Source organism: Hafnia alvei (assembly GCF_034424155.1).
Taxonomy (GTDB): domain Bacteria; phylum Pseudomonadota; class Gammaproteobacteria; order Enterobacterales; family Enterobacteriaceae; genus Hafnia; species Hafnia alvei.
Genome location: NZ_CP139992.1, coordinates 3,454,229 through 3,684,914 on the forward strand (window position 1 = coordinate 3,454,229; position 230,686 = coordinate 3,684,914).

Genomic DNA, 230,686 nt, shown 5'->3' on the forward strand with positions numbered 1-230,686 from the left:
AGCATCAACGGCAACGACCGTTAGCGCGGGTACATAGGTTGGGAAGAATGATTTATAAATTACACTTACAGCGTCAGCATCTTTGATATTTGTAACGAATATCGTGATGCGAACCACATCACTCATCACATGTTTGATGCTTTCTACAACGGATTTAATATTTTTAAAGCACTGCTCGGCCTGCTCATTTATACCACCAGCGACCAATTCACCTGATTTTGGATCAATCGGTAACTGAACTGAAAAATTATTATAATGAGAAAATGCGACAGTTTGTGAATAGAGTCCAATATCGCTTGGTGCATTCTGCGTGTTTCTTGCTAAGACCTCATTGTAACCGCTCATAGTAATGTTCACCGTTAAAGATTAGAGTTTAGTGGGTTATGTGGCAAACACAGACTCTGCAGCGCTGTCGTTCATTGCTGCGGTTGTATCCACGTAACAAACATAAAGGCCTCATAAAAAATGAAGCCTTTATTTCAAGCAAGATAAATGCCATACGTTGAAGCTCATGATATTTATCTTTTATTTTGGCAACACTGCATATAATGTTCCTCGATGATACTGAGGTTGCTTCTAATAAATATCGGTGAACACTATTAGTTTCAGATGACGTGGGTAAAATTATGTTAGGCAGCAGAATAAGTTAATGTAAAAATTTCCACTCGCACTATGGCAGCGTAGGAGATTCCACTAAAAGGGGAAGAAATTACAGAATGAGGTATGGATTACAGCCGTATGCACAAAAGGGATTTGAGTAACTCATAGGGCGGGCTAGAAAAGATTATCGCATAGCTTTTACGCCCTGCGATAATCTCTGAGGATGCATCAACCAAATAGCGCTATCGGCCAATGATGACCAATAGCATAGATAATCACCGCAGAGAGAACACCCGCCACGATATCATCCACCATGATACCCATGCCGCCATGAACATTACGATCGAACCAGCGAATTGGCCACGGCTTCCACATATCTAGCACACGAAAGACAAGAAAACCACCTAGCACCCATTGCCAACTATTGACTGGCAGGGCCATCAGCGTGATCCACATGCCAACAAATTCGTCCCACACAATGCTGCCATGATCGTGAGTTTTCATGTCCTTAGCCGTGCGATGACAGATATAAACCCCGATACAAATGCTAAACATCACTACCAGCGAGTAAAGCTGCCACGGTAGCTGAATCAATAATAGCCAAAACGGGATTGAGGCTAGAGACCCCATAGTGCCGGGCATAATCGGACTCAAACCACTGCCGAATCCCGTAGCCAGCAGATGCCACGGGTTGCTCATGCGCAGGCGCGCTTTCGCTGCCTGGCTGTCATACTTGCTAATCTTTGCCAAAATGGTCAAATCCTTGAAGATCTAATTCCACCTGAGCGTTACCACGCCAGAACCGCATACCATCAGCTGCAGGGGCAATTTGTCCAATGCAGGTAAAATCAGCACCCAGCAGGCCTAGTGCGACATCTAATGCACCACGATGCAGCTCAGGAACGGTGAAACACAGCTCATAATCTTCGCCGCCGGATAACGCCCAACGCAGCGCCTGTTCAGGCGTTGTGTTATTCGTTAGGCTCGCTGACATTGGCAGGTCGTCTAAATAGAGATTAGCACCACAATCGCTGGCCTTCAGAATATGCCCCAAGTCTGAGACAACACCATCAGAAATATCAATCGCTGAACTGGCGAGATCTCTCAGCGCTTGCCCTTGTAACACGCGCGGATGTGGGCGCAGATGGCGATGAATTAGCGCGCTGCGTTCTTCATCATTTTCGACTGAAAGCCGATTCTGCAAAATAGCCAATCCAGCAGCGCTGTCTCCCAATGTACCGGTAACATAAATCCAATCACCGATACGTGCACCGCTGCGCAATAATGCACGCCCAGCAGGCACGAGGCCATTAATGGTATAGGTGATGCTTAACGGGCCACGGGTGGTGTCACCGCCAATTAACTGCATACCGTAATAATCAAGCTGTTCGAATAAACTGTCGCTAAAACGTGCAAGCCATGGCTCATTGATTTCAGGGAGCGTCAGAGCCAAAGAAACCCAAGCAGGATCAGCGCCCATAGCGGCTAAATCGCTTAGGTTTACAGCTAAAGATTTATAGCCTAAATCGGCGGGATCGATATCAGGTAAGAAATGGATGCCAGATACGAGGGTATCAGTGCTGATTGCAATCAGCTGTTTTTCAGAAATAGAAAGCAGAGCACAATCATCCCCAATACCCTGCTGTACATCCCGACGAGCCGTCCGATGACGGTTAAAGTAGCGGGCAATAACATCAAATTCGCCGCATGCCATAACACATTTCCTGATTGGTTTAATGGGACCACTCTTCTGCGTCTACCTAATTTTACCCAACAAAAAGGCCGGAAAACCGGCCTTTTTGGGTGAACGAAATGGCCCGAGGGCTTCCGTCAGGTAAACCTGAACAGCAATCTTATCTTTTCGATTTGCGAATCGTTGGAGCAACTTTATCCAGTACACCGTTGACAAACTTATGGCTATCTTCAGCGCCAAAAGTTTTTGCCAGCTCAATACCTTCGTTAATTGCAACTTTGTAAGGGACGTCTTCGCGCTTGCTCAGTTCAAACAGAGAAATACGCAGAACCGCTCTCTCAACCTGACCCAATTCTTCCAACTGACGAGATAATACTGGCGCCATCAGGCCATCCAAGTATTCTGCGTTAGTGGCGACGCCAGATAACAGCTCACGGAAGTAGCTAATATCGACATCTTTGACGTCCTGCTCTGACAAGAACTGATATTCAACATCAGCAATGTCGTTCTTGGATATCTGCCAAGAATAAAGTGCTTGAACAGCACATTCACGGGCGCGGCGACGAGCAGCAGGTTTCACGGAATTCCCCTTACTAAAAATCAGGCTTTAATTGCTTTAAGAACATTGATCATTTCGAGAGCGGTCAGGGCAGCTTCTGCACCTTTATTACCCGCTTTAGTCCCAGCACGTTCAATGGCTTGTTCGATACTTTCGGTAGTCAGTACACCAAATGCGACAGGTACAACGCTGTTCATAGCTACACTTGCCAGACCAGAGCTGCATTCTCCTGCAACAAATTCAAAGTGGGCAGTACCGCCACGGATTACGGTTCCCAAAGCGACAACCGCATCATAGCGGTTAGTGTCGGTCAGTGCGCGAACGGCCAATGGCAGTTCATAGGCGCCTGGAACCCAAACTACAGTGATATTGTCATCAGAAACCTGGCCAATACGTTTCAGGGCATCAATTGCGCCTTCCAGCAAGCTGTCGTTAATGAAATTGTTAAAACGCGCAATAGCGATAGCAACACGAGCCTGTGGAGCAGCAACAACGCCTTCAATCGTTTTCATACAGTTTCCTTAAAATCTTTATGTTCAATACCCCTATCTCTCTTCTAGAGCTAATAGGGGGGCGGATTCTACCACATTCTTTCGTCCCCTGCTCAGGTGCATTTCGCTAACTTGGTCAGGTGATGAGATGAAACAAAAATAAAGCAGCAAAAACAACGCTCAGAGCATGATTAGTACGCGTTACGTAACACTACACGTAAATCAGGGCCTACGGGCATCACTTCGCTAAATACAAACTGAGGCGCGTCTGCGAGCTCAGTCAAGCCGGGCAATACACATAAACCGCGGGCGCTGTCGCCCAGCAGTTTTGGTGCAATATAAACAATCAGCTCATCGACTAAACCAGCCTGCAACATAGCTCCCGCCAAGGATGCCCCCGCCTCCACCCATACGGAGTTAATCTGCTGTTTGCCCAGTTGCATCATTAACACAACCAGATCCAGCCCTTGGCCGTACTGTGGAATAGAAAGTTGTTTAACGCCTTCTGGCCACACCTGTTCATCAGGATGAATTCTTGCCAGCAACGTTTCGCCCGGCTGCGAGACAATTTTATGTGCTGGCGTAACGCGGTTTTGGCTATCAACAATAACGCGTAGCGGTTGGCGAAGACGTTCTTTCGGATAGGCCTGCTGGGTCGTTACATCTAATTCATCCCAGCGCACCGTGAGTGAAGGATCGTCAGCCAGTACCGTAGCGCTGGAACTCAATATTGCAGAACTTTGGGCGCGGTATCGCTGCACGTCCTGTCGTGCTTCAACTGACGTGATCCACTTGCTTTCGCCAGATGCCATCGCCGTTTTTCCATCTAATGATGCCGCCATCTTCAGTTGGACGAATGGGAACCCCGTACGCATGCGTTTGAGAAAACCACGATTGACAGCTTCAGCTTCATTCATCATCAGACCGTGACTGACATCAATACCGGCTTGTTGCAGCTTGAATAGACCGCGTCCTGCGACGTTGGGATTAGGGTCCTGCATTGCAGCAACCACTCGGCTAACGCCAGCAGCAACTAAAGCATCAGCACAAGGTGGTGTGCGTCCATGGTGGCTACAGGGTTCAAGGGTTACGTAGGCCGTTGCGCCACGTGCTTTATCTCCTGCCATACGTAGCGCATGAACCTCTGCGTGAGGCTCACCGGCGCGCAGGTGATAACCTTCCCCCACAATCTCATTGTTCAGAACGATAACGCAGCCGACATTGGGGTTTGGCGTGGTGGTAAAACGCCCACGGCGTGCTAGCTCAAAGGCTCTCGCCATGTAAAATTCATCGCCACGCTGCTGATCTTGCTGCATAAATATCGTCCAAAAATGAAATAAAACGCTAAGCTGGTACTTTCAGATACTGAGATAGCCTAGTCCTGTAGTTTCGCGATCTCTTCGCCAAACTCTCGGATGTCTTCAAAGCTACGGTATACGGAAGCAAAGCGAATGTAGGCGACTTTATCGAGTTTTTTCAGCGCATCCATAACGAGGTTACCCACCATTTTGGTAGGAACTTCGCGCTCACCGGTGGCACGTAACTGAGATTTAATATGACTGATCGCCATTTCAACGTCATCTGAGTTTACAGGGCGTTTTTCTAATGCTTTTAAGATGCCACTGCGTAACTTATCTTCGTTAAACGGTTCTCGAACGTCATTACTTTTGATGACGCGTGGCATCACCAGCTCAGCAACCTCAAAGGTCGTGAAACGTTCATTACAAACCAGACACTGGCGACGGCGGCGCACTTGAGTACCATCACCAACCAAGCGAGAATCAATGACTTTGGTATCAACGGCGGAACAAAATGGGCAATGCATAGCTCTTCCTGAAAGGCCTGAGATAGCACTAGTGTACCCCGAAGTGACATAACAACAAAAGGAAGTCAGTTTACCAATTATGCGGTAAATGACACATTTCCATTGAACATTGACCAATGAGAGCTATTTTCTGCGTTTTCTCCACGATTTACTTCAGCGCGCATCATTCTAGCGTTTCAAACAAGTGAATCCTGAGGCTCTTACTCAAGTAAGCGAGTGCGCCCAACAAAAATACAGCTTCAAGTATGATGGGTATATACTTATTGATATCGGAAACAAAGCAATTAGCATGTGACATTCAGAGCAAAGGCGATTAATCTTTTATCTATGTCCATAATAAATCGAGCGATCTATGTCTATATTCCGCCCTTTATTCGTGCTTGCCCCCTTGGCATTGATGCTAACGGCATGCGCTTCTGATCCTAAAACTGAAGCTCTTCAGTCTGAAGTTCAGGAGCTGACACAAAAAGTCCAGAAACTGAGCACTGAAGCTGAGTATTTGGAGCGTCAGAAAGCGATGAACGAAAATAACGAACAGCGTATTTACCTGATCCCTGCGGCCAATAGTGACGCATTGGGAATTACCAGTTTGGGTCAACTGCGCATCCTAATCAGCCACCTTGAACCTGAAGCGGACGGTAGCAAAGCCGTGCTGCAGATCAAAACGGCCAATGGTTCGATTTTGCCTAGTTTCACCGGTTCTCTGGAGTGGGGTACGTTAAATCAGGCCACGCTGGAACCTGACCAAAGCAGTATTCTGTCGCAAAATATAAGCTTCACAAGCCCTGCGACGCCGACCAATGTTACCAGCATGGAAGTCCGCTTTAGCGATATCGCACCGGAAAACCTTGGTTTCATTCGCTTGAGTGGCTTAGAACGTCAATAGTTTTACGCTGATAAGTAACCATAAAAAAAACCCCGCCGAAGCGGGGTTTTTTATCACTGTAACCAACGTTATTTCACGGTTATTACGGCAGAATTGACGGCTGATCCGCCCCTTCTTTTTCTACCTTCTGCTGCAACATGTGTTCACGCTTCATGCCAAGTTTCAGCGCCAGCGCGGATGCGACATAGATGGAAGAAGCCGTACCGATAGAAACACCAATCAGCATGGTCAGCGAGAAGCCCTTCAACATCGGTCCACCAAATAAATACAGCATCAGGATAACCATCAAGGTGGTGCCTGAAGTGATCAATGTACGATGCAACGTTTGTGTCAGAGACACGTTGAAGATTTCGTAAGGTGTTCCGCGGCGGATCTTACGGAAGTTCTCACGGATACGGTCGGAGACCACGATACTATCGTTAAGTGAGTAGCCGATAACCGACATCAGTGACGCGACGATGGTTAAATCGATCTCAATATGGAATAACGACAATACGCCCAAGGTGATGATCACATCATGCAGCAATGAAATAACCACCCCAGCAGCCAAACGCCATTCGAATCGAACGCCAACGTAAATCAAAATGGCCAGCAACGCGACTAACAGCGCCATCGCGCCGTGCTGTGCCAAATCTTCACCAACGCTCGGCCCAACAAACTCAATACGCTTTACCGCTGCATTCTGGCTAGTGGCCTCGTTAATCACGCCAATGACTTTGCTGCCTAACGCTTCACCGCTCGCTGCGCTTGACGTTGGAGGCATGCGCACCACGATGTCACGACTGCTACCAAAATTCTGTAACAGCGGATCAACGAAACCTGCTTTCTGCAGCGCATCACGCATCATGTCCATATCCGCTGGTTTTTCCAGCGAAACTTCGATGACGGTACCACCGGTAAAATCGAGCCCTAAGTTGAACTTATTCACGCAAATAATTGCGATAGAAAGGATCAACAGAAAGCCAGAAATACCGAACGCCCAGTAGTCCCAGCGCATAAAGTCATAGACTTTACGCCCGTAGTTTAATTGCTCAACACTATATTCCTGTGCCACAACGCACTCCTCAGATAGACAGCTTGTTGATGCGCTTGCCGCCGTACAGTAGGTTTACGATGGCACGAGTACCGATGATTGCGGTAAACATTGACGTCGCCACACCAATACCGGTCGTGATCGCAAAGCCTTTAATTGCCCCGGTGCCAACGGCATACAGGATGATGACCTTGATAAGCGTCGTAACGTTAGCATCAAAAATGGAGCTGAATGCGCCTTGATAACCTTCATTGATCGCCTGTTGTACTGAACGTCCGTTACTAAGCTCTTCTTTAATACGTTCGTTTATCAGTACGTTGGCATCGACTGCTACCGCAAGGGTTAACACAATCCCCGCAATACCCGGCATGGTCAGAGTCGCCCCCGGTAGCAGGGACATAATCCCTACGATGAGCACGAGGTTAGCCAGCAGCGCCGAAGTCGCAATCAGACCAAACTTCTTATAGAAGAACAGCATGAACAGGATTGAGACAATCAAGCCAGCCAAGCACGCTTCCAGACCCTGAGTGATATTCTGAGCCCCCAGAGTCGGACCAATCGTACGTTCTTCAACAATCTGAATTGGCGCAATCAACGCACCCGCACGCAGCAGCAACGAAAGCTGGCGAGCTTCATTCGGGTTATCGATGCCGGTAATACGGAAGCTATTACCCAAACGAGACTGAATGGTCGCAACGTTAATCACTTCTTCTTGCTTAGCCAGAATTGATTTGCCGCCCGCATCTTTCTTACCGCTGTCTTTGTATTCAACGAACAGGGTTGCCATCGGTTTACCGATGTTATCCTTCGTGAAGTTAGACATTGCGCTACCACCGGCGCTGTCGAGCGAGATATTAACCTGAGGGCGGTTAAATTCGTCTTGGCTCGAGGTAGAATCGGTAATATGGTCGCCGGTCAGGATGACGCGCTTATACATCACGATAGGACGCCCATCTCGTGTGTATTTAACTTCAGAATCGCCCGGTACACGTCCATTGGCAGCAGCGGTGCTGTCAGCATTCGAGTTCACCAAACGGAACTCCAAGGTCGCAGTTGCCCCCAGAATTTCTTTTGCACGTGCCGTATCTTGGATACCCGGCAACTCAACCACAATGCGATCTGAACCTTGGCGCTGAACAAGTGGCTCGGCAACACCTAGCTGGTTTACACGGTTACGTAGGATATTGATGTTCTGCTGAACAGCATATTCACGCGCTTCTTGCAGACGCTGATCGGTCATTACCGCTTTCAGACCATTATCGCCAACCTTGCTAAAGACGAGATTATTAAGGTAACGAGGCGATAGATAGCTGCTCGCTTTATCACGAGTTTCAGCATCACGGAATGTAATCAGAACACCATAGGAGGAGCCGTCAGTTTTACGGATCGTTGAGTATGGAATGCCCTTTTCACGCAAATCACTGCGCAGCATATCCATACTTTGCTCTTGCAATTTGCTCAGAGCAGTTTCCATATCAACCTGCATCAGGAAATGCACACCGCCGCGCAGATCCAGACCTAATTTCATCGGTTCTGCGCCAATGGCTTCTAACCATCTCGGCGTTGCCGGAGCAAGGTTCAATGCAATAACGTATTTGTCGCCCAGCATATCCATCAGCACTTCACGTGCCCGAAGCTGAACGTCAGTATCTTTGAAGCGTGCCAAAATGGCACCATTTTCCAGCGCAATAGACTTGCTGGCGATGTGCTGTTTTTCAAGCTCATCACGGACTTGGACCAGTGTTGTTTCACTGGCGGCGACACCGCGCGCGCCAGTGATCTGAACAGCCGGATCCTCGCCATAAAGGTTAGGAAGTGCGTAAAGCAGACCAACGGCAAGCGCCACGATCAGCATGATGTACTTCCACAAAGGATAACGGTTTAACACGGCAGTTCCCTTAGGGAAAATCAAAAATTACAGCGCTTTCATCGTACCTTTCGGCAGAACAGCGGTCACGAAATCACGTTTGATGATAACTTCGGTGGTATCGTTCAGAGCAATAGCAATGTAACCCGTCTCAGCAACTTTCGTTACGCGACCGATCAAACCACCGTTGGTCAGAACTTCATCACCCTTGCTGATGGCATCCATCAGTTTTTTATGTTCTTTTGCACGTTTCTGCTGTGGACGCAGGATCATGAAATAGAAAATCAGGCCGAACACTACCAGCATGATAACCAAAGAGTACGGGCTGCCCTGAGCCGGTGCCCCAGCAGATGCCACAGCGTCGGAAATGAATAAACTCATCTAAATATCCCTCATTATTAACTACAGATTGAATGCAACTACAAACAGCCAGAAACAAGCCATTCTAAAAGCCGGTAGGTATCACTCCTACCGGCCTAAATTTACTTAGCGCCCACTGGCGGAACAGGCTTACCCTGTCGGCCATAAAAATCGGCCACGAACTCGTCTAATTTACCGTCTTCAATGGCCTGACGTAAACCAGCCATCAAACGCTGATAATAGCGCAAGTTGTGGATCGTGTTTAAGCGAGCACCCAGAATTTCATTACAACGATCAAGATGATGCAAATAAGCACGGCTATAGTTGCGGCAGGTGTAGCAATCACACTCTGCATCCAGCGTTGTGACGTCATCTTTATATTGGGCGTTACGGATTTTTACAATACCGTTGGTCACAAACAAATGACCATTACGCGCATTTCGTGTTGGCATCACGCAGTCGAACATATCGATTCCACGGCGCACACCCTCCACCAAATCTTCCGGTTTACCTACGCCCATCAGGTAGCGAGGCTTATCTTCCGGAATTTGCGGGCAAACATGTTCCAGAATACGGTGCATGTCTTCCTTTGGCTCGCCCACGGCCAAGCCGCCCACAGCGTAACCATCAAAGCCGATATCTACCAGCCCTTTTAGTGATACATCTCGTAAATCTTCGTAAACACCGCCCTGAATAATCCCGAACAGAGAGTTTTTATTGCCCAGTTCATCAAAGCGTTGACGGCTGCGTTTTGCCCAGCGCAGAGACATCTCCATTGAGCTCTTGGCGTAGTCCCAATCAGCAGGGTACGGTGTACACTCATCAAAGATCATAACGATATCAGAACCCAGATCGTACTGAATTTCCATCGATTTTTCAGGACTTAAGAAAATCGGTGAACCGTTGATCGGATGACGGAAGTGAACGCCTTCCTCTTTGATTTTACGCATTTTGCCTAGGCTAAATACCTGAAAACCACCTGAGTCGGTTAGGATAGGGCCTTTCCACTGCATGAAATCATGCAAATCACCGTGCAGTTTCATAATTTCCTGCCCAGGGCGTAGCCACAGGTGGAAAGTATTACCCAGCAGAATTTGTGCGCCAGTTTCTTTCACTTCTTCTGGCGTCATTCCTTTAACGGTACCGTAGGTTCCAACAGGCATAAACGCAGGTGTTTCAACCACGCCGCGATCGAAAATCAAACGACCACGACGAGCGCGACCATCTGTAGTATCTAATTCGTACTTCACTCAAAACCTCCAGCATCAGAAAAACAGTCTGATGTTGCATTCCTAATGGAAAGAAGCCCTATTCAACATACCCGTCAGAGCGGGAAGCCAAACATTATATGGGCAAAAATTGGCCCGTGCGCTGCGTCATATCAACAGCTGCACGGGCCACGAAATCACTCAGCAGAGACTTTTTCTTGCTCTGCCTGCTCACTACGGGTGATGAACATGGCATCCCCATAGCTGAAGAACCGATATTCCTTCGCCACCGCTTCGTGGTACGCATGCATAGTATTTTGATAACCCGCAAAGGCAGACACCAGCATGATCAGCGTAGATTCAGGCAAATGGAAGTTGGTTATCAGAGCATCAATCACCTGATAGTGATAGCCCGGATAGATAAAGATTTGCGTGTCATCAAAAAATGGCGCGATGAGTGCGTCTTTTGCCGCCGCTGCCGCACTTTCGATCGAGCGAACCGACGTTGTTCCTACCGCAATAACACGATTACCACGAGCTTTGCACGCCAGTACAGCATCAACCACATCCTGCGGCACTTCGGCATACTCAGAATGCATGGTGTGGTTTTCGATGGTATCAACACGCACTGGCTGGAAAGTTCCCGCGCCAACATGCAGTGTCACAAAGGCCATCTCAACGCCTTTGGCACGTAACTTTTCCAGCAATGGCTCATCAAAGTGCAGACCCGCAGTCGGCGCAGCAACTGCACCAGGACGGGAGCTATAGACCGTTTGATACAGTTCACGGTCAGCATCTTCGTCAGGACGGTCGATATAAGGCGGTAATGGCATATGACCCGCCGCATTCAGGATCGTCAATACATCACGACCGTCGTCAAAGCGCAGTTCAAATAACGTGTCATGGCGTGCAACCATGGTGACGCGAATATCTTCGTTATCACCCAGCAACAGCTCAGCCCCCGGCTTAGGTGATTTCGAAGCGCGCACATGCGCTAATACGCGGGTATCATCCAACACGCGCTCAACCAACACTTCTAGCTTGCCACCGCTGGCTTTACGGCCAAACAGACGAGCGGGAATAACGCGAGTGTTATTGAAAATCAGCAGATCGCCTGCTTCGATTTTATCCAAAACATCAGTGAAAACGCCGTGCTCTAATTTTCCCGTTGGCCCGTCCAGCGATAACAAACGGCATGCGCTGCGCTCGGCTTGTGGATAGCGAGCAATAAGGTTATCGGGAAGTTCAAACGAAAAATCAGAAACACGCATGGTTAGTATTCACTCTATATATAGCAGACGTAGGAGCACGCAAAAAACAGGCCGCTTAGTCTAGAGCCGCAAGCGTTCGGCTGCAACTGTTAAGCGGTTAAGGATGTTATTAGTCTTCGTTAATAGGAATTAGTGACCATACAAAAAGCATGGATTAAACATCTACATTCTCATTTATAATGATTAAATGAACTTTCTCGCACACCTCCATCTTGCCTCATTAGCCAACAGTTCACTGTATGGCAATATTCTGGCCGACTTTGTCCGCGGTAATCCGCAAGGAAATTATTCAGATAAGGTTATCGACGGCATATTCATGCATCGCAGAGTTGATGTCATGACCGATCGCCTCCCGCAAGTCTTGGAGGCAAAACGCTTCTTCCGTGAAGAGTTTCGCCGCGTTGCCCCCATTACCCTTGATGTTGTATGGGATCATTTTCTCGCGCTGCACTGGCAAGAACTGGAGCCTGCAATCTCTCTGCAAGCGTTCGTCAACCGCGCTCAAATTGAAATTGTGCCAATGCTGCCAGATTCCCCTGAGCGTTTTCAGAACCTCAATGCCTATATGTGGCAAGAACGCTGGCTAGAACGCTACGCTGAACTGCCATTTATTGCCAAAGTGTTACAAGGTATGGCAAATCGCAGGCCGAAACTCGGTGCGCTGGCGGGCTCTTTTATCGACATCGAAAATAACTACACGCTTCTTGAACAAACATTTTGGCAGTTTTATCCGCAAATGATCGCCCAAGCCAAGGCAAAGACCCTATAAACACTGACGCTGTTAACAGTTAGTGCGTTTCCCTATTGCCCTTTTTTACAAAAGCGCTATGTTATATACCAATCTTTACTTTTACCCTTTTGCATTATTGATAGGTAAAAGCTATCTTATCAATCGGCGCTTTACGCTTTATTCACCAACGTTTAATACGTATAGTGACTCCCGACCTAAGAATTTAATCATCCATCCAACATACAATTAACAGGAGTTAATATGGTCCTGGTTACTCGTCAAGCCCCTGACTTTACTGCCGCTGCCGTACTGGGCAACGGTGAAATCGTTGAAAACTTCAACTTCAAAGAATTTACTAAAGGCAAACCAGCGGTTGTCTTCTTCTGGCCAATGGACTTCACTTTCGTATGTCCTTCTGAGCTGATTGCTTTTGACCACCGTTACAAAGAATTCAAATCCCGTGGCGTTGAAGTTGTTGGCGTTTCAATGGACTCTGAATTCGTTCATAACGCATGGCGTAAAACCCCTGTCGACAATGGCGGCATCGGTGAAGTTCAGTACCCACTGGTTGCTGACATCAAACACGAAATCATGCAGGCATACGGCATTGAGCACCCAGAAGCAGGCGTTGCGCTGCGCGGTTCATTCCTGATCGACAAAGAAGGTGTGGTTCGCCACCAGGTTGTTAACGACCTGCCTCTGGGCCGTAACATCGATGAAATGCTGCGTATGGTTGATGCGCTGCAGTTCCATGAAGAGCACGGTGATGTTTGCCCAGCTCAGTGGGAAAAAGGCCAAGAAGGTATGGGCGCTTCTCCAGACGGCGTCGCTAAATACCTGTCTGAAAACGCTGCTAAACTGTAATTCAGTTAGCAATGTGAGAAAAGCGGCCAATTGGCCGCTTTTTTATTACCTAAAGATTGTATTAGGCTGCCGCCCATCGCCACACGGTTGCACTTTCGGGAGGCAAAGCCAGTTCGATATAATCGGCCTCTCGAACCAATTTCCCCTCACCGTTGGCTTTTTCCCAACTGCCAGCCGGAATGATTGGCGAATGAGGTAAAACACAGAGTCCTTCCCCCTCTCGTTGCAGCGCAATGAGTAGTATTTCATCTTCATACTGACGAACAAATACCAGCGTATCAGCGCGTGCATGAACCACCATGCATCCACCGCGCCGTAATGCGCTGCTTTGGTGTCTTAAGGTGGTCATCCGCTGAGTTAACGCCAATAAATCACCGTCCCAGCGTGATTCATCCCATGGGAATGGTTTGCGACAAAACGGATCGTTGCCGCCATCAAGGCCAATTTCATCACCATAATAGAGACACGGCACGCCAATCCAAGTGAAAAGCCAAACCAGCGCCATACGCATACGCTGTGGCTTATCGGCCAATAACGTTAAAAAGCGTGCGGTATCATGGCTATCTAGTTGATTGAACATATCCAACTGTTGAGTGTGCGATAAGCCCGCTCGGTAGCCGTTCATCCACTCGGCACACTGCTGAGCATCAAGATGGATCGGCTGATAAGCCACATCTACACCGGCTAAAAACGAACGCACCGGCAGGGCAAACCCCATATAATTCATTGCGCCATCTTCCACACCGGCTTGCAGCCAACGCCGCGCATCACCAAAGTGCTCACCAAACACATAAGCCTGAGGGTTTTCATTTTTCACCGCACGATACATCCCAGCAAGATGATGTAAATTACCCCGTGCAGTCCCTCCTTCCCCCAGCATATGTACCACATCAAGCCTCCAACCATCGATTTGATATGGCTCTCTCAGCCAGTGCCGCAGCACACTATCGTCCGCCTGATACACGCTATCCACCACAGCCTGACTCGAAAAATCGAGCTTAGGTAAGGTTGAGTTTCCTTTCCAATCAAGCACACGCCCATCAGCGGTAAACGTGAAACGCAGACGATGGGGGGAGGCAGGATCGTAAAATGCGCCTTCCGTTCGTTGCTGATAACGATCAAACCACGGATGAGTGTCACCCGTGTGGTTAAACACGCCATCAAGGATCAGGCGCATGCCCAACTTTTGCGTTTCCTCACGTAGGCGCACTAAAGCGTCATTACCGCCAAGATAGGGATCGACCTGATAATAATCCTCAGTGTCATATTTATGGTTGCTGGGGGCGGTAAAGATCGGATTAAGATACAGAGCCGTAACGCCAATTCCCTGTAGATAAGGTAAACGTTCAACAATACCGTCCAAATCACCACCGTAAAAAGTGGAAGAGGCATTTTCTTCTGTTAACGGTTCGTCCCATTCTTTACGTATCACCTTGCGTTGCACCGCATAGTGATAGTAGCTGTCATTTTTTATCGTATGATCCTGCCCGCTTGCCGAGAAACGATCGGGGAAGATCTGATAAAAAACCTGATCGGCAACCCACTCCGGCGAATGAGTTGGGATCTCTATCGCAAATTGCTCCACCTGCGCAGGGGGAACGACGCTGAACCCCAGTGGCCCAAACCATTGCTGCCGGTCGTTCCAGAGAAATTTAAAACAGTAGCGACGCACGGCCTCACCAGCCAACAGCGTGAGATCCGCCTGATAGCAGGTAAAACTGCCCTGTTTTTCCGGCTGCATCGTCAGCAACCACTCCTCATTATCGGGCTCACATCTCAACATAACCTGCTGCGGTAGCTCATCGTCTCCCTGCACCAAAAGACGAATCTCAAGATGCTCTGCGTGATAACGTACATACGGTGGTACCGGTAGATGCCAGGCAAACAACATAAAATTCTCCCCCACGAATTATTAACGCTGAGCATGCCACGTTGCCGTTCTGTCTCACTCCTCTATAACTGTTTTTTGTAGGGATGAGCGGGGGGGAGGATAGCGATGATGATGTTTATATTGGTGCTTTGTTTCGCTTTTGGTTGACTGAAAACGCCAAGTCGTTAGCCTATGTCAGCTTATTGCGTCAAATTATTTGAAAGAAAAGGGAAGCTCAATGCACAACACACTGAGACGATGGCTTGAACAATATGGAATCGAGTTCACACATGTGACTTCGCTTATTCTTGTTATTGGCCTCATTATGGTGACCGCGGTCATCATTCATCTGCTTTTGCATCGGGTGCTACTTTCTCGCTTAGAAAAGCGCGGTCAACACAGCAAAATGCTATGGCTGAAAGTGATCACCCAGCATAAGCTTTTTCATCGCGTAGCCTTTACGTTACAAGGCGTTATCGTCAATATTCAAGCGGTGCTCTGGTTACATCCCGGCACTGACGCGGGCGATGCCCTGATTATCTGCGCACAAATGTGGGTGATGCTGTACGCACTGCTCTCATTCTTTTCACTGCTGGATACCCTGCTCGATCTCACGCGCAGCATGTCGATTGCAGAGCAATTGCCTTTACGCGGTATCTTCCAAAGCCTGAAACTTGTTGCAGCAATCATCATTGGTATTTTGATGATTTCACTGCTGATAGGACAGTCACCGCTGCTGCTAATTAGCGGCCTGGGTGCCATGGCTGCGGTGCTCATGCTCGTGTTTAAAGACCCAATTTTAGGTTTAGTTGCGGGCATTCAACTCTCAGCAAACAACATGCTTAAATTGGGTGACTGGCTGGAAATGGCCAAATATGGCGCGAACGGTACCGTTGTTGACGTTGGTCTGACGACGGTCAAAGTACGCAACTTTGACAATACCATCACCATGATCCCAACCTATGCGCTGGTCTCTGACTCTTTTATCAACTGGCGTGCCATGTCAGAGTCTGGTGGACGTCGAATCAAGCGCAGTTTGAATATTGATACCACCAGCGTTCACTTTATGTCAGATGAAGAGCATCAACGGCTGATGAAAAGTGCGCTGTTGGCACCTTATATCGATGCCAAAACCCAAGAGATCAAAACCTATAACAACGGGTTGCATGCCGATCTCAGCTCACCGCTAAACGGTCGACGGATGACAAATTTAGGCACCTTCCGCGCCTATTTGATTGCCTATTTGAATGCGCACCCGCAGATCCGCAAAGACATGACGCTCATGGTTCGCCAGCTTGCGCCAACGTCTGACGGTTTGCCTCTGGAAATCTACGCCTTCACCAATACAACGGTGTGGGCGCAGTATGAAAGCATTCAGGCCGATATTTTTGATCACACCTTCGCGATTATTTCCGAGTTCGGGCTGCGCGTGCATCAAACCCCGACCGGCAATGACATGCGAGCAATAGGCCATACGCAGCTAAACTAAGATTCACACATCCCTTACCTTCAGCTGACATTTCCTCACAGAATTGTTTCTGAAGGTAAGGGAACGATGTCAAACATGGCCAAAAATGTCTGCCCCCTTCCCTTCCAATCAAAACCTGTTATCAATAGCACTCCATTTATTCAAGTCAACGGAGGGGAAATTGTTCAGTACATTTTGCCTTAGCAAGCTAAGGGCACATCTGATGCCATTTTTGTCTGCGCTGATCCTGATGACCAGTCTGCACTCTGCCGATGTCGATATCAGTAAACTCGCCAGCCAAAATATTCAAAGCTACTCTCAACTCACTAGCGATTTACATGACGTTCGTGAAGCCCTAATTCTCAGCGTGCGCGAGTCTCGACGAGAAGAGCGCGATGAAGAGCACCATGAAGTCTCAGCACCAACAACAAATGCAGAATCAGGCAGAAATATCCGTTTAGGTTGATATGACTTCGACATCGGTTACGCCATAAAAAACGGAGCCATTTGGCTCCGTTTTTATTTAGGCAATATTCGGCTTAATTAGCGATGTGTTTTTCTTTGTCATGCGATGCTGCCTTAGCTGACTTCTTCACAAAACAATAGCCCGCCAGCAACACCACAACCCAAACCAGTCCGGCATAAAGCGATACGCGAGTATCTGGGAAATAGCCAATCAGACCAATAATAAACACGAGGAAAATAATACCGATAACCGAGGTGAATATTCCACCACGTAACGGGAACTCCAGCGCTTTAACCTGCTCTGCGCTTAGGCTGCGGCGGAACGCAATCTGAGAGAAAAGGATCATAATCCATACCCAGACGGTAGCAAACGTCGCCAGCGAAGCAATCACCAAGAAGACATTTTCAGGCATGATGTAGTTTAGATACACCGCAATCAGCAGGGCTAAAACCATCACCAATACCGTTACCCACGGAATACCACGACGTGAAACCTTAGAGAAAATCTTCGGAGCATGACCTTGCTGAGCCATACCATGCAGCATTCGCCCCACGCCAAACACATCGCTATTGATCGCGGACAGCGATGCTGTAATCACCACGAAGTTCAAAATCCCGGCTGCTACGGTGATCCCCAAATGCTGGAACGTCAGCACAAACGGACTTCCCTGCGTGCCCACCTGATTCCACGGGTAGATCGACATAATCACAAACAGCGTGCCCACATAGAACACAAGAATTCGCAGCGGCACCGAGTTGATGGCTTTAGGAATCGACACTTTTGGATTTTCAGCTTCACCCGCGGTGATACCGATAATTTCTATCCCGCCATAGGCAAACATCACCAACTGCAGTGAGAAGATCATCCCTATAAAGCCGTTACTGAAGAATCCGCCGTTGCTCCACAAGTTGTGGATCCCGGTAGGTTGGCCGCCGTTTCCAATTCCCCAGAAGATGATACCAATACCCGCTACAATCATGATGATGATAGTAGCGACCTTGAAGAAGGAGAACCAAAACTCAAGCTCGCCAAACACCTTCACGCTCATCAGATTAACCGCACCGATGATCAGCACAACGCTGAGCACCCAGATCCAATGCGGAACCGCGGGGAACCAGACGCTCATATAGATACCGAATGCGGTAACATCGGCAATCGCAACAATCAGAATTTCAAAGCAGTAGGTCCATCCGGTGATATAACCCGCCATTGGGCCCAGATAATCCTGCGCATAGCGAGAAAAAGAGCTGGCCTGAGGATTATTAACCGACATCTCACCAAGCGCACGCATGATGATAAAGGCGACAACGCCGCCGATCAGATAAGCCAGTAAAACACTCGGCCCCGCCATCTTGATGGCATCCGCGGAGCCATAAAACAGTCCAGTACCAATGGCAGAGCCTAACGCCATAAAGCGAATGTGACGCGTATTAAGCCCACGTTTCAGCTGGTTGGGTTGTTGTTGCATACAAAAATTACCCGTTAGTACCTGTCAAAAAAAACACGGGCGTTATACGCCCGTGCTGCAAATAAACTCATATTTTTTGATTATAAATGCACGGACTTCTGAATACACTATCTAAATATGTAATGAGTTCCGTCTGGAGCCATTTTTAGTTATGCACCGCGACGTTACGCGCGCCCATGGTGCGGTCATAAATGCCCATCACAACCAGAACCGCTAATGACGGTGGTAACCATGCGAGCCCTTGGCCTGCCAGCGGCAAATGCTCTGTCCATGCAGGCATATGGGAAGACAACGCAGAGCTTTTGAGCGCATCCAAGATACCAAACACCAAGCTAATCACCATTACCGGCGAGAATACGCGCGGAGCGGAATTCCACCAGCGCAGAGTGAAGCTCAACACCACCAGCACGATACACGGTGGGTAAATCGCGGTCAGAACTGGAATGGAGATTTGAATCAAATGGCTCAGGCCCAGATTCGATACCACCATAGAGAACAGACCCAGAATAAACACCAGCGTCCGGTAGCTAAATGGTAAATACTGCGCGAAGAATTCGGCGCACGCACAGGTCAGGCCAACCGCCGTTACCATACAAGCAATGAAGATCAGCGCGGCTAAGAACAGGCTACCGATACCACCAAAGGTATGCTGAACATAGGCGTGCAAAATCACCGCACCGTTTTGCGCATCTGGCACCAACTCACCGCTGCTCGAACCCAGTTTGAACAGGCTCAGGTAAACCAGCGTTAAGCCGATACCGGCGATCAGACCTGCCCAAATAGTATAACGCGTCAGCAAACGGCTATCGCTTACACCACGGGAACGCGCCGCGTTAACGATAACGATACCAAACACCATGGCACCAAGCGTATCCATTGTCAGATAGCCATTAACGAATCCGCTGGAAAATGGTACCTGCTGATAAATTTCAATCGCTGGAACATGAGAACCGGCAGGCCACAGAACAGCAGCGATACCCAGAACGGCCAGCGCAACAATTTTCAGCGGAGCGAGGATATGCCCAACGGTATCCAGCAATTTGCCCGGGTACAGAGAAATGCCGATCACTAAGGCAAAATACACCAAGCTATAAATCAGCAATGGCGCTGCGCCGTCACCGGTCAGAGGGGCAATACCCAGTTCGAAAGAAACGGTTGCCGTACGCGGAGTCGCAAACAACGGCCCCACGGCGAGGTAGCAAACAGTTGCCAGCAGCAAACCCGCCTTACGGCCAATTGGCGTACTCAGCGCATCGATACCACCGCCGACTTTCGCCAAAGCGACAACGGTGATAACAGGCAAACCTACTGCGGTGATAAGAAAACCGATAGCCGCAATCCAGACATGCTCGCCTGACTGCAACCCTACCATCGGAGGGAAGATGATATTACCTGCGCCAACAAACAGCGCGAAGGTCATGAATCCTAATGCCAGGATATCTTTGGAAGTTAAACGATGAGTCATAATGAGATGTCGTGCTGCCTTATAACAGTTTAAAGAGTTTCAATCGAATAGTGAGCCGCGGAGAAATATCCTTACAGATGAGAGGTATGCAGACAGAAGAAAATAGCGTTTTAGGACGATCGCTTTTTTCTACGTAACTTCATAATTCACATCAACACATAAACGTCGCTCTGCCTTGATTTCATAACCCTGACTTCCCCTGAGAAAAGCCATTGGTGTGGGTTACACCACCCGACAGATGATTACTGTATAAGTTATTAGCTGACGTTATATGGCGACTACATGGATAAGTAAACACGTTCTGGCAGGTAAAAGACAAGAGCTAAATTCACTTGCGGAATCATCATCCAGAGAAAGTTGGCAGACCAGTTAATGATTTGGCATTTTAAGAGTATCACCATACATAAATTGCCCCTTAGAGTGGTGTTCTCTGCGGATGATTGTTCAAAAAGTAATCCATGCAAAGAATTTTACACTACCAACACTGAACGCAAAAAAAGAATATATATGGCCATTAAACCGTTAAACTCAGACCAATAAAATTAATATAAATCAAAAAGTTAATTTTTTAAGAAACAAAAATGGCCGTCAGAAAACACTGACGGCCATAAAACGTAGATTTCGTTGAGTTATGGTTTAACTTAGAGAGAAGCGAGAGGTTGCGGCTTTCCTAGCAGATAACCCTGAATATAATCAACACCCAGTGCTTTTAACTGAAACTTCTGTGCTTCATCTTCGACGTACTCTGCAACCACTGAAAGCTTTTTCAGACGCGCAATCTGGCACATTGCCGAGACAATCTGCTGATCGATTGGGCTATCGATCAATTCACGGACAAAGCTACCGTCAATTTTTAAGATATCCGCTTCGATATTCTTTAAACGATCATAACTGGCAAAACCAGTGCCGAAATCATCGATAGCAATTCGACATCCCATCTGACGAAGCTGCGATAGCGTTTTTGCCGTGAGCTCTTTAGGCTGTGTAATATTACTTTCTGTTATTTCGAGGATAATCTGGTAGGCCTCAACCTGATGCTGAGCCAATAAGCGGGAAATATCCTGCACCAACGTTGGTCTAGCCAGCGTTGAAGGGGTAAGGTTGATCGAGAAGCACGCAGCTGGAAGACGCTCACGGTTCAAATTAATAAATTCAAGTGCATGAGCCAGCACCCAGAAATCAACATCGTAATTCAGGCCAAATTCGGCCACGACTGGGAAGAAATCGTTGGGCATGATGATATTGCCATCTTCATCGAGCAGGCGAAGCAAAATTTCGTGATAACGGTCACCGCGAAACCCTTCAATTGGCTGAGCCATCAGCATAAACCGGTCTTTATCCAGCCCTTGCTGAATATGATGCAGCATCGCTACTTTGCTATGAATACCTTGCTGCAAACTCTGCGCATTGAGGTGAGTGGATTCCGCATTCCCCGTAATCAAAGAACGCTCAGCCATAGAGCTTAATTCACCAATCACGTTATAGATATGAGCAAACGGCTGGCGAACCGTGCAATAGCCAATACCATAGTGCAAACGCAACGGTAAACCATTCCACAATAAACGGAATAATTTCATTGCATCATTGAGGCTTTTTAGTGTTTCAGCCGCATTCCGGTTATTAAGACGCAACACCAAATCATAGCTCGGGAGCTGGTATACATCTTCGTCGGACGCCAGCACCTTTTTAATCATGCAGGCTAGCCGTTGCTTATATTCAAGCTTAAGCTGCATTCCATACGTGCGACAAAGCGTGTCAAGATTCGCTATACGCAGAAAACAAACAACCGAGCGTTCATGCTGCTGCAAATCATATTGTAGGCAACGAAGGTTAGGCAATTGAATCACGGGATCGATCATTGATGCCCGCTGAGTCTTTTCATATAGCCGACGCTGGCGCGTATTCACTGCTGCCATCAGAATAATCGTCAGCGTAAACATCACCATCATTGACATGATCAACGCAAGGCTATGAACCAAATTATTCCATTGCACAAAACCGTCATAGTTTAAAAGTAACGTGATCACCGAGGCTGACCACACCAAACTGGTGAGCTGATACCCATAGCGCATCGCGCCAAAGAGCATTAATGGCAGCAATAGGGTTAACGTATAGTCAGTATAAAAAATACTACCATCATCAGTAGCAGGAATAACCAGCACGGTTATCATCGCCACCAGCAGCAACAACCAGATCTGAATCTCCCATGCAGTGACCCCTTTAGCGAGTTCCTTACGGCAGCGATTCACAATAACGCGCAGAAAACGCGGTTTAAAAACAACACGTAAAAGGTAATAGCACGCAGGAACACCAGCGAGACAGGCAAGTACCAATGCTTGGTAGCCAATCAGTGTTCTAATGGAAAACGGAGCTGATGCGGCCATTTTTTCAACGGGTTCAAAAATGCCGAGAGCAACAATAATCTGAATCAGCATCACGAAGATAAGCGGCAAAACAACCACCATCCAAAACAGCCGCGGCAGCATGGTTTGCATGCGGCCAAAGCCACACGACCAACGCCGCCCAACGTGTTTCAGGAAACCGTACCAGCTAATACCCAGAGAAAGTATAAGCGCGGTGGCAACCAGCGCCCCCGGTAAATAGCCTATTTTATGAATATAAAGGCCGAAGGAAACAACGGCTAATGCTGGCATCACACGCCAGCTAAAAATCATTAACAGCGAAAGTGAAATCGCCATGGGTAAGAATAAAAGATAAACGACGCCATCACCCGTTACGAGATGGGGAGATGCAGAAAGGCTAAAGGGTAATAATACAAGGGTAAAAAGCAGGGGAATTCCCCACCAATAATTCAAACGATGCAGTAGATGTTGTAATTGGCTCATGGATTAGACTTCAATAGGTCCCGAGGTCACTCCTTGCTACATGTTCTAACACGGTCATTAAAGCAATTTATAAAATAGAGACCGATGAAAAAACAATGATAATGAAAAGTGGCTTCCTAATCACTCTTTTGAACTCAACCTTTGGAGTTCAGAACGTCAACCCAAGCCCATTGTATGGAAATACATCTGAGAGCGGCCTGAAATATTATGTAACGGTGCATTCTACCTTTTGATAATGATCAAAAAACACTAAATTCAATCATAAATTATGCTTAATCCAGATTTATCCTGTAAAACGCACTCAGCATTCATGACACCTAAAGGTTAAATATTGAACCAATGTTAAACCATCATTTAAAAAGCGACTAAAATGCTAGACGCTTTCAACATCGAAAATTACCCTATCAAACGTTAAGCAGCGTGATGAGATAACTCATTAATAGTATGAATTTTTTTTACCACACGATATCCTATGATTGACGCACGAGCCCGACTATGCCTAAATCAGAGGCTGATATCTCTAAAACGAGATGATTAGACAGCGATGAATATTCATAAATTAAAACGACGCACTAACGTCCACATGACCAAAATTGTATTGCTAATCAGCTTCTTTATTTTGATTGGCCGCTTAGTTTATGCTTCCTTTGGCGCGATATCCCATCATCAGGATAAAAAAGAAAACGCGACGCCAGCGCCAACGGAACAGTCTCAGCCTCTGCAAATGAATACCCCAGAATCACCGTCAACGGATAAAAAAGGGACATAACCCTAGCCGGACAGCTACTATTTAAGAGTCCAGTTCCCACCTGCAGCTTAATAATTTATAAGAAAAAGGAATTACCTTTCCGATGCCCGTCATTGCAAAAAACAGTGTCAAACAGCGCGCAGAAGATCGCTTCCGCATCCTCCAGTTATTACTCAATAATAAATCGTTATCTGAAGGGATACTTGGCAAGCTTGAAGACCCCTCGCAGCTCAACAACCCCGAACTTCTCGACCAAACAGCTGAAATAAAATCGCTGGTGAATAAACTCCCTGCGCCCGACCTGGCGGATACGCTAGAAGCACTTCCCGCAGAAGAAAGACATGCATTATGGCGTTTGGTTGGAAAAGAAAAGCGCGGCAAAACGCTGGTTGAAGCCTCCGAAAGCGTCTGGGATAGCCTGATCGACGAAATGAGTGACAAAGAGTTACTCAAGGCCCTGCAATCACTCGATATTGATGAACAGGTTTATCTCGGACAATACCTCCCCCGCAATTTGATGGGGCGTCTCTTGACGTCCATGGAGCCTGAGCAACGCGCACAGGTTCGCGAAGTTATTCGCTACGGCAAGCATACCGTTGGCGCAATCATGGACTTCGAAATCATTACCGTGCGCCCTGATATTTCTCTCGCTACCGTGCAGCGCTTCTTACGTATGCGAGGAACCATTCCGCTTAACACGGATAAACTGTTTGTCACTGACCGCACTAATCGTCTGCTCGGTGAACTGTCTTTAACCACGGTCTTGCTGAATAAACCTGAGGCGCGGGTTGGTGAGGTCATGGACAAAGACCCTGCCACTTTTGATCCTGAAGATAATGACGAAGACGCAGCGCGTACCTTTGAGCGCGATGACTTACTCAGCGCTGCCGTTATTGATGGCAAAGGCAAGCTGATGGGACGCCTCACCATCGAAGATATCGTTGATGTGGTTTATGAAGAAAGCGACACTGACTTACGCCGTATGGGTGGTTTGAGCGCCGAAGAAGACGTTTTCGCTCCCGTAACAAAAGCGGTCAAAACCCGTTGGGCATGGCTGGCCATCAACCTATGTACGGCCTTTGTGGCTTCGCGCGTCATCGGCTTATTTGAGCACACTATTTCGCAGTTGGTGGCGCTTGCAGCGCTGATGCCAATAGTGGCGGGGATCGGCGGTAACACCGGAAATCAAACTATCACCATGATCGTTCGTGCCCTAGCCTTACAGCACATTCAAGCAGGGAATGTCTCATTCCTATTACTACGCGAGCTGGGTGTGGCGCTGATTAATGGTGTGGTTTGGGGCGGCATTATGGGCATTGTCACTTTTTTGCTTTACCACAATGCAGCGATGGGTGGCGTCATGACGCTGGCAATGGTGCTAAATTTACTCATGGCGGCGTTAATGGGTGTCATTATCCCGATGACCATGATGCGTTTTGGCCGTGATCCTGCCGTGGGTTCTAGTGTGCTTATTACCGCGATCACCGACACCGGCGGATTCTTTATTTTCCTTGGTTTGGCAACCCTATTCTTGCTTTAGCTTTTGTTTCAACATCTCGCCAGATTTTAAGCTAGCGCACACGTTATTCTGTTAACTTGTGTGCTACAGCTCAATACCGAATCAGAGATAAATCAAAATTCATTTGCTATGCTAATTAATGTTGCACAAGATGACATTTAGACTAATATTCGTGAAAATGTTAGCGCAAGAAATATCAGATAAATTAATATATTGAACGTGTCATTTACACGTCACTAAGGCAGGGGTATGGATGTCAGTTTAGATGTTGGCGATGAAAAAAAGCCCTACTTTATTGTGACCCTCACCATTTTCGCCGGTCTAATTTACCTGCTTGCCTGCTTCTGCATCACACTTACTCAGCACGACACCAATCTGGCTTCTCTGTGGTTCCCCACGGCGGCGACCATTGCCTTTTTATTCCACCATAGAAAGCATCAATGGCCTTTTATACTGATCGCGGCTCAGCTAGCGACCATGGCAGCCAACTGGACATTTTTCCCCATCAGTCTTTTTTCGATTCAGCTCGCTCTGATTAATCAGGTTCAAGCCGTGGTCTGCACCTTGCTGTTGAGCCGCTTCTTGAACCACAAATCGCCGATAAACGGCCTCTACACTTGGCTCCGATTCGTTATTTGCAGCGTGATACTTGCGCCGCTATTTAGCGCAACGTTAGCCGCCACCATTGTTTCGCTGCACGGGCTTGCGCCATTCAACCAGATCTTTGGCGTCTGGTTTATGTCAGAATCAATCAGCGTGATGGCACTCACGCCGGTGGGCCTTCTTTATTATCGTGGTTTTTGGCGTAAGAGCCTGAATGAGCGAACGCTGACAGAAAGCATCATGATCATAGCGATTGCGATGGTTTCCTGCTTTTATGCCATGCAGTACCTGCCCTTCCCCTTCACTTTCGCCATTATTCCCATGCTTTGGGCCGCGATTCGCTTACCGCTGCTACAGGCTTTCACCAGTTTTTTATGTGTGATTATCCTGCTGGCAATCATGATGGCCTATCACGTAGTCGATATACGTTCGGCCTACCCTTCAGTGAATGATGTACTGGTTTATACCCCGCTTCTCCTAGTGCTATTGCCCGTTAACTCGGTTGCTGTACTGATGCACGCATTCCGCTTAGAGCGCGACCACATCGAAGAAAGCGAAACTCGTTTTCGCAACGTTATTGAATTTTCAGCCATCGGTACCGCGTTGGTTGCTCTTGATGGCCGCTGGATCCAGGTAAACCCTGCGCTTTGCCAGATGCTGGGCTATCCTGCTCGCACGCTAACCGACATGACGTTTCAAGACATCACGCACCGTGACGATTTGGAGTCCGATCTCAGCCAGCTAAGCGCTTTAGTTGAAGGCAAAATCAGCAGCTACAGCATGGAAAAACGCTACTTACACAGTTCAGGCACCAGCATTTGGACTCTGCTCAGCGTCTCCTTAATTCGCGACCCGCAAGGCGAACCGCTGTATTTTGTATCGCAAATCAAAGACATCAGCGAAATAAAGAATAACGAAAGATACAAACAACAGCTTTTAGACAAACTGCATGAAGAAAAAGAGCGTCTGCATATCACCTTAACGTCGATCGGCGATGCGGTAATCAGCACCGATAGCTTGATGCGCGTGACGTTTATGAACCCTGTGGCAGAAAAGATGACCGGCTGGACACAAGAGGAAGCGCTCGGTTTGCCTATCGACAATATCGTACATTTATACGACGGCATTGATGGTGACAGCGTCTACCCGCTACGTACCGATGAGAATAGTCATACCAGACGTGCCGAAGATCGTCTGATCCTCAAAAATTTGCAAGGCGCACATTTCGATGTGCAGAGTAGGGTCTCCGAGCTCACATCCATTAACGGAAACTTAATGGGCTATGTGCTGGTGTTCCAAGATGTCAGCGAATCCCGAGAACTGCTACGCAAACTCTCTTATAGCGCATTGCATGACCCTCTTACAGGGCTCCCGAATCGAGTGAGCTTTGAACAGGCGCTTAAACGAGCCCTCCGTCAGGCCGTGGAGGAAGAACGCACCCATGCGCTGATATTCCTCGATCTTGATCGGTTTAAAGCCGTCAACGACAGCGCTGGCCATGCCGCGGGCGATGCCCTATTGCAAAAAATCAGCCAACTCATGCATTCAAATATCCGTACTCAGGATATATTGGCTCGTCTGGGCGGCGATGAATTTGCCTTTATCCTCATCGATTGCGAAGCAGACAAAGCCAAAGAGATCATTACACGCGTCATCAATCAGATAAATGACTACATCTTTGAATGGGAAGGAAAACTTCATCGCGTTGGGGCTAGCGCAGGCATGACGCTTATCAACATAGGCAATGCACTAGCTGTCGATTTGATGAATCAGGCCGATATTGCGTGTTACACCGCGAAGCACAGCGGACGTGGCAAATTGATGAGCTATGAACCCAAACACAAGCAGCACATAAACTATGGCAAAGGGTTGCTTGGCGCAGAAGAAATTGATGATATTTTGACTCAAAACCGCATCAACATTCAGGCCCAGGGGATTGCTCCGCCGAAAACGCCCCAGTCGATTGCTTTTTATAATCTCGAACTTATTCCTCATAGCACCGCGGGCATCAACATTTTACCTGAGCTATTTCAGGAGTCCTGCTTCCAAAACCATCGTAGAGAAGAGGTCGATCGCTGGATGCTGCGTGAAGTGCTTGAGAACCAAGCACAAGCATTAAAAAGCAAAGGAATCAGCATAGCTATCCCTGTTGCCACCAGCAGCCTGTGCAACCCAACATTTACCACACAAATGTTTGAGATGATTCAAGCTTCACAGCTTCCTCCTACTCGATTACTGATTAGAATACCTGAAAGCGCTCTCAACGAAGATTACGCACATGCACAACCAGCTCTCAATACGCTCACTGAGTTGGGCTGTCGCTTGATCGTTGAAGACTTTGGTCGCAATCTCAGCGTGACTGAACGTTTGCAGTCAGTCAAAATCGAATATGTCATGATCACACCAACGCTTATCACCAACGTACATTGCAACCAAATGGATGAAGTTCTGGTTTCGATCATCCACGGAAATGCATGGCGACACGGCGCACAGACTATCGCAGGACCTGCAGATATACAGGCCTCCTTGCTTACCCTCGATAGCATCAAAATCGACTTAACATTTGGCAATATGATTCAAGAAGTTAAACCGCTTTCGTCCGTTCTCCAAGGCGGATATTTCGGCATTAACTAAAGCGGAATATCGGCGCCCTCTCGCTTCAAAAGCCAGGCTTTCCTATCAATGCCGCCCGCATAACCGGTCAATTTCCCCGAAGATCCAATTACCCGATGGCACGGGATCACGACCGACCACGGATTATGACCGATCGCCTGAGCAACGGCCCGCACGCCCTTAGGGTTACCCACTTTCAGAGCCACGGCCATATAGGTACAGGTTTCGCCGCACGGAATCTCACTCAGCGCCTGCCATACAGCCTGTTGGAATGGCGTGCCACGCACCGCTAGCGGGAAATCAAAGCCATCGCTTTCACCGGAAAAATAAGCCTGTAGCTGCTGACGAGCACGTTCAAGCACGGGATGATTATTGAGTTCCTGATGCTGACGAAAATCAGGAAGATATTTTTGCCCGTCAAAATAGACGCCATGTACAAAGCTATCATCAAACAAGATAAACATCTGGCCCTGAGGCGTTTTAAACTGGCTGTAATTCATCAACATGTCTCCATTGTCCAAGCGTCGTTATGCCAAAGATGTAAATTGGCATAGGCCCGCCATGGCCGCCATCGTTCGGCATATTTCACAATTTTACTCGGCGTCATCTGCGGGAAACGCTGTTTAATCAGATAATCGCCCTGCAAGAAAGCATCTGGCCAGCTCCACGCGCGCATCGCAATATAGGTGGCGGTCCAACTGCCGATCCCCGGAATAGCTGTGATAGCAGCAATACTCCCTTCAATATCCAGAACATCTTCTAAGATCAGACGTCCCTCGCTCACCTCGTGCGCCAAACGCACAATACTAGCAGCACGTTTAAGCGGGATGCCGATGGTTTTCAGCTCTTCCGCAGAAAGCGCAGCCAACCGATTAGCATTAGGGAATATGGCATTCAAACCTTCTAACGGCGTTTCGACGAAATCCCCCCACCGCTCAGCAATCGCCGAAGCAAATTTCGCCGCCATTTTTACACTCACTACCTGCCCTAAAATAGCGCGTACCGACTGTTCAAACGCATTCATGCACCCCGGCAAACGCAACCCTGGATTGTGCATGGCAAGCTTGCCTAAGCCTTCAGCAATAGCCTGTGGGTCCGCATCTAAATCTAACAATTGACGAACTCGGCGCAGCACTTCTGGCGCATGGGCCGTTAAAGAACTCGAAATCTGTACGTTAACCCGACATCGCGACTCATCAGGATGCAAAGCAATCCATCCCGAATCCTGCCCCACGCGCAACGTGCGCTGATACTCTCCTTCCACCGTCACCTTATCTACACCCGCCACACAACGTGTCTGCAAAAACCCTAGCATCCAGCCCCAATCATAAGGAGGACGATAGCTGACCGACAGCATGAGACCTTCTTCTTGTTTCGCCTTGTTGGCGCGCAAAGAGCTGGGCGTCATTCGATACCTCGCACTAAATAGTTCATTGAAACGACGCAGGCTGCCAAACCCCGCGCTAAATGCGACTTCTTCTAGTGGCAACTGGCTATCCATTAAAAGCCGTTTAGCCTGTAGCAAGCGATAAGACTGTGCATACTCAATCGGGGAAGCACCAAAATGCTCGGCGAAAACCCGTCGTAGCTGGCGATCCGAAATACCGAGACGCGACGCTAACGCTTCACAACTGTGCTGCGTTAAATAGCCCTGCTCAATCAACTGAACCGCAACCTGTATGTAGCGATTAGAGAGATCGACGATAGATAGCCCAGGGGCAAGCTCTGGGCGACACTTTAAACAAGGACGATAACCATCACGTTCAGCTGCCGCCGCGCTCGGATAAAAATGACAGTTCTCCGCTTTCGGCGTGCGCGCCCCACATACCGTACGGCAATATATTTTTGTTGATGAAACGCCAACAAAAATACGCCCATCAAATTTGGGATCGCGTGCTTTTAATGCGGCATACCAGATTTCATGATTACCGTTCATATTTTCCCCCGCTTCTTCTGTATACAGCTTATCTTTAATTATCCGTTCTGACTCGCGGAAATCGGACATTGATATCACAACAAAATTGGCATCAGCATGCGCTTAAAAAGGAATGACGGGAGGAGTTCATTGATGAAAACGGCACAATAGAGTAAAGTCGCCGCCCTTCATGGCATGGGGAACGCAGGAGAACATATGTTTATTGGATTTGATTACGGTACCGCAAACTGCTCCGTCGCAGTCATGCAGGGTGACCAACCTGAATTACTACCGCTTGAGCAGGACTCTCCGTATCTGCCCTCAATGTTGTGTGCGCCCACGCGTGAAGCAGTAAGCGAATGCTTACATCGCCATTGGCAAGTGCCCACTGGCAGCGATGAAAATCAGCAATTGCTGCGCCGTGCAATAAATTTTAATCGGGAAGAGGATATTCCCGTCACCGCAGACAGCCTACAGTTTGGCTTAAAGGCGCTAAGCCTGTATGTAGAAGATCCTGAAGAGGTCTACTTCGTCAAATCACCAAAGTCATTCTTGGGTGCCAACGGCTTAAAACCTCAGCAAATCGCGATGTTTGAGGATTTGGTGTGCGCTATGATGTTCCACATCAAGCGTCAGGCAGAAAGCACGCTGAATCAATCAATTACCCAAGCGGTTATTGGACGCCCGGTCAACTTTCAAGGTACCGGCGGTGAAGACGCGAACGCGCAGGCGCAAGGTATTCTTGACCGTGCCGCACACCGCGCAGGTTTTCAGGATGTGACTTTTCAATTTGAGCCGGTTGCCGCGGGGCTAGATTTTGAAGCAACGCTGAATGAAGAGAAAAAAGTGCTGGTCGTTGATATCGGAGGGGGTACAACCGACTGCTCTGTGCTGCTGATGGGGCCACAGTGGCGCGATCGTACCGATCGTCATGAGAGCCTGCTTGGGCACAGTGGTTGCCGCGTGGGCGGTAACGACTTAGATATCATGCTGGCCTTTAAACAGCTAATGCCGCTGTTGGGCGCGGGCGGCGTCACCGAAAAAGGCACCGCACTACCGGCCTTACCTTACTGGAATGCGGTCGCCACCAACGACGTTCCCGCACAAAGCGATTTTTACAGCACAGCAAATGGCCGCATGTTACGCGATCTGATCCGTGATGCCGCTGAGCCTAACAAGGTTGAACTTCTGCTGAAAGTTTACCAGCAGCGTTTAAGCTACCGCTTAGTACGTAGCGCGGAAGAGAGCAAAATTGCGCTTTCTCAGCAGGATAGCATCAGCACGACGCTGGATTTCATCGCCAACGGTTTGGTACAGCACCTCAACGTTCATGAATTAGCCGAAGCTATCACTCAGCCTCTCGAACGCATTCAGGAACAGGTTAGCAGTGCCTTGACCGTCAGCAACATTACGCCTGATGTCATCTATCTAACCGGAGGAAGTGCTCGCTCACCTCTGATTCGTGATGCGTTGGCGCGTCAGCTACCGGGGATCCCTATCGTCGGCGGCAATGATTTCGGCTCGGTCACAGCCGGCCTAGCACGCTGGGCGCAGCGCATTTATCGCTAAGCGTAAGTAAATACCAACTTACCCATTAAATATGGCACCTATTGAACATCATCTGTAGGTGCCACGTTTTTTGTCTGCTGTGCAGCGGCGTCAAGGCGCTCAGTCAAACGGCGAATCGCTTCCGTGAGTGCCTGAATCTCTTTCTCTTTCAACAAATCGATTTTTTCATGCAACAACTCGATTTCTAGCTCAGCTTTCACGTTAATCTCAAAATCATTTTCCGCCCTTTTTCTATCCATATCACTTTGCCGCGTTTGGCTCATCATAATGGCGGGTGCCGTATAGGCTGCCTGAAATGAAAGCAGCAAATTCAAGAGGATAAATGGGTAGGGATCCCACGCATTATGGCCAAACCATGCATTACCAACCATCCAGCACGCCAGCAAAATACTTTGAATAATGATAAACCGCCACGAACCAATCACGCTGGTAACGCCATCGGCCATACGTTGGCCTAGCGTTAGAGTAGGCACCGATGCACCTGCTACATTCGCGACCTTTTTCTGATTCAGGAACTTCTCTCGACGTAAACGACGTGATTCACGCAGCTTTTGTAGTAATGAGTTATCGTTAATATTCATGGAGTTTCTCTGTATCAAACATCAGTAGCTTTCATCGTAGAGCAATTGAATCGACGACAGGATACTCCCACTTTGGCAACGACGTCTGAATTCGTCAAACATGCATCCGCAAAGTCGATAAAAAAAGACAAATCAGGCATCTATTCTCATTTGCGTTACATGATTCAAATCACGAATTAAGATTGAAATTTAGTTCTTCAGTGAATGATTAAGGGCAAAATCGGTTGTGAATTTGTTAGCTTTTTGGGCATGTTTTTTGCCGGAGCTAAATAAAACGAAAAAATAGCACGAAAAGCAAAAAAGAAAGGCCTCAAGTACGCTTAGACATCTTGTCAGATTGCCCCCCGTGGGGCAAAATACGCGCCCTGCAAATGGCCGATGTATAAAATGACATCGGTTATTTTTTTGCATCAGGTAATGAGTTTTATAACTGAGGCCGGCTTAAAACCGGACATGATAATCGCTATTAAGCGGCACATTTAGCCGCGCTACTACTGAGGAAACTTAGATGGGGCAATCATTCGCTTTCGCGCCGGGATTCACTGGCATGCGCTGCAGCAGCAGCGACTACGGGGCTGGAGCTTCTTTCTCCGCTCGTGCTTCTTTTACATCTCCCCTGTCCGAATATTATTCAATTTTTAGTAGTCTCTTCACACGAAGTTTTCCTGTGATCTCTCCGCTTTGCGCAACATCGAACCAAAAAGTCGAGAGCATGGGAGGACTGCGTCATGGCGATTAATACCGCACCTCAAAAACGTGTCGAACTCCGTAAAACATTGACGCTTGTACAAGTCGTCATGATGGGGTTGGCCTATCTGCAGCCGATGACCATTTTTGATACCTTTGGTATCGTTAGCGGTCTCACCGATGGCCACGTTGCTACATCTTATGCTATTGCTCTGATTGCAGTGCTGTTCACTGCGGTTAGTTACGGAAAGCTGGTTAAGCGCTTCCCGTCAGCTGGCTCAGCCTATACTTACGCGCAGAAGGCGATTAGCCCGCACGTTGGTTTTATGGTGGGTTGGTCTTCTCTGCTTGATTATCTGTTCATGCCGATGATCAACATTTTGCTGGCTAAAATTTACCTTGAAGCGATTTTCCCAGGCGTACCGTCTTGGATCTTTGTGGGTGGGTTAGTCACGCTGATGACTCTGTTTAACCTACGAGGCATTAACCTCGTTGCAAACTTGAACTCCATCATTGTGGTGATTCAGGTGGCTATCATGGTTATCTTCTTGGGTCTGGTTATCCACGGTATTTACGGTGGTGAAGGTGCCGGTACGCTTATCAGCAGCCGTCCATTTATCTCTGAAAACGCGCATGTGGTGCCAATGATAACCGGGGCGACGATACTCTGCTTCTCGTTCTTGGGCTTTGACGGTATCAGTTCATTGTCCGAAGAAACGCCAGATGCAGGGCGCGTTATCCCGAAAGCGATTTTCCTGACCGCGCTGATTGGCGGTGTGATCTTTATCGTGGTGTCGTACTTCTTGCAGTTGTACTTCCCAGATATTTCACGCTTCGCTAATCCAGATGCATCACAGCCAGAAATCATGCTGTTTGTCGCAGGCAAGTTCTTCCAGTCCATCATTCTGGTGTTCTCCTGCGTCACCGTGCTGGCTTCAGGTATGGCTGCACACGCCGGTGTTTCTCGCCTGATGTACGTTATGGGCCGCGATGGCGTGTTCCCTGAGCGTCTGTTCGGATACATTCATCCGAAATGGCGTACCCCAGCATTCAACGTGCTGTTGGTCGGTTGCATTGCCTTGTCAGCAGTATCGTTTGATCTGGTGACGGCTACGGCGCTGATTAACTTTGGTGCTCTGGTGGCGTTTACTTTCGTGAACCTGTCAGTTATCTCTCAGTTCTACATTCGTGAAAAACGTAATCGTACGCTGAAAGACAACATCAACTATCTGCTGCTGCCGGTATTAGGTGCCACAACCGTTGGTGTACTGTGGGTGAACTTGGAAGAGAGCTCTATGACGTTAGGCCTGATTTGGGGCGCTATCGGTCTAGGTTACTTAACCTTCCTGACTCGCCGCTTCCGTCAGCCGCCCCCGCAGTATGACGCTGAAATCGCTCAGTAAAAACTCAACCTGATAAGTAAAAATCCACCTCTTGAAGAGGTGGCTTTAAATGGGGCCCCCTAAAAGGGGGCCTTGTTCGTTTTAATCCTGTAATAACGCCATTTGCTGTTCGTATTCTTGGTCTTTCTTATCCTGATGCCTCACGTAGCGCCTGATAATTTCTTCGTTCACTCCAACTGTGTCGGCAAAATATCCCCTCGCCCAAAAATGATTACCCCACAGCTTCTTTCGTATATGCGGAAACTTGTTGTAGAGACGAATAGCTGTGCGCCCTTTCAGGACGCCCATCAGCGTTGAGATCGAGAGTTTCGGTGGGATCATCACGACAAGATGAACATGGTCTGGCTGAACATTCAGTTCAAGTACCTCACAATCTTTCATATTGCAAAGTATATAAACTGAGCGATAAAGCTCTTTACCTACCGCCCCTGCTAAAACCTTGTAGCGATACTTTGGCGTCCACACCAAGTGATATTTGCAACGCCAGAATACATGTGCTGAACTTCTATAACTGCTCATGTCAGTGATTTCCTTCTTACTTGTGGTGAGTAAGCTGGAATTTTCTGGCATGGGCTTCCTTCAGGCTATAGCCTCACAGGGACAATCACCACCTCCCGAGGAGGTGGTTTAAAGCTGACAACTAAAAAGCCCGTTCACTGAACGGGCTTTTTTATATCTCTCTGCCAACGAGTAAATACTCCTACAGACGCTTACTCATGCGCGCATTTTCAAGCTGCTGTCCGCCCACCTCAACGTTTTGGCGATAAACCATCTCAAAACCATAGCGCGTAAAGAAAGGCTGAGCCGTCAGACTGACATAGGCATAAATTTCAGGAAGATTGCGCGTCTGTGCTCGTTGTAGGATTTCATCCATCATCACTCGAGCGATGCCCTGATGCGCAAATGCAGCCGCCACATAGAAATGATCGATTAACCCATCTGGCTGCAAATCGAAATATCCAGCGATCTCACCGTCGACTAAGGTTACGGTTGGTTGGATACGTTCGAGCACCTGTAGCCAATATTTAGGATCCGCGCTAGCCTGAATCCATGCCGTACGCTGAGCGAGGTTATATTCACCCACGGTGAGTTGAGAAACCGCAGACTCATACACTAGCCGCAAAGAAAGCGCATCAGAATGATCAAACAGGCGAAATTGAATCTGCGGCATTAGACTAGGCCTTGGTAGCCAGTATAACGCTGGAGGCTTTAATCAATGCAATTACGCGACTGCCAGCGCTTAGCGCCATTTCCTCTGCGCTTTCGTTGGTAATAACGGAAGTCAATTCAATGCCCTGATCGGTTTTCACATGCACCGTTGAGTTCACCGCACCTTTAAGAAAAGCACTCACTTCACCGGCGAATTGGTTGCGAGCAGAAAATACTAAACCACAATCTTCTGAAGCTAAAATAACCCAAGGTGCTTTGATTAACGCGACGGCTTCTTTGCCTTTAGTTAGGCCCATAGCTTGTTTGCTCGCATGAGTAACAACCGCTACGATTTTCGCGCCACCGTTTAAGGTCAATTCAACCTCGTCATTAACGGCTCCATCCGCGACTGCTGAAATGACGCCACTTAATTGGTTGCGTGCTGAAACAGACATTTTGCTCTCCTTGATTAAACAAACTGCATTGAAGACATAATGGTTTAGACTCTATAAATTACGTAACATCAAGGAGCTAGGTCATGAGTTCACATTGATGTTGCTTGAAATAAACGAATCTACATCAGTCTTTAATACTAACAGAAGTTAATCGTAACAACAGAGACCAACCCGATCTATTCAGCCTGTCGCTTCAGCACCGAAGAAAACTTCGTCTGCGCGGCGTAAGCGTTCATAGCCGGAATAATAATATTCCTGTAAACCCCGATCTTCACTGCCGTGGAAAAAATCAGCAATAGCATCCCGCTCCAGCCCATAGTCACGCGCTAGCTCACCCGCTCGGCAAGCAGCCATGTAACGGTTATCCACCCGCTTGCCAAAGCTGTGCGCAAATCCACAAACAAAACCACGCCGATAATCGAAGCAGTGCTGGCTCATCTCATTGGCCGATTTAGGTTCATAAGCCCTTACTCCATCCATCACACCTTCGCCAAAATGATTTTTCACATCATCCTCCACGACTCTTTCACCATGAGAGATAACCTCAATAAATTGCTATTATTGAGCAAATAGCAATCGTTATATAAATTATTATACAACGATTATATAAATAAAAGGTATACCCTTCGCGAGGTAGGCTAAAGACAAGTCTGAGAATCAAATGGGGAGTAATTCAAGTGTATGACGATCATCGTTCAACCGAGTATAATCACGCGCTTGATTCGAGAACCGCATCATAACGCTATTCTGTAATCACAATATTCTGTTATTACTCAATTTTGTCACGACTATATAGGGGAAGAAAATGGCTGATGAGTTTGACAACGCCAGTGCACTGGAAGAATTAGAGCGTGACCTCGCTCTTGCGAACCGCCAAAAGACACAAATGCCATTTACTGGTATGTGCTATAACTGCCACGAAAAAATTGAAAGTGGCAACTTTTGTGACAAAGACTGCTGTGAAGACTGGCAGAAAGCGCAATGGGCTAAGTCACAACGCCAGCGTTAATATTTTGCTTTAATATCAAAAATATAACGTACAATTTTACTAAACTAACGGGAAGGTCAGAGATGTCATCAACGCCAGCCGAAGTGTGTTATCACGTCAATAAGGCGATCACTGTTGAACAGTTTTCACAATTGTTGTCAGAAACAACACTGGGCCCACGACGCCCGTTAGATAACCCAGAATGTTTGGCAGGGATGTTAGAACATTCAGATATCTTAGTCACTGCATGGGCTGGTGAGCGCCTGATTGGCATCGCTCGTTCAGTGACAGATTTCAACTACTGCTGCTACTTATCCGATCTCGCGGTATCAGAGTCGATTCAAAAGAGCGGCGTAGGTAAAGCATTAATACAGATGACGTGTCGCCAGCTTAAACCTAGCTGCAAAGTTATTCTGCTGGCAGCACCACTCGCACAGGAATATTACCCACGTTTGGGTTTTGATCAACATCCAAGTGCCTGGACCTGTACGGCCGAAAGTCTCATCTAATTTCCCGCCAAATCCTATTTCAATCACAAATTCATTATAAACATCTGCTCTGTGAATGATTTGTGATTGAAAACTGATCGCGCTCAATACTCGGTTTTTCCTGATTGTTAATCTATTATTTCGGATTTTTAATTGATTGACGCTTATGGAAAAGCATGATGCTTGAGCAATACCTGAATATTTTTTTTCGCGCTGTTTTTGTCGAAAACATGGCTCTAAATTTCTTTTTAGGCATGTGTACGTTTTTGGCTGTTTCAAAAAAAATCGAAACGGCATTTGGGCTTGGCCTCACCGTCACCGTATTATTAGCCGTTGCTACACCGCTAAATAATCTCATCTATAACTATCTACTCAAAGACGGCGCTTTAATTGAAGGCCTTGATTTAAGCTTCCTCGACTTTATTACCTTTATCGGCGTTCTTGCCGCACTGGTGCAAATATTAGAAATGATATTGGATCGTTTCTTACCTGCGCTACACCACTCGCTGGGTATGTTTCTACCGCTTTTAACCATTCACTGCGCAATTTTTGGCGCAACCATATTTATGGTTCAGCGTGAATATAACTTCACCGAATCATTTGTATATGGCACCGGGTGTGGGCTTGGTTGGCTACTTGCGATTGTCGCGATGGCAGGTCTACGAGAAAAAATGAAGTACTCAAATATCCCCGAAGGGATGCGCGGATTAGGCGCAGTGTTTTGCACTGCTGGCTTGATGTCACTGGGATTTATGTCTTTTGCCGGTATCAATCTTTAAGCTATCTGGAAACTCAATTAGCCATAAGTGCGAAATGACACATCAATTGTACAGGAATGCGTCATTTGTATGACTTATAGAGCATAATGTGAGCAGCATCACAATGAAACACCGTTTTGAAGTATAAAAAGGATCTATACCGATTCATATTTCAAGGCAAAGCTCATGACTACAACTGTAAAAAATTATATCTCAGACAATAAATCAACTATCGACACTCTTGTCCTACGCTTTTGCTGGGGCGTAGCAGCGCTCGGTGTTGTCGCCTGTGTGTTGCTAACCAAAATGTATTGGTAAATGAATTCCTAGATTTTACTCTTAGCCAAAAAAATCCCCAACTGAGGGGATTTTTTTGCTGCATTAAGCTAACAATATTTTCTGTAGCTCGTTTAACGAGCTTACTTGATAGCTTGGCGAAATACCGTCCGGCAAAGCTGCACCGGTCGTATTCAGCCAGCAGGTATCAATGCCTGCATTGATACCGCCCAAGATATCTGAGTGAGGGTTATCACCCACCATCAAAATTCGTTCTTTTGGCGGATAATTCATCTGTGAGAACGCATATTCAAAGATCCCAACGTCTGGCTTCGCAATCCCCACTTGCTCAGAGATCACCAGTGTAGAGAATGCATCCTTCATCCCAGTTCGCTCTAAGCGCACCGTTTGCAGTTGGGTAAAACCATTAGTAATAATCCCCATATTGGCCTTACCGCTCAGCGCATTCACTAGCTCTCTGGCACCTGGCAATACATCACAGATATCAGCCATCGCCTGTAAAAATGCGTTATTGATTTGGCATGCTGTTACGCCTAAGCGCTGAGCCCAAAGCTCGAAACGCGTGATCTGTAGCTGTTGTGCGTTAATACGGCCATCTTGATAATCCACCCACAGTGGCTGATTAACCGCCTGATACTCTGCATAATCCTGATCGGTAAAATCAACGTTAAAACGAGAGAACATCAGCTTTAAACCTTGAAAAGCATCAAACCGGAACAACGTCTCATCAGCATCAAAAAGAACCCAACTGTATTTCATGGTACTCGCCTCTCTCGTCATTTTTCTTTTCGCTCACTAAACACTGAAAATATCAGGCTTAAAATTCGGGGCTTAGAATAGCGTAAACCCCGAACATTCGCTTAATAAATGGTTCGGGGTTTAGTGTTTAATTAAACTAATTTATGGGTTAATTAGGCGTAGAGAGAAGTATCTCCAACAGGCCGTGTTTTAAATCGGCGATGCAGCCATAAATATTGTTCTGGCGCGCGCAAAATTTCTTTCTCAATCACGCTATTAATAAATTCAGCGGCTGCTTGTTCATTATCGTAAGGATAATCTTTCAGACCGGGCTGAATAATAAGGTGATAGCCGCTACCATCTGGCTTACGGATCAACACCGTTGTCAGCAGAATAGGCTTAGCGAGTTTAGCGATAGTAAAGGTGCCGTTTGTGGTTGCCGCTTTTTTGACAGCGAAGAATGGAGCAAACGAACTTCCCTTCGGTCCGAAATCTTGGTCTGGAGCAAACCACACAGCCTCACCGGCTTTAAGGGCATGAACCATACCGCGCAGGTTACGACGATCAATCATCGCTTTATTAGAGCGAGAACGCCCGCGGGTTTGAACATACTCCATCACTTTATTGTTGTGCTTGCGGTACATCGCCATCATAGGACGACACAGCCCCATCACGCGCCCGCCCAGCTCCAGCGACATAAAGTGCACGCCAATCACCATCACGCCGCGGTTTTCCGCTAGGGCCGCATTGAGGTTCTCAATCCCGCTCACATCAAACCACTTCTTGATACGCGCATCAGACCAAAACCATGCCATACCGGTTTCTAACAGCCCGATACCTAAAGACGTAAAATTATCCGTTACGCGAGCATCTAGCTCTTCAGGTGACAAATCAGGGAAGCACAGCTCGAGGTTACGTCGTGCAATTGTGACACGGCGTTTCAGGAAACGTTTGGAGATACGGCCCATCGCTCCGCCAAGACGGCGAATGACAGGGTAAGGTAATTGGACCAATAAATATAACAAGCCTAAACCGAACCACAGCGACCAATGGCGCGGGTGCAGTAAGCTTGTTGAAAAACCTGAGTGTTTCACAATAGACCTTCTTTCTTTATACATAGCAGTTTGCGTATCGCATAAAGAAGAATTTATCTATAGCGGTACATATAGTCTTTGACTCACTGCGTTTGATTAAGTTGCAGCAAAAATAAAACTTAATGAATTTTATTTTATTCGCACAGCAGATTTATCTTATCTGTCTTAATTTTCAGAATGATACTAGATTTACAAATATTAACGTTGAGAATACATAACCAGACAAAATAAAACGGGCCCTGAATAAACAGGACCCGTTCTAATTAAATGATTACCGGTTTAGCAATTTATGGTTGCCCAAAATCGCAAACTCTGGTGGTCACTTAAAAGCAATATTACAGAGCTACAACGTTAGCTGCTGAAGGACCTTTCTGGCCGTTTTCAACAGTGAACTCAACACGCTGGCCTTCGTCCAGAGTTTTGAATGCGGTGCTCTGGATTGCAGAGAAGTGAACGAAGATGTCTTTGCTGCCGTTGTCTGGAGTGATGAAGCCGAAACCTTTACCAGCGTCAAACCATTTTACTAAGCCAGTCATTTTATCAGACATGATATTTCCTAATATATTTAAAGTAGAGTCGCCGCTCTCGGGCGAAAAAGGTCTGTTCTATCAGAGGACGTACGGGAGCACTAAAGAAGGAAATTCATGAGCGAAGTGATACACATCGCTAAACAAAGAACTGCTTTACTAAAATGTCTTTCATACTGGTTCTGCATTACAAACCGAGAGCATTAACTCATGTTTGGTAGTTTTACGCAAGCACTATCACGAGACAATCTCGAGAATTTTCTCAAAAGAGAAAAAAGACAATAAAATCAAAGAAACAAAACCGCGTTTTTTTATTGAAAAATAATCATAACAATAGAAATAATTTCTGATGTGAGCATGTAGCAAAAAACAATCTGCTCTATTACGTAATCATCCTCAATCGCGATTAGGTGTCTCTAACAAGCAAAATGCATGCTGAGATCTTCAGCATGCATTCATTAGGTGACTTATTTTAAGAGCATAAATAGCTTTAATTATAAGATTCGATCAGCGCTATGTTTTCTTGGCTAAGCATTTTTTTATCGGAACGCATTATGCCCAGTGCGATATCAAATAAGCACAGCATAAACGGAAGTTCGTAAAGTTCCTCAAGTAAATCCTGATAATGACTATCTCTAATAAATATCGGTGCGAATAATCGATGATGTTCAATCGTATCTGAAATAAGAAAACACACCACCATCAATAATACGCTCCACAGTGGTATACTTTGATGTTTTATTCTTTCTACAATCTCTTTACGTAATGCAGGTAATAATAGCATTAATATTAAGGTACCAATTAAAATAACGGAAATTATTCTAAAATAAATTTTAGGTGTTTCGGGGAAAAAATCTCGGCCCCAGCTAATCCCACGACCAAACAACACGACCCACCATACTGTTGCCCAGCACCAGAAAGCCTTTGGACGTGGGGCAAGCGTTAAAGGCTTCATATAGAACCATGTAAAGATCGCCCCAAAAAGCAACCAGGCTGATTGTACATCTTCAATAACCTGCACCACCACACCGTGAGCTAAGGGAAGTTTAAACAACGCTAGGAAAGGAAAAGTGACGGCAATGATAGCGAGAACTGCCGTAGCAGGAGAAAGTGTTTTATTTATATTCATAGGAATATTCATGGCATATTAAGATCTATTTATTGTGCAGTCCTATCAATTTAACAATGCTTTGTCAGTGATATTTTTCAATTTGTGCTTAGGCATATATATTGACCAAGAAACATTATTTTTATTTATCGCAGTAAAAATTCAGCACAAATTGCTTATCTAAAATATGTCCAATAAACAACTCACTGAACCAATGCAGTTGATATTTTAGACATAGGAATAAAAATACGCACTTTATGTAAAGAATAAAATAAGTTCTTTTAACGCGACAATATATAGAGATTTTGATCTATTCCTCGCTCTCGCTTTGGCACAAAGCCGCATCACCTAATGCAATTAATTCATCCAGTAAACTCGTTAGTTGAACCATCTTCTCCGTTGAAAATGCCCTCTCAATCGCCTGATATCCTTCTTCAACCTGAGAACGCGCTTTCTCATAAAGGCTTTTGCCTTCAGGAGTGAGTGAAACATACAGTTTGCGCTGATCGCTTATCGGCTTTAAACGAAGAATAAGACCATCCCTTTCCATACGCGTCAAAATGCCGGTCAAGCTCGGGCGAACAATGCAGGTTTTACAAGAAAGCTCATGAAAATCAATTGAATTATCGACTGCTAACACTCGAATAATGCGCCATTGTTGTTCCGTGAGATTATGGCTTTTCAATATGGGACGAAAAAAACCCATCGCAGTTTCCCGCGCCTGTAGCAGGGCAATAGTCAAAGATTCATGCATAGATTCACACTCTCAAGAAAATCTAACCAAGGCCATCCCTCGGTACATTTTAGGCATTCTACATGTACTTATCATGAGTTCAAATTGAAACTCATTAATAACTAAATAATTATTTATCTAGACTAGATTTGTTTCATTAAAGTTTCAAATAAATAATATTAAAAATACACAAAAAGACTAACAATATGATTTTTAATACAATTAAAAACAATCATGTAAAAACATTGTTACTAAGATCACACTTCAGGCTGATTTTATTGCCTAAATGTTAAACAAGGATTAAAACATGATCATTAACATATTAATAAAAAACATTTCTCATACCGACACGACCATTTGCAAAGGAGTCGTTCATGAAAGGCACCATCTTTGCCGTTGCGCTCAATCACCGTAGCCAGACAGAAGCTTGGCTCGATGCATTTCAGCAACCGCCTTATCAAACACCACCCAAAACCCCAGTTTGGTTTATCAAACCTCGCAATACCGTTATCCACGGCGGCGATTCAATCCCAGTTCCACAGGGAGAAAGAGTACAAAGCGGAGCCACCATTGCGCTGGTCGTTGGAAAAACTGCCCGTAAAATCGCCATCGCTGACGCCGCAGACTACATTGCGGGCTATGCGCTGGCTAACGATGTGAGCTTGCCAGAAGAGTCCTTTTATCGCCCAGCCATTAAAGCTAAATGCCGCGACGGTTTCTGTCCGCTAGGCGAACTAGTCCCTCTGCCCCACGTTGATGCCGTCGATATCATCACCGAAATCAACGGCAAAGAAGCCAACCGCTGGACAACCGCCGACCTGAACCGCAGCGCCGCAGAACTCCTGTGTGCTCTGAGCGACTTCGCCACTCTACAACCGGGCGATGTCATTTTATTAGGAACTCCCCAGCAACGCGTTGATATCCAGCCAGGCGACAGCATCACCATTAAAGCGGCAGGCCTGCCAACGCTTGAAAACAGCGTATGCCTACAGTTCAAAAGGACGGGAGAAACCGCATGAAACACGCTCGCATTCGCCATCAAGGACAAGGTTTTAACGTCACTATCGACGAACAGCACCGCGTCTGTTTACCCAACGGCAGCAAAATTCCGGCTGATGAAGTGCAATGGTTACCCCCCGTTGAAGGCACGCTATTCGCGTTAGGTCTGAACTACGCCGATCACGCCGCTGAGTTGGCTTTTAAAGCCCCAGAGGAGCCCCTTATTTTTATCAAGGCGCCGAACTCTTTAACCGGCCACCAGCAAATATCAGTTCGCCCCGATAACGTTGAATATATGCACTACGAAGCCGAACTCGTGGTTGTTATTGGCAAGCGGGCATTTCAGGTCACGCCGGATGAAGCCATGGACTACGTTGCCGGTTATACCGTGTGTAACGATTACGCTATTCGTGATTATTTAGAAAACTACTACCGCCCTAACCTGCGCGTGAAAAGCCGCGACACACTAACGCCCATCGGGCCTTGGATCGTTGATAAAGCAGACATCCCCGATCCGCATAATTTAACGCTCAGCACCTATGTTAACGGCGAGCTACGCCAGCGCGGCACCACCGCCGACCTCGTTTTCGATATCCCATTCCTAATCGCTTATTTAAGTGAATTTATGACGCTACAACCGGGCGACATGATCGCCACCGGCACGCCAAAAGGTCTGTCTGATGTAGTGCCAGGCGATGAAGTTATCGTGGAGGTTGAAGGCGTTGGGCGCCTGATTAACCGCATTATTAGCCAAGCCGAATATGAGGAGAGCCTGCGATGAAAAAAATAAACCATTGGATCAACGGTAAAAACGTTGCCAGCAAACAGTATTTTGAAACCACGAATCCGGCTAATGGCGAAGTATTAGCGGAAGTGGCCTCTGGCAGCGAAGAAGAGATCAATCTCGCCGTGGCAGCCGCGAAAGAGGCGTTCCCTAAATGGGCCAATCTACCAATGAAAGAGCGGGCGCGTTTAATGCGTCGTTTAGGTGAATTGATTGACGAAAACGTCCCAGAAATTGCTGCCATGGAAACCGCGGATACGGGTCTGCCGATTCATCAAACTAAAAATGTGCTGATCCCGCGTGCTTCGCACAATTTTGAGTTTTTTTCTGAAATCTGTCAGCAGATGAACGGCAAAACCTATCCCGTCGACGACAAAATGCTCAACTACACCCTCGTTCAGCCCGTCGGTGTTTGCGCGCTCGTTTCGCCGTGGAACGTCCCGTTTATGACCGCAACATGGAAAGTCGCACCCTGCTTAGCACTTGGCAATACTGCGGTGTTGAAAATGTCTGAACTTTCCCCCCTGACCGCCGATCGCCTAGGCGAATTAGCGCTTGAGGCTGGAATTCCTGCGGGCGTGCTTAACGTCGTTCAAGGATATGGCGCCACGGCGGGTGATGCGTTGGTTCGCCATCACGACGTACGCGCTATCTCTTTCACCGGTGGTACTGCGACCGGCCGCAACATCATGAAAAATGCAGGCCTGAAAAAATACTCCATGGAGCTAGGCGGCAAATCACCTGTGCTGATTTTTGAAGATGCCGACATCGAACGCGCCTTAGATGCGGCTTTATTCACCATCTTCTCCATTAACGGCGAACGCTGTACCGCAGGCTCACGCATTTTCATTCAGCAGAGCATCTATCCCGAGTTTGTTAAACGCTTTGCCGAACGCGCTAACCGCCTACGCGTTGGCGATCCACAAGATCCCAATACCCAGGTTGGCGCGCTCATCAGCCGCCAGCATTGGGAAAAAGTATCCGGCTATATCCGCTTAGGCATTGAAGAAGGCGCCACGCTGCTTGCTGGCGGCCCAGATAAACCGAGCGATCTACCCGCCTCGCTTAAAAACGGCAATTTCTTACGCCCAACCGTATTGGCTGATGTTGATAACCGCATGCGCGTGGCACAGGAAGAAATATTTGGCCCCGTTGCCTGCCTGATGCCCTTCAAAGATGAAGCCGAAGGGCTGCGCTTGGCCAACGACGTGGAGTACGGATTGGCCTCCTACATCTGGACGCAGGACGTTAGCAAAGTACTGCGACTGGCGCGCAGCATCGAAGCGGGCATGGTGTTTGTTAACACGCAGAACGTACGCGATCTTCGCCAACCTTTCGGCGGCGTCAAAGCCTCTGGGACCGGACGCGAAGGTGGGGAATACAGCTTTGAAGTCTTTGCTGAAATGAAGAACGTCTGTATCTCAATGGGCGATCACCCCATCCCTAAATGGGGCGTATAGCACCACTTCCCCAGCGCTCACGCTGGGGCCTCCGCAATGTATTAAAACGAGAAGCGAGGAAATATGGGAAAGTTAGCCTTAGCCGCCAAAATTACACATGTTCCATCCATGTATCTGTCTGAGTTACCAGGTAAAAACCATGGTTGTCGTCAAGCCGCCATTGATGGTCATAAAGAGATTGGCAAGCGCTGTCGTGAAATGGGCGTAGACACCATTATCGTGTTCGACACTCACTGGTTAGTGAACAGCGCCTACCACATTAACTGCGCAGATCATTTTGCCGGTACTTACACCAGCCATGAACTGCCGCATTTCATTCGTGATATGACCTATGAATACAACGGCAATCCCGAACTAGGGCAGCTTATCGCCAAAGAAGCCTGCGCTATGGGCGTTCGCGCTCAGGCTCACAACATTCCTAGCCTAACGCTCGAATACGGCACGCTGGTTCCGATGCGTTATATGAACAGCGACCAACACTTCAAGGTGATCTCTATTTCGGCGTTTTGTACCGTCCACGCTTTTGAAGACAGCCGGAAGCTGGGAGAAGCCATTCTAAAAGCAATCGAACAATACGATGGCACCGTGGCGGTTCTCGCCAGCGGTTCACTTTCCCATCGCTTCATTGACGATCAGCGCGCCGAGCAAGGCATGAACAGCTACACCCGCGAGTTCGATCACCAAATGGATGAACGCGTGGTCAAGCTGTGGCGTGAAGGAAAATTCAAAGAGTTCTGCGACATGCTGCCGGAATACGCCGACTACTGCTACGGCGAGGGCAACATGCACGACACCGTCATGCTGCTCGGCATGCTCGGTTGGGACAAATACGACGGCAAAGTGGAGTTTATTACCGATCTTTTTGCCAGTTCAGGAACCGGGCAGGTCAACGCCGTTTTCCCTCTACCAGAACACGCATGAGGTCACGCCATGCCACATTTCTACGCTGAATGTACCGACAATATCCGTGAACAGGCTGACCTCCCCGCGTTATTTGCCAAGGTTAACGCCGCACTTGCCGCCACCGGTATTTTCCCTATCGGCGGGATCCGCAGCCGCGCCATCTGGTTAGACACATGGCAAATGGCGGATGGAAAACACGACTATGCCTTCGTGCACATGACGCTAAAGATTGGCTCAGGGCGCAGTTTAGAAAGCCGCCAACAGGTTGGTGAAATGCTGTTTGAGCTCATCCAAACGCACTTCGCCGCGCTGATGGAAAGCCGCTATCTGGCGCTCTCTTTCGAAATTGAAGAGCTCCACCCGCAGCTTAATTACAAACAAAACAACGTGCATGCCCTGTTCAAGTCTTAGCTAAACACCTCCCCTCTCTCATTCGACGAGAGGGGAAACATCAGCGGCCAACATCATAAAAATAACAAGGATCCATTATGGCATCGCCTTTCACCACACTCGCACCGCGTGAGCTGCTTCGTCATCAGGCTTACATTAATGGCCACTGGCAAAGCGCCACTGATGGCCGCACTTTTGCGGTCACTAATCCGGCAAACGGCGAGACCATTGCCGAAGTCAGCGATCTATCCGCGCATGAAACTGAAGCCGCCATTCGCGCAGCCGCCGACGCACTGCCAGCATGGCGTAAGCAAACGGTAAAACAACGCAGCCAAACGCTGCAACGCTGGTTCCAGTTGATTATGCTAAACCAGGCCGAACTAGCTGAATTGCTTAGCTTAGAGCAGGGCAAACCTCAGTCCGAGGCAATGGGTGAAATTGCCTACGGTGCCAGCTTTATCGAGTGGTTTGCCGAAGAGGGAAAACGCGTTTATGGCGAAACCATTCCTTCTCCTTTACCCGGTCGGCGCATCAGCACCATCAAGCAGCCCGTTGGCGTGGTTGCCGCTATCACGCCATGGAATTTCCCCAACGCGATGATCACCCGCAAAGTTGCACCTGCACTTGCCGCTGGCTGCACCGTGGTATTAAAACCCGCGCCAGAAACACCGCTATCGGCGCTGGCTCTTGCCGCTCTGGCACACGAAGCAGGGATCCCTGCCGGTGTGTTTAACATCGTTACCGGCACCGATGCGGCGGCGATTGGTCAGGTATTAACGCAAAGCTCAATCGTACGGAAGCTCTCATTTACCGGCTCTACGCGCATTGGCAAGCTACTGATGCAACAAAGCGCCGCCACGGTGAAAAAGCTCTCGCTAGAGCTCGGTGGCAACGCGCCGTTCATCGTTTTTGACGACGCAGACCTTGATGCGGCAGTCCAAGGTGCTTTAGCGGCGAAGTTTCGCAACAGCGGGCAAACCTGTGTGTGTGCCAACCGCATTCTGGTGCAAGACGGCATCTACGATGAATTTGCTCAGCGTTTGACTCGCGCCGTTAGCGAACTGCGCGTTGGCCCTGCGATTGAACCATCCTCCCAACAAGGTCCCTTAATTAATCAAGCGGCGATTGAAAAGGTACAGGCGCACATCAGCGACGCCGTTTCACACGGCGCACACATTCTTACCGGCGGGGAACAACACGCGCTGGGCGGCCTCTTTTTCCAGCCCACCGTTATCAGCCATGTCACTGAATCCATGCGCATTGCGCATGAAGAAACCTTCGGGCCTGTCGCTCCCCTCTTCCGTTTTCGCGATGAAGCAGAAGCTATTCGCTTAGCGAATCAAACTGAATCAGGCCTCGCCGCCTACTTCTATTCACGCGACATCGGGCGTATTTATCGCGTTGCCGAAGCGCTGGAAAGCGGAATGGTTGGCATCAATGAAGGGCTGATTTCAAACGAAGTCGCGCCGTTTGGCGGGATTAAACAATCGGGTTTGGGGCGCGAAGGTTCGTGCTACGGAATCGAAGATTATCTGGAAGTGAAATATCTCTGCTTTGGCGGAATTGAGAACAACTGAGGTGCCTATGACGGCAAATAACGCAATGTTAACGAAAGAAACAATAAGCCAGATCGCCCACCGCTTACATCAGGCCGAGCAAAGCCGTGAGCAGATCCGCCAGATATCGCTCGATCACCCACAGATCACCATTGAGGACGCCTATGCGATCCAGCGTCAATGGGTCGATCTCAAAATCAACGAGGGCCGCGTACTCAAAGGCCATAAGATTGGTTTGACGTCAAAAGCCATGCAGGCCAGCTCGCAGATCAGCGAGCCCGATTACGGCGCTCTGCTTGATGACATGTTTTTTCAAGACGGCAGCGATATTCCCATCGATAAATTTATCGTGCCGCGCATTGAGGTCGAGCTAGCCTTCGTTCTGGCGAAGCCACTACGTGGGCCAAACTGCACGCTGTTTGACGTGTATAACGCGACGGATTACGTGATCCCAGCCCTTGAGCTCATTGACGCGCGTTGCCACAACATCGATCCAGATAGCCAACGTCCACGCAAAGTGTTCGACACCATTTCCGATAACGCCGCCAATGCGGGCGTGATTTTAGGTGGTCGCCCCATCAAACCCGATGCATTAGATCTGCGTTGGATCAGCGCTCTGATGTATCGCAACGGCGTCATTGAAGAATCCGGCGTTGCCGCCGCCGTGCTCAATCATCCGGCCAACGGCGTCGCCTGGTTGGCCAATAAGCTTGCCGCTCACGATGTGCAACTTGAAGCCGGACAAATCATTCTCGGTGGCTCATTTACTCGTCCAGTCCCTGCCCGACGCGGCGACACCTTCCACGTGGATTACGGCAATATGGGCTGTATTAGCTGCCGCTTTGTATAAGGAAAACCTCATGCCCTCGACCCTACATAACAGCTTTAAGCAGGCCCTCAAAGAAGGGCGTCCACAGATTGGTTTATGGCTTGGTCTGTGCAGCAGCTACAGCGCAGAGCTGCTAGCCGGTGCCGGTTTTGACTGGCTTCTGATCGACGGCGAGCACGCGCCTAATAACATACAAACCGTGCTTACCCAGCTACAGGCTATTGCGCCTTATCCTAGCCAGCCCGTGGTACGTCCTTCATGGAATGACGCGGTACAAATTAAACAGCTACTCGACATCGGCGCACAAACCTTGCTAATCCCGATGGTACAGAATTCCGACGAAGCACTGGCAGCGGTACGCGCCACACGCTATCCGCCGCAGGGGATCCGCGGCGTTGGCAGCGCGCTCGCTCGCGCATCACGTTGGAATCGTATTCCAAACTATCTACAGCAGGCGAATGAACAGATGTGTGTTTTGGTGCAAATCGAAACCCGCGAAGCCCTACGCAATCTGCCCCATATTCTGGATATTGAAGGCATCGACGGCGTATTTATCGGCCCTGCCGATCTGAGCGCCGATATGGGATATGCGGGAAATCCTCAACACCCAGAGGTCAAAAGCGCCATTGAAAACGCGATTTTGCAGATTAAAGCCGCGGGCAAAGCGCCGGGGATCTTAATGGCATCGCCAGAGGTTGCCGAGCACTATCTCCAGCTCGGCGCATTGTTTGTTGCCGTCGGCGTTGATACCACCTTACTGGCACGCGCGGCTGAAAATTTGGCGGCACGTTTTGGCAAGGGCAACGAGCCACCGACCACCGCGGGCGTTTACTGAGTTCATTCTGAGGGGAAAGGCAAATGAGCGATTCAACATCAGCGGTATCAAACGAGGTCGAGCCAGCCCATCGGCATAAAAACCTTACAGAACAGCAGCAGCGGGTTATCAACAAACTCTTCCGCCGTCTGATCGTGTTTTTATTCGTACTGTTTGTATTTTCATTTCTCGATCGTATCAATATCGGTTTTGCCGGTTTAACGATGGGAAAAGATCTCGGCCTTAGCTCCACTATGTTTGGGCTCGCGACCACGCTGTTCTATGCCACCTATGTGATTTTCGGCATCCCCAGCAATATTATGCTGGGCATCGTCGGCGCACGTCGTTGGATCGCAACGATCATGGTGCTGTGGGGGCTGGCCTCAACGGCAACCATGTTCGCCACCGGGCCGCACAGTTTATATGTGCTGCGCATGATCGTAGGTATTACCGAAGCGGGCTTCCTGCCGGGTATCTTGGTTTATCTCACCTACTGGTTCCCAGCCTATTTCCGTGCCAGAGCCAATGCGCTGTTTATGATAGCTATGCCCGTTACCACCGCGCTCGGCTCGCTGGTTTCCGGCTATATTTTATCGCTCGACGGCATTTTGAGCCTCAAAGGCTGGCAATGGCTATTTCTGCTGGAGGGTTTCCCATCGGTGCTATTAGGCATCATCGTTTGGTACTACCTTGACGATAAGCCATCGAAAGCCAAATGGTTAACTCAGGAAGATAAAGACTGCCTGCAAGAGATGATGGACAGCGACAATTTGCAGCTGGTACAGCCTGAAGGCGCGCTTAGCCACAATGCCTTACAGCGGCCAAGCATGTGGCGTGAAATTTTCACTCCCATCGTGCTGATGTACACGCTGGCCTATTTCTGCCTCACGAATACGCTGAGCGCCATTAGTATCTGGACGCCCCAAATCATGCAGAGTTTTAACCAATCGAGCAGCAATATCACGATCGGTTTACTCGCTGCTATTCCGCAGTTTTGCACCATCGCGGGAATGATTTGGTGGAGCAAACACTCCGACCGCATGCAGGAACGTAAACACCATACTGCGCTGCCGTTTCTGTTTGCTGCCGTCGGTTGGCTACTGGCTTCCGCAACCGATCACAACATGATCCAGCTGTTGGGGATCATCATGGCCTCCACAGGCTCATTTAGCGCAATGGCGATCTTCTGGACAACGCCCGATCAGTCGATCAGCCTGCGAGCCAGAGCGGTTGGGATCGCGGTAATCAATGCCACCGGCAACATTGGTTCAGCGGTAAGCCCGCTGCTGATTGGCTGGCTTAAAGATCAAACCGGAAACTTCAATTCGGGGCTCTACTTTGTCGCAGGACTGCTGATCGTGGGCGCGATCATTATCTGGTTGATCCCGATGAAAGGCTCACGACCACGTGCAACGCCGTAGGATGTAAAGCTTTCACCCAAACTCCCCCTCTCCGTTCTGAACCAGAGGGAGAGGTTGGCCGAGACACGTGATTAAAATAAGTCTTCGTTATGCTCCCTCCCCTGCAAAGGGGAGGGCTGGGGTGGGGTTCTAGAGGTTAGCGTCACCGCAATCAAGGAATAGCCATGAGCCAAATAACCAATATCGACATCAGCAAAGACTACGACGAAACGCAAGGCTCTGATGATGTACATTACCAGTCATTCGCCCGCATGGCGGCATTCTTTGGGCGGGATATGAAGCCACACCGCCATGATAGTTTTTTCCAAATGCACTTTCTGAATACCGGCCAAATTGAGCTACAGCTCGACGACCACCGCTATTCGGTGCAGGCACCGCTGTTTGTTCTCACGCCGCCCTCGGTGCCACACGCATTTTTCACCGAACCAGACAGCGACGGCCATGTGCTCACCGTTCGCCAAGAGCTGATTTGGCCGCTGCTGGAGGTGCTTTATCCCGGCAAACGTGATGCTTTCGATCTGCCAGGTATTTGCCTATCACTGGCCGATAAGCCTCACGAATTAGCGGCGTTAGACCACTATTGGGCACTGATTGCCCGCGAGTCCACCAGCGAGCTAGGAGGACGCGAACATACGTTGGTACTTTTGGCGCAGGCGGTTTTCACCCTACTGCTACGAAATGTTCCGCTCGATGAACAATCCTCCAGCGGAATGCGTGGAGAAATGCGCGTTTTCCAGCGTCTTAACCAGCTTATCGACGAAAATTTCCGTCTGCATTGGTCTGTGCCGGAATATGCTAATAAGCTCGGGATTACGGAATCGAGGCTGACAGACATCTGCCGACGCTTCGCCAACCGTCCTCCCAAACGGTTGATTTTCGACCGCCAGCTACGCGAGGCCAAACGCCTGCTGCTATTTAGCGACAGTGCCGTGAGTGAAATTGCTTATCAGCTTGGATTTAAAGATCCCGCTTATTTTGCCCGTTTTTTTAATCGGTTAGTTGGCTGTTCACCCAGCGCCTACCGCGCTGAACAGATCGCCGTTTCACACTGAGCCAGCACAAAATTCGTGCTGGATCACATTCTTCCAACAAACCGCCACTCCCGCCTGAAAAGTACCAGTGATTACCTCAAAAGTATCTTCCCGAAACTCGGTTTAAACGCTTCAATTAAGAAACAAAAACAAAACAATAAATTAACAAACAGCCAGTGAACGCCTTTCAGAAGGTCGTTCTTGGATTCTGACCCTACTGTGAGGTAAACATGAAACCTGAAGATTTCCGTGCCGACGCCAAACGCCCGTTAACCGGTGAAGAGTACCTAAAAAGCCTGCAAGATGGCCGTGAGATCTACATCTACGGCGAGCGAGTCAAAGATGTCACCACACACCCCGCATTTCGCAACGCGGCGGCGTCGGTAGGACAACTTTATGACGCACTGCACAAGCCTGAGATGCAGGACAAACTGTGCTGGGGAACCGATACCGGCAGCGGCGGCTATACCCATAAATTCTTCCGCTTTGCGAAAAGCAGCGATGATTTACGCCAGCAGCGCGATGCTATCGCCGAATGGTCACGATTAAGCTACGGCTGGATGGGGCGTACTCCTGATTACAAGGCCGCATTTGGCAGCGCATTAGGCGCAAATCCCGCATTTTATGGGCAGTTTGAAGCCAATGCCCGTCACTGGTATCAGCGTATTCAGGAAACCGGGCTCTATTTCAACCATGCCATCGTCAACCCGCCTATCGATCGCCATAAGCCCGCTGACGAAGTGAAAGACGTCTACATCAAACTCGAAAAAGAAACGGATGCCGGCATTATCGTCAGCGGTGCCAAAGTGGTGGCAACCAACTCAGCGCTCACTCACTACAACATGATCGGTTTTGGTTCTGCTCAGGTCATGGGTGAAAACCCGGATTTTGCGCTGATGTTTGTCGCGCCGATGCACGCCGACGGCGTCAAACTCATTTCACGCGCCTCTTACGAAATGGTCGCAGGCGCAACCGGCTCTCCTTACGACTATCCGCTCTCTAGCCGCTTCGACGAAAACGATGCGATTCTGGTAATGGATAAAGTCCTGATCCCGTGGGAGAACGTGCTGATCTATCGTGACTTCGACCGCTGTCGCCGCTGGACAATGGAAGGTGGCTTTGCGCGCATGTATCCCCTTCAAGCCTGTGTGCGCTTGGCGGTTAAACTCGACTTCATCACCGCGTTGTTGAAAAAGAGTCTGGAATGTACCGGAACTTCTGAGTTCCGCGGCGTACAGGCCGATCTCGGCGAAGTTGTCGCGTGGCGAAATATGTTTTGGGCGCTGAGCGATTCGATGTGTTCGGAAGCCACGCCGTGGGTGAACGGTGCTTATTTACCCGATCACGCCGCGCTACAAACCTACCGCGTCATGGCCCCAATGGCCTATGCCAAAATCAAAAACATTATCGAGCGCAACGTCACCAGCGGCCTGATTTATCTGCCGTCCAGCGCGCGCGATCTGAATAATCCAGAGATAGATAAATACCTCGCCCGCTATGTACGCGGCTCAAACGGCATGGATCACGTTGAACGCATCAAGATTTTAAAACTGATGTGGGACGCCATCGGCAGTGAGTTCGGCGGTCGTCATGAGCTTTATGAAATCAACTACTCAGGCAGCCAAGATGAAATCCGTCTGCAATGTCTGCGTCAGGCACAAACCTCCGGCAATATGGATCGCATGATGGCTATGGTTGATCGCTGTCTGTCGGAATATGACCAGCACGGTTGGACCGTTCCACACCTGCACAATAACAACGATATTAATATGTTAGACAAGCTGCTGAAATAATCAGTAGCGGGAGGCCAGTATGTCTTTAGAAAATGAACACCGTCTACGTTTTCGCGATGCCATGTCCAGCCTATCGGCAGCGGTCAACATCGTGACCACCGATGGCCCTGCGGGTCGCTGTGGGATAACCGCCACCGCCGTCTGCTCGGTAACGGATACACCGCCGTCGCTGATGGTATGCATCAACAGTAACAGCGCGATGAACCCTGTTTTTCAGGAGAACGGCAAACTCTGCGTCAACGTGCTTAGCCATGAGCAAGAACTGATGGCGCGACATTTTGCGGGGATGACGGGCACCAGCATGGAAGAACGCTTTAGCTGGGATATCTGGACCAAAGGCATTCTCGGTCAACCGATGCTGCGCGGAACCCTAGCCAGTCTCGAAGGTGAAATTGAACAGGTACAAACTATCGGTACACATCTGGTGTATTTGGTGCAGATCAAACAGATTACGCTGAGTGAAGCAGGACACGGACTGATTTACTTCAAGCGCCATTTTCATCCGGTGATGCTCGAAGCCGTTGCAGTATAAACTCACCCTAGGCTAATCACATATTGGGCCAAGCAACATCACGTTTGCTTGGCCTTTTTTGGCCGGTTATTTAGCCGTTTTATTCCCCCACTTCGGCTTGGTCGACAGCCAACAAATAATAGCGCCCGCTGTGACGGCGCAAACGCCTAGCCAGAACGTGGGCGGCAACAAAGAAGATAAAATTAGCGAGGCAAATAACGCGGAAAGGATAGGCGTGAAATAAGAGAGCGTCGCTAACAGATTAATATCCCCGCGAATCATACCGATATTCCACGCGGCATAACCAAAGCCCATCGCAGCACCGGCCATAGCGATATAAAACGCGCTGTGCAAAGAGAGAGTAAAACTCTCAGCTCCGCCTAATAACCATTTAATCCACAAACAGACGGCGGTGAGCGCGAAGAACAGCGCCGCTGCATTTTGTCCATTGGCATATTTATTCGTCACAACGCAATACACCGCCCACAGGATCGCGCCAACAAAGGCCAATACATAACTAACCGGATGAGCAACGATATTCTCAGCCATCCCAGAAAGTGAGGCTAATGAACCGCCGCTTATCACCACTGTTACGCCTAATAAAGACAGCAACACACCCAGTAGTAAACTGATTTTTAGCCGGCCACCGCTACACAAAAAAGAGAGCAGCACGGTAAAACTCGGCCATAAATAGTTAATCACGGAAACTTCAATCGACTGAGCTCGCGTGGTGGCATAACCCAGCGCCAAAGAGAGGCAGACTTCATAGCTGGCAAACAAAGCGCCCCCAGCTAACAAATAAACCGGTTTAAAGGCGCGCAGTTTGGGAGAACCCAACAGAATGAAAAGAAATATAGAACCCGCCGTATAGATCAACGCGGCACCTGCTACTGGCCCAACGCCTTCGCTAACGTTACGAATCAAGCCAACGATGGTGCTCCAAAGCAAGATGGCCAAGATGCCACAAGCGTTTGCTTTCGTTCTGCTACTGCTATCCATACTGCCTCGCAGTGAATAAAAGAGAGAGAAAAATTTATCCCAAAAAGATAGCGCTGATTGGGCAGCTCACGTTAAGCATTCTCACGTATTCAGATAGATAAATCCAACAACATCAGCATGGATATTATCTAAATAGCCATAAACAGTGGTGTAGTGGCACACATAAAATCAGCCGATTTATCGTCTAGCCTCAGGAAAAAAAGTATTAAGCACAATATGTTAAATTGAAAATTTATTTTCACCCAAAGAGAAAGCCACAAAAAGACAATATCCACACAATTTATATGACTTAGAAAAATAGATTTATGATCCAAAAGCATTAATTAACCTAAATTTATTCTTAATTCTAAAAATAATTACCCACCTAACTAAATGAGAATGATAATGAGTATCATTTGATCTAAATCTTTGCTAGCATCCTGTCCGCAATAAATGCAGTTCAATCCAATGAAAAAAATAAAACGGAGGCTCCGCATGGCATTAGCGGAAAACTTTTTGGCACAGTTCACCCTTTTTAACGGCAAGTTCAGCAGGATGCTAAAACAATCTCTGGCGCTATTCCTCAGCTTTGGTATAGCCGGATACGCAGGCGCAGACCCCCTTATTAGCGAGCAGGGAAGCAGCATTCAAAACGTTTCTACCGGTGGAATTTCATCGCTGGATCTTTCTATTTTCGGCATGTATCAGCAGGCTGATATTGTGGTGAAAAGCGTGATGATTGGATTAATCGTTATATCCGTTATCACATGGACCATCTTATTTGCCAAAAGTATTGCGCTACTGCGGGCTAAACAACAATTACGGCGCGAATATCGTTTACTGTTTCCATCTAATTCTTTATCCACGGCCTGTGAATTATCGCAGTCCTTCGCCGAGAACAGCATAAGCGCAGCCCTATTACGCGATGCTCAGGATGAAAAACAGCTTTCAACACACGCCTCCGATCTCAACGGTATTAAAGACCGAACCAATTTCCGCCTCGATCGTCGCGTTGCGGCCTATGGTCGCCAGCTTGCCAAAGGCAACGGCTATCTCGCCACCATTGGTGCCGTTGCACCGTTTATCGGCTTATTCGGTACCGTTTGGGGCATCATGAATAGCTTTATCGGCATTGCACATTCGCAAACGACCAATCTGGCCGTCGTTGCGCCGGGCATCGCCGAAGCATTACTCGCTACCGCCATGGGGCTGATTGCCGCGATCCCTGCCGTGGTGATTTACAACCTGTTCAGCCGCATGATTAACGAACATCGCGCACAGGTGGGAGATGCAGCCGCGCAAATTCTGTTGCTGCTGAGCCGCGATCTAGACCTTAACGCGCCCCAAAAGCAGGTGGGATAGCGGTATGGCACTGCACATTCATGATTATTCCGCTGGCGAATCCGCCGAAAGCCGTGAGATTCACGACATCAACGTCACGCCTTTTATCGACGTCATGCTGGTCTTGCTGATTATTTTTATGGTCGCCGCGCCACTGGCAACCGTCGATATTCGCGTGAACTTACCGGCATCCTCGGCCCAGCCGCAGCCACGCCCAGATAAGCCGGTCTATCTGACCATTAAAGCAGATAAACAGCTTTATCTCGGTGATGCGCTAACCACCAGCGATCGGCTCAGCGAGCAGCTCAATGAGCAAACCAAAGCAGACAAGGACACCACCATTTTTCTGCAAGCAGATAAAGCGGTGGACTACGCCACGCTAATGACGGTGATGGATACGCTACGCACGGCGGGTTATCTCAAGGTGGGATTAGTCAGTATGGAATCGGTCGCGCCCTAACCTGCGTTGAGCTAATCCCGACTCATTATTAAACATTTTATAATATAGCGGCCAAGCGGCCGCCTTTAGGCCAAAGACATGAGCACACTATTTAGCCTTAAGTCTCTGATTATATTAGCCACATTAGCACTCAGTGCATGCAGCCAACCAACATTGACTCGACCATCACGCGCATCCGCGTTGAACGATGTAAACACCTTGGGCACCATCATCGATTTGCACAACGGTGAAACCCTAACCAGCCAGGAGTTACTCACGCGTGTCGCGCCGCAGCCACGGCTTATCGTCGGAGAAAAACACGATAACGCGCAGCATCACCTGATTGAAATGTGGTTGATCAAAAATCTTCCGCAACAGCGCCCACAGGGCAGCGTACTGCTAGAAATGCTGACCATCGATCAACAGCCACGCGTCGATCAGCTCAAAAAATGGTTAAAAGACGATCCGATGGTGCGCGAAGGTCGTATTCAGACCTTGATAAACTGGCAACAAGGCTGGCCTTGGGAGATGTATCACGGCGTCGTGATGCAAACCTTGCGTGCCCCTTACCCTCTACTGGTAGCGAATCTCTCCCGCGAACAGGTGCAGTCTTTATATAAAAACCCACAGCTTCCCGCTGGAAAAATCTCCACCGCGCCACAGGTACAAAACGCGATTCGTGAAACCATCGTCACGATGCACGATGGGAAAATCGAACCCGCGCAGTTAAAAGCGATGCTCGCCATTCAACAGCAGCGCGATCGGTTTATGGCGCAGCAGCTTCTTGCAGCTCCAGCGCCAGCCATGCTGATTGCCGGTGGCTACCACGCAGCAAAAACCATGGGCGTTCCGCTGCATATGCAAGATCTCGCCCCCTCATCACGCCCGATCGTTTTGATGCTGGCAGAGACAGGTATGAATATTACCTTGGCGCAGGCTGATTACGTTTGGTACGTCCCTCAGCCAAAAACTGAGCAGTAAGTAAACCACTATGGATATTCTCTATAACGCACAGCCTAAATGGGGCCGCTGGTTTATCTTCGCGCTGGCGGTTCATGGCACACTTTTAGCGGCATTAGTTTGGCGTCCATCGGATGCCACTCCGCCCTATCAACCGCCTCCGGCGGTAATGCTGCAGTGGGCTGAAACCATCCAAGCGCCTGCTTCCCCTACGCCGTTGCCGATTGGCATTGCTCAACAGCAGTCAGCGGCGGCAGAGGAAAAACAACAGGTTAAGGATAAAGCGCAGCCAAAGCTGGTGGTAGCAAAAGAAGCCATCATAGAGGTGGCAAAGCAGAAAAAATCGGCTGACGGAGAAAAGAAAAAGCCGCGCCCGATAAATAAGATTAAAGATCAAACCAGCGATGCCAGCCATGCCGCCATAGCCAGCAACGCAGCACCTCAGGCAAATACGCTATCACCCAACATTGCGGCACCGTTCAACAGCGATGCCACCAAGCGTAATAGCGAAAAAGTTTCGTGGGAAAGCTTGGTTAAGGGTCATCTAAACCGATATAAAAAGTATCCCCTTGATGCCCGCCGACGCGCTCGTACTGGCCTCGCCGTGGTGACGTTCACCGTAAATGCGGCAGGTTTCGTGCAGGGTAATCAGCTCTATGCCTCATCCGGCACCATTTCGTTGGATCGTGAGGCGGTCGAAGTGTTAGAGCGAGCCCAGCCGCTGCCAAAACCACCGGCGGAAATATTAAACGGCGGACTTTATAGCGTAAGAATGCCGATCAACTTTGATTTAGCGGAATTAAAACAGCAGTAAGTCATCGCGGCTGGCACTAATAAATCACTTATTTTCATGCTGAAATTTTCTGGCAGGGCACTCTATCGCCCAAAAAACCAAAAGGACGCACCATGCGTGAATTGTGGCAAAAACTTTTGTTATTAATGACGCTCACGGCGATGTGCTCTTGGCACGTATCTGCCGCTGAATTATTTTCTCCTGAGCCACTGGCGGCCAATCTACAGCCGCCGCAGGCGAAGAAAATCCCCAAAACGATCATCGAACATGGCGATCGACGTATCGACAACTATTTTTGGCTGCGTGATGAGAGCCGCGCCAATCCAAACGTGTTACGCTATTTGCAAGATGAAAATCGTTATGCCAACGCGGTATTAGAACCGTATTCCGCACAGTACGACGCCTTATATCGCGAGATGGTCGGCCGCATGAGCCCTGAAGATCGCTCCGTGCCTTATCAACGTAACGGCTATCGCTATCAGGACGTGTATCTGTCAGGTAAAAATTTTGCCGTGACTCAGCGCCAGCCGCTGGCGGGCAGCACCGTGTGGCAAACGCTGATTGATGGAAATCTGCGTGCGGCAGGCCAAGCTTACTATCGCGTAGGTGGGCTGGAGATCAGCCAAGATAATCAGATGATGGCCGTTGCCGAAGATACCCAAGGCCGACGCCAATACCGTATTTCGCTGCGAAATTTACATAACGGACAGTGGCTCACCGACGTTATCGAAAACACATCAGGCAATATGCTTTGGTCAAATGATGGACTTACCCTATTTTATGTCCGCAATCATCCACAAACGCTGGTGCCGTATCAGGTTTACCACCACCGCGTCGGCACGCCGCTAACACAAGATCAACTGGTTTATCAGGAAAATGACGGCGGTTTTTATCTTAGCCTGTCACGCTCGGCATCTAACCGCTACTTGCTAATAACCCTAAGCGCCAGCACGTCGTCTGAAGTGCGTTTATTAGATGCTGACCAAGCGGATACGCCGCCCGTATTATTTACCGCACGCCAGCCAAACGTTGAATATTATCTGGATCACTTCAACGACACGTTTTATCTGCGCTCCAACCGTGAAAATGCCAATTTTGGTTTATACCAAACCAACGCGATGGGTCATTCATGGCAGCCGTTAGTTGCCCCACAACCCAATAAAATGATCGAAGGTTTTACCTTATTCAAAGATTGGCTAGTCGTAGCTGAACGCAGTGATGGCCTGAGCCAGATACGCAAAATCAACTGGAAATCTCACGCCGAAGACATCTTGCCCTTCGACGATGCCAGCTATATGGCGTGGTTAGGCTATAACCCTGAGCCACAGTCCGATCGTTTACGCTACGGCTATTCGTCGATGACGACGCCAACGAGCACCTACGAATGGGATTTAGCCAGCGGCAAACGCACGCTGCTTAAGCGTCAGGAAGTGAAAAATACCCAGCCACAGGACTATCACAGCGAGCGAATTTGGATCACCGCACGCGACGGCGTGAAAGTACCGGTATCCTTGGTTTACAACAAAAAAATGTTCAAGGCCAAACAAAGTCCGTTACTGGTTTATGGCTATGGCGCCTACGGTATGAGTATGGATCCCGCCTTCAGCGCGAATCGTCTTAGCCTACTGGATCGCGGTTTCGTTTTCGCCATGATTCACGTTCGCGGCGGCGGCGAGCTCGGTCAGCAATGGTATGAACAGGGAAAACTGGCGAATAAGCCCAACAGTTTCAATGACTTTATCGATGCAACACACGGCTTGGTGGAACACGGTTTTGGTCAGCCTGGTCGGCTGTATGCCATGGGCGGCAGCGCCGGAGGGCTATTGGTTGGCGCGGTCATGAATCAACAGCCGGAGCTATTTAACGCCATTGTTGCACAGGTTCCTTTTGTTGACGTCGTCACCACCCTGCTTGATGACACCCTCCCCCTCACGCTCGGTGAATATGATGAATGGGGAAATCCACATCGGCTGGCTGATTATCAGCAAATGAAGGCCTACAGCCCCTACGACAATATAAAGCCTATGCGCTATCCCAACTTATTAGTGACCACCGGCCTCAACGATTCGCAGGTGCAATATTGGGAACCTGCAAAATGGATTGCCAAACTGCGAGAGAATCAATTAGGAACCGGAAAAATATTATTACTGACCGATATGCAGGCTGGACACGGCGGTAAATCAGGTCGGCTCAAGCGAGTAGAAAATACCGCGCTGGAATATAACTTTATTCTGGCCGTAGATAATCAACGCTGAGACAACCGAGCAAAGAAAATAAAAATAGACTGACAGTACCTTTAAGGGGACATATGAAACTCAATAAAATAGCCGGCGTGATCGGCTCGGGCATGCTATTGCTCAGCGCAAGCAGTTACGCACAACAAGCCAGTGAAGAAAGCAGCGGAGAAAAAAAAGGCTCAGCGGTATTTTCTCCACTTAATGTCTCGGCCGGTAAAATAACCAGCGAGCAAGAAGCCTTGGAAAAAACAGGGGCCGTCAGCTCACGCGACACCAATAAAAACTTGGAATCTCTCGACGCAACGTTACGCAGCATGCCCGGGACCTATACCCAAATCGATCCCGGCCAAGGCTCGGTTAGCGTGAATATTCGTGGGATGAGCGGTTTTGGCCGCGTAAACACCATGGTCGATGGCATTACGCAAAGCTTTTACGGCACCTCGACCTCCGGCACCGCCGTGCACGGCTCTACCAACAGTCAGGCTGGCGTGCTTATCGACCCCAACTTCCTCGTTGGCGTTGACGTGACTCGCGGCGACAGCAGCGGTTCCTCTGGGGTAAACGCCCTAGCGGGCAGTGCCAATCTGCGCACGATTGGCGTTGATGACGTGGTGTTTGCTGGGAATCCTTTTGGCGTGCGCTCACGCTTTTCCGTCGGTAGCAACGGCATTGGCCGCAGCGGAATGATAGCCGCCGCAGGCAAAACCGATGCTTTTACGGATACCGGCAGTTTTGGTGCCATGGCCGCCATCAGCGGCAGCTCGGTCTATTCCAACTTTAACAACGGCGATGGAATTAATAGCGAAGAGTTCGGCTATGACGAATTCATGAAGCAGAATCCAAAGTCACAGCTGTATAAAATGGATATCAAACCGAATGAGTTTAATAGCTTTGAACTCTCCGCCCGAACTTATCAAAATAAGTTTTCACGCCGCGACATCACCAGCGACGATTATTACATCAAGTATCACTACACGCCGTTCTCTGAATTAATTGATTTCAACGTCACGGCCAGTACCAGCCGCAGCGACCAAAAATATCAAGACGGATCGTTGTACACGTTTTATAGCACGTCAGCGCGTAACCGTTCTAATGCGCTGGATGTGAATAACACCAGCCGCTTCACGCTCGGTAATAACGATCTGGCTTTTACCATCGGCAGCAAACTGATGCGTACCCGCTATGACAAACTGATCAAATCCAACGCGGGTGATCCACAGTCTTCGCAAGAATCAATTGAAAACAATCCTTTTGCCCCGTCGGGCGATCAAGATATTTCAGCGCTGTATACCGGGCTTGAAATCAAGCGCGGAATTTATCAAGCTAATTTTAATCTTAACTACACTCAGAATAAGATCAGCGGTTTCAAACCCGCCTGCGATCCGCGAGTTATCTGTGTTCCACAGGGGGAATACAATGTTGATCAAAAAGAGAGTGGTTATAATCCTTCAGTAGAACTCTCTGCACAGGTAACACCGTGGCTCCAGCCGTTCGTAAGCTACAGCAAATCAATGCGTGCACCCAATATTCAGGAGATGTTTTTCTCTAACTCCGGCGGTGCATCAATGAACCCGTTCTTAAAACCAGAAAGTGCCGAAACCTATCAGGCCGGTTTTAATATTAAGGCGCACAGCCTATTGGTTGATGAAGATTTACTGCGCTTAAAAGCCTTGGTCTATCGTAGCAAGATTAAAAACTACATATTCAGTGAGTCATATTTAGTCTGCACCAACGGTCGTAAATGCAATATGACTGAAGTTAACGGCAATGACTGGGCTGACGTTAGCGACTACACCGACAATATGTACATCTACGTGAACTCCCAATCACTGGTACGAGCTCACGGTTTTGAATTAGAAATGGATTACGACGCGGGCTACGCGTTTGCACGTTTGGCTTATAGCCAGCAACACACCGACCAACCAACGTCGATTGCCAGCACCTATTTTGGCGCGGGGGATATTACCGAGCTGCCAAGAAAATATATGACGCTCGATACTGGTGTCAGATTCCTAGACAATTCATTAACCGTTGGCAGCATTATTAAATACACCGGAAAATCACGTCGCTTATCACCTAATTTTGATTTTGACGAGAAAACCGGCGCGGTGGTGAAGGAAGACCTCCCACAGATCCCAACCATCATCGATCTCTACAGCACTTATGAGATCAACCGCAACGTGATGCTTAAACTCAGCGTACAAAACCTGATGAATAAAAACTATTCTGAAGCATTGAACAAGCTCAATATGATGCCAATACAGGGTGATGACAGCACGGCGGCCAATACGGCTCGAGGCAGAACTTATATTTTTGGTGGGGAAATTCGCTTCTAATCACCACGCCGTCATGCTGAATATTTCGGCATGACGGCATTAATATTGCCGGCTCCTCATTGATTACGAAGGCTGCAACACAATTACCGCCATACCTATCAGCGCAACGCAGGCACCAACCATATCCCAGCGGGTTAATTCAACACCGTCAACAAAGCGTAGCCAAAGCAACGCAACGCCAATGTATACTCCACCGTAGGCCGCATAGGTTCGACCCGCCGCAGTGGGATGTAGTGTCAGTAACCAAGCAAAAACAACCAAGCTCAACGCAGCTGGCAGCAATAACCATAGCGGCTTATGTTGCTTCAAAACTAAATAAGGCAAATAGCACCCAACGATCTCTGCGATCGCCGTCAGGCTAAATAATAAGAATGTTTTAACAATTAGCATTAGGGTATTTTTACCTAAAGGTCATGATACGTAGGCAGTTAACCCATTTTGCCCTGAAAAATATATTTTATCCACGTCTCATCTATTTACCCCTACTTATTAGCCGCACTATTACAAAGGCCTATAACGCATTAATTTGAAACAGGTATGCATTTTATGGCTATTTGTACCTATTTTTCGCAACGTGTTTCTTTTCGCCAAGGCCATTGCTATAACGTCATCACTGGAAGTGAATTTATTATAACAAACACCCCCTATTAATAATAAAGGAACAGCTATGTCTAGAATACGGCAACGTACTCTGGAGAGTATGCAAAAATTCTCTAGGGCGATGATCGGTGCAGTGCTGTTTTTGCCAGTCATAGGTTTAATTCTGGCATTAAGTTCAATTTTAACCAACCCAACGCTTATTTCTGAAACTAGCTTTCTTCATCAACTTGGTCAGCTATTAGGAGACACCTTCTGGCCACTGTTTGGTAATCTTGGTTTACTCTTTTGTGTCGGTATTAGCTATGGATTAGCAAAGGACAAAAAAACAGAAGTCGCCTTAGTTTCCGTTATGTGCTTCATTATGTTTTTAGGTGCCAACCACTCTTGGTTGGAGTATACCCACGGCATTGCCAATAAAATAAACGGTGAATATTACGGAACAGGACAAACTCAAATATTAGGGTTTGTGGTTGTTGATATGGGGATATTCCTCGGTATTATTCTTGGCTGCACCATTGCATGGGTACATAATAAAGTCTCGCAAATAGAGCTCCCTGGCGCGTTATCTATGTATGGCGGCGCAAAGCTAACGCTTATCGCCATGACGCCGGTTGTTATTATCTACGCCATGGCTTTCACTTGGTTCTGGCCATTTATGACTCACGGCATTGCGGCGTTAACCGGCTTTATGAAAAACGCAGGCGTTGCTGGAGTATTTGTTTATGGTTTCTTCGAGAAATTTTTAATCCCTACCGGCCTACACCATTTCGTGTGGTCGCCTTTCCAACTTACGCAAATCGGCGGTTCGCTGACGGTCGATGGGCAGACGGTTTCTGGCACTCAGGCCATCTTCCTTGCGTATATGCGCCATCCCGATTTAACACCGATGATGAACGATGCTCTGCGTTTCTCCCAGCAAGGTATGACCACTATTTTCGGCCTGTCTGGCGCTGCACTGGCGTTTTATCACACCGCGAAGCCAGAAAAGAAAATGCTCGCGAAAGCCGTTTTATTACCGGCTATTATTACCTCAATTCTGACCGGAATTACTGAGCCTATTGAGTTTACATTCCTATTTATCTCACCGCTTCTGTGGGTTATTCACGCCACATTAACCGCAGCATCACAGGCTATTTGCGATCTGCTACAGGTGAGGCCATGGGGAGCATCTGGCTTAATTGAGTTTTTAGCCTATAACCTACCACTACCCGTTTCGCTGACACGCTGGCCACTTTATATCGTGATTGGCATTGGACAGTTTATTGCTTATTACGTGATATTCCGCACCGTGGTCGTGAAATTAAAGCTTAAAACACCGGGTCGCGAAGACGATGATGATGTGAAGCTGTATAACAAAAAAGATTATCAAGAAAAAATTCAGCAGGAAAAGAAAAATACGGGCTCACAGGCCGATGAAATTATTAAAGGACTCGGTGGAAAACATAACATTATTTCTGTCGATAATTGCTTTACCCGTTTACGCGTTGCTATTCATGATTTAACTATCGTCGATGACGCTGCTTTAAAAGCAACCGGTGCGAATGGCGTGGTGCGTAATAGCAATGAAGTTCAAGTTATTTACGGTGTCAAAGTTGGACAAGTACGCTCGAAAGTTGATACCTGGCTGGCTAATAATTAAATTGGGAGTACATATGAAACTAACAGTATTAGGTGGCGGCGGAGTACGCTCCGCATTTCTGGCAAAATCTCTGGCTTATAATGCCCACCGTATCGGATTAAAACAGGTCGTCTTTCTGGATAATTCAGCTCAGAACTTAACCATCTTTGGCGAAATTGCGCGTTATATATTTAATACTATTCGCCCTGATATTGAATTTAGCTTAACCACCGAGCCTGTATCAGCCTTACAAGACGCCAACTATGTGATTACCACACTGCGCGTCGGTGGCGATGAAAGCCGTATACATGACGAACGTATTGCGCTGGACCACAATACCTTAGGGCAAGAAACCACCGGTGCAGGCGGCTTTGCCATGGCCATGCGCTCTATTCCCGCTATTTTGGACTACTGCAAATTAATCGAAGAACATGCGGCACCCGATGCCATCTTATTTAACTTTACCAATCCATCAGGCTTAGTCACCGAAGCGATTATCAAATCTGGCTTTAAACGCCGCGTTTACGGTATCTGCGATGCACCATCAGAGCTGATTCGTGAACTACCTGACATTCTTAACTGCGACGAAAGTGAACTGCAGGTTGAGTGCTATGGACTCAATCATTTCTCTTGGTTCACGCATTTTACCGTGGGCGGAGAGGATGTAACCGAACAATTGGTTAATTCGCCTGAGCTGTATAAAAAAACGGCCATGCAATACTTCTCACCAGAATTAGTTCGTCTGTGTGATAACCAGCTATTAAATGAATACTTATATTATTATTACTATAAAGAAGAGGCGCTAAAAGCTATTCAAGATTCAGGTGAAACACGAGGCGAACAAATCGCACGTATTAACCATGATATGCGTGAAGAGCTTAGCCGCATCGACGTTAAAGAAAATCCAGCCACCGCGTTTGATATTTGGATGAAGCATTATCTACGTCGTGAAAATAGCTACATGCAAAATGAATCTCAGCAGGAAAAATTCCACACCAGGGAACCTTTAACGCTGCAGCAATTCATCGAAGAGCCCGACAGCGGCGGCTACGCGGGCGTGGCATTAGATATTCTAGAAGCCGTCAACAGCAATACCACTAAGCGTATTGTGGTATCGCTTTCCAACAACGATACGCTGGATTTCCTGCATCCTGACGATGTTATTGAAATCAGCTGCGATCTCAGCAAAGAGGGATTAAAACCGGTTAAGCCTATCCATGTACCCGAGGCGCAGAAAAATATGATTTCCTGCGTGAAAGAGTATGAACGTCTCGCGGTGCAGGCAATTTTGACTCAGGATAGAACGCTCGCGGTTAAGGCATTGATGGCACATCCGTTGGTCGGATCATGGTCATTGGCTAGAAAGCTGGTTTCCGCCTATTTGCAGGGCCCTCAGTTTAAAAACTGGCACTAGAGCCTAGCATTGAAACTCTGGGGCGTCGCAGGACGCCCTTTCATTATTTCTTCTGCATAAACCACAGTTTCAGAAGATGTTCAAAGCCGAGAATACAGTAGCCAAAGAACGGATTAGACCAATAAATATCATCATCATATTTTTGTGGATCGTGAATAATAAATGACAGGTTAGCAGCCTGCGCTAACGGACTTTGATGGTCGCCGGTAAAACAAACAAGGTTGATATTTTTGTTCTCTAGTGCCTTTACCCAGCTTAATGCGGATGAACTCCGGCCCGATTTAGAGATTAGCCATATCGAATCAAACTTATTGGCGTTTTTTTGTTCCAGAATTTCATAGTCTGGCCATAGCGCTAAGCTGGCGTTGACGCCGGTGACTAAAAACTTATTATAAATATATTGAGCAATAAGCTGCGAGAAGCCGCTACCGTGGATCAGAATCCGTTCGTTTTGTAGTTTTTCTAGCAGAATATCCACTTTCTCCGGCGGCTGAATATTCATAAAATCAACATCGTTGGTAACATCGAGCTTCGGTAGCGTAATGTTAAACTTAATAAAGTAAACCATCTCAAGCCAGCCGCTAAACTCAAGCTTTTTGGCTAACCGAACCAAAGATGAGGGATTGCTACAGCACTTCTCCGCCACGCTGCGTATCCCTTGTTGAATACATAACTCAGGATTGGCCTGTATATATTGAAGCACACCGATCTCAATATTACTCAGTTTAATGTTACGAAATAGATTTTGAATATCCATGATAAACCCCTGTTAAGCAAATTTGAGATTAGCACAGGCATTTTTTAATAACTGAGTAATCAGTCAAAATTATTTCACTTCGTAATGGGAAATAGGGATATGAAAAAACATCTTACGACCGTTGGCGCAACATTCTTTTTATGGGGGTTAATAACGGCGTTCAACAGCACATTAATTTTATTTTTCTATCGCTACTTTCAGCTTTCATGGCCACAGGCAATGCTCGTGAATGTTATATTTTATATTGCTCCCTTTTTAACTTGCCTGCCCTGTTCTAAACTTATCGCGCTATATGGTTACCGCACCATGTTACGCAGCGCCTTGCTGCTTACGATGAGCGGCTGTGGGCTATTAAGCTTAGCACTGGGTTGTTATTCGATTATCGGTGCCCTGTTTGCCGTATTCGCGATTGCAACCGGCGTTGCTGCCATGCAAGTTGTCGCTAACCCTTATCTCACGCTGCTCAGCCAAGAGCATAAGCGTGTAGGTAACCTCACCTTGGCCTCTGCTATAAACTCGTTAGGCACAACGTTAGCACCACTGCTGATTGCCTTAGCATTACGCGCATCGCCTATTGATTATGTTAATCACAACGAGCCGATTAAATGGATTTGGTTTGTCTTGGCCCTCTTTTCTGTGGGATTATTTGCAATAACATTTTCAATCAAACTACCTGATATTATTCAAGATAAAAAAAATAAAACTCACTCACCGACCCTATGGGGTAATACCAAGTTTATTTATTCCGCAGCTGCCATATTTATCTATGTTGGCGTGGAGGTTTCATTAGGAACGAATACCATCAACTATTTATCGACCATTGGAAAATGGAATACAGAAATCGCGATATCATTAATTTCACTGTACTGGGGCGGTGCATTAATCGGGCGTTTTATCTTTGGCATATTTGCCGATCGAATCAGCCTAAAAATTGCATTTCTGTCCGTTACGCTCGTCTCTGCATCTTTCATATTGCTATCCATTCTATTAAACAACGCGGCGGGTGGTTATCTATTACTACTAATAGGTTTTGCTAATTCGATTATGTACCCTATTATTTTTAGCCAAAGCATGACAACGGTGCCTCACAGGGCAAACTTCGCGGCTGGCGTATTAATTATGGCTGGGATTGGAGGCGCGATTATTCCTTATATTCAAGCACTAATGATTGATAGCCTGACACTACGTTTTAGTTTTTTACTGCCGCTGGCGCTTTATATATTGTTAGCATGCTGGGGAGCAAAACACCTCAAGCCAGCCTCATCGCCTATTTCTGTTTTAGAGTAAATAGTAGCAATAGATCTTAGCCACAGGGTAAAGCCTGTGGCTAAGATAATAACGATTAGAAATCAGCTTTAAGCACCACGCGATAGCGGGCTTTGCCTTCACGCACATGTTTCAATGCTTGATTGATTTGCGACATCGGGTATAGCTCGGTTGTTGGTGCAACTTTAGTTCGTGCGGCAAACTTCATAAGCTTGCGCAGCTCATTTGGAGAGCCCGTTGCCGAACCAGAAATGCTCCGATCGCCGCCGATAAGCGTGAACGCTGGCACTTCTAACGGTTTCATCACCGCTCCCACCGTATGGAAATGGCCACCGTAGGTTAACGCTTCAAAGTACGGCAGCCAGTCTAGCGACACATTGACGGTATTGATAATCAAATCAAACTGTTTTGCCAGTGCGTTCAGCGCCTGAGGATCGCGGCTATTGACGACGCGATCGGCCCCCATGGCTAAAACTTCCTGCTCTTTTGCTGGATTTGAACTAAATGCCGTCACTTCACAGCCCATCGCGTGGAGCAATTTAATGGCGATATGACCCAAACCGCCGATGCCAATCACGCCAACTTTGCTGGTTGCGGTAATATGATGCATCAATAACGGTTTAAACACCGTAATGCCACCGCAAAGCATCGGTCCAGCCGTTGCCATATCAATATCATCCGGTAACGGAATAGCCCACTGCCAGTTACAGCGCAGCTTATCGGCAAAGCCACCTTTATTCATGATGGTCGGCACGCTACCGTTCTGACAGTTAATTTGATTTCCGCTGATACATGCATCGCAGTGCTGGCAGCTGTTTGCCGTCCAGCCCACGCCGACTCGCTGACCGACTTTTAGACCTTTGTTTTTGGCGGCATCCCCCAGCGCGTGGATATGCCCCACCACTTCATGACCTGCAATCAGAGGATAGTCAGAGAATCCCCACTCGTTATCGATCATCGATAAATCCGAATGACAGATACCGCAGTATTCGACTTTAACTTCAACGTCGTCTGGCTGTAGTGCACCAGCGTCATACTCATAAAGTTCCAGATCTGCCCCGGGTTTCAGCGCAGCATAGCTTTTGATTTTTGACATGTGATGACCTCTGAGAAAGTACCCATTCAAGACTACGCCACCCGCGTGAAAATCGATACATCACACAGACAGTTTTACGGTTGAAATTCTTCACCATACGCGTATTAGCTGGAGAATAAATATTCTTCTTTATTTCAGTCTGTTGCCTTCATCATCCGCGATTTGCTCACCATCTTCCTTAACGAACGAACCTTTTTGGGCCGCAGGAAGAATCCCCAGAACCACTTCGGAAGGACGACACAGCCGAGTTCCCAGCGGCGTTACCACAATCGGACGGTTAATTAGGATCGGATATTGCAACATAAAGTCGATGAGTTGATCGTCAGTAAATCTATCTTCTGCAAGCGCTAACGAGTCATACGGTTCCACGTTTTTCCGTAGCAAAGCCCGTACTGAAATGCCCATATCTGCGATGAGTTTGATCAACTCGTCGCGTGAAGGTGGATTCTCGAGGTAAAGAATAACGGTCGGCTCAGCACCGCTGTTGCGGATCATCTCCAGCGTGTTACGCGACGTGCCGCAAGCCGGGTTGTGATAAATCGTAATATTGTTCATATCAGTATCTCATTACGAAGTGAAAGAGAGACGTAGCGCCAGCGCGGCCAGCGTTACAAACAGCACAGGTAGAGTCATGATAATTCCGGTGCGGAAATAATATCCCCATGTGATGGTCATGTTCTTCTGCGAAAGCACATGCAGCCAGAGCAGCGTCGCTAAGCTGCCAATAGGAGTGATTTTTGGCCCTAAATCGCAGCCAATCACATTGGCATAAATCATCGCCTCTTTGATAACGCCTGTTGCGGTGCTGCCATCAATAGAGAGAGCACCAACCAGAACGGTCGGCATGTTGTTCATGATGGAAGAGAGAAAAGCCGTCAGGAATCCGGTGCCAAACGTCGCGGCCCAGAGGCCTTTATCTGCCAACACGTTCAACACGCCAGAGAGGTATTCGGTTAATCCAGCGTTGCGTAAACCATAGACCACCAGATACATCCCCAGCGAGAAGATGACGATCTGCCAAGGCGCACCGCGCAGCACTTTCCCCGTGTTAATAGCATTGCCTCGTTTCGCCACCGCAAACAGGATCACAGCCCCCGCCGCAGCAATAGCGCTAACGGGAATACCGAGCGGCTCCAGAACGAAAAAGCCAACCAGCAGAAGGATCAACACTATCCAACCAGTCCTGAACGTTGCCGGATCTTTGATTGCTTTTGCCGGCTCTTTAAGACGTTCAAGGTCATAGGTTGGCGGGATATCTTTGCGAAAGAACCAGTGCAGCATCACCAGCGTGGCAGCGATCGCTGCAATATCCACGGGCACCATTACCGATGCATATTCGGTAAATCCTAGATGGAAGAAATCCGCCGAAACGATATTCACCAGATTCGACACGATAAGCGGCAAGCTGGCGGTGTCGGCAATAAATCCCGCAGCCATCACGAATGCCAGCGTGGTACTTTTACTAAAGCCAAGCGCCAACAGCATAGCGATAACAATCGGCGTTAAAATAAGCGCTGCGCCATCGTTGGCGAACAGTGCCGCTACCGCCGCACCGAGCAAAACAATATAGGTAAACAGCAGGCGTCCTCGACCGTTTCCCCAACGAGAAACGTGCAGCGCTGCCCATTCGAAAAAGCTGGATTCATCCAGAAGCAGGCTGATGATGATAACGGCAATAAAGGTTGCGGTAGCATTCCAAACGATATTCCACACCACAGGAATATCACCTAAATGTACAACCCCAGAAATCAAAGCCAATACCGCGCCCAACGTCGCACTCCAGCCGATCCCTAATCCCCTCGGCTGCCAGATAACCAAAACGATGGTCAGGACAAAAATTGCGCCTGCCAGTAACATAATATCTTCCTCGTTATAATTTCACATACACAAAAACATATGTGTTTAGTTAAATTTTTTAGATACAGACAGCTTTACCGCCGCTAGAACAATTTGCCACGGACAACTTACGGGCGAGAGCTTTAATATCGTCCTGCTGACTTAACCAAGCCTGCTCAATAACCTGAGCCGCCCAAGAAGGCATATGCGGAGATAAACGATAGTAAACCCACTTCCCCTGCTTACGATCCAGCAGTAGACCGCTTTCACGTAGCATCGCCAGATGACGAGAGATTTTCGGCTGTGACTGTTCAAGCGCGGTGCACAAGTCGCACACGCATAGCTCTCCCATTTCCCTAAGCAATAACACAATGCCCAGACGGGTTTCATCAGATAGATTTTTGAAGAGTTGCAGACAAGCTAGCGGCATCGTTCCTCCTGAATATTTGGCAACAGGATACTCTGCGGGTTGATAAAATCAATGATATATTCGGTAAAACATATGTTTGATGACCGAGATTAGGTGAGGTGACAAATGTTGCTCGACAAGGGATTTAGCGATGAATTTAACGACTGAGCCTTTCGAGGCCCTGAGTTTACGGGCTGACATAGCGGTGAAGAAAAGTGATATTGGGTTCATTTTTCCATTGCGTACCCATATCCACTTCCCCGCAGGGAACGGCCTTATATGGTACGTAGGGAATATCGTTTCCCGAATGTACGCCATGACAGAGGATTTGTGAGTGCGGTTGGTTGGTTTTAGATGACACTAAATGCAAAAAGCATCGAGCTATTAATTTGGGGCCTTGAAAGAGGTTATTACAACATAGAAGTAATGCTCTTAGTTTAAAAAAACTTACATGTCTTTCTCAATCGATATACTTCGAAATTGTTATAGAAATATCCATGGTGCACTAATTTACTAAAGAAAAATGGGAAGCGAGTGCACTCACAATACATGCCTATGATCATCGTTGCGCCAAGGACAAACATGACAGTAAGTAATATAAACTTCACGACTTTATGCATTGTAGTAAATAGTTTCAATAAATCATGAAGCAATAAGTTACACCAGATACAGTAAACGTATTGTATATAAACTCATCATGAGCTCCACTTACGGCGGGATTCATCCCCTGCTTGCTTCTGCTGACTCCCTTTCTATCGTTTTTGGTATTGGATAAGTGGCTTTCTTATTGGGTGAACAAGGGGCATTAGCTGGAAGAAGCAAGAAAATGGCTTGAATTTTTATACCCAAGTTTCAGGCAAAAAAAATCCGACTTGATCAGGGATGCATGTTCAAGTCGGGAAAACTCATATTTCCGTATATGAAAAGGCAAAGTTCACATATAACTTCACTTCTTTGGCAGAAAAATATCATATCAGCTAATCCTTACTCATTTTGTGATTATGCCGAACGTTCATAAGATGTTGATATACCGTAACTAAACAACTTTTATCAATTAACGCATTACACGCAATGCATCTTATAGATATTCACTAAGTATGTGCTGAGTGCATGCCTTTAAGAGTCACCTGATCGATTTCCATATGATCATAAGCAGATAGTCTACGGGATGGGTTATGGAATCTTCAGCATTGGCGAGCAAATATGTGTCCACACAGAGTTTTAATTTGGCCCCTCACGTTAGGGGCTTTTTTCTCTACAAACTCAGGCAAAAAAAATCCCGACTTGATCAGGGGTGCATGTTCAAGTCGGGAAAACTCATATGTCCGTATATGACAAGTCAAAGTTCACTTCTAGGATGGACAGCAATCATATCAGCTAATCCTTACTTATTTTGTGCATATGCAGAACGTTCATAAAGCGTTGATATACCTCACCTAAACAAACTTATTCATCGCGCAACGTAGGCGTTTTGCGATGAAATCAATAAGACTGCCAGTACACGACACGTACAACCATTGATAAACATACATATTTTCTTGTTTCATCTTTATAAACACCCCTTTTTTGCTCACCTTGGTTTTCATACGGCTCGATGAGCTTTTCATCGAGTCGTTAATCTCATCAAATTCTTCACGTATCGCGGAAACAGTCTTCGATCTCCATCCCTTTACTGCCGTGTTCGGCTAAGAACAATATTACTAGCTTCCCGATAGGAAGAACGGTTCATTAATCCGCATGCTTTTCTGGCTTGAAGGATATCTTTCACGGTCAGATATGATGCTTGTTCCTGCGAGGTAAATCCTATGCGATCGATACATACTAACGCATACTTTCCACCAGAAAGTTAACGGAATTAGACAGGTTCTAGAGAAGCTGGAAATGAAAAAATCACGGATGCCGCAGCGCTTTCACTTCGCAGGAAAGGCCGAAAACTCTGGCTCACCGGGATCATTAATATCCGATGTCATTTCATGTGTTTTCTTATTTACATTAACGGTGAATAATCTATGTTGCACCTGCGGATCGCCAGGACAACCCCCGCCATGTTTTTCGATAACATCAACTGAATCTACATCTGGTTCAAAGTCTGGTGTGTTAATGTAATCCGTACACGTAGGGGAGCTGAGAAGTTTTTTCTGCTCAAGTGTATTTTTAACCAACTGAACTGCAAATGGTAACTGAACCGACATTACATTTGTAGTTAACAGCATCAAGCTTAAGAAAGTAACAGACCTATATTTTTTCATAATCAACCTATTAAACTGAAATAATGCATTGGATTGATATAGCACATCGAGAGAGTAGCGCTTGGGTTATCGTATTCCTCTATTCCAGTGCTGCGCATTACGTCTAACACTTTTTTTTCATAAAGAGGATCTGTTGCATACCCAGCTTTTGCCACTTCATGTAAAAATTTCTCCGGTTCATTTGGATAAGAAAATGCAGCTGAAAAACGTTTATTAACTGTAAGAAATCGACCAAAATCGTCCGCTGATTGCTCCAAAGAATCGTATGAGCGAAAGCTGTCTTTTATTTTTATTGACAAGCCACCATAATTTTCATGCGTCATAAAGTTTATAGACTTACCTTTGGGGGATTTTCCTTTCACTCCAAAATAAACATTCCCATTCGACTTAACACCCCAAGCAGATTCAATTGCCCCTTGGGCAATCGTTACAGCAATGGGCACACCCCAATTGCGTTTAACCATGATAGCAGCAGGTAACGATCTGTTAATCCACTCTGATTTCTTGGCTGATAACGGTAATGCTGCACGCTGAGCAAGTTGATTAATCGAATTACTGTCCGGTATGATCGCATCATGCTTATGAAGCTGTGAAACCTCATGCTGGGACGCACCAAATGTCCGACTTAACGCATTAAAAGTTGGCCCATGTAGATCCACTATTGAATCAGGATGTGCAAAATGGACATGGTTTCTCTGAAACATAACCAACCTTACGCAAGTTTTTGCTCCCCAGCTCCCGTCCTCTTTTAGCGTTTCGATATTATCGTCACGAATCGCTCTATTCAGTAAAATCTGAATATTTCTGACATCGCTTGGGAAATTTGGCTGACCTACCCCTACCGAATGGTGAATCCTCCACCTCATATAACCTCCTGTATATATTCAACCCTTTCCCCACTAAAAAGCCTCTCTTCCCATAAACTATTTGCACGGTTTCAAGCAGTACAGTGTTCCTGGGTAATACTTTCGTAGGTGAGAGTATTGGTTCTGCTAGCTTGTAGGCTTTCTCTCTGGGTTTAGCAGCGTCTGCCTGTCGCGCATTAAGCTTCTTTGGGGATATCTCCCTAGTTATGCCCCAACTGTGACTTGATTTCGGTTGAGTCCAGTTGGATATGGGCTAGAAACCACAATATGCGGGTTTTGAGTTTATTTCGGTAGACTTGGGAAGAGTTTGAAATGGTGCGATAATAGGAACATAACACAACCTATATACCCATTGATAAGTATAGATATTTCCTTGTTTCACCTTTATAAATGCCCCCTTTTGTGCCCCCACCTTGTTTTTCATGCGACTCGATGAGCCTTTCACCGAGTCGCCAATATCACCAACTTTTTCACAGACCGTGCAAATCTTCTCGGCTCTTGAAGTCTTTCTCACTACCGCGATCGGCTAAGAACAATATTACTTACTTCCCGATACGAACAACTGCTCATTAATCCGCATGCTCTCCTGGCATGAAAGATATCTGTCACAGTCAAATATGGCGTTCGTTCCTGTAAGGTAAATCCATTGCGATCGATACGAATTAACTCATTCTTTTCTACCAGAAAGTTAACGGCATTAGCCAGAGTGATACCGGCATCGATATGTTCCTGCATAACGGTTTCATCACAGAACGGCGTATCGTTCAGGGTCAGACCATAGTGTTTTTCCAGCAGACGACTAAGTAACATTTGCCAGATAGTCACGGGCGACAGGCGTGGCTTCTCCGCCCGCATATTTGTTGCAGTTAGAAATTTCATTTTTGCTCTCGCGAAAGTTATTAGCTTTGAGTGGGGTAAACGGCGATGTATACGTAGCCACAACTGCCAAGGGTGTCGGCTTCGCAGGTAAAACTGTTGTGGTACAGGGTGACGCAGTGGGCGTGACGAGGATTCATTTCACCGGTGGTCAACATGAATTCCATCTGGCTGATAAAGTGCGGGAATGTTTCATCCAGCTTCCGGCACTCGGCGTCACTGAACTTACCGGTGATGCTGGCCCGGTCAGCTAAATAATGCAGCCGGTTCCCCTCCTGCACCAGACGGGCTCCCAGGCGTGGCGTAATATCCCGCTGCAGGCCCCATGTGATGTTGCTCATTTATAACCTCCTTTATTATCAGTCTAGGATGATACTCATCAGGCAGGCATACGGTCCGTTGCGGTCCTGGCGGCGTTCGGCGTATACCGCCAGGACACCTGAGATATCCGGAATTTCCCTGCCGGTGTAATGACAAACGCTACCGTGCCACTGATATTTTCCGGTGCAGTAGCGAAAGATTCGGGACTCAGGATGCTGGCGGTATATCGTCATTGCCCGGCGTTTACTGATAATTTTCATGTAATACCTCACAGCAGACCGTGTTCAGCGAATGAATAGATTTGCCTGCCGCCGACAATCAGATGGTCAGGAACGCGGATATCCACCAGCTGAAGTACCTGTACCAGCCGCTGCGTGAGGGCTTTGTCAGCCTGGCTGGGCGTCGTCTCGCCGGAAGGATGGTTATGCGCCAGTATCACCGCCGCGGCATTGAAATACAGGGCGCGCTTAACCACTTCCCGGGGATGGACCTCGGTGCGGTTAATCGTGCCACTAAAGAGGGTCTCATGGGCGATAAGCTGGTTCTGATTATCCAGATACAGCACCCGAAACTCTTCCCGCTCAAGTGCGGCCATATGCAGTCGCAACCACTCCCGAACGGCATGTGTGGAGGTGAAGGCTACCCCAGGCTCATGCAGGTGCCGCTCCAGAGCCCTGAGCGCCCGCTGAATGAGACGCCGGTCCTGTGGCGTCATCTCGCCGGGTAAAAAGGAAAGCTGTTTCATCCGTTGTTCCTCCGCTCAGTCGATGATACGCAGAATGGCGTGAGCTTCAGGATGCTGCAGGGCATAGTCCCGCAGGCGGTAATAGTGCTCCGTCATGGCATCGCATTCGGTGCGACAGGCGTGATGGCTGTATTCAATCAGGCAGACAGCAATACCTGCGGCTTCCACGCTCATTTCCGCACCATTGCCGTTCATACTGTTGAACAGATGCCATTTATCGTCACCGTCAGCATCAGGGGCCATAAACGCGCCGCCATTGCTGAGCGTGTAAAAGGACCAGATACCACCGCTGTACTCATCACAGAAGCGCTCCATCCAGGCGAAAATGCGGGGTTCCAGCGTTATCCATTGTGGGATAGAGCCAAAGTGCTGCGTCCAGAAATCGAGACGCTGTTCGTCGGGAACCTGCGTTACTGTGAGTTTGAAATCGGATTCGTTAGCGGGTACAAGGTCGTACTGTGTCGCTGCTGTCATGTAAATGTCTCCGTCAATAAAAGGTGCCAGCGGCGATGGCTGGCGTGTGGGGTAATAAAGGATGGTCCGGGAGATGGATGTCGGGAATGGGGTTTGTCAGTCGGTGAGTAATGACCTGCGGATGCCATAGCGCCGGATATAAGGGGTAAGTCCTGCACCGGCATCGGGCTCAAAGTTCCATGCGCGCCAGACCATGCCGCCATCATCGTCGCGCACAACCAGACGAAAATGCGTGTGATGGTCATCTTCGATGGTGACATTGTGATACCGACTGATAATGGCTTCGGCCTGCTGCCGGGTGAAAGAACCGGGCGGTAGTAACGGGGATTCAGGCATGATGATGACCTCAAAAAGCAAAAAGCCCTGTTGCACACGTGCAACAGGGCTGGTCGAATGACTTATGTGAAAAGCCGTCAGGATTGATCGAGACAATCCTGCCAGGTGATATCTTTCAGCGCGTCGTGAAGACCACGGGCACTGAACGGTTTCGATTCCCCTGACTGTAAAGCGGTGAAGGCCAGTTTGTCTTTTGCTCCTGTGTGCTTCAGCGCTTCAAAAGCCACCTGAGCCGGAACGGCCTCGCCAGGAAGCAAAGTTTCATTCTCAAGCGAGTATTTTTCATTGTTTATCAGAAGATACACCTCGTTCATTCCTTCATCAGAGGTGGCGCGGTAATCCTCCTTCGGAAGCTGCCAGGCAACAACCATCTTTTTGTTGCTGCAACTGATAGTCAGCTTCTCTCCGGCCTGATTGTCGCTGCTGAGCGCAAACTCCATACCGCCCATATTGCCGTACCATTCGCCCCACTGCTGTTCGGTCACCGTTGCATGAGTGAAGGCCGGGGCCAGCAGAGACAGCAGAGCTGGCAAACAGGGTATAATTTTCATACTGTTATCCTTTTCAGTTCATTAGCGCTGATTCAGTTTTTCTTTATACGCTTCTATCTGTGCCTTTAGTTGTGCCAGCGCAGCCGGTGCTATATCGGCGTCAACACGGATAAAATCTTCCTGAATCACGCTGAACTTCACCGGGAGCTTAAATTTGCTTGCGCCTGGCCCACTCAGAATGGCCGTTCCCGTTTGCTCTGTATCACTGACCTGCTGCGTATTTTCAATCATCTGGCATGACACATTTTCATGAATGGAATCCCATACTTTTTCGCCAATGGCCCGGCAGGCGGCTGAGTGATATTGAGTAAGGTTCAGATGTGCCTTTTTCGCTTTATCAAACTCGCTCTCTTTTTGTGGGTGGGCCTTATAGTAGTCACGCTTTTTCTGTAACTGCTCTTCCCGGCGCTTTTGCGCCTGCTGTTGGTTGAGCTTATCAATTTCATCCGTATCCGGACGTGTGGTAATGACACCGTCACTGAGGGTCATGCGGACCGGGTAGATGTTGCCGTTACTCAGGTTAGCAACCGCCAGATAACGGCCTTCAGATAATGTTCTGGTGATATCTACTGAAACACAGGACTCCCGCGAATTGAGGTTCTCAAGCATATCGTTTACTGCCAGACAGCCTGATGCTTTGACCGTACTCTCCGGTGATGCAGCAAAGCTGGAGCCAGCAACCATTGCCAGCAGAGGTAATAATTTAATCAGTTTCATTTTTTTCCTTACTGAAATCAGATGAATAGTTTTTGTGAATACATAAATGCCCCGGATAATACCCACCGGTACATCAGAGGGCAGTGTCAGGGCGATGAGGCGGCTGGATACCCCGGTTTTTGACGATACTGGCGATAACAGCATCGGGCTCCTCTTTACTGCCAGGTGGATAAAAAGCTGCGCTATTCCGGCCTGTTATCAGCCGGAACAAACGCAAGCAGTGACTGCTGAATAAATCGAAAATGAGGTAAGGCCTGAATGAACACCGGGTCTTCAGCCAGACGGCATAAACTGTCGTTACGTCTGAAAGACTCCTGCAGGGGCTGAACCAGATGAATTTCATCTAGGGTGAACACGGCAATATGTCCGTTATGCTCGGCAATCAGATACCAGGTCTGCTGGTGGATGAGTAACCGGCACGGAGCCAGTCGCTCGCAGCGCTGCCCGTCAGCAAGCAGCGTGACTTTTCTGCGGTCAGTAATCGCCTTAACCAGTCGCCAGAATGACAACTGCTCTGACGGCGAAGAGGCCGGACTGGCTGGTGGTATAACGCAGGGTGCTTCATCACACATCAACAACGCATTGACCAGTCGGCGGTCAAGACCCGGAAAAAGCCCGGCCAGCCCGCTGCGGTGGGCAAAGATAAGCACATCAGGCACCATCTGCATCTCACTGCCAGCGGTGCGCAGGCGGCAATATCCGGACTGATACTCCAGGTCCAGATACATCAGTCGCTCACGAAAATCACGCCGCAGCGTGCGAACAGATACGCCAAACTCTGCCGCCAGCTTACGCACGCTCAGCGTTTCCCCGGCAACCAGGCGGCTGATTATCAGCGACAGCCTGACCGCCAGTCGGTCATGGCGACGTTCTGCCTGTGTCATGAGAGGTTCTCCGGGAAATTTAACTGACTGAAAATGATGTGATTACTTTAAAGAGGGGCGCGGTCAGGGTATGGACACCGCAGTAACTATTTTTCATTTCTGCAAATGTCAGTTGTGGCGGGGGTTACAGACTATCCCCGGGGGAGTGAGGACCGTGAACATTTAGTAATGCGGACAGGTGGTGTCCGATATTAACAACGTGGCAACATGAAACGTCTACTGCAGTTGCGTGAGCAGTGTTTCTGCCATCACCCACAGCGCACGGTTAAGCTTCACGTCCCCGTCAATGCCACGCACGGCACGGGTATGTGTCCGTCCACCTTTAGCATTACGCCCACTGAGTCCGCCCTTAATCAGGTTTTCCTGCACACGTTGATAAGTGGTCCAGAGGTCATTGCTCTCATCCTGCCAGCGGCGCGGGGAGAGTATCTGCGATTCAGTAACCGGCTGGTGGTCCTCACCAAAACGATACGTAAGCGCGGCTTTTGCCAGTGCCTGCTGCGCAGATGGCGGTAACAGCAACGACTGCATGGCATCCCGCTTTTCTTCCACACGGTCAAAAATCCCCAGCACCTCATAGGCCCCCTCAATAACCTGACTCACCACGTCCCCCTTGTGTGGCACCCTTACCTCGCCAAACGATTCGCCACACACAAGACCGTTCTGACACACAGCCCTGAACAGGCCCGGTAACATCTGGTAAGAGCTGGTGCCATCATGGGAGTTGAGCAGGATAATTTCCGGCACCTGCTTACCGGTAATCTGTCCTTCCCGGCGCAGGCGCAACATATGCTTCGTATGTTCACGACGACCGGGGTCACGTACACGGGTCTGACAGGCAAAGAACGGCTGAAAGCCCTCCCGCTGCAGACTGTCCAGCAGAGAGATGGTGGGAATATATGTGTAACGTTCACTACGGGATTCGTGTTTGTCCTCACTGAATATGCTGGGTACCACGCGAAACAGTTCTTCACGGGTTAACGGACGGTCACGACGAATAAGATTTGCAGCGGCAAAGCGCGAAGCCAGACGGGTCATAAGCAGACTCCTCATAACGGGGAAAACAAATAAAAGAAAGCCCTGTCGCACAGGCGACAGGGCTCGGAAAACTACTGGCAGGATTTAATATTCAGAAGAAGAAGTTCCAGACGGTACGGGCAACCGACACCACTGTATCGCGTACCGCCCTGATAACTGCCCGCACCGGGGCCGGTATCAGTGGCAGAGCGCTCACCGCATCCAGCGCCGCACCGACGGTTTCACCAAAATCGTTACGCGCTTTTTCCTGGACTGTCGTAGTGCGAAAGGGAGACTGCAGTTGCGCCACTACCGGGCTGCTGGCTTCACGAGGCAGGCAGCGGATCATCCGTTCGGCCATCATCCGCAATCCCCACTTAGCTTGGACAGAAATGGCACACACCGGATGTACAGGCTGGAACAGTTCATGCAACAGGCAGATTTTGCTGCTAATATTTTGCTTCTGCTCCATGGATAATTGACCATTACCGCTGGTGGGTTCGACTTTGTCTGACTGACTAATAACAAACAGCACCTTATGCCGGTATGCCTCGCCAATAACTTGAAGGTAAAAGTGCTCATCCACAGCCAGAGCCCGGTCATCAGCCTTAATCAGCCACAGAACAAGGTCGAGATGTGGCAGTTCTTGGCGATACAAGGAAGCATATTCAGCATCGCGGGCATTGCTTTCTCCCACGCCGGGCAGATCAACGATTGTCATCAGACGTTCACCAACCTGCAGACGAAAGCGCAGTGCCTCACGCGTACAGGCGACCACATCACTGACTGTCGATATCTCCCCAGCAAAGAGTGCATTGCAAAGACTGGATTTACCTGCTCCAGTTTTACCCATAATCCCTATAACCGGTTCGTAATTTGTCAGGTTATTTATGTGTTGCAAAATACGTTCCGATGCCCAATCAGGCAGAGCCGACAGAGTTTGTTGAATTGTTTGAACATTATCTGAGTTGTGCATAAAAGCATCTCCGGAGAAATAAACTAATTAGGCAGAACCTCGTGGCTCTGCCTTAACTGATTAGTCTTCATGGAGATGATATATATCTAAAACATCTTTAATTACTCCTTTCTATCGGATGTCATTTTTTTCCATGCTTCATCAATAAACGATTTAAGTAATACATTTGGCTCAATGCCAGTGGCTTTATGCAAAGACATTAATTTATTTTTAGATTGCGCTGTCAGTTTAATACCTGAACTATCTTTGGATTTTTTATCCCGATGGCGTTTTTGTATCCAGGAATTGCGGGCTCGCGCGAGGAATTCCTGCTTACTCTTTTCCCTACCTGGCGTAAACATACCCTCCTGGACATTCATAATATCAGCCTGTTCTACACTCCAGCCAGTCCAGCAGTCAAAGGTCGCAATAGCAAAATCTTTCATTTGCCTGCTGGTAGCTGGTTGTACATCACAACCGACATAGCTCTTAGACATATAATTCCATAACCAGTAGACATTTTCATCTTCATTCAGATCAATCCATGAAAATGGTAAAGGGAATTCATTAAAGGTATTTATCCACGAATGATAGAGTTCGTTAATGATTTTAATTTTTTCATTTACATCGCATCTAAAGCTATCAATTTCCTTCATCAGTGACAGCACATAAGTTTCTTTTGAGTCATGTACGGGGTTAAGTCTTTCGAAATTTATACCGTTTGCGCTGCGGGATACAGTGTTCACCTCATGTGTGCCCGGCAAGCTGATATCATTAACATATGCCCTGTCATTTGGTTTAACGTTCTTTTCATCTGATAATTTAATCTGATGTTTCTTTAATGCTTCAAAGTCTACATCGCTTGAATACTGCCCCAACATCTCCCCGGTGAAGAATGAAGGTATTGTATTTGATGCTGCAACATTATTATTTGTAAAGTTGAATTTTTTAAGTTCTAAATCAGATTTGCTAAAAATCCAGAGCCATGCAAAACAAGCAATGCGTCTATTTGATTTCATCCAGTCGAAATGTTTTTCAGACACAATATGTATTGTGGCATACGACTTCATCTCACTTATAGCCTTTCTTTTCTGAGATGAATTATCAAAACGCTGATCTAATTTCGAATGAATCAATTGCGCGTACTGCGCCGGTGAACAGAAAGAACTGACGATTTTCATATCAACAGCCACACCGAGATGCTCAGTCAGATACCTCACATACTGATAGTACTTTCTGCAACGCTCATACTCCATCAACGTCATTATGTTTCCCCTGCCATGTCCCGAGAAGGCTTAAAACTATCAAAAACCACTAAATCAACCATGCGATAAAATGTCAATTTATTACTAATAAAACACACATAAAATCGTAATTTTTTAGCAATCAAAAACGCTCATTATTTGTTCACAAATAGTGATTTCATAGGGTTTACCATGCTACAAAATCGAACTTTCCGCATTGCTAATAGTGAATCTTACCACCTCAAGAATTTTTTTATACAAGACAGAGCCTTCATCTGAGATCACAGATGACATTGTCATTAAGCAGGATGGTTTTAGCGTAGAAGCACGGGTCATTAAGCAGGCTGTGCAAGTGTTGTTGATGCCTTACTTAACGGCCAGGAGACTGGTAAGGAGAATAACTTGTGGAGATAATCGAATTAAGGTTTTTTAATATTATCTATAGAAGTGCTAACGTAGCCTTTCTTACCTCACTTACTCCATTCCAGACATATCCCGTTTGAATAAAGCTTATTTCTTCAGAAATGAGCTTCTGACAAAAAACATGATGCCCCTGTCTATTGAACGCTACAGAGGATAAATCATGACAACTACCTACAATGCAAACCCTAATTACGAAATGCACCCGTTAATTATCAGTGATATTAATGAGCATCTTGATGCGATGTTTAACCGTTACTCACGTCTTTTGGCTGTAAGAATTGATTTCGGCTGGAGAAAGAACAGTATGCGATATCAAAAACAGAGTATCGATGTAATGGCAAAGGACATGCATAACCTGATTAATGGGATTAAGGCTAACAAATCAATAACCGGCTATTACTGGGTTATCGAATGTTCATCTGATAAAGGGTTACATGTCCATGCTGTATTTTATCTGAACGGACAAAAACACAATAATCCTTACATGTTGGTTCGGATGATTGGAGATGAGTGGGCAGTATGTACCGATAATGAGGGATACTTCCATCATTGCAGAAATAAAAAAGAGTTTGTTGCCAGCGTTGAGCGTGTTGTCGATCATCGCAATCCGGAAGATATAAACAACCTGAGATATATCATTAGTTATCTGGCAAAAACCAGTCAAAAAGGCATAGGGGTGTATGTGAACAGAAACAATATATCTGCAAGAAGCAATCGTGGCAGACCGCGTCAATTCTGATTTTTTACAGGACAACCCGTTGATGTGGAGGAGCCGGTAGTAAAATAGTTTGCTACCGCTCCGGTTAATATAACTTACCGGAACACATCAATATGGTAACTAAACCTGCTTTACTGGAAGATCAGTTTATTGACATGAAATTCATTACCCAACTTACTGGCCTGAGCGACAAATGGTTTTACAAGCTGATACAGGATGGCTTATTCCCGAAGCCAATTAAGTTGGGCAGAGCTTCCCGTTGGTTAAAAAGCGATGTGGAAGAGTGGCTATATTATCGCATTTGCGAATCCAGAACATAATCCAGCCTGCTAAATTGCGCATAGAATCATCTTGCCCAGAAGAAAGTTCATTTTGATCATTCACAATTTAGCATCTCCTAAGAGTATTCCTTGAGGGTCAGAGTTTCATGAAGCTACTAATATTAAGTATTAATGAATACCATTCATAGTCCCTATCCTCCCCCCTACGATTATCAACAAGCACAAACCCGTTAACATACCCCTATATCTTCATGTCCAACGGATCACCATGCTTAATCAACAGGCACGTACACAGTCGGCTGCAGCTAAAAAAACCGGTCTCTCGTTTCTGCTAATTCTCAGTGCTCTCATGGCTGTTACCTCTTTATCAACCGACATCTATCTTCCGACTATGCCCATGATGGCCAAAGATTTGCAGGGTGACGCAGAGCTGACAATCACAGGGTTTCTTATCGGCTTTTGCATTGCACAACTGATTTGGGGACCAATTAGCGATCGTTATGGACGCCGTCTACCGCTGTTTATCGGTTTAGGTCTATTCATCGTCGGCTCGGTGGGCTGCGCGTTATCAACAGATATCGTGCAAATAGTCTTCTGGCGTGTTTTTCAGGCGTTAGGTGCCTGTACCGGGCCGATGCTGGCTCGAGCAATGATCCGTGACCTGTTTAGCCGTACTCGTGCAGCACAAATGCTTTCGACATTGATGATCATCATGGCTATCGCGCCGATTGCCGGGCCCCTGATCGGCGGGCAGATGATTAAAGTCACCTCGTGGCATGCCATATTCTGGCTGCTGGCGATTATCGGAACATTAATGCTGATGTCTTTATTCTGGCTACCCGAAACATTACCTGCTGAAAAACGCTCACAAGCCTCCGTAACCAAAGCTTTTCAAAACTACTATGCCTTGCTCACCAATGCCAAATACATGCGGTTTACGCTATGTCTGACGTTCTACTACGTTGCAGCCTACGCCTTTATCACCGGTTCTCCGTTTGTGTACATCACGTACTTCGGTGTTGACCCGCAGCATTACGGTTGGCTGTTTGCAGTAAACATTGTTGGACTGATGGCGGTGAGCATGGTCAACAGACGTCTGGTTCACCGCTATCCACTGGAAGCGTTGCTCAGGAATGCCGTATTCATCGCCGCTATTGCGGCAATAGTGCTGGCAGTCACCACCGGCCTGGGTGTGGGTGGAATTACCGTGATTGTCGGCGCTGTGTTCGTGTTCTTCTCTATGAATGGCATCATCGCGGCGACATCCACGGCTTGCGCTCTGGACGCAGTGCCTAATGTGGCTGGCTCCGCATCGGCGCTAATGGGTGCGTTACAATACGGCAGTGGCATCATCTCTTCACTTCTTCTTGCCCTGTTCAGTGACGGCACACCATGGACGATGGGCTGGATAATTGCGTTGTTTACAGCAGCCAGCGCCCTGATGGCACTGACCGTTCAGATAAAAAAATAAAACGTCGTTATTGATGCCAGACGACACTTTCTTCTATGGATACCCGACCTTCCCTGTAACTCAGGGAGGGATGCGTTTTATCTGGGATCCCAAACGAAATACCGTAAAGCAGCCTGAAGCCCTCAGGAACATTTAATATTCGACGCACCGTTTGGGCAAAATAACTCAGCACTGCCTGTGGAACGCCTGCGTAACCGCGAGCTGCCAGGGAAAGTAGGAATGTCTGGGCATACATACCGGCGTCAGAGGCTACGCGAACGTTGTCCCCTACAGCAGGAATGAACAGCAGGGCAACATGAGGCGCGCCGAAAAATCTCACATTACGCTCGACCACTTCTGAGCGACTTAAGTTATCCCCCCGCGCAACGCCCAGTGCCTGATAGTACGAGCGCCCCTGCTCCGAAGCCCGTTGCCTGAATGGCTCGGGATAAGCTTCTTTATCAAACGTAAAATCAAGACTGTAGTTCCCGGCCCTCAGATCTTCCCTCAGTGCGTGGCTTAATTCACGAAGTTTATCTCCTGCAACGATATGCAGGGACCAGGGTTGAGTATTGCAGTTGGATGGTGCGCATTGCGCTTCGAGCAAAATGTTTTTGAGGCTCTCTCTGGGGATAGGAGATGGAAGAAAGGCTCTTGCCGAGTATCTGTTTTTTACTACCTCACTAAATGTTGGCTCTTGCGAACTCATTTGCTTCTCCGCCTGAAAGTAATTTGAAGTGAATGATTCACTCTATCAAGATCCATCCTGTCACATCAGGCTCATCGTTTTCATTCCCGGTTCCAGATTAGGTCTATGAATTCCATTCATAGCGTCTATTTAAGCAGCGTAATTATCTTTAACCGCAACTTCGTTAATTTGGGTATATCGCGTGAACACGCAAGCGGAAAATGGCTACAGCTGATGGACCTACCCCAGCCTGCACGGCTGGGGCGTCATCGGAGGCTAACTAAATATTTTTATCGAAGAAGACGTCTAACTTTTGCATTGCCTGGTCAACGTATTTGGGCACCCAATACGTCTCGATATGGGTAGCGCCATCGATCAGGAAGAGTTCTTTGTCCTTCGTACCGGTGGCTTTCGCGAACGCATCTTCAGTCATATAGAGCGTATCCGCTTTTGTACCGGCAATCATCAGCAGCGGTTTATTGATGAGATTGATATGGTCCGTTACGTCAAAGCTCATCAAATCCAGAAGACTGCTGGTGGTGTATTTAAACGTGGAGTTCGGGTGCGCGTGGGTTTTCCAGTAGTACTCGTAGCCCTGGCGATACAAGGCAAAAGGTAATTTAGCAATCTGTTCATCAGTCAGGTTGGCATCGCCGGAGTAAAGCACTTCTCCTCCGGCTGCTTCCTGAGCACGTGCGTCAGAAGCCTGCTGAAGACGCTGCTGGATAGTATCCAGCTGTGAATCCTGCATACCGTTGCGGCGCACAAGGCCTGAATTAAACATGCTGATGGTTGCTATCGATTTGAACCGCTTGTCAGTTTCAGCCGCAACAAGTGAATACCCGCCGCCTCCGCAAATACCCAGCAGACCAAGGCGGGCGGTATCTACACCAGGATACTGACTGATGTAGTCAGCCATGCCGTGGATATCCTCTATGCGATTAGTGGGTTTATCCACGCTGCGAGGCATCCCACCGCTGGCACCCTGATAAGCCGCGTCGGCGGTAATGGTGATGTAGCCCTGGTCGGCGAGACGCTGGGCATACAACCCGGCGACCTGCTCTTTTATGCCACCATTAGGATGTGCAACCACCACGGCAGGATATTTTTTGGCGGGATCGTAGTTAGCAGGGGTATAGACATTCGCAGCAATCTGGATGCCATGCAGATCGTATTTCACGGGATGAATGTTGACCTTGCCTTTGACGTTCTCAGTTATGGCACCGTCATAGACGAGTGTGAATGGATTTTTTTTGTAATCAGCCGCATTGACTGAGGTCACTCCGGCCATTGCCGTGAGTAGCATTGCACTGATAAGCGTGAATTTCATGGTCTCTCCCGATGAGTGTCAGCCTGGTTATTCAGGCTCGCGGAATCAAATTTGCAGGCTCAGATTAGGCGGAGAGGGCTGTCAGCATCGTGACAGGGAAATAACATTTTTGTCAGGAAACAGGCTGGGATGGGAAAGCATTTCTGACAGCGCTGTCAGGTAGCCGTCAGCTTTATGTTGGCAATCCAAAGGCAGAATGGTCTCGATTAAATGAGATTCATGTTCAATTTTCTGAGAAACGGAGCGATCAATGAAAAGCCAGAATGCCCCAACAATGCCAGAGCGGCGCAAGCTATTAGTCGCCGGGGCGGGCATTGCCGCCGCCTCGCTGATTCCCCACGTATCGGCGGCGAGCCAATCCTCTCAGGTCGATTCCTCCAGACAAACCAGCCAACGCAATGCTGCTTCGGGCAAGCGTAAACTCGGGAAGCTGGAAGTTTCTGCCGTCGGTCTGGGCGTGCAGAACATGAGTCGTAAATACGACACCTCCGTTCCCTGGCGTCCCGAGATGATCAATGTTATCCGTCGGGCATTTGATAAAGGGGTAACGTTTTTCGACGCAGCTGAAGCCTACGGCCCTTTTGAAGTCGAAAAAATTCTCGGGGAAGGTGTCGCCCCCTTCAGGGACAAAATCGTTATCGCCACCAAGTTTGGCTGGAACATTGACCAACAGACGGGAAAGCGTTTGCCGGGCCTTAACAGCAGGCCGGAGCATATCCGGCAGGTCGTCGACAATATGCTCAAACGCCTGCGTACCGATCGTATCGACTTACTGTATCAACACCGGGTTGATCCACAGATCCCTATCGAAGATGTCGCCGGTGTGGTGAAAGATTTAATGGATCAAGGGAAAGTCCTGCACTGGGGTCTGTCTGAAATGGGCATCAACACGTTGAGGCGCGCCCATGCAGCATTACCCGTGACCGCCGTACAAAGTGAGTACTCCATGCTCTGGCGTGGCCCTGAAAAACAGGTGCTTCCAGTGTGTGAAGAGCTGGGCATTGGGTTCGTGCCATGGAGTCCACTCGGCGTGCAGTTTTTAACGGGTTGGATTGATGAGAATACCCGGTTCGCTGCCGGTGATTTCCGCGCGACAGAAACGCGTTTCGCGCCTGACAACCTGCCACACAACTTACAGCTGGTTGAACTACTGAAATCCTGGGCAATAAGAAAAAATGCTGCGCCGGGGCAGATTGCACTGGCATGGCTCATGGCCCGTAAACCCTGGATTGTTCCCATCCCTGGCACCACCAATAAAGACCATATGCTGCAAAACACAGCGGCTACCGGCGTGTCGCTGACTTCCGCTGAGATGACCGAGCTCACCCGCTCACTGGATGCGATCACTATCCAGGGTCAACGTCTGCCGGATGCTGTGCAGGTTTATTCCGATGTTGAAGCACCGATGAAAAGTTAAGAGGAAGTCCCGTTATGCGCCTGTTGTTAGTCGAAGATGAAGAAAAAACGTCAACCTATCTCTCCCGTGCGTTGGGTGAGTCCGGGTTTACGGTAGATGTCTCTGCAGATGGCGCGGAAGGTCTTCATTACGCGCTGGAGTTCGACTACGACGCGATAATACTGGATGTGATGCTGCCGGGGATGGACGGCTACCGGGTACTCGAGGGGGTGCGAGCAGCAAAACAGACGCCTGTGCTGATGCTCTCGGCACGGGGTTCGGTCGACGAGCGCGTAAAAGGACTTCGCCTTGGCGCAGATGATTATCTCCCTAAGCCCTTTTCCCTTATTGAGCTGGTGGCGCGAATTCAGGCACTGGTGCGCCGCCGCGCTACGGATGGCGCAGACATCACCCAACTGCACATTCACGATTTGCATCTCGACCTGCTGGCTCGCCGCGTATTTCGCGCCGGAACGCGACTGGAGCTGACCGCGAAAGAGTTTTCCCTGCTGAGCCTTCTGGCCCGACATCAGGGGGAGATTCTGTCAAAGATGATGATTGCGGAGCAGATATGGGACATGAATTTTGACAGCGATGCCAACGTGGTTGAAGTCGCCATTAAACGACTTCGGGCCAAAGTGGATGCCCCATTCGATATCAAGCTGTTACATACCGTTCGTGGCATGGGGTATGTCCTCGAAGTCCGGTCCGCATAAATGGAGGGGATAAGCATGCCTAAGCGTTCCATCTCCGTCCACCTGGCGCTGATGTTTGCCTTATCCGCGCTGCTGATTGTGTCCATTATCGGCATCCTGCTGAGAAGTTCCTTGCATGACTCTTTGCAAAAGCAGATGCACAACGAGCTATTGTTCCGTGAATCATTAATGAGTCCGTGGATCACCGCACGCACCTCGGCTGACGGCTGGTCGACGCTGGCCAATAAATTCACGGTGTTAACCAATTCTGAAGGTGAGCGCGTTCGCTACTGGATAGTGAGCGATAACCCACGCTTCAGCATGGGGGGAACACCCCCGGTGGGTGTTCAGTGGTCTTCTCTACAGGAAGGCTTTAATAAAGTGCCCGGTGCATCAGAAGGTGCCTGCTCGCTGTTTCTGTTAGTGAAAACTATCCCCGCCAACGGTGAGCGGCCTGAGTTGCGCTATGTGGTTGCTATCGACTCCACGCCGTACATGGGCACACTCGATGCGTTCACGCGTACATTGCTGATCATTACCGCACTGGGCGTCGTGATTGTCGCCTTACTGGGATACATCGTCTCAAGGATTGGTCTTCGTCCCGTTGGGGCGCTCAGTAAACAGGCCCGGCAGCTCGCTCCCGGGGACCATGGTCAGCGCCTGAATACCCAGGCATTACCTGACGAATTACAGCAATTAGCATCATCTTTTAATGGCGTGCTGGAACGGCAAGAGGTCGCCTGGAGACAGCTCGAAAGCTTTAATGCCGATGTTGCGCATGAGCTCCGGACTCCGCTGACTAATCTGATCGGCCAGACGCAGCTGGGGCTCTCGCGCCGACGTTCTCAAGATGAACTGGAAGAGTTATTGGGTTCCAACCTGGAAGAACTTGAGCGCATGACATCGATAGTTAACGATATGCTGTTCATGTCCCATGCCCATGCGGGTGAACATGCGTCCCAGCTTACCCAGGTGTCCCTGCGGGAAGAAACCCTGAAAACAGCGGAGTATGTGGAACCCTCTTTTGCTGAAAAACAGCTCTCTCTGGATGTTCAGGGCGACGTCACCGCGGACATCGACCGGCGATTGTTCCACCGCTCACTGGCCAATTTACTGGAAAATAGCGCAAGACATTCCCCCTCCAACAGCACGGTTACGGTGCGCTTAAGCGAAAAAGGCCATCAGGCCTGGGTAGAAGTTTTAAACCTTGGAGAGCCGATAGCGCCAGAGCACTTACACCGGCTTTTCGAGCGGTTCTATCGCGTCGACACCTCCCGAGCCAGAAGTGACACCCATCATGGACTGGGCCTGTCGATCGTACGTGCCGTTGCCATTATGCACCGGGGAGATGTCTTTGCGCGTAGTGAAGGTGGCATCAATACATTTGGCCTCACCTTTGCGATACAAGCGGATAAAGCGGCGGGCAATGCTCAATCCGGCACTGAGCCGGGACCAGGGTTAACTGACAGAATTGTCAGGGGGGCGTCAGCCTGACGTCATCACCCTCTCGATAAAATCATCGCAGGCAATCCCCTCTTCATTGATAAGGACGCTTTGCATGATCGGACATTTACGTTACCTCGGGCTGTTACTGCCCTTCTTCACATTTTCATCCTGGGCAGCGGAACAAAATCCCGCTGTCCATATCGCTCCAGCAGGAAGTCAGAACGCGGTGTTCGGGCCAGCCGAGAACTTTACCGGTCGTGTCAGGGTTGATCCTCTCTTCAAACCGGATAACGACATCAGTGTTTCCGGGGCTTATGTCACGTTTGAACCCGGCGCTCGTTCCGCATGGCATACGCATCCGGCAGGTCAGCGGCTGATTGTGACCTCTGGTGTTGGGCTCACCCAACAAGAAGGCCAGCCGGTGCAGGTTATCCGCGCCGGTGACGTTGTCTCTTGCCCGGCGGGCGTCAAACACTGGCACGGGGCGGCCCCCGGCAGCGCGATGACGCATCTGGCGATAACCGGGGTTGTGGATGGCAAAAGCGTTAACTGGATGGAGAAAGTGACAGATGAACAATACCACGCCCATTAAAGCATTAGCGGCAGCGGTACTGCTGACCTTTGGTTTTGGTCTCGCGGCACATGCTGCGCCCGTCAATAAAGGAGCCTCAGAAATGAACCACGAAAAAAAGGTTTCAGATACGCTGTCAGCCAGCCAACAGGCCATCCCGTTGATTGCGGCATCGATGGCCAGCAGTCAGATGGATAAGCTGAATGCAGCCCTGAATCAGGGACTGGATGTCGGGCTCACGATAAACGAAACCAAAGAGATTCTCGTCCAGCTTTATGCCTATACGGGCTTCCCCCGTAGCCTGAATGCGCTTAGTGAACTGATGAAGGTCGTCGAAGCACGTAAACAACGTGGTATCAAAGACGTTGAGGGTAAAGAACCCGTTGCCCCGATCCCTGTCGGGGATGAGCTTCGCCGTGTCGGTACCGCAAACCAGACAAAAATCTCAGGCACTCCCGTCCAGGGCCCACTGTTTGATTTTGCCCCGGTGATTAACCAGTTCCTGCAAACGCACCTTTTCGGCGACATTTTCGCCCGTGATAACCTCGACTGGCAAAGCCGCGAGCTGGCAACGGTTGGCGCATTAGCGGCCACGCCGGGCGTCGAATCACAACTGCTGTCGCATACGCGAGCAAGCATGCGGGTCGGCCTGACGGCGTCGCAGCTCCGCCAGCTGGCACAGGTTCTGCGTGAACATGGCGAAAGTGATGCAGCAACGCGAGCTGAAAAGGCGCTGCAGAAGGCGCTCGCAAACAATTAGGAGTGGGTTATGGAGCATGATCCCAACCGCAGAATGTTAATCACCGCACTTGCCGGGCTGACGCTTGCGAACGTTTCTTTTGCCTCAGCTGCGACCGGAACCGCAAACGTACAGGGTAAAAGCCGTGTGCTGGTGGCGTACTTTTCCCGGAGCGGAAATACACGAGTCATTGCGGGCATCATTCACCGCAGCCTGAATACCGATCTGTTTGAAATCGAAACGGCTACGCCTTATCCGGAAGACTATTTTCAGACCGTTGAACAGGCGAAAAAAGAGCGTGAGCGAGGCGTAAAACCGGCATTAAAAAATAGCGTTGCAGATATCTCACGCTACGAGACCGTGTATTTAGGCTTTCCGATCTGGGGAACCAGCGTGCCGCCCGTAGTGCAAACCTTTCTCAGCAACCACAACCTGGCGGGCAAATTACTCATCCCCTTTATTACTCACGGCGGCTACGGTAAAGGAGACAGCGACGACATCCTTGCCAGTCTCGCCCCAACTGCGCGTCGGGAAAAACCACTGGTCATTGAATGCGACCAGGAGCGAAGAACCACTGAAACCGTAACGAGTTGGTTAGAGACGATACGCAGTTAACCGTCCGCATTCATGAGGCTGCCAAATAGGGGCAATCAGGGGTGCTAAATAATTAACGCTGACAACTCAGATATGATTGAACGGCAAACATAACAGAGGATGTAATCTTGAAGACGATCTTAAAAACGCTGGCCATTTGCGTGATGGCGGGTGGCCTGGTGGCGCAGTCGGTATACGCCGAGCCGCTGGTCATTCAGGAACAGGGAAGCTTTTCTGCGGGTGGCACCATCATCACTGCACCAGGAACATTTGATGCGAAGAAGCCGCTGGAGTCTGCTGGTCAAACTTATCATGGCGATCATGCGTCTGTGTTCTACCAAATCCCGGAGAATCCGCATAAATACCCTATCGTCATGCTGCACGGCGCGGGCCAGTCTTCTCGCACCTGGGAAAGTACACCGGACGGTCGTGAAGGTTTCCAGAACCTATTCCTGCGGCGCGGATTCTCAACCTATCTTGTCGATCAGCCCCGTCGGGGTAATGCCGGGCGCACGACTGTAGAAGGTACTGTTACGCCTAAACCGGATGAACAGATGTGGTTTAACCAGTTCCGTGTCGGCGTCTGGCCAGAGTATTTTAACGGCGTTCAGTTCTCTCACGACAAAGAAGCCCTGAATCAGTATTACCGTCAGATGACCCCGAATACCGGGCCGTTTGATATCAATGTTATCTCTGATGCGATGTCCGCCGTCGTGGATAAATCCGGCCCGGCTATCCTCTTCACCCACTCTCAGGGTGGCGGACCAGGCTGGTATACGGCGATGAAAAACGACAAGGTCAAAGCCATTGTTGCTTTCGAGCCAGGTAGCAGTTTTGTCTTCCCGGAGAAAGAACTGCCAGCCCCTATGCCAAGTGCATTCGACACGCTGAAGGGTGAGCCTGTGCCAATGGAGCATTTTATGGCGCTGACCAAAATCCCGATTCTGATTATTTACGGCGATAACATACCGGATAAACCTGTCGCCACGCCCGCGCAGGACAGCTGGCGCGTACGTCTGGCGATGGCTCGTGAGTGGCGTGACGTGGTGAACAAGCATGGCGGTGATGTGACGGTGACGCATCTACCTGAAGTGGGAATCAAAGGGAATACCCACTTCCCGTTCTCTGATTTAAATAATGTACAGATTGCTGATTTGGTGAGTAAATTCTTGAAAGAGAAAAATTTGCAGTAGGAAGATCCAGTATTGAGCCCTCAATAATGAGGGCTCAATACAACCATCTGCATTATAAAAAATAAATGGGAACTTGACAGTCTGCGTTGAACTGCGATTTCAATGGGTCGATGCAACTCTATCCTTAATCGAAGAGGAGTGTTGCTGTTAGGTCAAATGTCTAGCTAGATTTAGCGATACATATGCAACCTTATCTCGCTATTATCTTTTACGCCGCGCTCCCTTTTCATTTATCAAATCACTCTCACCTTTACGTCCATTAATGACGTAATGCACTTCACAATGAATTCTATACTGTGTAAAAAAATCAGAAAGCGCCATATGTAATTCACGTGCCCATGGAAGGCGCTCAAAATTCACATCAAAAAAATCATATACATATTCCGTATTTTCCCTGAGATGGAAAACATTATTTCTAAACGTCCTGAGAGAATCAGCGTGTTCTTTCATTAACCTCCCTATGTTATTTGAAATCGGTAGCAATTCCTTAAAATCATCAGGACGCTCATTGTTAAGCAAGATCCGCAGGTTTAGCTTACGAACACCCTCGCAAACCACTCCCAGAAAACCCAACCAGGTAGAAAGATAAATTCTTATATCTATTTCATCACGCTCGTTTAAATGACCATTGACATGCGATTTTTGTCTAAGTTTTTCGTAATTCTTAAACATAAGCTCAGCTGACTGAAAATAATGAGTAAGAAGAACCAACACACGGTCTTGATTCCGGTTAGGAAGTTTATCTCCAGGATGTCTGCTGTCTATATCTACAGCGTAGAAAAATGGAGCATTAGCAATATAATAAAGGTCATAATCAATACAAACCAATTGTTCTTTATCTAATGCATTATTCAAACAGTCTGCAACTTCATCCTTATTCTTGAAGCCATAAGAACTCAGATTCTCTCCTGCAAAAAGGGTTAGCCTCCATAAATTAAACCCTCCAACCTCCCCCTGAGCACCAAAATCAAAATCAACATCCCCAGAACTAAGCCTTACCAGACAACCAGCACCATGCTTATGGTATTTAACGCCATCATCTAACTCATCAGAAATTGGTATATCTAATTCAATCCAATGATTACAACTCAATGGCATTGGTATACCAGAACGATGCATTATTTTTAGCGCGACCAAGATCTTTTCTTGAAAATCAAAAATCAAACGAGCAAGTTTTTCATTCATCGCAGCAGCCCATATTCCATTATTTAAAATAATAGTATCTTAAACCATCCCTCCCCTAAAAAAACAATAGTCAAATTATGAACATTCCATCCCCTCATGAACGATTTTCATATGACACATTCTCAACTTAAATTTCTGGCACTAAGCGGGCTTGAGCAGACAGATTTCACGAGATAAGGGCATGGATAAATTCTCCATACCCTTGAACTATTACTTCCCAGTTGATTTGCTTGGTTTCAGCCCAGGGGTATTGCCGGGGGTATCCTTATTATCACGTCTGCGTTGATCAGGTTTTCCTGTTGATTTTGCAATTGGTTTTGGACCAGGCTTAAGCCCCATAATCGTATTCCTTTGCCATGTCAGAGGTTATTCCTCAGTATGGATATAAGGGGAGTAGTAGGAATTATCAAGCTCGGATGGGAGGTGGATAGCGACTACTAGACTATTATGTGAACAATATCATCTTTTGGTACAAAGCCGCCCATCAGCCCCCAAATTAATGACCCCACCTAATAAACCCTAGCGAATTACCCCACCTAATAGAATAAATCACTTTGCGTTATGCTTTTCCTGGACAACAGCCCAAAGGATAACGTCATGCAAACTGTAAAACTGAACAACGATATTGAAATGCCCCTGCTGGGCTTTGGTGTTTTCCAGATGACGGATACTACTGAATGCGAAAGAGCCGTTATTGATGCCATCGATACGGGATACCGCCTGATCGATACCGCTGCGTCTTACCAGAATGAAACCCAGGTCGGGAACGCACTGAAACAGACCGGTATCGAACGTAACGAACTTTTTGTAACGACCAAGCTGTGGCTTCAGGATACGAACTACGAAGGTGCTAAAGCCCAGTTCGAACGTTCTCTGAACCGGCTGCAGCTTGATTACGTTGACCTGTATCTGATTCACCAACCTTACGGCGATGTCCATGGGGCATGGCGTGCTATGGAAGAACTGCAACAGGCAGGCAGAATACGCGCTATTGGTGTCAGCAACTTCCATCCTGACAGACTGGCCGACCTTATCGCATTCAACAACGTGGCCCCTGCGGTAAACCAGATTGAAGTTAATCCCTTCAACCAGCAACTGCATGCCGTTCCATGGATGCAAAGCCGTGGTATTCAACCGGAAGCCTGGGCGCCGTTTGCTGAGGGTAAAAATGGTCTGTTCCAGCACCCCGTGTTAACGGCAATTGGTCAGAAGTACGGCAAAAGCGTGGGCCAGGTTGTGCTGCGTTGGATCTTCCAGCGAGGCATCGTTTCGCTGGCGAAATCGGTGCGCAAAGAACGCATGGAAGAAAACATCAACATTCTCGATTTTGAACTCAGCTCTGAAGATATGCTGCAGATTGCCGCCCTCGACACTGCAACCAGCGCCTTCTTCTCTCACCGCGACCCGGCGATGGTGGAATGGCTGACTGGCCGCAAACTTGATGTTTAAGTCGCGATAATAGAGGTATTCACTCAATGCAAAAACGTTATCTGGGTAAATCCCGACTCGAAGTCTCCGCGCTTGGGCTCGGTTGCATGGGCTTAAGCCACGGCTACGGCCCGGCGACCGATACCCGACAGGCTATCGAGCTCATTCGCGCAGCGGTTGAACGTGGCGTCACCTTCTTCGATACCGCTGAAGTGTATGGACCCTTCCTCAATGAAGAGGTTGTTGGCGAAGCCTTAAAACCATTTCGTGACCGCGTGGTCATCGCCACTAAGTTTGGTTTTACTTTTGGCGACGACAACAAGCAGCAGATTTTAAACAGCCGTCCGGAGCATATCCGTGAAGCAGTGGAAGGATCATTACGTCGTCTAAAGACTGATGTCATTGATCTGCTGTACCAACACCGTGTCGACCCGGATGTCCCTATTGAAGATGTTGCGGGAACAGTGAAGGACCTGATCGCTGAAGGCAAAGTTAAACATTTCGGTCTGTCCGAAGCGGGTGCGCAAACTATTCGTCGTGCGCATGCCGTACAACCTGTCACTGCCCTACAAAGCGAATACTCAATGTGGTGGCGCGAGCCTGAGCGGGAGATCCTGCCGTTGCTGGAGGAATTGGGTATTGGTTTTGTACCCTTCAGTCCATTAGGTAAGGGCTTCCTGACAGGATCGATTAGGCCAGGAACCACTTTTGGCAAGGATGACTACCGCAGCACAGTACCACGTTTCGCCGGGCAGGCGATTGAAGCCAATGAAAAGCTGGTCTCATTGCTGGGTGAACTGGCGGCAGAGAAAGGCGTGACGTCTGCACAAATTGCGCTGGCATGGCTGCTGGCACAAAAGCCGTGGATTGTTCCTATCCCTGGTACCACCAAACTGCATCGACTGGAAGAAAACCTTGGGGCTGCCGACATCATTCTTTCACAGGATGACTCACGGCAGATAATACAGGCGCTTGAAACGATTAAAATCGTCGGCGAACGTTACTCCCCTGAACATCAGGCCCGCGTGGGCCGTTAATACCCGGACGGGTCCGCTACGATTGGCGGACCCGTTATTCCGCGTAGCGAAGTGCATCGATCATCAGCGCAAAAGCGGGCGGATGCTGCTTACGGCTCGGGTAATAAAGATAATATCCGGGAAAAGATGGGCACCAGTCCTGCAGAACCTGAATCAGCTCTCCTGCCTTTATATAATCCTGCACCCTGTCCTCAGGCATACAGGCGATGCCAAAACCGGATAACGCCGCATCAATCCTTTCCGCCTGCAGATTAAACGTGACCTGCCCTTCCACTCTGACCCGTAACGGTTTCCCTTCCTTTTCAAACTCCCAGTGGTAAAGCCCACCGGCTGTCGGCAGGCGCATATTGATGCACCGGTGATTTTGCAGCTCGTGCGGCGTTTCAGGTGCAGGGTTTGCAGCGAAATAAGACGGAGCGCCCACCACAGCCATTCTCATGTCCGGCCCAATTTTTACCGCAATCATGTCCTTATCTACGCTTTCGCCCAGGCGGATCCCGGCATCAAAACGCCCCTCAACGATATCGACAAAGCCGTTATCAACCACCAGTTCGAGATTAATTTCCGGATATTCCCTGAGGAAGGGTTTTAGCTTCGGCCAGACCAGACTTCGCGCGGCATGCTCCCCGGCAGATAAACGAATATTGCCGGAGGCGGTGCCGTTTAGTTGAACCAGTGATTCCAGCTCTTGCTCAAGATCGGCAATACGAGGTTCAAGGCAGGCAATAATTCTCTCACCGGCTTCTGTAGGGGCCACGCTTCGGGTCGTGCGGGTCAGAAGGCGGATATTCAGCCTTTCCTCCAGGGCCTTTATCGCGTGGCTGAGTGCAGACTGGGAAACACCCAGTTTGCCCGCTGCTTTGGTAAAACTTCGCTCCCTTGCCACCACAAGAAAGATTTGCAATTCGTTGAAGTTTTCTTTGAGCATCGGCAATTTCCTTATGGGGGCATTCCCTTCATCGCACATTCATGAAGGGGGTTCATAGACACAATCATTTTGCCCTATTACTGACAATAATGATCATTGATATTCTGACGGTATCGAAAATAAGGCTGAATTATCAGAAGGTTTATTATGAAAATACTCGTTGCAGGGGCGACAGGAAGTATTGGCCTTCATGTCGTGAATACCGCTATCGAAATAGGTCATCAGCCTGTGGCGCTGGTCAGAAACAAACACAAAGTAAAATTACTTCCTCGTGGAACAGATATTTTTTACGGCGATGTTTCAATGCCTGAAACACTCATCGACTTGCCGAAAGATATTGATGCCATCATCTTCACTCTGGGTTCCGATGGTCAGGGTCGTATTGGTGCCAGAGCGATAGATTACGGCGGAGTGCGTAATATTTTACGAATATTCAGGGATACGCCTGTTCGTATCGGCCTGATGACCACGATTGGCGTGACTGAACGACTCAGTACCTGGAATCAACGCACTGAGGTTCATGACTGGAAAAGACGTGCCGAGCGTCTGGTAAGGGCCAGCGGTCACCCCTATACCATCGTCAGGCCCGGCTGGTTTGACTACAACAATGATGATGAGCACAGCATCGTTATGCTCCAGGGGGATCGTCGCCATACGGGAACACCGGAAGATGGTGTGATATCCCGGGAGCAAATCGCCCAGGTTCTGGTCTGTGCCCTGACCAACGATGCGGCAAAAAATAAAACGTTCGAGCTGGTGGCTGAACGAGGCGAAGCACAGCAGCATCTGTCCCCGCTGTTTGCAGATCTGCTGGCTGATGATCCTGAAAAAAATGATGGGGTTCTGGACATAGACAATATGCCTCTGCGTGAAGAACCTGACTGCATTATTAACGAGCTGAAGCTGTATTCAAAATAACTTAACTAATGTAAGGATCTGACAGCTTTGTCATATAGCGATCAGTCTCATGACAGCTTAGGTCTGTATATTTGAATGTACAGAGGGGAGAGTTCCCCTGATACGAGTCCAATTTCAAACATAATTTTTAAAAGAGGTATTAGATATGAAATCACTACTTATTACTTCATTGATTATGGGATTTATTGCAGTGAATGCCGCATCTGCCGCTCAGGAAATTAACCATGCAGATGGGAAAGAAAAGATCGGTGTCGTCTCAACCAGCAATGCCTATACGCTTGATGATTTATCAAATGCGCTCTCTCGTAAGGCTGATGAGCAAGGAGCAACATCGTTCAAAATTCTGTCAACCACGGGGAATAACCGGCTGCACGGGGTTGCTGAAACCTATCAATAAAACTTAATTGCGATGATACATAATTTCCATATGGAATAACAATCTATAGTAAAAGCAAGCACCATCATCATTCACACATTACATTTATTAAGATAGCTAGAAGCTTCAAATAATTAGATATTTAACATTACCCATGTTCAATCAAAAAAAATAACGCCCTACTATTTCAAGTAAAAATCACTAATATTTTCAGATAGTAGTGGCGTTAACTTTTTCAGTTTTTTTATTTTTTCTTGCAGGAGGTTTAGGCTTATACGCATTAACAAAAAGTTGATATGAATCCTGTAATGATAATCCGGGAAGGGTATCGTTTTTAGCACTAAATATTGCATAATACTTTTCGAATCGACTTATATCTTTTTCAAACACCCATGTCCATTCAGAATCATATAGTCTTTCCCCTCCTTTTTCCTTATTTTTGTTCTCAACTGTACGATTAATTATAAATTTGAAAACGGTATTATTCAAAGTTCTAATAAAATTCTCAACAATAAATGCGATTTGCTCGAGATCATCATTATTGAGTATTATCGGTTTTTCTAAGTGCTTCATATGTTCAGCCAATCCTAGTCGGATTGCATTTTTCGAACCCAACTTACCAAATCGGTGAACACAACAATGCCTTAACTCGCAAACTTTCATGAATTCGCTTGAGCATTTCATCATTTCGATTGGTCTTTGTCCTTTCATTCCAATAATGTCCTTTAATGTTTCAAAAACATTATAAGGGCTTGCCAATGAAAAGTCCTCAAGTAAAGCTTCTGGTAATAACTCCTTTTTATGGTGTTGTGCCGCTGCATAACTAACGGCCTTATCAGAAACTATAGACTGAATATATTCATCATGATTAATTAGATTCCTGATAAGAGCTCGCAAATAACTTTCGGCTGCAGACACATAACCTAATAACAACAGATGGCTTAATGTGTTTGAAATATCACCAGATCTTAACAAGTGAAGTTGCTTTGTATTAGCTATAAAAAGATCTAACGGGGATTCCTTGCTATCAACAGGTAACTCATTAAATTTTTTGTGCGTCTCAAACGAAAAAACTAGAGCTGGATTACTACATAGTTCAAAAAACTCTCTTCCATCTAAGTTATCATGAGTTGCAGTGACAACTGAGGACGCCACATTATGATGAGTGGTCTCTTCATAATCCTCTTTTGATTCTAGTTCCATTTTCCCGACTCTTTTTAAATTAAACTTTTCAGATAAGAAAGACACGATTGACAAGTAAATGCCATCAAAATTAAGACAAAAACTCTTCAACATGTGATAACACTTTGTCCATAATTTTATTGGCAATTTTGGGTCCTATTCTGTGAATTTTTCTTAACTCACTCCCTGGGTCTTGTAAGGACAATACATCTCCTATAGTTTTTACTTTTTCCAGCCCAGATAGTTTTTGCATTTGCCAAGATGTTAGATGTGGTACTTTTGAAAGTGGAATAGACATGCACTGATTATAGGCCGACTCATCAATCAATTGATTCCCACAATGGTGGCAAAATTTTTGATTGTCAGTCAATCGCGGAGTCTTGCAGTTATTGCATGGAGGTAAAGTTAGTTTAAGTCTCGCAAGTTGCTCAGCATTGAATAATGATGAAATGTTTCTTCTGACAGGATGCTTAGCATTCTTTCTTAGTATTTTTTGAATAATCTGAGAGGGAGAAAAACCTCTACTTCCTTCGTTAAACACTCTTTCCTTTATCAATAAAGCATAATGAGGAATATATCTTTCATAAGTACGCCCATCACCATGAGAAATATCAGGAAGATTATAAAAAAGCCCTGTTTCAATTAATAGTTTAGTGAGTCGAGAAAAATAAACATTATCATTTTTCTCTATGCCGATTATGACTTGTTTCTCTTCTTTATATTGGGAGTTACTTTCCTTGAGTAATTCGACTACTTTTAATAAAAGTGATTCACCTAATGAAACAATGTCAAACAATCGAGGTAGCTTATATTTTAGTGAACTGTATTCGCTGAGTCTAAGCTCAACATACTTTTCAATTATTTTATTGAATTTTTGCTGAGTTGTCTGACTTAAAGTTGTTTGACAATCCCTTAACATCATCAAAAAAGAACGTGGAATACCAAATGCTGAGAATTTAAATAACTCTTTCAAGTCATCCGGGATGCCATCATACCCAGGAAATCTTGCCTGCGCTATAGCATCCATCACTGAGGAATAATTAGGGTGCTGTACCGAAATCCAAGCATCAATTGTTTCAGCATCATGAGCAACATGAAACCTTGGGCCATATTCGGTTGTTCCAGGATAAACCGATGCCTTTAAAGCTATTTTTGAGGTTTTTAGACTACGTACAATATCAAAAAACTCGTAAAGATATTCAGGAGTTAAGCTTATTGCAGCATCGTCTAATAAAATAATGACTCTTTTACGTTCAAGCCAATCGCATAGTGAACTCAACGAGGATATGACAGAAGAAACACTGATCAATTGAACAATGTTTTCTTGTTCTAATGATGGCGAAAGACCCTGCTCAAGCCTTACGATTAAATTAATTAGGAACTCTTTATCCGCTATGAGTATCGTTGACAAATCAAGATCTTCAGAATCTTCAATATCGCAAGCAATTTCATAAGCAGAGAGTAGTATCTTTGCTAATACCCATTTATGAAAGAGATCAATTGCATTAGGTTTAGATTTTAAAAGCGGCTCTAACTTAAAATATTTATTAAAGGAAACATAGAGTGGTAATGGTGCGTTATCATCGTTTTTACATTCAACCCAAGCATAACGCATCAAATGTGTTTTACCACATCCCCTAGGACCAACTATAAGTTTGATTCCTGGGGATATAAGAGCATTATGTATAATATCGAAAAACTCTCCAGATCTGATAGTATTATTTTTTATCGTATCCTCATCAATATAATCAGCTCGTTCCTCGACAAGAAATTTACTATCTAATTCCATATCAGTCATGTTAAATCCTTACGAGATGTATTTTTTTTAATGCATCCATTGTAATATGTTGTGCGGCTACACCACTACTCGCTCGAGATAATTCCTCTTGCCCATCTTGAGAACAAAGAAAATCAAATAATTTTTTCTTATCTTCACCAGAGGCTCGTATCAGAAAAATACAGTCACTGATATAAGAATACCCGCTCTCAACAAACACTATTTTTTCATAAAACTTTCGCCCAACCCTTGCTATTAATATGTCACCAGGCTTAGCAATGACATCTAATTTTGATGGCTTCAATTCTTCTACAGACTTGCAGTGGAATTTAATGCACTTTTCATCACCACTAAACTTTGTCGTATGAAAAACATGTTCCGTAATTTCCTTTGAATTAAACCTACCTCTAAAAATTGAAATGTTTTTAAGCATCCCAATTGTGCTAAACTCTTCATTTTTATTATAATGATAAGAGTAGTCCATTCTCTCAATCGCATCTTCTTTTCTAATTAAAACAGGAGGCGACAATTCCCCATCTTTAGTTATACAATGTAATTGTATTTTCTGATGAGGCACAATTTTTTTATTAAAAATCAAAATATGTGTTTTAGCTTCTGTCCTTTTGAAGATATTCCTAGGTAATTCAATGACTTTTGTAATTGAATGTTCATTCAATAAATATCGTCTTAAACCTATAAACTTTCTTGCTGTAAATATACCATCAGGTAAAATTATCCCAGCCTCACCGCCTTTTTTAAGAAACCTGATGACTTGAGATATAAATATTATCTCTGCTGGGACATATTTTGAGATAGATATATATTTATCTGCCCCAATCTCACTAATGATTTTAGAATAATCATCCCTCCATTCAGGGAGAGTGAATGGAGGGTTACATACTGCAACATCAAAATTTCCTTGATGTCGGGCAAGCATTTCAGGAAATGAATGAACAAGGGCATCTGTTACAATATGAGTAAGATTATCACATACTTTTTTTGACATCCGAGATTCTATATCCAAAGAATATGCTTCTGCATTCTTCCATCGGTCTAAAGCGGCATAGGTTAAGCTCCCCTCACCCGAAGCTAAATCAATAATATTATTGACTTTTTCAGCTTTCATCTGAGAAACCAATAATGCACTTATGGATTCTTTTGTATAGTATCTTCCGAGACTATCTCGTTGTGTGAATGGCATATAGTTACTGTTCATTTTTTATACACACTTTAAGTACGCTACCGCCCTAGGCGTTACGGCTACCCAAAACCAACATAATCAGGTAACTTATTGATATTTATAAACTTACTCTCAAACCTTACAGCCCTAAAACCTAAAAAAGACAGAAGTGTAGGTAACAAAGGGCAATCGGATCTAGGGCTAATGTTTAAACTTAAGTATCAAAATATACGGTTATAGGTCATTTTCCTAATCAATCCTATCATCACGTCAAATCTACTTTGTAGCGTTCACCAGCAAAGAAATACATGAATTATGATTAGCGTTTATATGGTCCGCATACCACTGCATCATCTTCCTCCTTCCTTCCAGATACAACGCATGGTTATACGTCCCACGAATCGCGTTCTTATCGACATGCGCAAGCTGGGTTTCAATCCATGCCGTATTAAACCCTTCCTCATGCAAAATCGTACTCATCGTGTGACGGAAACCATGCCCCGTTACCTTCCCCGTATATCCAATCCGCTTGAACACCTGATTTATACTCGCTTCGCTCATTGTTTTGCGGGGATCATTCCTCCCAGGAAACACCAGAGGATATTGCCCAGACATCACTTTGAGCTGCTGTACGATCTCTAGTGCTTGGGTAGAGAGGGGTACCAGGTGAGGCCGTTTCATCTTCATGCGCTCTGCAGGTATTTCCCACACCGCTTTTTCAAGATCAAACTCACTCCAGAAAGCACCTCGGAGCTCACCGGTGCGAACTCCCGTAAGGATCAGCAGACGAGCGGCAAGAACAACGAGCGGGCTGCCTGTATAGCCAGAAAGAGCTTTAAAGAAGTCTGGTAACTCCTCAACGGTAAGGAAGGGATAATGCTTCGATTCATGCCCTGACATCGCGCTGGTAAGATCCGCTGCAGGGTTATATTCCGCACGACCAGTCACGATGGCGTAACGGAAGACTTCGCTGCAGCGCTGTCGAACCTTCTTGGCCTTCTCTGTTGCACCACGGCTTTCCATTCGACGCAGCACATTCAGTAGAACCAAAGGTTTGATTTCATTCACTGGCTGCTGGCCGATATAGGGGAAAATATCTTTATTGAAAGCTTCGATAATGTCGGAGGCATAACCTTCTGACCATCGGCTCATCTTCGTTCCGTGCCATTCAAGCGCCACAGCCTGAAACGTATTATTGAGCTGTACATCCCGAACCAGCTTTTCTTCTTTCTTGGCAAACGATGGATCGATACCCTCGGCCAGCTTTTTCTTGGCTTCATCGCGTAGTGCCCTCGCTTGTGCAAGGGACACTGCCGGATAAACGCCAAAAGCCATACGCTTCTCTTTTCCATTGAAGCGATATTTCATCCGCCAGTATCTGGAACCAGAAGGAATAACCTCAAGATACAAACCAGCACCATCTGCCAGCTTATAGGCTTTCTCTCTGGGTTTAGCAGCATCTACCTGCCGCGCATTTAACTTCATTGGGGGCATCTCCCTGGACCGAACACAGAATGCCCCCACTTATGCCCCCAACTGTAACTTGATTCCGGTTGAGTCCAGTTGATAACAGGAGATAAGATACGGGCCAGAAACCGCAGTATACGGGCTTTAAGTTGATTTCGGTAGACTTGGGAAGAGTTTGAAATGGTGCCGATAATAGGAGTCGAACCTACGACCTTCGCATTACGAATGCGCTGCTCTACCAACTGAGCTATATCGGCACTGAGGGAATTATTTGCTGAGGAAACGCCTAAAGTGCGGGAATTACGATAGTTAAATTCATCAATAGCGTCAAGGTGCTCGGGATTCGTATGACTATTAAATCAACACAAAAGGCCATTTTGTTCTTAAGGTGATTTTCCTTAGGGAAATTATTTATATCTACAAATTCTATCAAGCCGCACACATACGACATCAGACCGGGCGTTTTTTAGTTAGTCTGGAACACGTATTCCATTATTCAATGGATAATTGGAATTTCCGTTAACCCATCACGGAGTCTGTTATGTCTATCTCATCTCGCCTCAATCGCCGGTATATTCTGGCGCAGCGCCCTCAGGGGATGCCTTCCGATCAAGATATTCGTTTAGAGCAAATTGCTCAGCCAGAACCGGTACAAGGGCAGGTTTTACTGCGCACGCTTTATCTTTCGTTAGATCCCTATGTCCGTGGCCGTATGGATGATACACCGTCTTATTCGCCTCCGTTGGCTATCGGTGAGGTGATCTGCGGCGGTACGGTGTGTCGCGTTGAGCAATCACTGAATGAGAAATATCAGGTTGGCGATCTGGTTTTGGCCTACACCGGTTGGCAGGACTATGCATTATCAGACGGTGAAGGGCTGCAAAAGCTAGATGCCAATATGGCTCACCCTTCCTACGCCTTGGGCCTATTGGGGATGCCTGGTTTTACGGGCTATATGGGCCTCACCGATATCGGCAATCCACGGCCGAGTGAAACCGTAGTTGTGGCCGCCGCAACAGGTGCCGTGGGTTCCGTTGTGGGTCAGGTAGCAAAACTACGCGGCTGCCATGCAATCGGCATTGCCGGTGGTGCTGAGAAATGTCGCTATGCGGTTGAAACGCTGGGGTTTGATATTTGTCTTGATCATCAAGCACCGGATTTTGCCGTGCAGTTAAAACGAGCCTGCAGCAAAGGCATCGACGTCTATTATGAAAACGTCGGCGGCGCCGTTTTTGACGCGGTTCTTCCTCTGTTGAATACCAAGGCAAGAATCCCGGTATGTGGCATGATCAGCCAGTACAACGGTCATCATAGCGACCACCAGCAAGACCGTTTACCGCTGCTGATGTCGACCATCTTAAAAAAACGCATGCGCGTTGAAGGCTTTATTATTTCTCAGGACTATGGCGATCGTTATCCTGAATTTTATGCCCAGATGAGCACATGGCTGGCGCAAGGAAAAATCGCGTTTAAAGAAGATATTGTCGAAGGACTTGAGAACAGTATTAGCGCCTTCCAAGGGCTATTGAGCGGTAAAAACTTTGGTAAGCTGATTATTAAAGTCGCGGAATAACCAAGAATATCTTCCTGTTAAACGGAGAGATATTTTGTAGAACGGGTAGATAGAAAAAACGGCGCTCAATGCGCCGTTTTCATTCTGCGAGAGAAACCATTAGCGACGAATTAAATCGTCACCGTAACCAATCCATTTATAGGTGGTTAAGGCTTCTAGACCCATCGGGCCACGGGCGTGTAGCTTCTGGGTGCTCACCGCAACTTCAGCGCCTAAGCCAAACTGGCCGCCGTCGGTGAAGCGCGTGCTGGCGTTAACGTAAACCGCTGAAGAATCCACTTCACGCACAAAACGATCGGCATGGTGCATGTTGCGCGTCAAAATCGCATCAGAGTGCTGAGTGCCGTGCTCGCGGATGTGCTCAATCGCACCGTCCAGCCCGTCAACCACCACCACGTTCAGATCCAGCGACAGCCATTCGTCATCTAATTCCGCCTCTTGTACCGGCGTCACAGGCGCAGGCCCTTGGCTTAGCAACGGCAATGCATGCGGGCAGGCGTGTAATGAAACGCCCACTTCGTGCATACGCTGGCTGAGCTGCGGTAAGAACTGCGCGGCATCCTGTTTGTTTACCAACAGCGTTTCTACCGTATTGCAGGTGCTTGGACGCTGGGTTTTCGCATTCACAATAATCTTCAACGCCTGTTCAGCATCCATGCCCTGATCGACATAGATATGACAAACGCCGATACCGCCGGTGATCACCGGGATCGTTGACTGCTCGCGGCACAGTTTATGTAACCCTGCCCCACCGCGCGGGATCAGCATATCAACGTAGCTATCCAGTTTAAGCAGCTCGGTGACCAGCGCACGGTCAGGACTTTCAATCGCCTGCACGGCATCGGCTGGTAGCCCTGCTTTTTCCAGCGCACGCTGAATCACTTTTACCGTGGCCTGATTGGTACGGTGCGTCTCTTTGCCACCGCGCAGGATCACCGCGTTACCGGTTTTAAGGCACAGCGCTGCGGTATCCACGGTCACGTTCGGGCGTGCTTCATAAATCACCCCCACCACGCCTAACGGCACGCGACGACGTTCTAGATTTAACCCGCTGTCTAATACGCTGCCATCAATCACTTTACCCACCGGATCGGTGAGGTTACACACCTGACGCACGTCGTTAGCGATGCCTTCCAAACGGCTCTGCGTAAGCTGTAAACGATCGAGCATCGCTTCGCTCAAGCCGTTCTCACGCGCCTGCTGAACGTCCATCTGGTTCGCTTGCAGAATAGATGCACTATCCTGCTCTAAATAATCGGCAATCAGCGCAAGCGCCTGATTCTTCTGCGCCGAGCTAAGGACGGCTAAGTGATAGGATGCCCGTTTGGCCGCCTTACCCATTTCTTCTAACATGTTAACCCCTTAGCTTACGATCATATCGTCGCGGTGGACGGCAACTGGGCCGTATTCATAGCCCAAAACACCGCTGATTTGCTGTGAATGGTGGCCGGCAATCATACGCAGCGCATCGCTGTTGTAGCGGCTCACGCCGTGGGCCAGATCGCGCCCTTCCAGATTGCGAATGCGGATAACTTCACCGCGCGAGAAATCACCGCTCACATCACGAATACCTTTGGGCAACAATGAGCTGCCACGTTCGAGAATCGCAGTCACGGCGCCATCGTCGACGGTAATCTCACCCGCAGGTGGCGCACCAAAAATCCAGCGTTTGCGGTTTTCCAGCGGCGTTTCCAGCGCATGGAAGCGGGTTCCAACGGATACACCTTCAATAACGTCACCCACAACGCCCGGCTTGCTGCCCGCGGCGATAATCACGTCGATACCGGCACGGCAGGCAACGTCGGCAGCCTGCAGTTTGGTGGTCATACCGCCAGTGCCTAAACCCGATACGCTATCGCCCGCGATGCCACGCAGCGCGTCATCGATGCTATTCACTTCGCGGATAAGCTCTGCGGTTGGGTTATGACGAGGATCGGCGGTAAATAGACCAGCCTGATCGGTCAACAGCAGCAGCTTGTCGGCTCCTGCCAAAATAGCGGCCAGCGCAGAAAGATTATCGTTGTCGCCAACTTTAATTTCCGCCGTTGCCACCGCATCGTTTTCATTAATTACGGGAACAATACGGTTGTCCATCAGAGCATGCAGGGTATCGCGCGCATTCAAAAAACGCTCGCGATCTTCTAAATCAGCACGCGTTAGCAGCATTTGCCCAATATGGATGCCGTAAATCGAGAACAGCTGTTCCCAAAGCTGAATCAAACGGCTCTGCCCAACGGCGGCCAATAACTGCTTAGAAGCTATGGTTGCGGGGAGTTCGGGGTAGCCCAAATGCTCACGTCCAGCGGCAATCGCACCGGAGGTTACAATCACAATACGGTGCCCCGCCGCGTGCTGTTGCGCACACTGGCGAACGAGTTCCACGATATGGGCACGGTTTAGACGGCGCGAACCGCCGGTCAATACGCTGGTACCTAGCTTTACAACTAGGGTTTGGCTGCCACTCATAATCTTTTTGCCGTTTATTGGTGTTGGAAAAATGGGGAGAAAGAGAAAAAGTATCAGGAGAGGCGCGTTATGCCAACAGGCATAACGCAAAAGCACACTTATTACTGCGCCCGATCAGGCTCGAAGGCGAACTAACTCTTCAGAAAAGTCATCGGCTGGCTGAATTTTAATCTCAAGCGTAGTTAAAAGCTCTTTGAGGCGGTTATGAAAATTGAGTGAGGTTTGTTCTAATTTGTCAGTCACTTCAGGATCTTTAATCACCTGCTCCTGCCAAACACCGTTCTTATCAAACAATCCAAACGAATAACGATAGGTAAAATGCGTTTCCTCGGCGGCAAGATCGAGCCACCATCCCCAAAACTCACGTTTTTCTGGATTGGGTTTAACGTTGACACACACGGCTAAACAGTCAAAAAAGAAATGATCATCCTGACACTGCCCCGAACGAATATAAGGGCCAAGCGCGGTGAATTTTTTGATTAAGCGGCTTTTAGAGTAACCACCTGGTAATGTCATGCTACATCCTCCTGTTGTGGTTACTCTTTTTTAACAAATTTCCAAACTTTAGCAATCAAATTAACGCGAATGTTCGCCAATCCAGTCACAAACCTGATGCAAAGCCTGATTGAACCCCTCAAATAACGGGGAAGATGGCACCATCAATAATTTACCATCCAGCGAAGAGTCCGCGATAAGTTTGGCTTCAGATTTAGGGCAAAACGGATCGCGTTCCCAATATCCGGCCAGCATCGGCGTATGGCAGCGGCGGCCAAGCAGACCTTGAGTCTTCAATGAATAACAGCTCAGTTCGGTGCGCAGCGCGACATCGGATACGCTGTTCATCCCCAAACGGCTAGCCAGCACATCGATATACATTTCTGGCACACGTTCCTGAATACATTTATCGCATAGCAGGCTGTGCACCACGGGGCCTAATGTGGCAACCGCTCGCAAACGACGAGGTTCCAAATAAGCTAAACGAACCGCCACGTTTGCGCCAAAGCGGAAACCAAATACTGAAACTCGGGTGTGATCGACCCACGGTACATTTGGCAACGCTTGCAGCACTTGTTGATGCAAACGGCTCGAGTCCTGCGTCAGGCAAAAATGCGAAGACATTCCAACGGAGGGCATATCAATCGTGAGCATCGCCATACCAGCAGGCGCTAGGTGGTCGCGGAACAGCCGGTAGCTGTCGCTCTGCATCATATCCAACCCACCGCAAATCAGCACCGTTGGGAATGGCCCTTTGCTGTTATCCGGCATATGCAGAAAACCGGTGATCTTTTTCCCACCGTCAATCGCAAACTCGACTTCTTTCAGTTCGTATGACAGCAGCTTAGCCGACTCCGCATAGGCGCGATTTGCCAGTGCTTCGGCCTGCTCAGCCAAATCATCACCTTTGAGATGTGGGTAAGCCGCGATGCTGTAAAGATTCGCCGCCTGCAGCCAGTATTCACCGGCCAACGTAGGATCTTTTTCTTCCTGAGCACGTTGCTGCCAGGACATCGCTTGATGCGACCACTCGTATATCCAGTTGCCGCTCCGATAACCCACCACGGTGTCGAGCAAGCGCTCATCGCTACGCTCGGCCGTTGATGCGGCAATATGCGAGAGCACATGCTCAATTTCGATAGGTGAGACACCGCGCCAAACCCACATCAGGCGATTGATGATGCGATACCAATTAGCCTGCGAGGTTCCATCCAGCGCAGAGGCTATCGAAGCCTGCGGAACGTGCCCATGACGCTTAACCAGCGTGGACGTTTCACGATGCTTGAATCGAGGTTTGAATAAGGTTTCAGAAAGGTTTGGTTGGGACATGATAGACGGCAGCCTCCGAGTACTGTCTTTTCAGCCGCAGACAAAAAGCGGCAGAGCTAAACCTCGCACAGCGAGCGCTCGGAAGTAGTGTAACGAACTCGGACGCTAAAAAACAAACGTCCGGACAAAGCCGGACGTTTCTTTACATCTTATTGCGCTTTTATTGCATTGCCTGAAAGCAAATTAACGATTGCTGATTGGCTCAACAAACGTCACCGCCATATCCCATGGCTGTTCGATCCACGTATTCTGTGGAATATCGATAACGTAATCATCAACCAGAGGACGACCTGCAGGCTTAGCGAAAATGGTGACGAAATGCGCTTTAGGATACATTTCGCGGATCGCCTGAGCGGTGCCACCGGTATCCACTAAATCGTCGATCACGATGAAGCCTTCGCCATCACCTTCAGCACGCTTAACAACTTTGAGCTCACGCTGGTTATCATGGTCGTAGCTGGAGATACAAACGGTATCAACGTGACGGATACCCAGTTCACGCGCCAGTAATGCGGCAGGAACCAAACCACCGCGGCTTACCGCAATAATTCCAGTCCACTGTTCAGAAGGCATCAGGCGTGCAGCCAGCTTACGTGCGTGCATTTGTAGCACGTCCCAAGTTACAACGTATTTTTCGCTCATTAATAGTGTCCCAGCCATAATATTCATGGCTTAAAGATTGGTCGGGGGGGAAAAAAGGTTGCGCGAGATTATAGAGAGCCAGAGCAATAAAAACCAGTCTCTTTCGCAGAAAGCCGGAACCTCGATTGCGGATTTAGTGCCTTAGTCTGTCCACATAAGTAAATATAGTGGTATTCTCTGAAAAAATGGCTTTATCTCTTAACCCCCTATTGTGCCACTGTTATCGGCAGCACAACTGATTATCAGGAGACTTAACGTGTCTGAACTGTCTCAGCTATCTCCACAGCCACTGTGGCAAATTTTTGCGGATATCTGCTCTATTCCTCACCCTTCGTATCATGAAGAAGCATTAGCCACGCACATCGTTGCATGGGCTGAAGAAAAAGGTATCCACGTTGAACGTGACGAAGTAGGCAACGTCCTGCTACGCAAACCAGCCTCTCGCGGCATGGAAAACCGTAAGCCGGTTGTGCTGCAAGCGCATCTGGACATGGTTCCACAAAAAAATAACGATACCGCACACGACTTCACCAAAGATCCTATCCAGCCATACATTGACGGCGATTGGGTAAAAGCACGCGGCACCACGCTGGGCGCAGATAACGGCATCGGTATGGCTTCTGCATTGGCTGTTTTAGCCGATGACAGCGTTTCTCATGGCCCAATCGAAGTGCTGCTGACCATGACCGAAGAAGCCGGCATGGAAGGCGCATTTGGCCTGAAAGCGGGCTGGTTGCAGGCCGATATTCTGATCAACACCGACTCTGAAGAAGAAGGTGAGATCTACATGGGCTGCGCGGGCGGTATCGACTTCATCACCACGCTACCGTTGCAGCGCGAAGCCGTTCCTGCTGGACACGACATTGTTAAGCTGACGCTGAAAGGCCTGAAAGGCGGCCACTCCGGTGGTGATATTCATTTGGGCTTAGGCAACGCCAACAAACTGCTGGCGCGCTTCCTGTCTGGTCACGCTGCTGAATTGGGCCTGCGCGTATTGGATCTGAACGGCGGTACGCTACGCAACGCGATCCCACGCGAAGCCATCGCGGTGCTGGCTGTACCTACCGCGAATCTGGCTAAGCTGAAAACGCTAGCCGAAACGTTCCAAAACATGCTGAAAGTTGAACTGGCTGCGGTAGAAAAAAACCTGAGCGTTCAGGTTGAAACTGCACAAAGCGGTTCTCAGGCACTGACCGCCGACAGCCAACAGCGCTTTATTGCCCTGCTGAACGCCACGCCAAACGGCGTGATCCGCATGAGCGACGAAGTGAAAGGCGTAGTAGAAACGTCTCTGAACGTGGGTGTTGTGACCACCGACGCGAAAGAAGCGCAAATTATCTGCCTGATCCGCTCGCTTATCGACAGCGGTAAAGACGCCGTGGTTAGCCAACTGAACTCTATTGGTGAACTGGCAGGTGCGCATGTGGAAGCCAAAGGCAGCTACCCAGGCTGGAAACCGGATGCAAATTCTCCGGTGATGCATTTGGTGCGTGAGACTTACCAGAAGCTGTTTGATACCACGCCAAACATCATGGTTATCCATGCGGGTCTGGAATGTGGTCTGTTCAAAAAGCCTTACCCAGAAATGGATATGGTGTCTATCGGCCCAACCATCACTGGCCCACATTCACCGGATGAGCAAGTTCACATTGCCAGCGTAGGCCAATACTGGCAGTTGCTGACGGCTCTGCTGAAAGCGATCCCAGAGAAAGCCTAAGCGCTAAGTCTTTGCGTATTACAGAAGCCAGCCCTCGGGTTGGCTTTTTTTATCCCTTCACGCCCTCAAAGCCTAGCCATCAATATCCAGCGAAAGCTGCTTTTCTAGCTGTGGATCGAGCAGCGTGACATGTAACCCCACCAGCCGTACGCCTCGGCTATTTCGGCGTTCATCCCACGCCTGCCGGGCCACCTGAAATAAATCACGCTTATCCAGAATCGGCCACACATGCTCCTGCGTTGTTTGCTGAAAATCATGGAATTTGAGTTTTACGCCCTGTCGCGCGATATGCAGATCCGGCTGCACTTTCGCCAAGCGTCGCTCCAGTTCTTCATACAGTTTTTCCAGTAAAACCTCACACTCCGCCCAGCTATGAATATCTTCTGACAACGTTCTTTCCACCCCAACGGACTTACGCAGGCGATCGGGCATCACTTCTCGCTCATCCTGACCGTGACAGCGTTCCCAAAGCACGCGCCCAAACTTGCCAAAACGACGTAACAGCTCGGCCAAATTATAGCGACGCACATCGGCACAGGTATTCAGCCCCAGCTCACTCAGTTTGGCGGCGGTTACCTTGCCAACGCCGGGGATCTTTTTCAGCGACAACGTGAGAATAAAATCGTCAACCTGCGCGGGCGTAATCACATATTGGCCGTTAGGTTTATTGAGATCGGAGGCAATTTTTGCCAGAAACTTGATCGGGGCAATGCCAGCCGACGCAGTAAGATTGAGCTCTTCGGCAATTTGTTTGCGAATCTGCTCTGCAATCAACGTGGCTGAGCCGTAACACTGGGTACAGTCGGTGACATCAAGATAGGCCTCATCGAGCGACAGCGGCTCTATCAGCGATGTATAACGCTGGAAAATCTCACGTATGTGCCGCGAGACGTCTTTGTAAACCTCCATTCTCCCCGGACGCAACGTGAGATGCGGACACAACTTAAGCGCTTGTCCTGTCGGCATAGCACTACGCACCCCGAATTTACGCGCGGCGTAGTTTGCAGTGCTGATCACCCCTCGGCGATCGCGACTTCCGCCAATCGCCAGCGGTACATCGCGTAACTCAGGGAAATCACGCATTTCGACTGCGGCATAAAAGCAGTCCATATCGACATGTATGATTTTGCGCATAGAGAGAATAGTGGAGTTAATGACTGTATAAGTATACAGGTTATTTGTAGGGGAAGGGAAGTGGAGCTAGGGATCGATCATGATTAACAAAAACCCCACCCTAACCCTCCCCTTCGCAGGGGAGGGGACAGTTCAGTGATATTTATAAGGATCTCGATCGACCCTTCACCCTGACAAGGGGGAAGTTGGGAGGAGACGTGTGATAACCCCACCCTAGCCCATCCCTTCGCTGGGGTGTGGTGGGGACAGTTCTGCGCAGACGGGGAGAATCTCGATCGGCTCCTCCCCCTGCGAAGGGGGAGGTTGGGAGGGGGTAGCTGTTTATGAAAAACTAAATAATCCTATGCTTCTCCAGCATTTCGCGCCGGGCTTCTTCACGCGCCATACGCTTTTTACGTGCGTCGCAGGGCTCTGGGCAATCACAGACTTTTTCCAGACCGAGGTTGGCGATGCCGCCGCAGCTGCCGTGGATGCTTTTTCGCTTGATGATATAGCCAATAGACATTCCGGCAATCACCGCTAAAAACACCACAAAGGTCGCAATAAATACCGTCGCCATATTATTTACCTTTCTTTGCCTGCACCAAATAAGGCTTAAAGGCATCCGAGTAACGATCTTCAAAACCGTTTTCAGTTTTTACAATCATAAATACCGGAATACCCAGCAGGTTTGCCAGCGCCATTCCACGCTCTGGCCCCATCACGTCTAATCCCGTAGATAGACCATCTGCCGTCATACAGCTCGGCGCAAGCACGGTAATCGAAACCAGATGATGCGTGACTGGACGTCCTGTTTTAGGGTCAATCTCATGCGAGAAACGCTGGCCGTTCTGCTCAAAATAGTTGCGATAATCACCGGAGGTCGCGATAGCCATCTCGCCCGGTTGAATAATAACCTGAGCGCTCTGCTGTAATCCTGCCTGCGGTTTTTCAATGGCGATGCGCCACGGCGCACCGTCTCCGTTGATGCCCCGCGTTCTCACTTCACCGCCAATATCCACCATATAATTAGTGATGTTTAACGAAGCAAGATACTCAGCCACAACGTCCACGCCGTACCCTTTCGCAATAGACGACAGATCGAGATAAAGCTGAGGAATATTCTTCACCAGCGCATTGCCCTGTACGGATAAATGCTCAATGCCGATCCATGCACGACGTTGATTAATTTCTTCATCCGTTGGAATACGATCGGGACGCCCTTCTGGCCCAAACCCCCACAGATTAACCAATGGTCCAACCGTGATATCCAGCGCACCGTCGGTCACTTTATTAATCCGAATAGCCTCTTCAACCACTTTCGCCGTTGCGGCCGAAACAGGGAATGGCGTATTCACCTCGGAGCTTTGGTTAAAACGGCTCAGCTCAGAGTTGGAACGGTAGGTCGACATCTGGTCGTTAACCTGCTCCAAAAGCTTATCCAGCTCGGCTTTAATTTTTTCCGGCGCGGGCATCCCTGTTTCACTCACATACTTGATAGAGTAATAGGTCCCCATTGTTTTGCCTTCAATGTTGACCTGCTCCGGCCCACATCCCGTCAGCAAAAAAGCCAGCCCGCAAAAAGCCAGCCAGCGTGTATTTCGAATAAAAAACGCGGTCGCCCGCGCAGTATTATTAGTCATTATGTTCAACCAGTTTTGGCTACGCTACAAAAAATCTCATAAGAAAACATATGGTCAAAGGCATTGAAGTTGTGGCTAGGCGGCAAGTGAGTTCATCCCCAGGAGCTTACAAAAGTAAGTGACTGGGGTTAACTCACGCAGCCAACACCGCCACAGCTTCAAGGACGATGGCTATCAGCCGCCGAAGTCATCGAGCATGATATTCTCGTCTTCTACCCCGAGATCTTTCAGCATCTTAATAACCGCAGCGTTCATCATCGGCGGCCCACACATATAGAACTCACAATCTTCCGGCGCGGGATGCGCGCGCAGATAGTTTTCGAGTAACACATTATGGATAAAGCCGGTATAACCCGTCCAGTTATCTTCGGGTTGAGGATCGGACAATGCGATGTTCCACGTAAAGTTTGGATTCTCTGCCGCAAGCTTGTCGAAATCTTCAACGTAGAACATTTCACGCGTTGAACGTGCACCGTACCAGAAGCTCATTTTACGCTTGGAGTGCAGACGCTTGAGCTGGTCAAAAATGTGCGAACGCATTGGCGCCATGCCCGCCCCGCCGCCGATGAAGACCATCTCAGCCTCGGTTTCTTTGGCAAAGAACTCACCAAACGGCCCGGAAATGGTGACTTTATCACCCGGTTTTAACGACCAGATATAGGAAGACATAATCCCTGGAGGCGCATCTGGCACACCCGGAGGCGGCGTGGCGATACGCACGTTCAGCATGATCAGGCCTTTCTCATCGGGATAGTTCGCCATGGAGTACGCGCGGATCGTGGGTTCGGTAACCTTGGACTCAAAGCGGAACAGATTGAATTTGTCCCAGTCGCCACGGTATTCCTCTGGCACATCAAAATCGGCGTAGCGCACATGATGCGGTTCACATTCGATTTGGATATAACCACCGGCGCGGAACGGCACCGCTTCACCGTCAGGGATGCGCAGCTTGAGCTCTTTGATGAAAGTTGCCACGTTATCGTTAGAGATAACTTCGCACTCCCATTTTTTCACGCCGAAAATCTCTTCCGGCAGCTCAATTTTGAGATCTTGTTTCACGCTCACCTGACAGGCTAAACGGCAGCCCTCTTTGGCTTCACGCTTAGAGATGTGCGCCAGCTCAGTAGGTAAAATATCGCCGCCGCCTTCTTTAACGTGTACACGACACTGGCCACACGAGCCACCGCCGCCACAGGCAGACGAAACGAAAATGCCCTGACTTGAAAGCATGTTCAGCAGTTTGTCACCGGCCGGAGCATCAAAGCTTTTCTCCGGATCGTGGTTAACTTCCACGTGAATGTCGCCGGTATTCACCAGCTTAGATTTGGCGAACAAGATCAGGACGGTCAGCGCCACCACGATCAGGGTGAACATCGCCACACCCAGAATAATTTCTTGCATAGGTTCCTTCCTGTCCTATCAGAGGTGTACGCCGGAGAAGGACATAAAGCCCAACGCCATCAGGCCCGTGGTCACAAAAGTGATGCCCAGCCCACGTAGCCCCGCAGGCACATTGGCATATTTCATTTTTTCACGCAGACCCGCCATCGCCACGATAGCCAACAACCAGCCGATCCCTGAACCAAAACCATAAACCACGGATTCAGTGAAGTTGTAGTCTCGCTGAACCATGAATGACACCCCACCAAAGATGGCGCAGTTAACGGTAATCAGCGGCAGGAAAATCCCCAGCGCGTTATAAAGCGACGGGAAGAAACGGTCGAGGATCATCTCGAGGATCTGCACCAGTGCCGCGATAACGCCGATGAAGGTGATAAAGCTTAAGAAGCTGAGATCAACGCCATCCACCAGCGCACCGTCGCGGAGCACGTAGTTATAGACCAGATTATTGGCGGGAACCGAGATCCCTAACACCACCGTTACCGCCACGCCTAAACCAAAAGCCGTGGTGACTTTCTTGGAGACGGCCAAAAACGTACACATCCCCAAGAAGAACGCTAATGCCATGTTTTCAATGAAAACGGCGCGTACAAACAGGCTGATATAATGTTCCATCTGCCCTTACTCCTTTTCCATCTGTTCAGGTTTCAGCGTGCGCAGCGCCCAAATCAGCAGACCGATAATAAAGAATGCGCTCGGCGCTAACAGGAACAGGCCGTTTGGCTGATACCAACCGCCGTTCTGCACGCTTTCTAACACGGTAATACCAAACAGCTTGCCTGAACCAAACAGTTCACGCAGGAAGCCCACCAAAATCAGAATAACGCCATAGCCCAAGCCGTTGCCGATACCATCCATAAAGCTCTCAATCGGCGGCGACTTCATGGCATAGGCTTCAGCGCGCCCCATCACGATACAGTTGGTGATGATCAAGCCAACAAACACCGAAAGCTGCTTGGAGATTTCATAGGCATAGGCACGCAGGATCTGGTCAACCACGATAACCAGGGAGGCGATAATCGCCATCTGCACGATAATGCGCACGCTGTTTGGGATCTGATGACGGATCAGTGAAATAAAGAAGTTAGAGAATGCCGTCACCAGCGTGACCGCAATCGTCATCACGAAGGCAGTTTCTAACTTGGTAGTCACCGCCAGCGCCGAGCAAACCCCGAGGATTTGCAAAGCGATAGGATTATTGTCGAGCAAAGGCCCTAACAGAACTTTTTTAATCTCTTTAGTATCAGCCACGATTCAATGCTCCTTCACGAACGCGTTTTAGGAACGGACCATACCCATTGTCGCCCATCCAGAAATCGAAGGTATGCTGCACGCCGTTAGCGGTCAGCGTCGCGCCTGAAAGCCCGTCAACGCCGTGTGGGTCCTGAGGATTTGCGCCCCCTTTAACGATACGAATTGCCGGATGGCCGCCGTCATCAAACAGCTGCTTACCCACCCATTTTTCACGCCATGACGGGTTTTCAATTTCACCGCCCAGACCCGGAGTTTCTCCGTGCTCGTAGAACGTCAGCCCTTTCACCGTATTACCGTCGGTATCGATAGCCACGAAGGCATACATCACCGACCATAGACCGGTGCCGTAGACAGGCAATACCACTTGGCCGATGTTGCCCTGCTCGTTTTTCACCAGATACACTTCAACCACGTTGCTGCGGCGTTTAATGCCCGCCGGATCCTGCGCGGCATCCAGCACCATGCTGGTCGCCGGATCTTTTAACGCTTTGCTCATATCGAAAGTATACGGATCGCCGGAGGTGAACTCGCCGGTTTTCAAGTCAAGCAGACGCGGTTCGATACGCTGACCGAACAATGTTTTCACCTGCTCGCCATCGAGCTTATCGCCCTGCATCAGCCCTGCGACGGCCAGAATGTTGCGCTGTTTATCCAGCTGCTTTTGCTCTTCCTGCATCGGCTTTAAGCCCACCGCCGCACCCGCAACAATCACTGAACACACCAAGCACAACACCACGACTACCATCAGCGTTCGGCCGATGCTGTCGTTTTTACCTACGCCCGCTTTATTTACTGAATCCTTAGCCACGTGCTTTTCTCCTTTTGATGTTGGCGCGCACCACCATGTAGTCGAACAATGGAGCAAACAGGTTTGCGAATAGGATCGCCAACATCATGCCTTCTGGATAAGCGGGGTTAATCACGCGTACCAGAACGCACATCACGCCAATCAAGCCGCCGTACCACCATTTACCTTTGTTGGTAAAGGAAGCCGATACCGGATCGGTTGCCATAAAAATCATACCGAATGCAAAGCCACCCAGAACCAAGTGCCAATACCACGGCATAGCAAACATTGGGTTCGTGTCTGAACCGATGAAGTTAAACAGCGCTGACATAGCCACCATTCCCACCATCACGCCCGCAACGATGCGCCATGAAGCCACGCGGCCAAACATAATGATCAGGCCGCCGAGAAGGATCATCAGCGTGGAGACTTCACCAATTGAGCCGGGAATGTTGCCGATGAAAGCATCCATCCACGTTACGTGCTGACCAGTGATGGTATTCATCAAACCGCTCTGTCCAGCTGCACTCCACTGTGACAGCGGCGTCGCACCAGAATAGCCGTCTGCGGCGTTCCATACTAAATCACCGGAGATCTGCGCCGGATAGGCAAAGAACAGGAATGCACGCCCTGCTAATGCTGGGTTGAGGAAGTTACGTCCGGTGCCGCCGAAGATCTCTTTGGCAATGACCACGCCGAAGGAAATACCCAGCGCGGCCTGCCACAACGGCAGCGTTGGTGGAACAATCAGCGCAAACAGAATTGAAGTAACGAAAAAGCCTTCGTTGATTTCATGTTTGCGGATGATGGAAAACAGCACTTCCCAGAAGCCGCCTACCAAGAACACCACCGCGTAAATAGGCAGGAAATAGACAGCGCCCAGCGTCATCATGCTGACCCAACCAGCGTTGGCCTGTAGGCTAGCGCCCAGCATTTCAGCGAGCCAATAATGCCAATCCGAGGCAATCACCTGAGCCAGTTGCTCTCCCTGATACAGCTGATTAAGCGCGCCAATAGCCTCATGGCCCACGTTGTACATTCCCCAAAACATGGTAGGGAATACCGCCAGCCACACTAAAATCATCATGCGTTTTAGGTCGATGGCGTCACGAACGTGCGATGCACCGTGCGTCACTTTGCCTGACGTATACATCAACGTCGCGGCCGCTTCATACAGCGGATAATACTTTTGCAGCTTGCCACCCGGTTCGAAGTGGTGCTCCATATTCTCGATAAAACTCTTCAGACCCATGAATTATCCTTCCTGCTCAATGGTCGTCAGCACGTCGCGCAGCACCGGGCCATATTCGTATTTGCCCGGACACACGAAGGTACAGAGCGCAAGATCTTCCTCATCCAGCTCTAAACATCCCAGAGCCTGAGCGCTTTCGCAGTCGCCAGAGAGCAGATCGCGCAGTAGCATCGTTGGCAAAATGTCTAATGGCATCACGCGTTCATAGTTGCCGATTGGCACCATGGCGCGTTCACCGCCGTTCATGTCGGTCGAAAACGCGAACAGTTTGCGCTTAAAGAAATGGCCCAGCGTGGTGCGGGTAATCGAGAATTTATTCGCGCCCGGCATCATCCAGCCCAGCAGCTCTTTCTCGCGCCCTTCTTTCACCACGGAGATTTGATGGTGGAAACGCCCCAAGAAAGCTTTGGTGCCGCTGGCCTGCGTGCCACTCAGCACTGAACCGCTAATCACGCGGTTATCGCCTGACTTCAAGCGGCCTGCGGTAATTTCATCCGTGCTAGCGCCTAATCGAGTACGCAGCAACAGGGGTTTTTCTACCTGTGGCCCCGCCAATGCAATCACGCGATCGGTATTCAGCTCACCGGTGGTGAAAAGCTTGCCGACGGCGATAACGTCCTGATAGCCCATGTGCCAAACGGTTTTGGTTAAGCTAACCGGTTCAAGGAAATGGATATGCGTTCCTACCAATCCTGCGGGGTGTGGGCCGGTAAATTCGTTATGGGTAATATTTGGCGCAGACTTGGTTTGCAGCCCCGCACCGGCCTGTTGGCAAACGTAAACTTTACCTTCGGTTAAACGGCTTAGTACGGTCAGACCATGTTCAAAATCAGCCATACTTTCACGCAGGATCAGCAGCGGATCGGCGGCTAACGGCTGAGTATCCATCACGCTGACGAAAATCGCTGCGGCATTAGATCCTGGTTTTGGCGCATGGCTAAAGGGACGCGTTCGCAGTGCCGTCCACAAACCCGACGCCAACAGATTGCTTTCAACCTGAGCGCGGGTGAGATTCACCAACTCTGAAGCATCGTAGTGGGAAAATGGCACCTGCTCATCGCCATCGACGGCGATAACCACCGACTCCAGAACACGTTTTTCACCGCGGTTAATCGCAATAACCTGCCCAGCGGCGGGAGCGGTGAACAAGACGCCAGGATTCTTTTTGTCTTCAAAAAGCACCTGACCTTTTTTGACCTTATCACCTTCTTGCACCGCCATTGACGGTCGCATACCGACATAGTCGCCGCCTAAAATAGCCACGTTTCGTATAGCCGGGCCTTGTTCAATGATCGGGGCGGGCGCGCCCTCGATAGGCAAATTAAGCCCTTTTTTAATTTTAATCATGTGGTTGCACTATATATATCGTCATGACATTAATGATGTGAACCCTGCAGGCGTTCCTCTACCCTCCATCCGGATGTCACTCCAATGATGTTGGATATGATGGCCTTCCCGTTGCGAAAAAAGCGCATCGTTGCATGCAGATAAGAGATCGCTAATAAGTACCGGAGAATATTAACCCGAGGTATTACAGGGATTAAAAACGATGTTACCGATAACTGTGCGATTTTACCATTTTACGCCGCCTGCATCAGCAACATTGCCGTGACCTACATCAAGCTAATTAAACATAGCCGTGAACCATTCATTTTTAGTAGGCGAACAATTCGGTTTTTATATAACTATCGTTCACTAATTCTTAAAATTAATTTTTGCTACATGTAGATTTCATCCCAAATGAGTTAAAAAACACTCACTACAGATCCGCTCTCTGGATTAAACTGATACTGTTTTGGGAGCTGTCAACAGACTTAATCTGAAGATCTTCTTTCTATGATTTATTAACAGGGTTATCAATGGGCAAAATCATCGCCTTGTTGGCCGTATTTTTTGTACTGCCACTGACTTCATGTAGTTCTTCTGCCAGTGAGCAGACGCAAAATACACCGCTGACAAAACAGCAATTAATGGGCTCTCCGGTTTATATTCAGATCTTCAAAGAAGAAAGAAAGCTCGAGCTATTTGCCAAGGTCCAAGACAAATATCAGCTGGTGCAAAGCTTTAATATCTGCAAGTTTTCTGGCGGACTGGGGCCAAAACGTACTGAAGGGGATTTTAAAAGTCCTGAAGGGTTCTATCAGATTGATGCCCGTCACCTAAAACCGAACAGCAAATATTACCAAGCGATTAATATCGGATATCCGAACGCTTACGATCAGGCTCACGGTTATTCAGGCAAATATCTAATGATTCACGGTGACTGTGTTTCTATTGGTTGTTATGCCATGACCAATGAAGGTATTTCGCAGATATTTAGCTACGTGCAAAGCGCATTCCGTAATGGACAAACTTTGGTCGATATCAATATTTATCCATTCCGTATGACCGAACAAAATATGCAGCGCCATCGTAACTCTGACTATTTGCCGTTCTGGAAACAGTTGCAGCCGGCCTATGCTTATTTCAATGAGTATCACCAAGCCCCACAGGTGAATGTCATCGGTGGTCAATATGTGGTTAACCGTCCATCGCAAAATAATGGACAGTCTTCCTCACAGCTGGCGTTCACCCAAGCAAAATAAGGCAAACTCTCCTGGTTCAATGCGATTCCACATCTCATTGCTGGTCAGGGGCTGAGTTGCAATCACGGTGACGACGTCGTTGGGCGTCGTCTGTGATTGAAAATCAATTTCGACATCCTCATCCAACAGCGTTGCCTTGCCAAAAGGCGCTCGACGCGTGATCCAATACAGATTGGTCGAGCAATAGGCCATAACAAAGCGCCCATCGGACAGCAGCATATTGAATACGCCTTTGGCGCGAAGCTCATCGGCGCACTGCGCAATAAAGCGAAATACCGCCGGCCAATTACCTGGCGTTCTTGGATAGCGCGTCGCCATTTTATTCAGCAGCCAGCAAAATGCATATTCACTGTCGGTTTGCCCCACAGGCCGGAAATGCCCCGTCTCTAGGCTTTTATATCCCGTCAATTGTCCGTTATGTGCAAACGTCCAATTCCGCCCCCAAAGTTCACGGGTAAACGGATGCGTATTTTCCAGCGACACGGTGCCACGATTTGCCTGACGAATATGCGAAATCACCGCACAAGATTTGATCGGATAATCTTGGACTAAGCGGGCAATCGGAGAGTTGAAACTCGGATGCGGATCTTTAAATGTGCGACAGCCATTACCTTCATAAAAGGTAATTCCCCACCCATCCTTGTGTGGCCCGGTTCTTCCGCCACGCTGTACCAAGCCGGTAAAGCTAAAGCAGATGTCCGTTGGGACATTGGCGCTCATACCGAGTAGTTCACACATGATTGCACCTACTTTTCCTGAAATAAGCCTGACACAGCGGCTAACCTCATAGCCTCTCCAAACAAAGTAAGGAGCGAGTATGGGACAGTCCCCCTCCCAGCCTCCCCCTTCTCAGGGGGAGGGGCCGATCGAGATACTCTCAACCAGTGCTGAACAGTTCCCTCCCCTGCTAAGGGGAGGGTTAGGGTGGGGTCAGCGACTAAAGTCTTAAGCTTTAACCATCTCTTTTTCGATCAGCTGAATCAGGATATGAATCGCTTTGATATGGATTTCCTGAATACGGTCTGCGTAGCCAAAGTGTGGTACGCGGATCTCAACGTCTGCGCTTCCGGCCATTTTGCCGCCGTCTTTGCCGGTCAGAGTGATCACTTTCATGCCCTTGGCGCGTGCGGCTTCGATCGCTTTCATGATGTTACCAGAGTTACCTGAAGTGGAGATGCCTAACAGTACATCACCTTCACGGCCAACCGCTTCTACATAACGAGAGAATACATATTCGTAGCCAAAATCATTGCTAACGCAGGACAGGTGGCTTGGATCAGAAATCGCAATCGCAGCATAACCTGGGCGATTTTCACGATAACGACCGGTTAACTCTTCGGCGAAGTGCATGGCGTCGCAGTGTGAGCCGCCGTTGCCGCAGGAAAGCACTTTGCCGCCTGCCTTGAAAGAGTCTGCCAACAACACCGCTGCACGTTGGATTGCCTCAATGTTAGCGTCATCGCTGATGAAATTTTGCAGCGTTGTCGCCGCTTCGTTCAGTTCACTACGAATAAGATCGTGGTACATAGCAGCCTCTTTTTACATAGAAAATGGCATAGGAAATATTGTAAGAAGTGTAACGGATAGCTCCCCCCCCGAGAAGCACTGCACGCCGCGTTTTACATGATTCTGCACTTTCTTTTTCGCTCACCAACGCTCATCGACGAAAGGATTTAGCTTGGAATGCGGTTTGAGGGCTAAATTGTGAACTGTGTTGTAATTAATATGTAAACACATTGCTAAATAAAATTAACTCAACTACAACCTATATTATCTACAACAGGTCAGACCTCCTACAACTTGGTCCCCTAACCCGACCTCTGAACACGCAGGAGCATTAACATGATGGTTCTTAGTCTTGTGGTTTTTTTGATAGCGATTGGTGTGTTGTTCTATCACCAAGTTAACCTCTATCTGAGCAGCGCTATTTTGCTGGCATACACCGCCGCAATGGGCGCCATTGGCCTATGGTCATTCTGGGCTTTAGTTCCCGTCGCCGTGGTATTGCTGCCGCTGGTGCTGGTTTCAGTCCGTCGCTCGCTGATTTCAGGCCCTGCGTTAAAGGCATTCCAAAAGGTGATGCCACCGATGTCTCGCACAGAGAAAGAAGCCATCGATGCAGGCACAACCTGGTGGGAAGGCGATATTTTCCGTGGTACTCCCGATTGGAAAAAACTGCACGACTATCCGCAGCCGAAGTTAACGGAAGAAGAACAGGCATTTCTGGATGGCCCAGTAGAAGAAGCTTGCCGTATGGCAAACGACTTCCAAATCACCCATGAACTGGCGGATTTACCTCCGGAGTTGTGGGCCTATCTGAAAGAACATCGCTTCTTTGCGATGATCATCAAAAAACAGTACGGCGGTTTAGAATTCTCTGCGTACGCACAGTCTCGCGTGCTGCAAAAACTGTCTGGCGTATCCGGCATTCTGGCGATTACTGTGGGTGTTCCTAACTCCCTAGGCCCCGGAGAACTGCTGCAACACTACGGCACCGAAGCGCAGAAAGATCACTATCTGCCACGTTTAGCGCGTGGTCAGGAGATCCCGTGCTTTGCATTAACCAGCCCTGAAGCAGGATCTGATGCCGGTGCGATCCCTGACGTCGGTATCGTCTGCATGGGCGAATGGCAAGGCAAGCAAACGCTGGGGATGCGTCTAACGTGGAACAAGCGCTACATCACCCTTGCGCCTATCGCCACCGTGCTTGGTTTAGCCTTCAAACTTTCTGACCCTGAACGTTTACTCGGCGGTGAAGAGCACTTAGGTATTACCTGTGCGCTGATCCCAACCGATACCGACGGCGTTGAAATCGGCACTCGTCACTTCCCGCTGAACGTTCCGTTCCAAAACGGCCCAACGCGCGGTCAAGACGTGTTCGTACCTATTGATTTCATCATCGGTGGGCAAACTATGGCAGGCCAAGGCTGGCGTATGCTGGTTGAATGCCTATCGGTTGGTCGCGGTATTACCCTGCCGTCTAACGCCACCGGCAGCCTGAAAAGCGTGGCGCTGGCCATCGGTGCCTACGCCAATATCCGCCGTCAGTTCAAAATCTCCATCGGTAAAATGGAAGGGATTGAAGAGCCGTTAGCACGCATTGCGGGCAACGCCTATGTGATGGACGCTGCGGCTACATTAGTGACCTACGGCATCATGCAGGGCGAGAAGCCTGCGGTGCTGTCAGCGATTATCAAATATCACTGTACCCACAGAGGCCAACGCTCAATCATTGATGCAATGGATATTGCCGGTGGTAAAGGCATTATGCTTGGCGAATCTAACTTCATCGCCCGTGCTTACCAAGGTGCACCCATCGCGATTACCGTTGAGGGCGCGAACATCCTGACCCGTAGCATGATGATCTTCGGCCAAGGCGCCATTCGTTGCCATCCATATGTTTTGGATGAAATGGCCGCCGCGCAAGACAACAGCGTTCCACGCTTCGATAAGCTGCTGTTTAGCCATTTAGGGCATGTAGGCAGTCATAAGGTGCGCAGTTTCTGGCTGGGCTTGACCGATGGCCGTACCAGTGCCACGCCAACCAAAGACGCCACGCGCCGTTACTATCAACAGATTAACCGCATGAGCTCAAACTTAGCGCTGCTGTCCGACGTTTCTATGGGCGTACTGGGTGGTTCTCTGAAACGCCGTGAGCGCATCTCTGCGCGTTTAGGTGACTTACTCAGCCAGCTGTTCTTAGCCACCGCCGTGCTGAAACGTTATGAAGATGAAGGACGTAATGAAGCCGACCTGCCGCTGGTTCACTGGGGCGTACAGGACGCGCTGCATCAAGCTGAGCAGGCTATCGACGATCTGCTGCGCAACTTCCCGAATGGCTTGGTTGCCGGTGTGATGCGTGCGGTTATCTTCCCATTAGGCCGTGCGCACTCTGCACCGTCTGACTATCTGGATCATAAAGTCGCCAAGATTTTGCAGGTTCCTTCTGCAACACGTAGCCGTATCGGGCGCGGCATGTACCTCACGCCAAGCGAGTACAACCCGCACGGCCTGATTGAAGCTGCGTTAGCAGACGTGATTGCCGCAGACCCAATCCATCAGCGAATTTGCAAAGCGTTGGGTAAAAATCTGCCGTTCACCCGTTTAGAGCAGTTGGCTAAAACCGCGCTGGATAAGGGCTTAATCAACGCCGAAGAACAGGCCATTTTAGTCAAAGCAGAAGAAAGTCGCCTGCGTACCATTAACGTTGATGAGTTTGAACCTGAAGCTTTAGCCGCCGCCGTGGTACCTGAAAAAAATCAGATCGCGACGGAACCCGCGGAGAAAAGCCTGCCGGAAAAGCGCAATGGCCTGCCAAAAACGGAGGCCGCATAACCGAGCAAGCGTAATTTGATTCAATAAATTACCTGTGTCAGCGGCTCCTTCGGGGGCCGTTTTTTTGTTTCGATTGATATCGCAGCCAGGCCAATACGTTTACTTTATCATTGGCGTTCGGTTAGGGTGGGTAAATGCTCAAGCTCACTCGTTATGGAAATCATGAATGAAACCAATACGCTTTTCATTGGCGCAAATCGAAGCATTTGCCAGCGTCTGTGAATGCGGCACCCTGACGCACGCCGCCAAAAAGCTAAAAAAAGATCGCACCACCATCAGCGAGCTCGTGGATTATCTGGAACTGGATCTGGGCTATGCCCTCTTCGACCGCAGCACCCGTCCACTCAGCCTTACCGATGCAGGCAAACTCTTATATCGCCAAGCGCGGCTGTTTTTACATGAGGCTCAGGCCTTTGGGCAGATTGCAGAGCATATTCCACAGCAGCTCAGTACCCAGCTCACCCTTTGCTACGATGCCTTTACGCCGCGTGATTTTTTACTTCGCTTGGCTGACAAGCTGCACGGCCAACAGATCCATCTCAATTTAATTGCCACCGAGCGCGCCAACGCCGAACAGATGCTCGAAAAAGGCGAGGCAGATATTGGCCTATTCCAAGCCATGAACCGTTCGATCAATGAACGTTTTCAATGGAAAGCCATCGGCGGCATTTCACTCGCCGTTTATGCCAAGGTGGGATTTTTCCACGTTAAGCCGGTTTCGCTGCTGAGCTTAGCCTCGGGCGTACAGCTCATGCCGTTTAAGGATTTGCCGCCTCATATGGCTCAACGCCTACAAATCGCTGACAGAATTCAAAGCGTGACGGAAATCAGCATGCTCAAAGCATTGCTCACCGCAGGCTATGGCTGGGGATTCTTACCGACTCATCTGCATGCTGAACAGTGGCCTGATGTTGAAAAACTTGAGGCCGAATTTGGCGATGCCGGGTTATCCCACCCGCTGGTGGCGTTATGGGATCCCGCACAGAAAAACCAGCCCACCGTGCTTCATGCCCTTTCGTTAATGTCTGAGTTGTTTAGTCATCCCGAAGACGTGATCGAGGCAGCCGAATAGGCAACAAAAAAAGCCCCTGATTTTCATCAGAGGCTTTTTGACTAGCATAAGGTGATCATAACGTCAGTCTGACGCGAATTAGATCGCTTCTTCGTCTTGCTCACCGGTACGAATACGCACCACGCGCGCTACGTCAAAGACAAAGATTTTACCATCGCCAATTTTACCGGTTTGAGCGGTCTGCATGATGGTATCTACGCAGGTGTCGACGATATCATCGGCAACCACAATTTCAATTTTTACCTTCGGTAAAAAATCGACCATGTATTCTGCACCGCGATAAAGCTCGGTATGGCCTTTCTGGCGACCAAAACCTTTTACTTCAGTTACGGTCATGCCAGTAATGCCCACTTCAGCCAACGCTTCACGAACGTCATCCAGCTTGAATGGCTTAATAATTGCGTCAATCTTCTTCATTGCTAATCCCTTTACCAGTTTTTGCGGCCAAAGCCAGATGTAATCGGATAGCGACGATCTTTGCCAAAGTTGCGCGCGGTAATACGCGGGCCAACCGCAGCCTGACGGCGCTTATATTCGTTAATATCAACCAAGCGGATCACTTTTCGCACCACCGCTTCATCAAATCCAGCGGCAACCAGATCGGCCACGGATTTATCTTGCTCGACGTAACCTTCCAGAATCGCATCCAAAATGTCATACGGCGGTAAGCTGTCTTGATCGAGCTGATCGGGAGCCAGTTCCGCTGACGGTGGACGATCGATAACGCGCTGTGGGATCACGTAGGATACCGTATTTCGATATTCTGAAAGCTTGAACACCAGCGTTTTTGGCACATCTTTCAGCACATCAAAACCACCGGCCATATCGCCATAAAGCGTGGCGTAGCCGACGGCCATTTCACTCTTGTTACCCGTGGTCAGCACCAGACGACGACGTTTGTTAGACAGCGCCATCAGCACCACGCCACGGCAGCGAGCCTGTAAATTCTCTTCCGTAGTATCGCGCTCAGTACCCGCAAACATTGGCGCTAACTGCCCCATGAACGCATCAAACATCGGTTCGATAGAGACAATATCAAATTCAACGCCAAGAATTTCAGCTTCTTCTTTCGCATCAGCAATACTGATATCCGCGGTATAGCGGAATGGCATCATCATCGCCTGAACTTTGTCTTTGCCCAACGCATCTACGGCAATCGCCAGCGTTAACGCCGAGTCGATACCGCCAGATAAGCCAAGCACCGCACCTTGAAAACCGTTTTTGGTCACATAGTCGCGAACCGCGAGAACCAGCGCTTCATAAACCTGAGCCAGATCGGGCAAGCTTGCCGCTGGCGCAAGCATAGGCTCAACCTGCAACTCATTGAGATTGAACAGCGCGGTTTGTTCAGCAAAGCCTGCCAGACGGTGAGTCATATTGCCAGCTGCATCAAAGGCTTTTGAGCAACCATCAAAAATCAGCTCATCCTGCCCGCCAATCTGATTCAGATAGACCAAAGGCAAACCGGTGCGCTGGCAGTGGCTGGTTAATAGCGTTTTGCGAATATACGGCTTCTCGCGGTTGTAAGGCGAGGCGTTGATCGATAGCAGCACTTCGGCACCGGCGGCGGCAACCGCATCCACTGGGCCATCAAACCACAGGTCTTCACAAATCAGCAGACCTAAACGGTAGCTTTTCAGTTCAACCACACAGCTCTCATGACCGGCGGAGAAATAACGTTTCTCGTCAAACACGCCGTAGTTTGGCAGTTGTTGTTTGAAATAGCGGGCAACTAACTGACCATCAGAGAACAGAGATAGCGCATTGTATAAGTGCCCACCTTCACGCCACGGATGCCCAACCAATATAGCGATATCAGCAGATGCCTGCTGCAAACGATCCAATTGCTGCTGGCAGCGCTGATAAAAATCATCGCGATACAGCAGATCTTCAGGAGGATAGCCCGAAAGCGCCAGTTCAGAAAACATGACCAGATCGGCACCGGCATTGCGCTGCTCGTGTAACGTGTTCAGCATGCGTTCGGTGTTGCCTTCAATATCACCCACCAGCCAGTTGAGCTGGGCTAACGCAATAGAAAGAGATCGACTCATAATTACTCACTTCCTTCGTATTTGAAGCATCTACAGCGTTAGCTGCCTTGTCACCGCTTCAGCTACTTTGGATATAAAAAGAGGCTGGTTGAATTCGCCAAGTGTAAAACATTCTCAACGCTTTGTTTAGCGCCCTAAACGCACAAACGCACGCGAATCCCCCCTCCTAGCCTCCCCCTTCACAGGGGGAGGAACCGTTCAGCGCAATCTTTTATATCTGTGTGCTCTAATCTAACGCTGTTGTGCCCCCTCCCCTGCGAAGGGGAGGGCTGGGGGGGCTGAGAAAACTATTCTTTGAAATCTGCCGCATCCAACTCATGACGCGCCAGTAGCTTATAAAACTCGGTACGGTTACGACCCGCCAAACGTGCGGCGTTGGTGACGTTACCTTTGGTTATTTGCAGGAGTTTGCGCAAATAATTGAGTTCAAAGTGGTTACGCGCTTCCGCAAACGTCGGCAGTACCGTATTTTCGCCTTCCAGCGCCTGCTCAACTAAGGCTTCGCTGATCACTGGCGCGCTGGTTAGCGCAACACACTGTTCGATAACGTTAACTAGCTGGCGCACGTTACCAGGCCAACTAGCGGCCATCAGGCGGCGCATCGCGTCGGTCGAAAAACTGCGCACGAAAGGCTTATGCCGTTGAGCCGACTCACGCAGTAAGTGATTAGCTAATAATGGAATATCTTCAGCGCGTTCGTTTAGCGCTGGAATTTTTAGACTGACGACGTTCAGACGGTAGAACAAGTCCTCACGAAACTCACCTTTGGCCATCGCTTTCGGCAAATCGCGGTGAGTCGCCGAAATAATCCGCACGTTAATATCAATATCGCGGTTGCTGCCCAGAGGGCGAACCTTGCGCTCTTGTAAAACGCGCAGCAGTTTAACCTGTAACGCCAGCGGCATATCACCGATTTCATCGAGAAATAACGTGCCACCTTCGGCGGCTTGAAAGAGCCCTTCTCGGCTGCTGACCGCGCCGGTAAATGCGCCTTTGGCATGTCCAAAGAGTTCGGATTCAAGCAGCTGTTCAGGCAGTGCGCCACAGTTGATGGCAATAAACGCCTTTCCGGCTCGCGGGCTGGCAGCATGAATTGCCTGCGCCAGAACCTCTTTGCCGGTCCCGCTTTGCCCATTAATCAGCACGCTGACGTCTGATTGCGCCACCATGTTTGCCTGCTCAAGCAAACGCAGCATAGTTGGGCTGCGGGTCACAATCCCTTCACGCCAGGTATCGTCACCCGCTGCGGGCATCGACTGAGCCAAAGCTTCATCAATGGCTTTGTACAGCGCATCACGATCGACGGGTTTGGTTAAGAAACCAAATACCCCTTGCTGCGTAGCCGCAACGGCATCAGGGATTGAACCATGAGCCGTCAGTATAATCACCGGCATCCCCGGCTGACGCTTTTGGATTTCCGCAAACAGCGCCATGCCATCCATCTCGTCCATGCGCAAATCGCTGATCACCAGCTCAATCTGCTCACGCCCTAACACACGTAACGCATCATGCCCACTCTCCGCCGTCGTCACGCGAAATCCTTCGCTGCTTAAACGCATCCCAAGCAGTTTGAGTAGGCTTGGGTCATCATCCACGAGAAGTAGGTTAGCGGGTTTACGTTGTGCCATGGGTATTGCTCCTTAATGGGCTTCCGTTTTTTCTGGTTCAGTCACGGGCTTGGCGGTGGCATCTGCCGGAGCTTTGTTCTCAGGTTTTCCCGCATCAGGCGTATCGTCTTTCGCTGCGGGATCGGGCATTTCACCGGATATCTGCTTGCGTGATGACAGCTGGCGCTCAATATCGGTTAAATTTTCGAGTTTGCGCGTGGTGTCATCCAACTGGAACTGCAGACGCCCTTGCGTTTCCCGCAGGGCATCTAGCTGAGCATCGCTGCTGGCTTGGAGCTTTTGATAGCGCGCTTTTTCATCAACTAAATTGATCGTCAGCATCTGCTTTTCACGCCAAATTTGAATAAGTGGGCGAACCGAGGCGGGGAATTCAGAACGGTAGCTGTTTAAGCGGTCAATAATCTGCCGACGTTCGGCAACCGTAGGCTCAGCGCTGCCCACCAGTAAACTTTGTTTAAACACACGCTGCCAGTTCTCGCTGCCCAGAGAGCGCGCTTGTAGACGCGCATCCTGACCGCTAAGACGATCGGCGCAGTCCATCGCACGCAGCCAATAAAGCCCATTATCGACGGCGTCTTTGTCGTCATTGAGCCAAATGGTGTCGCAAGACGCCGTTTGGTAATCAACTACTTTGCTATCAGGAATTATCGCCTGTACGGCATGAGCAACGGGATTTCCCGCCCCATTCTTGGCGCATCCGGTCAATAAGAAAGGAACCAACAACACAGCGCCCAAAAGGCTTAATGGACGCAAAGCAGACGCTTTACGGCAGGAGCCGTCAGCGTCAAACAGATGTTCGTTGAATAGGGCGCGAACAGACCACTTATTCATTAGTTATGAGATCTCTGCGGTTAATGGTAATTCAATGCGAAAACAGACGTCGGCTCCGTCTACGGCCACCAGATGTAAATCGCCCTGCATACGGCGGATGCAATCACGGGCGATACTCAGCCCTAAACCGCTTCCTTTGACAGCGCCTTTACGTTGAAGACTTCCCTGATAAAAAGGCTCGAAGATCATGGCCTGTTCCGCGCGCGGGATGCCCGCTCCGGTGTTTGCCACGTCGATCTGTATTTTATCTCCAGCCAAACGACTGCGGATCCAGATGGTACCGGATTCCGCTCCGTAGTGCACCGCATTGGAATAGAGATTATCAATAACACGTTCTAATAGCGTAGGTTCTGCCCAGCAAAGGTCAACGTCTAGCTCAGTAAGTGTACGAATAGATTTGGCTCGCGCAGGTAAACTATGAGCAGAAACCACCAGCTCGATCATCTCGCCCAGATTTACGCTCTCTTTTTCCATTGGCGCATCGGCCAATTTGCGGTTGTAATCTAAGAGCTGCTCAATCAGTTGCTGAAGATGACGACTGCTGGAATCCAGAATGCCCACCACCTCTTTTTGATCCTGCGTCAACGGCCCCGCGACCTCATCAGCCAGCAGTTCAGTTCCCTCGCGCATGCTAGCAAGCGGCGTCTTTAACTCATGTGAAATATGTCGCAGGAACTCATGCCGTTGCGATTCCAGCCATGATAGGCGCTCGCTTAACCAGACGATCCGCTGAGCCAGTGAACGAATTTCACGCGGCCCGCGAAATGCCACCATATTACCGACGCTTTTCCCTTCGCCCAGCCGGTTGATCATGCGTTCGACCCCTTTCACCGGCCCGATAATCATGCGTGTAAACAGGAACACCAGCAGCACGCTGACTAAAAACAGCACCAGAGACTGCCAGCCAAAGAACTGACCACGCTCGGCAATCGCCTGCTGAAGTTGCTGCCCACGGGTAAAAATCACGTCTCGAGTGGCTTGAACCATCTGCCCATTCGCCACGGAGAAACCGGCTAATAAAGCCGATGCCTGAGTCACCGGGGCATTATTTTGGCAATTAAACACCGCCAGTTGGTCAATTAGCCCATTCAATTTTTGGTAGTAACGCGGATCGGGTAGTACAGAAGCCTGACGCTCCAGCATTTGGGAATATTGGCCGCGCTGTTTTTGATACAGCTTAGAGAGCGACTCATCGCCTAAAACGCAAAACTGCCTGTAGCTGCGCTCCATTTCTACCGCAAGGCTCGCCATCGCCTCACTGCGGCGGGCGTCAGAAAGCGTGGTACGGTTGATATCCGCAGCCTGCGAGCTCAAATTGTTGAGCCCCTGATAGGCCTGATAAGCCAGCACCAGCAAAGGAAGCAGGACTAATAAGAACGCCAGCAGAACCAGCTGACGCAGGGAGCGGGGAAATAAACGCCATCTCTTCAAGGAAATCATCTCATTACCCAAAGGTTTGCCCAGATGCTAACTGAGTCCGGCGAGAGGAGCAATTTTCAGATCGCAGATAAACAAAAACCCGAAGTCAGATAGCTGGCTTCGGGCTCTGTTATTTGAATGATATCGCTAATGCAATTCTCGTCTTCAGTTTGATGAGGTAAAACCATCATCGGTGCCGTACAACGGCGGATAAGACGAATGTCATTCATTTTATGTCCCAGGCTGATGAACCAATCATCACAGTCGGACATTAAATAGGTGGTGCCTCACTCAACGTGTCGCCCCGAGTTTGATAAAGCGCATAAGCGACTGTTATCGATAATTGGACGGTAGGCACCTTACTTTGGCGTCATTCGATGGCTTATGTAGCCTGACTCGCTATTGCGGTCGCTGACATAAAAGAGTGAATGAGCAACTGTGTTTTATAATGCAGAAGTCGTGCCAACATTAAAAAGAAAAACCTAACGATATGAATTAAAACAACTTAAATGAAATCATCGTTCACAAAAAACCAGTAAACATCGGTTTCAGTGATAATAACTGATGTAAACATGCCTGATTTTTTATCAATACGTCGCTAAAAGTAGACAGCCATGCGTAAAAACCACGCCACCAATATAAATCAATCAGTTACATGTCACCTATTGACGACATTACTAATAGCGGTTTGTTGCCTTTTTGCGACATCAGAATTTTAGCGTTAGGCTAAAAACGAAAAAGGCAGCCATTGGCTGCCTTTTCCAACAACCACTTCCCGTTGAGAGAAAGAGGTTAACTCAGATTAACTACCCCAACTGCTTACGCGCATTGCGGAACATGCGCATCCACGGGCTATCTTCACCCCACTCGGCTGGATGCCAAGAGTTGCTGACCGTACGGAACACGCGCTCTGGATGAGGCATCATCACGGTGGCACGACCGTTTGAGCTGGTCAGTGCGGTAATACCGTTTACGGAACCGTTCGGGTTAGCCGGATAGGTTTCTGTCACTTTGCCGAAGTTATCGACAAAGCGCAGCGCAACCAAACCATGATGCTCAATCGCCGCCAAATGCGCATCGTCACGCACTTCAACATGCCCTTCGCCATGCGATACCGCAATCGGCATACGCGAGCCTTCCATGTCCTGCAACAGCAGAGAAGGGCTGCTGGCCACTTCAACCAGGCTAAAGCGAGCTTCAAAACGCTCAGACGTATTACGCACAAAGCGCGGCCAAAGTTCAGCGCCAGGGATCAGCTCACGCAGGTTAGACATCATCTGGCAGCCGTTACACACACCTAAAGCCAAGGTTTGTGGACGGTGGAAGAAGGACTCAAACTGATCGCGAGCACGCTCGTTGAACAGAATAGACTTCGCCCATCCCTCACCGGCACCCAACACGTCGCCATATGAGAAACCGCCACAGGCAACAAGCGTGTGGAATTCATCAAGCGTAATACGCCCCGCCAGAATGTCGCTCATGTGAACATCCACTGCTTCGAACCCCGCACGATGGAAAGCAGCAGCCATTTCCACGTGGGAGTTCACTCCCTGCTCACGCAGCACCGCCAGTTTAGGTCGGCTACCCGTAGCGATGTAAGGCGCGGCAATATCATCCTGAGGATTGAAGGTGAGTTTCACGTTCAGACCCGGATCGGATTCAACCTGTTTGGCTTGATGTTCTTGATCGGCACACTCAGGGTTATCACGCAGGCGCTGCATCTGCCAGGTCGTTTCAGCCCACCACAAACGCAGCGTCGAGCGCTGTTCGTGGTAAACCTCTTTGCCATGAGACTGAATCGCAAGGTGATTTCCGCTAGAAGCATGACCAATCTGGTGCGTGATATCGGCAATACCTTGATCTGCCAACACGGCTTTCACCACGTCCAGATCGGCGTTACGCACCTGAATCACAGCGCCAAGCTCTTCATTAAACAGCGCGGCTAAGTGATCTTGCCCCAGCGTGCTGATATCAATATCCAAGGCACAATGGCCAGCAAACGCCATTTCAGCCAGCGTTACCAATAGGCCGCCGTCAGAACGGTCGTGGTAAGCCAGCAGCTTGCCTTCCGCCACCAGCGCCTGCATGGCGTTGAAGAAGCCCGCCAGTTTCGGCGTATTACGAACATCGGCAGGTTTGTCCCCCAGTTGGCGGTAAACCTGTGCTAATGCCGTTGCACCTAAAGCGTTATGCCCTTCACCTAGATCGATCAGCAGCAGCGTATTTTCGCCCTGATCGACATGTAGCTGAGGTGTCACGGTACGACGAACGTCTTCCACGCGGGCAAACGCGGTGATTACCAGCGACAATGGCGACGTCATCTCACGCGGTTGATGACCTTCCTGCCAACGCGTTTTCATCGACATCGAGTCTTTACCCACTGGAATGGTCAGCCCCAGCGCCGGACACAGCTCTTCGCCTACGGCTTTCACCGCTTCGTATAAGCCAGCATCTTCGCCCGGGTGACCCGCCGCAGACATCCAGTTAGCCGAGAGCTTAACGCGTTTAAGTTCACCCACCTGCGTGCAGGCTAAGTTGGTCAACGCTTCACCCACGGCCAAACGTGCCGAGGCGGCGAAGTCGAGTAACGCCACCGGAGCACGTTCGCCCAGCGACATGGCTTCGCCGTAATAGCTATCTAAACTGGCCGTGGTCACCGCGCAATCGGCGACCGGGATTTGCCAAGGACCAACCATCTGATCGCGTGCCACCATACCGGTAACGCTACGGTCACCGATGGTGATCAGGAACGTTTTTTCCGCCACGGCAGGAAGATGCATCACGCGTTTTACCGCGTCGGCAATGCTGATAGTGCCGCGGTTTAGCGAATCGCCCAGCGCCTTGAGCGTCGTGACATCGCGCGTCATTTTTGGCGTTTTGCCTAGCAATACGTCCAGCGGCATATCGATGGGCTGATTGTCGAAGTGACGGTCATTCAGCGTTAAATGCAGCTCTTCTGTCGCTTCACCGATAACGGCGTAAGGCGCACGCTCACGGCGGCAAATCGCGTCAAACTGAGCCAGTTTTTCTGGTGCCACGGACATCACATAGCGTTCCTGCGATTCGTTACACCAAACTTCCAGCGGGCTCATGCCCGGCTCATCGTTAAGAATATCGCGCAGTTCGAAACGACCGCCGCGACCACCATCACTCACCAGTTCAGGCATCGCGTTAGACAGTCCACCCGCGCCAACGTCGTGAATAAACTGAATCGGGTTCTCATCACCCAGCTGCCAGCAGCTGTCGATCACTTCTTGGCAACGGCGCTCCATTTCTGGGTTATCACGCTGCACCGACGCAAAATCCAGATCGGCATCAGACTGACCGGAAGCCATCGAAGACGCGGCGCCGCCGCCCAAGCCGATATTCATAGCCGGGCCACCCAGCACAATAAGCTTGGCACCGACGGTGATCTCGCCTTTTTGCACGTGGTCTGCGCGGATATTACCGATACCGCCCGCCAGCATAATCGGTTTGTGGTAGCCACGTAGCTCAACGCCGTTGTGGCTCTTCACCTGCTCTTCATAGGTGCGGAAATATCCCAGCAGCGCTGGACGACCAAATTCATTGTTGAACGCAGCGCCGCCCAGCGGCCCTTCCGTCATAATGCTCAGCGCATTAACGATACGGTCTGGCTTGCCAAAATCCTGTTCCCACGGCTGCTCGAAGCCCGGAATTCGCAGGTTGGACACCGAGAAGCCAACCAGCCCAGCTTTAGGTTTCGAACCTCGGCCGGTTGCTCCTTCGTCACGGATTTCACCGCCGGATCCCGTTGCTGCGCCCGGCCATGGGGATATTGCCGTCGGATGGTTGTGAGTTTCCACCTTCATCAAGATGTGCGCTTCTTCCTGATGGAAGTCATACACACCCGATTCTGGATCCGCAAAGAAACGGCCAACCGAGGAGCCTTCCATCACGGCGGCGTTATCTTTATAAGCAGACAGTACATAGTCAGGCGTCTGCTCATAGGTATTTTTAATCATTTTGAACAGCGACTTTGGCTGTTCTTGCCCATCGATAACCCAATCGGCATTAAAAATTTTGTGACGACAGTGCTCAGAGTTTGCCTGAGCAAACATGTAGAGTTCGATGTCGTTAGGATTTCGCCCTAAGCGCGTGAAGGACTCTAGCAGGTAGTCAATTTCATCATCTGCCAAGGCCAGACCTAAGCGCACGTTGGCATTAACCAGCGCGTCACGGCCTTCGCCCAACATATCCACGCTTTGCACCGGAGCCGGAGACTGGTGCGTAAACAGCTTCTGCGCATCCTGTAGCTCGCTGAACACGCGTTCCATCATGCGGTCGTGCAGCAGGTCTTGCAGCTTTTGCCACTGGGCATCGCTGAGCTGTGGCGCATCAACAGCGCCTGTGGCGTCTATGCTTATATAGTAAGCCAAACCACGCTCTAAACGAATGACCTGAGGAAGATTACAGTTATGAGCAATATCAGTTGCTTTAGACGACCACGGAGAAATAGTACCGGGGCGCGGCGTCACTAACAGCAAGCGGCCTTTCGGTTCGTGTTCTGCCAAAGAAGGGCCATATTTCAACAGACGCTGAAGCGTTGCTTTTTCCTCAGAAGAAAGAGGCGCGCTGACATCGGCAAAATGCACATATTCAGCGTAGATATCGTTGACTGGAAGATTAGCGTCCCGACAAGCAGACAGCAGTTGGGTAACACGAAAAGCCGACAAAGCGGGTGAGCCACGCATGATTTCCATAGGAAATGAGTCCGTCATCTAGGTTCTCTCGTCTTCGAGATGGCTGTGAGAGGTCAAAAAACCTTGTCTACAACCGCCTCAGTGGGCGAAACAGGGGGAAAGCGGAGGCCATTATAGAGAATCTCTGCGCCATACGAAACCGTTTGCGTAGCCTTTATTTCGGATTGACGATTTATCTGCCCGATCAACTTTATGTGCTTTTTGAGTTGCACGCTGACGCTTTGTTGCGCAAAATGCCGCCTTCCTGTTGATTTAGCCATATACTATCCTGCGAACACAGCACCACAATTCGATACACATTCATGAGATAACTATTTGAAACGTATAAAATATAATTATTATCTTATCGGTATCGTTTCTGCCCTGCTGGCGCTTGCGCTATGGCCGAATATTCCGTGGCGTAGCGGAAACGAGAGCCAGCTACAGCAGATTCTCGACCGCGGTGAGCTGCGAGTCAGCACCATTAATTCCCCCCTCACCTATCAAACCGATGGGAAGAACATCAGCGGGCTCGATTATGAGCTGGCAAAACGCTTTGCTGATTATCTGGGCGTGAAGCTAAAAGTTCGCGTGCGCGGCACGTTGCCAGAATTATTTGATGATTTGGACAGCGGTAAAAGCGATCTGGTTGCCGCGGGCCTACTTTATAATACCGAACGCCTCAGCCGTTTTCGCACCGGCCCTTCTTATTATTCAGTATCACAGCAGTTAGTTTATCGTCAGGGCAAACCACGACCGAAATCGCTTAAAGATTTGAGCGGTATACTCGCCGTGCAGTCGGGCTCTGCGCATGTCACCACCCTAAGCCAATATAAACAGACCAAATATCCCAATCTGACCTGGGAGTCGTCTACCGATTTATCCTCAACCGATCTTATGCAGCGCGTGGTACAAGGTACGCTGGATTATACGATTGCCGACTCTGTTAGCGTGGCGCTTTTCCAACGCATTCACCCGCAGTTGGCCGTAGCTTTCGATATCAGCGATGAAGAGCCGGTAATGTGGTATCTCAATCGCGACGATGATGACAGCCTGTATGCCGCCGTCTTAGATTATTTCAGCAAGATTGTGGATGATGGTTCACTGGCACGCTTGGAAGAAAAATATTTGGGCCACGTGGGTGGATTTGATTATGTTGATATCAAAACATTCTTAGCGGCAATTGATAATGTGCTGCCCGACCTGAGCGAGATCTTTAAAAAATACGCCCAGAAAATCGATTGGAAACTGCTGGCGGCCATTGCCTATCAAGAATCACACTGGAATCCTCAGGCCACGTCACCGACCGGCGTCCGAGGCTTAATGATGCTAACCCGCGCCACGGCCGATGGGCTAGGGGTAAAAGATCGTCTTGATCCCGAGCAAAGCATCGCGGGCGGTGCACTTTATCTCGAACGTTTAATGGATAAACTGCCAGATACCATTCCTGAAGATGAGAAAATCTGGTTTGCGTTAGCGGCTTACAACATGGGCTACGGACACATGCTAGACGTGCGCCAACTGACGCAAAAACAGGGTGGCAATCCGAATAGCTGGGTCGATGTGAAGCAGCGTTTGCCAATGTTAAGCCAGAAGAAATATAACCAGAACCTGACCTACGGCTATGCGCGCGGGCATGAGGCATATCAGTATGTGGAAAACATCCGCCGTTATCTGGTGAGCTTAGAAGGTTATTTGTTAGAAAAAGAGAAGCAGATTGCCGCCGAGCAAACTCGCCAAGCATTATTAGGACAAGGCTATCCAGCGGTGCCGCCTGAACAGGCGCTGGAAGGACGAACAAGGCGCAGCCCACGCGGACTGCTGCCGTTCTAATCGGTAGAACCCGAAAGATTTTGACGCCGAGCCTCACGCTCGGCTTTTTTCTGCTCGCGGCGCTGCTGGAAAAACTGGCTCAGCATGTCCGAGCACTCACTCGCCAACACGCCAGATGCGATCTCTATCTGATGATTCATGCCCGGATGGCGCAGAATATCCAGCAAAGAGCCTGCAGCTCCGGTTTTTAAATCACTCGCGCCATAAACCAAACGTTTAATACGGCTGTGCACCATAGCGCCTGCGCACATCACGCAAGGCTCAAGCGTGACATACAGCGTCGCGTTTAGCAGCCGATAGTTCTGCACAATCTGTCCGCCCTGCTGCAACGCCATGATTTCGGCATGCGCGGTGGGATCGTGACGGGTGATTGGACGGTTCCAGCCCTGACCAATCACTTTATCATCCAGCACCAAAATCGCACCGACGGGCACTTCGCCCTGATCCCACGCTTTTTGCGCTAACGCTAACGCCTGCTTCATCCAGTAAGCATCATTTAGTTCGCTCACGTGCTCACCTCCATTAATTCAGGGCGCGCATTATACCCTTCTTATCTGAAGTTGCATCTTGGACTTTAATCATAGCGGGGAATCTCTTAGCTCCTGCCTATTGCTCCCTTGATTGAACGTTTTCTCAATATAGTAGGGAGTACGCAAAGTTTTACGCACTCCGTTGGCGTAATATGCATAAGGCGAAAGCCGTTATTTGATAATCACAAAGGAGATGTATCACGATGTTTGGTCAAACTCGAATGGTAAAAAAAGCGCTGATAGCCAGTGCGCTGCTGATGGCTTCAACTTCACTGTGGGCCGCAGAGCATTGGATTGACGTGCGTACTCCGGATCAGTATCAAGAGACTCATGTGAAGGGCGCGGTGAATATTCCGTTAAAGCAGCTGGATCAGCGGATTAGCGAAGTATCACAGGACAAGAACGACACCCTGCATCTTTATTGCAATACCGGCAATCAGTCAGGTAAAGCAGAGAAAATGCTGCAAAAAATGGGCTACAAAAACGCCGTTAACGAAGGCGGCTTGAAAGACGTTGAAAAAACGCAGACTTTGGTAAAATAATCACACCCTATCCCCTGATGCCAGATAACTACGCCTCAGGGGTTATCACCTATCCCCCCTTCGCTGAAGCACTTTTTACGCTCGCGTAAAGAACGGTTAGCGGCGCTAACACATTTAATTACATCCCTATGTTTATAAATGCCACACATCACACATGCCACAAATATATAAATCATCGATATATTAATTTTGCTATTATTTTATTCCTGCCAAATTTTGAGGAAGATCAGATTTCATCTACCCCTTGGGTAGTATCGTGATTGTTAATTTTCTCACATTAAGGAACGACCCGATGACAACTTCAACCTTCTTTATCCCTTCAGTCAATATGATTGGCGCTGGCTGCCTAGCCGAAGCGGCAACCACCATGAAAGGCTATGGCTACAAGCATGCGCTGATCGTTACCGACAACGTATTAAACAAAATTGGTGTTGTCGCCAAAGTTCAGGCTTTGCTATCCGACATGGGTATTGAGAGCGCGGTATATGATGGTACTCATCCAAACCCAACAACGATCAACGTCGCTGAAGGCCTAGAAATTCTGCGCCAGCATCAAAGTGATTGTGTTATTTCCCTTGGCGGTGGTTCTCCACACGATTGCGCAAAAGGTATTGCGCTGGTCGCTGCCAACGGAGGTGACATCCGTGATTACGAAGGCGTTGATCAATCAGCCAAACCACAGTTACCGCTGATTTCTATCAATACCACTGCGGGTACGGCGTCTGAAATGACGCGTTTCTGCATTATTACCGACGTTGATCGTCACATCAAAATGGCCATCGTGGATAAACACGTCACGCCAATTTTGTCAGTAAACGATCCAGAGCTAATGGCCGGTATGCCTAAAGGCCTGACCGCGGCTACCGGTATGGATGCGCTGACTCATGCCGTAGAAGCCTACGTGTCTATCGCCGCTAACCCAATCACCGATGCCTGCGCGCTGAAAGCCGTCACCATGATCAGTCAATCACTGCGTCATGCGGTGGAAAACGGCAGCAACATGGAAGCGCGTGAAACCATGGCCTATGCACAGTTCTTGGCTGGTATGGCGTTTAACAACGCATCACTGGGCTATGTGCACGCAATGGCGCACCAGTTGGGTGGTTTCTACGATTTGCCACACGGCGTGTGTAATGCGGTTCTGCTGCCACACGTGCAGATCTTTAACGCGAAAGTGTCTGCAGCTCGCTTAAAAGATATCGCCGCAGCGATGGGCGTTGATGTGAGCAAGATGAATGACCAGCAAGGTGCGGATGCGTGTATCGCAGAAATCCGTAAACTGGCAAAAGACGTCAACATTCCTGCCGGTTTGACCGAACTGAACGTGAAAGAAGAAGATCTGCCAACGCTGGCAACCAATGCCTTAAAAGATGCCTGTGGTTTCACTAACCCAATTCAGGCTACGCACGAAGAGATCGTTGCTATCTTTAAAGCCGCGATGTAATCGCGCGATCAAGCCTCCCCTTTGCTGGGGAGGCTTTTTTATTCACTCTAACTGCTGTAACTCTCCCGTAGGACTTACTCGGAAGCGGTGCTCGCAAAACGACAATAGCGGGTTGTCTTGCTGGCTGTCGCTATACCCACTGTAAAGCTTAAGCGGTTTACCTAGCTGCTTTTCTAGCTGCACCACTTTTTCCGGCCCTAAACAACGCAGAGCCAACACCCAGCCACCACGACGACGCACCATGCGGCTGCCGATCATGCGAACCTGATGAATAAAAGGTTCATCAGTATAGACTTGCTCCACCAAGCGCTGCGGAGAACCGGTAATCAGCCACACTTCTGCCGTTTGGCTGCTTAAATACTGTTTCAAACGCCCCATGACAACCGGAAAAGGCACCACGTCGCGCTTAAATACCTGCACAAACTGGCGCTCAAGCGCATTCAACCTCGATTCTCGATGACCAAACGTGATGGCCCAAAGCAACAGGCTTATTGGCCAACGCGTTGCTCTCCCCTGAACGATCAGGCCGAAGGCAATCACCGGCAATAGAGGGATCACTAACAGCAGGTTTTGTGGCATATGCCAAAGCATGAAGCGTAAAAAGCTGCCAAACATATCTTGCTGATGCAGAGTGCCATCAAGGTCAAAAAAGACCACGCGTTGTGCTTTTGTCGCTGACTGGCTGTCGGTCAAAATGGCTCCTTGGGAAAGCAAAATCCCATCCTCTCGTTTAAATCAGGTCAATTCATTGAAACTGGATCAATAGTATTAACGGTACCCAGCATCCTACAAAGATACAACCACGTAGCTAAACTAACGCTAACGCGGGAGAGATAACCTGAGTGAAAAAATTGGTGTATGGCACGTCAGGGAGTATAATCTCGCCCCCGCGAGTATTTATCCGCCCCACATTGGGTCGTTTATTTAAAACCACCCTGCAACGTTATGAGAGAGTTATGGCCCTACTGATCACAAAAAAATGTATCAACTGTGATATGTGCGAGCCGGAGTGCCCGAACCAAGCGATTTCTATGGGAATGGATATTTACGAGATTGATGCAGAGCGCTGCACCGAATGCGTAGGCCACTACGATGAACCGACCTGCATGAAGGTCTGTCCCATCGACAACACGATTATTCGCGACCCAGCTCATCTAGAAAGCAATGAACAGCTGTGGGATAAGTTCGTTGTGCTGCATCACGCCGATAAAATTTAAACACTTCAGGGCCGAGCCCTGAAGTGTATTCATTTTGCCTCAGTTTGCGCAGCTGCCTTTAGCATCAAAATGGGGCTGACCGTCAGGAACTAACGCGGTTTCCACCTGCCCTTCTTCCATCGAAGGCGTTACCGCAAAGTGTCCTTGGATTTCCAAGAATACAGGCTGTCCAGGCTCGGACTGCGCATGGCTATAGCCTTGCTCCAGCGCAATATTATTGCTGACTGGGAACTGCTTACCGGTAGCACAATCACGGAAGGTCGCCGCATCCGCCATATAAACATACATGCCTTTAAACGTCATTGGCGTGACGGGTAACGTCGCATCCGTCGCCTTCAACGTATAATTCAGCGCCGAATCGATCTCGTTACCGCTGGCATCCAACATCGTCAAATTATTGCCTTTCGGACGAAAATAGCGCTTATTGCCATCAGTGCCGGTTAGCACTAACTTATCGGCGGTGCGCTGCCAACTGCCATACTCCGCAAAGGTTTGATCGCCATCGCGTGAACCGCGATAGATCTCTTTCAGCACAAAGGTGCCGTCTTTTTCCAAGAACAGCGATGTATCCATGCCCTCGCAGTCAGCACAAGGCAATACGCCCTGAAAACTTTGCGCCATCGGCTTGAGAGGTTGTTCTACATATTGGGAACGAGCGTTACACCCGAACAGTGCCATCGCACCCGCTGCCAAAAACAGCGAAATAGCCAATTTTTTCACAGTTATTCTCCTACTGTGGGTCCCTATTATTTTAATCTTCGGTGACATACCAAGCACAAACGCTAATCTGTACTCACCTTGCCACGTAAAGATTTCGTCACCCCGCGTCGGGTTTTACTTTCTACCCGCTTACGTTTTGCATTTCGACTCGGCTTCGTTGGACGGCGAACTTTCTCCACCACGCCTGCCGATTTAATTAATTCTGTCAATCTTGCCAGCGCCGCTTCGCGATTCATCTCCTGACTCCGATATTCCTGCGCCTTGATAATAATGACGCCGTCGGGGGTTATCAGATGATGACTCATCGCCAGTAAACGCTCTTGGTACAAAGGCGGTAAACTGGAACTGCGAATATCAAAGCGTAGGTGAATCGCCGTTGAAGACTTATTCACATTTTGGCCACCGTTGCCCTGCGCGCGGATCGCGGTGATTTCAATTTCGTCATCGCTTACGGATACGGTGTTGGTAATCTGCAACATCTCAGACTCCCGCTGGCTTCCAGTGATCAAACTGGATCTCAACGTTATTTTGTGCGTCAGATAGCCAGACTGCGCCTTCCTGTATTGTTGCCTGTAAGTCCATGGTGCGACTAACAAATTTAGGCAGCATCGCCATAATTTCATCGCTAACAAAACGAATGGAGAGCGCTTTAAGCCCGCTCAGTTTGGCCTGATTCTGCTGCCACCACACGCGTCCAGCGCGTTCACTATAAGCGTAGAGCACCACTTCCTGCGATAACGAACAGGCTTTTTTAAGACGTTTCTCATCGGGTAAGCCGAGTTCAATCCACAGATCGATCCCGTTGTAATCATTACGTAGCCATAATTCAGGCTCATCGTCGGCGCACAATCCTTTGGTAAAAGTCAGGCGCTCGTTTGCATGGCAAATCCAGGCTAAAAGCCGCAGCATCATGCGTTGTTCAGTTTCTGATGGATGCTGTGCCAGCGTCAGAGAAGCATCATGATAAAAATGACGATCCATATCTGCAATATTGACGTTAGCTTTGTAAATCGTTGCCTTTAATGCCATAAAATCCTCTCGTATAATTGTTAACAGTGTACCGTATCCCCCTTCTGGCAACTAGTCAGAGTGGGACTGTCACGTGTAAAGAACAGATTTATTACATCGCGCAGTAACTCAGCCTGCTTTCTAGTGAGGGCGGCTGTGCTATAGTCGATGAGATAAGCAGAGCTTATCCTCGTGCCGATTTTTTCAGACTAACCGTCACAGGGATAAGCTTTAGAGGAGGATAAATTTGCAGCAATATTCTGAGTTAGTACGCCGTATGTACGCCCAGATCGGTAGTGGGGATTTGGGATATATACCTGACGCGTTAGGTTGTGTTTTAAAAGCTCTGGATGAGGTTGCAGCCAACGAAGCGCTGCCCTCTGCCGTTAGGGAACAGGCGGCCTATGCCGCCGCTAACTTATTGGTGAGTGATTATGTCGAAAATTGAAGAGTATCAGCCAATCAACTGTGACGATTACGACAATTTGGAACTCGCCTGCCAGCATCATCTGATACTGGCGCTAGAACTGCGCAACGGAGAGAAGTTGCAAGCCAAAGCCAACGACCTGATTTCACGTAAGCACGTAGAATATCTGGTTATTGAGCAAGACGGCGAGCCACGGGAGTTACGTTTAGACCACATTGCCAGCTTCAGTCATCCTGAGATTGGCACCGTCAACGTAAGCATGTCTTAGCCCCTTTCGGCACACCTCTCCACCAAGATAGATTGACGAAACAGATAGACGAAGGGCGATGATTTCATCGCCCTTTTCATTATGGTTTCAGACTCGCGTAATAAGCGGCTAAATCGCTGATATCCTGCTCGGAAAGATTGCCAACATAGGCTTTCATCACTTCAGCTTGTCCGCCTGAGCGCCCGCCGCTTTTGTAATCCTTCAGCGCCTGCTCCAGATACATCGCGTTCTGCCCAGCTAAATTTGGGTACATCGGCACTGTGACTTTGCCTTCCATGCCGTGGCAAGCCACGCAGGTCATCGCTTTACTCTTGCCCGCAGCCGCATCACCCGCCGCCAATGCAGGCAGAGAAACCACCGCTGTCAGCACTACCGCAGCCATTAATTTTTTCATCATTATTATCTTCCTCGACATTGCCAACGCATCTGTGGCTTGAAGTATGACGGAGATTTATCCTCAACGTAATTGGAGCCGTATCAAGGCAGCAAGCGAGCGCATCCCGAATCACTTACATAAGTAAGTGATTCGGGTAAGCAAGTGCAGCTAACGCCGAGACGGTTTCAAGTACGAAGAGGATTTACATCCAGTCTTTGGTCCAGTGTATATTCCACACCGGCCGATCCGCCATCCCCTGCCCTTCTTGGGTAATGAAAACGCCGAGTGCGGCGATTAGCGTTTCACCATAGTAGAGCATAGGCGTTCGTTCACGCTCCCATGGCGGAATGTTATGTTCCTGCCAGATTTTTTTTATTGGGCGTGAATGACGGCGTCCGACGATGCGTAGTGTGCCATGAGCGACAAAACGAATCGAGACGGCTTCATCCGATCTTGGGGCGCGCACGCATATTCCACGCTCACCGAGCTGTAATTCACCGAGACCATCTGGCAGCGGCAAGGATTCTCGCGGGTCCCACGGAATGACTTCTGTTTTGAGCGAACGCAGCGGAGGCAACAGGTATAGATGCTGGCGATAACGGCGAACCTGATTTTTACCGAGCTGGAGCTGCGGCTCTGCGTCTTCGCGTGCGGTTGCCACTTCGTGCCAGAGGCGTTGCAGTTGTTCGCGAGTTGGCATCATGACGCCAAAGCAGGCGATCCAGCGGCGCAATAGCGCATAGCGCTTGGCCTCAGACATCGGCAACAGGCCTTCGATATTTAGCGAGTCATCCTCGCTCATCAGAGACTGTAGCGAGTCTAACAAGAGCTCATCGAGCAACTGCTCCTGCTCGGCGCACAGGCTGGCGCTGCGAGCGACGGCTTCAGGGAAGTGTGGCCAGCGGTCGCGTAGATTTGGGATCACGCGCAGGCGAAGAAAATTGCGATCGAAGCGATCGTCTTGATTGCTGTCGTCTTCAACCCACTTGAGATCGTAGCTGGCGGCATATTCTTCTAGCTGGGCACGGCTAATGTCGAGCAACGGACGTATCTGTTCGGTGCTGAAAAACGGCATATGGCTGGCCATGGCAGAAAGTCCGGTCGGGCCACTGCCGCGTTTAAGCGCCAACAAAAAGGTTTCACACTGATCGTCGAGATGCTGCGCGGTCAGCAGGGTTTCGTGATTACCGATAAGTCCGGCTATCGCATGGTAGCGGGCATCACGCGCGGCGGCTTCAACCCCGCTGCGCTGGGCATCCACTTTAACCCGTAGAACATGCAGCGGCACCTGCCATTGCTGGCACACTGACTTGCAGTGGTCGACCCATAAATCAGCATAGCGGCTGAGCCCATGGTGCACATGCGCAGCCCGTAGCTGGAGATGAGGGAAATTCTGCATACGCAGCTGAACGAGCGCATGCAGTAAAACGGTGGAATCAAGCCCACCGCTGAAAGCAACCATCAGATGCGAACGCCCCTGAAGTTTGCTGGCAATTCGCATCTGGATTTCTGAGCTATTCATGACACTTTACGGCGCGGTCACCGCCCTGAACGATTGAATATCAGAACGTTAACCATCCGCTCTGTTGGAAGCAAGTCCTTATTCGCACGACTCGGCGGCAACTGCGTTGCGGCGCACCATAAACATATGACACAGCCAGATCACCGCAACCAGTCCAACGCAGCCAAGCGCACCCCATGCGATATCACTAAACACGCTGACATACGCCATAACGGAGTGTGCCGTCGCTTCACCACCTTGTTCAAATGACACTTCGGCGGTTTGATTAGCGATAATACCCGCAAGATAGTTGGCTATCGATCCAGTCGCCAACATGTAGATCCCGGTAAGGACGCCCGTCACTCCCGGAATTTTCAGCCGAGTAATCTGTGCCATCGCCACTGGATCGATAAAGAGTTCTGCGCATCCCATCACCGCTAGACCTAAAACGGTTAATGCCATGGAGCCTTGGCCATGAACCGCCGCCCAGCGAGCGTTAAAGGTGAGAATGCCGAAGCCTGCGCTGATTAGCGCCAGCCCAAGAGCAAACTTACCCCAAATACGCAATATCCGGTTGCCGTTGCTGTTTTCGCGAACCAGCCAAGCCAGAACCACGCCGCTTAGCATAACGGCAAAACCGTTAACCGATTGGAACACCGCCGTAGGAATGGTGAAAGAGAACCATTGGCGATTCACAAAGCGGTCGATGAACAAGCTGATTGAGCTACCGCCCTGTTGGGCAAACGCCCAGAACAGCGTGCCGAGCAGCATCAAAATCACAATTTGCAGCAGGCCTTTACGCTGATCCGGTTCTGCTCGACGATAAATGCTCACCATAATAATAATGGCCGCAGCGCACACCAGCGCCAGCGCGTAGCTTGACCAGTCGCGCCAGAAAAGAACGGCGACAAAGAGCGGAGAAAGAACCACCGCCGCCAACAGCCATCCCCAGTTAGGAATACGCAGCGTTTTATTTTTCATACCCTGATGGTTCACACCAACGGTATGGCGGAAATGTTTGTGCCCGCACAAGAAGATAATCAAACCGGCAAACATGCCGATCCCGGCTAATGCAAAGCCGACGTGCCAGCCATACTGCTCGGCCGCAAGGCCGCAGGCAATGGGGGCAACGATTGAACCAATGTTACCAGCGGCATACAGCAAGGAGAAACCGCCGTCACGGCGTGGATCTTCAGGGGCATAAAGCTCGCCCAGCAGGCAGCTGATATTAGATTTGAACAGCCCGTAACCACACACGATGATGGCTAAGGCTAAATAGAGAGATGAAGGCGAAACCGCACTGACGCCGAGAACCACATGGCCTAACGTCATCAGGATAGCCCCGGCTATCACCGCCATTCGGTTGCCCAACAGTTTATCTGCAAGGATCCCACCGATAATTGGGGTGACGTAAACCAGTGAAGCGTAAGCACTATAGAGACTGAAAGCGTGGGTGTCGTTATACCCAAGCTGATGGGTGAGATAAAGGATCAGTAACGCACGCATGCCGTAAAAGCTGAAATATTCCCAGATTTGCAATGCTACGACATAGTAGATAGCGCGCGGTTGTGAGGGTGTTTTCATGTCATCTCCCATTTAAGGGGGTTGCATAATAAAAGGGGGCGTCCTTTAGCAGGACGCCCCCTCAGTCAGTCAATTACTTCTGGTCTTTGATAACTTTAACAGTGTAGCGACCGTCAGCCTGACGATATGCACCGTGGATATCAGTTTCAAAGCCTGGGTAATGTGCACCGATTTCGCACAGCATCTGCAAGAACTCCAGAACTGGGCGGCTTTCTTCGGTCAGCATTTCACCGGGCATTACCAAAGGAACTCCTGGAGGATATGGCAGGATCATGTTGGCATTCACTTTGCCGATCATCTCTTCCAGATAGACTTCTTCAGTCTGGCCACGCAGTTCTTTTTGGAACGCTGCATGTGGGTTCATTACCATGGTTGGCAACACTTCAAATGCACGGTACATCAGGTCCGGCAGGTTGTGGTGTTGGATCAGCGCATGGATGCCCTGTGCCAAGTCCTGAATACGCATGTTTTCATAGAACTCTGGATCTTCACGATACAGTGAAGGCAGCATGTTCTTAACGCGCAGGTTCAAGTCGTATGAACGTTTGAACTCGGTCAGCGCACGCAGCAGGCTCAGTGCTTTAGTTTTGTCGATACCGATGCTGAACAGGAACAGCAAGTTGTATGGACCTGTTTTCTCAACGATGATGCCGTGTTCGTCTAAGTATTTAGAAACGATAGACGCTGGGATACCGGTATCAGCCATTGAGCCATCTTTCTGCATCCCTGGAGTCAACAGAGTGACTTTGATTGGGTCCAGATACATGTGGTCGTTATCGATATCTTTAAAGCCATGCCAGCTGTCTTTGGAATCCAAAGGCCAGCATTTCGCTTCGTCGATACCTTCTGGCTGCCATACGTCGAAGAACCAGCCTTCAGACTCGGAGTTCAGACGTTTGATTTCTTTACGGAAACGAATCGCACGTTCGATAGAACCGTTGATCAGACGTTTACCGGCATTACCTTTCATCATTGCAGCAGCGGTTTCGGTAGAAGCCACGATGCCGTAGTGAGGAGAAGTAGAGGTGTGCATCATATAGGCTTCGTTGAAGGTTTCTTCGTTGATGTCACCTTTAACGTGAATCATTGAAGCCTGAGAGAATGCTGCCAGCAGTTTGTGAGTAGACTGAGTTTCATAAATAACTTTGCCTTCTACACGGCCACCGCTCATACCACACAGACCTTTGTAGATAGGGCTGAAGTTGGTGTAAGGAACCCATGCAGAGTCAAAGTGGATGGATTTAACGTCCAGCGCTTCTTTGATGTAATCAGTGTTGTACAGCAGACCGTCGTAGGTAGAGTTGGTCACTACGGCGTGAACTGGCCAGGTCGCATTTGGAGTCTGTGCAACGCGTTCAGCGATGGTGTCGTGCTGGAATTCACTCTTAGGAATACCACCCAAGATACCGTAAGCGTTACGGGTTGGACGGAAGTAAATAGGAGTGATGTCGCTCATCATCATCAGGTGAGTCAGAGACTTATGGCAGTTACGGTCAATCAGAACGGTGCTGCCAGCTGGTGCTGAGTACATACCAACGATTTTGTTCGCGGTAGAAGTACCGTTAGTCACCATGTAGCTGCGTTCTGCGTTGAAAGTACGCGCAATGTATTCTTCAGCTTCTTTGTGTGGACCTGAGTGGTCAAGCAGAGAACCCAGTTCACCCACAGAGATGGAGATATCAGATTTCATCGCGTTAGCGCCGAAGAAATCATAGAAGATGCTGCCCACTGGGGATTTCTGGAACGCAGTACCGCCCATGTGACCCGGAGTACAGAAGGTGTATTTACCTTCTTTAACGTAGTTGAACAGTGCTTTGGTCAACGGAGGCAGAATTTCGTCGATGTATGCGTCGGTGCTCTGACGGATTTTCTGTGCGATATCCTGAGCTGCGCCCAGTGCGTATTCGAAGAACTCAACGTTCAAACGCAGATCGTTCAGGCTAACATCCAGAGTAGAGTGGGTGTTGGCGAACGCATAGACAGGCAGATGTTCGTTCATCGCGCTGATTTCTTCGCACAGGTCGAGATTGTAAGTATCCCAGTCGAAGATAACGCCGCACAGACGTGCGTTGTTGTCGATGAGTTTCAGCAGGTCTTCACGGTCGTTTGGATAAACAATCTGAAAATCGAGTGCTTCCAGTGCCTTGTGCAGTTCACGGATAGGCTCTTCTTTGAAGTAGACGCCCATGTGATTCAAGATGGCAATAATATTCATACTCTAATTCTCCAGGCAAAAAGCTGGCCCCTCTCTACTTTTCAGTAGAAGTACTTCAAACAGAGAGAGGCTGGATAAATTAATTGTCTTGCTGTGTGTAATCGCGAGGATTACTCAATTCGTTGTGTACGTGGCGTTAGCCAAGTCACTTATGCGTTGCTGTCTGCGCTAGCTTGTGGTTTGCGAGAGTTCATTTTACGTGCATAGAACATCAGGATAACCAGGCTCACGATGAAGGTACCGGACAGTTCGAATGAACCCGCACCCATCAGAGCGATAAAGCAGAAGCAACAACCCAGAACCGATGCAACCAGGCTCAGCAGGTTTTTCACGTTGGCGCCTTCGAAACGAATCAGGTCAACGCAAGAGTAGAAGTAAGGCAGCATAGTCAGCAGAACCGCGATACCAGTCAGTTCACCGAACAGGTCAGATGCTTTACCGCCGCTAGCGCTCATTACAGTAATCAGAACCATCAGTACGGTCATTTTCACTGCGGCTAACAACAGGCCTTTCTTAGGAATGCCGTTTTTGTCCAGCTCGCCGTACACTTTAGGGAAGTTACCGTCTTTAGCAGCACGCACACCGGCTTGACCCACCAGCATCATCCAAGAACCTAAAGAGGTTAAACATGCGAATGCGGTGAAAGCAGACACTACTGGAGCAGCCCAGCCGCCAACCATAGTTGAAGCACTCATTGCGAACGGTGCACCAGAAGCCGCCATTTGGCTCGCTGGGTAGATACCTGCGATAACCTGAGTTGCTGCGATATAAACGATACCTGCCAGAGCAGTACCCAGCATGGTCGCCAGTGGAACGGTACGAGATGGGTTTTTCACCATACCAGTACTTACCGCTGCGGATTCAACACCCACGAACGCCCACAGGCACAGCAGGATACTTTTGATAACCGCGTGGCTATCAGTACCGCCAGAAGTGTTCCAGTTAGCGTGATAAGTAGCAGGGTCAAACCAAGCCCAACCTGCGATAGCAGTACCGATAACTGGGATTAACACCAGCACCAGACCGATAGTGGTTAAGCGGCTTACCCAAGTACCACCCAGCATATTCACGAAAGTGAAGATCCATACAATGGCGATACATGCTGCGCCAGCTGCAATTGGGCTATTCAATACTGGGAAGAAAGTAGATAGATAAGAAACTGCGGTAATACCGATTGCTAAATTACCAATCCAGTTTGCATGGTAATAAAGAACACCGGTTTGGAAACCGAATGCCGGACCAATTTCACCAGCATAAGCAATAGGGCCACCTTCCTGAGGGTTCTTAGTAGCCAAACGTGCATATACATACGCTAGAGACATTGCACCGATTAATGAAATGATCCAACCAAATATTGCGATGGAACCGAGACTCGCCAGGTTCGCAGGTAATAGTGCAATACCGCTCCCCATCATATTACCAGCTACTACGCCGGTGCAGGCAATTAGCCCGATTTTCTTGCTTGATGACATGGTCAGTTGCTCCTGATTAATTTTCAGAAAAGTCGTATTCACTCATTACCGCAGTTAGGTGTTCGACTTGATGGGATGCATGTTACTGACCAGCAAAATAAAAGTCCTAAAGGTAAAGTTAAATTATCAGCGTGTCCCAAGAAATGACATCTTGACCTTTTTTCCTAGATAATAAAAAAACATCAAGAAACGTAAAATTAAATCAATAAAAACAGTATGTTGACATAAAAATTACCGATGATTTTTCAAGATAAAAAAACGTTTAATGAAACAAAATTAACACATACAAAGACACAAAAAAACAACACACTTAATGCATATATTTTTCATTGTCAGTGAAGAATCCGAGGGAGGTTTATAATTCTTTGGGGGTAAAAAAAGCCTGCTCCTTTATAAGGGAACAGGCTGGATTAAATATCATACAAATTAATTGTTATCGGAGAAGTCGTAATTCGCTAAGTAAGGGGCAACGCGGATAACATTGGTTTGGAAGACGCCATTTTTTATCCAATCCAAGGTATTATTTCCTGGGCGTAAATTGAAAGCGGTAATATAAGCATCCGCAGCAAGGTTATTTTGCCCTTTCAGTTCATAAACTTTGCCAAGTAAGACATAGTTTAGCCAAGACATCTCTAAATCGATGCCTTTATTAATCATCTGAAAGGCTTCGTCAACTTTGCCCTGACTTAAATAATCAACAGCATATATCTGCTGAATAATTGCGCTATTTTGCAATAAAGGAATCGCCTCAACGTCAGTAATCTCTTTACGGAGGTTAGCAAGATCTGACGCATTAAACGGCTGATATGAATTCAGCAATATATCTACCAACGCTTTTTCTGCACGCGCATAGATAAAGTCCGGCGACTGTTTTGTAATCTGGGCAAGTAAAGTACTGGCCTGATTCAATGAATCGCTGTCCCCCTGAATCAAAAGCTGGTGTGCCTGATAATAGAGCTGCAATATCTGACTATGCTGTGGTACCAGTGTTTCAATTCTCTGAACCATGCTTGCAGGTTGAACCACTTTTAACGTTTGGAACATGCTATCGATGAAGTCTTTCTGCACCGTCAGCAAATTATCCGTCGTAATAAAGTAGCGTTTCTCCAACATCACTGAGCTATCAGCATTATCGATCAGGCGCACGGACAAGAAACACTGCTGTGCGCGATAGTGCCTCTGATTCACAAACTCAATGAACATCGACTTGCCAGAACTGCTCGGCCCGCCGTAGTTGTAGTTAGTTTGATCGTGCACTAAAAACGTTGAGTGGGTATTCAGGCCCTGCGCTAGCATTTCGCTTAGGCCAACGACGTACGAAAGCTGATTAGTCCAGTTGGTGCAACTGTTCCCACCCTGAATACGGATATCAATATCACGCGGATTCAGCAACATGGGCGCAGGTGCAACAGGCACTCGCTGATTAAAAACGGCTAAGCCAATCAACGAGATACACAACACCAGAGAGGATAGAAATGCTACCCACACCCAAAAGCGTGAACGCCCAAGCTTAGACGCACGCTTTTTATCACTCGTATCCTTCGGTGCGACGTCAGGGCTGGCCGTTTGGACATGGCTAAGCGATGATTGCTCAGGATGAACATCAGATGCAGTGACAGTATTCGAGATCGCGCTGCCATCTTCCGGCTCGTGCTCAATCACCACTTTGACCGGTGTTTGAGTCGGCAGAGTAAAATCAGCCCCGCCCTCTTCGCACCAGATAACCGGTTCCACCAGCTTGTAGCCGCGTTTAGGCACCGTCACGATGTACTCGGGCGCGTCAGGTCGCCCGTCTTTTAAATATTTCCTCAGCTCAGAGATACACTGAGTCACCACATGATTGGTGACAATATTACGTTTCCATACGTTATCAATTAGTTCATCCCTGCTTAGTACCGTATCGGGATGATGAGCAAAGTAGCTCAACATATCGATGAGGCGAGGCTCTAGCACTAATAAACGACCATCACGGGTGATCTTATTATCAGCGGCTAAAACCAACCATTCGCCAACGCGGAAAGTTTGCTCTTGCATGGTGTGCTAAGGCTCAGAGGGAAATGGAAAGAAGCGCGCAATAGTAGCACAGCGGGACTTGTTACACAGTAAACCGCAGCACCCTATGCACTTTTGGTATTATATTTTCAGCAATTGGTGCTATTTTTCAAGTCATCACCCACTTGATAGAGCTCAAGCGGCAGCCCATCAGGATCCGAGAAAAATGTAAATCGACGTTCAGTATAGGGGTCAATGCGTACCTCTTCACAACGCACTGCATGATTTTCCAAATGTTTTACCGCACTATCAATATCATCAACGCTGAATGCCAAATGACGCAAACCGCAGGCTTCAGGCCGAGACACTCGTGCAGGAGGCTTTGGAAATGAAAACAGCTCAATCGTATAGTCACCGTTCAGTGCTAAATCCCCTTTCCAAGAATCACGCTCTGCGCGATACACTTCGCTCAGTAACGTAAAACCTAAAACATCACAGTAGAAAGACTTACTGCGCTGATAATCTGACGCAATAATTGCGATGTGGTGGATTTTATTGAGTTTCACACAGCCTCCAAATGCAAACGATTCTCGGGGAAATTACCCCTTAACAATGCAGAAAGCAATTTTACGCTGACAAAAAGCGCTTCATAAAGTGTAAGCCAAACAAAAGAAACTGAACGAACGATAAAAACAACAAAGCCCGGCATAACCGGGCTTTAGAATGAACATTACTCGTGATGGCAATCAGCAGTAACCGTAGTTCATCAGGCGCTGGTAGCGACGATTCAACAGTTCTTCTGTTTCTAACACATCAAGATCGCCTAAATCTGCTAACAGCTGCGCTTTCAGAGATGCCGCAATCGCAGGAACATCGCGATGTGCACCGCCCAAAGGTTCAGGGATAACAGAGTCAATCAGCTTCAGTTCTTTCAGACGCGGAGCCGTAATACCCATCGCATCGGCGGCTAATGGCGCTTTATCGGCGCTCTTCCACAGAATTGAGGCGCAACCTTCCGGAGAAATAACGGAGTAGGTGCTGTACTGCAGCATGTTAACTTTATCGCCAACGCCGATAGCCAACGCACCACCAGAACCACCTTCACCAATCACGGTGCAGATAACTGGCACGGTCAAACCTGACATTTCACGCAGGTTACGAGCGATAGCTTCGGACTGACCACGCTCTTCAGCGCCAACGCCAGGATAGGCTCCTGGGGTGTCGATAAAGGTAATGATTGGCAGTTTAAAGCGCTCGGCCATTTCCATCAGGCGCAGAGCCTTACGGTATCCTTCCGGCGCTGGCATACCAAAGTTGCGACGGATTTTCTCTTTGGTTTCGCGTCCTTTCTGATGACCAATAATCATCACCGCGCGACCATTCAAACGAGCCATACCACCAACAATCGCCTTGTCATCAGCATAAGCGCGATCGCCTGCCAACTCATCGAAGTCAGTAAAAATATGCTCGATATAATCCAGCGTATAAGGACGACGCGGATGGCGCGCTAATTGCGCAACCTGCCATGCACCCAGATCAGAAAATATCTTACGCGTCAGTTCAACGCTCTTATCACGCAGGCGCTGTACTTCTTCGTCGATATTAATATCTAATTTTTCGTCTTGACGGCTGACTGAAGTTAGCGAGTCAATTTTCGCTTCAAGTTCTGCAATCGGCTGTTCAAAATCCAGAAAATTCAGACTCATAGTATTCCTATATTAGTCAAATTCCAGTTCAACCTGTTCATTACCCACCAGAGTACGAAGGTCAACTAGCAGGCGATCTGTCGGCGTTACCCGCCAGGCCGCGCCAAATCTTAACTTAGCGCGTGCATTATCACGTTGATAGTATAAATGCACTGGAATCGTCCCCGACCGATGTGGTTCCAACGAGTCACGGAGACGGTTTAAAAGCTGGTCATCAATTTGCCTGTCAGTCAGCGAGATAGCAAGCCCACGCGCATATTTTTCGCGTGCTTCACTGATGTCCATTAGCTCGCGGGCGATCATTTTAAGCCCACCGCTAAAGTCATCAAAGCTGACCTGTCCGCTGGCTATCAGGATACGGTCTTTTTCCAGCAAATGTTGATATTTATCGAGCGCATCGGTAAATAGCATCACTTCGAGACGGCCGGAACGGTCATCCAGTGTACAAACCCCGATGCGGTTACCCCGCTTGGTGGTCATGACTCGCGCTGCTACTACGAGTCCAACCGCAGTGGTCATTTTGCCCCGATCCGTCGGATGCATATCTTTTAGGCGCATGCCACCGGCGTAGCGCTCTATTTCCTTCAGGTATTGGGTGATGGGGTGTCCAGTCAGATATAAACCTAACGTTTCACGCTCGCCATCCAATACCACCTGAGCAGGCCACGGAGCAACGCTGCTATAGGATTTCTCAACTTGTTCAGGTGCTTCGGCCAGCACGCCAAACATATCCACCTGACCAATCGCCTCTGCTTTGGCGTGTTGGTCAGCGGCTTTCAATGCGTCATTCAGCGAGTTCATCAGTGCGGCACGATGCGGACCTAAACGGTCAAACGCACCAGACATAATGAGCTTCTCCAGCATACGTCGGTTTAGCTTTTTAGTGTCTGTTCTAGCACACAGATCAAATAACTCTTTGAAATGGCCGCCTTCATTACGCGCGTCGATGATAGCCTCAATCGGCCCCTCACCCACGCCTTTAATCGCACCGATGCCGTAAACAATTTCGCCATCGTCATTCACATGGAAATGATACTGCCCGCTGTTAATATCCGGCGGCAGAACTTTTAGCCCCATGCGCCAGCATTCATCAACCAAGCCAACGACTTTTTCGGTGTTATCCATATCGGCGGTCATTACCGCAGCCATAAACTCAGCGGGATAGTGCGCCTTTAGCCACAGCGTTTGATAGGAAACCAGCGCATAGGCAGCGGAGTGAGATTTGTTAAACCCGTAACCAGCAAATTTCTCTACCAAGTCGAAGATTTTAACCGCCAGCTCACCGTCAACGCCGCGCGCTTTGGCCCCGTCTTCAAACCCACCGCGTTGCTTAGCCATTTCAACGGGATTCTTTTTACCCATTGCACGACGAAGCATATCTGCGCCGCCTAGCGTATAACCGGCGAGCACCTGAGCAATCTGCATAACCTGTTCTTGATACAGGATAATGCCGTAGGTCGGCTCCAGCACCGGTTTCAGTGACTCGTGCTGCCACTGAACGTCAGGGTAAGATACCTCTTCGCGCCCGTGCTTACGGTCGATAAAGTTGTCAACCATACCTGACTGCAAAGGACCGGGGCGGAAAAGCGCCACCAATGCGATCATATCTTCGAAGCAGTCAGGCTTCAGGCGTTTGATCAAATCTTTCATGCCGCGCGATTCAAGCTGGAATACCGCCGTGGTTTCCGAGCGTTGCAGCATATCGAAACTTTTTTTATCGTCGAGCGGAATAGCCGCAATGTCGATTGGCTCTTCGCCCGCTTTAGCACGGCGGGCGTTAATCATCTCAAGCGCCCAGTCGATGATCGTCAGCGTTCGCAGGCCCAAGAAGTCAAACTTAACTAGGCCTGCATACTCTACGTCGCTTTTATCAAACTGTGTGACGGGGTGATTACCTTCAGAGTCACAGTAAAGCGGCGCAAAGTCAGTAATTTTGGTCGGTGAAATTACCACCCCACCGGCGTGCTTACCGGCGTTACGCGTGACGCCTTCAAGCTTACGCGCCATGTCGATCAGCGCACGAACCTCTTCATCCGCCTCATAAATTTCTGGCAGCTGCGGTTCAGCTTCAAAGGCTTTCGCCAGCGTCATGCCCGGCTCTGGCGGCACTAGTTTTGATATACGATCGACAAAACCATACGGATGCCCTAACACGCGGCCAACGTCGCGGATAACCGCTTTCGCCGCCATGGTACCGAAGGTAATAATCTGCGATACCGCATCACGGCCGTACATTTCAGCCACGTGATCGATAACCCGATCGCGTTTCTCCATGCAAAAGTCGACGTCAAAGTCAGGCATGGAAACACGTTCGGGGTTCAGGAATCGTTCAAACAGCAGATCGAACTCCAGCGGATCCAGATCGGTGATTTTCAGCGCATAGGCCACTAACGACCCCGCACCTGAACCACGCCCCGGCCCTACCGGTACGCCGTTATCTTTCGACCATTGGATAAACTCCATCACGATCAGGAAGTAGCCCGGGAATCCCATCTGGTTGATAACTTTAAGTTCAACCTCTAAACGCTCGTCATACTCAGGACGGCGTTTGGCGCGCTCTTCAGGATCGGGGAATAAAAACTCGAGACGTTCTTCCAAACCCTGCTTGGATTTTGCCACCAAGCAGTCTTCTGTCGACATCTCGCCGGTCGGAAACTGTGGCAGGAAATACTCACCCAACCGGATCGTCACGTTACAACGCTTAGCAATCTCTACGCTGTTTTCAAGCGCTTCAGGGATGTCAGCAAATAGCTCACACATCTCTTCTTCGCTGCGCATGTACTGCTGAGCGCTGTAGTTTTTAGGTCGTTTTGGATCGTCTAAGGTAAAACCGTCATGGATCGCAACGCGAATTTCATGCGCATCGAAATCACCGGTTTCTAAAAAACGCACATCATTGGTAGCTACGACCGGAAGATCGCGCTCTTCAGCCAAAGCCACGGCAAAATGCAGATAGCTTTCTTCATCAGGGCGACCCGTGCGAATAAGTTCCAGATAGTAGCTATCAGGGAAATATTGCTGATAAAAATCAACGCACTCATGTGCTAGCTGCTGGTTGCCGCGCAGGAGCATTTTGCCTACGTCACCTTGGCGTGCGCCAGACAGCAGTATCAGCCCTTCACGGTATTCAATCAGCCAATCACGGTCGATGACCGGGCCATCGGCACCATAACCACGTTGATACGCGTGAGAAATAAGCAGAGTTAGGTTTTGATAGCCGGTGTTATTTGCCGCCAGTATGGTCAAATGCGAAAGCTCATCGCCCAGCATTTCGCTTTTAACCAATACATCAGCGCCGATAATCGGCTTAATTCCGGCCCCATGTGCCGCGCCATAAAACTTCACCAGCCCACACATATTAGTATGGTCAGTAATCGCAAAAGCAGGCATACCTAGCGCAGCCACTTTCTTGACCAATGGGCCGACTTTCGCCAGCCCATCGATCATGGAATAGTCACTGTGAACGCGCAAATGTATGAAACGTGGTTCTGCCATATATCAATTACTCGCCTAAAAACCGGTTACTAAAGTAGTACATAGATGGGGATTAATTATATTAACCCAAGAACACGTTTAACCGGCCCAAAGCTGCGGCGGTGGTGTTCTGTTGCTCCCAACTGCGCTAAGCGTTCAAGATGGAAAGCCGTTGGGTAGCCTTTATGCTGTGCAAAACCGTAGTCTGGGAATTGGGCATCCAGAACTTCCATTTCACGGTCGCGAGTGACTTTAGCCAAAATCGAGGCCGCGCTGATTTCAGCCACGCGGCTATCACCTTTCACCACCGCCTGCGAGGCCATTGGTAATTTTGGGCAACGATTACCATCGATCAGCACAAAGTCAGGTTCGATTGCCAATCCAGCCACCGCTCTTTGCATCGCAAGCATAGTGGCGTGCAGGATGTTCAGCTCATCAATTTCGTGCGGCTCTGCGCGGCCTAAGCTCCAGCTCAACGCTTTCTCAATGATTTCTTCATACAACGCGTTACGGCGCTTTTCGCTTAATTTCTTCGAGTCGGCCAAGCCCACAATCGGACGTGCAGGATCGAGGATCACTGCCGCAGTGACAACCGCACCAACCAAAGGCCCGCGTCCTACTTCATCTACCCCTGCAATTCGCTGCGCGATGGGATAGACAAAAATGTCACTCACTGAATTGGTGCTCATTGAAATACGGCCTATTGATTAACTTATTGATTAACTAAAGACAGTACCGCATCGGCCGCTTGTTCATCGGCGCCGCAGCGGATACTTTGGTGCAATTCGAGGAAGGTCTTTTGCAAGACTTTAGTGGCTTCGCCACCTTCTAACAGCGGCAGTAAAGCAGCGGCTAATTTTTCAGGCTGGCAATCGTGCTGTAGCAGTTCTTGCACCAACTCACGGCGCGCCAACAGATTCGGCAATGAAACATAATCTGTTTTCACCAGACGCTCAGCCAACCAGAAGGTGAACGGTTTCATGCGATAGCCAACCACCATTGGACATTTCGCCAGCATACATTCCAGCGCTGCCGTACCAGAAGCTAACAGCGCTGCATCGCTGGCGTACATCGCATTACGCGCTTGTCCATCGAGAAGATGAGCGGTTAATTCTGGTGCTACTTCAGCTTTAATGCGTTCAAACTGTTCGCGGCGTTTGGCGTTAACCAGCGGTACGACGATTTCTAATGCCGGATACTTCTCCCGCAAGATCATCGCAGTTTTTAAGAAGTCAGCACTCAACATCTCAACTTCGGCGCTACGGCTGCCCGGCAGTAAAGCTAAGCACAAAGCATCGGGAGCAATACCCAGTGCTTGACGCGCAGCCTGTTTATCCGGGTTGAGCGGCATGGCATCAGCCATCGTATGGCCAATGAAACGGCACGGAACATTGAATTTGTCATAAAACGCTTTTTCAAAAGGCAGAAAGGCTAAAACCAAATCGGTTGCCTTGCCAATTTTGAAAACACGCTTCTGTCGCCACGCCCATACTGACGGGCTGACATAATGAATGGTTCGAATACCTTTCTGCTTTAAGCGGCCCTCCAGCGTGATATTAAAATCGGGCGCATCGATACCGACGAAAACATCGGGCTTAAGCTCGGTAAAGCGTTGGGTCAGTTCACGGCGAATTTTAAGCAAACGAGGCAGGCGTTCGAGAACTTCAACAATCCCCATCACCGCCAACTCTTCCATTTCAAACCAGGCTTCACAGCCTTCGGCCTGCATCAGAGGACCGGCTACGCCAACAAAACGCGCATTGGGATGACGCGCTTTCAAAGCACGGATTAAACCCGCACCGAGAATATCGCCGGAGGTTTCCCCGGCGACCAGACCAATCGTCAGCGGACGCGAAGCGCGATCCACCGACAACGAGTCAGAGGCTATCTGAGATAACGTCATGGCTTAGCGGATAATGCCGCGAGTCGAACGCTCAAAGAAATCAACGAACAGCTGAACAGCGGGATGCTGTTTAGCTAACTCGGCAATTTCTGGCTTGGCTTCTTCTAGCGTTTTTCCGCTACGATAAAGGATCTTGTATGCATTACGAATCGCATGCAGAGACTCTTTTTCGAAACCACGGCGCTTCAGGCCTTCAATATTCAGGCCGAACGGAGTTGCATGGTTACCCTGTGCAATCACATACGGAGGCACGTCTTGCGCGACGCCAGAACAGCCGCCGACCATCACATGCGCACCAATCACACAGAACTGGTGAACCGCAGTCATTCCACCGATGATCGCAAAATCATCAACCGTAACATGACCACCTAACGTTGCGTTGTTAGCGAAAATACAACGATTACCGATGACACAATCGTGCGCGATATGCGCATTAATCATCAGTAGGTTATCGCTACCTACTTTCGTTAAGTTACCGCCCTGTGCAGTACCACGATGAATGGTGACACTCTCGCGAATACGGTTGCGATCGCCGATTTCTACGCGGGTAGGTTCGCCAGCATATTTCAGATCCTGATTCACTTCACCAATAGAAGAGAACTGATAGATCTCGTTATCACGGCCAATTTTAGTAATACCATTGACGACGACATGGGACTTCAGCACGGTACCTTCGCCGATTTCCACTTGGGAGCCGACGTAGCAAAAAGGACCGATATGCACACCGGCACCAATGACTGCGCCGTCTTCGACTATGGCACTTGGATGGATAAAGGCGGTTGGGTCAATCACGTATTAGGCCTCCCGGCTACGGGCACACATCATTGAAGCTTCGCAAACAATCTTACCGTCTACTTTGGCAACACCGTTAAAGCGAGCTACGCCGCGGCGCTCTTTAAGGAATTCAACTTCCAGAATCATCTGGTCGCCTGGCTGAACGGGACGCTTAAAGCGAGCATCGTCAATACCAGCAAAATAGTACAACTCGCCTGGCTCCAGTTTGCCCGCGCTTTTAAATGCCAGAATACCGGTAGCCTGAGCCATCGCTTCTAGAATTAACACGCCTGGGAAAATCGGTTTGCCAGGGAAGTGGCCCTGGAAAAACGGCTCGTTAAAAGTAACGTTTTTCACTGCACGCAGGAATTTGCCTTCTTCAAAATCAAGAACGCGATCCACTAAAAGGAACGGAAAACGGTGCGGCAGTAACTCTAAAATCTCGGAAATATTGAGAGTATGAGTGTCAGTAGTCAAAATACTCTTCCTGTAGGAAAACTAATTGTCATCAACAACACGGCCCGCCTCATGTCCATATAAAGACAATGATGCAGGCCGCAAATCGTTTTATACCCAGTAAAACAGGGTAAATGCCAGGAATATGTATTCACTGACAAAGGTATGGCTTTAGTCGTTAGTCATTAGTGACTTTCTTTTCAACGGCTTTTAGACGCTTATTGATTTCATCAATATTCATCACCAGAGCTGCCGTTTTACGCCATGCCTTGTTGGGTTGCAGCGGAATACCAGAGGAATAAATACCCGGTTCAGTGATAGGACGCATCACCATACCCATTCCCGTTACCACGGCTTTGTCGCAAATTTCCATGTGACCATTAATCACACTTGCACCGCCAATCTGGCAGTAACGACCAATCTTCAGACTGCCCGCCATGATAACACCGCCAGCAACTGCTGTATTGTCGCCAATCATAACGTTATGTGCAATCTGGCATTGATTGTCGATAATTACGCCGTTGCCAATAATGGTATCATCCAAAGCGCCACGGTCGATGGTGGTACATGCGCCAATTTCAACGCGATCGCCGATGCGTACCGTGCCGAGCTGTGGAATTTTAATCCAATTGCCGCGATCGTTAGCATAACCAAAACCATCAGCGCCGATAACGGTTCCTGACTGAATCAGACATTTCTCACCGATTTCGATCTGATGATAAACGCTAACGTTGGCCCACAAGCGTGTGCCTGAACCAATTTTGGTGAACTTACCTACGAAGCAACCGGCACCAATGATGACGTTGTCGCCTAGCACAACGCCCTCTTCAATGACCGCATTGGCACCAACAGAAACATTGTTACCAAGCTGAGCCGTTGCATCAATCACCGCACTCGGCGCAATATCTTTTGCCGGAGCCGGTGTTGTATCCATAATCTGCGCCATCAGTGCATAGGTTAAGTAAGGGTTTCTTACTACCAACGCCGCCGACGTACAGAAAGGCAGATCCGCTTCAGTCAACACCACAGCGCTTGCATTACAAGCAGCTAATTGTTCACGGTAGCGACTGTTAGATAAAAAAGTGATTTGCTGCGATTTTGCCGAATGCATTGAAGCAACGCCGGTGATGACGATATCGCCATCACCGTGGAGCTCTGCATTCAACTGCTGAGCGAGATCAGCGAGTCGAATTGAAGCCATGCCTTATTTAACCTGTTTCAACACTTGTGCAGTGATGTCGTTGGAAGAATCAGCATAAGCAACAGCATTTGCATCAATAACCAGATCGTAGCCTTTGTCTTTAGCAACGGCACGAACGGCATCCTGAATGCGGCTCAACAGCTTATTACGTTCTTCGCCCTGACGACGACGGTTATCCTGCTCAAAAGCCTGAGCTTTCTGAGAGAAAGCGTCACGCTGTGCCATGATGTCTTTTTCCATCTTGGTACGATCGCTGGCTTTCATGGTAGAACCATCACGTTGCAGTTTTTGCATTTTTGACTGCAGATCGCGTTCCTGACCCTGCAACTCAGTTGCGCGGCTCTTGAACTCGTTCTCCAGTTGTTTCGCAACGGTTGCACGCTGTGGCAACTGCTGGAAGATGCTGGATACGTTTACAATTGCAATCTTATCAGCAGCTTGTACGTTAGCAGAAACTGCTAATGCCATGCCCAGACCTGCCGCATATAACCACTTTTTCAATTTAGACTCCTTACCATCACCCATATGTGTCGACGACACGTATACCGCATAGGCACCGACCCATAGTGTCTCTCACAACGTCCATTATAAAAGAACGCTCTGAGTGGAACTTATGCATTCTGGCATGGGGACGTATCCCCATGCCTTATACAGTAGCTTTTATAGAGTAGCTTATTACCAAGTCTTACCGATGTTAAATTGGAACTGCTCCGATTTATCACCGTCGTATTTCTTAACAGGCTGAGCGTATGAGAACACCAATGGCCCCAGTGGAGACATCCACTGTAGTGCGAGACCCGCAGAGACACGAATGTTGCTCGGATCGCTGTAGTCAGGAATACCCTGAGAGCTACAGGAGGTCGCGCCACAGCCGTTGTTATCCCAATTGGTATCCCAAACAGTACCCGCATCCATGAAGATAGAGGTACGCAGTGAGTTGGAATATTTCTCACCCACGAACGGCGTTGGCGTAATCAGCTCAAGGCTGGCCACTGCCATGGCGTTACCGCCCACCGCATCGTTATCATCCGTCTTGCTGCTATCAATGCTGCCGTTCGAATTCAGATAAACCGCTTTAGGACCGATGTTGTTCGATTGGAAACCACGTACCGAGCTCGAACCACCGGCATAGAAGTTTTCATAGAACGGCATTTCTTTACCGCCCAGACCGTCACCGTAGCCTAAACGGGAACGTCCCATCACGACCCAAGAACGATCGTCATCCAACGGCAGATAGCTTTGGCTATCGAACGTGATTTTGTAGTATTCGTTATCAGAACCAGGGATGGTCACTTTACCGTTCAGAGATGCTTTCGTACCCTGAGTTGGGAAGAACCCGCGGTCAACGTTGTTATATGACCAACCTAAGGTATACGTGAAGTCATCAGCGGTATAGTCAGCTTTCTTAGTATCATCCGGATGCTGTCCCATAGAGTCCAGATAACGCCACATAGCCACCTGTGGCTGCATATCAGACAGGGAGTTATGCACGTAACCCAGACCGGTACGCAACGAGTTATTTTCGTTGATTGGGAACCCTAAGGTGCCATCAATGCCATAACTGCTGTTGGTATAGTCAGACAGATCCGCATCATCAGCTTTAAAGTCATTATAGAAAATACGACCACCCAAGCTCACACCGTCAACGGTGAAGTACGGGTCTGTCATAGACAGTTCAGCATAGGTTTGGTAATCATTTTTGGTACCGCTAATACCAACGGTATTACCTGTACCCAACCAGTTTTCCTGCTGAACGCCGACTTGGAAGCTAACGCCACTTTCAGTACCGAAGCCCACACCGAAGTTGAAAGTACCGGTGTTACGCTCTTTCACCTTATAGGTGACATCGACCTGATCCGGCGTACCTGGAACACGCTGAGTATCAACGTCAACGGTTTCAAAATATCCGGTACGGTTCAGACGCTCTTTACCCTGATCGACCAAGTCGCTGCCTAACCATGCACCTTCCATCTGGCGCATTTCGCGACGCAGAACGGAGTCTTTACTGGTGTCATTACCAGCGAACTTGATGTTACGAACGTAGTAACGGTTACCCGCATCAACGCTCATATGCAACTTAACGGTTTTATCCGCATCGTTGATTTCAGGTTGGGTCTGTACTTTTGGATAAGCATAGCCGTAGCGACCGAGGAGTTTCTTAACGTCATCCTCCATCTTGGTCACTTTGGCACCGTTATACAGTTCACCCGGTTCAATCGTGGTCAAGCGGTTGATTTCAGTGCTATAACCCGCCATGTTACCGTTCACGTCAACGCCAGTGAGTTTGTACTGGTCGCCTTCAGTGATATTGACAGTGATGTAAATGCCTTTTTTATCCGGCGTTAAGCTCACCTGAGTAGAATCAATATTGAAACGGGCATAGCCGCGATCCAAATAGAAGCTTCTCAAGGTTTCTAAGTCACCAGACAGTTTTTGTTTTTGATATTTACGGTCACCAACCAAGTTCCACCAAGGAACTTCGTCGCGCAGTTGGAAACGAGCAATCAACTCTTCGGAGGTGAACGCGTGGTTCCCTACGATATTGATTTGCTGAATCTGAGCGGATTTACCTTCAGTAAATACCAGTTTCAAGTCAACACGGTTACGAGGCAGAGGTGTTACCACCGCTTTCACCGTCGCACTGTATTTACCGACGCTGTAGTAGAAATCTTCCAGACCCTTTTCAATGCTAGAAAGCATTGTGCGGTCCAGAGCTTCACCTACGCGCACGCCAGAAGCTTCAAGGTTCTGCTTCAGCATGTCGTCTTTTACAGACTTGTTACCGGAGAAGGTAATACTCGCGATCGTAGGACGTTCCTTAACCTGCACGATCAAGTTCTCACCATCGCGCAGCACCCGAACATCTTCGAAGTTGCCGGTCGCATATAATGCGCGAATAGTGTTACTGAGATCTTCATCGCTGACGGTATCGCCAACGCGAACCGGCATGTTAAGTAACGCCGCACCGACGGCGACCCGCTGCAGGCCTTCGAAATGAATATTTTTCACTACGAATCCATCTGCACCGTATACGGTTGCGCTGCCAAACAGCAGCGACGCTATGAGCAACTTTTTCATCGCCATCGTTGTTATGCGTTCTTCCTAACCTAAATCCCGTCCCTTAGAGGCGCGAGAAATCATTGAAAAGTGCAAGCCCCATTAACAACACCAGTAAAATAGAACCGATGCGATAACTGAAGTCTTGAACTCGCTCGGAAACCGGCCCTCCTTTTAGCTTTTCAATCGCTAAGAAGAGCAAGTGACCACCATCAAGTACTGGGAGTGGGAACAGGTTGATAATTCCTAAATTAACGCTGATAAGCGCTAAGAACATTAGGTAATACACAACACCGTACTCCGCTGACATCCCTGCGCCCTGCGCGATCGAAATCGGCCCACTCAGGTTATTCAGCTTCACATCACCAGTAATTAGTTTCCCTACCATAGAGACCGTTAGCTTCATCAATTGCCATGTTTTATCACTGGCCTGATAGATCGCCATAAACGGTCCATATTGTCGAATCGTCTTATACTCATTGGGTAAAGGAATAACTTTCGGCGCGATGCCAGCAAAGCCTTCCATTTTACCCGCACCAACAGCTTTGCTGTCTGGTGTTAACTGCAATGACTGAATATTTCCATTGCGTTCAATATCAAGTGCTATGCTTTCGTTAGGTCTTTCACGGACCTGTTTAACAAAAGTGTGCCAGTTCAATAACGGCTGACCATCGACTTTAACGATCCTATCGCCGACTTGCAAACCTGCTTTCTGAGCCGCTGAATCCTTCTGCACTTCAGCAAGGATCGGCTCAACCTGCGGTCCACGCGGCACGATGCCAAGCGAAACCACCGGATCTTGTTTATCTGGCTCAAACTGCCAATGCGTCAGATCCAGAGTTTTCTGCGTTTTATCGTCACTACCAAACGGTGCAACTTCAACGGTCGTCTCTTTCGCGCCAATTTTTCCGACCAGCGCTAAACGAACAGAATCCCAGTCAGGCGTTTCGATACCTGCAACGGACTTTAGTTCCAATCCTGGCGAAATATCTGCTTGAGCCGCTACCGATTGAGGAACAATTTCGCCAATAACCGGACGAACGCTAGGTACACCAATCACGAAAACAAACCAGTAGGCAACGATCGCAAACAAGAAGTTAGCAATAGGCCCTGCGCTGACAATGGCCGCTCGCTGCCACACCGTTTTGTTATTAAACGCCTGATGACGAAACTCAGGGGCAACGCTCTCTACCCGCTCATCCAGCATTTTGACGTAGCCGCCAAGCGGGATAAGAGCCAGCACATATTCCGTACCGCTGCGGTCTACACGACGCCACAGCGCCTTACCAAAACCGATAGAAAAGCGTTCTACCTTCACGCCACAGCGGCGAGCCACCCAAAAGTGGCCAAATTCATGCACCGTGATCAACACCCCAAGCGCCACTAAAAACGCAATCAGGCTCCAGAGTATATTGGTCATTGGTAAGCTCCCTGTCTCAAGCGGACTAGTAAAACACTAACAGCATAAGACATGCAAACACCGGTACTGCCGCAGTCAAACTATCAATACGGTCCAGAATGCCGCCATGACCGGGAATTAAATGCCCGCTGTCTTTGATGCCGGCTTCGCGTTTGAACATACTTTCGGTTAAATCGCCCAGCACAGAAACCAGAGCGGCGACAATAGAGCAAACCAGCAGCGTAGCTGGCACCACAGCGAGCGGGGCGTACAAACCAAAACCCCACGAAATTAGCGCTGAGGTAATCAAACCACCGATGAAGCCTTCCCACGTTTTACCCGGAGAAACCTTTGGCGCCAGCTTGTTTTTACCAAACAGTTTACCAAACATGTAAGCGCCAGAATCCGCTCCCCATACCAGGAACATCACGTACAACAGCCACCACGCCCCTTGATAATGATCGGCGTCATAACCGTGTTGACGTAGTGCAATCATTCCCCAAAAGAACGGAATGATGGTCGCTGCGCCAAAAACAATTTTGAGCACGCGAGAGTGTTTCCACCATCCCGCAGACTTGGGATAAAACAGCACCAAAAACAGCGCAACAATCCACCAAACAACTGATGCCCACAGCGAACCAGCAATTAACGGCAGGTGCACGCTTCGATTAAATTCAGGCAGGCTTAGCAGCATTGCAGCCAGCACTAGGCCGCAGATCACGGCGCCCCAAATACGCTGCGAATTAGATGTAAACCCAGCAAGTTGTCCCCACTCCCAAGCGGCTAGCATGCATATGACTAAGGTCACAATCGCAAAACCTACAGGAGGTAATAAAAACAGCGCCGCAATGACAATAGGCACTAAGATCAAAGCAGTGATAATGCGAGACTTCAGCAAGAGATCCCCCTAAGACGCATCTGATGCGTTGATAGGTGTAGTGCCTCCGAAGCGGCGCTCGCGTTGCGCAAATGCATTAAGTGCACCTTCAAAGGTAAGTTCATCAAAATCAGGCCACAGCACATCCGTGAAATAAAACTCGGAATATGCGATTTGCCACAGCAAAAAGTTGCTGACCCGATGCTCTCCACCGGTCCGAATGACAAGGTCAACCGGAGCCAGTTCATGTAAGCAAACTTGCTGGCTCAGCAAGTCCTCAGTGATATCTTCAGGTTGAAGTACTCCGGCCTTGACCTGCTCGGCCAGCGTTTTCACGCCCTGCATGATATCCCATCGCCCACCATAATTAGCGGCAATATTTAACGTTAGCCCATCATTATTTTCAGTTAATTGCTCAGAACGACGAATACGCTCTTGTAAGCGCGAGCTAAAACGGCCGATATCACCGATGATTTTCAGACGTACATTGTGCTTATGCAAGCTTTTCACTTCACCGTCTAATGCCCGAATGAAGAGCTCCATTAGCGCACTGACTTCCTGCGCTGGGCGGTTCCAGTTCTCACTACTAAACGCATACAACGTTAACGCCTTGATGCCATGGCTAACCGCAAAACGTACGGAACGACGTACCGATTTCACCCCAGCTTTATGGCCAAATACACGCATTTTGCCCTGACGCTTCGCCCAACGGCCATTGCCGTCCATAATGATAGCGACGTGCTGTGGACCACAGACCATCTCGTCAGTCATTGGTGATTGAGTGGAAGACATACGTGTAATCAATTCCTCAAAAGCATGGCACTGAAGTAAGCCACAACATCAAGCTCACCTTGCCCATACGACATCAATTGCACAAACTGAACCGAGTATTAAATAACCAAGTGTTTAATGCGCAAAAAAGCCGTGTACTAGTCACGGCTAACCAATTAATCAGCGGCAAAATCAAAATCCTTAGCACACTAAACATCTCGACCCGCCAAAAGTTGTCGCAAACTATATCATTTCACCTGAACCGCCACAAACTACCTACACAGGGAATAACTAATCTATATTAGGAAGTTCGCGCTCAAACGAGTGGCTACTTCGCGCGCTTGGCGATCAATATCCAAGACTTCTGCAATACTTTGCGGCTCACAACAAGATAATGACGACAAAACATCCTGATTTAACGCCGCAATATCCGTAAAGCGAATTTGCCCGCGTAAGAATGCATCCACTGAAACTTCGTTCGCCGCATTCAATGCGGTTGTCGCTGCCTGCCCTGCCCGCGACGCGTCTATCGCCAGTTGCAAACAAGGATAGCGCACCATATCGGGTTGCTCGAACGTAAATGATCCAATTTTGCAGAAATCGAGAGGTTCAACACCGGTTTGCACGCGAGCAGGATAAGCCATCGCATGGGCAATTGGCGTACGCATGTCAGGCGAACCTAGCTGCGCAATGACGCTCCCATCGCGGTAGCGCACCATAGAGTGAATAACGGATTGAGGGTGAATAATCACCTCCATCTCGGACTCAGAGGCATTAAACAGCCAGCGAGCTTCGATATACTCCAGACCTTTATTCATCATGGTGGCAGAATCAACGGAAATCTTACGCCCCATTGACCAGTTCGGGTGCGCACAAGCCTGATCTGGCGTGACCGCAGCAAAGTCACCCATCGGCAATTGACGGAATGGGCCCCCAGAGCCGGTAAGAACAATACGCGATATGCCATTCTCGTTCAGTGAGGCAAAGCCAAGATTATTTTGTACAGCCTCGGGCAAACTCTGAAAAATAGCGTTATGTTCGCTGTCGATAGGCAACAGCTGAGCGCGGCTCTGCTTCAGCGCATCCATAAACAGACGTCCACAGGTCACTAACGCCTCTTTATTGGCCAGTAAAACTTGCTTATTAGCCTTAATCGCGGCCAACGTTGGTAACAGGCCTGCTGCGCCAACAATGGCAGCCATAACCTGATCAACGTCATCTAGCGCAGCTAAATCGCAGGCGGCCTGCTCTCCAGACATCACCTCAATGCCGCTGATCCCAGCATCTTGTAAGCGTTGACGAAGCGTCTGGGCAGCATGATCATCAGCCATAGAAACGTAGCGCGGAGCAAATTCAACGCACTGTTGGAACATGACTTCGACGTTTTTACCTGCCACCAGCGCGGCAACTTTAAAATTATCAGGATTTGCTCGCACCACAGCCAGTGTACTGGTGCCAATGGAGCCGGTAGAACCAAGAATAGTCAGTTGCTTCATGAGGGGTCTTCTGAATAACTGTTTAGAACAGGAGATGCATCAGTCTGAAACTAAGACGGCGGATTGTCTATGAGAATTAGCCCGTCTTCAGCAACAGCCTGAGGTTTCTCGGATAGCCCAAAAACAAAAGCGCCGCCGGGGCGACGCTTTTTTCAAGCCAGTGAGGAATTAAACTTCCATCAACTCTTTTTCTTTGTCAGCTAATGCAGCGTCGATCTTTTTGATCATCACGTCTGTCATTTTCTGCACTTCGTCTTGCGATTTACGATCTTCGTCTTCGCTGATTTCTTTATCTTTCAGCAAAACTTTGACTTTATCGTTCGCATCACGGCGTACGTTACGAACAGAAACACGGCCCTGCTCAGCTTCAGCACGAACCAGTTTGATCAGATCCTTACGACGTTCTTCGGTCAGCGCTGGCAATGGAACACGGATAACCGCGCCCGCAGACATTGGGTTTAAGCCCAAATCTGAAGCCATGATCGCTTTTTCTACCGCCGCAGACAGAGAACGATCGAACACGGTGATTGCCAGTGTGCGAGAGTCTTCAGCAACTACGTTAGCAACCTGACGCAGAGGCGTAGCAGATCCATAATATTCTACAGAAATACCATCCAGCAGGTTCGGATGAGCACGACCTGTACGGATCTTGTTGATGTTTGACTTAAATACTTCAACGCATTTATCCATGCGCGTTTCGGCATCTTTTTTGATTTCGTTGATCACGTTGCGAACCCTTGAAAACGGTTAATTAAACTGGCGCTTCATCATGAGAAACGCCGATATATTTTCAATCAAGCGTAACTGGCAAGAAAGCCTGACGCAATATTCATCGAGTAAAAATGACGCGTAAGGCTCTCACGTTCGTAGAGCGCCGTTATGCTCCAAATTATTTGGAGATCAGCGTGCCTTCTTTCTCACCCATAACGACACGACGCAAAGCACCTGGCTTGTTCATGTTAAACACACGAATCGGCAGGTTATGGTCGCGAGCCAAGGTGAAAGCGGCCAGATCCATGACTTTTAGTTCTTTTTCTAAAACGTCCTGATAGGTCATTTGATCGAACAGCGTTGCATCTGGATTGGTGACCGGATCGGCTGAATACACACCGTCAACTTTGGTCGCCTTCAATACCACGTCAGCTTCGATTTCAATACCGCGCAGACAAGCTGCGGAATCAGTCGTGAAGAATGGATTACCGGTACCGGCAGAGAAAATCACTACGCGGTTGTTACGCAGCAGGCTAATCGCTTCTGCCCAGCTGTAGTTATCGCACACGCCGTTAAGTGGAATTGCAGACATCAGACGCGCGTTCACATAAGCACGATGCAACGCATCACGCATTGCCAAGCCGTTCATCACGGTGGCAAGCATCCCCATGTGATCGCCCACAACGCGGTTCATGCCCGCTTGTGCTAGACCTGCGCCACGGAACAGGTTTCCGCCGCCGATGACAACACCGACTTGAATGCCTAATTCGACCAGCTCTTTAACTTCCTGAGCCATACGATCCAGTACGCTTGCATCGATGCCAAAACCTTCTGCACCTTGCAGGGCTTCACCGCTAAGCTTGAGCAAGATACGCTGATATACGGGTTTGGAGTTAGTTGCCATGGTGTTCTGTCCTAAGAAGCAGTCAATAAATAGTCGGAGGTATTTCAATGCACGGTCGTAACCGATCATTGGGATACATTCTAATGCTGGCTGGGATACTTAATAGTGTAAACCTTTCTACGTTGGCTAAGGGCTATGCGCCTAACGTTTCCAGATAAAACAATGGAACCACCCTGCGGCGGTTCCATTTGAAGGCAATTAAGCGCCTTTAGTCATTGAAGCAACTTCTGCAGCAAAGTCTACGGTCGCTTTTTCGATACCTTCACCCACTTCGAAGCGGATGAAATTGGTAACGTCAGCATTGTGCTCTTTCAGCAGCTGACCAACAGTTTTGCTTGGGTCCATAACGAAAGCTTGACCAGTCAGAGAAACTTCGCCGGTGAATTTCTTCATGCGGCCTTCAACCATTTTCTCTGCGATTTCTTTCGGCTTACCAGACTGCATCGCGATGTCCAGCTGAACCTGGTACTCTTTTTCTACGACTTCAGCAGAAACGTCTTCTGGTTTAACGAATTCAGGCTTGCTTGCAGCAACGTGCATTGCCAGTTGCTTAGCCAGTTCTTCATCAGCGCCAGTAGCGGCAACCAGAACACCAATGCGAGCACCGTGCAGGTAGCTAGCCAGTACATCGCCTTCCAGAGAAGATACGCGACGGATGTTGATGTTTTCACCGATTTTAGCAACCAGTGCAACACGCTCTTCTTCGAACTGTGCTTTCAGTACTTCAACGTCGGTGATTTTGCCTGCAAACGCAGCGTCCAGCACTTTCTCAGCGAATGCCTGGAAACCACCGTCTTTAGCAACGAAGTCAGTCTGGCAGTTAACTTCCAGAATCACACCGTAGTTGCCTTCAATCTTGGTTTTGATCACGCCATCAGCAGCAACGTTGCCTGCTTTTTTCGCCGCTTTGATCGCGCCAGATTTACGCATGTTTTCGATTGCCAGCTCGATGTCGCCTTGGGCCTCGGTCAGCGCTTTCTTACAATCCATCATGCCTGCGCCAGTACGTTCACGCAGTTCTTTTACCAGGGCGGCGGTAATATCAGCCATTGTATTTTCCTCGGTGGTCTCGTCGTGAAGAGCGAACCTCACGGAGACAGGTTCTCTCGTCTAGGGATTGGTTCTTTATATCGCCGTGATGTGAAAGGCGATTTTTACAAAGAAAGGGGGGGCCATAAAGGCCCCCTAACCAACATATTTTAATACCTGGTTAATAAGGGCTCAAATTTTGAGCTTGCCTTATTATTCAGCTTCTACGAAGCTTTCTTCCGCTTGGGAAACCAGATCCTGAGAACGGCCTTCACGGACAGTTGCCGCTACAGCGCTCAGGTACAGGTTTACTGCACGGATTGCGTCATCGTTACCAGGGATAACGAAGTCAACGCCGTCCGGATCGGAGTTGGTATCAACGATAGAGAATACCGGGATACCCAGGTTGTTGGCTTCTTTAATCGCGATGTGTTCGTGATCAGCATCAACGACGAACAGAGCGTCAGGCAAGCCGCCCATGTCTTTGATACCGCCCAGGCTGTTTTCCAGCTTGGCCAGTTCACGATTGCGCATCAGAACTTCTTTTTTGGTCAGCTTATCGAAAGTGCCATCCTGAGACTGAACTTCCAGATCTTTCAGACGCTTGATGCTCTGACGAACGGTTTTCCAGTTAGTCAGCATGCCACCCAACCAGCGATGGTTCACGAAGAACTGATCGCAGCTGTTCGCAGCTTCTTTTACCGCTTCGCTTGCAGCGCGTTTAGTACCAACGAACAGGATTTTGCCTTTACGAGCAGAAATCTTCTGCAACTCAGCCAGAGCTTCGTTGAACATTGGAACAGTTTTTTCAAGGTTGATGATGTGAACCTTGTTACGAGCACCGAAGATGAAAGGCTTCATTTTCGGGTTCCAGTAACGGGTCTGGTGACCAAAGTGAACACCAGCCTTGAGCATGTCGCGCATGGAAACAGTTGCCATGATTAAACCTCTATATAAAGTTTGGGGTTAAGCCTCCACATATCCCATGAGCCGACCCGGCAAGGCATTGTCCTAAGACTCATCCTGCAAGGCACCCCGGCGCACGTGCCGATATGTGTGTGTTGTTGTCGTTTCTTTGCAAAGAATACAAATAACACAATTGAGATTTACAGCTTCCTTATCAACGCCCCGCTCTATTGAGCAAAAGAAACAGAAGATATAGGAACTGCGGCGCGCTTTATACCATAAACGAGCCACAGACTCCACCTTTTGTTGCATTTTGAGCCCACGGCTATCGTAGGATTTGGCAGCGGTTCCGAGGACTGTTACCATGTTCAGCAATTGATTCTCATTGTCGATTTCACGACACCTGCGGACACATACTTCATGGCAATTTCAATAAAAACACCTGAACAAATCGAAAAAATGCGCGTGGCTGGACGACTGGCCGCGGAAATCCTAGAAATCATCGAGCCTTACGTGGTTCCTGGCGTCAGCACCGGTGAACTTGACCGTATCTGCGACGATTACATTACCCAAAAACAGCATGCGATCTCCGCTTGCTTGGGCTATCACGGCTATCCAAAATCCGTTTGCATCTCCGTGAATGAAGTGGTTTGCCACGGCATTCCTAGCGACGAAAAAATCTTGAAAAATGGCGATATCGTTAACATCGACGTGACCGTTATCAAAGATGGCTGGCACGGCGATACTTCAAAAATGTTTATCGTGGGTGAGCCTACCATTCTGGGCGAGCGCCTGTGTCGCATCACGCTGGAAAGCCTCTATCTAGCGCTGAAAATGGTAAAACCGGGTATTCGCCTGCGCACAATCGGTGCTGAAATCCAGAAATTCGTTGAATCACACGGTTTCTCTGTGGTGCGTGAATACTGTGGTCACGGCATTGGTGAAGTGTTCCACGAAGAACCTCAGGTTCTGCATTACAATGCCGACGACGGCGGCGTGGTACTGCAAAAAGGGATGACTTTCACCATCGAACCTATGGTCAACGCCGGTGATTACCGCATCCGCACCATGAAAGATGGCTGGACGGTAAAAACTAAAGATCGCAGCTTGTCCGCACAGTATGAGCATACTATTGTGGTGACTGATAACGGTTGCGAGATTTTGACACTGCGTGAGGAAGAGACCGATCTCCCACGCGTTATCGTTCACGAGAACGTATAACCCATCGCTTAACGAGCGAGTCATCATCTCAAGCCGGCTTATGCCGGCTTTTTTTATGTTTTGCGTTCTTAACTCGGCGACAACGGGAGATGCCCATGCCCATTTTACCTTCAGCCACGTCAGAATCCCCCACGGAGCCGCTGATCCAACCGCCCTCTCCAGACAATTTTGCCGCATCCGATCTTGAATGTGCGCCGCTGAAACTGTCGCTTGAACGCTTCCAACAATGGATGGCCGCTGCATTTCAGGCTGGCGAATCGGCTGAATCGCTGATTGCCGCTCGAACGCTCTACATTGACCGGCTGCTCACCCGCCTATGGATTCATTTGGGGTTCAAAGAGCGTCAGGGCATGGCGTTAATCGCCGTGGGTGGCTATGGGCGTGGCGAACTGCACCCGTTGTCTGATATCGACCTGCTGATTTTGAGTCAGGATCCGCTTAACGAACACGACGCACAGCGCATCAGCGAACTCATCACATTGCTGTGGGATTTAAAACTTGAAGTGGGACATAGCGTCCGTACGTTAGATGAATGTATTCAAGAAGGACTTTCAGACCTCACGGTCGCCACTAACCTGATTGAATCACGCTTGATCTATGGCGATGTCGCACTGTTTCTCCAACTGCAGAAACAGATTTTCAGCGATGAGTTCTGGCCATCTCCTCGGTTCTTCGATGCAAAAATTCAAGAACAAAAAGACCGCCATCATCGCTACCACGGCACCAGCTACAATCTGGAACCAGATATAAAGACCAGTCCGGGCGGACTGCGTGATATTCACACTTTACTTTGGGTCGCTCATCGTCATTTTGGCGCGACATCCATGAATGAGATGGTGGGTTTCGGTTTTCTGACCGAAGCCGAGCGCGATGAGTTAAACGAATGCCAAAGTTTTCTGTGGCGTATCCGTTTTGCGCTGCATTTAGTCCTGAACCGCTACGATAACCGCCTGCTGTTCGACCGCCAGTTTAGCGTCGCCCAGCTGCTCGGCTATGAAGGCGAAGGCAATGCCCCAATCGAACGCATGATGAAAGATTTCTACCGCATGACACGCCGTGTGGGGGAACTCAACCAAATGCTGTTACAGCTGTTTGATGAGGCGATTCTGGCGCTCGGAACAAATGAGAAACCGCGCCCTCTGGACGAAAATTTCCAGCTACGCGGCAACCTGATTGATTTGCGCGATGCAGAAACGTTCATGCGCGATCCGGTCACCATTCTGCAGATGTTTTATGTGATGGCCAAAAATCAGGAAATACAGGGCATTTATTCCACCACCCTGCGCCACCTACGCTATGCGCGTCGTCATCTGGCTCAGCCGTTGTGCGATCTGCCCGAAGCCCGCAAGCTGTTTATGGCGATATTACGCCATCCAGGATCGGTGAACCGTGCCCTGCTCCCGATGCACCGCCATAGTGTTTTATGGGCCTATATGCCGCAGTGGGGAAAAATCGTCGGCCAAATGCAGTTTGATCTGTTTCACGCCTATACCGTGGATGAGCACACCATGCGCGTCTTGCTGAAGCTGGAAAGCTTTGCGGATGAGAATACCCGCCAGCGACATCCGCTGTGCGTGGAGCTCTACCCTCGCCTCCCTCAGCCGGAGTTATTGCTGCTCGCCGCGTTATTTCACGATATCGCCAAAGGGCGCGGCGGTGACCACTCAATTTTAGGCGCTCAAGACGTCATCGAGTTTGCTCAGTTGCACGGGCTTAATTCACGCGAAACTCAGCTCGTTTCATGGTTAGTGCGCTGCCATCTTTTGATGTCAGTCACGGCACAGCGGCGCGATATCCAAGATCCCGCCGTTATTCAGCAATTCAGCGCCGAAGTGCAGAGCGAAACTCGTTTGCGCTATCTGGTTAGTCTAACCGTTGCAGATATCTGTGCCACCAATGAAACGCTGTGGAATAGCTGGAAACAGAGCCTGTTGCGCGAGCTCTATTTTGCGACAGAAAAACAGCTGCGACGTGGAATGCAAAACACTCCAGATATGCGCGAGCGCGTACGCCATCACCGTTTACAGGCCTTGGCATTGTTGCGCATGGATAACATCAACGAGGAGGCGCTGCATTACATTTGGAGCCGCTGCCGCGCCGACTATTTCCTGCGCCACAATCCTAATCAACTGGCATGGCACGCTCGCCATCTGCTCAAGCATGACGCCAGCAAACCGCTAGTATTAGTGAGCCATCTCGCCACTCGCGGCGGCACCGAGATTTTCATCTACAGCCCAGACCGACCTTATCTGTTTGCCGCCGTGGCGGGAGAATTAGATCGACGCAATTTGAGCGTGCATGACGCGCAGATCTTCACCAATCGCGACAACTTTGCGATGGATACCTTCGTGGTGCTCGAACCCGATGGCAGCCCATTGGCACAAGATCGTCATGCCACCATCAAACATTCGCTGGAGCAGGCGCTTACGCAACAACACTATCGCCACCCACGCACACGGCGTCCGTCACCCAAACTGCGCCATTTTACCGTACCGACAGAGGTCAGTTTCCTGCCGATGCACAATGAACGTCGAAGCTATATGGAACTGGTGGCGCTCGATCAGCCGGGGCTATTAGCGCAGGTGGGAGAAGTATTCGCTGAGATGGGGCTGTCGCTGCACAGCGCCCGAATCACCACTATCGGCGAGCGGGTTGAGGACTTATTTATTCTGGCAGACGGCGAACGTAAAGCATTAAGCATTAAAATGCAGACAGAATTGGCTCAGCGGTTGACAGAAGCCCTCGATCCAACCGATAAAGGGTAATGTATTTGTTACGATTTATACCCAAAATAATTCGAGTTGTCGTCAACGCATCTACAACTCGAAATATGAAGGGGATATGTCAATTAAACTTCGGGAATAGAACAGCATGCAGCAGTTGCAAACACTTATTGAAAACGCCTTTGAACGCCGCGCAGATATCACTCCGGCCAACGTAGACAGCATCACGCGTGAAGCAGTTAATCAGGTTATCGCTCTGTTAGATTCAGGCGAACTGCGCGTCGCAGAAAAAATTAACGGCGAATGGGTCACGCATCAGTGGCTGAAAATGGCAGTGCTGCTCTCCTTCCGCATCAATGACAACAAACTGATGGAAGGCGCTGAAACTCGCTTCTACGACAAAGTGCCGATGAAATTTGCTGACTACGACGAAGCACGTTTCCAGCGTGAAGGCTTCCGCGTAGTGCCACCTGCTAGCGTTCGTCAGGGCGCATTCATCGCACGTAACACCGTGCTGATGCCTTCTTATGTCAATATCGGCGCGTACGTTGATGAAGGCTCCATGGTCGATACATGGGCTACCGTGGGTTCTTGTGCGCAGATTGGTAAAAACGTACACCTCTCCGGCGGCGTCGGCATCGGTGGCGTTTTAGAGCCGTTACAGGCGAACCCAACCATCATCGAAGATAACTGCTTCATCGGCGCACGTTCAGAAGTGGTTGAAGGCGTTATCGTTGAAGAAGGCTCAGTCATTTCCATGGGCGTTTATCTGGGTCAAAGCACCAAGATTTACGACCGTGAAACCGGTGAAGTGCATTACGGCCGCGTACCGGCTGGCTCCGTGGTTGTTTCTGGCAACCTGCCGTCTAAAGATGGCAAATACAGCCTGTACTGTGCGGTCATCGTTAAGAAAGTTGACGCCAAGACGCGCGGTAAAGTTGGTATTAACGAGCTGCTGCGCAGCATCGACTAAGAGAATGAGCATAGCGGGCAACGAGCCCGCTATTTTTTTATCAGTCACTTTACGTCGACGATAATTTAATCGGTTCTGCCATTTAGTCTATATTTCATCTTCTCATGAAAAATATCAAAAGGTGCCGCTATGTATGACAACCTGAAAAGTCTGGGGATTAATCAACCCGAAGAGATTGACCGCTACAGCCTTCGTCAGGAGGCCAACAACGACATTCTCAAGATCTATTTCCGTAAAGATAAAGGCGAGTTTTTTGCCAAAAGCGTGAAGTTTAAGTATCCACGCCAGCGTAAAACCATCGTGGCAGATAACGCGGGTCAAGGTTACAAAGAGATCCACGAGATTAACCCGAACCTGCGTTATGTGATTGATGAACTCGATCAGATCTGCAAACGCGATCAGGTTGAAGTCGATCTGAAGCACAAGATCTTGGACGATCTGCGCCACCTTGAAAGCGTGGTTGCGAATAAAATTGCAGAGATTGAGGCGGATCTGGAGAAATTGACGCAGAAGTAAGGTGGGACAACCTACGTTGTCTTGTATTCAAAACCTTATATGCAAAAACCGTGATAGATTTCGTCCGCTTCATACTCTGTTTGTTTTGTGAAAATTTCGCCCGCTTACTGGCAATATTTTCCCATATAGCTACGGATGAAAGTGGTCAAGCAAGGCGGCGGCGATTGAGCCGCCTTGCATCTTATATGTAAGATGCAGTGAAAGATTTCGTCCGCCAACGAGTATTTGCGTTTCTATGAAGCCACTGGCGTAGGCGTCCGATGAGAGCCCCGTTGCGCGGGGGCTCTCAACTCGCGCGCTTTTTACCGAGTCGTTTGACCGACCGGTCTCGGAGCGCACGTCCTGTGCGCCCTCTACCTGCCACCAACATCCCTGCTGGCGGCTCTAAAATGCATTCCTTAAACATAAAAAAGACAAAAGACATTTTGTCTTCTTATCTTTTAAATTGTTTAAGCCTTGGTAGAGAGAGCCGCCGGTACAGGGATGTACCGGCGGAGTTTGGGGCGCCCTGGATGGGCGATACCAAACCGGAGCGAAGATGGCGTTTCGGATAAAAGCGCGAGGATTGAAGGGGCGCGCGCTGGCGCCCCTCATCGGACGCCTTCGACTTAGCTACATATGAAAGCAGTTATAGATAGGCGGTCGAAACCTTACACCATATCGCACAGAGAACAGGCGACCGAAACCTTACGCGAAGGCCTCATAAGCAAAGGCATCATAAGCAACACGCTACTTGCAGCCTACTTAATCAACTGCCCCCACTTTTCCACCCACGGTCCCGTGACCACTTCGGGTTCGGCATCAACCTGCGCATCCACTTCAAGCAGTTCGCCAATGCGCGTCGCTTTCTGCTCCTGTAGCAGTTCATCGAATTGATGGCCTGCGCCGCAGAAATGGGTGTAGCTGCTATCGCCTAATGCAATCACGCCATAGCGCAGTTCAGGCTGATAACCAACGTCGTCTTTCACCGCACGAAACAGCGGAGCGATTGAGTCCGGCAAATCGCCCTGTCCGGTGGTAGATGTCACGATCAATGCATAATGATTGCGGTAGAACTGCCATTCTTCGAGCGTGCCTTCCTCAAACAGTTTGACTTCATGTCCTTGCGCTTTGAGGATGTTTTCAGCGTCTTCCGCCGCCATCAATGCGTTGCCGTATACCGTTCCAACGAAAATACCAACCTGAGCCATGATGTTTTCCCTTTTCTTAAGAATTTACGCTGACGTCATTTTGGTTATCGTGAACGCAACTCTCTGGAAACTCAACCCTTTCAAGATGAGGGAGATAACTTTGCCAGCCAAAATGCGACATCATGCGTTGCCAGCGATCGTCAAGCCCCGCCTGCAAACAGAGAGGCTCTCCGGTCACCGGATGCTCGAGACACAGCTCGCTCGCATGCAACATCAAACCAGAGCAAGAGAAATGCTGCGCCATGGCGCGATTTTGACGCAGGTCACCGTGTTTAGTGTCACCAATAATCGGGTGACGTAAATGTGACATATGACGGCGTAGCTGATGCTTACGGCCGGTTTCTGGCTTTAGCTCTACCAAACTATAACGTGCGGTTTGATACTTACCGACGGCAACCGGCATTTCGACCATAGCTAACGAACGGTAATGACTCACCGCCGCCTGTGGCGCTTTATCAGGATCGGCAAACTTATCGGCAATCTTGTCCAATTCTGGCGTTAACGCATAATCAATCACCGCTTCGCCTTCGAGGTAACCGCGCACCACCGCATGATAAGTCTTATTCATCTCACGCTGTTCAAACTGTTCCGACAGCAGGCGGGCGACGTCGCTAGAAAGCGCCATCAGTAGCACACCAGACGTTGGACGATCGAGGCGATGTACGGGAAACACGTGCTGACCAATCTGATCGCGCAGCGTTTGCATCACAAACACCGTTTCATGACGGTCAAGCCAACTGCGATGAACAAGCCAGCCCGCCGGCTTATTTACCGCAACTAAATGTTCATCCTGATAGATAATATTCAGCATTAATTGGCGTCTTCTTGGTTCAGCATACTGTCCAACTCTTGGAGCAGGACGATCAGCGGCTGAACCTCCAGCAAGCGCTCTTTGAAGGCCATTTCAAAATAAGGGGCAATAGCAAAACGGCGCGGTAGTGGCGCACTGCTATCAATCAGCGCAAACATGCGCGGTAGCAGGATCCATTGCAGCCACTGCTCAGGGCTCATGGTGTCCACGCAAAAAGGCTCTTGGCTCTCAAAAGCCTGAGCATCAGGTGCACATTCTTGAGACAAATCAAGGCTGTCTAACTGTTGCTCTATTCTCAGCAAATGCTGTCTGACTTCAGCGTATTCACTCATGCTTTTCTCACTTATGTCTACAGGCGGGATATAAAATGGGGGCAAAGAATAGCATTGAAGCTCGCACGTCCCAATAGCCTAACGTGGTTAAGCGCTTTATGAGCAGTAAGACACATATAGCTTTAGCTTCGCGGTATATTCAGTAAGAAGGTGCTAAATCATTGATAGGGGATAAAAGCGTTGTCTATGGGCAAAAAAAAAGGCGTACTGTTTTTACACAGTACGCCCGGTTCGTTTTATAGCAATCCAGCTACTCATTGTGCTCCCTGCTCATCCGTGAAAACTTTTCCGTACGGCTATCCATTTCCCGACAATCCGTCGTATCGTCCAACTTTCATCCTGACGTTTCATCCTGCATCATCCTGATGCTGTTCCTCAGTCTTCCTGACCCGCCTGTTATCCTAACTGGCTCTCAATCTCCGTCCTGGAGGTGTCCCTGACTTCATCCTGAAGTATCCTTGGCCAACGTCCTGTGGCACATCCTTTATCACTCTTCCTGAGTGTGTCCTTCACTTCATCCTGAAGCAACATCATCCTGATGTGTCCTGCTCCAACCGTCTTCCCTTCCGGTGAAACTAATATCGCCTATTCTTAGGCTTAAAACAATGAACCCAATTGGCTCACAGCTGGCTTACACGGTGAAAGATCACAAAATAAAAGTATTATTCATTGAATCTTATACAAAAAATCAAATCAGCTTACACAATATCTGCATCAATAAGCGATATATCCTACACGGCTTGTGAGAGATCTCTTACACAGCGACGGGCAGCCGTGTAAGCCAAATTCACTTAATGACGACAGGTTGTAGGCGAGACAGGAATTCTGACAGTGATTCAGCCAGCACTTCACGCTGTTTACTGCCGAACTGTTCAAGCAGAACATTGCCGGTAAGGTTACACAGCGAGATCAGTTGTAGCTCGGAATCCGTGGTGGCAAGGAAGAGGGTTGGAGAGAGTTTTAACCGACGCTGAGTGACTAAATGACCGATCTGATTTTCTTGTAAGCGCTGTAAGTCATCCTCGCTCCAAACCTGCACCAGATCTAGCGCTAAATCACCCAATACCGCGCTCATATCACCGGCATACTGCGAGGTGAAAAAGGGAACGATATCTTCATGCAGCTGAATATCCAAAGCGCGGGAAATACCGTTTAGGCTATCAGAAGCGGCCGCAGGCTGCGGTTTCCAATACACTTTCTCGTTGTCGGTATGCACTACGCAGGGTGATGCGACACCATATAATGCCTCACTAGAGGGGAAATCGCCGCTTTCACGCTGCCAATCATCAATAAAACGCTGGGTAAACTCCGCTAGCGCGGCAGAAACATCATGCACCATGTTTTCTCTCACTAAGGTAAACTATAGGGTATTCACTGATTGTACCGTTCTTATTCGAATATAGGCCACATAATGTCATACCAAGATCATCAGGCCCTTGCTGGCTTAACGCTCGGCAAAGCCACTGAATACCGCGACAGCTACGACGCATCACTGCTTCAGCCCGTTCCTCGCAGTATGAATCGTGAACCGCTGGGACTTTATCCTGATTCACTGCCTTTCACCGGCGGTGATATTTGGACGCTATATGAGCTCTCATGGCTTAACGCCAAAGGCCTGCCGCAGGTTGCCATCGCCGATGTGGAATTGGATGCTTTTAGCCAGAATTTGATTGAGTCAAAAAGCTTTAAACTGTATCTCAACAGCTTCAACCAAACGCGCTTCGCTAATTGGGATGACGTGCAAACTACGCTGCAGCGCGACTTATCACACTGTGCGCAGGGTGACGTGCGCGTGCAACTGATGAAACTTGATGAAGTTGAAGGCCAGCCGATTGCCGCATTCCGTGGAGAATGCATCGACAATCTCGATATTGAAATCGATAACTACGAATTTGACGCTGAACTTCTCAAGAACGCCGCCGATCCACAGAACGTGATCGAAGAAACATTGGTAAGCCATTTATTGAAATCCAACTGTTTAATTACCCATCAGCCTGATTGGGGCTCCGTGATGATTCAATACCGCGGCCCGGCCATCAATCGTGAAGCGCTGCTGCGTTATCTGGTTTCTTTCCGTCATCACAATGAGTTCCACGAACAGTGCGTTGAGCGCATCTTCTGTGATATCCAACGCTTTTGTCAGCCGGAAACCCTCAGCGTTTATGCTCGCTATACGCGCCGCGGTGGCTTGGATATTAATCCTTGGCGCACAAATACGCCGTTCGTTGCACCAAAAGGCCGCCTGGTTCGCCAATAAGCCTCGCAAAAATGGCAAATCATTACGTGCGCTTACGTAAGAGTGTTGGCAAAAATCAAAAGACAACGGTAAGGTGTTTGCAGGACGCAAAATGCACGAGTTCACAATAAGCTATTGATGAATCAAGCAACCTATCAGGCCTTGAGCATAAATCGACTATCAGCTCGGAATGCTAAATTTGTCAGGTGAAGGCGTGCATTAATACAGTAGCAAAACGTATCAGGAACAACGGAATTGAGCCTGCCTAACAATAGACAGGACACGTTATTCCTGATGCCATCGCGGTAACCGCATCGGTAGATGTATAGGAGTGACTTTGATTACACATATCAGCCCGCTTGGGTCTATGGATTTGTTGTCGCAGCTTGAAGTGGACATGTTAAAGCGCACGGCAAGCAGCGATTTGTACCGCCTATTCCGCAACTGTTCCCTCGCCGTACTTAACTCCGGCGCACAAACCGATAACAGCAACGAGCTACTATCGCGCTTCGAAAGTTTTGACATCAACGTATTGCGCCGCGAACGCGGCGTGAAACTCGAGCTGGTTAATCCGCCTGAAGACGCTTTTGTCGATGGGCAGATCATTCGCGCTCTTCAGGCCAACCTATTTGCCGTGCTGCGCGATATTCTGTTTGTTAACGGGCAAATGACCAACACCGATCGCTATCCGCATCTGGATACGAAAAGCCCAGTACATATCACCAACATGGTCTTTTCGATTCTGCGTAACGCCCGTGCCCTGCACGTTGGCGAAGAGCCGAACATGATTGTTTGCTGGGGTGGCCATTCTATTAACGAGATCGAATACCTGTACGCACGTAAAGTGGGTAACCAGCTAGGACTACGCGAGCTGAATATCTGCACCGGCTGCGGTCCAGGCGCGATGGAAGCACCGATGAAAGGTGCCGCCGTTGGACACGCCCAACAACGCTACAGAGAAAGTCGCTTTATCGGTATGACCGAGCCTTCCATCATCGCCGCCGAGCCGCCTAACCCGCTGGTGAACGAGCTGGTGATCATGCCGGATATTGAAAAACGTTTGGAGGCCTTCGTTCGCTTTGGTCATGGCATCATCATCTTCCCTGGCGGGGTGGGTACGGCAGAAGAACTGCTCTACCTACTGGGTATTCTGATGAATCCAGAAAACAAAGATCAGGTTTTACCGCTGATCTTAACGGGTCCAAAAGAGAGCGAAGACTATTTCCGCGTGCTGGATGAGTTCATCATGAGTACGCTGGGCGAAACTGCGCGTAAGCATTACACCATCATCATCGACGATCCGGCTGAGGTCGCTCGCCAGATGAAACGCGCCATGCCGAAAGTGAAAGAAAACCGCCGCCAAACCGGCGATTTCTACAGCTTTAACTGGTCGATCAAGATTGCCCCAGATTTACAGCTGCCGTTTGAGCCGACACACGCCAATATGGCTGCGCTAAATCTGCATCCTGACCAGCCGCCTGAGCAATTAGCGGCAGCGTTACGCCGTGCATTCTCAGGCATTGTGGCCGGTAACGTGAAAGAAGTGGGTATTGCCGAGATTGAAAAACATGGGCCATTTAAAATCCACGGTGATGCAAAAATGATGCAGCACATGGATCATCTGCTGCAAGGCTTTGTCGCACAGCATCGTATGAAGCTGCCGGGAACCGCCTACGAACCTTGCTATGAAATCATTAAGTAATTAATCATTACTTTATGCAGGGCGGTCGAGTACCGCCCTTTTTCTTTTCCGAATAATGATAACCATCATGCAAATACACCTTCTGATCGTTGACGCGCTAAACCTCATCCGCCGCATTCATGCCGTTCAGGGTTCGCCCTGCGTTATTGCTTGCCAGCATGCGCTACAGCAGCTGTTAGCACACAGCCAGCCAACCCACGCCGTGGCCGTTTTTGATGAGGACGATCGCGATAACAGTTGGCGTCATCAGGCCTTACCGGACTATAAAGCCGGTCGTAGCGCCATGCCTGAAAACTTAGCCGCGGAAATGCCCGCCATCCGTGAAGCATTCAGCAAACTAGGCGTACAAAGCTGGCACTCGGCAGGCAACGAAGCGGACGATCTCGCCGCGACGTTGGCATATAAAATTGCACAAACGGGAAACCGCGTGACGATTGTATCTACGGATAAAGGCTACTGTCAGCTGTTAGCTCCGACCATTGAAATCCGTGATTATTTCCAAAAACGCTGGCTTGATTTGCCTTTCGTGAAAAAAGAGTTCGGCGTAGAACCGCAGCAGCTGACGGATTATTGGGGACTAGCAGGGATCAGCAGCAGCAAGATATCCGGCATACCCGGCATTGGGCCAAAAGCAGCGGCTACGTTACTTAACGAATTTGGCTCGCTGGCCAATATCTTTGAACAGATAGAAAGTGTGCCAGATAAATGGCGCAAGAAGTTGGAAGAACACAGGGAACAGGCGGAGCTTTGTAAGAGAGTCGCTACGCTACAAACCAATCTGACGATCAGCGGCAACCTGCAGCAGCTGCGTTTACCGTAGGATTGACCACGGCTTAAAACTTCCCTCTCCTAACCTTCCCGTTCTCAAGGGAGGCTAGGAGAGGAACAATCACTTAGCTATTATTACTGTTCTTCAACTGCATACGGCGGTTAAGCTCACGTTCATCGCGGCGGCCAGGGATCGCGCCCCACATACGACGCACGTGCACCGTGATTTCTTCACGATCGTGATAAAGCTGTTTAGCCGCGATCTGAGCATTAATACCGTTGTCTTTCAGCGTTTGCGCCAAAATAGACAGGTTTTGGCTCACTTCTTCATAACGCTTTTTCATCGGCAGCTTCAGGTTGAAGATCGCCTCACGGCACCAACCGTTCACGAGCCAACGCGCGACCAAACTTGAAACCTTCGCCGGTTTCTCAACCATATCACATACCAACCAATCAACACCGTTGGTGTGCGGTGGCTCAAATTTGAAACCATCGGCTTTATGGTGTGTAACCTGCCCGGTATCCATCAAGCTGGGTGCCATTGGACCGTTATCAACCGAGTGCACCCACATGCTGCGTTTCACCAATTGGTAAGTCCAGCCACCGGGGCATGCACCCAAATCGACCGCTTTCATACCGCCAGCAAGACGCTCATCCCACTCATCGTGCGGGATAAACACGTGCAGCGCTTCTTCTAGCTTCAGCGTTGAACGGCTTGGCGCATCCGATGGGAATTTCAGACGCGGGATCCCCATATAGAACGGGGAGTTGTTATTACTGTAGGAATAACCCACATAACAACAGCCCGGCGCAATAAAGAACACATGCACCACAGGGCGGTGCGCATTTTCATTCTTCAGCAGGATCTTTTGCTCACGTAGCGCAGCGCGCAGCGGCACCGTGAACTTGCGACAGAACTTCATCAGCTCTTTGCTTTCATTGGTATCCGGCACTTCAACGCGCAGCTCACCGGCACCTTCAATCACGTTCATCAGCATTCCAACAATCGGCGAAACGCGATCGTCAGTTGGTAAATCTTTGAGCAACTCACCCACTACAATCATCTGACGAGCAAAAATCAGCTCGCGGAATGGCAAATTTTTGGCGAGTTTATCGGCATCTTCATGCTGATAACATTCAAAGGTCACATAGCCGCTGTTTTCTTTGACTCTTGGGAAGCCAAAGACTTCAAGAGCCGCGGCTTTCTCGGTAATTTCTGCTGCGCATTCTTTTTCGAATCCTGGGCGGCAATATAAAGCTAATTTATTCATGGCGTTCCGCCCTTTTCCTCATGCGTAAGGCACCTACTAACATCAAAGCCCAACCTACTAAAAAGCAAACGCCGCCGATAGGCGTGATGTACACCCACAGTTTAAGATGCGACAGCGCCAGACAATAAAGACTTCCACAAAACAACACGGTTCCCAGAGCCAATAACGCACTGCTGCAATAGAACCACAGATTTTTACGACGCTGCATTAAGGCTGCCAGCCCTAAAATTGCCAGCGTATGGATCCCCTGATACTGCAATCCAGTATGCAGCCAATCCATTTCAGCAGCACCCAAGGTTCGGCTCAAAACATGTGCGCCAAACGCCCCCAGTGCAACAAAAACGAAACCGCTAATCGCGGCAAAAATCATCATTGAACGACTACTCATTCCGATTACCCTGTTTTAAGCCGTGTGCATGAATACTTACCATCGACAAACGACGATTAAGACTCATAACGAAAACGGAATTTTTCCTGCTCGCTCGCTGCACGCGCGAGGATCCACTGACGGAATGCCGCGATTTTCCCCAGCTCCGCCTGGCTATCCTGACAGACCAGATAAAATGAATTCTTACTGATGAGCACATCGTTAAACGGACAAACCAGACGACCGGCCTCAATCTCAGTTTGCGCCATCACGTTATTCACTAACGCAATACCCTGACCATGCACCGCAGCCTGAACAACCATGGCACTGTGGCTGAAAATAGGCCCTTGCTGAACGTTAATATGCTGTAACCCTAATTGGCGGGTATACGCTAACCAGTCTCGACGCGACGTATCGTGCAGCAGCGTATGATAAGCCATATCGGCCGGATCTTTTAGTGGATGTTCGCTCAATAATAATTGCGGTGAACAGACAGGGAGCAAATATTCGGCATATAAACGCTCTACGCGCAGTCCCGGCCAATGCCCTCGCCCATAAAAAATGGCAACGTCAACGTCATCGGCCAGCTTCCCTTCTTCGCGATCGACGGCCTGAATACGCACATCGATGCCCGGATAAGCAGAATTAAAACCAGAAAGACGTGGAACGAGCCATTGAATAGCAAAACTTGGTGGCAAGCTGACGGTTAACGCGCCTTTGGCACTACGCGCCTGTAGTTTACGCGTTGCCTCATTAAGGGATGAGAAAATTTCTTTGATATCGAGGTAATAACTTTGCCCTTCTTCCGTCAGTAACAAAGAGCGGTTACGGCGGCGAAATAGCTTCAGCCCAAGGAAATCTTCCAATGATTTAATCTGATGACTTACCGCAGCCTGAGTAACAAACAGCTCCTCTGCAGCCTTGGTAAAGCTGAGATGTCGGGCTGCCGCATCAAACACGCGCAGTGAGTTTAGGGGTGGTAATCGTTTAGACATGGCTGGACACTTTTTATCAAACGGTTGCAGATAATTAACCGTTTATTTACCCATTAGTTTTTTTTATCCGAGCCATTATAAATTGTCCGTTGAGGATAGGCCAGCAAATACCTATAGTGGCGCCACTTCCCGAGCCGGAACGAAAAAGTGTTTGTGGATTTGGTTCCTGAATACTTTTGGCTTTGTGGTTGTGATGTTGTGTTTGCAAGTTGTCTGACGATTTCAGACATAGTAGCTAGGCTACTGTTTTTTTCACTTCCTGTACATTTACCCTGTCTGTCCATAGTGATTAGTAGCACCGCAATTTGCGGTGCTTTTTTTTATCTAAAAACGCCGACCGAAGTCAGCGCTTTTAGATTTACGACGTTGATTTTAATAATCAAATTATTTGCTTTCAGTCATTTCTCTGACGTCGTTACGGTTAATCTGTTGCTGATTGCCGTTAGCATCTTTGTAGCTAATCATTCCGGTTTCGTTATCCACCTGAGGTTTACCATCGCTCACAATGGTGCGACCATCGTTGGTATGCATGACGTAGTTGCTTGAACAGCCAGCCAATACGAAGGTAAACATCACGGCGGATAAAACAGCACCTAATTTCTTCATGATTTACTCCTTGCAGTTTAAAATGCGCTACTAACGCTCTTTTTATCTCCGGCACATTCATTTGCCAGTAGTTAAAAGCATAACAAGCTATTTCAGCTTTGCCAGAAAACTGCCAAATTATTCAGATTAATCTGTCATGCCGCTCTTTGGGCGTGACAACCAAGCGGCCCGCAATGAGGAATTATTTCGCATGACATCCTTTGATTATTCAGCCTTTCGCGGCCACTTCCCTGCACTTTCAGCAACAGATAACGAGCAACATGCGGTTTATCTCGACAGCGCAGCAACCGCACTAAAACCTCAAGTATTGGTTGAAGCTACTCAAGCCTATTACGCTGGCAGCGCCGCTACCGTACACCGCAGTCAACATCAGGCCGCTCTGCGCTTGACTCAGCGCTATGAATCGGCTCGCCAGCAGGTTGCCCAGCTTCTGCATGCTCACAGCGCAGATAGCATTGTGTGGACTAAAGGCACCACCGAAGCCATCAATCTCGTGGCGCAAAGCTATCTGCGCCCCATTTTGCAGGCCGATGATGAAATTCTGGTGAGTGAAGCCGAGCATCACGCAAATTTGATACCGTGGCTGATGGTGGCTGAACAATGTGGCGCTAACGTCGTTAAGCTTCCGGTCAACCAACACGGGTTACCGGCTCTAGTACAGTTACCGGCTCTACTCACTTCGCGCACCAAAATGATGGCCTTGGGGCAAATGTCGAACGTTACCGGTGGCTGCCCCGATCTACGCTATGCGCTAGAGCTGGCGCATCAAAACGGCACGCCAGTTATGATTGATGGCGCGCAAGGCGTCGTGCATCATCCGCTTGACGTCGCCGATCTCAACGTCGATTTTTATGCTTTTTCTGCCCACAAAATGTATGGCCCAACGGGGCTTGGCGTGTTGTATGGTAAGCCGGAATATCTCGAACAGATGCATGCGTGGCAGGGCGGTGGGAAAATGCTAACTAAAGCCGGGTTTGATGGTTTTATCGAACAAGCCATACCCCACCGTTTCGAAGCAGGAACCCCCAACATCGCCGGAGTTATCGGATTTTCAGCGGTATTAGAGTGGTTAGAAAATTTCGATTTGGCTGCTGCGGAAGCTTACTGCGTTTCTCTGGCCGAACAAGCAGAGCAACAGCTTAGCCAGATTAAAGGGTTTATCAGTTACCGCGCACCTAAATCCGCGCTGTTGGCTTTCAATATTGCGGGGATTCATCACAGCGATCTAGTCGCTTTAGTGGCTGAGCAAGGCGTGGCGTTACGCGCGGGCCAACATTGTGCACAGCCGCTGATACAGGCGTTAGGCATTACCGGTTCGCTCCGTGCTTCATTTGCGCCTTATAATTGCCCTGAAGACGTCACCACGCTGGTAAAAGCGGTAAACTATGCGCTATCAATCTTGAACGACGAGGATTTTGCATGATTGCCCCCCATCCTTTTGGCCGGACATTAACGCCTAAAATGTTAGCGGCACGGTTTGAATCACTGACGCTTTGGGAAGATCGCTATCGCCAAATCATTCTGCTGGCACGTGAGCTTCCTGCATTACCGCCAGAGCTAAAACAGCAGAAAACCGAGCTGGCAGGCTGTGAGAATCAGGTATGGCTAGGCGGGGAATTACTTGAGGATGGAAGCATGCACTATTATGGCGACAGCGACGGACGCATCGTCAAAGGCCTCTTGGCAATCTTGCTAACGGCGTCAGAAGGCAAAACGCCGCAGCAGATTATGGCAAGCGACCCACTGGCGCTATTTCAACAGCTCAATATTTTAGAACAGTTAAGCTCTTCGCGCGCCAGCGGTTTAAACTCGCTCGCCGCTGGGATCAAAAATATCGCGCAAAGCTATCTGTAATCACTGACTGTAATTACTGAGGCTGAGCAGCCATCCGCTCAGCCTTAGCCAGCATTTTCTTAATCGCATGCGCCACGGCAACAAAACCAAAGGTTGCCGTCACCATCGTGACCGACCCAAACCCAGAGGCGCAATCCATACGTTTAGGCCCTTCTGCGGTGCTGCGAGAAGCACATACGCTACCATCAGGCTGTGGATAGACCAGCGGCTCGGTCGAGAATACGCAGTCGATCCCCAGCTTACCTTTGCTATTTTTCACCACGTTGAAATCATTCTTCAAACGCTCACGCAGCTTGGCCGCTAGCGGATCTTGAATAGTTTTTGCCAAATCGGCAACTTCAATACGCGTGGGATCAATTTGCCCGCCCGCGCCACCGGTCGTCACAATCGGGATCTTAAAGCGACGGCAGTAGGCTAACAGCGCAGCCTTTGGCCGCACGCTATCAATAGCGTCGATAACATAGCTAAAGCGATTATCAATCAGCTTATCAACGTTATCTGGCGTAATAAAATCATCGATACAGGTGACCTGACACTCTGGATTGATCTCACGAATACGGGCAGCAATCACTTCTGTTTTCGCCTGCCCCACGTTGCTGCGCAGCGCATGGATCTGCCGGTTGGTGTTTGTCACGCAAACATCATCCATATCGATCAACGTAATAGCACCAATCCCCGTGCGAGCTAACGCTTCTGCCGCCCACGATCCCACGCCGCCAATACCGATAACGCACACATGAGCCTGAGAGAATACGCCCAGCGCCTGCTGGCCATATAAGCGAGCAATACCGCTAAAACGCTGCATATAAGCGTCGGAAAAAGATGCTGTCATTGGATTTATTACCTTAGGAATTCTTGATACAGCCTCTCACTAACCGACGAGCAGCAAACAGCTCATCGGTCGGCGAGGGAAAACAATAAAATAGACTATCTATTATAAGCGCTGAACAACGGCCCACCGCTTTGCGGGGTTTTCAGCACCCAGACACGGCCATAGTGATTATAGAAGCCAGCCGCGTGCCCTGCTTCTGGGCCAATGCCCTGATAGATATCGAAGTGTTGGCCTTTAATCGCACCACCCACGTCCAGAGCCACCATCAAACGCATCTCATATTTGCCGGTAAACTTACCTTGATTATCAAGCAATGGCACTTCCGCCAACAGCGTAGAACCGGCTGGGATCAACGAACGATCCGACGCAACGGACGCTTTTGCCACTAAAGGCACACCGCTTGCCCCTTTCACCGGCGCATACATTTCCGGTTTAAAGAAGACGAAGGAAGGGTTTTGCTCCAGCAGTTCGCGAACTTCTGCGGCAGAATGGTTATCCGCCCACTTACGAATCGCCTGCATCGACATCTCTTCACGCGCAACTTCACCGCGATCGATCAACACTTTACCAATGCTGCGGTAAGCATGACCGTTTTTGCCAGAGTAGCCAAAGAAGGTCAATGGTCGGCCATCGCCGTAGTCCACATAGCCACTGCCCTGCACTTCCATCATGAAGTTGTCCATAATGGAGTTGCTATAGCCGATTTCCAGATTGCGGTTATCCAGCGCGCCGGAGTAAATCGCCGAGCGTTCCGGCAGGCGACGGTTCTTACCTTTGCTTGGCATGCGATACAGCGGGTACTGGAATTCGCCCTGACGCGTATAACGCGCTTCAATCACCGGCGTGTAATAGCCCGTGAATTGCACGTTACCAAAGTTATCCATCCCTTCCATCTGATAAGCGTTCAAACCAAACTGGGACAGCTGGCGCGTATCGGCTCCGGCTCGTAACCAGTTGGTCACCGCTTGGAAAGTATCGGTGTTTCTATTATAGAGAGAAGGCGATGCACGTTGGATAGCGGTGAGCTGATCGGAGAAATCCTTTCCGTTAACCGGTTTTCCTTTGGCATTCGGTCTATTAACGAGCTCTAAGGGATCGTTAATCTTCCCATCCTTATACTGCTGGCCTTTATCTGTTGGACGCGACGAACATCCCGCTAGCAATGCCACCAACAGCCCACCTACTACATATTGTCCCCAACGACCTTTCATTTCACGCTCTCTAGAAACCAAATAACCACCGCGGCACGATAACAAACCCACAGCCTGAAAGGAATTCTCCTCACTAAAAAAACGATAAGAGGCAGATATCGATTAAAAAGACCACTTAACGATTAAAAAACATGCATCAAATTGATAAATGAGTGATGTTTGTCAAAAAATTCTTGCATCAAATTCTATCGAGTGTATAGTTCGCCCTCATCGGACGCGGGGTGGAGCAGCCCGGTAGCTCGTCGGGCTCATAACCCGAAGGTCGTCAGTTCAAATCTGGCCCCCGCAACCAATCCGATGAATAGAAGTAAATAGCAGTACATAAAAATATAAAAAGTAGTAACCGGACGCGGGGTGGAGCAGCCTGGTAGCTCGTCGGGCTCATAACCCGAAGGTCGTCAGTTCAAATCTGGCCCCCGCAACCAACTTCAACTTCATAGAAAGTTGATTTAAGAAAGAAAAAAAAAGAACGAAAGAAGAAAGAAAAAAACGAAGAAAAAGCAGTATGTCGGACGCGGGGTGGAGCAGCCCGGTAGCTCGTCGGGCTCATAACCCGAAGGTCGTCAGTTCAAATCTGGCCCCCGCAACCAATTTTCATACTGAAATAAATAAGCACCTTAACGGGTGTTTTTTTATGTCTAAAATTTGAGAAATTCCAATATGAGGAAGAACATACTGCGTTCTTTCTGCATCACCAAACTGTTCCCTCCCCTGCCAGGGGGAGGGTTAGGGTGGGGGTTAAGTTTAAATAACCACGCCCCCACCCAGCCTCCCCCTTCGCAGCGGGAGGAACCGTTCGGATGTTTTCATACCATCTCGAGCGCTATTCAGTATTTCCTTACCGCCTCGCCAACTCCCCACCATTCGCAAAGTAAGCTTTAATTCCGGCCAGAATAGATTGAGCAACCTGCTGCTGGAAAGCGCTGGTACGTAGTTTACGTTCTTCTTCAACGTTACTGATAAATGCGGTTTCAACCAAAATAGATGGGATATCAGGCGCTTTCAGCACCGCAAAGCCAGCCTGCTCCACGCTGTTTTTATGCAATTTGTTCACGTGGCCCATATTTTTCAGCACTTCTTTGCCGAACTTCAGGCTGTCGTTCACCGTCGCGGTCTGCATTAAGTCAAAAATGGTGTGATCGAGGTATTGATCCCCACTGCGGCTAACCCCACCGATTTCATCGGATTCATTCTGGGTTTGGGCTAAAAATCGTGCCGCCGCGCTGGTTGCGCCTTTGGTCGATAGGGCAAATACCGAAGAGCCTCGCACCGAGCGGCTAGTAAAGGCATCGGCATGAATCGAAATGAACAGGTCAGCACGCTGTTTACGCGCCTTCGCCACCCTGACCTTCAGCGGAATAAAGACGTCTTCATTACGCGTCATGTATACCCGCATATTGGGCTGTTTTTTAATCAACGCGCTGAGGCGACGGGCAATTTGCAGCACAATGTCTTTTTCACGTGTCTTATTTTTACCGATTGCTCCGGGATCTTCACCGCCGTGCCCGGGATCGAGCATGATAACAATCGGTCTATCGCGTCCGGCTTTGCCTTTTTGTGGCCCTTCCGGCGGCAAACTCTTACCTAAATCACCTTTATTGTAATCTTCCAGCAAAGCCAGCAGCGGATCGTTTTCCGCCGCGCTAGTGCCTTGTGCCGGATACAGATCGACCACCAAGCGGTTTTTAAATTCGGCAAACGGCGCGAGCGTAAACAGCTTCGGGCTGATTTCCTGCTTAAGTTCTAACACCAGCCGCACGGTATTTTTATCAAATTGTCCAACGCGCGCGGTTTTTAAATACGGATCGCCCGACTGAACCTGACTGCTGATCCCTTTGAGCACGCTGTTAAGATGAACGCCCTCAATATCAACGACGATTCTATTCGGATTGGTTAGCGCAAACTGCTTATATTTCAGGGGCACCTTCGATTCCAGCGTCACGCGAGTATAGGTCGACGCCGGCCATACCCTTACGGCAATCACCTGTGAAGACGCAGCAAAACCCACTCGGCTTACACTTAAAAACCAAGTAGCAGCGGCACCCTGCAACAAACGACGACGGGTCAGATTATGGTTCGAATTTGTCATGCAATCCCAAAATAAAAAGCCAAACACAGCGGAGAATAGCGCTCCAGCACAAATTTTAGGGCAAAACTTTATCGAATCGCGGCGGGGCTGTCATTAGAAAATGCTTAAAGGAGTTTTGCAGATATCCCTATCCGCAGCAGAGATGACTTGAATTTACATAAAATTCACACTTGCCTTTATTCGCAATAAAGAATAAAAATACAGTTTTAGCGAATAAAAATTCAGAGGGTTTCATGAAGGAGCGCAGCACCGAACTGGTTCAGGGTTTTCGTCACTCGGTACCCTACATCAATACTCACCGTGGCAAGACATTCGTTGTGATGCTTGGCGGAGAGGCCATTGAGCATGAAAACTTTGCCAATATCGTCAATGATATTGGGTTACTGCACAGCCTTGGCATCCGACTGGTTGTCGTTTATGGTGCGCGCCCACAAATCGACAGCAATCTGAATGAACACCACTATGAACCGGTCTACCACAAGCACACGCGCGTTACGGATTCCCGAACGCTAGAGCTGGTGAAACAGGCAGCGGGTCAGTTGCAACTAGATATTACAGCGCGCCTGTCCATGAGTTTGAATAACACGCCGCTACAGGGTGCTCACATCAACGTGGTGAGCGGAAACTTTATTATCGCGCAGCCGCTCGGCGTCGATGATGGGGTGGATTACTGCCACAGCGGGCGCATTCGTCGTATCGATGAAGAGGCTATTCACCGTCAGCTCGACAGCGGCGCTATTGTGTTGATGGGTCCCGTTGCCGTTTCCGTTACCGGTGAAAGCTTTAACCTCACGTCCGAAGAGGTCGCAACCCAACTAGCAATTAAGCTGAAAGCCGAAAAGCTGATTGGTTTTTGCTCTTCGCAGGGCGTCACAAACGACGATGGTTCGATCGTTTCCGAGCTGTTACCCAACGAAGCGCAGACCCGCATTGAAACGCTGGAAGCCTCAGGGGATTACAATTCTGGCACCGTGCGCTTTTTACGTGGAGCTGTAAAAGCCTGCCGCAGCGGTGTAGGTCGCAGCCATCTGATTAGCTATCAGGACGATGGCGCTTTGGTGCAAGAGTTGTTCTCCCGCGACGGCATCGGCACCCAGATCGTGATGGAAAGCGCGGAGCAAATACGTCGCGCCAACATTAATGATATCGGCGGTATTTTGGAACTTATCCGCCCGCTAGAGCAGCAAGGTATTTTGGTTCGCCGTTCGCGTGAGCAGCTCGAACGGGAAATTGATCAATTCACCATTATTGAACGAGATAATCTGACCATCGCCTGCGCGGCGCTCTATCCGTTCCCTGAGGAACGTATTGGCGAGATGGCCTGCGTGGCGGTACATCCCGACTATCGCAGCTCTTCTCGCGGCGAAGCCCTGCTTAAACGCGTGGCGGCACAAGCCAGACAAATGGGATTGGAAAAACTGTTTGTGCTCACCACACGCAGCATCCACTGGTTCCAAGAGCGCGGTTTTACTCCCGCAGAAGTTGACGTGCTCCCGATGCAAAAACAGGAGCTGTACAACTACCAGCGCCGTTCCAAGATTTTGCTCGCCGACTTATCTTGAAACTACCTCGCGCTGTCCGCAGGATGCGGACAGCCAGCTAGACGGGCAACATCATCCGTTCCATCAATCCGCTTCTACGCAGAGTTGGCGTGCGGATCGCCGTCTTTAAGATTTGCTCGCGGCTAAACAGCGTTAACTGATTTTTTGCACGAGTGATGGCCGTATACAACAGCTCACGCGTCACGATAGGTGAAAAATCGGCGGGCAGCACCAGCAGAGTATGTTCGAACTCAGAGCCCTGCGATTTATGCACCGTCATCGCGTAGGCCGTTTCGGTCTGCGGTAAACGGCTCGGCTGGACAGATTTAATTGAGCCATCAGGCAGTTGGAAATACACACGAATGTTATTCTCAGCATCAGCCAACGCAATGCCGATATCACCGTTAAACAATCCCAACGAGCTATCATTACGCGTAACCATCACCGGACGACCGCTGTACCACCGCTGATGAGCCTGCGTCGGCTTATGAATAAGCCTTGCTTTAGCTAAGGCCAGCTCAATACGATCGTTCAGTCCAGACTGTCCAAACGGCCCCTCACGTAGTGCACACAGCAAACGAAAACGTGAGAAACTCTCAAGAACTTCAGCCGCATCAGCCTGTTCCCGTACCCGTTGCAACGTTGAACGATAGCCCTCAACGCAGGTTTGGATAAGCGTGGAATAGTCTTCATCCTGCGTCATCGGTGACCATGAGATATCCGAGAACTTCCCGTCAAAACAGCGCCGAGCTGCGGCAACATCTCCGCGATTAACCGCAGAGGCTAGCTGCCCGATGCCAGAGTTAGCGTCAAAGCGATAGCTCTTCCTGAGTAAACAAATGCTGTCGCGTACCGCAACATCTGGCTGTTCGGCTCCCGCGGGGATCGCCGTCTGACACAGCACAGACAGCTGTTTAGCGCGCTCAGGGCGATAGCCAAACTCACTAAAACGGCACAGGTCACCTAAGACCGCCCCCGCTTCCACTGATGCCAACTGATCGCGATCGCCTAATAGAATCAGTCGTGCACGCTGAGGCAGCGCGGCGATAAGTTTAGACATCATCGGCAAATCCACCATCGAGGCTTCATCCACCACCAGCACATCGACATGCAACGGATTTTCGCGGTGGTAACGCAAACGAATACTGTTCGGCTGCGCACCTAGCAGGCGGTGCAACGTATACGCCTCTTGGGGAATGACTTCGCGCTCGGCGGGGGTTAATCCCAAGGCTTCAACGGCTTTACCCAATGATTCGGTCAAGCGTGCAGCCGCTTTGCCCGTTGGGGCAGCTAATTGAATACGCAGTTTACGTTGGGGATGCAAACGTACCAGCGCCGTCAGCAAACGCGCAACCGTGGTCGTTTTCCCCGTACCGGGGCCACCAGAAATAACGGAAACTTGGCGCGTTGCAGCAACGGCGGCAGCGACCTGCTGCCAGTTGACCTCGGCATCCTCGGAACTGGTGGGGAATAGCTGAGACAAAATCGCCGATAAAGCGGGCACTGATTCATCGGGTGTAGCCTCGTTGCCCGCAAAGAAAGTGGCGACAACGCCTTCATCCTGCCAAAGGCGTTGCAGGTATAAGCGTTGATTTTGCAACACCAGCGGTGCGGGATAGCTGCCATCGCTGACCTCGGCCTCAGCCAGCAAACATGCTTGCCAAGCAGCCTCATCCATATCACCAAACAGCTGGCTAAGCTCATGGGTAAAATCAGGAAATTGCTTGGCAAGCGAGGTTGAACTGAGCTGACTCAGCGGCAAACACACATGGCCCGAAGCCGTTTCCAAACTCACCAGCGCCGCCGCCAAAGCCAGATGCGGCTGCCCTTGGTTGGCCATTAAGCGTGCAAACTGAACATCCAGAGACCGTAGGTATTTTTGTGCACCCATGTTTAACAGCAGATCGAAAATCAGCATGTTGCGCCCTCCGAAGCTGAACTAAAGAGCTTATCCATTCCCTCAATGAGCACGGCATCTGGACGACAATGAAAAACACCCTGCCCTGGCTTATCTGGCGACATCCCGCGTAGGAAGCAGTAGAAAACGCCGCCGAAATGCTGCTCGTACTGGTAATCAGGCAGTCGATGGCGCAAATAGCGATGCAGCGCCAATGAGTAAAGCTGGTATTGGAAATCGTAGCGGTGTTCTGCCATCGCCCCCGCCATCGCCTCTGGGGTATAGGCATTTTCGTCCGCACCTAACCAATTGGACTTATAATCCAATACGTAATAGCGCCCTTGCCAGAAAAAGACTAAGTCGATAAAGCCTTTCAACATGCCGCGAACCTGACGGAAATCTAACGGATCGCACTGAGCGGAAAGTGGGTCATAACGTTTAATCAGGGCATCCAGTTCAGCGCTTTTTAGCAGCTGTTCAATCGGCAGATAAAACTGTAGTTCGGCCTGAATTTGGCTGGGGGGAAGCTGCGCTAAACAGGGCCCAGTTTCAGCTAACGGGGCGCGTAAAATAGCCTCTAGCCAACGATCGAGTACAGGAACCCACTGGTCATCCAATCCTTGCAGAGTCACCTGCTCGCTCAGCCATTCAAGATCGCGTGGCTGAGTGAAATCCAATGGCTCTAATAAACTATGTAAAAAGGTCCCCGGTGCCGCACCTTTCGGGAACGTATGCGGCGTGAGCTCTGGCGTGGTTTCAAGATCCGACTCCCCCACCGCATCCACATCAAGTTTAGGCAGCAGGTCGAAAAACGGCGTGCTGCTGTGCTGCTGTAACCCTGAATAACTGGTAACACGCCAGTCATCTTGCATCTTGCGGGTAAACAGCTTGGCTTGAAGCTTTTGTGCTTCTGGTGCATTAGGCACCCACGGTGAAGTGTCCTCATTGGAAACAGGCGTCACCACAATATCGTCATTTTGTAGACGCTGGAGACATTCCAACAGCAACGCGGCATCACCGGGCTCCCCTTTTTGCAGCAGGTATCCGATGGCGCTGTTATGCACGTCAGTTTCACCCTGTTTTTTTCGACCACCTAAAAACAGAGGCGCCAGCCCGAGACTACAGTGATAAACAGAACGGGTGAGCGCGACATAGAGCAGACGCAAGTCTTCCGCCAAGCGCTCTTCTTCCGCCAGCTTAACCGCATCATCGTTATAATTAAGATCGAGCACCGCTTTGAAGTTATCTCTGTCGTGATACAACGGCTGTTTTTGCAGCCGATAACTGCCGATAAAAGGCAGCCACACTATCGGAAACTCGAGCCCTTTCGATTTATGGATGGTCACCACCTGCACTAAATGGCGATCGCTTTCCAAGCGAAGTTGTTGGTTTTCCGACTGCACTGCGGGGTTATCAATTTGCTGCGCTAACCAACGCAACAATGCCGGTTCGCTATCTAACGTTAGCGACGCTTCCTGCAACAGTTCACCGATGTGTAGCACATCCGTCAGACGTCGTTCACCGCCCTCACTGGCCAACAGATTCTCAGCCAGATTTCTGCTCACCATGATTTCACGCAGCATGGGCAATACACCCTGCTTTTGCCAGCGCTGACGATAACCATCGAATTCATCAACCAGCGCGTCCCACAAGCGCTCGTCCTGATTGAAATGGTTAATCTGCTGCGAGTTCAGCCCCATCAAACTGGTTGCCAGAGCGCTGCGCAATAGACGCTCCTGTTCAGGAGCCAGCACGGCTTGCAAAAGCCACAGCAAATCGCGCGCTTCCGGCGTTTCAAACACGTTATCGCGGTTAGATAAATAGACAGAAGGGATCGCCAGCGCGCTCAGCGCATCACGAATTAACGCCGCTTCAGCACGGCTACGCACCAGAATGGTGATATCTGATGCTTCTACGGGTTTCGGCTGATTTTTGTTGGAGTACAGCAGCGCTTTGCCCTGCTGCCCCGCCGTCAGCCAATCGCGAATTTGAGCCGCACATTGTGTTGCCAATGACTGCTGATATTCAACGGTGCCGCAGCCTTCGCCTGATTGCAGCCAAATATGCATGGCTTGCTGACGCTGCCCTTCAATTTCAAAGCGCAGCGCCTGATTATTCTTGGCCGCTTCAACCGGCAAAAACGGAATATCTTCGAATAGAAAAGGAGATTCAATCGTGGAGAAAACCCGATTGACCGCCGCCACCATACCGGGCGATGAGCGCCAATTAGTGCCCAGCGTATAATGATCTTTTACTTCGCTACGCGCATACATGTAGGTAAAAATGTCTGCGCCGCGAAAAGCATAAATCGCCTGTTTAGGATCGCCAATCAGCAGCAGCCCCGAGTCCGGTTGCTTGGCGCGCTCTGTCTGAACATAAATCGCTTGGAAGATGCCATATTGCTGGGGATCGGTATCTTGGAATTCATCGATCATCGCCACGGGATAACGCTGGCGGATCGCCTGAGCCAGCATCTCACCACCGGGTTGCTGTAGCGCCAGTGAAAGACGGCTAAGCAAATCATCGAAGCCTAACTGCGCATGTTGGCGCTTTTCCTGCTGAACGCTGGTGCGTACTTCACTTAATGCACGCGATAACAACAAGTCACGCAGGGACAACGGTTCAACCAGTAGCTGATCGATCGCGACAAACACGGCATGCTGTGGAGGCGTACCTTTTTTGGTCTTTTCCAGCAAGATGTTCTGGCCAAAACGTTTGAGCTCATCGGGTAATTGATAATCCTGCGTCTCGGCGGCCGACCAGTCGCCAACCGCAGCTAACCATTTAGGTAGATAACGACTGCTGTAGCTGCGTTTGTCTACGCCGGAATCCGCGATCAGGCTTTCAATCTCACCAGCGGCTGCGCGCCACTGGGACTTCACAGCATCAATGCGCTCAATAATTTGCTGATGTCGCTGAGCCAGCGTTTCGTCATCAGCAATCACTTGGCGTAATTCAGGCAGTTCCCCATGCAGATAGGGCTGCAAATCACTCAGCAACTGTTCAGGGCCACTCCACTCTTGGCTCACCACCGCTGCAATATTCAGCGGCAACGGGTAACAATGCCGCCGCCAAAAATCGGCGCAGGCTTGGCGGCGCAGCGGAAGCTCATCCTGAACCAAGGTTTGCTGAAACAGAATGCCAGACTCAAAGGCATTATTGCTGAGCATTCGCTGACAAAAACCGTGGATGGTGTAAATAGCGGCTTCGTCCATTTGGCGCTCTGCCGCTAATAACTGGCTTACCGCATCCGTTTTATCATCGATAAGATCGAGCAAGTCAGACAACAGTGGATTGGTGCTACTGCCACGCACGCAGGCCAGACGTAGATCGTGGATATTGCTACGAATGCGCCCACGCAGCTCTTCGGTCGCCGCTTCGGTAAAGGTTACGACCAGAATTTCTTCTACGGACAAGGGGCGAGGAAAGGCATTCTCGCCCCCCAGCCCCAACAGCAAACGCAGATACAGCGCCGCGATAGTAAATGTTTTACCCGTACCGGCTGAGGCCTCAATCAGGCGCTCCCCTATCAGCGGCAGCGCCAAAGCATCTAACGTTTGTGCCTGAGTCATTATGGAGCAACCTTAACGGGCAAAGTTTGCTGCAGCGCAGAGGCGTTTTGGTAAGTTGTCCATCCTTTTGGTGCCGCGTAATGCCCATTAGCATGACCACCGAGCACCTGAGACAACAGCGCCATTCCTTGCGGTTTAATCACCGCCTGATGGTAGAACGTCACAATATTATCGCGATGTAACATATCGATTTGTTTGATCAACTTGTCGCGCGTATTGAACTCGAAATTGCCACGGTCAAAATCATTCGCGAAGCGGCCGGCTTCTTCATCCAACGTCTGTGGACGCTGACGCAGCTGATTCACCAAAGCAAGTTTATACTGATTAAAATCAGCTTCTTTTAGCGCTTTCAAACGTTTATCGGCCTGACCATAAAACTCTAGGTAGCGGTTATACAGATAGTCCGGTGCCTGATTATTACTTTGCAGCAAGAAGCCGATCCCCCACTGGTTACCAATGGATGATGGGAAAGCGAAGACCGCATATCCCAACTGTTCTTTGGTACGCAACTGGTCGTAGAACCATGGCTGAATAATTTGGCTCAGCAGATTGCTGTAGGCCATCCCCTGAATTTCGTCATATCCCGTTGGGATATAAACGGCGCCTAACGCAGAGTCACTGCTGCTACCGGCTCGTTGGATATTGGCGAGCTGTTTATGCTCAATCACCACATCCTTTCCATGCCACCAGAGCGTACCGCCGCACTTGAGTCGATCGCGAATATTCTCTGCTAAAGCTTTCACCTGAATGGCGGTCATATTACCCACCACCAGCAGCTCTGGCGTTGCCCCTTCAATTAGCTGGCTGCGATAGTTTTTGATATCGCTTAGCGTAATACCGTCCAGCAGCGCTCTTCGCTCGCTGCGTTCAGTGTAAGGCACGCTTGATAGCGCCTGAATAGGCTGCATAGCCTGTTCAAATGCCTTAGCTTTATCCGCTGAATCAAGCTGTTCGCGATACCATGACTTAGCCTGCTCCAGATGCTCTTCGGTGGCGTCAAATCCGGCATAGCCTTCCACCAGCGTCGTCAACAGCTGCGGTAAGCGCTGGGTAAAGCCGTTGGCGTTAATCGTTAAACCGTCGTTGTAGGTGGTTGAGAAACTAATCCCACCAATCGAAGCCTGATAGGCAAGCTGATCAAGTTCAATGCCCGCCAGATAATCGGTCAGGGCAAACATTACCTGCTCTTTTGCTCCATCGCGGCCAACTTTGTTACGCAGCGAAAGCGTGATATTGGCCTTTGGCTCATCGGCAAAATAGCGGCTCGGCATATACAACGCACGCAGCCCAGGCTGATCCAACACAATCTCCGGTTTTGTCAGGCGTGGTTGAACCGGTTTAATAAGTGAAAAATCATCTGGAATATAAGGATTTAACGCTGGCAGAGATAAAGAAATACGCTGCTCTAAGTTGTTCCATGCGGCAAACTGCTGCGCGGTAATACGATCAACCTGATAAGGCGCATCAACAAAATACGCAGTTTTGTTATGCGGCTCATTCGGGCTGATAAACCAAATACGGGCATTTTCCGGCGTCATGCTTGCTAAACGCGAATTAATGGCCTGCGGATCATATTTGTCTGCCAGATAGGAAGAATCGAGAACGTTTTGCACTGGCACACGCAGCATGTTGTCGACCAACCATTCGATGTAATCCATGTCGCGCGTGATGGATGGATAGCGGAAATCAAGATCGAGCACGTGAGCAATTTCATCGAAATAGCTTTGCTTAACGCCCTGTTCACGCAGCAATTTTAAATAATCATAGACGGCTGCAATGACGCGATCGCGCTCGGCCAAGCCTTTATCGGTGAGCGAAACGCTGATGGAGAATACGCCACCATTACGATCGATCATCGGGTCTGCACCCGCACCGATAGACTCTGCCAAACCCTGCTTTTGTAACCAATCAGATAGCGTGTTTTTGCTGCGATTACCGATCAGGTAAGCAATATAGGTATCGGTTTTGCTGCGAAACGCCGCGCTATTATTTTCAATGCGGTACTCAATTTTCAGCATCTTGCGCGGCTGCGCAGGGACGTAATGGATAATGATGCCCTGCTGCTCCGGCGTTACCGCCGGTACCGTAATAGGCGGTACGCTCGCATCGCGGTTTGGAATACGGCCAAAAGAGGTCACGGCCAGTTTAGCAAGGTTAGAAAGCGGCTGATTACTGTAAATCACGCCAACCATCAGATTGGCGGAGTAATAGCGATGATAGAACGAGACTAACTCTTGATGGAGTTTGCTGTTCGGCTTATCGCTCAGCGTTTCAAGATTACCACCGGAGAAGCGAGCGCTGGGATGTTCTGGGTTGAGCGTTTCGGCAGAAACCTGAGCCATACGCATTCCATCACGTGAACGCGCCATCGTTAGCTCAGCATTCACCGCGTTACGTTCGCGATCGGCATTCACCGGATCAAGTAAGGGTTCTGCAATGGCATCCGCTAAACGGTCAACGGCTGGCGATAAGGCATCATTTTCGACCTCAAGATAAAACGCAGTACGATAAGACGCCGTGCTCGCATTGTGGCTTCCGCCATGCTTTTTCAGAAACTCGGATAAATTATCAGGCTGTGGATAGCGCTTTGACCCCATCAGAACCATATGTTCAAGGTAATGAGCTAAACCTAGCTGTGAGTTAGGATCTTCAAGCGAACCCACGGGCAGTGCCAGCGCGGCAAGAGACTTAGGCGCATCTTTGTCTGAAACTAAGATCACCTTCATACCGTTATCAAGCTTAATAGCCTGATAGAGACGCGGATCGCTGGCGCTTTTATCAATTTTTTCCGCCAATGCCTGCCAGCCAGCAGGCTCAATTTTTGCTGAACTGGCCGGTATCCACAACAGCGACACGCTCGTCAGCAAGAATGCAAATACCGTCAGGATGGATAACTGCCTACGCATGAAAAACCTAACCATCATTTACCCCAAAATACTGTCAGCGACAGATAGTATAATGCTGAAAAATAGAGTGATTCAGATATCGTTTCAGCTTAAAAATTAATACCACGTTAAGGCAGAGTTAGCGTTCACGCAAATTCAACCTCACAAAATCACATCTGTTTGACCTCTATCAGGCCAAATTACTCCGCGCTAATGGCAAATAATACTGTTCAGCCAGTTGCTGAATTTCGCGCAGCCTCTTTTCGTCCATGGTACGCATAACGCGTTGAATATAGGGATCGGAGCCTTCTCCTATCACCCGTTGGTCGCCCTGCCATGCCAGCAGTAGCTTCATTTGCGCCTTAGACTGAGTTTGTTCATCCCAATCAACAGCGCCAGAATCTTTATCGAAGCAGTTATTCAGCCACGCCCAGCCCGTTTTAGGTAGCAGCAATAACGGGCTGCTGCGGCCTTGTCGATATCCTTCAATCAAGGGCAGTAACGCTTTCTCGGCTTCTTTTTTGCTCAGTGCGGCAAAATGCCACGCCGAGTTTTGACGACCAAAGCAACGGCTTTCACCGTCTCCACCGCTAAGGCAATAAAACAGGTGCTCAATCCAGAGAGCCATGCCGTCTACCGCGCCCAACACCGCAGGCCGCCAGCGTACTAAGCCATTATCCTGAACCTGTTGCAGCCAGCCGGTTAGCCGCACACCGTCTAGCACATTATCAATTTCGATACTGTGGCCCGAGGTGCGATATTCTCGAACCTTGGCTGCCACTTCTTGCATCTCTTCCTGCTGTTTTTCCCAGTAGATCTCGCCAAAAGCCCCGTATGGCAAGCCGCCCGCCGAGCGGATACGACGAAATAGCGCGGTGGGCTCTTCGCCATCAATGAGTTGATTTAGCAGTTGGCTATTGAGCTGATAGCGGCTGAGGTTATCCAGCGTAAACGGCTCTTCATCAGGCAATTCCGTCTCTTCTAAAATAAAGTTCACCCCAAGACGCATTTGGAAAAAGGCACGTACAGGATGACGGTAGAAACGAATGAGATCGTCAAGCGTGACCATCGAAATATCTTCTAGCGGCAGCGACTGAGCAAATGCCTGATGAGCTTCTCCAACGCGCTGCGCCGCAGGTAGCCACTCGGCGGCGTAGCTCTGGCTTTCGCTGTCATTAATATAGTTTTCGGCGGCAAAAGGCACACGTGGATGCTCAATTTGCAGATAGTCCATTACTCGCTGGGCACTGCTATCAACATCAAGCATTTCATCCCCCGGTAAATGATGGCTTTGCGCAATATATTCCATCAACTCACTGACGAGTACCGAAGGATAACGCGGTGCATTATCCTGAATCGAGCGGCCTATATAGCTGATATACAGGCGTTCCTGCGCGGAAAGCAGCGCTTCAAGAAACAGATAACGGTCATCGTCTCGACGGCTTCGATCACCACGCTGCACCTTGTTTGCCATCAGATCAAAGCCAAGCGGTGCAATGGTGCGAGGATAGATGCCATCATTCATGCCGAGCAGACAAACCACTTTGAAAGGGATGGATCGCATTGGCATCAGCGTACAGAAGTTAATCGGCCCCGCTAGAAAACGTTGGCTAATGCGTTCATTGTCTAGGCGCGAAACCAGCTCATCACGCAGTATTGAGAGCGGGATCGCCTGTGGATACTCAGCGCTGATCCCGTAGCCAATCACTTTTAGCCACTGTTGTTCAATCAATGCTTGAACGGTTTCCGTTTCGCTATCCTGTACGAAGAATTCATTGAGCATCTCACGGCATAACGGCTGCCACTCTTGTACTCGATATTCGCCACTCAAACGCGTGCGCCACTCACTGAGCCTCATCAATAAGTCTGCAAGCTGGCCGGCCAGTTCGGCAATAAGACCGCTTGATTCGTCGTATGGGAGAACCCCATTCCAGTCACCACAGCGGCTATCCATGGCATAGCCCAGCAGCATGCGGGTTAAGCCAAATTGCCACGTGTGCTGGCCTGTCGCCGGAAGATCGAGCTCACGCACGTTGTCATCATCTAGCCCCCAGCGAATACCGGATTCATCCACCCAGTGACGTAAGCGGCGCAGACCCTCTTCGCTAATGCCAAAGTGCTCGGCTAAGACCGGAACCTCAAGCAACGTTAAAACGTGTTCGGAGGTAAAGCGGCTGTTGGGTAGCTCTAATAAGGTGAGAAATGCCTGAATCACCGGATGCGCTTGTCGCGCGCTGCGGTCAGAAATAGCGAAAGGTAAATAGCGTTCGCGCGGCGCATTACCAAATACGGCTTGGATAAACGGCGTATAGCTGTCGATATCCGCGACCATAACAATCACATCACGCGGCGTGAGCGAAGGATCTTCGGCAAACAGATCCAGTAGCCGATCGTGCAACACCTCGACTTCACGCTGAGGGCTATGGCATAGATTAACGCTAATGCTGCGATCGCCCAGATCCAGCAGTCGCTTGCCGTTACTACTTGCCAGACGATCGGGCCGATCGACGATTTGGGCATGATCTTCCAGCTCCAGCAGATCGTGCTGGATGCGCTTGAGTAAGTTATCGGGGGCTAGATCTACAAACGCGTGCACTTCCTGTGGTTCACGCTGCGCCAGCAAATACATGTGATCGCGCCCCAGTTTTCCCCATGATGCCAACAGCGGATTACTTAATTCTTGCTCACCGTCGGGATTGAATAACTCAGACGCGGTTTGCGGATCGCGGAAGAGTTCGATCTCTTGCTGCCGCTGAATATGATGACGCCGTTTACGGCTTTGTAACTTAGCAAGAAAGGCATAGTCCTGAATATCCCCCCAATAATAGCGGCATGGATTGGTGAACATCAGATGCACATCAATATGCTTGCCCAGCGCCTGTAGCGCATCGAGATATACCGGCGGCAGCGCCGCAATCCCACAGATAAAGACCCGTTTAGGCAGCCCAGCCGGACACTCGGTTGATTGCTCTAAGGTATGAATAAAGCGCTCATATAAATTGGCACGATGCCATTCAGGCTGGTTGAGCTGCGCAGTGTACTCTTTAAGCGCAACCCAAAGCGGAGCCTGCCACTGCTGAGCTTCGTCCAGCCCGTCAATGCGCTCGCCACGCTCCCAAATCTGTAGCCATTCAGGGCGATACACCAAATATTGGTCATACAGATCCGCCACACGGGCGGCCAGTTGGAAGTGCTTGCGGCGGTCTTCATCGTCAGAAAGATAACGTGCCAATGGGGCAAAGGCTTCCTGCTCTAGCATTTGTGGCAGCAGCCACATCAGCTTCCAGGTCATTGCATCTTTGCTAAAGGCGCTTTCTTTGGGAATACCCGGCATTACCTGAGTAAAAAGATTCCAAATAAAGGTGGCGGGTAAGGGGAATTCAATATTCGCCGCAATGCCAAACTGTTTGGCTAACTCCATCTGCAACCACTGAGCCATACCGGGGCTTTGTACCAAAATCACTTCTTGCTCAAAAGGATTCTGCAAAGATTGGCCTTCAATAAGCGCCGCGATAAGCTGCTTAAGCAGATCCAATTGGTTCGAGTGATAAACAGTAAACATGCTTTCTCCGATAACTCTGGGTTCTGGCGAGTAACAAACGTAGCCAACGCTGAAGCAGCTTCAAGTATGCAGGGTATACACACTTTAGCCTGTCACAGGTAAGGAGGAAATCATTAGCGTTCGCTCACTCGGTCAACTGTTCGCAGATTGTTCTCTCAAGCTTTGCGTGGATGTTCAACGGCGCGGAGATCTTGGCGTTAATCATTTCACAATTCGCCTGCTGCTCAATGTTGACCTCCAACTGCCATGATTTAGGCAGAGACAACCGTGACGAAATCTCCGCGACGGGAACGCCCATTCGATACAGCGTGATAGCCTGCTCGCTGAATTGCCATGCGCGTTGCTGCTGCCATAATCTCATTTGTGCCTGCGTCATCCATTGCTGGTAGTGCAACATGCCGAGAAAACCAACAGTTACCAAGAGGATACTCACCATGACCTCAATCAGGCCAAAACCAGACTGACTATGCTCTTTCTGCCTCGATACGGTTAGCATAAATTTTCGCTATCTGCCGATGGGTAATCAAACCAGCCACCTGAAAGCGTTAACATCCTCGTCGTGGCCGGTGAGGTCGATGGCGTACTCACCGAACTCCCCATACTCACATAGCTAAATCGTTGTATTTTCATGCCATAAATTTTCGCTTTTACGACCGCACACAATATCCCGATATCAGTACTGATCGCTTTAAAACACACGGTAGCCTGTGCTGATGTTTGGCAAACATCAGTCAGCGGCGCCGGCCATTTATCCGATATTGTCGCCAGATCTAGCGCAGACGCCGCCTGTTGGCGAAGCATCTTGAGCTGTCGTTGATAGCCTAGGTTCTGAACCTGTAACTCCAGACGTCCCTGCTGCGCGCCGACAACCAGCAGTGACAAACTCAACATTAGAAGCACCGAAGGCAATAGCATGCTGCCTGCCTGTGGGTTGTCGTGGCTATACGCTAAATTCATTTACCCGCCACTCGACCATTCTCAGGCAGAACAAAACGCGACTGCTGCTCAGCCATAAACGGTGGTTTTAGCCGCCTTAATCCCAGCTGCACTTCATATCCTCGATAAAGTGGGATCACTTTAAATAGCGAAACGTTAATATCTCTTTCATCGGATACCTTTTCCCAACCGTTTCCCGAACATTGCTGTGTTCCACGGGCGGTTTCTAAGGCGCCGTTGCGGAGACGGTAGCCGAAGGCGTCTGCGTTAGCTGGCGGGGTAAGATCGATTCGTCCATTGGCGTTCAAATCGTAAAACAGAATAATGCACGAGTTTGCGACTTCCCCCTCCGCAGACGAAATTTTAGGCTCTGGCACCAAACAGCCCCGCGCACAAAAACCCGCTCGTGTGAGATCTTTATCCACGCGGTCGAGCAACTGGGTCATATTTTCCTGTATTTGCTGCCAGCGTTGGGTTCGAACGCTGCTGGCTCGCAGCATGACCATAATTTGACTGGTTGATAGCAGGACAATACTCGATAGCAGCAGCGTAACCAGCACGTCTGGCAGCGTCATACCGCTTTGGTGATTTAGTTGCATGACGGTATTCCTAATAGGCGTTGAGGCTGCGCGCACAGCCGAAGACGCCCCTGCGCAGACCAAATAACGCTGACCGTTCCAGCCGAATTACTGAGATCAATATGCCCTGCTAAAGCATTATTACGCACGCCGTAAAACCCTGCGTTTGTGGTCAGTTGAGAGGCAACTGTGATATCCGATGAGGAAGGAACATACGTTCGGGACGTATTGTGTACCCGCACGCTACGCTGCTCGGCATTAACCTCAATTTGCCCCGTGCTGTTTTCAGCAAACGCCCGCCGTTGCGCCTGTTGCAAAAAAGTCAGTAATACTTGCCCCGCCTGCTCAAGCTGAAGTGCCATACGCTGCTGCCTAAATCCATGAATGCCATACAGCGCCATGCCTGAAACCAGCAGCATCACTACCATCATTTCCAGCAGCGTAAATCCACTCATCCGTGACCATTCCATTGTAAGCCCTTAATCTCTGCCTGATAGGGAGATGAATATAAAACCGATTTTAGATAGGAAAAGCAGAACGAAAGGCTTTAGCAATGCTCGCCGCAGTCAATTTGATTACGCGGTGAAACGTGCATCGGCATTTGCGAAGCACCACGCAAAACCAAACAGTGATGAGGATAAGGATGGATGAAAGCTTCGGTAAAAATTAATAAAAAAACGCCAGCACAAGGGCTGGCGCTTTCAGAGCAAATAACGCGATATCAAATCGCAACAGGTGCTTTAATCCCTGGATGTGGATCGTAGCCTTCGATGTCGAAATCTTCGAATTTATAGTCGAAAATAGATTCTGGCTTACGCTTAATCACCAGCTTAGGCAACGCACGAGGCTCGCGGCTAAGCTGTAGCTGAGTTTGTTCCATGTGGTTGCTGTACAAGTGGGTATCACCACCGGTCCAGACAAAATCACCCACTTCTAGATCTAACTGCTGCGCCATCATGTGCACCAGCAAGGCATAGCTGGCAATATTGAACGGTAGGCCAAGGAATACGTCACAAGAACGCTGATACAGCTGGCAAGAGAGTTTGCCGTCTGCCACATAAAACTGGAAGAACGCGTGGCATGGCGCCAACGCCATCTGGTCTAACTCGCCCACGTTCCACGCCGATACGATAATGCGGCGTGAATCTGGATCTTGTTTCAGCTGTTCCATCACTTTGCTGATCTGGTCAATTTGACGACCATCAGCCGCGCCCCAAGCACGCCATTGTTTGCCATACACCGGGCCCAAATCGCCATTTTCGTCTGCCCACTCGTCCCAGATAGTGACGTTATTTTCGCGCAGGTAAGCAGTATTGGTATCACCGTTCAGGAACCACAGCAGTTCATGAATGATGGAGCGTAAATGACAACGTTTGGTGGTGACCAGCGGGAAGCCTTCTTGCAGGTTGAAACGCATCTGATGCCCAAAAATGGACACAGTGCCGGTTCCGGTGCGGTCGGCCTTTTGTGTTCCCTCTGCGAGCACTTTTTTCATTAAATCCAGATACTGTTTCATGTCACCTCACGACGTTTATGCTTTTGATACCTGCCGCGGCGTGATCGTCCGCAGCAGGCTATGGAACATTATTTAAAGAGTTTGCTGTGGCTGAGGACGGCGATACGCCCAAACCATCATGATCACACCCGCGATGATCATTGGGATAGAAAGGATCTGCCCCATGCTGATCACGCCATCAAACAGGCCGAGCTGGGCGTCCGGCTGGCGGAAGAATTCAACGATGATGCGGAATGCGCCATAGCCAATCAGGAACAGTCCAGACACGCTGCCCATCGGGCGCGGTTTACGGATGAAGAGATTCAGGATGATGAACAGCACCACACCCTCAAGCAGCAGTTCATATAGCTGTGATGGGTGGCGCGGCAGCACGCCATACTGGTTGAGAATCTCTTGCCACTGTGGATTGGTCGCGGCCAAAGGAATGTCTTCGCTACGAGAGCTTGGGAACAGCATCGCCCATGGCGTATCGGTGCTCACACGGCCCCACAGTTCACCGTTGATGAAGTTGCCTAAGCGGCCAGCGCCCAAGCCAAACGGGATCAGCGGCGCAATAAAATCTGACACTTGGAAGAAATTACGTTTGGTGCGGTGAGCAAATACCATCATCACCACGATGACACCAATCAATCCGCCGTGGAACGACATGCCGCCGTCCCAAACTTTGAAGAGATAAAGTGGGTTTTCGAGGAACAGCGAGAAGTTATAAAACAGCACATAGCCAATACGACCACCGAGGAATACCCCCAAGAAGCCAGCGTACAGCAGGTTTTCAACTTCGTCTTTCGTCCAGCCACTTCCCGGCTTATTAGCACGGCGCACGGCCAACCACATAGCAAAGACAAAGCCCACCAGATACATCAGGCCATACCAATGTAAAGACACCGGCCCAATAGAGAAAATTACTGGGTCAAAACTAGGAAAATGCAGATAGCTCGTCATCTATCACCACGACAATATCGAATATTTATTCCCTATCAATCCCTTAACCAGTAGGCATTAGGATATCAGCGGGAAGGCAAGTTGCGCATGATAGCATAGGAAAGAAATAGAGCGGGCTTGAGGTTGCGGAAAAGTTATGTAAAACCGTGAATCATCTTGCAGCGGAAAACCTGTCATTTCTTCAGCAGAGATAACAGGTTTGCCAAAAAAAATCAGATATAAACATCGATCTGATTTTCATCGGTTGGGCGGTTAACGCCGTCGCCGGTTTTTCCCACTTTATCCAACTGGCTTTGCTGCGCCTGCTCCGCCTCTTGCTGGCGAATACGCGCGATTTCGGCCTGTAACGCTTTAATTTGGTTTTGAATCAGCTCTTGCTGCTTTTTAATCTCTTCCGGTGAGCCACCCGAATTGGCTAAATCGCGCAGCTGCTGCTGAAGTTCCTGAATTTGTTTCATCAGTTGTTGGACACGACCTGAACCGCCTCCGGACGTACTCGCCCCCACGGTGCTACCGCTTCCACTACCCACGCTTTCGCCGCTGCCGGTTAACGCGGGCGAAACACCTGCTGCGGGCACTGACATGGTGATAGATACATTTGCCATAGTAATTATCCTCTGTAACGACTAACCCCAAAGATATTTTTAAAATATCTCTGAGTTATCGGCGAAAGAGGAAAAAACCTGAGCGAAGAATTTTGCCGAAGTCAGCAGGAATTACCAGCCTGTCAGCAACAAGAAGGTTTGCCAGAACAGCATCACCACCAGCACCCCACACAACGGCACACTAATCAGCAACCGTCCCGACACCAGCTTATTGATACCGATGCCAAGCAGCACTGAAATGGGCATCAGCGCCAGAAAAAACGGCCACGTGTAGAGCAGGAAAAAAGGCGTATTCAGGCCATAGACGATAAATGGCAGAACAAAAGCTAACCAATAGAAAGAAAAGCCCAATACCCCGCCAGCAAAGGCGTAGGAAGGCTCTTCTTTCTCCAATGACTTTTTCTTGTCAGCGGGAATGTTGGCAGCGTTTATTAGCATATATCAACCCTGGATAATCATTACATTCACCAAAGGAATAAATGTAATGCAACAATAACTAGGGTTTGATAATAGCGTGATGGCGTAAAACGTCTAACATTTGTGCGACCAAATTTGTTACTAATTGTTCGCCATTTAGATGAATTTCAGGCTGCTCGGGTGACTCATAAACCGAGCTAATTCCCGTGAAGTTTTTAATCTCACCCGCGCGCGCTTTCTTGTAGAGTCCTTTGGGATCACGCTGTTCACATACGGCGAGTGGTGTATCCACAAAGACCTCGATAAAACGCCCTTCCGGCAATAGTTCGCGCACCATTTGGCGCTCATGGCGATGAGGCGAAATAAATGCAGTGAGCACTAACAAACCCGCATCCTGCATTAGTTTGGCTACCTCACCCACGCGGCGAATATTCTCGATACGGTCGTCGTCGCTAAAACCCAGATCGCGCGACAGGCCATGCCGTACGTTATCGCCATCCAGTAAGTAGGTGCTAACCCCAAGCTGATGTAACGCCTGCTCCAGCGCGCCTGCAACTGATGATTTTCCCGAGCCCGAAAGCCCAGTAAACCAAATCACCGCGCCCTGATGCCCATGCAGTTTTTCACGGCTCTCACGGTTGACAGCATGTTCATGCCAGACGATATCAGGGCTAGAGGCGTTACTTTCAGTAGCTGGTTGTAATAAATTGATATCAGTCACCGCTATTTTCCACCCAGCAAATCGCGCGCACCCCAGTGTGGGAAGTGACGGCGAACCAATGCATTAAGCTCAATTTCAAACGCGCTAAAATCGGCTGTATTCGCTTGTGACGGTGCCAACGCTTCACGGATAAGCCCAGCCCCCACGGTCACGTTGGTGAGCCTATCAATAAAAATAAAGCTGCCGGTGTCGTGGTTTTGCGCATAGCTGTCGATAACCAGCGGTTCATCGAAGGTGAGCTCAACCAAACCAATCCCATTGAGCGGCAAAGATTCTACCGCACGCTGCGTAAGCGTGTTGATATCCACCTGATAGTCGATTCGCTCCACGCGAGCGCGGGTTTTCTTGCCACCGAGTTTGATATCAAAACTTTGCCCTTGGCTCAGCGGCTGCTCAGACATCCAGACAACATCTACCGTCGCGCCCTGCACGGCAGGAATTGACGCATCGGCGGCCACGATCAGATCGCCACGGCTGATATCAATTTCATCCTCTAGAACCAGCGTGATGGCTTCTCCAGGAATAGCGCTTTGCAGGTCGCCATCAAAGGTGACAATACGAGCAACGCGCGAAGTGACCCCTGACGGTAACGCCTTCACCGACTGCCCCACGCTGAGTACGCCTGCGGACAGCGTTCCCGCATAGCCACGAAAATCAAGATTAGGGCGGTTCACGTACTGCACGGGGAAACGCAACGGCTGCTGCTCAGCATCGTGTACCACATCAACGGTTTCCAAAATTTCTAATAAAGTGGGCCCGTGATACCAGCTCATGGCCTCACTTTGTGTCGCCACATTGTCGCCATCAAGCGCGGAAAGCGGAACAAATTTAATCGCTAAATCACCGGGCAGTTGCTCGGCAAAGCTGAGATAGTCCTGCTTGATTTGCTCAAACACATCCTGTTGATAGTCACGCAGATCCATTTTATTCACCGCTACCACCAGATGGCGAATACCGAGCAGCGTGGCAATAAAGCTGTGGCGGCGAGTTTGATCCAAAACGCCTTTGCGCGCGTCGATCAGTAAGATAGCTAAATCGCAGGTCGACGCGCCGGTCGCCATATTTCGGGTGTACTGCTCATGCCCTGGGGTATCGGCGATAATAAATTTGCGCTTTTCTGTCGAAAAGTAGCGGTAGGCAACATCAATGGTAATGCCTTGCTCACGCTCGGCCTGAAGACCGTCAACCAGCAGCGCCAAATCAAGCTTCTCGCCCTGTGTGCCAATGCGCTTGCTGTCGCTGTGCAGCGTCGTCAGCTGATCTTCATAAATTTGGCGCGTATCGTGCAGCAGACGTCCAATCAGCGTGCTTTTACCATCGTCCACGCTGCCGCAGGTCAGAAAACGCAGCAGGCTTTTATCTTGTTGTAGCTGTAAATAGGCCTCCACCCCGCCTTGCTCAGCAATTTGGTCTGCGATGGAATGGTTAATCATCTGGCTCATGGTTCTCGTCCTCTACGAATTCTTAAAAGTACCCTTGGCGCTTTTTCAGCTCCATCGAGCCAGACTGATCGCGATCGATCATCCTTCCCTGACGCTCGCTGGTGGTGGAAACCAGCATCTCTTCGATGATTTCAGGCAGCGTTTGCGCCTGAGACTCCACCGCGCCGGTTAGCGGCCAGCAGCCTAAAGTACGGAATCGAACCATGCGTTGTTTGATCACTTCACCCGGTTGGAGATCGATACGATCGTCATCTACCATCATCAGCATGCCGTCACGCTCTAAAACAGGGCGTGGCTTCGCTAAATAAAGCGGAACAATATCGATATTTTCCAAGTAGATATATTGCCAGATATCAAGCTCAGTCCAGTTTGACAGCGGGAATACGCGGATGCTTTCGCCTTTGTTCACCTGACCGTTATAGTTGTGCCACAGCTCAGGCCGCTGGTTTTTCGGGTCCCAGCGATGAAAGCGGTCACGGAATGAATAGATTCTCTCTTTGGCGCGTGATTTTTCTTCATCACGACGCGCACCGCCGAAGGCGGCATCAAAACCATATTTATTCAGCGCCTGTTTTAGCCCCTCGGTTTTCATGATGTCGGTATGCTTGGCGCTGCCGTGAACAAACGGGCTAATGCCCATCGCGACACCTTCTGGATTTTTATGCACCAAAAGTTCACAGCCATAGGCTTTGGCGGTGCGATCGCGAAATTCGTACATTTCGCGGAATTTCCAGCCGGTATCAACGTGCAGCAGCGGGAACGGCAGTGTCCCCGGATAAAATGCCTTACGCGCCAAATGCAGCATCACCGAAGAATCTTTGCCGATGGAGTACATCATGACAGGGTTAGAAAACTCGGCAGCCACTTCGCGGATGATGTGAATACTCTCCGCTTCAAGCTGTCGTAAGTGCGTCAGTCTTTGGTTATCCATGGACGATCCTTAAGCCAGAAATTCTCCCGAAGGCCACACCGGCACAACGGATATTTATCCAAGAGGGTTGGAGTTACAGCAAATCAAACCGAGTGAGCGCAGCGGTAACTTCAAAAAGCAGGATAGGGGCACTATAAGGTGTCAGCTTTGCCCAAATGAAATGACGAAAAGGTATTTGAAATAACCGAAAGAAATATGCAGCAAGCTGAGGCGGCGCAAGATTAAGGAAGTAAACATTTCCTTAAATTTTAGGAGCGCTAGAAATTGTGTAATAAGAGCGAAGACTCCATACTAGCCGCACTGATTTATCATCCCAATTATCACGCTGTTGAACACGTTTTTGGTTTTCAGCAGCGCTAAGGACGCTTTACCCATGTTTTCCTGCCGTTCACTTAAACTGGTTTGCGCAGCGCTATGTCTCAGCAGTAGTTTCGCGGTTTCAGCCGCAGGTATTACCCATCAGCCCGTGGGTAAAATTGCCGAACAAGAAGTACGACATATCTCGACCTACTTCCCCGGCCGCATGGCTGGTAGTCCCGCCGAGCTAATGATGGCGGACTATGTTAATCAGCGTTTCCAAAGCATGGGCTATCAGAGCGACTTAAGAGATTTCAAAACCCGCTATGTGTATACCTCAAGCGAAGGTAAAAAAGATTGGCATAACGTGAACGCCACCTCAGTGATTGCGGTGAAACCCGGCAGCACCGACAAACAGATCTTAATCGTCGCCCACCTTGATACCTATACCCCAATGAGCGACAGCGATGTGAACCATAATCTTGGCGGATTAACGTTGCAGGGCGTAGATGACAACGCGTCTGGCGTTGGCGTGATGTTGGAGCTTGCAGAGCGTCTGCGCAGCGTTAAAACCAAGGCGACCATTCGCTTCCTTGCGCTCAGCGCTGAAGAGTTAGGCAGCAAAGGGGCCGAAAACTATCTCAGCAGAATGAGCAAATCCGACAAAGACAACACGCTGCTGGTTATCAATCTCGATTCTTTGATTACCGGCGATAAACTCTATTTCCACAGCGGTGTTAACACGCCGAAAGCCATCGCCGAGAAAACCCGCGACCGCGCCCTTAAGCTTGCTAAGCGCTTTGGTATTAGCGCCGCCATTAACAACGGCCATGGCGAACACAGCCCGAAAGGTACCGGTTGTTGCTCGGATCATATGACGTTCGATGTGGCCAATATTCCAGTACTCGCCGTTGAAGCCAGTAATTGGTCTCTGGGCAAAAAAGATGGCTATCAGCAAACCAGCAAGAATACGCATTTCCCAGAGGGCACCACGTGGCACCAGCCGCAATATGACAATCTTCAGTACTTAGATAAACACCTGCCCGGACGTATCAAATCGCGTACGCGAGACAGCGTGAGGATTTTACTGCCTCTGGTGGAAGAGGTGGCTAAGTAGTTTCCAGCGATAACGTCATCTGTATAGAAACCTCTGCCTTTGTGACAAAGCGTTAAGCCATATTGATCTTTAATGAATGGGCATTACATTTATTCCAGATTGATCTGTTTTAGTGCCGCTTTGGCATCAATATTCGTTGAGGTTTTTATGTCTGATGAACAATCCGTTGAGCAACGCGTTATCTCTGGCCTTTTCTCTCGCCTACAACAGGCTGAAGCTGGCAGCGGGCCGAGGGATGCTCAGGCCGAGCGTTTAATTCAGGAATGTATCGCCAAACAACCTGCGGCGCCTTACTACATGGCTCAGGCGATGCTGGTACAAGAAGCGGCGATTAAGCGTTTAAACGATCAGGTAAATGCTCTACAGCAACAGGTGACTCAGCTACAGAATCAGCCGAAACAGAGCAGCGGCGGCTTTTTAGCGGGCTTATTCGGCGGTGGCAGCACCAATGCAACCGAGTCACGCCCTGCCGCCGTATCAAACAGCGGAAGCCAGCCTATCCCTGGCGCGGCAAATTATGCCAATAACCAGTACCCCAATAATCAGTATGCCAACAATGCGAATAGTGGTTATGCGCCTGCGGCCTCTCGTGGCGGCAGTAGCTTTTTAAGCGGCGCATTACAGACGGCGGCCGGTGTCGCGGGCGGCGTGGTGATCGCGGATATGCTGACCGGCATGTTCCACAATAGCCAGCCGGAAGAGATCGTGAACGTGGTTGAGGAAAATACGATTGCTCAGCCTGACGCGGCTCAACCAGATATCACGCAGCCCGATAACACTCAGCCCGATCTGCAAAATACGGATTGGCAGGATGATGCGTCAAATCAGAATGGGCAAGACAGCGGGTTCTTCGATTCAGGCTTTGGCAACGATGACGACAGCTACAGTAACAGCGACGATGATTCGTTCTTCTAAAACTATTGCGTAGATATCATATCCGCCGCATGGTGCGGCGGATTGAATCTGCTTATTTCCCCTGCTTGCGCAGTAAGAAAATAAAGTACGGCGCGCCGATGAACGTTGCTAACAATCCGGCGGGGATTTGATAAGGGAACATCACCATCCGCCCACACCAATCTGCAAACATCATCAGAAAACCACCGATTAGCGCAGCAACCATCAGCTGTGGCATCGCTCGCTTAAAGCCTAACATTCGCGCCATATGAGGCGCCATCAGGCCAACAAAGCTGAGCGGACCGGTCATTAGCGTCGCAGCGGCGGTTAACGCCGATGCGATCAACAAAATAGCGACACGCGACGGCATCAGCGCCACGCCCACCGCTTTCGCCGTTACCGAGCCTAAAGGCAGTAGCATGAGCCAACGGCGGCACAGCGGCGTTGCCGCAATCAGCACCACGGCAATACCCACGGTACGTAACGCCTGCGCGCTGTCCACGCCATAGGTCGAGCCCGCTAGCCATGTGAGCAGCATGCCGGTACGCGGATCGCCGCTTGCCAGCACCATCACCACCAGCGTACTAAACACCGTACTCACCGCAATCCCGGCCAACAACATACGCTGGGCGGAAAATCCGTTACGGCTCGAGGTAATCATCACTAACAATAACGTCAGCGCAGCGCCGAGGCTTCCCGCCGGAAGTAGCCATACAAACGCATTGCCCGGTACTAACAGCATCAGCACTAAAACGCCGAGCGCAGCACCCGACGTAATCCCTAATACTTCAGGGCTCGCCATCGGGTTACCGGTGAGCTTTTGGATCATGGTTCCTGCTACGGCTAGCATCATTCCCGCAGCCAAAGCAGCCACCACGCGCGGCCAGCGCCAAGGCATCAGCGCATCTATCTGAGCGCCGTGCGCCCAGTACCAGCCTTCGCTACCGCGTCCAAACAGCAAAGCAACGGCCAGAGCCAACGCCAGTAGAGCCATACCGATGATCATCCAGCGCCACAGATGATGACGTTCTGGCGTAACATGGTCGCCTTGGTTCATATCCGGCATATTGCCGTTGGTACGCAGCTTCGGTAATAACCACAGCAGCACCGGTGCGCCAATGAGCGCAGTGGCCGAGCCGGTTGGAATTTCATGCCAAACCACGGCCAGCCATTGCACCACCTGATCGGTGAGCCACAGCAGCAAAGCGCCGATAAAAGGCGCCATCAACAATCGTTGAGACAATCGACGCGCACCACAAATGCGCGCTAACAGCGGCGAAAATAGGCCGATAAAACCAATCACGCCTACCGCGTTCACCATCTGTGCGCTGATTAACACCGCCAGCGCGAGGGTAGCTAAACGAGCGCTGCTTAGGCCAAGCCCTAGATTTTTAGCGACGCCGTCATCCAATCCCAGCAGCGTCAAAGGGCGAATCAGCAAAGCGGAAAGCAGCAATGCCACCAGCAAACGCGGAGCTAGTTCGGTCACGTTATGCCAATCGTGTTGGTTCAACGCCCCGCTCGCCCAGACAAACATGCCCTGTAGAGATTCGTAATTAAACAGCGCCATCAGGGAGTTCAGTGCGCCGCAGTACAGCCCCATCACCAGCCCCGCCAGAATCAGTGTCACCGGCGACATGCGTTTACCCCACGACAGGCCAAACACGATAAACGCGACCAACACAGCACCCAGCAGAGCCGCCAGTTGCATCATCCAGCTTTCAGGCGAAACGGCCAACAGCACCGCCGCCGTTACCCCAAACTGAGCACCGGCGGAAACCCCCAGCGTGGCGGGTTCCGCCAGCGGGTTTTTCAATACCTGTTGGAACAGTAGCCCCGCCAGACCGAGCCCTGCGCCCACCAGCAAAGACACAACGTCGCGTGGCAGAATGCTGTAATGCATCACGACCTGTTGGATATTATCCCTATCCGGCGCGGTCGCGGCCTGCCACCATTGATTAAACGGTAGCTGGTGATGCAGATTGAATAAGGTTAATCCCAGCGCAGGCAATGCCAGCAACAATGGGATCAACCACAGGCTGAATTTAGCCTGAGATGCTTTTACGTTAGCGTTCATGATTTCGCTCCTAACGCAGACTCCAGCAAATCACAAAAACGCATCGCGGAGAGCGTGGCACCGTAGAACCAAACGCCCGGCTGGCTGATCACTTTATGGCTTCGCACAAAAGGCAGCGCCTGCCACAACGGGGTTTTCTGCACCTGAGCAAACAATGCGTCATTACCGTGGCTGAAGAAAATGGCCTGCGCCTGCGGGGAAATCGTCGCCAGTTGTTCTATGCCAACGATCGCGCTGCCCCAAAAATTGGTCGCCCCCGTCCACGCATTTTTTAAATCCAGTTCATCCATTACTTCTTGGAACATGCTGCCTTTACCAAATACCAAAGCATGCCCGGCGTCTAACAGCGTAAACAGCAACAGTGGCGTTTTGTCCCACGCACTCAGGCGCTGTTTACTTTGTGCCAACCGCTGTTGGAATAGTGCAAGGTGTGCGGTCGCGCGTTCAGGCACACCCAGTTTTTCCGCCAGATTTTGCAATGACTTTTTAGCCAGTTTCAGCGGCAGGCCTGAGCCATCGTTAAAGGAAAAGCCCATCGCCGGTGCAATGGTTTGCATTTTCGCCACTGAAGGGCCAAATCCCTCTGAGTAGAGGATCAGCGAAGGATCAATCTGTTGCAGCAGCTCCATATTTGGCTCTGTGCGGTTGCCGAGATCGATAACCGTGGGTGCCAATCGAGGCTCTTGTACCCAAAGGCGATAATTGGCGATTTCAGCCACGGCAAGCGGCGTAATGCCAAGCGTCAGCAGAAGCTCAATCGGCAGCCATTCGAGCGCCACAATACGCTTGAGATCGGGATATGTCGTACTGGTCAGCGCAGAGGCCTGCACCGAAAGCGGAAGTAAAAACGGCGACAACGCCAGCGCCGTAATCAGACGGCGACGGCCAAAATCAGGAGAGTTGGGATCACGCATTGAATCTTGCATCAGTAAACGAAGCTCACCGGCGCACCACCGCTTGGGTGCGGCAGCGTCCCCATCGGTATACCGTAAATTTTTTCCAGTACGTCGCCCTGCATAATGTCAGCAGGCGTACCTTGAGCAATCAGTTCACCACCGCGCAGCGCCATCAAATAATCGCAATAACGCGCAGCCATATTGATGTCATGCAGAACCGCAATCACGGTTAACCCCCGTTCGCGACTAAGGCGTTGAATGAGGGCCAACACTTCAACCTGATGGGCAATATCCAGCGCCGATGTCGGTTCATCGAGTAATAAACAGCGGCTATTTTGTGCCACCGTCATTGCCAACCATGCGCGCTGGCGCTCACCGCCGGATAAGCTGTCAACCAAACGCCCTGCCAACGGTTTAAGATCGACCAAGGCAATGGCCTCTTCCACTCGTTCACGATCTTCGCTGCGAAAACGCCCGAGCGCGCCATGCCAAGGATAGCGACCAATGGCCACCAGTTCACGCACCGTCATTCCCTCAGCCGCGGGCAGCTGTTGAGGAAGGTAGGCCACTTCACGGGCAAACGCTTTGCTATCCCATTCCGCTAACGGTTTGTCGCCCAGTAAAATCTGGCCAACGCTTGCCGCCTGATGGCGACCGAGCATTTTTAGCAGCGTCGATTTACCTGAGCCATTGTGACCAATCAAGCCACAAACCTGACCTTCAGGAAAAGTGAGAGACACGTTTTGCAGCAATGTGCGGCCAGGAACAGTGAAGCTGACCTGTTGCAAAGTGAAAGTTGATGGGGTGGAGATTGCGGTTTTACTCAATTCCGGTATAGCCTTTAGTCTTATGTTCTTTGCAGAAAAGAACGGGCGCGGTAACCGCGCCCTTGAGTGTATATCTTACTAGAAGCGGAAGGTCGCCGTTGCCACAACCTGACGCTCTGCGCCCCAGAAGCAGCCATAGGTATCGAAGCAGCTGGCAACGTACTCGCGGTCCAGCAGGTTATTTACATTAACCGCAATGCTGGAGCCCGGCAGGTTGAAGCGCGCCAGATCATATTTGATCACCGCATCCATCACCGCTGCGCTACCTACTTTGAAGGTATTCGCCGGATCGCCGTAGCTTGAACCGATGAATCGGCCGCCCGTACCCAGCGTTAGCCCGCTCAAAGCCCCTTCGTTAAAGGTGTAATCCCCCCACAGGGAAGCCATATGTTTTGGCACCTGTACCGGCGTATTGCCCTTTAAGTTGGTATCTTTGGTATATTCTGCCTCTGTATAGGTGTAAGACGCCGTCATGTTGATATTGGCATTAACGGCAGCTTTTGCTTCAAATTCAAAACCGCGTGAGCGAATTTCACCCGCAGGGATTTGATTCAACGCATTCGTTGGATCAGCCATCAAGTTGTCCGTTTTGGTTAACTGATAAACTGCGCCAGTGACCACAATCGGCATATCTTTCGGCACATATTTTACACCGGCTTCGTACTGCTCACCTTTCGACGGCGCATAGGCTACGCGTGGTGTGCTGTAGAGGCTAAAGGCATTCGGCTCGAAAGATTGACTGTAGCTGAAATACGGTGAAATACCGTTGTCGAACAAATAGTTCACACCGCCACGCCAAGTAAACTGCTGATCTTTACGCTCAATGTAACCATTATCGCTGCGAACAGTCGTGGCCTGAGTAGACCAGTCATAACGACCACCCAAGGTCAGAACCCATTTGTTCCACTCAGCCTGATCCTGAAGATAAAGCCCGGTTTGCTTGCTTTCGTTCATCTGATAAGGAACCGCGCTACCGAAATCAACGTCGGTACGATCGGGTAAATTATCCAGATCCAGTGAAGGTGCATTGCCAAACAGGGCGCTGATGTCATTACGCATACGCATATAGTCAACGCCGGTTAACAGGGTATGATCCACGTCGCCCGTCGCAAACTTACTCTGTAGCTGAGTATCAACGCTAAAGTTCTGTAAACGCTCATGATCAACAACCGTACCGCGTCCCAAATAATGGGCCTTATCAGCATCAGAAAGCGACTGACAGTACGCGTTAAAACCATTCATACTGTTATTACACAGCCCGGTACCGTATGCACTTTTCTGAGCCGTTTTCATCTCAGAGAAACGCAGGTTCTGGCGCACTGTGAAGGTGTCATTGAAACTATGGTCAAAACTATAGCCCACCATTTTCTGGTTGCGGGAATAAGTGTTGTTGGCTGCGCCTTCATTGAAGCTAGTCGGTAAACGACCACCGTTTGGCAATGGCTCTACGGTTCCTTCTTTCGGCAACCAGCCGTAGTAGCCGGTTTCTGGCTCGTTCT

209 protein-coding genes, 4 tRNA genes and 2 pseudogenes (2 of these 215 cut by a window edge) are annotated in these 230,686 nt (G+C 49.2%); 74 read left to right on the forward strand and 141 right to left on the reverse strand.

Features of this window, described 5'->3' with window-relative positions:
- The 7 genes from U0008_RS16145 to nrdR form a co-directional block, all read right to left on the reverse strand.
- Nucleotides 1–345: the 5' end (the start) of a RidA family protein gene (locus U0008_RS16145; protein WP_043495029.1), read on the reverse strand. The gene continues 927 nt to the left of window position 1, outside the view; the window shows 345 of its 1,272 coding nt (coding positions 1–345); the start codon lies at nucleotides 343–345; its stop codon lies beyond the left edge, outside the window.
- Between the two features lie 483 nt (nucleotides 346–828).
- Nucleotides 829–1,299, reverse strand: coding sequence for a phosphatidylglycerophosphatase A (gene pgpA / locus U0008_RS16150; protein ID WP_046450181.1), 471 nt, complete (start codon nucleotides 1,297–1,299; stop codon nucleotides 829–831).
- A gap of 37 nt (nucleotides 1,300–1,336) precedes the next feature.
- The gene (gene thiL, locus U0008_RS16155; protein WP_043495033.1) at nucleotides 1,337–2,314 is read right to left on the reverse strand and encodes a thiamine-phosphate kinase; all 978 of its coding nucleotides are present in this window, start codon (nucleotides 2,312–2,314) and stop codon (nucleotides 1,337–1,339) included.
- A gap of 139 nt (nucleotides 2,315–2,453) precedes the next feature.
- Nucleotides 2,454–2,873, reverse strand: a complete 420-nt coding sequence (gene nusB, locus U0008_RS16160; protein ID WP_004096748.1) for a transcription antitermination factor NusB — start codon at nucleotides 2,871–2,873, stop codon at nucleotides 2,454–2,456.
- 20 nt (nucleotides 2,874–2,893) lie between these two features.
- Nucleotides 2,894–3,364 (reverse strand): 6,7-dimethyl-8-ribityllumazine synthase, encoded by a 471-nt coding sequence (gene ribH / locus U0008_RS16165; protein WP_025800027.1) that lies wholly within the window; start codon nucleotides 3,362–3,364, stop codon nucleotides 2,894–2,896.
- Nucleotides 3,365–3,534: 170 nt separating this feature from the next.
- Complete coding sequence (gene ribD / locus U0008_RS16170; RefSeq protein ID WP_043495034.1) at nucleotides 3,535–4,659, reverse strand: bifunctional diaminohydroxyphosphoribosylaminopyrimidine deaminase/5-amino-6-(5-phosphoribosylamino)uracil reductase RibD; 1,125 nt, start codon at nucleotides 4,657–4,659, stop codon at nucleotides 3,535–3,537.
- 59 nt (nucleotides 4,660–4,718) lie between these two features.
- Nucleotides 4,719–5,168 (reverse strand): transcriptional regulator NrdR, encoded by a 450-nt coding sequence (nrdR, locus tag U0008_RS16175; protein WP_004096754.1) that lies wholly within the window; start codon nucleotides 5,166–5,168, stop codon nucleotides 4,719–4,721.
- Between the two features lie 352 nt (nucleotides 5,169–5,520).
- On the opposite strand from nrdR, the gene U0008_RS16180 reads away from it, so the two are divergent.
- A complete protein-coding gene (locus U0008_RS16180; protein WP_025800031.1) occupies nucleotides 5,521–6,054 on the forward strand; it encodes a DUF3251 domain-containing protein in 534 nt (177 codons plus the stop codon).
- An 82-nt stretch (nucleotides 6,055–6,136) separates the two neighbouring features.
- On the opposite strand, the gene secF is transcribed toward U0008_RS16180, so the two are convergent.
- The 5 genes from secF to queA all read right to left on the reverse strand — a co-directional run bounded on the left by secF (nucleotide 6,137) and on the right by queA (nucleotide 11,793).
- Nucleotides 6,137–7,108: a protein translocase subunit SecF gene (gene secF / locus U0008_RS16185; protein WP_043495035.1), complete on the reverse strand. Its 972-nt coding sequence runs from the start codon at nucleotides 7,106–7,108 to the stop codon at nucleotides 6,137–6,139.
- A 10-nt stretch (nucleotides 7,109–7,118) separates the two neighbouring features.
- Nucleotides 7,119–8,975 (reverse strand): protein translocase subunit SecD, encoded by a 1,857-nt coding sequence (gene secD, locus U0008_RS16190; RefSeq protein WP_071842638.1) that lies wholly within the window; start codon nucleotides 8,973–8,975, stop codon nucleotides 7,119–7,121.
- 27 nt (nucleotides 8,976–9,002) lie between these two features.
- Entirely contained in the window at nucleotides 9,003–9,335 is a 333-nt protein-coding gene (gene yajC, locus U0008_RS16195) for a preprotein translocase subunit YajC (protein ID WP_004096758.1), read from the reverse strand.
- Between the two features lie 101 nt (nucleotides 9,336–9,436).
- Nucleotides 9,437–10,564 carry a tRNA guanosine(34) transglycosylase Tgt gene (gene tgt, locus U0008_RS16200; RefSeq protein ID WP_025800036.1) on the reverse strand — a complete coding sequence of 376 codons (1,128 nt, stop codon included), beginning with the start codon at nucleotides 10,562–10,564 and terminating at the stop codon, nucleotides 9,437–9,439.
- 155 nt (nucleotides 10,565–10,719) lie between these two features.
- On the reverse strand, nucleotides 10,720–11,793 hold the full coding sequence (queA, locus tag U0008_RS16205; protein ID WP_043495037.1) for a tRNA preQ1(34) S-adenosylmethionine ribosyltransferase-isomerase QueA: 1,074 nt from the start codon (nucleotides 11,791–11,793) through the stop codon (nucleotides 10,720–10,722).
- 187 nt (nucleotides 11,794–11,980) lie between these two features.
- On the opposite strand from queA, the gene U0008_RS16210 reads away from it, so the two are divergent.
- A complete protein-coding gene (locus U0008_RS16210) occupies nucleotides 11,981–12,562 on the forward strand; it encodes an ACP phosphodiesterase (protein WP_025800040.1) in 582 nt (193 codons plus the stop codon).
- Nucleotides 12,563–12,784: 222 nt separating this feature from the next.
- Nucleotides 12,785–13,387, forward strand: a complete 603-nt coding sequence (locus U0008_RS16215) for a peroxiredoxin C (protein ID WP_004847724.1) — start codon at nucleotides 12,785–12,787, stop codon at nucleotides 13,385–13,387.
- Nucleotides 13,388–13,448: 61 nt separating this feature from the next.
- Here U0008_RS16215 and malZ read toward each other — a convergent pair whose 3' ends face one another.
- The gene (malZ, locus tag U0008_RS16220; protein ID WP_043495040.1) at nucleotides 13,449–15,278 is read right to left on the reverse strand and encodes a maltodextrin glucosidase; all 1,830 of its coding nucleotides are present in this window, start codon (nucleotides 15,276–15,278) and stop codon (nucleotides 13,449–13,451) included.
- 217 nt (nucleotides 15,279–15,495) lie between these two features.
- Here malZ and U0008_RS16225 point away from each other — a divergent pair, with 217 nt between their 5' ends.
- Both U0008_RS16225 and U0008_RS16230 read left to right on the forward strand, forming a co-directional pair.
- Nucleotides 15,496–16,746, forward strand: coding sequence for a mechanosensitive ion channel family protein (locus U0008_RS16225; RefSeq protein ID WP_025800050.1), 1,251 nt, complete (start codon nucleotides 15,496–15,498; stop codon nucleotides 16,744–16,746).
- Nucleotides 16,747–16,948: 202 nt separating this feature from the next.
- Entirely contained in the window at nucleotides 16,949–17,191 is a 243-nt protein-coding gene (locus tag U0008_RS16230) for a hypothetical protein (protein ID WP_043495042.1), read from the forward strand.
- Nucleotides 17,192–17,264: 73 nt separating this feature from the next.
- On the opposite strand, the gene proY is transcribed toward U0008_RS16230, so the two are convergent.
- From proY to U0008_RS16245, 3 genes are all read right to left on the reverse strand, one after another.
- Nucleotides 17,265–18,659, reverse strand: a complete 1,395-nt coding sequence (gene proY, locus U0008_RS16235) for a proline-specific permease ProY (protein WP_043495043.1) — start codon at nucleotides 18,657–18,659, stop codon at nucleotides 17,265–17,267.
- Nucleotides 18,660–18,804: 145 nt separating this feature from the next.
- Nucleotides 18,805–20,124, reverse strand: a complete 1,320-nt coding sequence (gene brnQ / locus U0008_RS16240; RefSeq protein WP_040044325.1) for a branched-chain amino acid transport system II carrier protein — start codon at nucleotides 20,122–20,124, stop codon at nucleotides 18,805–18,807.
- A gap of 641 nt (nucleotides 20,125–20,765) precedes the next feature.
- Nucleotides 20,766–22,970 (reverse strand): sensor domain-containing phosphodiesterase, encoded by a 2,205-nt coding sequence (locus tag U0008_RS16245; protein ID WP_043495045.1) that lies wholly within the window; start codon nucleotides 22,968–22,970, stop codon nucleotides 20,766–20,768.
- Between the two features lie 544 nt (nucleotides 22,971–23,514).
- Here U0008_RS16245 and U0008_RS16250 point away from each other — a divergent pair.
- From U0008_RS16250 to U0008_RS16260, 3 genes are all read left to right on the forward strand, one after another.
- Nucleotides 23,515–23,739, forward strand: a complete 225-nt coding sequence (locus U0008_RS16250; RefSeq protein ID WP_043495048.1) for a YfgG family protein — start codon at nucleotides 23,515–23,517, stop codon at nucleotides 23,737–23,739.
- 82 nt (nucleotides 23,740–23,821) lie between these two features.
- Complete coding sequence (mgtE, locus tag U0008_RS16255) at nucleotides 23,822–25,258, forward strand: magnesium transporter (RefSeq protein ID WP_043495051.1); 1,437 nt, start codon at nucleotides 23,822–23,824, stop codon at nucleotides 25,256–25,258.
- 228 nt (nucleotides 25,259–25,486) lie between these two features.
- A complete protein-coding gene (locus U0008_RS16260) occupies nucleotides 25,487–28,474 on the forward strand; it encodes a PAS domain S-box protein (protein WP_043495054.1) in 2,988 nt (995 codons plus the stop codon).
- Here U0008_RS16260 and U0008_RS16265 read toward each other — a convergent pair.
- Complete coding sequence (locus tag U0008_RS16265) at nucleotides 28,471–28,953, reverse strand: methylated-DNA--[protein]-cysteine S-methyltransferase (RefSeq protein ID WP_025800063.1); 483 nt, start codon at nucleotides 28,951–28,953, stop codon at nucleotides 28,471–28,473. The two genes, U0008_RS16260 and U0008_RS16265, sit on opposite strands and share 4 nt — an antisense overlap.
- Nucleotides 28,953–30,389, reverse strand: a complete 1,437-nt coding sequence (gene alkA, locus U0008_RS16270; protein ID WP_043495061.1) for a DNA-3-methyladenine glycosylase 2 — start codon at nucleotides 30,387–30,389, stop codon at nucleotides 28,953–28,955. Before alkA ends, U0008_RS16265 begins: the two co-directional genes overlap by 1 nt.
- A 195-nt stretch (nucleotides 30,390–30,584) precedes the next feature.
- Between alkA and yegD the strand changes: the two genes are divergently transcribed.
- Nucleotides 30,585–31,937: a molecular chaperone gene (gene yegD / locus U0008_RS16275; RefSeq protein WP_043495056.1), complete on the forward strand. Its 1,353-nt coding sequence runs from the start codon at nucleotides 30,585–30,587 to the stop codon at nucleotides 31,935–31,937.
- A 38-nt stretch (nucleotides 31,938–31,975) separates the two neighbouring features.
- Here yegD and U0008_RS16280 read toward each other — a convergent pair whose 3' ends face one another.
- Nucleotides 31,976–32,518 (reverse strand): DUF1003 domain-containing protein, encoded by a 543-nt coding sequence (locus U0008_RS16280; protein ID WP_043495058.1) that lies wholly within the window; start codon nucleotides 32,516–32,518, stop codon nucleotides 31,976–31,978.
- Nucleotides 32,519–33,246: 728 nt separating this feature from the next.
- On the opposite strand from U0008_RS16280, the gene U0008_RS16285 reads away from it, so the two are divergent.
- The gene (locus tag U0008_RS16285; RefSeq protein ID WP_043495060.1) at nucleotides 33,247–34,608 is read left to right on the forward strand and encodes an APC family permease; all 1,362 of its coding nucleotides are present in this window, start codon (nucleotides 33,247–33,249) and stop codon (nucleotides 34,606–34,608) included.
- Between the two features lie 81 nt (nucleotides 34,609–34,689).
- On the opposite strand, the gene tnpA is transcribed toward U0008_RS16285, so the two are convergent.
- From tnpA to U0008_RS16305, 4 genes are all read right to left on the reverse strand, one after another.
- Nucleotides 34,690–35,127 carry an IS200/IS605 family transposase gene (gene tnpA, locus U0008_RS16290; RefSeq protein WP_043495692.1) on the reverse strand — a complete coding sequence of 146 codons (438 nt, stop codon included), beginning with the start codon at nucleotides 35,125–35,127 and terminating at the stop codon, nucleotides 34,690–34,692.
- Between the two features lie 181 nt (nucleotides 35,128–35,308).
- Nucleotides 35,309–35,779, reverse strand: a complete 471-nt coding sequence (locus U0008_RS16295; RefSeq protein WP_043495070.1) for a GNAT family N-acetyltransferase — start codon at nucleotides 35,777–35,779, stop codon at nucleotides 35,309–35,311.
- Between the two features lie 4 nt (nucleotides 35,780–35,783).
- Entirely contained in the window at nucleotides 35,784–36,212 is a 429-nt protein-coding gene (locus U0008_RS16300) for a TOBE domain-containing protein (protein ID WP_043495072.1), read from the reverse strand.
- A gap of 180 nt (nucleotides 36,213–36,392) precedes the next feature.
- Nucleotides 36,393–36,719: a DUF2623 family protein gene (locus tag U0008_RS16305; RefSeq protein ID WP_043495207.1), complete on the reverse strand. Its 327-nt coding sequence runs from the start codon at nucleotides 36,717–36,719 to the stop codon at nucleotides 36,393–36,395.
- Nucleotides 36,720–37,017: 298 nt separating this feature from the next.
- Between U0008_RS16305 and U0008_RS16310 the strand changes: the two genes are divergently transcribed.
- The 3 genes from U0008_RS16310 to nqrE (U0008_RS16320) all read left to right on the forward strand — a co-directional run bounded on the left by U0008_RS16310 (nucleotide 37,018) and on the right by nqrE (U0008_RS16320) (nucleotide 38,467).
- Entirely contained in the window at nucleotides 37,018–37,221 is a 204-nt protein-coding gene (locus U0008_RS16310) for a hypothetical protein (protein WP_004095514.1), read from the forward strand.
- 62 nt (nucleotides 37,222–37,283) lie between these two features.
- On the forward strand, nucleotides 37,284–37,709 hold the full coding sequence (locus tag U0008_RS16315) for a GNAT family N-acetyltransferase (RefSeq protein WP_043495073.1): 426 nt from the start codon (nucleotides 37,284–37,286) through the stop codon (nucleotides 37,707–37,709).
- 158 nt (nucleotides 37,710–37,867) lie between these two features.
- The gene (gene nqrE, locus U0008_RS16320) at nucleotides 37,868–38,467 is read left to right on the forward strand and encodes an NADH:ubiquinone reductase (Na(+)-transporting) subunit E (protein ID WP_043495075.1); all 600 of its coding nucleotides are present in this window, start codon (nucleotides 37,868–37,870) and stop codon (nucleotides 38,465–38,467) included.
- 360 nt (nucleotides 38,468–38,827) lie between these two features.
- On the opposite strand, the gene yjjG is transcribed toward nqrE (U0008_RS16320), so the two are convergent.
- The 5 genes from yjjG to hpaR form a co-directional block, all read right to left on the reverse strand.
- Nucleotides 38,828–39,502, reverse strand: a complete 675-nt coding sequence (yjjG, locus tag U0008_RS16325; protein WP_043495077.1) for a pyrimidine 5'-nucleotidase — start codon at nucleotides 39,500–39,502, stop codon at nucleotides 38,828–38,830.
- Nucleotides 39,503–39,654: 152 nt separating this feature from the next.
- The gene (gene lpxP / locus U0008_RS16330; protein ID WP_046358880.1) at nucleotides 39,655–40,575 is read right to left on the reverse strand and encodes a kdo(2)-lipid IV(A) palmitoleoyltransferase; all 921 of its coding nucleotides are present in this window, start codon (nucleotides 40,573–40,575) and stop codon (nucleotides 39,655–39,657) included.
- A 335-nt stretch (nucleotides 40,576–40,910) separates the two neighbouring features.
- Nucleotides 40,911–41,123 carry a transcription antiterminator/RNA stability regulator CspE gene (gene cspE / locus U0008_RS16335; protein WP_004095506.1) on the reverse strand — a complete coding sequence of 71 codons (213 nt, stop codon included), beginning with the start codon at nucleotides 41,121–41,123 and terminating at the stop codon, nucleotides 40,911–40,913.
- Between the two features lie 469 nt (nucleotides 41,124–41,592).
- Nucleotides 41,593–42,231, reverse strand: coding sequence for a hypothetical protein (locus tag U0008_RS16340; protein ID WP_043495081.1), 639 nt, complete (start codon nucleotides 42,229–42,231; stop codon nucleotides 41,593–41,595).
- A gap of 289 nt (nucleotides 42,232–42,520) precedes the next feature.
- On the reverse strand, nucleotides 42,521–42,964 hold the full coding sequence (gene hpaR / locus U0008_RS16345) for a homoprotocatechuate degradation operon regulator HpaR (RefSeq protein ID WP_025800084.1): 444 nt from the start codon (nucleotides 42,962–42,964) through the stop codon (nucleotides 42,521–42,523).
- A 353-nt stretch (nucleotides 42,965–43,317) separates the two neighbouring features.
- Here hpaR and U0008_RS16350 point away from each other — a divergent pair.
- The 12 genes and pseudogenes from U0008_RS16350 to U0008_RS16405 form a co-directional block, all read left to right on the forward strand.
- A pseudogene (locus U0008_RS16350) lies at nucleotides 43,318–43,926 on the forward strand (fumarylacetoacetate hydrolase family protein); the annotation flags it as partial.
- A 32-nt stretch (nucleotides 43,927–43,958) separates the two neighbouring features.
- The gene (locus tag U0008_RS16355) at nucleotides 43,959–44,723 is read left to right on the forward strand and encodes a fumarylacetoacetate hydrolase family protein (protein ID WP_043495083.1); all 765 of its coding nucleotides are present in this window, start codon (nucleotides 43,959–43,961) and stop codon (nucleotides 44,721–44,723) included.
- Nucleotides 44,720–46,186, forward strand: a complete 1,467-nt coding sequence (hpaE, locus tag U0008_RS16360; protein WP_025800089.1) for a 5-carboxymethyl-2-hydroxymuconate semialdehyde dehydrogenase — start codon at nucleotides 44,720–44,722, stop codon at nucleotides 46,184–46,186. The genes U0008_RS16355 and hpaE overlap by 4 nt, the downstream gene beginning before the upstream one ends.
- Before the next feature lie 63 nt (nucleotides 46,187–46,249).
- On the forward strand, nucleotides 46,250–47,107 hold the full coding sequence (gene hpaD / locus U0008_RS16365; protein WP_043495086.1) for a 3,4-dihydroxyphenylacetate 2,3-dioxygenase: 858 nt from the start codon (nucleotides 46,250–46,252) through the stop codon (nucleotides 47,105–47,107).
- 9 nt (nucleotides 47,108–47,116) lie between these two features.
- Nucleotides 47,117–47,500, forward strand: a complete 384-nt coding sequence (locus tag U0008_RS16370) for a 5-carboxymethyl-2-hydroxymuconate Delta-isomerase (protein ID WP_043495088.1) — start codon at nucleotides 47,117–47,119, stop codon at nucleotides 47,498–47,500.
- Nucleotides 47,501–47,577: 77 nt separating this feature from the next.
- Entirely contained in the window at nucleotides 47,578–49,056 is a 1,479-nt protein-coding gene (locus U0008_RS16375; RefSeq protein ID WP_051874171.1) for an NAD-dependent succinate-semialdehyde dehydrogenase, read from the forward strand.
- A 25-nt stretch (nucleotides 49,057–49,081) separates the two neighbouring features.
- Nucleotides 49,082–49,885, forward strand: coding sequence for a 2-oxo-hept-4-ene-1,7-dioate hydratase (hpaH, locus tag U0008_RS16380; RefSeq protein WP_043495210.1), 804 nt, complete (start codon nucleotides 49,082–49,084; stop codon nucleotides 49,883–49,885).
- A gap of 10 nt (nucleotides 49,886–49,895) precedes the next feature.
- A complete protein-coding gene (hpaI, locus tag U0008_RS16385) occupies nucleotides 49,896–50,699 on the forward strand; it encodes a 4-hydroxy-2-oxoheptanedioate aldolase (RefSeq protein WP_043495090.1) in 804 nt (267 codons plus the stop codon).
- A 23-nt stretch (nucleotides 50,700–50,722) separates the two neighbouring features.
- Complete coding sequence (gene hpaX / locus U0008_RS16390) at nucleotides 50,723–52,099, forward strand: 4-hydroxyphenylacetate permease (RefSeq protein ID WP_025800100.1); 1,377 nt, start codon at nucleotides 50,723–50,725, stop codon at nucleotides 52,097–52,099.
- A gap of 164 nt (nucleotides 52,100–52,263) precedes the next feature.
- Nucleotides 52,264–53,151 carry a 4-hydroxyphenylacetate catabolism regulatory protein HpaA gene (gene hpaA, locus U0008_RS16395; protein ID WP_038502424.1) on the forward strand — a complete coding sequence of 296 codons (888 nt, stop codon included), beginning with the start codon at nucleotides 52,264–52,266 and terminating at the stop codon, nucleotides 53,149–53,151.
- 209 nt (nucleotides 53,152–53,360) lie between these two features.
- Nucleotides 53,361–54,923, forward strand: coding sequence for a 4-hydroxyphenylacetate 3-monooxygenase, oxygenase component (hpaB, locus tag U0008_RS16400; RefSeq protein WP_043495093.1), 1,563 nt, complete (start codon nucleotides 53,361–53,363; stop codon nucleotides 54,921–54,923).
- Between the two features lie 19 nt (nucleotides 54,924–54,942).
- The gene (locus U0008_RS16405; protein ID WP_025800105.1) at nucleotides 54,943–55,455 is read left to right on the forward strand and encodes a 4-hydroxyphenylacetate 3-monooxygenase reductase subunit; all 513 of its coding nucleotides are present in this window, start codon (nucleotides 54,943–54,945) and stop codon (nucleotides 55,453–55,455) included.
- Between the two features lie 66 nt (nucleotides 55,456–55,521).
- On the opposite strand, the gene yddG is transcribed toward U0008_RS16405, so the two are convergent.
- Complete coding sequence (gene yddG / locus U0008_RS16410) at nucleotides 55,522–56,433, reverse strand: aromatic amino acid DMT transporter YddG (RefSeq protein WP_043495094.1); 912 nt, start codon at nucleotides 56,431–56,433, stop codon at nucleotides 55,522–55,524.
- Nucleotides 56,434–56,907: 474 nt separating this feature from the next.
- Here yddG and exbB point away from each other — a divergent pair, with 474 nt between their 5' ends.
- The 6 genes from exbB (at nucleotide 56,908) to U0008_RS16440 (ending at nucleotide 64,518) form a co-directional block, all read left to right on the forward strand.
- A complete protein-coding gene (exbB, locus tag U0008_RS16415; RefSeq protein WP_226929816.1) occupies nucleotides 56,908–57,774 on the forward strand; it encodes a tonB-system energizer ExbB in 867 nt (288 codons plus the stop codon).
- A gap of 4 nt (nucleotides 57,775–57,778) precedes the next feature.
- Entirely contained in the window at nucleotides 57,779–58,213 is a 435-nt protein-coding gene (gene exbD, locus U0008_RS16420; protein WP_043495096.1) for a TonB system transport protein ExbD, read from the forward strand.
- A gap of 78 nt (nucleotides 58,214–58,291) precedes the next feature.
- Complete coding sequence (locus tag U0008_RS16425) at nucleotides 58,292–59,173, forward strand: ChaN family lipoprotein (RefSeq protein WP_043495098.1); 882 nt, start codon at nucleotides 58,292–58,294, stop codon at nucleotides 59,171–59,173.
- Between the two features lie 10 nt (nucleotides 59,174–59,183).
- Nucleotides 59,184–59,966 (forward strand): energy transducer TonB family protein, encoded by a 783-nt coding sequence (locus tag U0008_RS16430; RefSeq protein ID WP_043495102.1) that lies wholly within the window; start codon nucleotides 59,184–59,186, stop codon nucleotides 59,964–59,966.
- 140 nt (nucleotides 59,967–60,106) lie between these two features.
- Nucleotides 60,107–62,200: a S9 family peptidase gene (locus U0008_RS16435; RefSeq protein ID WP_051874174.1), complete on the forward strand. Its 2,094-nt coding sequence runs from the start codon at nucleotides 60,107–60,109 to the stop codon at nucleotides 62,198–62,200.
- 53 nt (nucleotides 62,201–62,253) lie between these two features.
- Nucleotides 62,254–64,518 (forward strand): TonB-dependent receptor domain-containing protein, encoded by a 2,265-nt coding sequence (locus U0008_RS16440; RefSeq protein WP_043495104.1) that lies wholly within the window; start codon nucleotides 62,254–62,256, stop codon nucleotides 64,516–64,518.
- Between the two features lie 63 nt (nucleotides 64,519–64,581).
- On the opposite strand, the gene U0008_RS16445 is transcribed toward U0008_RS16440, so the two are convergent.
- Complete coding sequence (locus U0008_RS16445) at nucleotides 64,582–64,908, reverse strand: YnfA family protein (RefSeq protein ID WP_043495105.1); 327 nt, start codon at nucleotides 64,906–64,908, stop codon at nucleotides 64,582–64,584.
- 277 nt (nucleotides 64,909–65,185) lie between these two features.
- Between U0008_RS16445 and U0008_RS16450 the strand changes: the two genes are divergently transcribed.
- Together U0008_RS16450 and U0008_RS16455 are read left to right on the forward strand one after the other, a co-directional pair.
- Entirely contained in the window at nucleotides 65,186–66,757 is a 1,572-nt protein-coding gene (locus tag U0008_RS16450; RefSeq protein WP_043495108.1) for a PTS transporter subunit EIIC, read from the forward strand.
- Between the two features lie 13 nt (nucleotides 66,758–66,770).
- Complete coding sequence (locus U0008_RS16455) at nucleotides 66,771–68,150, forward strand: family 4 glycosyl hydrolase (protein WP_043495109.1); 1,380 nt, start codon at nucleotides 66,771–66,773, stop codon at nucleotides 68,148–68,150.
- Between the two features lie 43 nt (nucleotides 68,151–68,193).
- On the opposite strand, the gene U0008_RS16460 is transcribed toward U0008_RS16455, so the two are convergent.
- A complete protein-coding gene (locus U0008_RS16460) occupies nucleotides 68,194–68,907 on the reverse strand; it encodes a MurR/RpiR family transcriptional regulator (RefSeq protein ID WP_025800121.1) in 714 nt (237 codons plus the stop codon).
- A 99-nt stretch (nucleotides 68,908–69,006) separates the two neighbouring features.
- On the opposite strand from U0008_RS16460, the gene U0008_RS16465 reads away from it, so the two are divergent.
- Nucleotides 69,007–70,194, forward strand: a complete 1,188-nt coding sequence (locus U0008_RS16465; RefSeq protein WP_043495110.1) for an MFS transporter — start codon at nucleotides 69,007–69,009, stop codon at nucleotides 70,192–70,194.
- 55 nt (nucleotides 70,195–70,249) lie between these two features.
- On the opposite strand, the gene ahr is transcribed toward U0008_RS16465, so the two are convergent.
- The 19 genes and pseudogenes from ahr to U0008_RS16560 form a co-directional block, all read right to left on the reverse strand.
- A complete protein-coding gene (ahr, locus tag U0008_RS16470) occupies nucleotides 70,250–71,269 on the reverse strand; it encodes an NADPH-dependent aldehyde reductase Ahr (RefSeq protein WP_040044383.1) in 1,020 nt (339 codons plus the stop codon).
- Between the two features lie 129 nt (nucleotides 71,270–71,398).
- Nucleotides 71,399–71,824 (reverse strand): glutaredoxin-dependent arsenate reductase, encoded by a 426-nt coding sequence (gene arsC / locus U0008_RS16475; protein WP_043495113.1) that lies wholly within the window; start codon nucleotides 71,822–71,824, stop codon nucleotides 71,399–71,401.
- Nucleotides 71,825–71,836: 12 nt separating this feature from the next.
- Nucleotides 71,837–73,126, reverse strand: coding sequence for an arsenic transporter (locus tag U0008_RS16480; RefSeq protein ID WP_043495115.1), 1,290 nt, complete (start codon nucleotides 73,124–73,126; stop codon nucleotides 71,837–71,839).
- Between the two features lie 58 nt (nucleotides 73,127–73,184).
- Nucleotides 73,185–73,535: a transcriptional regulator gene (locus tag U0008_RS16485; protein WP_043495116.1), complete on the reverse strand. Its 351-nt coding sequence runs from the start codon at nucleotides 73,533–73,535 to the stop codon at nucleotides 73,185–73,187.
- A gap of 1,648 nt (nucleotides 73,536–75,183) precedes the next feature.
- A pseudogene (locus U0008_RS16490) lies at nucleotides 75,184–75,377 on the reverse strand (TA system toxin CbtA family protein); the annotation flags it as partial.
- Nucleotides 75,378–75,424: 47 nt separating this feature from the next.
- Nucleotides 75,425–75,763, reverse strand: coding sequence for a hypothetical protein (locus U0008_RS16495; protein WP_043495120.1), 339 nt, complete (start codon nucleotides 75,761–75,763; stop codon nucleotides 75,425–75,427).
- A gap of 2 nt (nucleotides 75,764–75,765) precedes the next feature.
- Complete coding sequence (locus tag U0008_RS16500) at nucleotides 75,766–76,629, reverse strand: glycoside hydrolase family 73 protein (RefSeq protein ID WP_043495122.1); 864 nt, start codon at nucleotides 76,627–76,629, stop codon at nucleotides 75,766–75,768.
- Between the two features lie 513 nt (nucleotides 76,630–77,142).
- Entirely contained in the window at nucleotides 77,143–77,508 is a 366-nt protein-coding gene (locus tag U0008_RS16505; RefSeq protein WP_043495124.1) for a TA system toxin CbtA family protein, read from the reverse strand.
- A gap of 20 nt (nucleotides 77,509–77,528) precedes the next feature.
- A complete protein-coding gene (locus U0008_RS16510) occupies nucleotides 77,529–77,846 on the reverse strand; it encodes a type IV toxin-antitoxin system YeeU family antitoxin (protein ID WP_043495126.1) in 318 nt (105 codons plus the stop codon).
- An 18-nt stretch (nucleotides 77,847–77,864) separates the two neighbouring features.
- A complete protein-coding gene (locus U0008_RS16515) occupies nucleotides 77,865–78,086 on the reverse strand; it encodes a DUF987 domain-containing protein (protein ID WP_032751317.1) in 222 nt (73 codons plus the stop codon).
- An 8-nt stretch (nucleotides 78,087–78,094) separates the two neighbouring features.
- Entirely contained in the window at nucleotides 78,095–78,571 is a 477-nt protein-coding gene (locus U0008_RS16520; RefSeq protein ID WP_043495127.1) for a JAB domain-containing protein, read from the reverse strand.
- A 15-nt stretch (nucleotides 78,572–78,586) separates the two neighbouring features.
- A complete protein-coding gene (locus U0008_RS16525; protein ID WP_043495131.1) occupies nucleotides 78,587–79,045 on the reverse strand; it encodes an antirestriction protein in 459 nt (152 codons plus the stop codon).
- A gap of 96 nt (nucleotides 79,046–79,141) precedes the next feature.
- On the reverse strand, nucleotides 79,142–79,381 hold the full coding sequence (locus tag U0008_RS16530; protein WP_032751322.1) for a DUF905 domain-containing protein: 240 nt from the start codon (nucleotides 79,379–79,381) through the stop codon (nucleotides 79,142–79,144).
- A gap of 77 nt (nucleotides 79,382–79,458) precedes the next feature.
- Nucleotides 79,459–79,932, reverse strand: a complete 474-nt coding sequence (locus U0008_RS16535; RefSeq protein ID WP_051874172.1) for a hypothetical protein — start codon at nucleotides 79,930–79,932, stop codon at nucleotides 79,459–79,461.
- A gap of 21 nt (nucleotides 79,933–79,953) precedes the next feature.
- Complete coding sequence (locus tag U0008_RS16540; protein ID WP_043495134.1) at nucleotides 79,954–80,793, reverse strand: hypothetical protein; 840 nt, start codon at nucleotides 80,791–80,793, stop codon at nucleotides 79,954–79,956.
- 38 nt (nucleotides 80,794–80,831) lie between these two features.
- Entirely contained in the window at nucleotides 80,832–81,533 is a 702-nt protein-coding gene (locus U0008_RS16545; protein ID WP_043495136.1) for a DeoR family transcriptional regulator, read from the reverse strand.
- A gap of 216 nt (nucleotides 81,534–81,749) precedes the next feature.
- Entirely contained in the window at nucleotides 81,750–82,571 is an 822-nt protein-coding gene (locus U0008_RS16550; RefSeq protein ID WP_043495138.1) for a DUF932 domain-containing protein, read from the reverse strand.
- A gap of 91 nt (nucleotides 82,572–82,662) precedes the next feature.
- On the reverse strand, nucleotides 82,663–83,526 hold the full coding sequence (locus tag U0008_RS16555; protein ID WP_043495141.1) for a GTPase family protein: 864 nt from the start codon (nucleotides 83,524–83,526) through the stop codon (nucleotides 82,663–82,665).
- 101 nt (nucleotides 83,527–83,627) lie between these two features.
- A complete protein-coding gene (locus U0008_RS16560; protein WP_043495144.1) occupies nucleotides 83,628–84,770 on the reverse strand; it encodes a hypothetical protein in 1,143 nt (380 codons plus the stop codon).
- Between the two features lie 562 nt (nucleotides 84,771–85,332).
- On the opposite strand from U0008_RS16560, the gene U0008_RS16565 reads away from it, so the two are divergent.
- From U0008_RS16565 to U0008_RS16575, 3 genes are all read left to right on the forward strand, one after another.
- Entirely contained in the window at nucleotides 85,333–85,911 is a 579-nt protein-coding gene (locus tag U0008_RS16565; protein ID WP_043495147.1) for a YagK/YfjJ domain-containing protein, read from the forward strand.
- A 92-nt stretch (nucleotides 85,912–86,003) separates the two neighbouring features.
- A complete protein-coding gene (locus tag U0008_RS16570) occupies nucleotides 86,004–86,210 on the forward strand; it encodes a helix-turn-helix transcriptional regulator (RefSeq protein ID WP_043495150.1) in 207 nt (68 codons plus the stop codon).
- Nucleotides 86,211–86,439: 229 nt separating this feature from the next.
- On the forward strand, nucleotides 86,440–87,642 hold the full coding sequence (locus U0008_RS16575) for a multidrug effflux MFS transporter (protein WP_043495153.1): 1,203 nt from the start codon (nucleotides 86,440–86,442) through the stop codon (nucleotides 87,640–87,642).
- A gap of 7 nt (nucleotides 87,643–87,649) precedes the next feature.
- Here U0008_RS16575 and U0008_RS16580 read toward each other — a convergent pair whose 3' ends face one another.
- Both U0008_RS16580 and U0008_RS16585 read right to left on the reverse strand, forming a co-directional pair.
- The gene (locus U0008_RS16580; RefSeq protein ID WP_043495156.1) at nucleotides 87,650–88,330 is read right to left on the reverse strand and encodes a nitroreductase; all 681 of its coding nucleotides are present in this window, start codon (nucleotides 88,328–88,330) and stop codon (nucleotides 87,650–87,652) included.
- Nucleotides 88,331–88,589: 259 nt separating this feature from the next.
- A complete protein-coding gene (locus U0008_RS16585) occupies nucleotides 88,590–89,615 on the reverse strand; it encodes an alpha/beta hydrolase (RefSeq protein WP_226929837.1) in 1,026 nt (341 codons plus the stop codon).
- Between the two features lie 274 nt (nucleotides 89,616–89,889).
- Here U0008_RS16585 and U0008_RS16590 point away from each other — a divergent pair, with 274 nt between their 5' ends.
- The 7 genes from U0008_RS16590 to U0008_RS16620 all read left to right on the forward strand — a co-directional run bounded on the left by U0008_RS16590 (nucleotide 89,890) and on the right by U0008_RS16620 (nucleotide 96,273).
- The gene (locus U0008_RS16590; protein WP_193065637.1) at nucleotides 89,890–91,056 is read left to right on the forward strand and encodes an aldo/keto reductase; all 1,167 of its coding nucleotides are present in this window, start codon (nucleotides 89,890–89,892) and stop codon (nucleotides 91,054–91,056) included.
- A 14-nt stretch (nucleotides 91,057–91,070) separates the two neighbouring features.
- Nucleotides 91,071–91,751: a heavy metal response regulator transcription factor gene (locus U0008_RS16595; RefSeq protein WP_043495161.1), complete on the forward strand. Its 681-nt coding sequence runs from the start codon at nucleotides 91,071–91,073 to the stop codon at nucleotides 91,749–91,751.
- A gap of 15 nt (nucleotides 91,752–91,766) precedes the next feature.
- On the forward strand, nucleotides 91,767–93,224 hold the full coding sequence (locus U0008_RS16600; protein ID WP_043495162.1) for a heavy metal sensor histidine kinase: 1,458 nt from the start codon (nucleotides 91,767–91,769) through the stop codon (nucleotides 93,222–93,224).
- Nucleotides 93,225–93,288: 64 nt separating this feature from the next.
- Nucleotides 93,289–93,768 carry a (R)-mandelonitrile lyase gene (locus tag U0008_RS16605; RefSeq protein WP_043495164.1) on the forward strand — a complete coding sequence of 160 codons (480 nt, stop codon included), beginning with the start codon at nucleotides 93,289–93,291 and terminating at the stop codon, nucleotides 93,766–93,768.
- Nucleotides 93,746–94,507 carry a carboxymuconolactone decarboxylase family protein gene (locus tag U0008_RS16610; protein ID WP_043495167.1) on the forward strand — a complete coding sequence of 254 codons (762 nt, stop codon included), beginning with the start codon at nucleotides 93,746–93,748 and terminating at the stop codon, nucleotides 94,505–94,507. Before U0008_RS16605 ends, U0008_RS16610 begins: the two co-directional genes overlap by 23 nt.
- A gap of 9 nt (nucleotides 94,508–94,516) precedes the next feature.
- Nucleotides 94,517–95,101, forward strand: coding sequence for a flavodoxin (locus U0008_RS16615; protein ID WP_043495168.1), 585 nt, complete (start codon nucleotides 94,517–94,519; stop codon nucleotides 95,099–95,101).
- Between the two features lie 107 nt (nucleotides 95,102–95,208).
- Entirely contained in the window at nucleotides 95,209–96,273 is a 1,065-nt protein-coding gene (locus U0008_RS16620) for an alpha/beta hydrolase (protein ID WP_043495170.1), read from the forward strand.
- 201 nt (nucleotides 96,274–96,474) lie between these two features.
- Here the strand turns inward: U0008_RS16620 and U0008_RS16625 are convergent, their stop codons facing one another.
- The gene (locus U0008_RS16625; protein ID WP_043495171.1) at nucleotides 96,475–97,458 is read right to left on the reverse strand and encodes a DUF6896 domain-containing protein; all 984 of its coding nucleotides are present in this window, start codon (nucleotides 97,456–97,458) and stop codon (nucleotides 96,475–96,477) included.
- Nucleotides 97,459–98,055: 597 nt separating this feature from the next.
- Here U0008_RS16625 and U0008_RS16630 point away from each other — a divergent pair.
- Both U0008_RS16630 and U0008_RS16635 read left to right on the forward strand, forming a co-directional pair.
- The gene (locus U0008_RS16630; RefSeq protein WP_043495173.1) at nucleotides 98,056–98,907 is read left to right on the forward strand and encodes an aldo/keto reductase; all 852 of its coding nucleotides are present in this window, start codon (nucleotides 98,056–98,058) and stop codon (nucleotides 98,905–98,907) included.
- Between the two features lie 26 nt (nucleotides 98,908–98,933).
- The gene (locus tag U0008_RS16635) at nucleotides 98,934–99,923 is read left to right on the forward strand and encodes an aldo/keto reductase (RefSeq protein WP_043495175.1); all 990 of its coding nucleotides are present in this window, start codon (nucleotides 98,934–98,936) and stop codon (nucleotides 99,921–99,923) included.
- A 34-nt stretch (nucleotides 99,924–99,957) separates the two neighbouring features.
- Here the strand turns inward: U0008_RS16635 and U0008_RS16640 are convergent, their stop codons facing one another.
- On the reverse strand, nucleotides 99,958–100,851 hold the full coding sequence (locus U0008_RS16640; protein WP_043495178.1) for a LysR family transcriptional regulator: 894 nt from the start codon (nucleotides 100,849–100,851) through the stop codon (nucleotides 99,958–99,960).
- 147 nt (nucleotides 100,852–100,998) lie between these two features.
- Between U0008_RS16640 and U0008_RS16645 the strand changes: the two genes are divergently transcribed.
- The gene (locus tag U0008_RS16645) at nucleotides 100,999–101,769 is read left to right on the forward strand and encodes an SDR family oxidoreductase (RefSeq protein ID WP_043495180.1); all 771 of its coding nucleotides are present in this window, start codon (nucleotides 100,999–101,001) and stop codon (nucleotides 101,767–101,769) included.
- A 145-nt stretch (nucleotides 101,770–101,914) separates the two neighbouring features.
- Complete coding sequence (locus U0008_RS16650; RefSeq protein WP_043495182.1) at nucleotides 101,915–102,166, forward strand: YdgH/BhsA/McbA family protein; 252 nt, start codon at nucleotides 101,915–101,917, stop codon at nucleotides 102,164–102,166.
- Nucleotides 102,167–102,355: 189 nt separating this feature from the next.
- Here the strand turns inward: U0008_RS16650 and U0008_RS16655 are convergent, their stop codons facing one another.
- The 5 genes from U0008_RS16655 to U0008_RS16675 form a co-directional block, all read right to left on the reverse strand.
- The gene (locus tag U0008_RS16655; RefSeq protein ID WP_121626060.1) at nucleotides 102,356–103,441 is read right to left on the reverse strand and encodes a hypothetical protein; all 1,086 of its coding nucleotides are present in this window, start codon (nucleotides 103,439–103,441) and stop codon (nucleotides 102,356–102,358) included.
- Complete coding sequence (locus tag U0008_RS16660; RefSeq protein ID WP_121626061.1) at nucleotides 103,419–105,125, reverse strand: ORC-CDC6 family AAA ATPase; 1,707 nt, start codon at nucleotides 105,123–105,125, stop codon at nucleotides 103,419–103,421. The genes U0008_RS16655 and U0008_RS16660 overlap by 23 nt, the downstream gene beginning before the upstream one ends.
- Before the next feature lies 1 nt (nucleotide 105,126).
- A complete protein-coding gene (locus tag U0008_RS16665) occupies nucleotides 105,127–106,320 on the reverse strand; it encodes an HsdM family class I SAM-dependent methyltransferase (RefSeq protein ID WP_043495185.1) in 1,194 nt (397 codons plus the stop codon).
- 240 nt (nucleotides 106,321–106,560) lie between these two features.
- Nucleotides 106,561–107,769, reverse strand: coding sequence for a tyrosine-type recombinase/integrase (locus tag U0008_RS16670; protein ID WP_043495187.1), 1,209 nt, complete (start codon nucleotides 107,767–107,769; stop codon nucleotides 106,561–106,563).
- A 163-nt stretch (nucleotides 107,770–107,932) separates the two neighbouring features.
- A tRNA-Thr gene (locus U0008_RS16675) sits at nucleotides 107,933–108,008 on the reverse strand.
- A 284-nt stretch (nucleotides 108,009–108,292) separates the two neighbouring features.
- Between U0008_RS16675 and U0008_RS16680 the strand changes: the two genes are divergently transcribed.
- Nucleotides 108,293–109,324 (forward strand): NADPH-dependent curcumin/dihydrocurcumin reductase, encoded by a 1,032-nt coding sequence (locus U0008_RS16680; RefSeq protein ID WP_043495188.1) that lies wholly within the window; start codon nucleotides 108,293–108,295, stop codon nucleotides 109,322–109,324.
- A 99-nt stretch (nucleotides 109,325–109,423) separates the two neighbouring features.
- Here U0008_RS16680 and proA read toward each other — a convergent pair whose 3' ends face one another.
- From proA to gpt, 5 genes are all read right to left on the reverse strand, one after another.
- Complete coding sequence (gene proA / locus U0008_RS16685) at nucleotides 109,424–110,677, reverse strand: glutamate-5-semialdehyde dehydrogenase (protein WP_043495189.1); 1,254 nt, start codon at nucleotides 110,675–110,677, stop codon at nucleotides 109,424–109,426.
- Nucleotides 110,678–110,686: 9 nt separating this feature from the next.
- A complete protein-coding gene (gene proB / locus U0008_RS16690; protein ID WP_043495191.1) occupies nucleotides 110,687–111,790 on the reverse strand; it encodes a glutamate 5-kinase in 1,104 nt (367 codons plus the stop codon).
- A 114-nt stretch (nucleotides 111,791–111,904) separates the two neighbouring features.
- Nucleotides 111,905–112,306 carry a sigma factor-binding protein Crl gene (gene crl, locus U0008_RS16695; protein WP_025800158.1) on the reverse strand — a complete coding sequence of 134 codons (402 nt, stop codon included), beginning with the start codon at nucleotides 112,304–112,306 and terminating at the stop codon, nucleotides 111,905–111,907.
- 60 nt (nucleotides 112,307–112,366) lie between these two features.
- Complete coding sequence (gene frsA, locus U0008_RS16700; RefSeq protein WP_043495197.1) at nucleotides 112,367–113,614, reverse strand: esterase FrsA; 1,248 nt, start codon at nucleotides 113,612–113,614, stop codon at nucleotides 112,367–112,369.
- A gap of 183 nt (nucleotides 113,615–113,797) precedes the next feature.
- Entirely contained in the window at nucleotides 113,798–114,256 is a 459-nt protein-coding gene (gene gpt, locus U0008_RS16705) for a xanthine phosphoribosyltransferase (RefSeq protein WP_025800161.1), read from the reverse strand.
- 256 nt (nucleotides 114,257–114,512) lie between these two features.
- Between gpt and pepD the strand changes: the two genes are divergently transcribed.
- Nucleotides 114,513–115,973: a beta-Ala-His dipeptidase gene (pepD, locus tag U0008_RS16710; protein WP_043495202.1), complete on the forward strand. Its 1,461-nt coding sequence runs from the start codon at nucleotides 114,513–114,515 to the stop codon at nucleotides 115,971–115,973.
- Between the two features lie 72 nt (nucleotides 115,974–116,045).
- Here the strand turns inward: pepD and dinB are convergent, their stop codons facing one another.
- The 9 genes from dinB to U0008_RS16755 form a co-directional block, all read right to left on the reverse strand.
- The gene (dinB, locus tag U0008_RS16715) at nucleotides 116,046–117,107 is read right to left on the reverse strand and encodes a DNA polymerase IV (protein WP_043495205.1); all 1,062 of its coding nucleotides are present in this window, start codon (nucleotides 117,105–117,107) and stop codon (nucleotides 116,046–116,048) included.
- A 331-nt stretch (nucleotides 117,108–117,438) separates the two neighbouring features.
- Nucleotides 117,439–117,666: a (Na+)-NQR maturation NqrM gene (nqrM, locus tag U0008_RS16720; protein ID WP_043495224.1), complete on the reverse strand. Its 228-nt coding sequence runs from the start codon at nucleotides 117,664–117,666 to the stop codon at nucleotides 117,439–117,441.
- 1 nt (nucleotide 117,667) lies between these two features.
- Complete coding sequence (locus tag U0008_RS16725) at nucleotides 117,668–118,729, reverse strand: FAD:protein FMN transferase (RefSeq protein WP_412101727.1); 1,062 nt, start codon at nucleotides 118,727–118,729, stop codon at nucleotides 117,668–117,670.
- A gap of 174 nt (nucleotides 118,730–118,903) precedes the next feature.
- Entirely contained in the window at nucleotides 118,904–120,130 is a 1,227-nt protein-coding gene (nqrF, locus tag U0008_RS16730; protein ID WP_025800169.1) for an NADH:ubiquinone reductase (Na(+)-transporting) subunit F, read from the reverse strand.
- Between the two features lie 18 nt (nucleotides 120,131–120,148).
- Nucleotides 120,149–120,745: an NADH:ubiquinone reductase (Na(+)-transporting) subunit E gene (gene nqrE / locus U0008_RS16735; protein WP_043495226.1), complete on the reverse strand. Its 597-nt coding sequence runs from the start codon at nucleotides 120,743–120,745 to the stop codon at nucleotides 120,149–120,151.
- Between the two features lie 6 nt (nucleotides 120,746–120,751).
- The gene (locus tag U0008_RS16740; RefSeq protein ID WP_025800172.1) at nucleotides 120,752–121,381 is read right to left on the reverse strand and encodes an NADH:ubiquinone reductase (Na(+)-transporting) subunit D; all 630 of its coding nucleotides are present in this window, start codon (nucleotides 121,379–121,381) and stop codon (nucleotides 120,752–120,754) included.
- Nucleotides 121,374–122,129, reverse strand: a complete 756-nt coding sequence (locus tag U0008_RS16745; protein WP_231899471.1) for a Na(+)-translocating NADH-quinone reductase subunit C — start codon at nucleotides 122,127–122,129, stop codon at nucleotides 121,374–121,376. Before U0008_RS16745 ends, U0008_RS16740 begins: the two co-directional genes overlap by 8 nt.
- Before the next feature lie 55 nt (nucleotides 122,130–122,184).
- The gene (locus tag U0008_RS16750; RefSeq protein WP_043495229.1) at nucleotides 122,185–123,423 is read right to left on the reverse strand and encodes an NADH:ubiquinone reductase (Na(+)-transporting) subunit B; all 1,239 of its coding nucleotides are present in this window, start codon (nucleotides 123,421–123,423) and stop codon (nucleotides 122,185–122,187) included.
- A 3-nt stretch (nucleotides 123,424–123,426) separates the two neighbouring features.
- Nucleotides 123,427–124,770, reverse strand: coding sequence for a Na(+)-translocating NADH-quinone reductase subunit A (locus U0008_RS16755; RefSeq protein WP_043495231.1), 1,344 nt, complete (start codon nucleotides 124,768–124,770; stop codon nucleotides 123,427–123,429).
- A 512-nt stretch (nucleotides 124,771–125,282) separates the two neighbouring features.
- Between U0008_RS16755 and dpaA the strand changes: the two genes are divergently transcribed.
- Nucleotides 125,283–126,008, forward strand: a complete 726-nt coding sequence (gene dpaA / locus U0008_RS16760) for a peptidoglycan meso-diaminopimelic acid protein amidase (protein WP_025800178.1) — start codon at nucleotides 125,283–125,285, stop codon at nucleotides 126,006–126,008.
- Here the strand turns inward: dpaA and U0008_RS16765 are convergent.
- Both U0008_RS16765 and lpcA read right to left on the reverse strand, forming a co-directional pair.
- On the reverse strand, nucleotides 125,979–126,746 hold the full coding sequence (locus U0008_RS16765) for a class II glutamine amidotransferase (protein WP_043495233.1): 768 nt from the start codon (nucleotides 126,744–126,746) through the stop codon (nucleotides 125,979–125,981). The genes dpaA and U0008_RS16765 overlap by 30 nt on opposite strands.
- A gap of 207 nt (nucleotides 126,747–126,953) precedes the next feature.
- Nucleotides 126,954–127,535 carry a D-sedoheptulose 7-phosphate isomerase gene (lpcA, locus tag U0008_RS16770; RefSeq protein ID WP_025800181.1) on the reverse strand — a complete coding sequence of 194 codons (582 nt, stop codon included), beginning with the start codon at nucleotides 127,533–127,535 and terminating at the stop codon, nucleotides 126,954–126,956.
- A gap of 315 nt (nucleotides 127,536–127,850) precedes the next feature.
- Here lpcA and fadE point away from each other — a divergent pair, with 315 nt between their 5' ends.
- Together fadE and U0008_RS16780 are read left to right on the forward strand one after the other, a co-directional pair.
- Nucleotides 127,851–130,343: an acyl-CoA dehydrogenase FadE gene (fadE, locus tag U0008_RS16775; RefSeq protein ID WP_043495240.1), complete on the forward strand. Its 2,493-nt coding sequence runs from the start codon at nucleotides 127,851–127,853 to the stop codon at nucleotides 130,341–130,343.
- A 166-nt stretch (nucleotides 130,344–130,509) separates the two neighbouring features.
- The gene (locus U0008_RS16780; protein WP_043495242.1) at nucleotides 130,510–131,415 is read left to right on the forward strand and encodes a LysR family transcriptional regulator; all 906 of its coding nucleotides are present in this window, start codon (nucleotides 130,510–130,512) and stop codon (nucleotides 131,413–131,415) included.
- A gap of 78 nt (nucleotides 131,416–131,493) precedes the next feature.
- Here the strand turns inward: U0008_RS16780 and glnB are convergent, their stop codons facing one another.
- From glnB to U0008_RS16815, 7 genes are all read right to left on the reverse strand, one after another.
- Nucleotides 131,494–131,832 carry a nitrogen regulatory protein P-II gene (gene glnB, locus U0008_RS16785; protein WP_025800186.1) on the reverse strand — a complete coding sequence of 113 codons (339 nt, stop codon included), beginning with the start codon at nucleotides 131,830–131,832 and terminating at the stop codon, nucleotides 131,494–131,496.
- Between the two features lie 11 nt (nucleotides 131,833–131,843).
- On the reverse strand, nucleotides 131,844–133,466 hold the full coding sequence (locus U0008_RS16790) for an NAD+ synthase (RefSeq protein WP_043495245.1): 1,623 nt from the start codon (nucleotides 133,464–133,466) through the stop codon (nucleotides 131,844–131,846).
- Nucleotides 133,467–133,753: 287 nt separating this feature from the next.
- A complete protein-coding gene (gene glrR / locus U0008_RS16795) occupies nucleotides 133,754–135,094 on the reverse strand; it encodes a two-component system response regulator GlrR (RefSeq protein ID WP_025800188.1) in 1,341 nt (446 codons plus the stop codon).
- Between the two features lie 12 nt (nucleotides 135,095–135,106).
- On the reverse strand, nucleotides 135,107–135,925 hold the full coding sequence (qseG, locus tag U0008_RS16800) for a two-component system QseEF-associated lipoprotein QseG (RefSeq protein WP_051874175.1): 819 nt from the start codon (nucleotides 135,923–135,925) through the stop codon (nucleotides 135,107–135,109).
- Between the two features lie 3 nt (nucleotides 135,926–135,928).
- Complete coding sequence (locus U0008_RS16805) at nucleotides 135,929–137,365, reverse strand: sensor histidine kinase (RefSeq protein WP_025800190.1); 1,437 nt, start codon at nucleotides 137,363–137,365, stop codon at nucleotides 135,929–135,931.
- Nucleotides 137,366–138,150: 785 nt separating this feature from the next.
- Nucleotides 138,151–142,065 carry a phosphoribosylformylglycinamidine synthase gene (gene purL / locus U0008_RS16810; RefSeq protein ID WP_043495247.1) on the reverse strand — a complete coding sequence of 1,305 codons (3,915 nt, stop codon included), beginning with the start codon at nucleotides 142,063–142,065 and terminating at the stop codon, nucleotides 138,151–138,153.
- A 53-nt stretch (nucleotides 142,066–142,118) separates the two neighbouring features.
- Complete coding sequence (locus U0008_RS16815; protein WP_043495249.1) at nucleotides 142,119–142,325, reverse strand: hypothetical protein; 207 nt, start codon at nucleotides 142,323–142,325, stop codon at nucleotides 142,119–142,121.
- Between the two features lie 55 nt (nucleotides 142,326–142,380).
- On the opposite strand from U0008_RS16815, the gene mltF reads away from it, so the two are divergent.
- Nucleotides 142,381–143,877, forward strand: coding sequence for a membrane-bound lytic murein transglycosylase MltF (gene mltF, locus U0008_RS16820; protein ID WP_043495251.1), 1,497 nt, complete (start codon nucleotides 142,381–142,383; stop codon nucleotides 143,875–143,877).
- Here the strand turns inward: mltF and tadA are convergent.
- Nucleotides 143,874–144,386: a tRNA adenosine(34) deaminase TadA gene (gene tadA, locus U0008_RS16825; protein WP_043495253.1), complete on the reverse strand. Its 513-nt coding sequence runs from the start codon at nucleotides 144,384–144,386 to the stop codon at nucleotides 143,874–143,876. The two genes, mltF and tadA, sit on opposite strands and share 4 nt — an antisense overlap.
- Before the next feature lie 242 nt (nucleotides 144,387–144,628).
- Here tadA and pspE point away from each other — a divergent pair, with 242 nt between their 5' ends.
- Both pspE and yiaY read left to right on the forward strand, forming a co-directional pair.
- Nucleotides 144,629–144,949, forward strand: coding sequence for a thiosulfate sulfurtransferase PspE (pspE, locus tag U0008_RS16830; RefSeq protein WP_025800196.1), 321 nt, complete (start codon nucleotides 144,629–144,631; stop codon nucleotides 144,947–144,949).
- Between the two features lie 292 nt (nucleotides 144,950–145,241).
- Nucleotides 145,242–146,393 carry an L-threonine dehydrogenase gene (gene yiaY / locus U0008_RS16835; protein WP_043495254.1) on the forward strand — a complete coding sequence of 384 codons (1,152 nt, stop codon included), beginning with the start codon at nucleotides 145,242–145,244 and terminating at the stop codon, nucleotides 146,391–146,393.
- Between the two features lie 42 nt (nucleotides 146,394–146,435).
- Here yiaY and yfhb read toward each other — a convergent pair whose 3' ends face one another.
- The gene (gene yfhb / locus U0008_RS16840; protein ID WP_025800198.1) at nucleotides 146,436–147,086 is read right to left on the reverse strand and encodes a phosphatidylglycerophosphatase C; all 651 of its coding nucleotides are present in this window, start codon (nucleotides 147,084–147,086) and stop codon (nucleotides 146,436–146,438) included.
- Between the two features lie 263 nt (nucleotides 147,087–147,349).
- Between yfhb and U0008_RS16845 the strand changes: the two genes are divergently transcribed.
- Entirely contained in the window at nucleotides 147,350–147,610 is a 261-nt protein-coding gene (locus U0008_RS16845; RefSeq protein ID WP_025800199.1) for a YfhL family 4Fe-4S dicluster ferredoxin, read from the forward strand.
- Between the two features lie 39 nt (nucleotides 147,611–147,649).
- On the opposite strand, the gene nlpE is transcribed toward U0008_RS16845, so the two are convergent.
- The 3 genes from nlpE to U0008_RS16860 all read right to left on the reverse strand — a co-directional run bounded on the left by nlpE (nucleotide 147,650) and on the right by U0008_RS16860 (nucleotide 149,359).
- Entirely contained in the window at nucleotides 147,650–148,330 is a 681-nt protein-coding gene (gene nlpE / locus U0008_RS16850; protein WP_025800200.1) for an envelope stress response activation lipoprotein NlpE, read from the reverse strand.
- Nucleotides 148,331–148,392: 62 nt separating this feature from the next.
- Nucleotides 148,393–148,809: an alternative ribosome rescue aminoacyl-tRNA hydrolase ArfB gene (gene arfB / locus U0008_RS16855; protein ID WP_043495256.1), complete on the reverse strand. Its 417-nt coding sequence runs from the start codon at nucleotides 148,807–148,809 to the stop codon at nucleotides 148,393–148,395.
- Nucleotide 148,810: 1 nt separating this feature from the next.
- Nucleotides 148,811–149,359, reverse strand: coding sequence for a YaeQ family protein (locus U0008_RS16860; RefSeq protein ID WP_043495258.1), 549 nt, complete (start codon nucleotides 149,357–149,359; stop codon nucleotides 148,811–148,813).
- Between the two features lie 226 nt (nucleotides 149,360–149,585).
- On the opposite strand from U0008_RS16860, the gene U0008_RS16865 reads away from it, so the two are divergent.
- Complete coding sequence (locus tag U0008_RS16865) at nucleotides 149,586–149,786, forward strand: YaeP family protein (RefSeq protein ID WP_008814496.1); 201 nt, start codon at nucleotides 149,586–149,588, stop codon at nucleotides 149,784–149,786.
- Nucleotides 149,773–150,033, forward strand: coding sequence for a Rho-binding antiterminator (gene rof / locus U0008_RS16870; RefSeq protein WP_025800203.1), 261 nt, complete (start codon nucleotides 149,773–149,775; stop codon nucleotides 150,031–150,033). The genes U0008_RS16865 and rof overlap by 14 nt, the downstream gene beginning before the upstream one ends.
- 79 nt (nucleotides 150,034–150,112) lie before the next feature.
- Here rof and U0008_RS16875 read toward each other — a convergent pair whose 3' ends face one another.
- From U0008_RS16875 to rpsB, 24 genes are all read right to left on the reverse strand, one after another.
- On the reverse strand, nucleotides 150,113–150,430 hold the full coding sequence (locus tag U0008_RS16875; protein ID WP_025800204.1) for a c-type cytochrome: 318 nt from the start codon (nucleotides 150,428–150,430) through the stop codon (nucleotides 150,113–150,115).
- A gap of 181 nt (nucleotides 150,431–150,611) precedes the next feature.
- Complete coding sequence (tilS, locus tag U0008_RS16880) at nucleotides 150,612–151,931, reverse strand: tRNA lysidine(34) synthetase TilS (RefSeq protein ID WP_043495260.1); 1,320 nt, start codon at nucleotides 151,929–151,931, stop codon at nucleotides 150,612–150,614.
- Between the two features lie 78 nt (nucleotides 151,932–152,009).
- Nucleotides 152,010–153,494 carry a dipeptide permease DtpD gene (dtpD, locus tag U0008_RS16885; protein ID WP_025800206.1) on the reverse strand — a complete coding sequence of 495 codons (1,485 nt, stop codon included), beginning with the start codon at nucleotides 153,492–153,494 and terminating at the stop codon, nucleotides 152,010–152,012.
- A 73-nt stretch (nucleotides 153,495–153,567) separates the two neighbouring features.
- Complete coding sequence (locus U0008_RS16890) at nucleotides 153,568–155,709, reverse strand: lysine decarboxylase CadA (protein ID WP_025800207.1); 2,142 nt, start codon at nucleotides 155,707–155,709, stop codon at nucleotides 153,568–153,570.
- A gap of 149 nt (nucleotides 155,710–155,858) precedes the next feature.
- Nucleotides 155,859–157,181, reverse strand: a complete 1,323-nt coding sequence (cadB, locus tag U0008_RS16895; protein WP_025800208.1) for a cadaverine/lysine antiporter — start codon at nucleotides 157,179–157,181, stop codon at nucleotides 155,859–155,861.
- A gap of 426 nt (nucleotides 157,182–157,607) precedes the next feature.
- Nucleotides 157,608–159,215 carry a lysine decarboxylation/transport transcriptional activator CadC gene (cadC, locus tag U0008_RS16900; RefSeq protein ID WP_043495262.1) on the reverse strand — a complete coding sequence of 536 codons (1,608 nt, stop codon included), beginning with the start codon at nucleotides 159,213–159,215 and terminating at the stop codon, nucleotides 157,608–157,610.
- A gap of 107 nt (nucleotides 159,216–159,322) precedes the next feature.
- Complete coding sequence (locus tag U0008_RS16905) at nucleotides 159,323–159,739, reverse strand: VOC family protein (RefSeq protein WP_025800210.1); 417 nt, start codon at nucleotides 159,737–159,739, stop codon at nucleotides 159,323–159,325.
- A gap of 180 nt (nucleotides 159,740–159,919) precedes the next feature.
- Nucleotides 159,920–160,879 carry an acetyl-CoA carboxylase carboxyl transferase subunit alpha gene (gene accA / locus U0008_RS16910; RefSeq protein WP_025800211.1) on the reverse strand — a complete coding sequence of 320 codons (960 nt, stop codon included), beginning with the start codon at nucleotides 160,877–160,879 and terminating at the stop codon, nucleotides 159,920–159,922.
- 12 nt (nucleotides 160,880–160,891) lie between these two features.
- Entirely contained in the window at nucleotides 160,892–164,374 is a 3,483-nt protein-coding gene (gene dnaE / locus U0008_RS16915; protein WP_043495264.1) for a DNA polymerase III subunit alpha, read from the reverse strand.
- 56 nt (nucleotides 164,375–164,430) lie between these two features.
- Nucleotides 164,431–165,027, reverse strand: a complete 597-nt coding sequence (gene rnhB / locus U0008_RS16920; RefSeq protein WP_043495266.1) for a ribonuclease HII — start codon at nucleotides 165,025–165,027, stop codon at nucleotides 164,431–164,433.
- Nucleotides 165,028–165,065: 38 nt separating this feature from the next.
- Nucleotides 165,066–166,256, reverse strand: coding sequence for a lipid-A-disaccharide synthase (gene lpxB / locus U0008_RS16925; protein WP_040047102.1), 1,191 nt, complete (start codon nucleotides 166,254–166,256; stop codon nucleotides 165,066–165,068).
- Nucleotides 166,257–166,259: 3 nt separating this feature from the next.
- Complete coding sequence (gene lpxA / locus U0008_RS16930; protein WP_040047101.1) at nucleotides 166,260–167,048, reverse strand: acyl-ACP--UDP-N-acetylglucosamine O-acyltransferase; 789 nt, start codon at nucleotides 167,046–167,048, stop codon at nucleotides 166,260–166,262.
- Nucleotides 167,049–167,051: 3 nt separating this feature from the next.
- Entirely contained in the window at nucleotides 167,052–167,507 is a 456-nt protein-coding gene (gene fabZ, locus U0008_RS16935) for a 3-hydroxyacyl-ACP dehydratase FabZ (protein ID WP_025800216.1), read from the reverse strand.
- Between the two features lie 157 nt (nucleotides 167,508–167,664).
- Entirely contained in the window at nucleotides 167,665–168,687 is a 1,023-nt protein-coding gene (gene lpxD / locus U0008_RS16940) for a UDP-3-O-(3-hydroxymyristoyl)glucosamine N-acyltransferase (RefSeq protein WP_025800217.1), read from the reverse strand.
- A 3-nt stretch (nucleotides 168,688–168,690) separates the two neighbouring features.
- Nucleotides 168,691–169,188, reverse strand: coding sequence for a molecular chaperone Skp (gene skp / locus U0008_RS16945; protein WP_025800218.1), 498 nt, complete (start codon nucleotides 169,186–169,188; stop codon nucleotides 168,691–168,693).
- 174 nt (nucleotides 169,189–169,362) lie between these two features.
- Nucleotides 169,363–171,771 carry an outer membrane protein assembly factor BamA gene (gene bamA / locus U0008_RS16950; protein WP_043495268.1) on the reverse strand — a complete coding sequence of 803 codons (2,409 nt, stop codon included), beginning with the start codon at nucleotides 171,769–171,771 and terminating at the stop codon, nucleotides 169,363–169,365.
- A 37-nt stretch (nucleotides 171,772–171,808) separates the two neighbouring features.
- Nucleotides 171,809–173,164, reverse strand: a complete 1,356-nt coding sequence (rseP, locus tag U0008_RS16955) for a sigma E protease regulator RseP (RefSeq protein ID WP_043495270.1) — start codon at nucleotides 173,162–173,164, stop codon at nucleotides 171,809–171,811.
- A gap of 25 nt (nucleotides 173,165–173,189) precedes the next feature.
- Entirely contained in the window at nucleotides 173,190–174,041 is an 852-nt protein-coding gene (gene cdsA, locus U0008_RS16960; protein WP_025800221.1) for a phosphatidate cytidylyltransferase, read from the reverse strand.
- Between the two features lie 9 nt (nucleotides 174,042–174,050).
- Nucleotides 174,051–174,812 carry a (2E,6E)-farnesyl-diphosphate-specific ditrans,polycis-undecaprenyl-diphosphate synthase gene (gene ispU, locus U0008_RS16965; RefSeq protein WP_025800222.1) on the reverse strand — a complete coding sequence of 254 codons (762 nt, stop codon included), beginning with the start codon at nucleotides 174,810–174,812 and terminating at the stop codon, nucleotides 174,051–174,053.
- Nucleotides 174,813–175,087: 275 nt separating this feature from the next.
- Nucleotides 175,088–176,287 carry a 1-deoxy-D-xylulose-5-phosphate reductoisomerase gene (gene ispC, locus U0008_RS16970; RefSeq protein ID WP_043495272.1) on the reverse strand — a complete coding sequence of 400 codons (1,200 nt, stop codon included), beginning with the start codon at nucleotides 176,285–176,287 and terminating at the stop codon, nucleotides 175,088–175,090.
- A 168-nt stretch (nucleotides 176,288–176,455) separates the two neighbouring features.
- Nucleotides 176,456–177,013: a ribosome recycling factor gene (gene frr, locus U0008_RS16975; protein ID WP_025800224.1), complete on the reverse strand. Its 558-nt coding sequence runs from the start codon at nucleotides 177,011–177,013 to the stop codon at nucleotides 176,456–176,458.
- A 163-nt stretch (nucleotides 177,014–177,176) separates the two neighbouring features.
- Nucleotides 177,177–177,902 carry a UMP kinase gene (gene pyrH / locus U0008_RS16980; RefSeq protein WP_020303583.1) on the reverse strand — a complete coding sequence of 242 codons (726 nt, stop codon included), beginning with the start codon at nucleotides 177,900–177,902 and terminating at the stop codon, nucleotides 177,177–177,179.
- A 198-nt stretch (nucleotides 177,903–178,100) separates the two neighbouring features.
- Nucleotides 178,101–178,952 (reverse strand): translation elongation factor Ts, encoded by an 852-nt coding sequence (gene tsf / locus U0008_RS16985; protein WP_025800225.1) that lies wholly within the window; start codon nucleotides 178,950–178,952, stop codon nucleotides 178,101–178,103.
- Between the two features lie 192 nt (nucleotides 178,953–179,144).
- Nucleotides 179,145–179,870: a 30S ribosomal protein S2 gene (gene rpsB, locus U0008_RS16990; protein ID WP_025800226.1), complete on the reverse strand. Its 726-nt coding sequence runs from the start codon at nucleotides 179,868–179,870 to the stop codon at nucleotides 179,145–179,147.
- Between the two features lie 387 nt (nucleotides 179,871–180,257).
- Here rpsB and map point away from each other — a divergent pair, with 387 nt between their 5' ends.
- The 4 genes from map to U0008_RS17010 all read left to right on the forward strand — a co-directional run bounded on the left by map (nucleotide 180,258) and on the right by U0008_RS17010 (nucleotide 185,270).
- Nucleotides 180,258–181,058, forward strand: a complete 801-nt coding sequence (gene map / locus U0008_RS16995; protein WP_025800227.1) for a type I methionyl aminopeptidase — start codon at nucleotides 180,258–180,260, stop codon at nucleotides 181,056–181,058.
- A 95-nt stretch (nucleotides 181,059–181,153) separates the two neighbouring features.
- Nucleotides 181,154–183,823 carry a bifunctional uridylyltransferase/uridylyl-removing protein GlnD gene (glnD, locus tag U0008_RS17000; protein ID WP_226929822.1) on the forward strand — a complete coding sequence of 890 codons (2,670 nt, stop codon included), beginning with the start codon at nucleotides 181,154–181,156 and terminating at the stop codon, nucleotides 183,821–183,823.
- Between the two features lie 106 nt (nucleotides 183,824–183,929).
- Complete coding sequence (gene dapD, locus U0008_RS17005) at nucleotides 183,930–184,754, forward strand: 2,3,4,5-tetrahydropyridine-2,6-dicarboxylate N-succinyltransferase (RefSeq protein WP_025800229.1); 825 nt, start codon at nucleotides 183,930–183,932, stop codon at nucleotides 184,752–184,754.
- Nucleotides 184,755–184,883: 129 nt separating this feature from the next.
- A complete protein-coding gene (locus tag U0008_RS17010) occupies nucleotides 184,884–185,270 on the forward strand; it encodes a DUF3461 family protein (RefSeq protein ID WP_008814520.1) in 387 nt (128 codons plus the stop codon).
- A 740-nt stretch (nucleotides 185,271–186,010) separates the two neighbouring features.
- Here the strand turns inward: U0008_RS17010 and U0008_RS17015 are convergent.
- From U0008_RS17015 to syd, 4 genes are all read right to left on the reverse strand, one after another.
- The gene (locus U0008_RS17015) at nucleotides 186,011–186,460 is read right to left on the reverse strand and encodes a flavodoxin (RefSeq protein ID WP_025800230.1); all 450 of its coding nucleotides are present in this window, start codon (nucleotides 186,458–186,460) and stop codon (nucleotides 186,011–186,013) included.
- Nucleotides 186,461–186,476: 16 nt separating this feature from the next.
- Nucleotides 186,477–187,271: a tRNA pseudouridine(65) synthase TruC gene (gene truC / locus U0008_RS17020; RefSeq protein WP_043495274.1), complete on the reverse strand. Its 795-nt coding sequence runs from the start codon at nucleotides 187,269–187,271 to the stop codon at nucleotides 186,477–186,479.
- Complete coding sequence (locus U0008_RS17025) at nucleotides 187,271–187,603, reverse strand: YqcC family protein (protein ID WP_025800232.1); 333 nt, start codon at nucleotides 187,601–187,603, stop codon at nucleotides 187,271–187,273. The genes truC and U0008_RS17025 overlap by 1 nt, the downstream gene beginning before the upstream one ends.
- A gap of 787 nt (nucleotides 187,604–188,390) precedes the next feature.
- Nucleotides 188,391–188,942 carry a SecY-interacting protein gene (gene syd / locus U0008_RS17030; RefSeq protein ID WP_043495276.1) on the reverse strand — a complete coding sequence of 184 codons (552 nt, stop codon included), beginning with the start codon at nucleotides 188,940–188,942 and terminating at the stop codon, nucleotides 188,391–188,393.
- Nucleotides 188,943–189,011: 69 nt separating this feature from the next.
- Between syd and queF the strand changes: the two genes are divergently transcribed.
- The 3 genes from queF (at nucleotide 189,012) to xni (ending at nucleotide 192,361) form a co-directional block, all read left to right on the forward strand.
- The gene (queF, locus tag U0008_RS17035; protein WP_096388768.1) at nucleotides 189,012–189,860 is read left to right on the forward strand and encodes an NADPH-dependent 7-cyano-7-deazaguanine reductase QueF; all 849 of its coding nucleotides are present in this window, start codon (nucleotides 189,012–189,014) and stop codon (nucleotides 189,858–189,860) included.
- A gap of 316 nt (nucleotides 189,861–190,176) precedes the next feature.
- Nucleotides 190,177–191,541, forward strand: a complete 1,365-nt coding sequence (ppnN, locus tag U0008_RS17040; protein WP_025800235.1) for a nucleotide 5'-monophosphate nucleosidase PpnN — start codon at nucleotides 190,177–190,179, stop codon at nucleotides 191,539–191,541.
- Nucleotides 191,542–191,608: 67 nt separating this feature from the next.
- Entirely contained in the window at nucleotides 191,609–192,361 is a 753-nt protein-coding gene (gene xni / locus U0008_RS17045; protein WP_025800236.1) for a flap endonuclease Xni, read from the forward strand.
- Nucleotides 192,362–192,434: 73 nt separating this feature from the next.
- Here the strand turns inward: xni and rlmM are convergent, their stop codons facing one another.
- The 4 genes from rlmM to U0008_RS17065 form a co-directional block, all read right to left on the reverse strand.
- Entirely contained in the window at nucleotides 192,435–193,580 is a 1,146-nt protein-coding gene (rlmM, locus tag U0008_RS17050; RefSeq protein WP_043495279.1) for a 23S rRNA (cytidine(2498)-2'-O)-methyltransferase RlmM, read from the reverse strand.
- Complete coding sequence (locus U0008_RS17055; protein WP_193764846.1) at nucleotides 193,573–193,968, reverse strand: DUF423 domain-containing protein; 396 nt, start codon at nucleotides 193,966–193,968, stop codon at nucleotides 193,573–193,575. The genes rlmM and U0008_RS17055 overlap by 8 nt, the downstream gene beginning before the upstream one ends.
- A 56-nt stretch (nucleotides 193,969–194,024) precedes the next feature.
- The gene (locus U0008_RS17060; protein WP_025800239.1) at nucleotides 194,025–194,942 is read right to left on the reverse strand and encodes a transcriptional regulator GcvA; all 918 of its coding nucleotides are present in this window, start codon (nucleotides 194,940–194,942) and stop codon (nucleotides 194,025–194,027) included.
- Nucleotides 194,943–195,326: 384 nt separating this feature from the next.
- Nucleotides 195,327–195,548 (reverse strand): YgdI/YgdR family lipoprotein, encoded by a 222-nt coding sequence (locus tag U0008_RS17065; RefSeq protein ID WP_038502437.1) that lies wholly within the window; start codon nucleotides 195,546–195,548, stop codon nucleotides 195,327–195,329.
- 190 nt (nucleotides 195,549–195,738) lie between these two features.
- Here U0008_RS17065 and csdA point away from each other — a divergent pair, with 190 nt between their 5' ends.
- Both csdA and csdE read left to right on the forward strand, forming a co-directional pair.
- On the forward strand, nucleotides 195,739–196,971 hold the full coding sequence (gene csdA, locus U0008_RS17070; RefSeq protein WP_043495334.1) for a cysteine desulfurase CsdA: 1,233 nt from the start codon (nucleotides 195,739–195,741) through the stop codon (nucleotides 196,969–196,971).
- Nucleotides 196,968–197,402: a cysteine desulfurase sulfur acceptor subunit CsdE gene (csdE, locus tag U0008_RS17075; protein ID WP_043495283.1), complete on the forward strand. Its 435-nt coding sequence runs from the start codon at nucleotides 196,968–196,970 to the stop codon at nucleotides 197,400–197,402. The genes csdA and csdE overlap by 4 nt, the downstream gene beginning before the upstream one ends.
- Nucleotides 197,403–197,415: 13 nt before the next feature.
- Here the strand turns inward: csdE and tcdA are convergent, their stop codons facing one another.
- Together tcdA and mltA are read right to left on the reverse strand one after the other, a co-directional pair.
- Nucleotides 197,416–198,234 carry a tRNA cyclic N6-threonylcarbamoyladenosine(37) synthase TcdA gene (gene tcdA, locus U0008_RS17080; RefSeq protein ID WP_043495285.1) on the reverse strand — a complete coding sequence of 273 codons (819 nt, stop codon included), beginning with the start codon at nucleotides 198,232–198,234 and terminating at the stop codon, nucleotides 197,416–197,418.
- A gap of 95 nt (nucleotides 198,235–198,329) precedes the next feature.
- Nucleotides 198,330–199,445: a murein transglycosylase A gene (gene mltA, locus U0008_RS17085; RefSeq protein WP_025800244.1), complete on the reverse strand. Its 1,116-nt coding sequence runs from the start codon at nucleotides 199,443–199,445 to the stop codon at nucleotides 198,330–198,332.
- Nucleotides 199,446–199,660: 215 nt separating this feature from the next.
- Between mltA and U0008_RS17090 the strand changes: the two genes are divergently transcribed.
- The 3 genes from U0008_RS17090 (at nucleotide 199,661) to U0008_RS17100 (ending at nucleotide 200,035) form a co-directional block, all read left to right on the forward strand.
- Nucleotides 199,661–199,737: transfer RNA gene (locus U0008_RS17090), tRNA-Met, on the forward strand.
- Nucleotides 199,738–199,793: 56 nt separating this feature from the next.
- Nucleotides 199,794–199,870, forward strand: a tRNA-Met gene (locus tag U0008_RS17095).
- 88 nt (nucleotides 199,871–199,958) lie between these two features.
- A tRNA-Met gene (locus U0008_RS17100) sits at nucleotides 199,959–200,035 on the forward strand.
- Between the two features lie 248 nt (nucleotides 200,036–200,283).
- Here the strand turns inward: U0008_RS17100 and amiC are convergent.
- Nucleotides 200,284–201,534 carry an N-acetylmuramoyl-L-alanine amidase AmiC gene (amiC, locus tag U0008_RS17105; RefSeq protein ID WP_043495287.1) on the reverse strand — a complete coding sequence of 417 codons (1,251 nt, stop codon included), beginning with the start codon at nucleotides 201,532–201,534 and terminating at the stop codon, nucleotides 200,284–200,286.
- Between the two features lie 233 nt (nucleotides 201,535–201,767).
- Here amiC and argA point away from each other — a divergent pair, with 233 nt between their 5' ends.
- Complete coding sequence (gene argA, locus U0008_RS17110) at nucleotides 201,768–203,096, forward strand: amino-acid N-acetyltransferase (RefSeq protein WP_043495288.1); 1,329 nt, start codon at nucleotides 201,768–201,770, stop codon at nucleotides 203,094–203,096.
- 37 nt (nucleotides 203,097–203,133) lie between these two features.
- Here argA and recD read toward each other — a convergent pair whose 3' ends face one another.
- The 15 genes from recD to cysD form a co-directional block, all read right to left on the reverse strand.
- A complete protein-coding gene (gene recD / locus U0008_RS17115; protein WP_193065642.1) occupies nucleotides 203,134–204,993 on the reverse strand; it encodes an exodeoxyribonuclease V subunit alpha in 1,860 nt (619 codons plus the stop codon).
- On the reverse strand, nucleotides 204,987–208,544 hold the full coding sequence (gene recB / locus U0008_RS17120) for an exodeoxyribonuclease V subunit beta (RefSeq protein WP_043495290.1): 3,558 nt from the start codon (nucleotides 208,542–208,544) through the stop codon (nucleotides 204,987–204,989). Before recB ends, recD begins: the two co-directional genes overlap by 7 nt.
- Nucleotides 208,544–211,450, reverse strand: a complete 2,907-nt coding sequence (ptrA, locus tag U0008_RS17125; protein ID WP_043495292.1) for a pitrilysin — start codon at nucleotides 211,448–211,450, stop codon at nucleotides 208,544–208,546. The genes recB and ptrA overlap by 1 nt, the downstream gene beginning before the upstream one ends.
- A 169-nt stretch (nucleotides 211,451–211,619) precedes the next feature.
- On the reverse strand, nucleotides 211,620–214,991 hold the full coding sequence (gene recC / locus U0008_RS17130; RefSeq protein ID WP_043495293.1) for an exodeoxyribonuclease V subunit gamma: 3,372 nt from the start codon (nucleotides 214,989–214,991) through the stop codon (nucleotides 211,620–211,622).
- 124 nt (nucleotides 214,992–215,115) lie between these two features.
- Entirely contained in the window at nucleotides 215,116–215,487 is a 372-nt protein-coding gene (locus U0008_RS17135; protein ID WP_043495295.1) for a prepilin-type N-terminal cleavage/methylation domain-containing protein, read from the reverse strand.
- Nucleotides 215,481–215,948 (reverse strand): DUF2509 family protein, encoded by a 468-nt coding sequence (locus U0008_RS17140; protein WP_043495296.1) that lies wholly within the window; start codon nucleotides 215,946–215,948, stop codon nucleotides 215,481–215,483. Before U0008_RS17140 ends, U0008_RS17135 begins: the two co-directional genes overlap by 7 nt.
- Nucleotides 215,945–216,526, reverse strand: a complete 582-nt coding sequence (locus tag U0008_RS17145; RefSeq protein WP_051874176.1) for a prepilin peptidase-dependent protein — start codon at nucleotides 216,524–216,526, stop codon at nucleotides 215,945–215,947. The genes U0008_RS17140 and U0008_RS17145 overlap by 4 nt, the downstream gene beginning before the upstream one ends.
- Nucleotides 216,517–216,975, reverse strand: a complete 459-nt coding sequence (locus U0008_RS17150) for a prepilin-type N-terminal cleavage/methylation domain-containing protein (RefSeq protein WP_043495298.1) — start codon at nucleotides 216,973–216,975, stop codon at nucleotides 216,517–216,519. Before U0008_RS17150 ends, U0008_RS17145 begins: the two co-directional genes overlap by 10 nt.
- Before the next feature lie 251 nt (nucleotides 216,976–217,226).
- Nucleotides 217,227–218,021, reverse strand: a complete 795-nt coding sequence (gene thyA, locus U0008_RS17155; RefSeq protein ID WP_043495300.1) for a thymidylate synthase — start codon at nucleotides 218,019–218,021, stop codon at nucleotides 217,227–217,229.
- 72 nt (nucleotides 218,022–218,093) lie between these two features.
- Entirely contained in the window at nucleotides 218,094–218,963 is an 870-nt protein-coding gene (gene lgt, locus U0008_RS17160; protein ID WP_043495301.1) for a prolipoprotein diacylglyceryl transferase, read from the reverse strand.
- A 212-nt stretch (nucleotides 218,964–219,175) separates the two neighbouring features.
- Nucleotides 219,176–219,568 (reverse strand): FlxA-like family protein, encoded by a 393-nt coding sequence (locus U0008_RS17165; protein ID WP_080723968.1) that lies wholly within the window; start codon nucleotides 219,566–219,568, stop codon nucleotides 219,176–219,178.
- 111 nt (nucleotides 219,569–219,679) lie between these two features.
- The gene (locus U0008_RS17170) at nucleotides 219,680–220,006 is read right to left on the reverse strand and encodes a DUF3561 family protein (protein ID WP_043495303.1); all 327 of its coding nucleotides are present in this window, start codon (nucleotides 220,004–220,006) and stop codon (nucleotides 219,680–219,682) included.
- A gap of 58 nt (nucleotides 220,007–220,064) precedes the next feature.
- Nucleotides 220,065–220,706 carry an adenylyl-sulfate kinase gene (gene cysC, locus U0008_RS17175; protein WP_043495305.1) on the reverse strand — a complete coding sequence of 214 codons (642 nt, stop codon included), beginning with the start codon at nucleotides 220,704–220,706 and terminating at the stop codon, nucleotides 220,065–220,067.
- Between the two features lie 2 nt (nucleotides 220,707–220,708).
- Nucleotides 220,709–222,148, reverse strand: a complete 1,440-nt coding sequence (gene cysN / locus U0008_RS17180) for a sulfate adenylyltransferase subunit CysN (RefSeq protein WP_043495307.1) — start codon at nucleotides 222,146–222,148, stop codon at nucleotides 220,709–220,711.
- A gap of 22 nt (nucleotides 222,149–222,170) precedes the next feature.
- Nucleotides 222,171–223,079, reverse strand: a complete 909-nt coding sequence (gene cysD / locus U0008_RS17185) for a sulfate adenylyltransferase subunit CysD (protein WP_025800261.1) — start codon at nucleotides 223,077–223,079, stop codon at nucleotides 222,171–222,173.
- A 373-nt stretch (nucleotides 223,080–223,452) separates the two neighbouring features.
- Here cysD and U0008_RS17190 point away from each other — a divergent pair, with 373 nt between their 5' ends.
- Nucleotides 223,453–224,493: an aminopeptidase gene (locus U0008_RS17190; RefSeq protein WP_043495308.1), complete on the forward strand. Its 1,041-nt coding sequence runs from the start codon at nucleotides 223,453–223,455 to the stop codon at nucleotides 224,491–224,493.
- A 147-nt stretch (nucleotides 224,494–224,640) separates the two neighbouring features.
- Nucleotides 224,641–225,408, forward strand: coding sequence for a DUF2076 domain-containing protein (locus U0008_RS17195; protein ID WP_043495310.1), 768 nt, complete (start codon nucleotides 224,641–224,643; stop codon nucleotides 225,406–225,408).
- 52 nt (nucleotides 225,409–225,460) lie between these two features.
- Here U0008_RS17195 and fhuB read toward each other — a convergent pair whose 3' ends face one another.
- From fhuB to fhuA, 4 genes are all read right to left on the reverse strand, one after another.
- The gene (gene fhuB, locus U0008_RS17200) at nucleotides 225,461–227,464 is read right to left on the reverse strand and encodes a Fe(3+)-hydroxamate ABC transporter permease FhuB (protein ID WP_043495312.1); all 2,004 of its coding nucleotides are present in this window, start codon (nucleotides 227,462–227,464) and stop codon (nucleotides 225,461–225,463) included.
- Entirely contained in the window at nucleotides 227,461–228,378 is a 918-nt protein-coding gene (fhuD, locus tag U0008_RS17205) for a Fe(3+)-hydroxamate ABC transporter substrate-binding protein FhuD (RefSeq protein ID WP_043495341.1), read from the reverse strand. The genes fhuB and fhuD overlap by 4 nt, the downstream gene beginning before the upstream one ends.
- A gap of 11 nt (nucleotides 228,379–228,389) precedes the next feature.
- A complete protein-coding gene (gene fhuC, locus U0008_RS17210; RefSeq protein WP_043495315.1) occupies nucleotides 228,390–229,187 on the reverse strand; it encodes a Fe3+-hydroxamate ABC transporter ATP-binding protein FhuC in 798 nt (265 codons plus the stop codon).
- Between the two features lie 78 nt (nucleotides 229,188–229,265).
- Nucleotides 229,266–230,686, reverse strand: the 3' portion of a protein-coding gene (fhuA, locus tag U0008_RS17215; protein ID WP_412101730.1) for a ferrichrome porin FhuA. Its footprint extends 745 nt past the window's final position; the window shows 1,421 of its 2,166 coding nt (coding positions 746–2,166); its start codon lies beyond the right edge, outside the window — the gene reads right to left on this strand; its stop codon occupies nucleotides 229,266–229,268.

Excerpts from the sequence above, each read along its gene's own strand:
- pgpA (WP_046450181.1), bottom strand. The coding sequence starts at position 1,299 with ATGAGCAACCCGTGGCATCTGCTGGCTACGGGATTCGGCAGTGGTTTG.
- thiL (WP_043495033.1), bottom strand. The coding sequence starts at position 2,314 with ATGGCATGCGGCGAATTTGATGTTATTGCCCGCTACTTTAACCGTCAT.
- ribH (WP_025800027.1), bottom strand. The coding sequence starts at position 3,364 with ATGAAAACGATTGAAGGCGTTGTTGCTGCTCCACAGGCTCGTGTTGCT.
- ribD (WP_043495034.1), bottom strand. The coding sequence starts at position 4,659 with ATGCAGCAAGATCAGCAGCGTGGCGATGAATTTTACATGGCGAGAGCC.
- nrdR (WP_004096754.1), bottom strand. The coding sequence starts at position 5,168 with ATGCATTGCCCATTTTGTTCCGCCGTTGATACCAAAGTCATTGATTCT.
- U0008_RS16180 (WP_025800031.1), top strand. The coding sequence starts at position 5,521 with ATGTCTATATTCCGCCCTTTATTCGTGCTTGCCCCCTTGGCATTGATG.
- yajC (WP_004096758.1), bottom strand. The coding sequence starts at position 9,335 with ATGAGTTTATTCATTTCCGACGCTGTGGCATCTGCTGGGGCACCGGCT.
- queA (WP_043495037.1), bottom strand. The coding sequence starts at position 11,793 with ATGCGTGTTTCTGATTTTTCGTTTGAACTTCCCGATAACCTTATTGCT.
- U0008_RS16210 (WP_025800040.1), top strand. The coding sequence starts at position 11,981 with ATGAACTTTCTCGCACACCTCCATCTTGCCTCATTAGCCAACAGTTCA.
- U0008_RS16215 (WP_004847724.1), top strand. The coding sequence starts at position 12,785 with ATGGTCCTGGTTACTCGTCAAGCCCCTGACTTTACTGCCGCTGCCGTA.
- malZ (WP_043495040.1), bottom strand. The coding sequence starts at position 15,278 with ATGTTGTTTGCCTGGCATCTACCGGTACCACCGTATGTACGTTATCAC.
- U0008_RS16225 (WP_025800050.1), top strand. The coding sequence starts at position 15,496 with ATGCACAACACACTGAGACGATGGCTTGAACAATATGGAATCGAGTTC.
- U0008_RS16230 (WP_043495042.1), top strand. The coding sequence starts at position 16,949 with ATGCCATTTTTGTCTGCGCTGATCCTGATGACCAGTCTGCACTCTGCC.
- proY (WP_043495043.1), bottom strand. The coding sequence starts at position 18,659 with ATGCAACAACAACCCAACCAGCTGAAACGTGGGCTTAATACGCGTCAC.
- brnQ (WP_040044325.1), bottom strand. The coding sequence starts at position 20,124 with ATGACTCATCGTTTAACTTCCAAAGATATCCTGGCATTAGGATTCATG.
- U0008_RS16245 (WP_043495045.1), bottom strand. The coding sequence starts at position 22,970 with ATGAGCCAATTACAACATCTACTGCATCGTTTGAATTATTGGTGGGGA.
- U0008_RS16250 (WP_043495048.1), top strand. The coding sequence starts at position 23,515 with ATGAATATTCATAAATTAAAACGACGCACTAACGTCCACATGACCAAA.
- mgtE (WP_043495051.1), top strand. The coding sequence starts at position 23,822 with ATGCCCGTCATTGCAAAAAACAGTGTCAAACAGCGCGCAGAAGATCGC.
- U0008_RS16260 (WP_043495054.1), top strand. The coding sequence starts at position 25,487 with ATGGATGTCAGTTTAGATGTTGGCGATGAAAAAAAGCCCTACTTTATT.
- U0008_RS16265 (WP_025800063.1), bottom strand. The coding sequence starts at position 28,953 with ATGAATTACAGCCAGTTTAAAACGCCTCAGGGCCAGATGTTTATCTTG.
- alkA (WP_043495061.1), bottom strand. The coding sequence starts at position 30,389 with ATGAACGGTAATCATGAAATCTGGTATGCCGCATTAAAAGCACGCGAT.
- yegD (WP_043495056.1), top strand. The coding sequence starts at position 30,585 with ATGTTTATTGGATTTGATTACGGTACCGCAAACTGCTCCGTCGCAGTC.
- U0008_RS16280 (WP_043495058.1), bottom strand. The coding sequence starts at position 32,518 with ATGAATATTAACGATAACTCATTACTACAAAAGCTGCGTGAATCACGT.
- U0008_RS16285 (WP_043495060.1), top strand. The coding sequence starts at position 33,247 with ATGGCGATTAATACCGCACCTCAAAAACGTGTCGAACTCCGTAAAACA.
- tnpA (WP_043495692.1), bottom strand. The coding sequence starts at position 35,127 with ATGAGCAGTTATAGAAGTTCAGCACATGTATTCTGGCGTTGCAAATAT.
- U0008_RS16295 (WP_043495070.1), bottom strand. The coding sequence starts at position 35,779 with ATGCCGCAGATTCAATTTCGCCTGTTTGATCATTCTGATGCGCTTTCT.
- U0008_RS16300 (WP_043495072.1), bottom strand. The coding sequence starts at position 36,212 with ATGTCTGTTTCAGCACGCAACCAATTAAGTGGCGTCATTTCAGCAGTC.
- U0008_RS16310 (WP_004095514.1), top strand. The coding sequence starts at position 37,018 with ATGGCTGATGAGTTTGACAACGCCAGTGCACTGGAAGAATTAGAGCGT.
- U0008_RS16315 (WP_043495073.1), top strand. The coding sequence starts at position 37,284 with ATGTCATCAACGCCAGCCGAAGTGTGTTATCACGTCAATAAGGCGATC.
- nqrE (WP_043495075.1), top strand. The coding sequence starts at position 37,868 with ATGCTTGAGCAATACCTGAATATTTTTTTTCGCGCTGTTTTTGTCGAA.
- yjjG (WP_043495077.1), bottom strand. The coding sequence starts at position 39,502 with ATGAAATACAGTTGGGTTCTTTTTGATGCTGATGAGACGTTGTTCCGG.
- cspE (WP_004095506.1), bottom strand. The coding sequence starts at position 41,123 with ATGTCTGATAAAATGACTGGCTTAGTAAAATGGTTTGACGCTGGTAAA.
- U0008_RS16340 (WP_043495081.1), bottom strand. The coding sequence starts at position 42,231 with ATGAATATAAATAAAACACTTTCTCCTGCTACGGCAGTTCTCGCTATC.
- hpaR (WP_025800084.1), bottom strand. The coding sequence starts at position 42,964 with ATGCATGAATCTTTGACTATTGCCCTGCTACAGGCGCGGGAAACTGCG.
- U0008_RS16355 (WP_043495083.1), top strand. The coding sequence starts at position 43,959 with ATGAAACACGCTCGCATTCGCCATCAAGGACAAGGTTTTAACGTCACT.
- hpaE (WP_025800089.1), top strand. The coding sequence starts at position 44,720 with ATGAAAAAAATAAACCATTGGATCAACGGTAAAAACGTTGCCAGCAAA.
- hpaD (WP_043495086.1), top strand. The coding sequence starts at position 46,250 with ATGGGAAAGTTAGCCTTAGCCGCCAAAATTACACATGTTCCATCCATG.
- U0008_RS16370 (WP_043495088.1), top strand. The coding sequence starts at position 47,117 with ATGCCACATTTCTACGCTGAATGTACCGACAATATCCGTGAACAGGCT.
- U0008_RS16375 (WP_051874171.1), top strand. The coding sequence starts at position 47,578 with ATGGCATCGCCTTTCACCACACTCGCACCGCGTGAGCTGCTTCGTCAT.
- hpaH (WP_043495210.1), top strand. The coding sequence starts at position 49,082 with ATGTTAACGAAAGAAACAATAAGCCAGATCGCCCACCGCTTACATCAG.
- hpaI (WP_043495090.1), top strand. The coding sequence starts at position 49,896 with ATGCCCTCGACCCTACATAACAGCTTTAAGCAGGCCCTCAAAGAAGGG.
- hpaX (WP_025800100.1), top strand. The coding sequence starts at position 50,723 with ATGAGCGATTCAACATCAGCGGTATCAAACGAGGTCGAGCCAGCCCAT.
- hpaA (WP_038502424.1), top strand. The coding sequence starts at position 52,264 with ATGAGCCAAATAACCAATATCGACATCAGCAAAGACTACGACGAAACG.
- hpaB (WP_043495093.1), top strand. The coding sequence starts at position 53,361 with ATGAAACCTGAAGATTTCCGTGCCGACGCCAAACGCCCGTTAACCGGT.
- U0008_RS16405 (WP_025800105.1), top strand. The coding sequence starts at position 54,943 with ATGTCTTTAGAAAATGAACACCGTCTACGTTTTCGCGATGCCATGTCC.
- yddG (WP_043495094.1), bottom strand. The coding sequence starts at position 56,433 with ATGGATAGCAGTAGCAGAACGAAAGCAAACGCTTGTGGCATCTTGGCC.
- exbB (WP_226929816.1), top strand. The coding sequence starts at position 56,908 with ATGGCATTAGCGGAAAACTTTTTGGCACAGTTCACCCTTTTTAACGGC.
- exbD (WP_043495096.1), top strand. The coding sequence starts at position 57,779 with ATGGCACTGCACATTCATGATTATTCCGCTGGCGAATCCGCCGAAAGC.
- U0008_RS16425 (WP_043495098.1), top strand. The coding sequence starts at position 58,292 with ATGAGCACACTATTTAGCCTTAAGTCTCTGATTATATTAGCCACATTA.
- U0008_RS16430 (WP_043495102.1), top strand. The coding sequence starts at position 59,184 with ATGGATATTCTCTATAACGCACAGCCTAAATGGGGCCGCTGGTTTATC.
- U0008_RS16435 (WP_051874174.1), top strand. The coding sequence starts at position 60,107 with ATGTGCTCTTGGCACGTATCTGCCGCTGAATTATTTTCTCCTGAGCCA.
- U0008_RS16440 (WP_043495104.1), top strand. The coding sequence starts at position 62,254 with ATGAAACTCAATAAAATAGCCGGCGTGATCGGCTCGGGCATGCTATTG.
- U0008_RS16445 (WP_043495105.1), bottom strand. The coding sequence starts at position 64,908 with ATGCTAATTGTTAAAACATTCTTATTATTTAGCCTGACGGCGATCGCA.
- U0008_RS16450 (WP_043495108.1), top strand. The coding sequence starts at position 65,186 with ATGTCTAGAATACGGCAACGTACTCTGGAGAGTATGCAAAAATTCTCT.
- U0008_RS16455 (WP_043495109.1), top strand. The coding sequence starts at position 66,771 with ATGAAACTAACAGTATTAGGTGGCGGCGGAGTACGCTCCGCATTTCTG.
- U0008_RS16460 (WP_025800121.1), bottom strand. The coding sequence starts at position 68,907 with ATGGATATTCAAAATCTATTTCGTAACATTAAACTGAGTAATATTGAG.
- U0008_RS16465 (WP_043495110.1), top strand. The coding sequence starts at position 69,007 with ATGAAAAAACATCTTACGACCGTTGGCGCAACATTCTTTTTATGGGGG.
- ahr (WP_040044383.1), bottom strand. The coding sequence starts at position 71,269 with ATGTCAAAAATCAAAAGCTATGCTGCGCTGAAACCCGGGGCAGATCTG.
- arsC (WP_043495113.1), bottom strand. The coding sequence starts at position 71,824 with ATGAACAATATTACGATTTATCACAACCCGGCTTGCGGCACGTCGCGT.
- U0008_RS16480 (WP_043495115.1), bottom strand. The coding sequence starts at position 73,126 with ATGTTACTGGCAGGCGCAATTTTTGTCCTGACCATCGTTTTGGTTATC.
- U0008_RS16485 (WP_043495116.1), bottom strand. The coding sequence starts at position 73,535 with ATGCCGCTAGCTTGTCTGCAACTCTTCAAAAATCTATCTGATGAAACC.
- U0008_RS16495 (WP_043495120.1), bottom strand. The coding sequence starts at position 75,763 with ATGAAAAAATATAGGTCTGTTACTTTCTTAAGCTTGATGCTGTTAACT.
- U0008_RS16500 (WP_043495122.1), bottom strand. The coding sequence starts at position 76,629 with ATGAGGTGGAGGATTCACCATTCGGTAGGGGTAGGTCAGCCAAATTTC.
- U0008_RS16505 (WP_043495124.1), bottom strand. The coding sequence starts at position 77,508 with ATGAAATTTCTAACTGCAACAAATATGCGGGCGGAGAAGCCACGCCTG.
- U0008_RS16510 (WP_043495126.1), bottom strand. The coding sequence starts at position 77,846 with ATGAGCAACATCACATGGGGCCTGCAGCGGGATATTACGCCACGCCTG.
- U0008_RS16515 (WP_032751317.1), bottom strand. The coding sequence starts at position 78,086 with ATGAAAATTATCAGTAAACGCCGGGCAATGACGATATACCGCCAGCAT.
- U0008_RS16520 (WP_043495127.1), bottom strand. The coding sequence starts at position 78,571 with ATGAAACAGCTTTCCTTTTTACCCGGCGAGATGACGCCACAGGACCGG.
- U0008_RS16525 (WP_043495131.1), bottom strand. The coding sequence starts at position 79,045 with ATGACAGCAGCGACACAGTACGACCTTGTACCCGCTAACGAATCCGAT.
- U0008_RS16530 (WP_032751322.1), bottom strand. The coding sequence starts at position 79,381 with ATGCCTGAATCCCCGTTACTACCGCCCGGTTCTTTCACCCGGCAGCAG.
- U0008_RS16535 (WP_051874172.1), bottom strand. The coding sequence starts at position 79,932 with ATGAAAATTATACCCTGTTTGCCAGCTCTGCTGTCTCTGCTGGCCCCG.
- U0008_RS16540 (WP_043495134.1), bottom strand. The coding sequence starts at position 80,793 with ATGCTGTTATCGCCAGTATCGTCAAAAACCGGGGTATCCAGCCGCCTC.
- U0008_RS16545 (WP_043495136.1), bottom strand. The coding sequence starts at position 81,533 with ATGACACAGGCAGAACGTCGCCATGACCGACTGGCGGTCAGGCTGTCG.
- U0008_RS16550 (WP_043495138.1), bottom strand. The coding sequence starts at position 82,571 with ATGACCCGTCTGGCTTCGCGCTTTGCCGCTGCAAATCTTATTCGTCGT.
- U0008_RS16555 (WP_043495141.1), bottom strand. The coding sequence starts at position 83,526 with ATGCACAACTCAGATAATGTTCAAACAATTCAACAAACTCTGTCGGCT.
- U0008_RS16560 (WP_043495144.1), bottom strand. The coding sequence starts at position 84,770 with ATGACGTTGATGGAGTATGAGCGTTGCAGAAAGTACTATCAGTATGTG.
- U0008_RS16565 (WP_043495147.1), top strand. The coding sequence starts at position 85,333 with ATGACAACTACCTACAATGCAAACCCTAATTACGAAATGCACCCGTTA.
- U0008_RS16570 (WP_043495150.1), top strand. The coding sequence starts at position 86,004 with ATGGTAACTAAACCTGCTTTACTGGAAGATCAGTTTATTGACATGAAA.
- U0008_RS16575 (WP_043495153.1), top strand. The coding sequence starts at position 86,440 with ATGCTTAATCAACAGGCACGTACACAGTCGGCTGCAGCTAAAAAAACC.
- U0008_RS16580 (WP_043495156.1), bottom strand. The coding sequence starts at position 88,330 with ATGAGTTCGCAAGAGCCAACATTTAGTGAGGTAGTAAAAAACAGATAC.
- U0008_RS16585 (WP_226929837.1), bottom strand. The coding sequence starts at position 89,615 with ATGCTACTCACGGCAATGGCCGGAGTGACCTCAGTCAATGCGGCTGAT.
- U0008_RS16590 (WP_193065637.1), top strand. The coding sequence starts at position 89,890 with ATGAAAAGCCAGAATGCCCCAACAATGCCAGAGCGGCGCAAGCTATTA.
- U0008_RS16595 (WP_043495161.1), top strand. The coding sequence starts at position 91,071 with ATGCGCCTGTTGTTAGTCGAAGATGAAGAAAAAACGTCAACCTATCTC.
- U0008_RS16600 (WP_043495162.1), top strand. The coding sequence starts at position 91,767 with ATGCCTAAGCGTTCCATCTCCGTCCACCTGGCGCTGATGTTTGCCTTA.
- U0008_RS16605 (WP_043495164.1), top strand. The coding sequence starts at position 93,289 with ATGATCGGACATTTACGTTACCTCGGGCTGTTACTGCCCTTCTTCACA.
- U0008_RS16610 (WP_043495167.1), top strand. The coding sequence starts at position 93,746 with ATGAACAATACCACGCCCATTAAAGCATTAGCGGCAGCGGTACTGCTG.
- U0008_RS16615 (WP_043495168.1), top strand. The coding sequence starts at position 94,517 with ATGGAGCATGATCCCAACCGCAGAATGTTAATCACCGCACTTGCCGGG.
- U0008_RS16625 (WP_043495171.1), bottom strand. The coding sequence starts at position 97,458 with ATGAATGAAAAACTTGCTCGTTTGATTTTTGATTTTCAAGAAAAGATC.
- U0008_RS16630 (WP_043495173.1), top strand. The coding sequence starts at position 98,056 with ATGCAAACTGTAAAACTGAACAACGATATTGAAATGCCCCTGCTGGGC.
- U0008_RS16635 (WP_043495175.1), top strand. The coding sequence starts at position 98,934 with ATGCAAAAACGTTATCTGGGTAAATCCCGACTCGAAGTCTCCGCGCTT.
- U0008_RS16640 (WP_043495178.1), bottom strand. The coding sequence starts at position 100,851 with ATGCTCAAAGAAAACTTCAACGAATTGCAAATCTTTCTTGTGGTGGCA.
- U0008_RS16645 (WP_043495180.1), top strand. The coding sequence starts at position 100,999 with ATGAAAATACTCGTTGCAGGGGCGACAGGAAGTATTGGCCTTCATGTC.
- U0008_RS16650 (WP_043495182.1), top strand. The coding sequence starts at position 101,915 with ATGAAATCACTACTTATTACTTCATTGATTATGGGATTTATTGCAGTG.
- U0008_RS16655 (WP_121626060.1), bottom strand. The coding sequence starts at position 103,441 with ATGTTGAAGAGTTTTTGTCTTAATTTTGATGGCATTTACTTGTCAATC.
- U0008_RS16660 (WP_121626061.1), bottom strand. The coding sequence starts at position 105,125 with ATGACTGATATGGAATTAGATAGTAAATTTCTTGTCGAGGAACGAGCT.
- U0008_RS16665 (WP_043495185.1), bottom strand. The coding sequence starts at position 106,320 with ATGAACAGTAACTATATGCCATTCACACAACGAGATAGTCTCGGAAGA.
- U0008_RS16670 (WP_043495187.1), bottom strand. The coding sequence starts at position 107,769 with ATGAAGTTAAATGCGCGGCAGGTAGATGCTGCTAAACCCAGAGAGAAA.
- U0008_RS16680 (WP_043495188.1), top strand. The coding sequence starts at position 108,293 with ATGTCTATCTCATCTCGCCTCAATCGCCGGTATATTCTGGCGCAGCGC.
- proA (WP_043495189.1), bottom strand. The coding sequence starts at position 110,677 with ATGTTAGAAGAAATGGGTAAGGCGGCCAAACGGGCATCCTATCACTTA.
- proB (WP_043495191.1), bottom strand. The coding sequence starts at position 111,790 with ATGAGTGGCAGCCAAACCCTAGTTGTAAAGCTAGGTACCAGCGTATTG.
- crl (WP_025800158.1), bottom strand. The coding sequence starts at position 112,306 with ATGACATTACCAGGTGGTTACTCTAAAAGCCGCTTAATCAAAAAATTC.
- frsA (WP_043495197.1), bottom strand. The coding sequence starts at position 113,614 with ATGTCCCAACCAAACCTTTCTGAAACCTTATTCAAACCTCGATTCAAG.
- gpt (WP_025800161.1), bottom strand. The coding sequence starts at position 114,256 with ATGAGCGAAAAATACGTTGTAACTTGGGACGTGCTACAAATGCACGCA.
- dinB (WP_043495205.1), bottom strand. The coding sequence starts at position 117,107 with ATGCGCAAAATCATACATGTCGATATGGACTGCTTTTATGCCGCAGTC.
- nqrM (WP_043495224.1), bottom strand. The coding sequence starts at position 117,666 with ATGGCGACGGTATTTATTGCGACCTTTGTGGTGTTTTTAGCGGTGATT.
- U0008_RS16725 (WP_412101727.1), bottom strand. The coding sequence starts at position 118,729 with ATGACTAATAATACTGCGCGGGCGACCGCGTTTTTTATTCGAAATACA.
- nqrF (WP_025800169.1), bottom strand. The coding sequence starts at position 120,130 with ATGCAAGAAATTATTCTGGGTGTGGCGATGTTCACCCTGATCGTGGTG.
- nqrE (WP_043495226.1), bottom strand. The coding sequence starts at position 120,745 with ATGGAACATTATATCAGCCTGTTTGTACGCGCCGTTTTCATTGAAAAC.
- U0008_RS16745 (WP_231899471.1), bottom strand. The coding sequence starts at position 122,129 with ATGGTAGTCGTGGTGTTGTGCTTGGTGTGTTCAGTGATTGTTGCGGGT.
- U0008_RS16750 (WP_043495229.1), bottom strand. The coding sequence starts at position 123,423 with ATGGGTCTGAAGAGTTTTATCGAGAATATGGAGCACCACTTCGAACCG.
- U0008_RS16755 (WP_043495231.1), bottom strand. The coding sequence starts at position 124,770 with ATGATTAAAATTAAAAAAGGGCTTAATTTGCCTATCGAGGGCGCGCCC.
- dpaA (WP_025800178.1), top strand. The coding sequence starts at position 125,283 with ATGGGCAAAATCATCGCCTTGTTGGCCGTATTTTTTGTACTGCCACTG.
- U0008_RS16765 (WP_043495233.1), bottom strand. The coding sequence starts at position 126,746 with ATGTGTGAACTACTCGGTATGAGCGCCAATGTCCCAACGGACATCTGC.
- lpcA (WP_025800181.1), bottom strand. The coding sequence starts at position 127,535 with ATGTACCACGATCTTATTCGTAGTGAACTGAACGAAGCGGCGACAACG.
- fadE (WP_043495240.1), top strand. The coding sequence starts at position 127,851 with ATGATGGTTCTTAGTCTTGTGGTTTTTTTGATAGCGATTGGTGTGTTG.
- U0008_RS16780 (WP_043495242.1), top strand. The coding sequence starts at position 130,510 with ATGAAACCAATACGCTTTTCATTGGCGCAAATCGAAGCATTTGCCAGC.
- glnB (WP_025800186.1), bottom strand. The coding sequence starts at position 131,832 with ATGAAGAAGATTGACGCAATTATTAAGCCATTCAAGCTGGATGACGTT.
- U0008_RS16790 (WP_043495245.1), bottom strand. The coding sequence starts at position 133,466 with ATGAGTCGATCTCTTTCTATTGCGTTAGCCCAGCTCAACTGGCTGGTG.
- glrR (WP_025800188.1), bottom strand. The coding sequence starts at position 135,094 with ATGGCACAACGTAAACCCGCTAACCTACTTCTCGTGGATGATGACCCA.
- qseG (WP_051874175.1), bottom strand. The coding sequence starts at position 135,925 with ATGAATAAGTGGTCTGTTCGCGCCCTATTCAACGAACATCTGTTTGAC.
- U0008_RS16805 (WP_025800190.1), bottom strand. The coding sequence starts at position 137,365 with ATGATTTCCTTGAAGAGATGGCGTTTATTTCCCCGCTCCCTGCGTCAG.
- purL (WP_043495247.1), bottom strand. The coding sequence starts at position 142,065 with ATGGAAATCATGCGTGGCTCACCCGCTTTGTCGGCTTTTCGTGTTACC.
- U0008_RS16815 (WP_043495249.1), bottom strand. The coding sequence starts at position 142,325 with ATGGCTAAATCAACAGGAAGGCGGCATTTTGCGCAACAAAGCGTCAGC.
- pspE (WP_025800196.1), top strand. The coding sequence starts at position 144,629 with ATGGTAAAAAAAGCGCTGATAGCCAGTGCGCTGCTGATGGCTTCAACT.
- yiaY (WP_043495254.1), top strand. The coding sequence starts at position 145,242 with ATGACAACTTCAACCTTCTTTATCCCTTCAGTCAATATGATTGGCGCT.
- U0008_RS16845 (WP_025800199.1), top strand. The coding sequence starts at position 147,350 with ATGGCCCTACTGATCACAAAAAAATGTATCAACTGTGATATGTGCGAG.
- arfB (WP_043495256.1), bottom strand. The coding sequence starts at position 148,809 with ATGTTGCAGATTACCAACACCGTATCCGTAAGCGATGACGAAATTGAA.
- U0008_RS16860 (WP_043495258.1), bottom strand. The coding sequence starts at position 149,359 with ATGGCATTAAAGGCAACGATTTACAAAGCTAACGTCAATATTGCAGAT.
- rof (WP_025800203.1), top strand. The coding sequence starts at position 149,773 with ATGTCGAAAATTGAAGAGTATCAGCCAATCAACTGTGACGATTACGAC.
- U0008_RS16875 (WP_025800204.1), bottom strand. The coding sequence starts at position 150,430 with ATGATGAAAAAATTAATGGCTGCGGTAGTGCTGACAGCGGTGGTTTCT.
- tilS (WP_043495260.1), bottom strand. The coding sequence starts at position 151,931 with ATGAATAGCTCAGAAATCCAGATGCGAATTGCCAGCAAACTTCAGGGG.
- dtpD (WP_025800206.1), bottom strand. The coding sequence starts at position 153,494 with ATGAAAACACCCTCACAACCGCGCGCTATCTACTATGTCGTAGCATTG.
- U0008_RS16890 (WP_025800207.1), bottom strand. The coding sequence starts at position 155,709 with ATGAATATTATTGCCATCTTGAATCACATGGGCGTCTACTTCAAAGAA.
- cadB (WP_025800208.1), bottom strand. The coding sequence starts at position 157,181 with ATGTCATCAAGCAAGAAAATCGGGCTAATTGCCTGCACCGGCGTAGTA.
- cadC (WP_043495262.1), bottom strand. The coding sequence starts at position 159,215 with ATGCAAGAGCAAACTTTCCGCGTTGGCGAATGGTTGGTTTTAGCCGCT.
- accA (WP_025800211.1), bottom strand. The coding sequence starts at position 160,879 with ATGAGTCTGAATTTTCTGGATTTTGAACAGCCGATTGCAGAACTTGAA.
- dnaE (WP_043495264.1), bottom strand. The coding sequence starts at position 164,374 with ATGGCAGAACCACGTTTCATACATTTGCGCGTTCACAGTGACTATTCC.
- lpxB (WP_040047102.1), bottom strand. The coding sequence starts at position 166,256 with ATGACGTTATCTCAGATAGCCTCTGACTCGTTGTCGGTGGATCGCGCT.
- lpxD (WP_025800217.1), bottom strand. The coding sequence starts at position 168,687 with ATGGCTTCAATTCGACTCGCTGATCTCGCTCAGCAGTTGAATGCAGAG.
- bamA (WP_043495268.1), bottom strand. The coding sequence starts at position 171,771 with ATGGCGATGAAAAAGTTGCTCATAGCGTCGCTGCTGTTTGGCAGCGCA.
- rseP (WP_043495270.1), bottom strand. The coding sequence starts at position 173,164 with ATGACCAATATACTCTGGAGCCTGATTGCGTTTTTAGTGGCGCTTGGG.
- ispU (WP_025800222.1), bottom strand. The coding sequence starts at position 174,812 with ATGTCTTCCACTCAATCACCAATGACTGACGAGATGGTCTGTGGTCCA.
- ispC (WP_043495272.1), bottom strand. The coding sequence starts at position 176,287 with ATGAAGCAACTGACTATTCTTGGTTCTACCGGCTCCATTGGCACCAGT.
- pyrH (WP_020303583.1), bottom strand. The coding sequence starts at position 177,902 with ATGGCAACTAACTCCAAACCCGTATATCAGCGTATCTTGCTCAAGCTT.
- tsf (WP_025800225.1), bottom strand. The coding sequence starts at position 178,952 with ATGGCTGATATTACCGCCGCCCTGGTAAAAGAACTGCGTGAACGTACT.
- rpsB (WP_025800226.1), bottom strand. The coding sequence starts at position 179,870 with ATGGCAACTGTTTCCATGCGCGACATGCTCAAGGCTGGTGTTCACTTT.
- map (WP_025800227.1), top strand. The coding sequence starts at position 180,258 with ATGGCAATTTCAATAAAAACACCTGAACAAATCGAAAAAATGCGCGTG.
- glnD (WP_226929822.1), top strand. The coding sequence starts at position 181,154 with ATGCCCATTTTACCTTCAGCCACGTCAGAATCCCCCACGGAGCCGCTG.
- dapD (WP_025800229.1), top strand. The coding sequence starts at position 183,930 with ATGCAGCAGTTGCAAACACTTATTGAAAACGCCTTTGAACGCCGCGCA.
- U0008_RS17010 (WP_008814520.1), top strand. The coding sequence starts at position 184,884 with ATGTATGACAACCTGAAAAGTCTGGGGATTAATCAACCCGAAGAGATT.
- U0008_RS17015 (WP_025800230.1), bottom strand. The coding sequence starts at position 186,460 with ATGGCTCAGGTTGGTATTTTCGTTGGAACGGTATACGGCAACGCATTG.
- truC (WP_043495274.1), bottom strand. The coding sequence starts at position 187,271 with ATGCTGAATATTATCTATCAGGATGAACATTTAGTTGCGGTAAATAAG.
- U0008_RS17025 (WP_025800232.1), bottom strand. The coding sequence starts at position 187,603 with ATGAGTGAATACGCTGAAGTCAGACAGCATTTGCTGAGAATAGAGCAA.
- syd (WP_043495276.1), bottom strand. The coding sequence starts at position 188,942 with ATGGTGCATGATGTTTCTGCCGCGCTAGCGGAGTTTACCCAGCGTTTT.
- xni (WP_025800236.1), top strand. The coding sequence starts at position 191,609 with ATGCAAATACACCTTCTGATCGTTGACGCGCTAAACCTCATCCGCCGC.
- rlmM (WP_043495279.1), bottom strand. The coding sequence starts at position 193,580 with ATGAATAAATTAGCTTTATATTGCCGCCCAGGATTCGAAAAAGAATGC.
- U0008_RS17055 (WP_193764846.1), bottom strand. The coding sequence starts at position 193,968 with ATGAGTAGTCGTTCAATGATGATTTTTGCCGCGATTAGCGGTTTCGTT.
- U0008_RS17060 (WP_025800239.1), bottom strand. The coding sequence starts at position 194,942 with ATGTCTAAACGATTACCACCCCTAAACTCACTGCGCGTGTTTGATGCG.
- U0008_RS17065 (WP_038502437.1), bottom strand. The coding sequence starts at position 195,548 with ATGAAGAAATTAGGTGCTGTTTTATCCGCCGTGATGTTTACCTTCGTA.
- csdA (WP_043495334.1), top strand. The coding sequence starts at position 195,739 with ATGACATCCTTTGATTATTCAGCCTTTCGCGGCCACTTCCCTGCACTT.
- csdE (WP_043495283.1), top strand. The coding sequence starts at position 196,968 with ATGATTGCCCCCCATCCTTTTGGCCGGACATTAACGCCTAAAATGTTA.
- tcdA (WP_043495285.1), bottom strand. The coding sequence starts at position 198,234 with ATGACAGCATCTTTTTCCGACGCTTATATGCAGCGTTTTAGCGGTATT.
- mltA (WP_025800244.1), bottom strand. The coding sequence starts at position 199,445 with ATGAAAGGTCGTTGGGGACAATATGTAGTAGGTGGGCTGTTGGTGGCA.
- amiC (WP_043495287.1), bottom strand. The coding sequence starts at position 201,534 with ATGACAAATTCGAACCATAATCTGACCCGTCGTCGTTTGTTGCAGGGT.
- argA (WP_043495288.1), top strand. The coding sequence starts at position 201,768 with ATGAAGGAGCGCAGCACCGAACTGGTTCAGGGTTTTCGTCACTCGGTA.
- recD (WP_193065642.1), bottom strand. The coding sequence starts at position 204,993 with ATGCTGATTTTCGATCTGCTGTTAAACATGGGTGCACAAAAATACCTA.
- recB (WP_043495290.1), bottom strand. The coding sequence starts at position 208,544 with ATGACTCAGGCACAAACGTTAGATGCTTTGGCGCTGCCGCTGATAGGG.
- ptrA (WP_043495292.1), bottom strand. The coding sequence starts at position 211,450 with ATGCGTAGGCAGTTATCCATCCTGACGGTATTTGCATTCTTGCTGACG.
- recC (WP_043495293.1), bottom strand. The coding sequence starts at position 214,991 with ATGTTTACTGTTTATCACTCGAACCAATTGGATCTGCTTAAGCAGCTT.
- U0008_RS17135 (WP_043495295.1), bottom strand. The coding sequence starts at position 215,487 with ATGCTAACCGTATCGAGGCAGAAAGAGCATAGTCAGTCTGGTTTTGGC.
- U0008_RS17140 (WP_043495296.1), bottom strand. The coding sequence starts at position 215,948 with ATGAATTTAGCGTATAGCCACGACAACCCACAGGCAGGCAGCATGCTA.
- U0008_RS17145 (WP_051874176.1), bottom strand. The coding sequence starts at position 216,526 with ATGCAACTAAATCACCAAAGCGGTATGACGCTGCCAGACGTGCTGGTT.
- U0008_RS17150 (WP_043495298.1), bottom strand. The coding sequence starts at position 216,975 with ATGGAATGGTCACGGATGAGTGGATTTACGCTGCTGGAAATGATGGTA.
- thyA (WP_043495300.1), bottom strand. The coding sequence starts at position 218,021 with ATGAAACAGTATCTGGATTTAATGAAAAAAGTGCTCGCAGAGGGAACA.
- lgt (WP_043495301.1), bottom strand. The coding sequence starts at position 218,963 with ATGACGAGCTATCTGCATTTTCCTAGTTTTGACCCAGTAATTTTCTCT.
- U0008_RS17165 (WP_080723968.1), bottom strand. The coding sequence starts at position 219,568 with ATGGCAAATGTATCTATCACCATGTCAGTGCCCGCAGCAGGTGTTTCG.
- U0008_RS17170 (WP_043495303.1), bottom strand. The coding sequence starts at position 220,006 with ATGCTAATAAACGCTGCCAACATTCCCGCTGACAAGAAAAAGTCATTG.
- cysN (WP_043495307.1), bottom strand. The coding sequence starts at position 222,148 with ATGAGCCAGATGATTAACCATTCCATCGCAGACCAAATTGCTGAGCAA.
- cysD (WP_025800261.1), bottom strand. The coding sequence starts at position 223,079 with ATGGATAACCAAAGACTGACGCACTTACGACAGCTTGAAGCGGAGAGT.
- U0008_RS17190 (WP_043495308.1), top strand. The coding sequence starts at position 223,453 with ATGTTTTCCTGCCGTTCACTTAAACTGGTTTGCGCAGCGCTATGTCTC.
- U0008_RS17195 (WP_043495310.1), top strand. The coding sequence starts at position 224,641 with ATGTCTGATGAACAATCCGTTGAGCAACGCGTTATCTCTGGCCTTTTC.
- fhuB (WP_043495312.1), bottom strand. The coding sequence starts at position 227,464 with ATGAACGCTAACGTAAAAGCATCTCAGGCTAAATTCAGCCTGTGGTTG.
- fhuD (WP_043495341.1), bottom strand. The coding sequence starts at position 228,378 with ATGCGTGATCCCAACTCTCCTGATTTTGGCCGTCGCCGTCTGATTACG.